Origin of the sequence: Wenzhouxiangella limi, from assembly GCF_010499265.1 — a bacterium.
In the GTDB taxonomy this organism is placed as follows: Bacteria; Pseudomonadota; Gammaproteobacteria; order Xanthomonadales; family Wenzhouxiangellaceae; genus Wenzhouxiangella; species Wenzhouxiangella limi.
Genome location: NZ_JAAGSC010000040.1, coordinates 112453 through 343138, shown reverse-complemented (window position 1 = coordinate 343138; position 230686 = coordinate 112453). Strand labels below are relative to the sequence as shown.

Here is a 230686-nt window from a genome sequence, read left to right as displayed (position 1 = left end):
GACCCGTGCTGGGGAGTGGGCTCGGTATGGCGCTGGGATGGGCCGTGCAGCGCCTGGACCAGATCGATGCCTCGACGGTTCCAGCACCCGGCGTTGGGATATAATTGAAGGTCTTTGCTGCTCTGCGAGGATTGGTACCGTGTCCGAAGCCGACGACCGTATTTTTCTGAAACGATTCAGCCTGGTGCTCGCCGGTCTGGCCGTGTTCGCGATCGTGATCATTTTCCTGGCCATGGCCATTCACGGCACGCTGGATCGGGAAGAATCCACCGCCCGCGAGGCGGCGCGCGAGCAGCGACTGATGCCGGTCGCCGGCGTTTATGCCGGCGAAACCGGTCGGGCCGCCGCCATGGCCGCGCGGGAGGATGCCGCCGGTTCAACCGAAGTTGAAGCCGCCTTCGACGGCTCGCTGGACGGTAGCCTGATCTACGACCGCGCCTGCGCCTCCTGCCATGAAGTCGGTGCGGCCGGCGCGCCCGAGATGGTGGCCAGTGCCTGGGCTGACCGTATCGACAAGGGCAAGGAACAGCTGGTCTCCAATGCCATCAACGGGATTGGCGCCATGCCCCCGCGCGGCGGGCGGCGCGATCTGACCGACGAGCAGATCGAGGCCTCGGTGTCCCATATGCTGGGAATGGTCGAATAGACCTCCGAAATTGCCGGCGCCCGCTTCGGTTATCATGGCGGCCCACGTCAGTAAGGGCATGATCACCGGGGTCGATCAAGCATGCTGGATCCGCAGCAATTTCCCACTGAAAGCAGCGAATTTCATCTGACCGGTCCAGCCGGTCGGCTGGAGTGCCTGGTGGATGTGCCCGAGCCGGGCAGCGAGCGACCGGCGACGGCCGTCCTGTGCCACCCGCATCCACAGCATGGCGGCACCCTGCGCAACAAGGTCGTGACCATCATGGAACGTTCCCTGCGCGAACTGGGGCTGGCCACGGTCCGGTTCAACTTTCGCGGCGTCGGCGAAAGCGAAGGCGAGTACGACAATGGCCAGGGTGAGACCGACGACCTGCTGGCGGTGGTCGAATGGGTCCAGCAGACTCGTCCGGGCACCGATCTGTGGCTGAGCGGATTCTCGTTTGGCGCCTACGTTGCGCTGAAAGCCGCCCGCGATCTGCCCGTGCGTCAGCTGATCACGGTGGCCCCGCCGGTGGAGCGCTACGGCTTCGAGGAACTGCTGCCGCCCAACTGTCCCTGGCTGGTGGTGCAGGGCGACGAGGATGATGTAGTCTCCGCCGAGGCGGTGTCGAAATGGGCAAAAGACCTCGATCAACCGCCCGACCTGGTTGTAATGGAAGGGGCCGGCCATTTTTTCCATCGGCGGCTGATGGATCTGCGCGGCCTGATCAAGAATCACGTCCAGTCCAACCTGCCCGGCTGATTTTTCTGCGGCATGACCGACCCCAGTGTTCCCGGTCCGCTGGCCCGCTGGCAGAGCCTGGTCGACGAGGGCCGGCTGCAGCACGATCCCGATCAGCGACGGCGGCTGCAAGACCTCGAAGATCTGTTCGGACGCCTTAGCGCGTCGCGCCAGGGGCTGATACAGCGACTCAGGCGCCGCCACGACGGCGTCACCGGGCTGTACCTGCATGGGCAGGTCGGTCGCGGCAAGACGCTGCTGATGGACTTGCTGGCCGCCAGCCTGGAAGCCGCCCGAATACCCGTGGAGCGCATTCACTTTCACCGCTTCATGGACCGGGTCCATCGCCGGCTCAAACAGCGCGAAGGCCAGCGTGACCCGCTCAAGGCCATCGCGGCTGATATTGCAGGACGCCTGCAGGTGTTGTGCTTCGACGAGTTTCACGTCAGCGATATCGGCGACGCCATGCTGCTCGGCGAACTGCTGCAAACGCTTTTCGAGCGCGGCGTGACCCTGGTCGCCACCTCCAACACCGTGCCCGACGAGCTCTACGCCGACGGACTGCAGCGCGCGCGGTTCCTGCCGGCGATCGAGGCCATCAAGACCCACTGCGAAGTTATTGCCCTGGAGGCCGGCGAAGACTACCGCCTGCGCGAGCTCTCGCGTCATCCAACGTGGCGGTATCCGCTGGATGAAAGCCGCCTGGCCGAGTTGGCCGCAGAGTTCGAAAACCTCGCGACCGGTGAGGTCATCCGTGAGGGAACAGTTCGCCTCCAGGGCCGCGACGTTCCCGCCAGACGCCGCGCGGGTTCGGTGGTGTGGTTCGATTTTGACACCCTGTGCCGGGGCCACCGCTCCAGCGCCGACTACATCGAGCTGAGCCGCCGCTTCTCGACCCTGCTGGTTCAGGATGTCCCGGCCCTGGACGACAGCGACAACGATGCAGCCCGGCGCTTCGTCCACCTGGTCGATGAATGCTACGACCGCGCGGTCAAGCTGATTGTCGCTGCCGCCGTGCCGATCGAGCAGGTGTACTCGGGCCAGCGCCTGATCCAGCCGTTCGAGCGCACGGTCTCACGACTGATCGAGATGCAAAGCCACGACTACCTCGCCCTGCCCCACCGCTCGTGAAGCAAGCCGGCGGCTTCAGGGCATCGACGTGATCAGGCTTTCAATGACGTGCTCGACGTAGGCGTCGAACGCCGGATCGCCGCGCTCCGGTACGACTTTCTGAGCCTGCAGCTGCAGGTAGCCGACATAGCCTGAATAGACCAGGGTGGCGCGCCGACGGGCAGCTTCAGTGTCCAGCCCCAGTTCCTCGAAGGCCGCTGCCAGGTACTGGATACGACGCGCCGTCACCCGCTTGAGCACCGGACCGATACGGGCATCATCGGGCAGCGCGCACAGCGCCAGGTACACGCGGTGGGTCAGGGTCTGGCGCGTGGTACGCCAGACGAATCGGGCCAGTCGTTCGGCCGGGTTCTCATCGGCGGCCAGCGAGCGCTCGAGATGGTCGGCATCCTGCTGTTCCCAGCGCTTCAGCGCACTGCTCAACAACTCGTCTCGACCCGGGAAATGCCAGTAAAAGCTGCCCTTGGTGATCTGCAGACTTCGGGCCAGCGGCTCAACCGCCAGCGCGGCCACGCCTTTGTCGGCGATCAGGCTCAGGGCCGCCTTTTCCCAATCTTCCGGCGTCAATGAGACCCTGTCAGGGGTCGTTTTTCTTGCAGTTGCGGCTTTGATCATGAAAAGATGGTATCCGATCATCCCCGAGCCGGGCGAAATGACTTGAAAAGCGCCCCGGTCTACGCCATTGATGAACATTGACTCCCATGAAGGCTAACCCCCATACTGAAGCGTATGGAAGCAGTGCGTAATCTTCACAATGACATCCGCCGCCGTCAGATCTGGACCGATGACGGCATTCGTCTCCATCTGCGCTATTACGGCGACGACCGCGCGCCGTGCGTGCTCATGGCCCATGGTTTCGGCCAGACCCAATATGCCTGGGAGGCGACCGGCTGGCAGCTGGCCGCCGCCGGCTGGCAGGCGGTCAGCTACGACGCCCGCGGCCACGGCGAGAGCGATCGTGCACCCAGTGGCGAATACGATTTCGAGCAATTCGTCGAAGACTTTCGGCGGGTGTGCGATTCGCTGCCCAACACGCCGATCGTCATCGGCGCTTCCATGGGTGGCCTGACCGCGCTGCTCGCGCATTCGGAAAAACCCAAGGTCGACCTCCGCGCCATGGTCCTGGTCGACATCGCCCCACGCTGGGACGAGCGCGGTGTGGCAGCCATGCTGGCCTTCATGCGCCAGCACCCCGACGGCTTTGCCTCCCTTGACGAGGCCAAGGAGGCAGTCCGCGCATTTTTGCCGCACCGGCGCCGCAACACCCGCAGCACGGGCCTGAACCGCAACCTGCGCCAGGCCCGCAACGGGCGCTGGTACTGGCACTGGGATCCGGCCATGCTGGCGCTGGCCGAAAAGTCTTCGAACCTGCAGTCGCGCCTGCAGTCGGCCAGCCGGCGTCTGAAAATCCCGACCCTGCTGATCGCCGGCGGCATGAGCGAACTCATTGGCGCGGAGCACATCTCGGAGTTCCGCAAGCTCGCCCCGCATGCCGAAACGGTCGAAGTCAATGACGCCGCCCACATGGTGGCCGGCGATGCCAATGATCATTTTCTGTCTGCCATCACGCCGTTTCTGAGGCGCCAGGCGGAACAAGGAGCAAACTCGTCATGATCACCCTGCTGTTCTTCGCCGTCGTGCTGGCAACCGCGCTGACCTGCGCCTTTTTCAAGACCCGCGTCCCCGTCTGGACCGGCGCAATCGGCGCCGTACTGCTGGTCTTTACGGTGGCCGGACAACCGGGCTGGCTGGTCCTGACGCTGTCCTGGCTGGTGTTTTTGCTGGTGGCAGTACCCATGAACCACCGGCCGTGGCGGCGCGAATTCCTGACCCGGCCGGTGCTCAAGGCTTTCGCCGGCATGGTGCCGCAGATCTCGGAGACCGAGCGCGTGGCGCTGGAGGCCGGCACGGTGGGCTTCGAAGGCGAACTGTTTACCGGTCGGCCGCGCTGGCAGCGCCTGATCAAAAAGCCGCTACATGAACTGACCGTCGAGGAACAGGCCTTTCTGGACGGCCCGGTCGAAGCGCTGTGCGACATGACCGACGAATGGGAGGTCAGCCACTACCGGGCCGACCTGCCCGAAGCGGTCTGGGACCACCTCAAAAAACACGGCTTTTTCGGCATGATCATCCCCAAGGAGTACGGCGGCCTGGGCTTTTCCGCCGTCGCTCACCGGGCGGTGCTGGAAAAAGTGGCCGGGGTCAGCTCGACGCTGGGCTCGGTGATCGCGGTGCCCAACTCGCTGGGTCCGGCCGAACTGCTGTTGCACTACGGCACCAAGGCGCAGAAAGATCACTACCTGCCGCGCCTGGCCGACGGCCGCGAGATCCCCTGCTTCGGCCTGACCAGCACCACCGCCGGCTCCGACGCCACTTCAATCTCCGACTACGGCGTGGTCTGCAAGGGTCAGTGGAAGGGCAAGGAAACGCTCGGCATCCGCCTGAACTTCGAGAAGCGCTACATCACCCTGGCACCCGTGGCCACCGTGGTCGGTCTGGCTTTCCGGCTCTACGACCCCGACGGCCTGCTGGGCGAGACCGATGACATCGGCATCACCCTGGCGCTGCTGCCGCGCGAGACCCCGGGCATGGAGATCGGCCGGCGGCACTTCCCGCTCAACAACCCGTTCCCCAACGGCCCGATCATCGGCAAGGACGTGTTCATTCCGCTCGACTATCTGCTCGGCGGCACCGAGTACGCCGGTCAGGGCTGGCGCATGCTGGTCGAGTCGCTATCGGTCGGTCGGGCCATCTCGCTGCCCTCCTCGGCCACCGGCGGCGCCAAGACCGCCGCCCTGGCCACCGGCGCCTACGCCCGCATCCGCAAGCAGTTCAACATGCCGATCGGTCGCTTCGAGGGCGTAGAGGAAGCGCTGGCCCGGATCGGCGGCTACACGTACGCCATGAGCGCGCTCAGCCGCCAGACCGCCTCGGCGGTCGACGACGGCGAGAAGCCGTCGGTGCCCGGGGCGATTGCCAAGTACTGGGCCACCGAAATGAGCCGCGACGTCATCAAGGACGCCATGGACATCCACGGCGGCAAGGGCATCATCCTGGGCCCGAAGAACTACCTGGGCCGCGGCTGGCAGGGCGCGCCGATCTGGATCACGGTCGAGGGCGCCAACATCCTGACCCGCTCGATGATGATCTTCGGTCAGGGCGCCATCCGCTGCCACCCCTACGTGCTCAAGGAACTCGAAGCGCTGCAGATCGACGACGAGGACGAGCGCCTCAAGACCTTCGATGAGCTGTTGTTCGGCCACGTCGGCCACAGCATGTCGTGCGCGGTGCGCTCCATGGTGCTGGGCGTCAGCGCCGGACGTTTCGCCGCCGTTCCGGGCGATCGCAAGACGCGCAAGTACTACCGCAAGCTCAGCCGCTACTCGGCCTCGTTTGCGTTTCTGGCCGACATCGCCATGCTGACCTACGGCGGCAAGCTCAAGCAGAAAGAAAAGATCTCGGCCCGGCTGGGTGATGCGCTCAGCCAGCTCTACATCTGCTCGGCGATGCTGCGCCGCTTCGAGCAGGAAGGCCGTCCGGCGGCCGACCAGCCGATCATGGCCTGGGCCTTCCACGACGCCATCCACAAGACCCAGAACGCCCTGGCCGGGGTGATCGACAACTATCCATTCGCCTGGGTCCGGCCGTTCCTGCGCCTGCTGGTCTTCCCGGTCGGGCGCGCCGAACGAAGCCCCAACGACCGTCTGGGCCACAAGGTCGCCGCCCTGTTGCTGTCGCCGTCAGAGACCCGCGATCGCCTGACCCGGGGCGTCTACAGATCCGACCGCACCGGCTTCCCGATCGGGGTCATGGAAAAACTGCTGCCGCAGGTGATCGCGGCCGACCCGGTCGAGCGCAAGCTGCTCAAGGCCCAGCGCGCCGGCCAGGTCAGCGGCCACACTTACGAAGAACAGCTCGCGCAAGCGCTGGAGAAGAAAGTGCTGACCGCACAAGAGGCCGAGCTGCTGCTGGACGTCCGCACGCGCAGTCTGGAGGTCGTGTCGGTAGACGATTTCGACCACGCCGAACTGCAGGCCGGTCTGACGCCCGCCGGTGACGCCGCCCGCGGCGGACAGCGCAAGGCCGCCTGAGCTATACTCACCCGAGGTCCCGCAGGGCACTGCCTTACGGGTCCACCGTTGCACAGGTGCCCCGGCTTCAAGGCCGGGGTGAAACGGGAAACCGGTGAATAATCCGGTACTGCCCCCGCAACTGTAATCGGCGTCGATCAAGCGCATCGGCGCGGCTCCGACAGCAACCACTCTGGCAACAGGGGAAGGGTCGGGCCCGGGCTCTCAGCCAAGGCTGAAAAACCCGCCGAAAGTCAGGAGACCGGCCTGTGCTGTCTTGATCCACCGGGTTGCGGCGGGCAACCGGGCGTGCTTCGGTCAGCGGCCGTTCTTCGGCCGGGACCGTGCTGCCTTCGTGCTCGCTCTCCACCCGGTCCAACCGCGCGGGTGAGCGCGAGGAGCACTTGCAAATGTCCGTTTTCCGTATTTCCGGCCTGTCTGCGGCCGGCCTTCTTTGTTTGACCCTTTCTTCTCCGGTCGCCGCCGTGTCGGCCGACGACACCATCGTCGTGACCGCGACCCGATCCGATCAGCCGCTGGACCAGGCCCTGGCCCGGACCAGCGTGATCACCCGCGACGATATCGAGCTGGCCCAGGCCCCGGACGTGCTTGAACTGCTGCGCCAGCAGGCGGGCGTGGACATCAACCGCACCGGCGGCCCCGGCGGCCAGACCAGCCTGTTTCTCAGAGGCTCGAACTCCAACCACGTGCTGGTGCTGATCGACGGGGTGCGCGTGGCCGCCGCGGGCACCGGCGGCTTTGCCTGGGAGCTGATCGACCCGGCCCTGATCGAGCGCATCGAGATCGTGCGCGGGCCGCGCGCGGCGCGCTGGGGCTCGGACGCCATCGGTGGGGTCATCCAGATCTTCACCCGGCGGCCCGACCGGCTGCAGCTCAGAGCGGGTTACGGGCGCTACCGCGACCGCAGCCTGAGCGCCGGCGTTGGCAGCGAGCAGGCCGGGCTGCGCGTCGCCGCCCGCCGGGTTGGCGGCTTCTCGGCCCAGAACGAGCGCGGTTTCGCGTTCGATCCCGACGACGACGGTTTCGAGATCATGAGCGCGGCCGGCGGCGGTGCGCACCGGCTCGGACCCGGCGTGCTCGACTGGAGCGCGCGCGTTGCCGACGGCGAGGTTGAATTCGACCAGGGCGTCTCGGACGTGACCAACTACGCCGCTTCGCTGCGCTACGACCTCGACCGTGCCGGTGACTGGCAGTGGTCGGGCAGCACCGCGCTGTATCGCGACCGGCTGGACACCACCACGGCCTTCGGGCAGACTGAGAACATCACCCGGCGGGTGCAGGCCAGCGTGCTGGGCGAGCGCCCGCTGAGCCCGGACAACCGCTGGCTGCTGGGGGTGGACGCCTGGCAGGAGTCGGGCGTGGCGCGCGGCAGCTGGGACGACTCGCGCCACAACCTCGGCGCCTGGACCGGCCTGGACGGGCAGCGGGGACGGCTGGATTACGAGGCCAGCCTGCGCGCCGACCGCGACCAGACCTTCGGCAGCGCGCTGACCGGCAACCTGGCCGCCGGCTGGCGGCCGAGCGAGGACTGGCGCCTGTTTGCCTCGGCCGGTAGAGCGTTCCGGGCGCCGAACTTCAGCCAGCTGTTCTCCCCCGGCTTCTCCGGCGCTTTTGCCGGTAACCCGAACCTGGACCCGGAGACCTCGGTGTCGCTGGAGGCCGGCGCCGACTGGCAGTTCGCAACCAGCGCCCGGCTCGGCTTGAGCCTGTACCAGACCCGGATCGACGACCTGATCGATTTCGCCGGCGAGGACTTCCAGGCCATCAACATCCGTCGGGCCCGCATCCAGGGCGCGGAGCTGAGCTATCGACTCGACACCGAGCGCTGGCGCGCTCGCGCCCAGCTGACCTGGCAGGACGCCGAAGACCGCGACAGCGGCCTGGCGCTGCTGCGCCGTCCCGACGAGAAGGCGGCCATGAGCGTTGACCGGCACTTTGGCGGCGGCCACTGGCTGGGCGTAGAGCTGGTCTACACCGGGCAGCGGTTTGACGTGGGCCGGGCCGTACTGCCCTCCCACGTCCTCATCAACCTGCGCGGGGGCTGGCAGCTCAGCGAGTCTTTGCGCCTGGAAGGCCGCCTGGAGAACGCCGGCGATCGGGTGTACGAGCCGGCCGTCGGCTTCAACGCCTCGCGGCGCGCGCTGTTCGTGGCGCTGAGCTACAGGGGCTAAAGGCCAAGGCCGGCGATCGGATCGCCCGGCAAGCGCGCCAGGTGTTTGGGTTCAGAACATGCCCGTCTCGAGGCGGGCGGCCTCGGACATCATGGCCTGACTCCAGGGCGGATCGAAGGTCAAAGCGACGTTGACCTCCTTGATGGTGGGCACGATCTGGACGCGGTCGCGCACGTCGGCAACCAGGATTTCGCCCATGCCGCAGCCGGGGGCGGTCAGGGTCATGGCGATGTCGACGCGCCGGTCCTCGTCGGTGATGTGGCTCAGGTCGCACTGGTAGATCAGGCCCAGGTCGACGATATTGATCGGGATTTCCGGGTCGAAGATGGTGCGCAGCTGGGCCCAGACCAGGTCCTCGACGTCCTTGTCGCTGGCGTTGTCGGGCAGCGTGGGCCGCGGCGGCGGTTCCTTGCCGATGGCGTCGGCGTCGTCGCCGGCCAGGCGAAACAGCCGGCCGTCGACGTAGATCGTGAAACTGCCGCCCAGCGACTGGGTGATGTAGCCGGTGGTCCCGCTGGGCAGTTCCACCGGGACCCCCTCGGGCACCATGACAACCTCGCAATCGCGCTCGAAGCGGGCTGGCGTGTAGGCGTTGCTGAACATGCAGTAATCAGATCCGGGTAAAACAGGATTGAATCGGTCCCTATTATAAGGGGCCGAAGCCGGTCAGGATCAAGGGGGCGACCAGAATCAAAGACCCAGGGCGCGCTCCGAGGCCTGGCGGGTCAGCGGGTGGTAGCCCGGTCGGGCGCGCTGGTAGACCTTGATGGCCCAGTCCCGGCCCCAGTTACTTTCGGCCAGGGCGGCGTAGAGCGGACGGGTGAACTTGTTGCGCCCGACCTCGAGCAAAAAGCGCTCCAGGCGCTCGATGCCGGGCTCGTACTCGGCCTCGATCGAGCGCATCAGCCACAGGTAGAGGATCTCGTAGTTGGTCTGCTCGACCAGGCCGAACTGCTCATCCATGCGCGCCATGGTCTCGGCGTCCAGCGTATCGGCCAGCCCGCTCAGAAAGTGGCGCCACTGGTGCACCGACCAGTCATCGGTGGGCAGTTCGGCCAGCGAGCGCTCGCCGGCCTGCCATTCACGGCGCGCAGCGTCGACCCGCTCGAAGGCATCCGAGACCGGTTCGATCGCCTCAGCCGAGGCCGGCATGCCCGGCTCGTACAGCCACTGATCGATCTCGGCCATGCTCAGACGATCGGGATACTCGGCCACCAGGTGCTGCTCGATGTAGGCGCGGAAGTCCTCGGAATCAATCGACTCGAAGGCAAAGTGGTCGAAGTACTCGCGCAGAAACGCATCAAAGGCCTCGCGCCCGACCCGGTCTTCCAGCCAGTCCATGAAAAAGCCGCCCATGTCGTAGGGCACGGGCATGAAGGCCTGCTCGGGGTCGCGATCGGACAGATCGCGGACCAGCTGGCGGTCGCGCTCGTCGACGGTCTCCAGGGTCTCCTTCAGCCCGTCCCACGACAGCTTGGCCAGCTGGTTGCGGATTTCGGGACCGTAGAGGGCCTCCATGATCCGGGCCTCGAAATAAACCGTGAAGCCCTCGTTGAGCCAAAGGTCGCGCCAGGCGGCGTTGGTGACCAGATTGCCCGACCAGGAGTGGGCCAGCTCATGGGCGACCAGGGCCAGCAGGCTGCCGTCGCCGGCGATGATGGTCGGGGTGAGGTAGGACAGGCGCGGGTTTTCCATGCCGCCGAAGGGGAAGCTCGGCGGCAGCACCAGCAAGTCGTAGCGGCCCCAGCGGTAGGGTCCGTAGAGGTCTTCGCCGATTTCGACCATGTCTTCGAGCACGTCGAACTCCTCAGCCGCAGCCTCGATCCAGTCCGGCTCGGCGTACACGCCGGTTCGCGGGCCGGTCTCGGCAAACTCCAGGTCGCCGATGGCAATCGCCATCAGGTACGACGGGATGGCCTGGGGCATGGTGAATTGATATTCGCCGGTGTCGTTGCGGGCGAGTTCGTTGCCGTCGGCCCCCATCACCACCATCAGGTCGCGCGGCCCGCGAATGGTGGCATCAAAGGTGTAGCGCACCGCCGGGGTGTCCTGCAGCGGCACCCAGGTGCGCGCGTAGTGCGGCTGGCTCTGGGAAAACAGAAACGGCTTGCCCGAGGAGGTCTGCTGAGCGTCCAGCCACTGCAGCCCGAAGGCCTCCGGCGAGGTCGTGTAGTCGATCCGCACCTCCTCGATGCCGGCCGGCAGGGCGATCACCAGCGGCCGGCCCAGGTGACCCTGATCGGCGCCGAAGCGCCACGAGACCGGCAGGTATTGACCGTCCGGCTGAATGGCGTTGACGTCGCGGATGTCCAGATCGCGGGTATCGAGCACCAGGCGCTGGAAACCGGGCTCGGGCCGGTCCAGCTCCAGCAGCACGTGGCCGCTGAGCGTGCGCGCGCTGAAATCGGCGTCCAGGTCCAGGCGCAGGTGGCGAACGCGGACCTGCTCGTACTCGGCAAAACTGTGCGGGTCGCTACCGGTCTGTACCTGAAATTCCGGCGCCGGCGTCAGGGCCGCCGGCGGGCCGTCTGGCTGGCAGCCGACCAAGAGCACGGCGAGGCTGAGCAGCGCCGTGGAACGAATCAAAAACGACATGCGCGAATTCCTTAGAAAGAGAAGGGCGATCGAGAAAAGACAGAAAAGCAGAACCGGCGAGGCTACAGCGCCCCGTCGCCCTCTTCCTGGGTGCGGATGCGCACCGCGCGCTCGATCGAGGACACAAAGATCTTGCCGTCGCCGATCCGGCCCGAGGCGGCCGTCTCGACGATGGTCTCCACCACCCGGTCGGCCTGCTCGTCGGGCACGACGATTTCCAGCTTGAGCTTGGGCAGAAAATCGACCACGTACTCCGCACCCCGGTAGAGCTCGGTATGGCCCTTCTGGCGGCCGAAGCCCTTGACCTCGGTCACGGTCATGCCCGAAATGCCGGCCTCGCCCAGGGCGTCGCGCACGTCGTCGAGTTTGAACGGCTTGATGATGGCGGTTATCAGCTTCATGGGTGTCACCAACGTCTCACTGCTTGGAAAGACCCCATAGTAAACTGCCTGCGATTGCAGCAAGCCCCAATTCAACGCAAAGGGGTGCTTCGGCTGGGGCAAGCCGCTGAGGGCCTCGCCACGCGTCGAACTGAAGTGGTTTGCCCCAGCCGAATCACCCCGTCCCCGAACAAAGCCAATCGCCTCGTGGAGATACCCAGATGCGCCCCGACTTCCAGACCATCGACGAAATCACCCGCCGCCTCGCCGAATCCGTGCCCGGCGAGTTCAAGACTGCCCGCGCAGAACTCGAGCGTCAGTTCCGCACCGTGCTCGAAAACGCCTTCAACCGGCTCGACCTGGTCACCCGCGAAGAATTCGAAATCCAGAAAAAAGTGCTGCTGCGCACGCGCGAAAAACTCGAGCGGCTGGAAAAACTGCTGGAAGAAAAAGCCCAGGACAAACCGGCCATCGATCAGACCTGAGCAACTGGGAGCTGCCCAGGCAGCGCAGTTGACAATTGGTGTTGAAGCCGGAACAGGGCTACGTGCTACACTGATCCCGTGTTCAGCAGGCATTTCGGCGGATACTGACGTGGCCAATCTCACCCTGAGTCTCGACGATGAACTGCTGCAGAAGGCACGCGAGGCAGCGGTGCGCGAACACACCTCGGTCAATGCGTTGGTGCGCGACTATCTGAAGCAGTATGTCAATGCCCGGGAGCGGCGTTTGCGCGCGCTCGATGCCCTGGATCAGTTGGCCGAGCGCACCCATTCGGCCAGCGAGGAGCGCTGGACGCGCGAGTCGCTGCACGAGCGCAAGGCCGGCTGACTTCAGTCATGCGGGTCTTCATCGACACCAATCTGTGGGCCTACCGGCTGGATCGCCGTGAGCCCGACAAGTCTGAGTTCGTCGGCAACTGGTTGCGTGAACTGGCGCTTGAAAATGAAATCGTCATCAGCACCCAGGTCTTGATCGAACTGCGCTCGGTGTTGACGCGCAAGCTCAAGCCCGCGCTGTCGTGGCACGATACTCGCGCCGCGCTCGAAGCACTGGCCGAATTCGAGGTCGTGCCCGCCAATACCAGCCTGGTGCTCGACGCGCACGAACTTTCGCGCGCCCGGAAGCTTTCGTGGTTCGACGCACTCATCGTCGAGGCGGCGATTCGCTCCGGTTGCGAACGCCTGTATTCCGAAGACCTCGGTCATGAACAGATGATTGAGGAACTGAAGGTGGAAAACCCTTTTATCTCCGCGGAGTAGTGGACACGTTACTTGGCATAGCCTGGTCCAGGGTTCCCTGGGCGTGGTCGCGCTTACCGCCACCGACAACCTGCTGGCAGCGACTACGCCGCACCAGACCGAGGGGCCGTTCTTCCCCATCCACGAGCAGCCCGACACCGACGCCGACATCACCCTGATCGAGGACACCGCGAGTACGCGCTCGGCGAGGTGGTCGAGATCTCCGGGTGAGTGCTAGGATTGACGCCCAAGGGTCCGACGCGCTGCAAGGACACTCGGGTCGATTACGGCAAACCCGAACCGATCTCGTTTGCCTGCGCGGCGGAGACGAAAAACCCATGAAACCGCGTTCAGAGAAAAACTGACCTAGTGTAGACTCATATCTACATTTGAGTAAGAAGGTCTTGATAGGTCAGCAAGACGTCCTTGACCTCGCGCCGCGGCGCGCGATGGGCCGGGGCCTCGGCAAAGCCAAGGCGCAACATGACCTGCGGGAATTGTCCGGGGCAAACGCGATCTGCCAGTTGTCCGCGCAGCTGCTCGACCTGGCAGGGCTGGTTCAGATAACCCGCGTGGACACCGGCGGAAGCGGCAAGCAGCAGCGCCCGCTCCAAGGCCTGGCCGGCAGCGAGCCAGCTGCTTTGGCTTTCGTCAGCGGTCGAGATCACAACCAGCGCGGGGGCATTCAGAGCAAGATCCTCGTCGGCCTGGCCCACCTTGTTGCCCATATCGAAGTTTCTGACCACCAGCCGCGAAATCGGCGCAACCCACGGACTCATGGCCAGGCCGTCTCTGTCTCGCCCCGGGTGCATCCAGCTGGCAAGCTCCCGGCGCCAGCTCGCGTTTGAAAACTGAATCCGGTCGCCCTCGGCGACCAGCTCGGCCAGAACGCTGCGATCCTCATCGCCGACTTGATGCAGCCTGGCACCTTCGCGGCCAATCGCAGCATCCAACTCTGCCGGCAAAGTGTCGGGCAGCTCGTGATCCAGAAAGGCTTCTCGCGTGGAAAACCGCTCGCTGATCGCCGTCTCAAGCCCCGCCAGCGCAGCCTCGACTTCGCCTTCATCCAGGCAGACGTTAGCCAAGTGGTCGGGATGATCGTGTTCCAACCGGGTGGCCACGGCCATGCCCCGCGCTGCCGACGCGACCCTGAGATTGAGCAGCGCAGCGCCGCAGCTGATGGTGAGTTCACGATCGTAGGGATCATTGACCGGCAACGCCCTGGTCCGGTCAGCCCACAGTTCGATCGCCTTGTCCGCGAGCCGGAACTGCCACGGCTGGGTATTGTGCGAAGAGGGTGCTGCAATTGCAGCGTTGATCAGCTCAATGGTTTTCATGCCTTGTCTCCGACTGATTCAGGATCGTCTGTCCTGCGGATCCAATCTCTCATTTTTCGCGACCCGTGAACGCCTTTTGGGCCAAATTCCAGTCCTAATCGAAGCGCTCCGGCATCGGCAAGGCGTCGACGGCTAGCGCCGCACCCGCCCGGCCAGCCATACGGCCAGCACGATGATCGTCCCGCCGATGATCAGCCGCGGCCAGTCGGCGTCGCGGTTCCAGATCAGCACGTTGACCAGGATGCCGGCCGGGATGAGCAGGTTGTTCATCGCCGCCAGCTGGCCCGTGTTGACCTGGCGCGCGCCGATGTTCCAGCCCAGGTAGCCCAAACCCGAAGCCGCCAGCCCCAGCCACAGCAGCACCCCCCACTGCACCGGCGTTGCCGGCAGCCGGGACAGGTCGCCGAACAGGATCAGCGCCAGGCCCGAGACCAGCACCCCGCCGAGGAAGAAAAACCCGAACACCTGCACCTGCGACATCGCCGGCGGCAGCGCGGTGCGCTTGTACCAGACCTGGCCGAAGGCAAAGCACAGGTTGGCCGCCTGGATCAGCACGAACCCGGTCACCACATCGCTGCCGACCCCGGCAAAGCGGATCACCACGGCACCGGCCACCGCCAGTGCCGCGGCCAGCCACCAGGCGGCCGGCAGCCGGCGCCGCCCTATCAGGCGCTCGTCGATCAGGGTCACATACAGCGGCGTGAGCGTGGTGAACAGCAAAAGCTCCGGCACGCTCAAGTGGGCAAAGGCGTGGAACAGGAACAGGTACATCAACCCAATCTGCACGGCCCCGATCCCGGCCAGCCGCAGCGCCAGATTCAGTCCAGGCCGCGCCCGGGCCAGCAGTGGCACAAACAGCAGCAGGGCCAGCGCGGTGCGGACAAACACCGAGACGTAGTCGTCGACCTGGCCCGAAAGATAGACGCCAATCAGCGAAAAGCTGAACGCCCAGACGATGGTGATAATCCACAGTAAAGCCACAGCGGTCCCGCGTGGGAGAGGAAAGCTCAATCAGCATACGATCAGTCGAGGCATTTTCCTACCCGAAGCAAAGCCGACTTGCCCTCGCTGACATAGCGGAAACCGCTGCACCATGACCGAAGGCACAAACCAATAAACGGCAAGATGGGACTGGCCACCATATTCTCCCGCGCCCAGGTGGGCATCGATGCACCCCAGGTCATGGTCGAGGTCCATCTCGGACCCGGCCTGCCGGGCTTTGGTATCGTCGGCCTGCCCGAAACCGCGGTGCGCGAGAGCAAGGACCGGGTGCGCGCGGCCATGGACAACGCCGGCTTTCGCCGCCCGCAGTGGAAAACCACGGTGTCGCTCGCCCCGGCCGACCTGCCCAAGGAAGGCGCGCGCTTTGATCTGCCGATCGCGCTGGGCGTGCTGGCGGCTTCCGGGCAAGTCCAGGCCGAGAACCTGCAGCGCTGGGAGTTTCTCGGCGAGCTGGCCCTGGACGGCAGCCTGCGCCCGGTGCGCGGCTGCCTGCCGGCGATTCTCAAGGCCCGAGGCGTCAAGCGCTGCCTGGTGCTGCCGGCGGCCAACGCCGAGGAAGCCAGCCTGGTCAGCGACGCCGAGGTCTACCTCGCCGATCATCTGGCCGAGGTCGTGGCCGCGCTCAACGGCGAAGGCGAGCTGCTCCGGCCGCAGCCCGTTGAGCCGGCCGCAGACGGCGATTTGCTGGATCTGTCTGAAGTCCTGGGCCAGCACCGCGCCCGGCGCGCACTGGAGATCTGCGCCGCGGGTTCACATAATCTCCTGCTCATCGGTCCGCCCGGCACCGGCAAGACCCTGCTGGCCTCGCGCCTGCCCGGCATTCTGCCGCCCATGAGCGAGGACGAGGCGCTGGAGGCGGCCGCCGTGGCCTCGATCGCGGGCATGGGGCTGGAGCCGGCGCGCTGGCGCACAAGGCGCTTCCGCAGCCCCCACCACACCGCCTCCGGCATCGCCCTGGTCGGCGGCGGCTCGAAACCCCGCCCCGGCGAGATCTCGCTGGCCCACGGCGGCGTGCTGTTTTTGGACGAACTGCCCGAGTTCAGCCGCCACGTGCTCGAGGTGCTGCGCGAGCCGATGGAGTCCGGCCGCATCACGATCTCGCGCGCCGCCGTGCAGGCCGAATTCCCGAGCCGCTTCCAGCTCGTTGCCGCCATGAACCCCTGCCCCTGCGGCTACGCCGGTGATCCGTCCGGGCGCTGTACCTGCACGCCCGACCAGACCCGGCGCTACCGCGACCGCATCTCCGGACCGCTGCTCGATCGCATCGACCTGCACGTGGAAGTCCCGCGCCAGTCGCTGAACGGGCACGCGCCCGGCGAACCCTCGGCTGCGGTGCGCGAGCGCGTGATCGCGGCACGCGAACGCCAGGCCCGCCGCGGCGCGGTCAATGCCCGCCTGGACGTGGCCGGAATCCGCACGCACTGTTCGCTATCACCAAGAATGGCGGACTTTCTGGAACAGGCCTGCGAGCGGCTGCAGCTGTCGGCCCGCGCCCACCACCGGATACTGCGGATCGCACGCACCCTCGCCGATCTTGATCAAAGCGAAGCCCTTGAAATGACGCACTTGAGTGAGGCCATCGGCTACCGCCAGCTCGATCGCCAGCCACCTTCCGGATATTGATCGCGGTCCTCTTGCAGACAAACAAACGGGCCGCGCGGTAGGATGCAGAAGTAGCCGCTTGTTCGTGACCGCCCTTGTTTCTTCGTTTGTCTATTCTGTTGCTGCTGCTGGCCCTTAGCCTGCCCCTCTCCGCCCGGCCGGTGGTCACCGAGATCCAGGGGGTCGAAGGGGCCTTGCTGAGCAACGTTCGTGCCCATCTGGGGCTGGTCCAGGCGCGCAACCTCGACGAGGTCTCGGTCTGGCGCCTGCGCCAGATGAGCGCCGATGCGCGCGAAGAAATCCGCCAGGCGCTGCGCCCGTTCGGCTACTACCAGCCCAGCATCGAGGTGCGGCTGATCGAGCCGGAAGGCGACAGCGATCCCTGGCGGGCGCAAATCCAGATCCAGCCCGGCGAGCCGGTAACCATCGGCCAGGCCGACCTGCAGATCACCGGCCCCGGCGCCGATCATCCTGAACTGAAACAATGGCGTGAAAGCTGGCCACTGAGCGAGGGTCGGGTGCTGCATCATCCGACCTGGGAGGCGGGCTGGCAGGCGCTGACCGAAATCGCCAACGGACACGGCTTTTTCGATCATCGCTTCGAGCGCCGCGATGTGCTGGTCGACCCCGACCGCAACCAGGCCGCCATCGACCTGCATTTCGAAACCGGCCAGCGTTACCGTTTCTCCGGTTACACCACCGAGCCCACGCCGTTCAGCGAGCGCCTGCTCGACCGCCTGACCATCATCGAGCCTGACGAGGCCTACAGCCGCCAGCGCGTCGACGAACAACGCGAGATATTGGCCCGGGCCGGATTGTTCGAGCGCATCGTCGTCGAGGAGGAGCGCGATGCCGAGACCGGTCGGGTCAACCTGCACTATCGGCTCGACCCGCGCCCGCGCGATTCCTACCGCGCCACCCTCGGATTCGGCACCGACACCGGCGCCCGCGTCCAGCTGGGGTGGGTTCGGCACTACCTGTCCTCGCGCGGCAACCGCCTGGATTCGGGCATCGGCTTTCAGCAGGCCGACGGCGAGTACGTGCTGCGCAGCGAATACTTTCATCCGCGCGGCAACCGCCCCGGCGATTTCCTCACCGCCGGCGGGGTGCTGCGCAGCCAGCAGGATGATTTCCGCTTCAGAGACGAGAATCGACAAGAGGCCGTGTTCGATTCCTTCGACGGCCGTCGTGAACAGGTCGAACTGCGGCTGGGCCGCCTGCAGGAACGCCTGTTCTGGCGCCAGCGTTTCCAGACCATCGAGGAACGGCTGTTCGTCGCCGTGCTCAACGAATCCTTCGACGCTTTCCGCGAAGCGAGCCTGAGCGAGGAAAACGAAGCCCTGCTGGCCGCCAACCCGGAACTCGCCCCTTTTCTGAAGACCGAAACCAACACCGTCGCCCTGGGCGCGACCTGGCGACTGCCCAACATTTCCGGAACCGGCTTTACGACCCACGGCCAGATCCTCGAGGCGCGCCTGCTCGGCGCTCACGAGTCGGCCGGCTCGGACGTCAGCTTCGCCCAGGCCTACCTCCACGGGCGCTGGCATGTGCTGTTCGGCGAACGCCACAAGCTACTGTTTGCCGGCGAGCTCGGCTATACCGAAGCCGACACCAGCACCCTGGACCTGGCGCTCGACGAGCGCACGCTGGACCTGTCGATTACCGAGCTGCCGGAGCGCTACCGCTTCAAGACCGGCGGCGACCGCAGCGTGCGCGGCTACGGCTTCGAAAGCCTGAGCACCAACCGAAACGGCGCCAACCATATCGTCACCGCCTCGATGGAGTACGAGTACCGGGTCGGCGAGAACTGGTCGCTGGCCGCTTTCTACGATATCGGCAATGCCTTCAACGACTGGGATGAGCGCAAACTCAAGCGCGGCGTCGGCGCAGGCTTTCGCTGGTACACCCTCATCGGACCGATCCAGCTCGATATCGCCCAGGCCCTGGACGATGTTGACAAGCCCTGGCGGGTGCACTTCACCATCGGCACGCGACTGCTATGAAAAAGTTTCTGATCATTACTCTTGCCGCCGTGCTGCTGCTGGTGTGCGCGGCGGCCTCAGGCTGGTGGTGGCTGACCAGCACCCAGTCCGGGGCGCGCTGGCTGCTGGAGCGGGCCGCCGGCGTGGCCCCCTCGCTGGCCTGGGAGGACATGGAGGGCGACCTGCGCAGCGGCATCGTGCTGCGCGGCGTGCAAATCGACGAGGCCGGCGTGCAGGCCGACCTCGATCGCCTGCAGCTGGCCGTGCGCATCCACCTGCCGCCCTCGCCCCGGGTCGACGTGCGCTGGCTGCGGGCCTCCGGCGGTCAGGTTCACCTCGCAGCGAGCGACGACGAAAAACCGGATGACGAATCGCCCCTGGTGCTGCCGGACCTGACCAGCCCGATCGATGTCCGGGTGCGCGAACTGACGCTGAGCGATTTCCGCGTTCATCCACCGGCAAGCGATGCGCCGGTCGTGATCGAGCGCGTCCACCTCGTCGCCCGCGCCGGCGAGCGCCTCGAGATCGAGACCCTGGAGGTCGAACTGCCCGAACTGGCAGCAAGCCTGAGCGGCGACTGGGGGCTGTCGGAGCCGTTCGCCGGGCGCCTGGTGCTCGACGCTGACTACTCGATCCCCGACGGGCCGACCCAGGCCCTGAACGCCGTGGTCGAGGGCGATCTTTCCGAGCTGACCATCGACTTGGAAGCCGACGGGCCGGCCGGCCTCGACGGCCAGCTGGTCCTGCGCGAGCCGCTCAACCAGATCGACGCCGAGCTTGCCCTGGCCGGGCGCCTGGGAGACTGGCCGGACGTGGACCTGGCCGTTGAAGATTTTGAACTCGACGCCCAGGGCAGCCCGCAGGACTGGCGCCTGGACGTCGACGGTCGCGCCGTCGGCGAGGGCCTGCCGGACAATCGCTGGCGATTTGAGCTGGCCGGCGATCTGGAGCGCATCGAGCTGCGCGAGGGCCGGCTTGAGGCTTTCGGCGGTCAGGTCGCGCTCACCGGCAACGTCGATCTGTCAGCCGGCCCGCGCGCGCGCCTGCGGATGGACGCCGAAGCCCTGGATCTGAGCCCCTTGAGCCCCGAGTGGCCGGACGCGGCGCGGCTGTCCGGCGGCTTCGACCTCGACGCCAGCCCTGGCCGGATCACGGTCGAAGACCTGCAGTTTGCCGCGCCACCGACCAGCCTGGCCCTGCAAGGCAGCGGCAACTGGTCACCCGAAAGCGATGAGCTGGCAGCAGACCTGCAGTGGACGGAGCTGGACTGGCCGCCGTTGGCCGAGGGCGAGAATCGGCTGTTCCAGAGCCGCTCGGGCACGCTGCGGCTGAGCGGTCGGCTGAGCGACTGGCAAATGGAGCTCGACGCCATCCTCCAGCTGCTCGACCAGCCCGAGCTGCAGGTAGAGGCCAGCGCCAGCGGCGACCAGAGCGCGGCCGAAATCGAGCGCCTGGTTGCCGATGCCGGATCGGCCGGAGCGATCGAAACCAGTGGCCGGGTGCAGCTCAAGCCCAGCCTCGGCGGCAACCTCGATTTAGAGCTGCGTGGACTCGATAGCGGCCGTTTCGCCCGCAACTGGCCGGGTCGGATCGACGCCGACCTCGGGCTGCAGGCACAGTCGCTGGACAGCATCGCCCTGGACCTGCGCCGCCTCGACGGCGAACTGCGCAATCAACCCATTTCCGGCCAGGGCCGGATCAGCCTGCGCGAGGACGCGCCCCGGGCCGGAAACTTGCGCCTGCGCTTCGGCGACAACTCACTTCAGGTGGACAGCGCCGACGGGCGCGACTGGCAGCTGGCCCTGGACGCCACCGCCCTGCGCCAGTTCATGCCTGAGCTGTCGGGTCGCCTGGCGCTGGACGGGCAGTTCGACGTCGCATCCGGCAGCGGCCGGCTGACCGGCACGCTGAGCGAGGCGGGCTGGGGGGACATTGGCCTGGAAAGCGCAGAGCTTGAAACCGACCTGACCTGGCTGGGAGATCGCCCTTCCGCGCAGCTGAACCTGCAGATGGCCGAGCTCGACCTGAATCCCTGGGAGCGGATCGAGGCGCTGGAGCTGAGCCTGGACGGCGACTGCGACGATCACGAGGCCCAGCTCAACCTGACCGGCGAGCGCGGCAGCGTGGATCTGGGCGCCACCGGGCGCCTGGACAGCTGCACGCTGTCCGAGGTCAGCGCCTGGGCCGGCAGCCTGGACGATCTGTATCTGGGCAATACCATCGCCGGCGACTGGACGCTGGCCGAGCCCATGGCGCTCAACGTTGCCGCCGGCAGCGTGCGCGCCGATCGCGGCTGCCTGGTCGAAGCCGCCGAGCGTGAAGGCCGCATCTGTCTGCGCTCGCTCGAGGTCGCCGAAGCCGGTCGGGTGGCCATCGGTATCGAGGAGGTCCCGATGGATCTGCTGCTTGTGCCGCTGGACCCGGTGTTCAACTTGACCACGCCGCTGTCGGGTGAACTGGAGGCCGGCTGGAGCGGCGCCGACGGCCTGGATCGACTGGCCGGCGAGCTGCGCCTGGGCGAGGGTGTTATTCAGCCACTGGGCACCGACACCAGCCTGCTCGGCATCGACAGCGTTCGCCTCAGGCTGGACCCGGAGCCGGGGTTTCTGCGGGTTTCGCTGGAGGCCGCGCTGGAAGGCGAAAGCCGCTTCAGCGGCCAGGCCCAGCTGGTTGATCTGAAGGATCTGTCGTCGGCCACGGTGGATGCCGAGGCACGGCTGAGCCTGCCCGACATCGGCGTGTTCAATCGTCTGGTGCCCGATCTCGATCAGGTGGGCGGGCGCCTGGACGGTCGCATCCAGCTGGCCGGGGCCCTGCTGGGTCCCGGTCTGGATGGCCATCTCGAGCTCAGCGAAGGGCTGGTGGTCAATGCGCCGCTGGGACTGCGAATCGAAGATATCGGGCTGCGCCTGGAGGCGACCGAAACCAGCGCCGACCTCAGTGGCAGCCTGCGCAGCGGCGATGGCCAGGCCACGGTCAGCGGGGATCTGGATCTGGTCGACGACCAGTGGCAGCTGGACTCGACCCTGACCGGCGATGACTTTGTCTTTGCCGATGTCGACTGGCTGCGCCTGCGAGCCAGCCCGGATATCCGCCTGCAGCGCTCCGGAGACGGCCTCACCAGCATCGATGGTGACATCCGTATCGACCGCCTGCGCGCCGGCGTGCCGCCGGGGACGGCCGAGCGCGTCACCACCTCAGATGACGTGCGTGTCCGTGGCGAAACCGAACAGGAACAGGAAGCACCAGAGATTGCGCGCCAGCTGCAGGGCCGCCTGGGCCTGGACCTGGGCGACGACGCACGCCTGGCCGCAGTCGGCATGGAGGCACGCCTGGCCGGCGCGCTGGAGATGACCTGGGAGCGCCAGAGCATCACGCCACGGGCGCGCGGGATGATCCGTATCCCCGAGGGCTCGTACCGGGCTTATGGCCAGAATCTGGAGATCGACGACGGCGAAATCCTGTTCACCGGCCGCGCCATCGACGACCCGGGGCTGGACATCGAGGCGGTGCGCGACATTTTCGGCGACCCCCAGGTCGAAGCGGCCGGGGTGCGCATCCGCGGCAGCGCCCGCGACCCGCGCATCACCCTGTTTACCGATCCGCCCACCAGCGAAGAAAAAGCCCTGGCCTACGTGGTCACGGGGGCCGACTTCGACCACGCCGCCGGCCAGGCCGCGGTCAGCGTCGGCTTCTACCTGCTTCCGCGCCTGTTCGTCAGCTACGGCATCGGCCTGTTCGAGGCAGGCAATGTGCTGTCCGGCCGCTACGAGCTGTCGCGGCGATGGGGTGTGCGCGTGGTCTCCGGAGAGCGTGATACCGGGGTCGACTTGAGCTACGCGATCGACCGCTAAAGCAGGTGCTTCGCGAAAACTATTCGCTCGGACCGTAGGCGTAGTCACCCCCGCGCCGAAGCGCTTCCTGGTAGGCCTCGCGAGCCTGGAAGCGCTCAACGTAGCGGCCAATTGCCGGAAACGCATCGTCAATAATGCCCTGCGAGAGAGCGGCCTCCAGCGGAAAGCTCATCTGGATATCGGCCGCCGAGATATCGTCGCCGGCAAACCACTGGTGTTCGGCCAGGTAACGGTCGACGTAACTGATGTGCGTGGCGATCTGCTGGTTGGTGAAGGCGTTGTCGACCTCGTCGGCAATCTTGCGCAGGATCGGCCGGATAAAAAACGGCCCCGGCCCGTTGCGAATTCGGTTAAAGACCAGCTTGAGCAGCAGCGGCGGCATCAGCGAGGCTTCGGCATAGTGCAGCCAGTAGGCGAACTGCCAGTAGCGCTGGTCGTCCGGCTTCGGTGCCCACTGCTCGTCGCCGTAAGTCCGCGCCAGGTACTCGATGATCACCCCGGACTCGGCGTAGGTCTCGCCCTGGTCGGTGATCACCGGGGCTTTGCCCAGCGGATGGACCTTGCGCAGTGCTTCGGGCGCCAGCGAGGTTTTCGGGTCGCGCTCGTAGCGCTTGACGCGATACTCCGCGCCCAGTTCTTCCAGCAGCCACAGAATGCGCTGCGAGCGTGAATCTTCCAGATGATGGACAACGACCATGCTCAGACTCCCGTCCGATTGAATTTCCAGCTCCCATGCTCGCACAGCGCGCGTGAGGCGGTCAGGGTTTGAATCCCATCCCGTCATCACCCAGACTAGCCTCACACCCGATGGAGTGACTGCCATGGATTCAAAACCGTTCTGTCTCGCGGCCCGGGCGATCGCGCCAATCGGACTGCTGTTGACGCTGCTTGCCTGCGGGGACGCCCCCCCGCCACCCGAGCCCCCGCCGACGGAGAACATGCCGATGACCAAGCCGCCGCCCGACCAGGCCGATACCGGCCCGGCAGAGCGCCTTGCCGTAATCGATCTCGCGCAGCGACTGTCGATCGAGACCGACCGCGTCCAAGTCGTCAGCGCCCAGGCGGTGACCTGGTCCGACGGCGCGCTCGGTTGTCCGCAACCTGACGGCATGTACACCCAGGCGCTGGTGGAAGGCTTCCAGATCGTCCTGGCCGCCCAGGGCGATGAGTATCATTACCACGCCGGCCCCGACGGTGAGCCGTTCCTGTGCCCCGAAGAGCGTCGACAGACACCGGTCGGCGCGGGTCGGACGCGCTACTGACAACATCGCCTTGCCCCCAGAGAGCGTACGCTCGGGCCATGTCCTCGGTTCGCAACCTGATCGCGCTGTCTCTGCTGCTGGTGCTGCTGGCCGGCTGCAGCACGCGTCTGGCCTACAACAACCTCGACTGGCTGACGGTGCGCTGGGTGAACCAGCAGGTTTCGCTGGACGGCAGTCAGCGCACGCTGCTGCGCGATTTGATCGAGGAGCAGCAACTGTGGCACTGCGCAACGCAGCTCGACGACTATCAGGACTGGATCGAACAGGTTCGGCTGGACCTCTTGGCGCAGCGACTGGATCAGCAACGGCTGAGCGATCACGGCGACCGCCTGGCTGCCTTCGCGCGCGCCCTGGCCGATCGCCTCCAGCCGGTGCTGGTGGAACTGGCCGTCTCGCTGGACGATGAGCAGGTGGATCAGGTGCTGCTGGCACTCGATGAGCGCATCGAAAAACTGCGCGAGGAAATCGGGACCCGGTCTGACGAGCAATGGGCGATCGACCGGGTGGAAGGGCTGGAGCGTCGCCTGCGGCGCGTGATGGGGGCAATCAACCCGGCCCAGCGCGCGCGGCTTGAGCTATGGGCCAGCGAGCTCACCGCGACCCACGCCTACCAGCTGGCGCAGCGGCTGTACTGGCGCGACCGGATCGCCGGGGCGCTGGCCCGGCGCGACGATCGCGCCTTCCTCGATCAGGAAATCAGCGCCCTGCTGGCGCCGGATGCAGTCTGGCCGGAAGCCTACCGCCAGGCGATCGAATCCAATCGCCAGCTCACTCTGGAGGCCCTGGAAGAAGTCGTGGCAATGACCGAGCCGGCGCAGCGCGACAAAATCTCGGCCCGGCTGTCGCGCCTGAAAAACGATTTCCAGCGGTTGAGCTGCGAGGGCGAAGCCCCGCCGGCGCTGATCGAGTCGACGATAGCCGCAACTCCGTCAGGCTGAAGGCTGGGAGCCGTCCGGCAGCAACATCTTCATCCCGGCTTCGAGCGCGGCCATGCGTTCCTCCAGCGCCGACATCCGGCTTTCCAGGTTCGCGGCTGCCGCCTCGTTGACGGACTCCCCGGCTGCCTTCGCAGCCGCGGCGGGCCTGTCGATCTTGCCGGTCAAGGTGTGGGCGTATCGATCCTCGCGCTGACCCGGACCGCGCGGCAGCCCGATCACCAGCGGGGCGTCCCTGCCGGCCAGGCGATCGAGGCAGTAGCGCACCTCGTCCAGATCATCAAAACGATGCAGGCGTTCGCTGCGGGCCAGCAGTTCGGCCAGCGTTTGCGGCCCGCGCAACAGCAGCAGGCCCAGCAGCGCGCGCTGGGGCGGGGTCAGCTCCAGGCCGCTGTCGGCCTGGTGGGCGTAGCGGGTGGCGCGGGCGCCGAATTCACTGCGGACCAGTCCCCGCTGCTCCAGCTGGCGCAGCGCCTGACCAACGCGACCCGGGTCGAGCTTCATGATCGGGTGGCGGCTGGTTTTCTGGTTGGCCGCGGTCACGCAGGCGTTCTGGGTGAGCGGGTAGGCCTCGGGGGTGGTGGCCTCTTTTTCGATGAGACAACCGAGGACGCGCGCCTCTTCCGCGCTCAGCGGCGGGTCGAGCGGGCAGGATTCGATGTGCGCATTGTCTTCGGTCATGACGGGTCCAGAGGATAGTGAATGCGATCACGATTTCGTGATTTTGAACGACGAGTGTAGGCACTTCGTCGACGCAAAAACCCGACCCAGATCAAAAAACCCCGCTCGAGGGCGGGGTTTTTCGTCTTCTCCAGTGGAGAAAAAGGACGTTAGGCAGGCTGTACGTTCGCTGCCTGCGGGCCCTTGGGGCCGTCCTGAATGTCGAATTCGACCTTCTGACCTTCGGCCAGCGTCTTGAATCCGGAGCCCTGGATGGCGCTGAAATGTACGAATACGTCCTTGCCACCATCGTCCTGACTGATGAATCCGAAACCCTTCGCCTCGTTAAACCACTTGACGGAACCTGTTGCCATTGTTCTTGCTACCTTGTGAATTACTCAAAAAAGAAAAGCGCGTGCAGCTTATGAGCGGGGGGTGATCGGAGGTAAACCGGAGGGGGAAACGACCTGATTACTCACTGCCATAATCTACAGGCACTGCGAAGTGTATCTCACCGCCGGCAGAAAAGCCAGAAAAATCGCAGCAGCCACAAGGGACTCCGGGGTCACTCAATCCTGGCGATGATTTTTAGCAAATTTCAGGCTTCATCGCCGTGGTACGGCTTATCGAGGCTGGCGCGCAGAACTTTCGCCAAGTCGACGATGGCGCGGGCACGGGCTGGATCGGGCATGGCGGCCGGGTTGACGGCCGACCATTCCGGGTGGCGACGGGCGCGCCTCAGCGCCGCCGGCAAGGTCTTTTCGGCCCAGCGTTCGCGGTCGGCCGCCTTGAGCGGGGCCTGGCTGGCATGGCCACGCCGGCGCAGGCCAGCAAGCAGCTGCAGCTGACGCCAGGCCAGCAGGCGCAGCGTGGGATCGTCCACCATCAGGCGGATACGGCCGGCCAGGCGATCGCCGATACGACCGCCGAAACCGCGCGCCAGTCCGACCCCGGCGCCCACGGCGGCGCCGATCAGGGTGCCCGCGCCAAGGCTCAGGCCCCCGGTGGCCACATCCACCGCCGCGCCGGCACCGGCGCCGACGCCGACATGCCCGCTGGTGCGGATGCCATGGTGGCGCAGCGTGTCCGGATCAAACAGATCTTCGGCCCACTGACCGTCGTCCAACGGCAGGTCGTCATCAGTGTAATCCTCGCGGCCAAAGCGATACAAATCGAGCAGGGTGCCAACGCAGGCCTGCTCGCGATCACGCACCGCCGCGTGCAGGTCGGTCATGGCTCGGGCCCGGTCCGTATCGGATCGCAGCTCCGCCTCGCGCTGGGCGGCGGCCACGTCGATCAGCATCTCGGCGATGGTCTCCACCGCCGCGACCAGCCGGGCCTGCTCCTCGTCGGCCCGAGCGGCCAGCCAGACCTCGAGCGTGGGCGCAAACGCATCAAGCTGGCTGGCCAGCTTCTCAAACAGGCGACGCTCGGTGGCCGGATCCCGGATAACGGCATCGAATGCCAGCACCGTGTGCAGGCCGATGCGGGCCAGGGCATCGCGCCACTCGGACTCGCGGGCGTGCTCGCTGGCCACGAAGTTCAGCACCACCAGCATGGGGCGCGCGCACAGGGCCAGTACGGCCAACTCATCGAGGTACTTCTCGAGCACCGGCTCGCGTACGTCGACCACGTACAGGGCCACGTCCACGTTGAGCATCAGATCAAGCACCCGCACCTCGTGATCGAAGCGCTCGCGCGCCTGCGGGTCGGTCAGCAGGCCGTGGATTCGCTCGGGCCCGTCGTGGCGTGACCCCGGCTGCGCGTCCAGCCATTCGATCAATCCCGGGGCATCTTCCAGTCCGGGCGAGTCGTACAGGGTGATCAGCGTCTCGCCGTCGACCACCAGCGGCGCCGAGGCGACCTGGCGGGTGGTGCCTGCGCGGTTGCGAATCTGACCGAAATCTCGCCGGTGCAGCAGGGTGCGCATCAGCGAGGTCTTGCCGGTGTTGGTGTGGCCAACAACGGCCAGGTTGAGCACAGCAGGCCCGGTCCGGCTCACGGCTGTTCCCCCAGCGCCCGGTATAGCTCGGCCAGGGCGCCGGCCTCCGGCGTGTCGGCATCGACCACCACCAGATCGGCGCCGACGCGCTCGGCCAGCGAGCGCCAGTCGGCTTCGCGTTCGCCGAGGTCACCGCCGCGCTCGCGCCACTGATCGCCCTCGTCGAGCCAGATCACCAGCACGGTACCGGCTGCGTCGGCCAGCGCCGACAGGAAGCGGCCGGTGCCCTCATCCGGGGTGCGCAGGGCCGAGCACTGGGCCAGCACCGCCGGCGGCGCGATCTCGAGCGATTCTGCGGCAGCGAGCAGTCGGTTGCGCTGACTGCGGGTATCAGCCCGACCCAGGGCGTGCCAGGCAACACCCGGCAGCGGCACCGGCCAGTCCTTGCGCTCCAGTTCCACGGCCACCAGCAACGGCGGGCCGGCGACCTCGTCGGGGCGCTTCCGACTGGGTGAGTCACCGACCCCGGGGCGCTTACCGCGGATCCGGACCTCGCCCTCGGCCATCAGGGCGCCGGCCAGGCGCAGATAACCGGGTCGCGCCGTATCCAGCCGCACGCGTTGCAAGCCCAGGGTCGCGAAACCCGCACACGCCAGCATCAACACCAGGCGCGGAAAGATGCCGTAGACGGCCACCAGCACCAACAGAAACCGGGCCCACTCCGCGCGCATCACGCCGCTTTCGGCGCCTTCGCGACCGGCCAGAATCCACTCTGGCGACAGCGGCTCGACCAGGCCCAGCGAGGCCGGCAGCCAGCCCAGCGCCTGGATCAGCTCGACCACGGTGTCGTCGCTCAGCAGGGTGGTGCCCCAGCTCAGATCGTACTGGGCGATGCTGAACAATAGCGCCAGGGTGGCCAGGGCCGCCAGGCCGTACGCGGCCCAGAAGGCATGGGTCAGCGTACCCAGCAGCCAGCGACCCGGCCCGGTCAGCAGCAGGCCGGCGCCGGCCGACACGGTTTCAGCGGCCAGGGGTCCGGACAGCAGACGCGGTCCCAGACGCCGCAGTCCCAGACCGACCAGGCCGCTGCTCAAGCCCGGCGCGGCGTGGCCCGGGCGGGTCAACAGCATCATTGCCAGCCAGACCAGCAGCATCAGACCGGGCAAAAACAGCATGGAAGCCGCAGCCAGCAGCACGTCCACCTCACGCGCCTGCGCGCTCGACAGCGCGGCCAGCGCACCGGCCGCTATTGCCAGCAGCACCACCAGCAGCGACAGGTGCCGGAGCAGCCGCCGCATCCGTACCAGGTCGGCCCGCACCGCGGACGCACAGGGCAACGCGGCCGCTCTCCGGGCCAGCCGAGCGGCCAGGCCGCCGGACGTCTCGCGCGCGAGCACGTTGGCCGTCTCGTCGTCGCGCAGGCGCCCGTGCCGCTCTTCGTGAAGGCGGACGGTTTCGGCCAGCAGCCAGTCTGTGGCGGGGATGCGGGCGTTGCTCATGGCTGCGCGCACTTGGGCCTGTAGCCGTCACGACCTGCTCGCTTGGCAGCAAAAACCAGCCGAAACAGCTGAAACAGCTGAAACAGGCCAGGAAAGCTCACCCCTCGGGTGCCGTTTCCGGGTAAAGGTGCTGCCACCACTCCGGCTCGTCCTTGAGCCACTTGTCGAACCAGGCCAGCATGGTGTCCCACCACACGTAGCGTTTTTCGCGGTCGAGAATCCAGTGATCTTCGCCGGGAAATTCGACCAGCTCAACGTCCCGCCCCAGCAGCCTGAGCGCGGTGTACATGTTGTGGCTCTCGCCGGGCGGGACGTTGGTGTCGGCATCTCCGGTAAGCAGCAACAGCGGCGTGGTGATGCGGTCGGCCGAGTAGACCGGGCTCTGGCCGACGTAAAGCTCCGGGTTGTTCCACGGAAACGAGCCGCGGCTGGCGATTCCCGAGTAGCCGTAGCCCCACCAGCCCTGGCCCCAGTAGGAGGTCAGCGCGCTGATGCCGGCGTGCGAGACCGAAGCAGCGTACAGATCGGTGAGGGTGGCCAGGTGCATGGTCATGAAGCCGCCGTAGCTGGCGCCGATATTGCCGATGCGTTCGCCGTCGATGAACGGGTGGGCGGCGACGAACCGTTGCGTGCCTTCGATGATGTCCTCGGCGGTATAGCGGCCCCAGGCGTTGACGTGCAGGGCCGAGAAGTCCTGGCCGTAGCCGATCGTGCCGCGCGGCTGGAGCACGTAGACCACATAGCCCTTGGCCGCCCAGAGCTGGAACGGATAGCGGCCGGTGAACTGGCGATTGACCGGCGTGGTACCGCCGTAGTAGTAGACGATCAGCGGGTAGGACTGGTCGGGGTCAAAGCCCGGCGGCAGGTAATAGCGCCCCTCGATCGCATCACCGCTTTCGTTGGTAAACGACCAGGGACGAACTTCGCTCAGGCGAACGCCGTCGTACTCGCTCGGGCGCGTATCGAGCAAGACCTCGGGTTCATTTCCATTGGCGGCCAGGTCGATGCGATGGATGCGTTGCGGGGCATCGGCATCGGTGCCGCGTACCACGACCACCGGCGCTTGTTCGTCGCTGGCGACGAACTGCTCCATGACTTCCAGCCCGGTATCAATCCGCCGGAAATCTTCCTCGACGGGATCGACATGGACCAGCGCAACTTCTTCGCCCCAGGTCGCCGAAAGCAGCAGGTCGCCCGTGACCAGACGGTGCATATTGCCGAAGGACGGGTCGAATCCGCGGCTGAGACTCCGCGCGGTCTCACCGTCGGCGCTCAGGGCGTAAAGCTGGGTGTCGTACTCGTTCGGGACCAGTGCCTCCTCGGTGGTTGCACCGTCACCCTGGACCAGACCGGGTCCGGCCAGCAGCCAGTAGCCCTCCTCGGCGAACAGGGCAGCGTTGATCTGACGGTATTGCCCGACGTCGCTCGTCTCCAGCGAAGGCAATTCCATGGTGTAGAGGCGAAACAGGCTGTGCGGCGGCTCGGCGTAGTCGATGATGCGCTCGGTCAGCAGCAGGCGATCGCCGTCGGGATGCACGTCGAGCAGGTTGACCGAGGATGCGCCGGCGGTCAGCGGCCGGACCAGGCCGCTTTCGATATCGACCTGGTAGAGCTGCGTGTTGTCACGAAAGCTTGCCCAGCGATCTTCCAGCGAGCGCAGCCGCCGGCGCTGGTCGTTGTCGGCCTCGAACGCTTCGGTCCAGGCAAAAAGAATCGAGCCGCCGTCGGGATGCCAGCGCCAGCTGCCGATGCGCTCGTGGTTGGCGAGCAGCAGTCGCGCCTGTCCGCTGGCCAGATCATGCAGCCAAAGGTTGTCGCCTTCCTGCACGGCCAGCCTGTCGGCATCCGGACTCCATTGCAGGCTGCGCGGCGGATTGCTGGTCCACTGGCGCACGATGCGGTTGTTGTCCAGCGCCCGGACCTCGACCCTGGCCAGGTCGAGGTCGGCGGCGTCGTTGCGGGCGCTGAACGTGATGGCCAGGTGCTCACCGTCGGGCGAAAGCGCCAGTTCAGTAGCGGTCTCGGCATTGGTCAGCAACCGCGCTGAAACCAGACGCCACGGCTCGACATGAAAATCGACGTGGTCGACTTCGGTGTTGCCCTTCCACTGCAGGCCCGGCGTCTGCTCCTGGTCGGCACCGTGATGAAACAGCCACAGCGTGTGCGTTCCGGCCGACAGGTCCAGTTCCACCCCGTTTTCTTCCGGCGAGTACGGCTCGCCGTTCAGCCACAGTTTGGGCTCGGCCAGGCCGGAAACAAGCAGCCGCCCGCGCACAAAGCGCTGAGCCTGGAGATGCACCATCCAGACCGAGGGCCCCGAATCCTTGGCCGTTGCCTCGGGCGGATGGGCCTGCCAGGTCAACGACTGGCCAAAAGCGCGGATGCTTGCCCCCGGCGCCGGCAGGTCAGAGTCGCTGAGTTGCATGATCAGGGCACGGCGAATCTCGTCGGCCTTCGGGCTGTCGTCCAGCGCTTGCGAGGCAAAGGGAAGCGGACCGAGCGTCAGCACCGTATCGATTTCGCTGGCTGTCTCGGCGCGAAGCAGCGCAGAAGGCAGCGCCAGGAAGGCCGCGATGACGGGCAGCAGGTAAATCCAGGCTTTTTTCATGAGCTCTCTTTCAAGCGGGAAGGTCGGTGAAATGTCAATTTATCAGAACCTTCCGAAGTTTTGATGCGTATCAAATCCGTTTGCCCATAGCGACGGTAAGCTTTCAGATCAAATAATCAGCCATTCTGCCCGGGAAGCGACAGCATGTCCGAACTCATTCGTCCGACTTTCGACGTGGACCTGATCGACCGCTACGGCGGTGAGGGACCCCGCTACACCTCCTATCCGACCGCCGTACAGTTCAACGAACGCTTCGGCCCGGAGGACTTCCTGACCGCCATCGATGAGAGCAATCGCCTGCCGATTCCGGCCGATCTGTCGCTGTATGTGCATGTACCTTTCTGCTCCAGCCCGTGCTTCTACTGCGGCTGCAACCGCGTCATCACGCGCTCGGCGACCGCCGGCGATGAATTCCTGGACACGCTCGAACGCGAAATGGATCTGGTCGCACCGCGCTTTGACGCTGACCGCAAGGTGCGTCAGCTGCACCTGGGCGGCGGCACGCCGACTTTCCTGACCGTCGATCAGCTCTCGCGCCTGATGGACATGCTGCGCGCACGCTTCAAGTTTGCCCAGGACGGCGAGCTGGGCCTGGAGGTCGATCCGCGCACCATCGATCCGACCGGCATCAAGCGCCTGCGGGAAATCGGCTTCAACCGTATCTCCATCGGCGTGCAGGACCTGGATCCGGCCGTGCAGGAAGCCGTCAACCGGATCCATGACACCGCGACCGTCAGCGCCACCATCGGCGCCGCCCGGGCCGTGGGCTTCGAGTCGATCAGCGTCGACCTGATCTACGGACTGCCGCTGCAGACCACCACCGGCTTCGCCCAGACCGTGGAGACGATGGTCAGCCTGAAGCCGGATCGCCTGTCGCTGTTCAACTATGCCCACCTGCCGCATCTGTTCAAGGGCCAGACCCGAATCAAGAGCGAGCAGCTGCCCAACCCGACCACCAAGCTGGCGATCTTCCGCAATACCTTAAGCCGGTTGCTTGATTCCGGTTACGAGTTCGTTGGCATGGACCACTTCGCACTCCCGGGTGACTCCATGGTCAAGGCGCGGGCCAACGGCACGCTGGTGCGCAACTTCCAGGGCTATTCCACCCACGGCGGCCTGGACCTGGTCAGCTTCGGCCCCAGCGCCATCAGCCAGATCGGCGACAGCTTCGCCCAGAATCACCGCAAGCTGCCCGACTGGCGCATAGCCATCGAGCAAGAAGGTCATCCGGCCACCTGCCGCGGGCTGACCCGGACCACGGACGACCGCGTACGCGCCGAAATCATCGAGCGCATCATGTGCACAGGGGCTCTTGTCTACGCCGACCTCGAACGGCTTTTCGAGCTTTCCTTCCGTAGCTACTTCAGCGAGGAACTGCAGCGCCTGGAACCGCTGGCTGAAGACGGACTCATCGAGTGGCAAAAAGGCGGATTCACGGTCACCGCTGCCGGCCTGATGTTTCTGCGCGCCATTGCCAAGGTCTTCGATGCCTACCTGACACCCAATCGGCAGCAGCAGGGGCGCTTCTCACGCATCGTCTGATGCTTCTGCCCTTGTGAATGCTGGCAATTGACTGGGCAGGGCAGCAACTGCTGATATAATCTGGCTCCATTGATTGTCAGGAGTTGGCGCGTGAGCGACAAGCCGAGCATCTCGGAAATCGGTCAGAAGGAGACGTCCTGCGAGGACTGCTCCCTTTTCAACCTCTGTTTCGCACACGACATCTCGCCCGAAGAGCGCGAGGAAATCAACCGCGTCCTCAAGCGACAGCAGCCGGTCGGGCGCAGCGACCACCTGTTTCACGGCGGCCAGTCGGCCAAGACCGTCTCGGTGGTGCGCTCCGGCTCGGTCAAGGCCTATCAACTCTCCCACGAAGGCGACGAAATCGTCTCCGGGTTCTATTTGCCCGGCGAGATTCTGGGTCTGGACGCCCTGTCCAACGAAAAGCACCCGGGGTTTGCCATCGCCCTCGAAGACAGCCGCACCTGCGAAATCCCGTTCAAGGATTTCGTCACCATGCTGCAGTCCAGTCCCAAGCTCAACCAGGTCATGCTGCGCCTGCTGTCTGAGGAAATGGCCGAAACGCGCGAACTGCTGCTGGTCGTCGGGCGGCTGGATGCGCGCACCCGCGTTGCGCTGTTTCTGATGAGCATGTCGCGCCGTCTGGCGCGCCGCAACCAGGATCCGGACCAGTTCCGGCTGACCATGGACCGTCGCGATATTGCCAACTATCTCGGCTTGACGATCGAAACCGTGTCGCGCACGCTCAGCACGCTGCAGCGCGAAGAAGTCATCGAAGTCCGCGGCAAGCTGGTGCGCGTTCTCAACCGCCCCGCTCTGGAAGAAATGGCGATGCGCGTCGATGACGGCAGCCGGCGCCAGGCGACCGGCTGACCGCCTCGGTTTCAACCGTCTAGTCCGCCTCCGAAGGCAGCTGGGTTGTTCCGACGATCGAGCTGAAAAACAGCGCGTTGGCGAACAAGCGCTCGGTGCCCAGCCAGTAACCCCGAAAGAGATAGTCATCGGCCACCCGGATCACCGCCCCGGCGCCGTGACGCGTCACGCTCAGCGCGGGGCTCCCGGCCAGGCGCTCACGATTCTCCTCGGAAAGAAAGCCGGAGACCAGCACGTCGTCGGTATAAAGGGCAACGCTGGAGTAGGGATTGGACGCCGGCTTGAGCATCTGTCGCCCCCGCCGCATCACCGCCAGGTCCTCCTCTGTATAACCGAAAGCCAGCGGGTGGGTGGGATCCAGCCTCACCCCGAGTACGCTGCCGCCAATCAGTTCCCGCGCCCGGTCATCCCGGAAATCGCCGTACGCGCGCCGCTCCGGCACGGCTTGCTGTTCGTCTTCGGAGTCCTCGTCCTCGATCAATTCCCACTCCAGCGGCAGCGTCTCAACCCAGGCAGCGGCGCGCCGGGCCGCCAGCAGAATACCGCCGTCTTGAACAAAGTCCACCAACCGCTCCGCGGCCGGTTCGGGCAGGGCCGAGTAGTTACCGTCGGGCAGGATGATGTGGCTGTATTCCGACAGATCGACCCGGGTCAGACGCATCCAGTCAAGGCGGGTCAGCGGCTGCTGCAGGTAGTGATCGAACCAGTGCCAGACATAGCCGGCGTGGTTGGGCGAAAGGCCTTGACCGACCACCATGGCCGGCTGAACGGGTTCGACCACCGGCACGGATGGTGAGCCGAGGTCAGGCCCGCTGACGGCCAGGCCCCGGCGCGCGGCAACCACCTCCGAGCCGTGTTCGGCCGCCAGTTCGGCCAGCCGCTCGTCCACCGGCGGCGCGCTGTCGGGCTGCAGGCCGCGATGAATGACCAGGCTGCCGCGCACGAACTCTCTTTCATCGTCTTCTCCGACCTGTATTGTGCTCGGCTTGGTGAAAACCTGGATCCTGTAGTCGTCGGCCAGCAGTGCGGCCAGCAGCGGGGGCGCACCGCGCTGATCCCAGGGCACGATCCAGGCCGGCGCATCGCTGGCCGGCGGGGTCGGGCGATAAGCCGCGACCGACTCCAGCGCTTCGCCAAGCGTTGGCAGGCGGCGGACGGGTGCGAGCGGCAGGTCGAAGCTCAGTCCCAGCGGCCAGGTCGAAACATCGTAAAAGGTCTCCATGGTCAGTTCGGTCACGGGCTCGAACACCGAGCGCAGGAAGCGGTACTGGTCCTGGTCCGCGGGTACCGCCCAGGCCGAGCCGGCTGGCTGTTGCCGCCCGGCGATGGTGACCTCCTCGGCAACCGGCATCACGGTGATGTCGTGGCGCAGCAGCAGCTCGACCAGCGCACGACCGCGCGCCGGATCGCCGCCATCGCCAAACATCCAGCCTTCGTTGCGGTCGCGATCAGCCGCCTCACGCGCGCTGCGGAAAAACTCGGCCTGGTAGGCGATCAGCTCATCGGCGTGCGCCACCGCCCCCTCGATGGACGACAGGCTGGTCCGGATCTGGTTGGCCACCGCCTCGCCAAAAGTCCGCTGTCCGTACTCGGTGTCCTGGACGTGGCCGCGCGCCGAGCCTTGCTCGAAAAGAATACCCACCGAACCGGTCAGATCCGGATACGTCGAGCCCTTGCCTGCGTAATAGTCGTCGAACGACTCGCGGGTGTAGTAGGGTTCATCGGCTTCGTCGAGTCGCCGGGCGTGGTACTCCGCGATGGTCGCGGTCAGTGAGAAATTGCGCGCCGGGGTCAGCGGGTTGTTCCGTTCGGGCACCCCGGGCTGAAAGAAGTAGGTGCTGTTGGGCCCCATTTCGTGGTGATCGGTGACCACGTGCGGCCGCCAGGCGTGGAACTGCGCCAGCCGCGCCCTGGATTCCGGATGAACCAGGGGCAGCCAGTCGCGGTTGAGGTCGAACCAGTAATAGTTGGTCCGCCCGTTCGGCCAGTTCTCGTGGTGCTCGCGGTCGGCCGGATCGCTGACCGGATGGACGCCTCGGTGCATGTTGACCCAGTGGGCAAAGCGATCGGCGCCGTCGGGGTTTAAGACCGGCTCCATAAGGATCACCGCCTCTTCGAGCCAGCCAGAGACTTCGTCGTTGCGGGCCGAGGCCAGGTACCAGGCCGTGATCATCGCCGCGGTGACCCCGGAAGCCTCGTTACCGTGAACCGCATACCCCAGCCAGATCACCGGCGGGCCGTCACCCTCGCGGCTGGCACGGACCCGGTCGGCCCGCAGCTGGGCCGTTTGTGCCTGGCGCTCGGGGGAGCTGAAAACCAGCAGTTTCAGCGGCCGCAGACCGTGCGTCTGACCGATCTGCTCGATCGAGACGCGGTCGGAAGCCTCGGCCAGGTAGTCGAGGTAGGCGACGACCTGGTCATGGCGCAGATGCCGTTCGGCCGGGTCGAAACCGAGAAATTCCGCCGGCGCGGCAATGTCCGGATCCGGGTCGAAATCGGCTGGCAGGCCCGAAAAGGCCGTCGCCTGACCAGCCGAGCAAATCAGCACGATCAGTGCAACAAGAGAACGAAACCGGGTGACAAACATGGCGATTCGCAGGGTGTGAAACGGCCTGCTAGGATAACGGCTCCACCGAAACACATGGGATTGACCGTCATGAAACTGTCCTCGATCGACCTGACCGACCAGCAGCCCATCGATCCGCGTTTCGCCTTCGGCAAAATTGCCGACGACGCGCCGATGGCACTGTCGGACAACGTCTCGCCGCACCTGGCCTGGGAGGATGCGCCGGCCAGAACACGATCTTTCGTCTTGTTGTGCATCGACCCGGACGTGCCCTCGAAAGCGGATGACGTCAACCAGGAAGGCCGCGTGTTGCCGGCCGACATGCCGCGGGTCGACTTTTGTCACTGGGCGATGGTCGATATCCCACCCGATGTCACCGAGCTGCAAACCGGCCAGTGCAGCGACGGCGTCACGCCCGGGGGCAAGAAGCATCCGCCCGGGCCTGCAGGCGCGCGCCAGGGCCTCAACGACTACACCGGCTTCCTGGCCGGCAATCCGGACATGGCCGGGCAATATTTCGGTTACGACGGACCCTGCCCGCCCTGGAACGACGCGTTGCTCCACCATTATGTGTTCACCGTCTACGCGCTGGACGTCGAGCGCCTGGAGCTGCCGGCCGAGTTCAGCGCACCAGAGGTACTAAAGGCAATCCAGGGTCACGTCCTGGCTGAGGCGAGCCTGACCGGCACCTACACCCTCAACCCGTCGGTGAAGGCGTAGATCAGCTCAATGATTGAGCGGGTCGATTTAGAGCCCGCTCAATCATTGAGCCCATGCTGTGCGGGAGCGCGCCGCAGGCCGCATATCGCGGTGACTCTGGCATTGGAACGTTTTGTGCATTGCATAGCTGGATACCGAACCCACCACCAAGGAACCCTGCTCAACCATGACACCGACTGAAATCATCAAGCGCATCCGCGACGAGGACATCGAGTTCGTCGACTTCCGTTTTGCCAACACGCTCGGCAAGGAACAACACGTCAGCGTGCCGTCCTCGGCCATCGACGAAGAGTTGCTGACCGACGGCAAGATGTTCGACGGCTCCTCGATCATCGGCTGGAAAGGCATCAACGATTCCGACATGGTGCTGATGCCGGACTGCGAAGCCACTTTCATGGACCCGTTTTCCGAACACAAGACGCTCAACATCAACTGCGACATCCTCGAGCCGGCCACCATGCAGCCCTACAGCCGCTGCCCCCGCTCGCTGGCCAAGCGCGCTGAAGCCTATCTGAAATCCAGCGGCGTGGCGGATTCCGCCTTTTTCGGGCCCGAGCCGGAATTCTTCGTTTTCGATTCGGTGCGCTTCGGCAACGAAATCTCCGGCGCCTTTTTCGAGATCGACGCCGAAGAAGCCGCCTGGAACACGGCCAAGAAGTACGAGGAAGGCAACCACGGTCACCGGCCGCGGGTCAAAGGCGGTTACTTCCCCGTACCCCCCGTCGACGGACTGGCGGACCTGCGCTCGCTGATGTGCACCACGCTCGAAGCCGTGGGCATCCCGGTGGAGGTCCATCACCACGAAGTCGGCACGGCCGGCCAGTGCGAGATCGGCACGCTGTTCAATACGCTGACCCGCAAGGCAGACGAGTTGCTGATCCTCAAGTACGTGGTCCAGAACGTGGCCCACATGCACGGCCGCACCGCCACCTTCATGCCCAAGCCGCTGGTCGGCGACAACGGTTCGGGCATGCACGTCCACCAGTCTCTGTCCAAGGGCGGCACCAACCTCTTTGCCGGCGACGGCTACGGCGGCTTGAGCGAAACCGCCCTGCACTACATCGGCGGGATTTTCAAGCATGCCCGGGCGATCAACGCGTTTGCCAACTCCACGACCAACAGCTACAAGCGCCTGGTGCCCGGATTTGAAGCGCCGGTTCTGCTGGCCTACTCGGCCCGCAACCGCTCGGCTTCGTGCCGGGTACCGTGGGTGTTCAGCGACAAGGGGCGGCGCATCGAGGTGCGCTTCGGCGACCCGGCGGGCAACCCGTACCTGACTTTTGCGGCAATGATGATGGCCGGCCTGGACGGGATCGTCAACAAGATCGATCCGGGTGCACCCATGGACAAGGACCTCTACGACCTGCCGCCGGAAGAAGAACAGAATATTCCGCGGGTCTGCCATGCGCTCGACCAGGCGCTGGAAGCGCTCGACGCCGATCGCGAGTTCCTCAAGGCCGGCGACGTGTTCTCCGACGATCTCATCGACGGCTACATCGCGCTGAAAATGCAGGAAGTCACCCGGTTCCGGATGTCGACCCACCCGGTCGAATTCGACATGTACTACTCCAGCTGAGAACCCACGCACCGGTTCCGGCCGCCGCCCCGTCCGCCGGGCGGCGGCCGTTTTCCACTCTCCGTGGACCCAACGCTCAAATCTTGTGCAGTTGCGGCAGTAGAATGAGGGCCAACCCCTTCATCAACAGGAAGCGACGCGCGATGTCCATCCCCCTGAAAATGCTGCTCGCCGGATTCTGTCTGATCAGTACCGGCCTCCTTGCCCAGCCCATTTACCGGGTCGTCGACGAAAACGGCAACGTGACCTACACCGACCAGAAGCCCGCTGAAGACGCCGAACCGCTGGACCTTCCCGACATCAACGTGATCAGCGAAAACGATCCCGAAGTCGAAGAATTGATCGAGCCCGAGCCCGCAGATGGCGCCGTCGAGCCGTTGCAGCTGACGATCGCCGAGCCTGCCGAAGACGCCGTGATCGCAAACAGCGACGGGCGAATCGACATTCGCCTGGACAGCAACCTCGACATTCCGCCAGCCGCACAAATGGTGGTTTATCTGAATGACCAGCCGCAGCCGCCAATCCGCAGCCTGGAGTTGACCCTGAGCGATCTGTCGCCGGGCGAATACCGCTTGCGCGCCGAACTTCAGACACCCAGCGGGCGCGTGCTGGCCGAAACCGAAAGCGTATCGGTACGGTTGATCGCCGCGGAACCGCGCTGACGATCCGATCATGGAGATGGTCGATCCCGACAGCCTGTACACCGGCATCCTGATCATCGGGACCGACGGCACCATCGACCAGCTCAACCAGGCCGCCGCCGACTTTCTCGGACGATCACCGGCCAGCCTGTACCGCACTCCGCTTGAATACGCCGATCCGGCACTGGCCCGCTGGTCACAGCGGCTGGCCCACGGGCATCGCAGTTTTCAGGCGCCCGAAGCCTCGCTGAGCACAACGGGCCAGTCCGCCGATGCGGTGTTTACCCGTATCGACGGCGGCGTTCTGATCGAGCTGCATCCGGTTGCCGAGCGACTGCGCCAGCGCCAGCTGGCCAATCGCGCCGACCAGCAGCAGGCCATTCACATGCTCTCCAGGCGCCTGGCCCACGAACTGCGCAATCCTTTAGCCGGCGTGCGCGCTGCCGCCCAGCTGATCGGCGGTCAGACCAGCGAGCCGGCGCTGAAGCGCCACGCCGAGATGATCCAGCGCGAGGTCGACCGCATCACCGGACTGATCGAACGCTTCGCCGGCGACCAGAACACCGAGCTCGCGGCGATCAATCTGCACCGGATCCTCGAAGAAACCGGCGAACTGGTGGTTACCGAACGTCACGGCCGCCTCGACCTGGTCAGAGACTTCGATCCCAGCATTCCGCCCCTGATGGCCGACGGCGACCGGCTGCACCAGATGGTGCTCAACCTGGTTCGCAACGCGGTCCAGGCCGAGGCCGGCACCATTCGTCTGGTCACTCGCATCGAACACGATTCGCCGATGGTCGACCGACCCGCCCGGCACGCCGTGCGTATCGAGGTTCTCGACGACGGCCAAGGCGTTCCCGAAACGTTGCGCGACCGGCTTTTTTTACCGATGGTTTCCGGGCGCGACCAGGGCTCCGGCTTCGGCCTTGCCATCGTCCAGCAGATCGCGCGCGCGCACGGTGGCCTGGTCGAGTACCTGCCGCGTTCACCCGGCAGCGCTTTCATCATTCGCCTGCCGCTGATTCCGGCCGAGGAGAGCGACCATGTCTGACAACGTCTGGGTCATCGACGACGACCCCGGAATCCGCTACGTGCTTGAGGAATACCTGACCGGCGAAGGGTGGAAACCCAGCGTGTTCGCCGACGGCGACGAGCTGAACGCGGCGTTCCGTCGCGGCGCCCCGGATCTGGTGCTGGCCGACATCCGGCTGGAAGGCAAAAGCGGCCTGGACGTGATGCAGGAACTCCGCCGCAGGCGTCCGGACCTGCCGGTCATCATCATGACCGCCTACTCCGACCTCGACTATGCCGTGCGCGCATTTCAGGGCGGAGCTTTCGAATTCCTGGCCAAACCGTTCGATCTCGACGAACTCGGGCGCCTGGTGCGCAAGGCGCTTAACGCCCGACCGGGCGACAGCGACAGCGGCGCGCCCCGTGACGGCCTGGTCGGCAGCTCGCCGGCCTTTCAGGAAATGATCCGGGTCATCGGGCGGCTGTCGGGCAGCGACATTCCGGTACTGATCACCGGCGAGACCGGCACCGGCAAGGAACTCGTCGCGCGCGCGCTTCACCAGCACAGCCCCAGGGCCGGTGGGCCTTTCGTGGCCATCAATACCGCGGCCATCCCGGAAGACCTGCTCGAATCCGAGCTGTTCGGGCACGAGCGCGGCGCCTTCACCGGGGCGGCCGACAAACGGCTGGGCCGCTTTGAGCAGGCAGCCGGTGGCACGCTTTTTCTCGACGAGATCGGGGACATGCCGCTGTCGCTGCAGTCGCGCCTGCTGCGCGTGCTGGCCGAGGGAGAGTATTACCGGCTGGGCGGTCATGATCTGGTCCGGGCCGATGCGCGCATTGTCACCGCAACCCATCGCGATCTCCCGGCGCTGGTCGAGAGCGGCCAGTTTCGCGCCGATCTCTACCATCGCCTGAAAGTGATCACCTTGCGGGTGCCGCCGTTGCGCGAGCGTCTGGAAGACGTGCCAGCCCTGGTGCGCCATTTTCTGCGCGAGGCCGGACAGGAATTCCGGTTGCCGCCCAAGCTCGCCGACCGGGCGCTGCTCGAGCACCTGGCCACCCTGGACTGGCCGGGCAACGTGCGCGAGTTGCGCCACCTGTGCCAGTCGCTGGTCGCCCTGGCCCCGGCGCCGGTCATCGGCATCGACGATCTGCCGCCGGAGCTGCACCCCGATCACCGTGGCGGCGCGACCAAGGCGCCCGGGTGGCCCGAATTGATGACCGAAGAGTTGCGCCAGCGCCTGTCGCGCGAAGAGCCAGACGTCTACGATCCGCTCAAGGCCCGCTTCGAGCAGCACGTCGCTCGCATTGCCGTGGACTTTTGCCAAGGCAACCAGTCCGAGGCCGCGCGCCGGCTCGGCATGAGCCGCAACACCCTGGCCCGAATCCTCAAAGAACCCAGCGCCCTGGCAACCTCTGACTAAAGAACCGGTTCAGCCGTCCAGGCGAGTCCACTCGGAGGCCGATTTTCGCAAGCGATTGGCAACCCCCTCCCAGGCCGCATCGTCCAGCCGCTCGGACGGAATGATGAGGTCGATGAACTGTCCCGGTTGGGCATCGGCCCGGCGCAACGCCGCATACAGCTCGCGCGCAGCCTGCGCCGGCTGGTCTGGGAGTTCGACCACCGTCGTCTCAGGATCAGCGTGCAGCCGCTGCCGAAGGCCTTGCAACCCGGCCTGTCCCGCAACCACCGTCACCCGCAGCGGCTTGCCCGGACGGTAATGGATCAGCATGCCACCGGGAGCGGCCGGCTGAGTAGAATCAGCCTCATCGGCCGGCGGAGACAGACGCCAGCCGGGCGGAAGCAGCGCGGCCAGCTGGCCCCGATCAACCTGGCCCGGGCGGAGCCACCACAGGGTCTGGGTCATCTCGTCGACGGCAACAATAGTGGACTCGATGCCCACGCGGCACCGGCCGCCGTCCAGGACCAGCACCTCGGAGGCAGGAAATGCCTCGGTCACATCCGCCGCCGAAGTGGGCGAAAGTCGCGTAAAGAGGTTGGCGCTGGGCGCAACCACCGGCGAATCCAGCGCCTCGATCAGCGCCAGGGCGACGGGGTGATCCGGCATCCGCAGGGCGACCGTATTCTGGCCGGCGGTGATTCGGTCGGAAATCGCCGCAGACCGCGGCAGCACCAGCGTCAGTGGTCCCGGCCAGAAATGCGAAGCCAGGATATCAGCCACTTCCGGCCAGTCGCTGACGCAGACCCTGGCCTGCGCGCGGCTGGCCACGTGGACGATCAGCGGATGGTCCGGCGGACGACCCTTGAGCGCAAAGATTCGCTCGACCAGTTCCGGCCGGTCGATCGGCGCGGCCAACCCGTAGACGGTTTCAGTCGGGATCGCGATCAACCGGCCGTGGTCGAAGACAGACGCCAGTCGTCTCATTTCAGTGCGGTCGGTGATATCAGGCGCCACGATCGACTCGGCGGACACGTTCAGTCGACCTCCAGCCAGAAAGTCACCGGTCCGTCGTTGACCAGGCTGACCTGCATATCGGCGCCGAACCGGCCCCAGGCGCTGTCCGGCCAGGCCGACCGGGCTCGCTCGATCAACCGCTCGAACAGCTCGGCGCCTTCCGACGGCGCGGCGGCAGGCGAAAAGCTGGGCCGATTGCCGGCGTTGGTGTCGGCGGCCAAGGTGAACTGGGGCACCAGCAACAATCCGCCTCCGGCCTGGCGCAGCCCGCGGTTCATGCGGCCCTGTTCATCGGCGAAAATGCGGTAATTGAGCAGACGCTCGAGGAAGCGCTCGAGGCGCTCGGCGCGATCGCCACGGCGGAAGCCGACCAGAACCAGCAGACCGGGGCCGATGCGGGCGATTTCCTCGCCGGACACCTCGACGGCCGCGCCGGTCACCCGCTGCATCAGACCAATCATTACCATCTCCCGCGTTCTCGAATGCGCTGCGGTCGGCGCCACAGCGGCAGGTCAGATTATAGGGCGCGAGGCCTGACGACCGGCGGGCCCGGGCCGAACTGGCCGGTGCGCGGGCTTTGCGGGTATCCTTTGGACCCCTGAACCCTGCCTTTGCCCGTCCTGCATGAAAATCACCCTGGCGCTGCTCCTGATTCGCCTGCTGAGCTGGATGCCGCTGCGGCTGCTGTACTGGCTGGCCCTGTTCCCGGCGGCCATTCTTTACTGCCTGCCATGGCGCAAGCATCGGGTCATCACAACCAACCTGGAGATCGCTTTTCCAGAATGGACCGCGCGCGAGCGCAAGCGGCTGCACTGGCGCAACCTGGTCGCCATGGCTCGCCTGGTGCTGGAATCGGGTGCAGTCTGGTACTGGTCGTCGGCGCGCCTGGATCGGGCGGTACGGGAAGTGCAGGGTCGAGACCATCTGGACCAGGCCCGCCGCGCCGGGCGCGGCGTACTGATAATCGGTGCCCACCATGGCAACTGGGAGATCAACGCGCTGCACCTGGGCCTCAACAGCGCGTTCAGCGGCCTGTACAAGGCGCCGCGAGACCGTCGGATCGATCTTGCCGTGACCGCTTCGCGCACGCGTTTCGGCAACCACCTGATCGCTGCCGGCTCGCCGGCGATGCGTCACATGCTGCGGGCGTTGAAATCCGGCGGCACCGTCGGACTGCTGATCGACCAGCAACCGCGCCAGGGGGAAGGCGTATTCGCGCCATTGTTCGGCCGGCCCGCGCTGACCATGACCCTGGTCAATCGGCTGGCGCGGCGAACCGGCTGCGTCGTCATCTTCTCTGATTGTCGCAGACTGTCGGGTGGCCGCGGCTGGGAACTGGCGTATCGACCGGTGGATTCGTCGGTGGCCGACGCCGACCCGGTCGTTGGCGCAACTGCCATGAATCGCTGTCTGGAAGAACACATCCGTGCACAACCCGAGCAGTATCTGTGGCTGTACAAGCGCTTTTCCCTGCAGCCGGAGGGCAGGACCGACCCCTACCGCAATCGCCGATGAATACCGGTCGACTGAAAGTCGGCCTGCTGACGACGCTTTCCCGAGTGCTGGGCTGGATGCCCCTGCGCTTGCTGCATGCCGGAGCCGTTCCGGCCGCCTGGCTGCTCGGGAAACTACCCTGGCAAAAGCACGCCGTGGTTCGACGCAACCTGTCGGTGTGCTTTCCGGAAAAGTCGGGTGGACAGCAGCGCCGCCTGGCTCAGGCACAGCGCGTGGAACTGCTGCGCCTGGCATCGGAACTTGGTGCCCTGGCCGGTTGGTCGGGAGAACGACTGACACGGCACCTGGCCCAGGTGAACGGTTGGCAAGACGTGCAGACGGCCCTGGATAACGGCCGCGGCGTGCTCATGGTGACCGGACATCTGGGCAACTGGGAAATCCTGAATCTGGAACTGTCGCGGCGCGTCGACATGGTCACCCTGTATCGCGCGCCTGACGATCCGGCGCTGGACGCATTCATCAGCGCCGCACGTACGCGTTTCGGCGGCCGGGTGGCGGCCAGCGGCAGCGCAGCCATGCGTCAGCTGCTGCGCCAGCTCCGCGCCGGGGGCGCGGTCGGTGTCGCCGCCGATATTCAGCCCAAGCGCGGAGACGGTGTGTTCGTCCCCTTTCTTGGCGTTCCTGCACTGACCATGACCCTGGTCCATCGGCTGGCTCGAAAGACCGGTTGCGCGGTCATTTTCTGTCACGCCCTGCGCCTGCCCCGGGGCCGAGGCTGGGCACTGCACTTCCAGTCCGCCCCGCCGGAAATCTTGGATCCGGATCCAGCGCGGGCACTGCAGCCGATGAATGACTGGCTCAGCGCAGGTATCCGGGCCGAGCCGGCCCAGTACCTCTGGATTTACAAGCGCTTCAGCAAGCGACCAATTCCCGGTGGGCCGCGCTTTTATCCGAAGTCCTGATCAGGCTTAACGGGCGGCCGGCTCTTTCCAGGCCAGCAGCATCCTAGCCAGGGCGGGCAGCAGGAGCATGGCACCGACCATGTTGAAGATAAACATGAAAGCCAGCAGCACGCCCATGTCGGCCTGGAACTGCAGGGCCGAGAACAGCCAGGTGCCAACCCCGACCGCCAGCGTGATGGCGGTGAAGAACACCGCCTTGCCGGTCAGGCGCAGGGTGCGCAGGTAGGCCTCGTCGAGGTCGTAGCCGTCCTGCATGAACGCGCGCATGCGGCTGAAGATATAGATGCCGTAATCGACGCCGATCCCGACCCCCAGCGCGACCACCGGCAGGGTATTGACCTTCAGGCCAATGCCCATGTAAGCCATCAGCGCGTAGGCCATGTAGCTGACCAGGACCAGCGGCAGGACAATGCAGGCGGTGCCCAGCACGGTGCGGAAAGTGAGCAGACACAGGATGATGATGGCTGAGTAGACGTACAGCAGCATCGGCAGCTGGGCGGCCTCGACTTCCTCATTGGTGGCCGCCATCACGCCGACGTTGCCGGTGGCCAGGCGGAAGCGCAGGCACTCTTCGCACGGCTCGCCCTCCTGCATGACCAGATCATCCACGACATCGCCGGCCGGCTGGAAATCCAGCTGTTCAACGAAGATCTCCTCGCGCAGTTCGCGCACCGCCCGAACCACCCGGATGATGGTCTCGGCCTTGTGGTCGGTGGTGAACAGCATGATCGGCATGGCGCTGCAGTCTTCGTTGAGCAGACCGGTCGAGGTCTCGATGTTCTGCAGGTTCTGGCGCATGATGAAGGCATTGCGCGGCAGCACTTTCCAGCGCAGGTTGCCCTCGTTCCAGCCGGCGTTGACCGTCTTGGCCACCATCGGCAAAGAGACCACCTGCTGGACGCCTTCGACGTTGGCCATCCGCCACGAGAAACGATCGATGGCGTCCATGACCGCGTAGGACTCGGTACACGCCCCCGGCACGGTTTCTGCAATGATGGAGATCAGGTCGGTGCCCAGCGAAAAGCGGTCCGAGATGAGCTCGGCATCCTGGTTGTAGCGCGCGTCCGGCCGCAACTCCGGGACCCCGGGCTGGGAGTCGCCGATCTGCATGTCCTGGCTCTTGATCCAGGCGAAGGCGAACAGGCCGGCGCCGACCAGCACGGCGATGGTCGCCACACGGGGCCGGGTAAAACTGGCGATCATCAGCCAGATCACGCCGGTCTTGCGGCCATTTTCGTATTGACGCTCGCGGAAAGCCTCGGGATTGCGCAGCCGGACATAAGACAAAAGGATCGGCAGCAGCACCAGGTTGGTGAAAATGATCACCGCCACGCCGATGCTGGCCGTGATTGCCAGTTCCTGGATGATGCGGATATTGATCAGCAGGATGGTGAGAAAACCGATGGTATCGCTGATCAGCGCGATCGACCCTGGCGCCAGCAGCCGCGCGAAGGTGCGCTTGGATGCATCAAGGCTGGAAATGACCTTGATGTCTTCCAGTCGATGACCATCCTGCGCCAGACCGACCGGCGAATTGCCGCCGAAAAGCTTTTCGGCGTTCCAGCCGGAAATCATCTGGACCCCGTGGCTGACCCCGATGGCGAACACCAGGAAGGGGGTGAGAATGTTCATCGGGTCGATGCCAAAACCCAGCAGGCTCAGCAGGCCGAGCTGCCAGATCACCGCCGTGACCGAGCACACCAGCGGTAGCACCGTCAACCAGACCGAACGCGAATAGAAAAACAGCAGCAAGGCCGTGATGACGAAAGCCACGCCGAAATAGACCACCACCCCGCGTGCACCATCGGCGATGTCGCCAACGATCTTGGCAAAGCCGATGATATGGACGGTGTAGCCTTCGCCCTCGAAATCCTCACGAATCTCTTCAAGCTGCCGCGCGACGTCCTGGTAGTCCAGCGATTCACCGCTGCCCGCATCCTGCTCAAGCAGATTGGCCGAAACCAGGGCGCCGGAGAAATCCTCGGCCACCAGGCGGCCGACTTCACCGGACGCGACGATATTGGAGCGCACGCGCTCGAAGGCTTCGGGCGAAGGCGAGAAATCGGCCGGGATGACGTTACCGCCGGCAAAGCCATCCTCGACAATCTCCACGAAGCGCACGTTCGGGGTAAAAATCGAACGCACGCTGGCCCGGTCGACCCCGGGGATGAAAAATACCCGGTTACTGATTTCTTCGATGCGCTCGAAGAATTCATCGGTGAACATCTCACCGTCTTCGGCCATGAGCGCGACCATGATCCGGTTGGCCCCACCGAACTCGCGCTCATATTCCATGAACGTCTGCATGTATTCGTGCTCAAGCGGCAGCTGCTTTAAGAATCCAGCGTCGACGCGCAGCTGCGCCAGGAAGAACATCATGACGACTGTGCCAATCGCGAAGATCAGCAAAACCAGCGGCCGGATACTAAAAATGGCGTCGGCCGCCCGCCGGCTGAACGGGCTCGACTCACTCATGGCTCAGCCCGTCCGCACCGGCCAGCACCAGCGTGCCGTTGGGCGCAATCAAAACCGAGACGTAGTCGCTGCCCAGTCGGTCTTCGTCCAGATCGAAGCCCCCGGATTCGGGATCATAGTGCAGGCGAGCCGCGCCCGTTCCGACCATCAAGGGGCGATTCTGGGGGTCGATTATCCCGCCCATCAGGGTGGACTCCAGGCCGGTGTCCAGCACCGTCCAGCTGTCGCCAAAATCGTCGCTGCGCTGAACGTGACCGCGCAGCCCGTAAGCCAACACGGTGTCGCCGCCCAGATGGAGCAGACCGAACATCGACCCGGAGTAGGGAAAGCGAAAGCTCTCCCAGGTCTGCCCGCCGTCGACCGAGCGAAAGCCGTAGCCGCGTTCGGCGGCGATCATCTGGCGACCCGCGCCCAGATCGAGAAAGGCGTTGAGATGACACTCCATGAACTCGTAGCACCCGCGATCGAAATCCAGGCTGGCATCGTAGTACTCGTCGTCTTCCGGCCCGCCATCGGGCTCCTCACCCTGTTCTTCGACCATTGCGCGGGCGGCCTCCTCCCAATCGATGGCTTCGGCGGTGACCATGTCGGCCATGTCCAGAATCTCCCAGTGACGGCCGGCGTCCTCGGTGCGCATGAACAGCCCGTAGGCGCCAACGGCGATGCCGGTGTCGCCATCGAAGAAATGCACGTCCAGCAGCGGTTGCTCCCAGTCCGGCTCGAAATGCTGCAGGGCCCAGGTCTGGCCGAAGTCGTAGCTGTGAATAATGGTGCTGTCGTGGCCGACGGCCCAGAGCCGCTCATCGGCGTAAGTCACGCGGGTCAAGGTCGCCTGAACGGGCACGAACTCCGCCTGGGTCCAGTCGCGACCATCCTCTGATAACAGGACATGACCATGCTCACCCACCGCGACCAGGTTGCGAGGGGTCTGGATGACGTGCAGGATCAGGCTTTCCGCGGCCAGCGGCGCATGGACCGCCGGCCGGGGCAACTCGTGGGGGGGCGCCGCCAGCACCGAAACGATGAGGCAGGCGGCCAAGCCCGCGGCCAAGCCAGCTCGGAGCCGCCACCTCATGGTCGAAAACAGATCGCGCCGATGGTGAAAACGGGAGCGAAGCCGTCGACCGGCTTACGCCCCGTCCGGAGTCGCGCCTTCGCGTCCAACTCAGCGCCGTCCTCTTACGCGCAGTGCCTGGGGCGTGTAATCGCTGGCGCTCAGGTCCTCGTCAAAGGTCATGACCGGATCCTGGTTGTCGATGCCGTTGGCGATGTAGCGACCCGACTGCAGATCCATGGTCGACTCGATCGTCACCCACAGCGTCGGCACATCGTAATAGTTGATGGAGTGCGCTTCCGAGACCCGCCACATGTTGCCGCGCTGGTCGTAGTGATCGATGATGGCGATCTGGTAGCTGTCGGCATCCAGATACATGGTCCGCCGGGCATTGATGTGCCGCGTGCCTTCGCGCAGGTTGGCCTCGACCACCCAGACGCGGTGCACTTCATAGCGCATGTGTTCTGGATTGAGATGGCCCGGGGTGACCAGATCGTCGGGCTCGAGCTCGTCGCTGTGGGCCTGGTAGGAGTTGTAGGGAATGAACATTTCGCGCTGGCCGACAATTTCCCAGTTGAATCGATCCATCGCACCGTTGAACATATCGGTCATGTCGTTGGTGCGCAGACCGTCGGATGCCGTGCCCGGGTTGTCGTAGGCAACGTTGGGCGCGCGTCGGACCCTGCGCTGGCCGGGATTGTAGATCCAGGCCTGGCGAGGCTGCTCAACCTGGTTGAGCGACTCGTGGACCAGCAGGATGTTGCCGGCCAGACGGGCTGGTGATTCCACTTCCTGGAAAAAGTACAGCAGGATATTGTTGGTGTCGGCAATGGTATTGCCTTCGACGTAGTACAGACCCAGGAACTCTTCGCGCAGACGGATGAGCTGATAGTTGCCGCCTGCGGTCGGGACGACCTGGTTGAAGTAGCGCCGGCCGCCCGTGCCCTTGTACTTCATCTTATGGTTCCAGACCAGCTCGTAGGCATTCTGCGGCAGCGGGAACGGCAGGCCTTCGGCCACGTCCACCACGCCTTCACCCGCAGCAACCAGCTGCCCCGTCGATGCGTTGCTTCGGGTCGCCTCGTAAATGCGCTCGGGGAATGAGGCCGAACGGCGGCTGGGATAAATCTTCATCCGGAACGTATCCGGATAGCGTTCAAACGCGGCCTTGTGCCCGGCCGACAGCTGGTCGGCATAGTCCTGGTAGTTCTCGGCCGTGATGACAAACAGCGGTTCGTCATCGGCATAAGGGTCGGGATGACGATCACCTGGCTCATAGCCGGCCGGCCAGTCATCGCGACCCAGTCCGCCGGTCCACTCCGGAATCGTGCCGTCGGCATTGCCGGCCCGCAGCGAACCCATCGGGGTCAGGTCTTCTCCAAGGCGGGCGATGTTGGCCTCGGTCCGGGGAATGATGTAGTCGCCCTGCTCATCGGGCACGGTCTGCGCGCTCGCCGAGAACGACAGGCCAATAAGGGCGGCAGCCAGTACGCCTTTCCGGGCGGCCTTGCGGCAGAAAACGTTCCGTTGTGGTGTCTGCTTCATGAGATTTTCGACTCCAAGGTGATTTTATCGACGGCCCCGGGTTCTCAATGCCTGGGGGGTATAACTGCTCGGGCTCAGCGGCACGTCGAAGGTGTTGACGGGGTCCTGGTTATCCAGCCCGTTGGCGATGTAGCGGCCGGACTGCAAGTCCATGTGAACCTCGATGGACGACCAGAAGGTCGGCACATCGTAGTAATTGATCGCATGCGATTCAGACGCGCGCCAGAGCTCTCCCCGGCCGTCATAGTGATCGGTCAGGAGAATCTGGTAACTGTCTTCATCGAGATAGAAGGTGCGGCGCGAGTTGATATGGCGAAATTCCGGTCGCAGTTCGGCTTCGATCACCCAGACCCGGTGAAGTTCATAGCGCGTGTAGTCCGGATTGAGATGACCGGGCATCACCAGATCCTGTGGCGTGACGTCGGCGCTGTGGATCTTGTAGGCGTTGTAGGGAACGTACATCTCGCGCTTGCCGGCAATGCGCCAGGTGAAACGGTCCATGGCACCGTTGAACATGTCGGTCATGTCGTTGGTGCGCAAACCGTCAGACGCCGTGCCGGGGTTGTCATAGGCCACGTTCGGCGCCCTGCGAACGCGGCGCTGGCCCGGGTTGTAGATCCAGGCCTGGCGCGGCTGCTCGAGCTGATTCAGGGTTTCATGTACCAGCAGGATATTGCCCGCCAGCCGGGCCGGAGACTCAACCTCCTGGAAAAAATAAAGCAGGATGTTGTTGGTCTCGGCAATGGTGCTGCCTTCGGCGTAGTACAAGCCCAGCAGTTCCTCGCGCAACCGTACCAGCTGAAAACTGCCACTGGCGGTCGGCGCGACCTGGTTGTTGTAGCGGGTACCACCTGTGCCCTTGTGCTTGAGCTTGTGGTTCCACATCAGCTCGTAGGCATTCTGGGGCAGCGGAAAAGGAAAGCCCTCGGCCACATCAGCCACGCCTTCGCCGTCGGCAATCAGGCGACCGGTAGCCGCATTCTCAATGCTCGCCTCGTACACAAACTCCGGAAACGACGCGCTGCGCCGCGTCGGATAGACCGCCATGCGGTAAGTGTCCGGATAGCGCTCGAAGGTCGCCATCTGACCGACCGACAGGCGATCACGGTACTCCTGGTAGTTATCGCCGGTAATGACATACAGCGGCTCATCGCCAGCGAAAGGATCAAGGTGGCGCTCGCCGGGCTCGTAGCCCGCCGGCCAATCGTCTCGCACCAATCCGCCCTCCCAGGGCGGTATCCGGCCGTCGGCGCTGCCGGCGCGGATCGAACCCATGGGGGTCAGGTCCTCGCCAAGCCGGGCAATGTTCTCAGGCGTGCGCGCAAGAACGACGTCCTCGTCCACCGTCGCCGGAGGCGTTTCGGCTTCGGCTTCCTGCTCCGTCTGGACTTCCGCCAGCTGCTCTTCGCGCAGCCGCTCGGCTTCAAGGCGCGCGGCTTCGGCTTCTTCAGCCGCCAGCCGTTCGGCTTCTGCCCGCTCGGCCGCCAGGCGCTCGGCGAGCTCCTGCTCCTCTGCCAGACGTTCGGCTTCCGCGCGTTGCGCTTCGGCCTGTGCTTCCTGCTCGGCGGCTTCCCGCTCTTCGGCCAGGCGCGCGGCTTCGGCTTCTTCGGCGGCCTGTCGTTCGGCTTCTTCAGCGGCCTCTTGGGCCGCCTCCTCGGCCGCCAGACGTTGCGCTTCGGCCTCGGCTACGGCTTGCCGAGCGGCCTCGTCAGCCGCCTGGCGCTCGGCCTCGGCCCTTTCTCGTGCTGCCCGGCGTTCAGCTTCGGCTTCTTGCTGCGCCGCCTGACGCTCGGCCTCAGCCTCCTGTTGGGCCTGTCTTTGCGCCGCAGTGTCGGCAGCAGGCGTCGACTGACCGCCCTCCAGCGAATCGGACTGCGGCGGCATCGCGCAGGCCGTCAGCGCCAGCAGCGCGATCACCAGCAACACCACCCGCACCGGGCTGGAGTCAGCGGTCATGCCTCGCCCGACCAAGATCAGAACGAGTAGCTGATCGAGCCCGAAACGAAGTCCCGGTCACCCAGCAGGTTGTTGATGCCGGCACCGAAGAAATTGGTGTAGGCAAAATCCAGGCGCCACTGAGACAGGTAGTTGAGCTGCAGACCCAGCGTGGCCTGCTTGCGCCCGGCGATGAAGTTGCCGCCGGGACCGGGCGTGACGCCCTGAACGTCATGATTGAACGCCAGACGCGGCGTCATGGACCAGGCCGACCCGAACACGTTGTTGTAGGTCGGCGCCACCACCAGGCGATAACCCCAGCTGAATGAGGTTGCAAAGCCGTCGTTCAGGGTTACCGGATTGCGGCTGTTGCCGCCGGTGAATCGCGACGGCCCGCCGCCGGTATCGGTGCCGGGACCATCGAAACGCATAACAGAACGATCGGGCAGGTCCCAGAAGTGGGTCGCACCCGCTTCGGCCACGACGGCCACCTGGCTGGCGTTGATCCAGTTGTTCGGCCCGATCAGCTTGGTCAAGGTCACCTGCGCCTGGGAGACCTCCCGGCGCTCGTAGCCGGGGATGAATTCGCCCGGCGCATACTGGCCCAGCTGGCTGCGGAAGCGATCGTATTCGCTGGGTATGGCCGCATTAAGCGGCGACAGGCCGGCGAACAGCAGCTCGACGTCGTCGATCTGGATCGGCAGGTTGTCGCGATAGCTGACCTCGCCCCCGACGGACCAGCCGGCGACCGTGGTATTGAAGCTCAGGCCGAACAGGTTGATGTCTTCCGGGTATTCGACGATCACGCGCCCGGTGGTGATGTCCGGGCTGGTCACGGCCTGGCCCGACAACACCGGCAGTCGGCTGTGGTAATTGAGGTAGAACAACCCGAACTCGGTGTCGTTCAGCCAGGGCGCAAAGTAGCGCAGCGCAATCCCGTACTGACCGGAGTCGCTGGGCTCGTTGTCCTGGGCCCGTCGCGGGAAAGCGGCCGAGCAACCCAGCCCCACCAGCTCTGGCGGCAGCCCAGTATCGCTCATGCCGAACTGGCCCTGACGACAGACCGGATCGTAGAGGTCGGTGTTGCGTACCGGCTGCGGCACCAGGCCGAAGTTGAGCATGGCGTAGCGACCGCCCTCGGTGGCAAAGTCGTTGGTCGCGAAGAAAGTCCCCGAGGGCTCGGCCTCGACCGCTTCCCAGTCGAACATGACCAGCGCCTCGGCCGACAGGTTTGGCGTGAGATCCATGCTGCCCCAGAGCATATTCAGCGGCAGGAAAGCATCCCGCAACTCAGCGCCTGCGGTGCGCAAGGCGGTGATGTCTACGGGGTTGACCGCGTTGATGCCGCCGGGGATAAACGTGCTCTCGCCCCAGCTGACGACCTGGCGACCCAGGCGCATCGAAAGCAGCCGACCGCCGGGCATGTCGAAATCACCGTACAGGTAGGCGTCGAGCAGTCGCGCGCGCTCGCCCACCCGATCCTTCGCGTCCTCGGACAGGAACTCCTCGTCGTTGAGGGTGAAGTCGTAGAAATAGTTGCCGCGAACAAATGCGCCGAAATTGCGGTAGCCGACCGACAGCTCGGAGGTCACGCGCGCGACGTTGAAGATCGGATCCCACTGATCGAAATTCAGGTTGCCGTCGTCGGAGTTGGCCGAAAACCGGCCCGTGGCCGCCATCTGCTGCTCCAGCGGGGCCTGGACGATCAGCGGGTTGAAAAAGGCCTTGGCCACCAGGTCGTCGTCACGCTCGGATGCCCGCGCGCCGATCGCGTAGCTGATGGTGGTATCGAGACGAATACTGACGTTGTCGGTACTCAGGTCAATAGCAGCGGCGGGGTTGGCCGCCATGGCCAGGGCGACGGCGCTGGCGAGCAGGCAGGGACGCACGATGCGAGACTGCCGACGGTTCTGTTTTGCTTGGCGATTCATCATTCGTCTCCCTGTCAGTCAGTCTCGATAAGCGAAGGATTGCCGATCACAACGGCAGCGCCGCCAGACGACACCATGCTGCCGGCCTGGCCCTGCATTTCCGCCGTCACTGCCGGGGCAGCGGACGGATCCAGCAACGAGCCATGACCGCCCTGGAGGAGGCGAACAGCGCCGCGGATACCGATGGGATCCTGGGTCGATTCGGTAATCGAATCCAGGCCCATGACCTGAATCAAAGGCTCGGTCCCCGACAGGGGAGCGCCCTGGACCGCGTTGGGCACCACGCTGTCGCCGGCGACCTGCTGCAGCAGCACGCTGTTGGTCTCGACCGTCAGCGCGCCCCAGTTGACCGGGTCGGCGGAATCAACCACGGTTTGGGCGGCCAGCAGGAACTGGGCGAACTCCGGGGTGCCCGGTTCGACGCCGGCAGCGGCCAGACCGGCCCGAATCACGGGCCCGAAGGTTTCCGATCCCGCCAGCAGATTGGCAATGCCCCCGCCAGGCACCGACAGCACGCCGTTGTTGACGGTCGGCTCGACAGCCAGGAACGGGACGCCGGCCATGGCGCCCAGGGACAGACCGACGAAGTTGATGTTGGATCCATCCAGATCACCCAGACCGTCGCCGTCCAGATCGATGGAGGGCACGTTGATGGCCAGAGAGGACAGATCAACCTGGGCCTGGCGCAGGTTATCGCGCGAGGTCAGCAGGCTCTGCAGATTGATAAACCACGCGCCTGATTCATCAATCATGCCGTCAGGGCCTGGCGCACCGCTTTCGTTGTCCTGCAGATCCAGATTGAACGTACGCTCGTTGGCAATCTCGCCAAACGGCGTGTTGCCGACGTAGAGCGGATCAGTGACGTCGGTGATCCCGTGCAGCGGTTTGTCGATGGCAACGACCGCAAAACCGATCGACGCCATGGTGTCGGCCAGCGCCAGCATCTGGCTGCGATTGCCGGTGATGCCGTGCTGGAAGATGACCACCGGCCAGCCGGCCGCCGGCCGCACCTGGCCGGAGTTGGCGTTGGGTACGGTCATGACCATCGGTACCCGCTGGCGCGCGCGCTCGACTGGAATCGGATTGGCCACGGTGACGTTGGTCGATTCCGGATCCAGGCCCAGGCCGTCAAACGGCGGCACGTAGGCGCCCGGCTCGGCCTCCCAGAAACCGGTGATCGGGCCGGTCGGATTGTCCTCGCTCGGCACCGGCAGGAAATACGGCAGTTCGACCACGCCTATATACAAATCAGCGATCCCGGGCGATGCGCCCGGCGGCAGTACGTCGGCGGTGGTCAGGCCGGTCGGCGCCACCTGGGTCGAGGTCGGGCTCAAGGTCGAGCGAATGACGCCCAGCACCGGCGTGATTGCCTGGGTGGTGGCGGTAAACGACAGCACGATATCGTCGCGGTCGATCCCGACGGAGGTCGCGGCCGCTTCCTGCGCGCTGATGAGCTGGCGCAACGGCTCCAGCGCCTGCGCCGTCCCGTTGTCGAGCAGCGGATCGGTGCTGTTGCCTTCGTCATCGACCAGCGGTTCGGTCCGCTTGGCCAGGAAATAGGGCTGGGAAGGCGTCGCCGGGTTGCCGCTGGTATCGAGAATGCCGTCGGTGACCACCGCCATGTAGCCGGTGTTTTCGGCCAGCGGGGTCAGCGGCAGCACCACCACGCCGCTGGGATCGCCCGGATTGGCCAGAGCGACATAGTCAGCCCCGGGCGTCAGTTCCCGATTGATGCTCTCCACCGCAATGGTGCCGAAGGCGAACTGCACCTCGAACATCCGCACGCTGCTGCCGGGCACCACGCTGTCCGGATCAATCGGGTCGGAAAAGGAAAAGCTCCACGGCGCGACCGTACTGAACCCGTCCAGCGCGTTCAGCGCCACGGTGGGGTCGCCGAAATCTTCCGGATCGTCCACGGGGATGTTCAGGGTCAAATCTTCCGATCCGGACCGGAGGAGATTATTGGGAAACGGCAGGATGCCCGCCGAAGGATCGAACTGGGCCGTCAGCGTGGCGGTGACCGGATCACCGTCAGGCTTTTCGGCCGGGTTGACCTGCGTGGCGCGATCCACGTCGGAACTACCGCCGCAGCCAGCAAGCCAAAACAGCGCCAGACCCATGGCCGGTACCAGGCGTCTCTTCATCAGATTTTCTCCCCGAAGCAGAACTTGAGTATGTGAATTTGCAGATCGGGATCAAGCCCGCCTGCTTCTATCGACCGTATGATATGAACAACGTGTTTTGATTTGCAAGCAGCATGACAGAAATGTTGGATAGGCAGCGCACAAAAGCACTGACAGCGGCGCTCGGACCAGGCTTGCTGATGGCCGGTGCCGCCATCGGCGTTTCCCACCTCGTGCAGGCCACGCGGGCTGGCGCGGAGTACGGGCTCAGCCTGCTCGCGCTGGTCATCCTGGCCTGTGTTCTGAAGTACCCCTTCATCGAGTTCGGACCGCGCTACGCGGCCGCGACAGGTGAATCGCTGATTCGCGGCTACCAGCGTTTGGGCAAATGGGCGCTGGGGCTTTTCGCCCTGATCACGGTGGCGACCATGCTGATCATCCAGGCCAGCGTCACCCTGGTGACGGCCGGACTGGCCGGGCTGGTGCTTGGCATTGATGCCACCATCACCCAGCTGTCTTTCGGCGTGCTGATCGCCTGCATCACGGTGCTGGCGCTTGGCCGCTTTGCCGCGCTCGATGGACTGATGAAAATCATCATTGCCGCGCTGGCCATTTCGACCACGGCCGCAGTTTTACTCGCATCGGGCACGCCGGCAGAGCATGTCAGCCTCAACCCGTTCAGCGGCTTTGATCAGGTCTGGACCGCCGCCGGCGTCGCCTTCGTCCTGGCCCTGCTCGGCTGGATGCCCATCCCGCTGGACGTGGCCGCGTGGCACTCGCTATGGACGCTGGAGCGGGCCCGGCAGACCGGGGTTGCCCCCAGCGTTCGACACGCGCTTTTCGACTGCCGGATTGGCTATCTCGGCGCCACCGCAACAGCGGTGATCTTCCTGTTGCTCGGTGCGTTGATCATGCACGGCAGCGGCGAACGCTTTCCGCCACAGGCGGTGGCGTTCTCGGGACAGCTGGTCGATCTGTACGCCGCCAGCCTCGGGGAATGGTCACGTTCGCTCATCGCGATCGCCGCGCTGACGGCCATGTTTTCGACCACGCTTGCGGTCACCGACGCCTATCCGCGCGTCCTCCGGGCGGTCATCGAGATCAGCGGTGCAGCCCGCGTAGATCGGACGGGTCGACAGCTGGACCTGCACCGCGGACGCTACATCACCGCCCTGCTCATCGTCACCATCGGCGCCTTGATGATCATCCTGTTCTTCGGCCAGCGCTTCACTGTGCTGATCGACTTCGCAACCACGGTTTCGTTCCTGGCCGCTCCCTTGCTGGCGTGGCTGAACATTCGCGTGATCACCGCCGACTTCATGCCCGAACAACATCGTCCTGGCCCCGGCATGATGCGCCTGGCCTGGACGGGATTTGGCTTCCTGGTGGTCTTTTGTCTGATCTGGCTGGGCTGGCGCATCTTTTGATTCGTCGCGCCGTGCAGTCGGCGCTTAGCCGTTTTCAGCTTCAACCGGATTCGGCAGACCCGGGTAGCCGGGCGCAAACGGCACCCCCGCCGGCCGGCCGGCCTGGTAGCGCTCCATGTCCGCGCGCAAATCGGGTCGCGCCTCAAGCTGCCCGCTCTTGAGCGCCTCGAACATCGCCTGAGCCTGCAGATCCACCGCATCGTCGAACTGTCCGAGCGCAGCGAACACCATGGCCAGGGTCGCCGAATTGTCCGTCGTCGGCGCGGTCTGGTACACGGCCTCGGCCCACCGCAGCGCCTCCTCCAGTCCCTCGGCCGAGACCGCCCCGCAGGTGGCTCGGACACGGGCCAGCGCCGCCAGCACATCGCCATCGGAGGGAAACCGGTCGCTCAATTCTTCGAGGGCATTCTCGCCCCGGCCGCAGTCTCCGGCAGCCAGCATGGCCAGCGCCGCCCAGAAACCGAAGCGTGCGCTTTCGGCCTGCTCGACGTCGCCGAGCAGCCGACTGAAACGGCGTTCGGCTTGAGCAAATTCGCCGGCCTCCAGCTCAAGAAAGGCCAGGGCTTCGGCCGCCTCGACATGATCGCCAGCCAGCGCCAGCGCGCTTTGATACGCCTGCTCTGCTGCCTTCAACGCACCCTGCAGTTCGCGGACCTGACCGAGCAGAAAATGCGCTCTTGCCGCGTCGACCTCCAGGCCGATCCAGCGCTCGAACGCGGCCGCCGCTTCCTCCAGGTCGCCCTGGCGGGCGACGACCTGGCCGTAGTTTTCGAGCATCACCGGATCGTCCGGCGCGAGCTGCACGGCGACCGCCAGCAGCCGCCGCGCCTCGTCCAGATCACCGGCTTCGGCGCGCTGCAGTCCGACTTCGAGATAGAACTGGGGAGAGCGCGACTGTCTCTGAACACGCTCGAGCAGCGGGTCGGCGATCGGCTCGCTGCCCGAACCAATCCGTTCGATCTGTTCACGTGCGCGCTCCACATCACCCAGCGCTCGATAGGCCATCGCCAGCGGTTGATGCAGGCGGGTCGCTTCAGGGCTGATCTCGAGCACCCGTTCAAACAGTTCCGCGGCCGCAGCGTGGTCGCCCCGGGACAGCAGCACCCGGCCCTGCCCGGCCAGTGCGGCGGGCGCATCAGGCGCCAAGGCCAGAGCGCGCTCGAAATCCGGAGCGGCCGCCTCCGGCCGACCCTGATCCAGCCGGGTCTGGCCGCGGCGGATGAAGGCGACCGGATCGAACGGGTTGCGCTCGATCGCCTGGTCAAGATGCGCTACCGCCTGATTGAGTTCGCCGCGATCGATCGCCAGCATACCGAGCAGGTAATGCCAATCGGCGACCGACGGATTCAGCTCACGCGCGTTGCGATAGGCCTGCTCGGCCTGGGCCGAAAAGCCGTGCGCAAACAGGACGTCACCGAGCCGGCCGTAGGCATCGGAACGCACTTCCGGCGCCGCTTCGGCAGGCGCCGGAATCGCGGCTCGGGCCGCATCGATGGCCTCCAGCACCGTTTCGGGTGTATCGCTTCGATCCACGGGGTCGACGTCGCGCACTTCGGCTTTCAGAGGCTGTAAAAGCACGACTGCGAGCAGCATCAGGAGAATCGCCGGCGATCTCATAGGTCGCCCTCCGGCTGGCCTCGACCGCTGCCGCGGCTTAGTGCGTGATATTGATCGACGGCCAGATCGGAAAACCATTCGCGCTGCCCGTCCGGCCAATGCACCTCCACGGTACGCGAGGCCGGATTACCGGCCAGGCCGAAGATCACCCGGGGATCGTTGGCCGAGGCGTACGAACCGTCGGCCCGCGCGCGGCGACGCCGATCCGGGCCGTTGTCCTCGCGCAGCCAGGCGACGGCCTGGGTCAGGACCCGCCCGCGCTCGTCGTTCAGGGCCAGGCCCAGCCAGTGGTGTTCTTCTGGCGTTCGATTAATCAGCACCCGCGCCGGACCGTTGATATTGACGATCACCAGGTCGGTCCGGCCGTTGTTGTCGATATCGCCCACCGCCAGACCGCGGCCGACGTGCGAGACCTCCAGCGCGGCGCCGGCGCGATCGGTGGCCTCGACGAAGCGCCCGTCGCCGCGGTTCAGGAAGAGCTGGTCGGGCTGATGGTAAGGAAACGGGTCGCCGGCAGCGACCAGGTCTTCCTCGATAACCACCGCCCCGTTGACCGCGAACAGATCCAGCCAGCCGTCATTGTCGATATCCAGCCAGGCGGTGCCGAAACCCGTCGCCGGCAGGCTGGGCGCACCCAGACCGCTGGTGGCGGTGACGTCGGTAAACCAGCCCTGGCCGTCGTTGCGATACAACGTATTTGTTTCGCGGCGCATGTGGGTGATGAACAGGTCTTCGGCGCCGGAACGATCGTAGTCACCTGCGTCCACGCCCATGCCGGCCTCCATGCTGCCGTCGGCGTTGACCGCGGTACCCGCCATGAAACCGTCATCGATGAACGTGCCGTCGCCCTGGTTGACCCAGAGCGAATTGGCCGTGCCGTCGTTGGCCACGAAGATGTCGATGCGACCGCTACCGTTGAAGTCGGCGGCCACCACACCCAGCCCATGGCGGGTCGTGCCGGCGATGCCCGCCGCCTCGGTCCGGTCGGCGAAGCGGCCTTCGCCCTGGTTGATGAACAGCGTATCGCGCACCCCCTCATAAGCCGACGGCGAACAGTAGTCCTGCTGGCTGGTGGTTGCAGAGCGGCAGACGCGGTGGCCCTGGAAGCTGAAGTCCACGTAGTTGGCCACGAACAGATCGAGCAGGCCGTCGCCGTTGAGGTCGGCAAAACTGGCGCTGACGCTCCAGCGGGGATCGCCGACGCCGGCCCGCTCGGTGATGTCGGTAAACGTGCCGTCGCCGTTGTTGCGCCAAAGCTGGTTGGGGCCGAAGTTGAGTACGTAGAGATCCTGCAGACCGTCGCCGTCGATATCGCCAACGGCCACGCCCATGCCGTAGCCGCGGGCCTCGATGCCGGACTGTTCGGTGACGTCGGTAAAGCGGATCTTCCAGTCACCGTTATCGTCCTGGAACGAATCGTTGCGGTAAAGCCGATCGCCTGGCGGCCGTTCGGACGGGTCGATGTCCGGACCCAGCGTACCGCCCTGGACGAGGTACAGGTCGAGCAGTCCGTCACCGTTGTAGTCAAGCAGGGCTGCGCCGCCGCCCATGATCTCGGGAAAATAGTACTGGCCGCTCATGCCATTGTCGTAGCGAAAGTCGACGCCGGCCTCGGCGGTGACGTCGGCAAACCAGTCGCTGTCGGCGCTGACCACCGATGCGGCCGCGGACAGCAGCGCGCCGAGCGCTAGCCAGCCGAGACGCCGGCGCGTAGGGGACTTACGGGTTTCTTCCATGCCGGAACAGGTTTTCATGCTGGAGGCTGCTTCGTCGGAGGACTGACCTGCATCAGGGGCAGGCGACCGGCCATGATGCCACTGGCCCGGCGCCGATGCAATTTGATCATGGGTCCCTCAAGGCTCACGCGCGATCACGTGCAGCCGATCGACCGCCGGATCGTCGATCACCTGCTCTTCGCCGTCCGGCCAGGTCACGACCAGGCGGTCGACGCGATCGCGCGGGCCCAGACCAAAGGTCACCGGCAACTCCACCTGCGAAAGATAACTGCGGCTGGGCATGACCCTGCGGGTCTGGACCAGATCGTCGGCCTCCAGGCGAATCCGGGCACCGATGGCATCGGTATTCGGCGGCTGCCCTTCCAGACGCACGCGCAGCCAGTGATGCTCGGCACCGGTGTTGTTGCGCAACAGTAGCGGCGGGCCTGCGACCTGGGTCAGGATCACGTCCAGCCGGCCGTTGCCGTCGATGTCGGCGTAGGCCGCACCGCGCCCGACCATCGGCCGGGCAAGGTCGCCGATTCGGTCGCGATCCAGCGGCTGCAGCGTCTGCGGACAGACGGCACCGCAGTTCCAGAACAGCTGCCCTGGCTGGCGGTACCGCTGGCTGGACTGGACCCGGTTGATGTCGTTTTCGACGTGGCCGTTGGCCTGCAGGTAATCGAGCCGGCCATCGAGATCGTAGTCGAAGAAAAACACGCCGAAGGTCAGCGCCAGCCGGGTGGCGGCACCGATGCCGGCGCCGATGGACTGATCGGCAAAGCCGCCCCGCCCGACCCGGCCAACGTAGAACGAACTCATCTCGTTGGCAAAATTGCCGATGGCAATGGCCAGGTTGCCTTCGCTCTCGAACCGGACCGCGTCGATGCCCATCGCGCCGGTGGCCAGACCGTTGCGGTCGAAGCCCAGGCCCAGCTCGGCAGCCTGCTCGACAAACAGACCGTCGCCCTGGTTGACGAAAGCAAAATTGCGCACCGTGTCATTGGCCACGACCAGATCGAGCCGGCCATCGTCGTTCAAATCGACCGGAACGACCGCCAGCGCCTTGCCTTCCGGCTCACCAGTAGCCGGATGATTGACGTGAATCCCGGCTTCGGCGCTAACATCGCGAAAGCTGCCGTCACCGTTGTTGAAGTACAGATAGGACTGAACGCCCTGGAAATTGGTCGGCGGCCCGTAGGCCCGGCCGATGCCGGTCAGACGGTAGTCCACCTCGATGTCGATCTGGCGCGACCACTCGACGTAGTTGGCGACGAACAGATCCAGGTCGCCGTCGCCGTCGGCGTCGAAAAACGCCGCGCTGGTGCTCCAGCGGTCGGCCTCGCCGGCCACGCCGGCGCGCTCGGTGGCCTCTTCGAAACGTCCGCCGCGGTTGACGAAAAACCGGTTCGGACCGACCGCGGTCACGAACAGGTCGGGGTAGCCGTTGCCGGTGACATCGGCCACCGCCAGGCCCATCCCGTAGAAGGAATGCCCGGCCAGGCCGGCGGCTTCGGTGACCTCCCGGAACCGACCCTGGCCGTCATTGGCGTACAGGCGCAGGGTGGGGCCAGCGATTGCTGCGTCCGGAGCGAAGGGCCAGGCCCCGGAGTCGACGAACAGAAGATCCTGGTGGCCGTCCCGGTTGTAGTCCAAAAACGCCACGCCACCGCCCATGGTCTCCGGCAACAGGCGCTCGCCGAAGGCGCCGTTGGCGTGGACGAAATCGATGCCGGCTGCCTCGGTGATATCGACAAACCGCCCGCGCGGCGGGTCGGGGACTTCGGGCCGCGCCATCAGGCTGGCAAGATCGACCTGCGCCTGCTCGACCGGCGGCGGCGGAGCCGGCTGCAAAAGATGCCGGACCACCAGCGCCCCGGTCACGAGCACGCCAAGCCCGGCCAGCACCCACAGCGAGCGCCTGAAAGCGCGGGTGATGCGATCGGCGCCAGTAACCGAGGCTTTCGTCATCGGCTGACCAACTCGTGGTCGGCGGCCCGGTACGGGCGCGAGGCGACATAGTCCAGGCTGCCGGGTCGCTGCAGGTCGTAGATTACGACCGGGTCGGCGGCATGATCGGCCGCCGGGTGGGCGCGCCGGGCCGCGGCCACGGCCCGATCGCGCGCGTTGTCGTCGACGCGATAGCGCTCGTGCAGGGCCGCATGGCGGACAGCGTTTTGCGGGTCGCCGAGCCGGCGATACAGCTGGGCCAGGTTGTAGTGGGCGGTGGCGTTTTCGGGATCCTGGAGAAGCGCGGCTTGGAACCAGCGCCGCGCTTCGGCCAGCGCCTGGACATCATCACCGGCCGACTCGAACCAGGCCAGCCCCAGCTGGTTGAGCAGCCGGTAATCGCGCGCGAAGTCGAAACCGCGCCGCCGGGCCTCGGGAAAGGCCGTTTCCGCCAGCGCCTGATAGGCCCGGATCGCGCCCTCGTAGCGGCCTTCCTGGAACAGCAGCTGACCGCTGAACCAGGCCAGCGACCAGGGCGGCGACGGCTGTTCGTGGCCGGCCGCGCGCTCCAGCGCCGCGGCTGCTTCGGCCAGGCGGCCTTCGGCCAGGTAAACGCGGGCCAGGTTCAGCGCGCCGTCGGCGACGCCGAGCGCCTCGACCCGGGCAAAAATCTCCTCAGCCTGGCGCAGCTGGCGATTCTGGGGCTTGCGCAGGGCGCCGATGCCGTAATCGTTCCAGCGCTCCCAGGCCGGCACCGCCGGTGCTTCGACCCGGCGCGGACGAGCCGTATGACCGATCGGGAACACCACCCGATCCTCGGCCATGCGCGTGATCGGCAGAGTGTTGGCGGTGAACGCCTCGCCCTCGACCTGGCGCATGAGCACGGTGTCGAACTTGCGGTAGTTCAGGCGCACCGTCACCGCGAGCTCGCCCTCCACATCGTCGGGCACATCGAGCCGGTAATGGACCAGGTCGGCCGCACCGGGCGGCAGCTGGTGGTCGTAGAGCGGCACGAAGATGTCCTCGGCGTTGCGCCGGTCGATGCGCCGGCCCTCTCGGTCAAGCATCCAGGTATTGACGAAATGCGACCAGGGATCGACCGCGCGTTCATCCGGCGTCAGCCCACCGCTGCGGGCAATGACGCGTTCCTGGTGAGTCACTTCGACCTCCACCCAGACCTCGTTGGAATCGGCCGTGCCCTGGGTGAAATGGTGGCCGGTCTTGAGGTTGCGCAGAACCACCTGCAGCAGATAGCTCGCGCCCGGCTCCAGCGCAGGGACGTCCGGGCGCAGCGGACCGATCAGCTCACCGTCAATCTCGCCATCGCGACGCAGGGCCACCAGGTCGACGCGCACCGCGTCTTCGAGCATGTTCTGGTGCTGGCCGATGACCGACTGCGGCAGATCCAGCAGGTAGGGGATGGCGGTGTTGGCGGCGGGAAACAGGTGGTTGCTCACGGTATAGATCTGGGCGCCCGGGCGCACCCGTGCACCGAAGTCGTCGGAGGGCTGTTGCGGCATGTGGCAGCCGTTGCAGTTGGCCTCGGCGTGGTCGGGATAGTAGAAGCTGGCCACGCCGTGGCCGGAGACCCCGCTGAGCAAAAAGGAGTCGTAGTGATTCTGGCCGCGCAGCCAGCGGTAGTCGGTCAACTCCACCGGCAGGTGCAGCTTGTGGCAGGTCGAGCAGAACTCGGCGCTTTGGTGCAGCGGTTTGAGAAAGGTGCGGTTGTGGAAATCCGGCCGGGCCTTGATCAGCTGGGCGTTGACCCACTGCAAGAAATCGTTGTCGCTGTAGGCAAACGGGTAGTGAATCGGCTCTTCGATGGTGAAGTCGCCGGTGCCGCGCACGCTGTTGACGTGGGTGATGGCGTGGCAGGAGGTACAGGTGATGCCGGCGTGCGCGGTCGGGTCGTTGACGTCGTCGAAGTCGGGATCGTCGAAGCGACCGCTGAGCAGCGGCACCAGGTCGTGACAGGACGCGCAAAAGCGCGCCGCCTCGACGTTGCCGTCGCGCGCCAGGGTCGCCTTGCGGGTGTTGTTGACGGCAAAGCGATAGACCGGATTGTTGAACGAAGCGAAGCGATGGACCGAGTGAGACCACTGCGCGTGCACGTCCGTATGGCAGCTGGCGCAGTAGGAATCCATCATCAGCGCTTCGGGGGCGATGTGATTGCCCGAGGCGGTCCGGGTCAGTGCGGGGCTGAAATCGGCAGCGCCGTCGGCGCCGGGCGTGCCCCACTGGCGCGGATCCTGGATCTGCAGCACCACCAGTCCGGCGGCGAAGGCGAAACCGACGCCGGCCACGGCCAGGCCGCCGCGCCAGCGCAGCCGCGGGCCGCTCAGTCGATGCAGCACGAACAGCCAGATCACCGCCAGCGGCACGGTGACGTGGGCCCAGTAGGCGATCTGGCGAATCAGCGGGTCGCGCACCTGGAAGAAATCGAAGCGCACCAGCAGCAGGCCGCTGAGCAGCAGGACAACAACGGCCCCGAACAGACCGAGTCCGGCATAGACCGCCGGGCGGTTCGAGCGCCGCCAGGTATTGCGCATGTGCAAGGCGATGAACACCAGCGCCGGCACGACCAACAGCAGCCCGCCGGCCAGGTGGAACAGGAACATCCACTGGTAGGTGTAGTCCTGATAGGTCCGGTCGCTCAGCCACTCCAGCGCGGTCACGCCGCCCAGATAGACCGAGTTGACCAGCAGCAGCACGAACAGCACCAGCACGGCCACCAGCAGGCGCCGCAGGCGCGGGCCCACGGCTCGCCGCACGCGCCCTGCGCCGGTGCCCTCGACCATCAGCGCCCGCCCTGGAAGCGATTCAGGAACCGCCGGTGGAGCGCCTCGCGCTGACCCTCATCGTCCACCCCGGCGGTGACCGGCAGCGGCCCGACGGTCTCGCCGGTGTCGGTATACATATCCATGTCCTTGGCGTAGCCGCGAACTTCCAGCACCACCTGCCGATGCCAGCCTGACGGCGGCGGCGGCGCGGTGAACTCCAGGTGCAGCTCCTCGCCGGGGCCGAACACGGCAAACGCGTTGTTGGTCGCGCCCACCAGTTCCTCGACCGGGCCGAAATCGGTGTAGAAGCCGACCGGGTACTTGGTGTCCCAGAACGGCGAACGATCGCTGTAGTCGTAGTACGGCAGGCGCTGGTCGCCGGTGTCCCGGCGAGCAAAGCCGGTTCGCGCCAGGCGCGCCTGGGCCAGCTCCAGCGCGTGAACCTCCACGGCATCCGGCTCCTCGGTGTGGACCACCGCCAGCCGGTCCCAGTAGACCTCCCAGTTGCCGCGAATGCGCAAGGCGGTGGTGCCGGCCGGCAGCGCGTCCAGCGCCAGCGACATCTCGCGCGGCATGCCGGCCGGATAGCCGAAATGCTCGAACACCGGCTGCCAGCGGCCGTCAGCGAACGCCTCCAGGCTGGGCGGACGATAGGCGGCGCCGGCCTGCCAGGCAGCGAAAACGGTCTGCGAGTAAGGATACTCGACCCAGCCGGAAGCCAGCAACCGCGGCCGGGCATCGGGCGGGTTGATCACCCGGTCGAACTCCAGGGTCAACACGTGATCTTCGGCCAGCCGACCGAGGAAGCGCGCGTCCGGCGCGCCCGGCGGTGCGGCCACGAAATCGGCCGCCAGCACCTCGGCGGTGACGACCCGGCCGCGCCCGTCGATGGCACGCACCGGCTCAATCACGCGCTCGTCGCGGTAAAACACCCTGGCGCCGGTCGGCTCCGGCCCGCCGCCGGTGAACATGCGCTCGTCGAGGGTGACCTGCCAGCCCGCCGGCAGATCGACCACGTGCAGCTGGGCTGAGTCGATGTAGGCGATCTCCTCCATGGGCTCGGCGATCTTGATCTCGTAGCGGCCCTCGCGCGGGGCGATGCTGCCCTCGGGAAACAGAAAGTACTCCCACGGCCGCGGCTCGGAATACCGTCCCGGCTCGCGCAGGAAACCGATCCCGGCCACGCCGAGCAGGTCGCTGACGAACTCATGGCGCTCGCCGTTCCAGGCAAACAGCACCGGGCAACTGGCCAGCTGGCGCTGCAGTTCGGAGATCCGGTGGACCTGCCCGGCGGCCAGGTCCATTTCGGTCTGCAGCACGCCGTCGGACCAGAACAGCTTGACGAAATCGGCGCGGTCGTCTCCGCCCAGACCGATGGCCAGCGGCTGCAGGCTCTGACCCGGCGCGCTGTGACGATCGAAGGTATCGAAGATCGACCAGCGCGAGCCCGTGCGCAGCATCACCCCGGTGCCGATGCCCGAGGCGTTGGATCGCATGCCTTCGCCGCGGTCGGTCATGCCGCTGGGAGCGATGGCGACGAAGCCGTGCCGGCCGCTGCCGGCCGGCCACAGCCGCAGCTGGCGTACGCCGTCTTCGGCCACCACGCCGACCAGGGCGGGGCCGCGCTCGGGCTCCAGCAGGATGGGCGCAAGCGCCAGCAGCTCCACGGCCTCGTCATGGCGGCGTTCGACTTCGCCCTGGGCGCTTACATTCAGGACCTCGAACCCGCCGGCGTGCTGGACCAGCAGGTCGGGCCGCCCGGAGCCGTCGAAGTCGACCGCGGCCAGGGCCACGCTATCGGGCTGGGCTAGCGCGATCTCGGTCAGCGTCCGGGCCTGCCACACGCCGGCCTCATCGGGCTGCCAGTGCTGGAGCTGGCCGACGGTATCGATGGTAACCAGGCTGACCTGACCGCTGGCGGCGAAATCCGCCGCGGTGACGGCCAGCAAGGGCGCGGCCTCGAACGCGGCAAAGCCGGGCGCAGACTCGTAGCGCCACAGGCGGTCGTTGCGCAGCACCTGGTGCGGCGGTTGCTCGTGCAGGATCACCAGGTCGGCGTCGCGGTCGGCGTCCAGATCCGCCGCCAGCACCTGCCGGCTGGCGCGCGCGCCGCCGCCGAGGTCGGCCTCGCTTTCCCGGCTGAGGCGACGGAAGCTGCCGTCCAGGTTGTTGTTGAACAGTTCGTTGGCGCCGTCGGCATTGACCACGAACAGGTCCAGATCGCCGTCGTGGTCGGCGTCCAGCACCGCGCCGTCGCGGCACGCCGAGGGATCGGCCAGATCGGCCGCGGCGGGCGCGTCGGTCCAGCCGCTGCCGGCGAGCAGGCGATTGGGGCCGTCGCGGCACAGCAGGACATCGAGGATGCCGTCGTTGTCGATATCGCCCCAGAGGGCGGCGGTCACCGAGTCGATGCCGGCCAACGGGTGGCCGGGCTCAGCGCGCAGCTCGCCGTCGCGCTGCCCAACGACGACGTTACCCTGCCCGGCGCCGCCGGCCACCAGCACATCGAGCTCGCCCGAGCCGCTGATGTCGGCCACGGTGAGGCTGGGCGCGGCCAGTTCGGAGGGTAGCGCCAGGAGGTCGACAGCGGAGGCAAACAGCCCGCCGTCGGGATCGCGGATCCGCTCCTCGGCATCGGGCCGGTCCACGGCCAGCGCTTCGGCCAGCGGGCCCTTTCGGGTATAGACGAACTCGGCCAGCTGGGCGCGCGGGTTGTTCTCGAAGCGCTGGTAGATCCCCAGCATTTCGCGCGCGGCGTCGGCGTTGCCCAGCTGGCGATGGGCCAGCGCGGCGCCGTAGTAGGCACTGCGCAGGTAAGGATCGAGTTCGATAGCGCGCTGGTAGAGCGCCAGCGCGGCCTCGTTATCGCCGAGCTGGCTGTAGGCCTGGGCGGTGAAGTAGGCGACGTGGGCATCGTCGGGCGCGGCCGCAAGCACCCGCTGCAGATGATCCAGCGCCGGCTGGGTATCGCCGATGTAGAACCGCATCAGGCCGGCGATATAGCGGGCGCGAACGTGGTCGGGGTGGTCCTGCAGAATGCGCTCGACGATCTCCAGGGCGACCAGCTCGTCGCCTTCGCGCTGACGATTGAGAATGGCGATAGCCAGGTTGACCTCGACATCGGTCCAGTCGGGCTGCTCGACGAGCAGTTCGGCAAAGACTTCGCGGGCATCCTCGTTGCGGTACTGACCCATCAGGGCCACGCCGCGGTTGTTGCGGTCGATCTGCTCTGCGGTCAAGTCCGCGCCCGATGATCCGCGTTCGCCGCTTTCGCAGCCTGCGATCAGCGCGAGCGCGCACAGCGCCCAAACAATTCGATTCACGGCTTGTTTTTTCCTCGTGTTGATGGACCGCGCTGCTTGGACTGCCGGATGCGGTCTTTCAGGCCATCGATGGTCGGCGCCCGATCGCCGCCCGGGGCGAGCGAGGACCGACTGTAGTAGGCATGGATTTCAGACCGATAATGCGCCCGGGTATCGTGTCCCAGGCGGCGCTCGCGCTCGGCGCGCAGGCGCTCAAGGTCGATCGGGGCCACCACAACTTTCTCGCCGGGGCCGGGGTCGGCCTGGGCCAGGATGCGACCATCGTAGTCGACCACCATGGAGCCGCCCGGCCAGGAAAACGGCGGGTAGTGATGCATCTGCGCGCCCTGGTTGGCGGCCACCACGTAGGCGGTATTTTCAAGCGCCCGCGTGCGGTTGACCAGCGTCCACCAGTTCATCGGTTCGGCCGTGCCCCAGGGATCCATGTAGGCCGACACCCGAATCAGCACCTCGGCGCCGCGAAAAGACAGCTCGCGGATGGTCTCGGGGAACAGCCAGTCGTAGCAGATCGCCACGCCCATCCGGCCCAGCTCCGTCTCGACCACGGGAAAAGGATCGTCGGGATAGTCCGGCAGGTCGTGCGGGCTGGTGTGCACTTCCCAGGGAATCCAGGTATTGACCTTGCGGTACTTTGCCAGGATGCCTTCAGGACCGATCAGCAGCGTAGCGTTGAAAACATGTCCCGGCCAGGCCGGATCCCGCTCGAGGAAGCTGCCGGTCTGGATGTAGCAGCCGTACTGACGGGCGAGGCGCTCATACACTGCCGTATGCTCGTTCGGCAGCTCCACGGCGATATCTTCAAGTAACCGTTCGACGTTGTCATGAATGGGTACGGTGTGGGCAAACTCCGGGAAAACGAGCAGGCGAACGTCGAAAAACGGCTCGTAGCCGATGATGGTCTGCTCGATGATCTCGGCCATGCGGCGCACGCGTTCGGCGATCTCGTCGCGGTGGCGCGGGGCGGGAAAATCGGTCTGGCAGGCGGCAGCGTAGTACACGGGATCGACAACGGTTTTTCAGGGCCGAAGAAGAATAGCACCGCACTCTCGATGGCGCGATGACGCTGGTGGTTCTTTGCCGGCCCCCGGCCCATTTGGGGGGGACCTACTTGCGGCCCAGGTAGAGGTCGGTAATGGTGCCCTCGTACACTTCGGCCGCCATCATCACCGATTCCGACAGGGTCGGGTGCGGATGAATGGTCAGACCGATGTCGGCGGCGTCGCAGCCCATCTCCAGGGCCAGGGTCAGCTCGCCGATCAGGTCACCGGCGTGCACGCCGACCACGCCGGCCCCGACCAGGCGGCCGGATTTTTTGTCGAAGATCAGCTTGGTGAAGCCCTCGGATCGGTCCATGCCCAGCGCGCGACCCGACGCTGCCCAGGGGAACTTGCCGACGCCGTAGTCCAGCCCTTCCTTTTTGGCCTGGGTTTCGGTCAGACCCACCCAGGCGACTTCCGGGTCGGTGTAGGCCACCGACGGAATGGCGCGCGCGTCGGCGGCGCGCTTGTGGCCGGCGGCGACCTCGGCGGCGATCTTGCCCTCGTAGCTGGCCTTGTGCGCGAGCATCGGCTGGCCGACGATGTCGCCGATGGCAAAGATATGCTCGAGATGGGTCCGCATCTGGCCGTCGACGGCGATGAAGCCGCGCTCGTCGACGTCCAGCCCCGCCCGGTCGGCGCCGATGCGGTCGCCGTTGGGCCGGCGTCCGACCGAAACCAGCACGCGGTCGAACTCATCGCGCTCCGGAGCCTGCGGACCCTCGAAGTGGGCATCCAGGCCCTGCTCGCCGGCTTCCACGCCGGTCACCCTGGTGCCCAGCAGGAACCGCACGCCGAGCTTTTTCATGTGCTGATGAAGCGGCCTTACCAGGTCAGCATCGGCCCCGGCCATGAGCTGGTCCAGCAACTCGACCACGGTGACGCGGGCGCCCAGGGCGCGGTAGACGCAGGCCATTTCCAGGCCGATGATGCCGCCGCCGATCACCAGCAGCCGGTCCGGAATGTCGTGCAGCTCCAGCGCCCCGGTCGAATCCATCACGCGCGCATCGTCGTCAGGAATGCCGGGAATCTGGATCACCCGCGATCCGGCGGCGATGATGCAGCGGGCAAACGAAACCGTCCGCGCTTCGCCGTCGTGTTCGACTTCGATGCGGTGTGGGTCGACAAAACAGCCCGTCCCCTGGATGACTTCGACCGAGCGCTTGCTGGCCATGCCCGCCAGACCCTTGGTCAGCTTGCCGACCACGCCATTTTTGTAGTCGCGCAGGATATCCAGATCGATGTCCGGTTCGCCAAAACGTACGCCGTGGTCGGCCATGCGGGCAGCCGAGTCGATCACCTGGCCGACGTGCAGCAAGGCCTTGGACGGGATACAGCCGACGTTCAGACACACACCCCCCAGGCTCGAATAGCGCTCGATCAGGGCCACCTTCAGGCCCAGATCGGCGGCGCGAAAGGCGGCGGTGTAGCCGCCGGGGCCGGAGCCGAGTACAACCAGGTCGAAGTCGAACGAATCGCTGTCCGGTTTCCGGCCGGCGCTCGCCGGCGCGGCGGCAGGGTCGGTCTGCGCTTCCTCGGCTATGCCAGCCGACCCGTCTTCAGAGACCTCGTCGCCTGAGCGCTGGTCCCTGGCCCCTGCTCCCTCATCTTCAGAGCCCGCCTCCAGCACCCCGATCACGTCGCCTTCGGAGACCTTGTCGCCCTCGGCAACGGTCAGTTCGACGAGCTTGCCCGATCCCGGCGCCGGCACATCCATGGTCGCCTTGTCCGACTCCAGCGTGATCAGCGACTGCTCGGCCTCGACCACATCGCCCTCGGCAACCAGGACTTCGATCACCGGCACCTGCTCGAAGTCGCCGATAGCGGGGATGCGGATTTCCTGTCGATTACTCATCAGATTTCCAAGCTGTTTCGCAAAATCAAAGCAGCAACCGCCGCAGGTCCTCGAGCTGCTCGGCCAGGTAGCGGGTGAAGCGGGCGGCGGCGGCGCCGTCGATGACGCGGTGATCGTAGGACAGCGACAGCGGAAGCTTCAGTCTGGGCTCGAAGCGCTCGCCGTTCCAGACCGGTTTCGTTTCGGCCCGCGAGACGCCGAGAATGGCCAGCTCGGGGGCGTTGATGATGGGCGTGAAAGCGGTCCCGCCGATGCCGCCGAGGCTGGAGATGGTAAAGCAGCCGCCTTTCATCTCCTCGCTTTTGAGCTTGCCGTCGCGGGCCCGGCCCGACAGGTCGGTCAACTCCAGCGCAAGCTCGAGCAGCCCCTTTTGATCGCAGTCGCGCAAGACCGGCACGACCAGGCCATTGGGCGTGTCCACGGCGACGCCGACGTGGAAATAGTGCTTGTGGATCAGGCTCTCGCCGCTGGCCGAAAGCGAGGCGTTGACCTGCGGAAAGCGCTTCAGCGCCGCCACCACCGCCTTGATCAGAAACACCAGCGGCGTCATCTTGGTGCCGGCCTGCTCGGCGGTTTTCTGACTGTCCTTGCGGAAGGCTTCCATCTCGGTGATGTCGGCCTCGTCGAACTGGGTCACGTGCGGAATCGAGACCCAGTTGCGGTGCAGGGTGGGACCGGAGATCTTCTGGATGCGCGACAGCGGTTTTTCCTCGACCGCGCCGAACTTCGAAAAATCCACCGATGGCGCGGCGGGCAGATCCGGCAAACCGGCACCGGACGCGGCCGGCGCAGCGTCACCGCGCATCTTCGACTTGACGTGCTGCTTGAGGTCCTCGGCCGTGATCCGCCCCTTGCGCCCGGAGCCTTCGACCCGGCTTAAGTCAACGCCGAGCTCGCGCGCGAGCTTGCGCACCGACGGCGAGGCGTGGGCAAGCGATCCGGGGTCGCGATCCATCTCGTCGAAGGGCACCGGCGGCGGCGGCAGGCCGTCTTCCCAGCCGGGAATGTCCTGCTCTCCTCTAAGGCTTTGCGGCCGCTGCGGCCTGTCAGCGGCTTCGCTCTCGCGGCGGCTGAGGCGGTCAGCGTCGCTGGCGGTGGCCTGCCCGTCGCTTTCGGTTTCGGGCCGGGCCGAATCGCTGCCTGAATCGTCACCCGAATCTTCGCCAGAGTCCGAGGCTGGCGGGCGTTGCGATGAATCCGGCGCGCCCGATGAGCCGGACGAATCCGACGACGCTGATGAATCCCCTGCCTCCTCGGCGTCGCTCTCGAGCACGCCGATGACGTCGCCCTCGGAGACCTGGTCGCCTTCGGCGACGCTCAGCTTGACCAGCTTGCCCGACCCGGGCGAGGGCACGTCCATGGTCGCCTTGTCCGACTCCAGCGTGATCAGCGACTGCTCGGCCTCGACCGTATCGCCTTCGGCCACCAGGATCTCGATCACCGGCACCTGCTCGAAGTCGCCGATATCGGGGATGCGGATATCGTGTCGATTACTCATCAGCTAATTCCCATGTTCGCAGCAGGACGGGCCTTCACACCGAAGGCGGAAACGGCTTGTCCGGATCAATCGCCAGGTCGTTGCGCGCTTCGGCCAGGTCGGCATCGCTGAACTGGCCGCGGCGATTCAGGCCGACCAGGGCGGTCCAGGCGATGTGATTGCGGTCCACCTCAAAGAAGCGGCGCAGGTTCTCGCGCGTGTCCGAGCGCCCGAAACCGTCGGTACCGAGGACGTAGTAGTCGTCCTGCGGAATGTATTCGCGGACCTGGTCGGCGTAGGCGCGGACGTAGTCGGTGGCCGCGACCACCGGCCCCGGCCGTCCCTCCAGCAGCGCGGTGATGTAGGGTTTCGGACCGTCCTGGCCGGGCCTGAGCAGGCTGGCCCGGGTGGCCGCGTGGGCCTGCCGGCGCAGTTCGTTGAAGCTCGGCACCGACCAGATGTCGCTGTCGATGCCGTAGCGGTCGGCCAGCAGGTCGGCCGCGGCGATCGCCTCGCGCAGGATCGCGCCGGAGCCCATGAACTGGACCCGCGCCTTGTCCGGATCGGTCGTGCCCAGGCCGCAGTCGCGCAGCAGGTACATGCCCCTGCGGATGCCTTCCTCGCAGCCTTCGGGCATGGCCGGATGGGCGTAGTTCTCGTTGAGCACGGTGATGTAGTAATAGACGTCTTCGCAGTCGGCGTACATGCGCCTGAGGCCGTCCTGGATGATCACCGCCAGTTCGTAGCCGAAGGTCGGATCGTAGGTCACGCAGTTGGGAATGGTGCCGGCCAGGACATGGCTGTGGCCATCCTCGTGCTGCAGCCCCTCGCCGTTGAGCGTGGTCCGCCCCGAGGTGCCGCCGATCAAAAACCCGCGTGCGCGCATGTCGCCGGCCGCCCAGGCCAGGTCGCCGACGCGCTGGAATCCGAACATCGAGTAGAAGGTATAGAACGGGATCATCGGCACGCCGCTGGTGGCGTAGCTGGTGGCCGCGGCGATCCAGGAGCTCATCGAGCCGGCCTCGGTGATGCCTTCCTGCAGGACCTGGCCCTTGCGGTCTTCCTTGTAGTACATCAGCTGGTCGGAATCAACCGGCTCGTAAAGCTGGCCGGACGGTGCGTAGATGCCGATCTGGCGAAACAGGCCTTCCATGCCGAAGGTGCGGGCCTCGTCGCAGATGATGGGCACCACGTGGCGGGCGATCTGCTTGTCGCGCAGCAGCACCGTCAGGCAGCGCACGAACGCCATGGTGGTCGAGATTTCGCGCTCGCCGGAGCCCTTGGTCACCGGCTCGAAGGCATCGAGCTCGGGGATCGGCAGCCGGGGCGAGTCGACCCGGCGCTGGGGCAGAAAACCGCCCAGCGCCTCGCGCCGCGCCTTCAGGTACTGGATTTCGGGCGAGTTCTCGCCCGGGTGGTAGTACGGCACCTCCTCAAGCTGCTCGTCGCGGATCGGGACCCGGAAGCGGTCGCGGAAATACTTCACCCCTTCGGTATCGAGCTTTTTTTGCTGGTGCGAGATGTTCTGGCCCTCGCCGGACTTGCCCAGGCCGTAACCCTTGATGGTCTTGGCCAGGATCACGGTCGGCTGACCGCTGTGCTGGGTCGCGGCGTGGTAGGCGGCGTAAATCTTGTGCGGATCGTGGCCGCCGCGGTTGAGGCGCCAGATGTCCTCGTCGGACAGGTTGGCAACCATCTCCTTGAGTTCGTCGTAGGCGCCGAAAAAGTGCTCGCGCACGTAGGCGCCGTCGTTGGCCTTGTATTTCTGGTAATCGCCGTCCAGGGCTTCTTCCATGCGCCGGCGCAGCAGGCCCTTGGTGTCGCGGGCCAGCAGCGGATCCCAGTACGATCCCCAGATCACCTTGATCACGTTCCAGCCGGCCCCGCGGAACACGCCTTCGAGCTCCTGGATAATCTTGCCGTTGCCCCTGACCGGGCCATCCAGGCGCTGCAGGTTGCAGTTGACCACGAACACCAGGTTGTCGAGCTTTTCGCGCCCGGCCAGCGAGATCGCGCCCAGCGACTCGGGCTCGTCGCACTCGCCGTCGCCCATGAAGCACCAGACCTTGCGGCGCTCGGTCGCGGCCAGCTCGCGATTGTGCAGGTACTTCAGGAAGCGGGCCTGGTAGATCGCCATGATCGGCCCCAGGCCCATCGACACGGTCGGGATCTGCCAGAACTCCGGCATCAGCCACGGGTGCGGGTAGGACGACAGGCCCTGGCCATCGACTTCGCGGCGGAAACCGTCGAGGCGCGACTCGTCCAGACGCCCTTCGAGGAAGGCGCGGGCGTAGATGCCGGGCGAGGAGTGGCCCTGGATGTAGAGCAGGTCCGACCCGTGTTCGTGATCGGGGCCCTTGAAGAAATGGTTGAAGCCGACGTCGTAGAGCGTCGCCGCCGAGGCAAAGCTGGCGATATGGCCGCCCAGCTCGCCGCCGCGCCGACCGGCGCGGATCACCATCGCCATGGCGTTCCAGCGAATGATGGAGCGGATGCGGTGCTCGATTTCGCCGTCGCCGGGCATGCCCTGCTGGCGATGCGGCGGGATGGTGTTGAGATAGGCGGTGGTCAGATCGAACGGCAGGTGGGCGCCGGAGCGACGCGCCAGTTCCACCATCCGCTCAAGCAGGTAATGCGCCCGCTCCGGGCCGTCGCGATCGACCACCGCCGCCAGCGCTTCCAGCCACTCTCGCGTTTCTTCTCCATCCACGTCACCCGGATGTCGCCACTGATCTGCCATGTTCTCTACCCGCTTGAGAATGTCGCTATCGATGACCGGTACTGTGACCCGATGCATCCGGCCACTGTCCGCTCTTTGTCCATCATTGTAGTCGCAGCGCGCGCTCGGTTCAGATCTCGAGCGGGTCCATGTCCAGATGCCAGCGCACCCGGCGCGCGTCGGGCAGCGCGTGCAGCCCCGCCAGCCAGTCGGGCAGCACCTGCAGCAGGCGAGCCCGCCGCGGCGCCTGCAGCCACAGCTGAAAGCGCCAGTAGCCGCCGCGCCGCGACAGGACCGCCGGGATCGGGCCGTTGACCTCGACTTCCGCTTCGTTCATCCGGGCCGCAGCGGCGGCGAGAAAGTCCCGCGCCGATTCCGGACGGTGGGCTTCGGCCTTGAGCAGGGCCAGCGACGCGGACGGCGGCAGACCGGCAGCGATGCGCTCGTCGAGCAACTGCTCGGCAAAGCTGAGATAGTCGGCCCGACACAGCTGGGCCAGCAGGGGGTGCTCCGGATGCCGGCTTTGCAGGATGAACCGGCCGGCGCGGTCGCCGCGGCCGGCGCGGCCGGCGACCTGGCAAACGGCCTGCCCCAGGCGCTCGGGCGCGCGAAAATCGGCGCTGAACAGGGCCTGGTCCACGTCCAGCACCGCCGCCAGCGTCACGCCCGGCAGGTGATGGCCCTTGGCCAGCATCTGGGTCCCGACCAGGATGCAGGGCTCGCCCTGGCGAACCCGTTCGAGCAGGCGCGCAAACTCGTCGCGACGGCTCATGCTGTCGCGATCGACCCGATAGACCGGCGTGGTCGGAAAGCGTGAACGGAGTTCGGCTTCCAGGCGCTCGGTTCCGGCGCCCAGCGGCAGCAGCTCGGGCTCGCCGCAGGCCGGACAGCGCGGCGGCAGGCGCTGCGCGGCGCCGCAGTGATGACACTGCAGGCGGCGGATGCCTTGATGCAGGGTCAGGTGAGCGTCACAGCGTTGACAGTCTGCCTGCCAGCCGCAGGCCGGGCACATCAAAACCGGGGCATAACCGCGCCGGTTGCGGTAGAGCAGGACCTGGCCGCCGTCGTCGAGGTGGCGCTGCATCGTCACCAGCAGGGCGCTGTCGAGCGCGCCGCGCTGGCCGCGCAGGTCGGCGACCGACCAGCGCGGCGGGCGGGCGGCACCGGCGCGACGGCTGATCTTGAGCATCCGGTAGCGACCGTTGCGCACGTTGTTGAGGCTTTCCAGCGCCGGCGTGGCCGAGCCCAGAACAATGGGAATGCCGAGCAAGTGAGCGCGCATGACCGCGACGTCGCGGCCGTGGTAGCGGGCACCGTCCTGCTGCTTGAACGACGCATCGTGCTCCTCGTCGACCACGATCAGCCCCGGCCGGGCCAGCGGCAGGAACACCGCCGAGCGCGTGCCGACGATGACGCGGGCTTGGCCGGAGGCCGCCGAGCGCCAGCAGGCCAGACGCTCGCCCTCGCTCAGGCTGGAGTGGTAGACCAGCGCGGCCACGCCCAGCCGCGCTTCGATCCGACGGATCAGCTGCGGGGTCAAGCCGATTTCGGGAATCAGCATCAGGACCTGGCGGCCACGCCGCAGCAGCGCGCGGGCGGCCTGCAGGTAAACCTCGGTCTTGCCGCTGCCGGTGACCCCGGCCAGCAGCAGGGTCTCGTGACGGTGGCGCGCGCGCAGCACGGCCGCCAGCGCCAAACGCTGCTCAGTATTCAGTACCGGACCCGGCTCGAGCGCCACCACGCCCTCGGCCCCGGCAGGCGCCACCCAGCCCTTGTCGACCAGGGTCTTGAGCACCGCCGCGCTGGCGCCGAGCTTGAGCAGTTCTTGGCGCTCGCGCGGACCCTGCTCAAGCCACTTCAGCACCGCAGCCTGGCGCGGTGCCCGGGCGGCGTCGGCGCGCTGTCCGGCCGCCGTGATGGCCAGCCGCCCCGGCGGAGCGGGGCGGAACGGCTTGAGCCGGCGCAGCGCCGGCGGCAGCAGCAGGTTGACCATCTCGCCCGGGGCACAGCCGTAGTAGCGCACCGTCCAGTCGGCCAGCTCCAGCAGCCGGGGCTCGACCAGCGCCTGGTCGAGCACCCGCTCGATGGGCTTGAGCTGGGGCGAGTCTGCGGCCTGGCCGTGGCCGACGACCAGGGCGACCAGGCGGCGGCGGCCAAACGGCACCAGTACCCGGCTCCCGATCGATGGCAGTTGGCCGTCGGCGGCCGGCAGATAATCGAACCGCTGCAGCAGCGGCACCGGCACCGCTACCTGCGCGGTCGCGATCACCATCGCACGTGCCGCATGCTTGGCGGGCTTTCAGTCGATCGAGGCCGAGAGCTTGAGGTCGCCGCGATGGGCCAGCAGGTGGGTTTCGCGGTCCAGCTCGATCAGGTCAGAGAGGATACGCGCCGACTCGACCAGATACAGATCCGGCTCCGAGTCCTCGTCGCTGACGCCGTCTTCGGACTCGTCAGCCTCGGCATCCGGGCCTTCGACGGCATCGTGCGGCGAGCGGGACTGCGAAAATCGACGGCTGCGGCGCTCCTCGCTTTCTTCCATTTCCTGGCGTCGGACGGCCTCGTTGAGCGAAACCGTGGTTCGATCGCTGGTCTCTTCCCACTCCGCGATCTCTTCGAGCAGGCCCTGCAGTTCATCGTCTTCGGCCAGGCGCTCGTTGTGGCGTTCCTCGGCCAGACCGATCAGGCCCGACAGATCAGCCATCGGGCGGTAGTCGGCGGGATCGATCTCGCCCCAGGGCAAGGCAAAATCCAGTGCGCTCTCGCCGAACTCTTCCGGATCTCCGGCCGTGGGCAGGGCGATATCGGGAACCACGCCGCGGGCCTGAGTCGAGCCCCCGGCAACCCGGTAGAACTGCGCCATCGTCAGCTTGATCTGGCCCAGGCGGTCGTTTTCGGTCCGCGACAGGTCGTCTAAGTCGATCAGGTTCTGGACCGTGCCCTTGCCGAAGGTGGACTCGCCGAGAATCACGCCGCGACCGTAGTCCTGGATGGCGCCGGCAAAGATTTCCGAGGCCGAGGCGCTGCGGCGATCGACCAGCACCGCCAGCGGACCGTCCCAGGCCATGCCCGGTTCGCGATCCTGCTCCAGCGAGACCCGGCCGCGCGAATCGCGCACCTGCACCACCGGCCCTTCGTCGATGAACAGACCGGTCATGGTCGTCGCCTCGACCAGCGCGCCGCCGCCGTTGCCGCGCAGATCAATCACCAGACCGTCGATGTCTTCTTCGGCAAGTTCGTTGATCAACCGCCGCACGTCGCGGGTCGAGGAGCGATAGTTGGGCTCGTTGCGCGCGCGGCCTTCGAAATCGACGTAGAACACCGGCACCCGGATGATGCCGATGCGGCGCACATCGTCGTCGCCGGCCGGCACCTCGATCAGCTCGCGCTGGGCCGCCTGCTCTTCGAGCTGGACCTCGTTGCGCACGATATCGATTACCGCCGAGGGACCGGACAGCGCGTTGTCGGCCGGCAGCACTTCAAGCCGAACCACGGTCTCGCGCTCGCCGCGAATCAACTGAACGACGTCATCGAGTCGCCAGCCGACCACGTCCACCATTTCCTCATCGCCCTGGGCGACGCCGATGATGCGATCGCCGGACTGCAGGCGACCGTCCAGATCCGCCGGTCCGCCCGGAACGACTTCCATCACCGTGGTGTATTCGGTCTCGCGCTGCAGCATGGCGCCGATGCCGTCCAGCGACAGGCGCATGGAGATCTCGAAGTTATCGACGCTGCGCGGCGACATGTAGGCCGAATGCGGCTCGATCGAGCGGGTATAGGCGTTCATGAAGAACTGGAAGACATCCTCGCTGTTGAACTCCGAGATGCGGCGGCCGAGGTTGCTGTAGCGGTCGCCCAGCGTCTCGGCGATTTCTTCGTCTTCCTGGTCGGCCAGGCGCAGGCGCAGCCAGTCGTTCTTGACCCGCTGGCGCCAGATCTCGTCGAGTGCCTCGCCGTCGGCGGCCCATTCCGCCTCGGTCCGATCGAAGCGATACTCCTCGTCGATGGAAAAGTCGAAACCTTCCTCCAGCAGATCTTCGGCATAGGCCACGCGCTCGGCTACGCGCCGCTGGTAGCGCTCGAACATATCGAAGGCCGGGTCGAGATCCGAGGTCTTCAGCGCATCACCGAGGTAGCCCCGATAGCGCTCCAGGTCGGCGATATCGGCCGCGGTAAAGTACACCCGGTTGGGATCGAGCAAACGCAGGTACTGCTCGAAAATGCGTCCCGACAGTTCTTCTTCGAGGTCACCGCGGTGATAGTGGTAACCGCTGATGAATCTTGTCGCCAGCCGGCTGGCAAACTGGTGCTCGGGCTTTGGCGCCAGCCGTTCGGTCGTCTCAGCCGAATCGGCCACGGTGGCGAATCCCGAATGCAGGAATACCGCGGCCGGGAGCAGCAGGGTGGCGAGCATGGCGCCGCTGAGGAATTTGCGCGTTGTCTTGTTCATGGGCACTTCAGACCGGGAAATCGAGCGTTAGTTTGCATTGCGGAGAAACTCCGACCAGTTGGGATGGTAATCGAGCAGCCGACAAAGCGCTGACACCATCTCCACGCCGGCTTGGTCGAGGTCGATATTGCGCACCCAGGCCGACAGCTGGGTCATCTGCAGGCCAGCATAGCCGCAAGGATTGATCATCGCAAACGGCGACAGGTCCATGGCGATGTTGAAGGCCAGTCCGTGATAGCAACAGCCTCGCCGCACTTTCAGGCCGATCGAAGCGATCTTGTCGTTGTTGACGTAAACCCCGGGCATCCCCTCGCGGCGCCGTCCCTGGACGCCGTGGGCCGCCAGGACATCGATGACGGCCTGCTCCAGAAGATCGACCAGGCAGCGGATTCCCAGCCGGCGGCGCTCCAGGTCCAGCAGCGGATACATCACCAGCTGGCCGGGACCGTGATAGGTCACCTGGCCGCCACGATCGGCCTGAACGATCGGTATACCGGCCGGGGCGAGCAGATGTTCCGGCCGGCCTGCAAGGCCCTGGGTAAAGACCGGATCGTGCTCAACCAGCCAGAGCTCGTCCACCGTCTCCGGTGTTCGGCTGTCCGTAAACTCCCGCATGGCCTGGAATACTTCGGCCCAGGAGCGCCGGCCAAGGCGCTGGACCTCGAGCGGGTAAGCCACGGGTGCCTGAACCTTCACAGCATCATTTTGACGGCGTCCAGGCGCTGCAGGTCGACGTACAAAGCCTCGAGCTGGGCGCGCGTCTCCACCGCCACCGTGACCGTAATGGCTTCGTAACGGCCGTTGCGGCTGGGCCGTGAACGCACCTCCTCGGGCGCAGCCGCGCCGGCATGGCGCCGAACAACGGTCAGCACCTCGCTACGAGCCCCGGATTCAGCCATGACCTTGACCGGATATCGGCAGGGAAAGGTCAAGCCCTCGGACCGAGCATCGCTGCCGCGGGTTTCAGTCATCGCCAAACAACCCATCCAGCCACAGCCGGACCGCGTCGCTGCTCCGGCCAAAAAAACCGGCCTGTTCGACGTCAGTCAGAGCGACCAGCGCACGGCTTTCGACAACCTCTCCATCCAGGCGCACGACCAGCTGGCCGATCGGATCCCCGGCCGTGACCGGCGCCGTCAGCTGCTCCGGCAATTCCAGGCTCGCCTGGAGTTCGTCATAGCGCCCGCGCTCTATGGTCACGAACAGATCCTGCTCAAGGGCCAGCGGCAGTTCGTCGGCCTTCCCTTTCCAGATTCGCTCGCGACTGATCTCGCCGCCGGCATCGTAGAGCTGGTAGGTCTCGAAAAAGCGAAACCCGTAGTTCAGCAGCGCCTGGCTGGCGCTGGCTCGAGCCTCCTCACTTTCGGTTCCCATGACCACGCTGATCAGGCGCATGCCGTCCCGGCTGGCCGAGGTCACCAGGCAATATCCTGCGCTGCTGGTATGCCCGGTCTTGAGACCGTCCACCGATGGATCACGCCACAACAACCGATTACGGTTGTGCTGCCGAATACCGCCATAGGTGAACTCCCGCTCCGAATACCAGGCATAGAAATCAGGAAACTCGCTGATCAGCGCGCGGGCCAGGATGGCGGAGTCAGCCGCTGTCGTGTACTGGTCAGGATGCGGCAGGCCGTTTGAATTGACGTAATGGGTGCCGTCCATGCCAAGGCGGGCGGCGGCCTCGTTCATCATGCTGGCAAAAACCTGTTCATCCCCGGCGATGTGCTCGGCGATCGCGACGCTGGCGTCGTTGCCAGACTGAATGATGATGCCCTTGAGCAGGTCCTCGACGCGCACCCGGGCCCCCACCTCGATGAACATGCGCGAGCCCTGCGTGCGCCAGGCCTTTTCAGATATCACGACTTCATCGTCCAGACTCAGATTCCCGCGTGCGATTTCCTGGAACGCGACATAAGAGGTCATGAGCTTGGTGATGCTGGCCGGCTCAACCTGTTCGTCGCTGTCTTTTTCTGCCAGGGCGGCCTCGCTGTGGAAATCGATCAGCACGTAGCTGGTCGCGCCGATCGACGGCGCAGAGGGCACCGGCACCTGCGCAACCACCCCCGGCATTCCGCTCAGGACCAGGGATGCCAGGATCACAGGCAAAATCATCTTCAACATGGGTCTATGCGCGCTCTTTGGTGTGAGTTTGCTTCAGGGATAGACATACTGCGGCCGCTCATAGCCCAGTTCGCTGACCTGCTCAACCCGCCGCAGCACCTCTTCGAGGTTCTCCAGAGGACCAATGCGAACCCGCCAGACGCGGTCGCCGGCCGAGCGTGCCGGTTCGGTCAGCACCGGTCCCAAACCCTGTCGGCTCAGTGTACGCGCCACATCGTCGGCTCGCTGCCGGTCGGCGAAGGCGCCGACCTGCAGCAACACCGGCAAACGCGCCGGTCGAACGGCCGGAACGGCCGGCTCGTCGAACGTGATCGCGCGAACCTCGACCGGGCCGGTACCGGCCTGGTCGATACCCAGCTTGACGGCCGCCGCCCACGACAAGTCGATGATGCGGTCGGGGTGAAACGGACCGCGGTCATTGACGCGAACGATGATACTGCGGCCATTTTCCAGATGACGCACTTCAGCAAAGGTCGGCAGCGGAAGCGTACGGTGGGCAGCAGTCAGCTGGTGCATGTCGTAAGGCTCCCCGGAAGAGGTCAGCCGGCCGTGGAACTTGGTCCCGTACCAGGAAGCCAGCCCACGTTCGCTGTAGCCCGAGGCGCTGGCCCGGACGCGATAGGTCTGGCCAAGCACGGTGTAGGGGCTGTGATTGCCGTAGGCGCTGCGCGGTTCCGGCCTCGGCACCACCGGCCGGATACGGCTGACGTCCAGCGCACTGTCGGGCGGGCCGTCGACGGGCTCTCCCGGTGGCCGGGCCGGACCGGGCTCGCGAACCGTCGTTGCGCAAGCCGTCAGCACGGCGGCAATCATCGCCAACCCGGCCTGTCGCAGTACCGGTTTCACTCCGCGCCCTCCCGAATCGCCTGGGCCAGCTGGGTGACTGCCATGGCGTACAGCGGCGAGCGGTTGTAGCGGGTGATGACATAGAAATTGTTCAGCCCGATCCAGTACTCGGGCGCCTCGGCGCCCTCGAGCTCGATCAGCGTCGCCGCGGTGTCCCCCGGCAGGCCGGCGGCATCGAATTCGACCCCCAGCGCGGCCAGTTCGTCCAGGCTGTGCCGGGGTTTGACGGGGAAGTCCTCGTCCAGATTATCGGGCACGCGCGTGGCCGGGAGGACGATCGGCGCCCCCGCTTCCCAGCCATGGACGGCGAGGTAATTGGCCACCGAACCCAGGGCATCGGGCAGAGACCGCCACAGATCACGCCGTCCGCTGCCGTCAAAATCGACCGCGTAGGCCCGGTAGCTCGACGGAATGAATTGCCCGATCCCCATCGCGCCGGCGTAGGACCCGCGCACCTCGTACAGCGGCAGTTCCTCTTCGGCCGACAGGGCCAGGAAATGACCCAGCTCGGCGGCGAAAAAGTCGGCCCGGCGCGGAAAATAGAAACCCAGGGTGGCCAGCGCATCAATGACCCGGAAACTGCCGGTATTCATCCCGTAGCTGGTCTCGACCCCGACGATGGCGACCACCACTTCGATCGGCACCCCGAAACGCTCGGACACTTCTTCGAGCAGGCTCGCATTCGCCCGCCAGAATTCGACGCCACCGGCAATCCGCGTTTCGGTCAGGAAGATCGGCCAGTATTGATACCAGGGCCGGGCCTCGGCCGGTCGGCTGATGGCATCGATGATGGACTGCTGGTAGCGGGCATCGGCCAGGACGGCCCGCACGAGGCCCTCGTCGAGGCCATGCTCGGCGAGCACTTGCTGGATGAACGCGTCCGCGCCGGGATGGGGCTCTTCGGCCAGCGCCGTCGAAGTCACCAGCGCCGCGACCAGGCACAGGCCGACAATCAGAATGCGATTCATGGGTCAGAAAGGTTCCTTGGCAGCTTAGGGGTTTTCAATAGAGGCCGGGATCGGGCAAAAGTTTGCCGTACGGACACGGTTGCGCGACCAGGCCAAGGGGCATTCTATCCGGTTCATTCAGAGACGATCCATGAACCGGCGGCGGCTGTACAGGCCCATGATCAGGCCGAAGCCGGCCAGCAGGGTGACGGCCGAGGTGCCGCCGTAGCTGACCAGCGGCAGCGGCACGCCGACCACGGGCAACAGGCCGCTGACCATGGCGATATTAACGGCCGCGTAGAGGAAAAACATCATCGCCAGACTCCCGGCCAGCAAACGTCCGAAACTGTCGCGGCAGCGGCTGGCCATGTATAGCGACCTCAGGATGACCGCCGCGTAGAGGACGAGCACGCCGATCACCCCGATAAAGCCGAACTCTTCGGCCAGTACCGAGAAGATGAAGTCGGTATGGGGTTCGGGGAGAAACTCCAGGTGGGATTGGGAACTCGCCTGCCAGCCCTTGCCGGTCAATCCGCCCGATCCCACGGCGATCTTGGACTGGATGATGTTCCAGCCCTGGCCCAGCGGATCGCGCTCCGGATTCAGGAACGTCAGGACGCGGTTTTGCTGATAGGCATGCAGGTTGACCCACAGCAGCGGCAGCGCCGCCGTCAGCCCCAGCGCCATCAGCCCGATCAGACGCCAGCGCAGCCCGGCCAGAAACAGCAGAATCAAACCGCTGGCAGCCACCAGCACGGCGGTACCCAGGTCCGGCTGGGTCACGATCAGCAGCACCGGCACGGCGATCAGGATCAGCGCCAGCAGGCTGTCTGCCCAGCGCGGCGGCAAGGGTCGACGGGCCAGAAACGTGGCCAGCATGATCGGCAGCGCCAGCTTCATGGCCTCCGAGGGCTGGAAACGGACGATACCCAGATCCAGCCAGCGCTGAGCCCCGCGGCCAACCCCGAACACCAGCGTGGCCGCCAGCAGGATCAGCGCAAGAACGAATAACCACGGCGCCCAGATCTGCAGGAGACGGGGTGGCAGATGCGCCACCACAATCAGCACCATCAGCCCCATGGCCAGGCGCACGGCCTGGCGCCAGACCAGTCCGATCTCCTGCTCTCCGGCACTGTAGAGCACAAACAACCCCAGGCTCATCAGCACAATCAGCAGGATCATCAACAGACCGTCGAGCCGCCAGGCCGGTGTCCAGGGCATGATTCGAGACGTGGTCACAGCCATCAGTAGCCCAACTCCAGCGCGCGAGCCATGACCTGTGCCGCAACCGGTGCGGCCACGCTGGCACCGCCGCCTCCGTGCTCGACCACCACGCTCAGGGCAATTCGGGGTTCGTGTAGCGGCGCAAACCCCATGAAAAGCGCGTGGTTGCGCAACTGCTCCGGCAGCGCGTCCTCGTCGAGCAGGGCGCGCTCCTGATCGTCATTGGGTCGGCCAAAGACCTGGGCGGTGCCGGTCTTGCCGGCGATCTGGGTTGGCAACATGTCGGCAATCGCGCGTGCGGTGCCCGAGTCGCCGTGCACCACGGCCGCCATGCCGTCAAAAACCGCATCCCAGTGCGCCGCGCCATGGGCCACCATCTGCACCGGTTCGGTATTTCCGACCAGCGTCGGGGCAGCCGTACGGCCGCGTCCGGCCAGGGCAGCGGTGGCATGCGCCAGCTGCAGCGGCGTAACCACGACAAAACCCTGCCCGATGCCCGTGATCACGGTTTCCCCCGGAAACCAGGGCTCGTTGAACACTGCGCGCTTCCAGCTGCGGGTGGGCAGGACGCCGTCGGATTCCCCCGGCAGATCAAGACCGGTGGCACGGCCGAACCCGAACAGCGCCAGCTCCCGGGCGATCTGATCGATACCGAGTTCGACCGCCAACTGGTAGTAGTAAACGTTCACGGATTCGGCCAGCGCCGCCTCCAGGTCCACCCAGCCGTGACCGCCTCGACGCCAGTCCCGGTAGCGGCGACTGTGACCCGGCAACTGAAAATGACCGCCGGAAAACACCTGCGTATTCGGGGTAACGGCACCGGTCTCGAGGCCGGCCAGGGACAGGAATGGCTTGATCGTCGATCCCGGCTCGTAGGCCCCGGAGAGAAAGCGGTTGAACAATGGCCGGTGGCGATCGCTCAACAGCGCGTTGTAGGTGTTCGAGCGAATACCATGGACGAACAGATTCGGATCAAACCCCGGCTGGCTGACCAGAGCCAGCACATCGCCGCTGGCCACGTCCAGCAAAACCACCGCACCGGCATGGTCTCCCAGCGCTTCGACCGCCGCCTGCTGCAGGCTCAGGTCGATGGTCAGGGAAAGATTTTCCCCGGGTTCGGGGGCACTGCGCTCGAGCACTCGCAAGACCCGGCCCTGGGCATTGGTCTCGACCCGCTCCAGCCCGGGATGGCCGTGAAGCACCGATTCGTACTGATGTTCGATGCCGGTCTTGCCCACGTGCGTCGTGCCCCGATAGCGCTCGACCGGCAGTCGCTGAAGGTCCCGTTGATCGATCCTGCCGACGTAGCCGATCACGTGCGCCAGTTCCGGCCCGTGCGGGTAGTGGCGCGTGAGATAGGGCTCAATCTCGACGCCGGGCAAACGATGGCGATGAATGGCCAGGCGCGAGACCTGCTCCTCGTCCAGATTGGTCTTCAGGGTCACCGCCTCGAAGCGACGGGAACGCTGGCGCTGACGCTCGAAGCGCTCACGCTCTGAAGAACTGACCTCGACCAGCGCCGACAGCTCGTCCAGGGTCTCGGTCAGCACCTCGGTCCGTTCGGGCACGATCACCAGGCGGTAGGCCGGCAGATTCTCGGCCAGCACCTGGCCGTGCCGGTCGAGGATCAGCCCGCGATTGGGCGGCAGCGCCTGCAGCTTGATGCGATTGTCTTCGGCCCGGCTGGCGTAGAGGTCGTGGTCGATCATCTGCAGCGTGGCAAAACGGATCCCCAGTAAAATCATCACCACCAGCACGACGGCCACCAGCCATCGATAGCGGCTTCCGATGACGCCCAATTCGGCCTGCTCATCGCGCATCGTATTGACGGACCGGGCCAGCATGCTCAGGCTCTTCGCAGCCGCGCGCGACGGCGCAAGCGATCAAGCAGCAAAAACAGCCACGGCCAGAACACGACGCTGACCAGCGGGCTCAGCCACCACGACCAGTGCGGCCATCCTTCTCCGGCCAGGCCCACGACCCACAGGTGCACGATGCGATCGTTGACCAGTAGCGCCAGTACCACGGCGGCCTGCTGCCAGGGCGGAAAAAACCGAATCCGGGCATGAAAGCGTTCCAGCAGATAGCACAGGATGACCAGGCCCAGGGCGTGCTGGCCCAGCAGGGTGCCGGTCGCCACGTCCAGCACCAGGCCCAGCGCAAAAGCGCTGCCCAGGGCTCGCAAACGCCCGCCCTCGAGGTTCCAGTAGATCAGCACCAGGGCAACCCAGTGCGGCCGCATGGGCTGCACCGCTTCCGGCAACGGCATCAGGCTGAGCAGCAGCGCTGCCGCGAGAGAAACCGACAGCAGCAGGCCATCCCCGGCGCGCTGGCTCACGGCTGAACCTCCCGCGAGGCTTCCTCGCTGGGCGTGGCGTCGTCTTCCTGCGCCGGCTCGTCTTCAGCCGCCGTTGCCTCCAGCACCAGCAAATGACGCGAGCGGTCCAGTCGGCCGAGCGGCCGCAGACGCGCGCGGGCAAAAGCCTCACCCACCTTTCTCGAAACGTCAATCACCTCGGCCACCGGCAGCCCGGCCGGAAACGCCCCACCCAGACCCGAAGTCACCAGCCGGTCGCTGGCCTCCAGGTCGACGTTCATGGGCAGATCGTTCAGGCGCAGCTCGGTATTCAGGCCGCTGCCGTAGGCGATGGTGCGAACGCCGGTCCGCTCCACCGCCACGGGCAGGGCATGATCCGGATCGGTCAACAGGACAACCCGAGCGCTGTGGAGAAAGACTTCGTCCACCTGCCCGACCACGCCGTAGGCGTCAATAACCGCCTGGCCGGACTCGACGCCGTCACGTCGACCGCGATTGATGAGCACGCGATGAGAGAAGGGATTGAGGTCGACCTGACGGATTTCGGCTGGATAAAAGGCGACCTGCGGTTGCTTGGAGGCACTCAACAGCTGGCGCAGCTCGAGATTTTCGCGCCGAAGTTCCTCGAGCAACAGCAGGCGCGCCGAAGATTCGGCCAGCAGGCCGCGCAGCTCGCCGATTTCCCTGAGCAGCTGCTGGCGACCGCGCAGGGCAGACCAGATTGAGTTGGCCAGCCGGAACGGCGATTCGATCAGCAACACGGCGGGCTCGACCACCAGCCCGGCCTGGTGACGCATCTGTTCAACCCACCGACCGCGATAGTCCAGCGTCATCAGGATGATCGCCAGCAGCGCGTAGATCATCAGCCTGGACGTGCGTCCGGCCAGCTCTGCGCTGAAATTGAATGGCCCGCCCGGCGCGTTCACCGTGCCGGCGGAGAAAAGTGTCGCGCAGGCTCAGGTGGCAAAAAAGAAATCCACCCGGTTCTCATCCATCATCTCCAGGGCCCGGCCACCGCCGCGCGCCACGCAGGTCAGCGGATCGTCGGCGATGATCACCGGCAGGCCGGTCTCTTCCATCAAAAGCTTGTCGAGGCCGCGCAGCAGGGCGCCCCCGCCGGTCAGCACGATGCCGGTATCGGCCACGTCGGCGCACAGTTCCGGCGGGGTCTGCTCCAGCGCCACCTTGACCGCGCCAACAATGCTGGCCAGTGCCTCCGACAGCGCCTCGAGGACCTCATTGCTGTTGAGCGTGATCATCTTGGGTACGCCTTCGGCCAGGTTGCGCCCGGAAATCTGGATTTCGCTTTGCACGTCGAGGGCGAACGCGCAGCCGATTTCCATCTTGATCCGCTCGGCCGTGGACTCGCCGATCAGCGTGCCGTAGGAACGGCGCACGTAGTTGATGATGGATTCATCGAAATGATCGCCGCCAATGCGCACGGAGTTCGAATAAACGATGCCGTTGAGCGACAGCACCGCCACCTCGGTGGTGCCGCCGCCGATATCGAGGACCATGGACCCGCGCGCCTCGTGGATCGGGATGCCGGCCCCGATGGCCGCCGCCATGGGTTCTTCGATCAAATAGACTTCGCGCGCACCGGCGCCTTCGGCCGATTCCTTGATCGCGCGGCGCTCGACCTGGGTCGACGAGCAGGGTACACAGACCAGCACCCGAGGGCTGGGGCGCAGCACCCGGGTCGAGTGGACCTTCTTGATGAAATGCTGCAGCATCTGCTCGGTCATGTTGAAGTCGGCGATCACGCCGTCCTTCAGCGGCCGGGTGGTGCGGATATTGCCGGGCGTGCGCCCGAGCATCTGCTTGGCCTCCATGCCGACAGCCGCCACCGACTGCGGCCCGCCCGGTCCGCGTTCCATGCGCACCGCCACCACTGAAGGCTCGTTGAGCACGATCCCTTGGCCACGCACGAAGATCAGGGTGTTGGCGGTGCCCAGGTCGATGGACAGATCATTGGAGAAGATGCCGCGTAAGCGCTTGAACATGGCGATGGGGGCCTTGGCCGTCCCGAAAAGGTAGTCGCGTATTGTACAGCCCGCAATCGTTAAATGGCGGGGTAAAAAACGTTGTCAGGCCGTTGCCGGAGCCCGTCGGGCCAGCCATTCCGACAGCGCTTCCGGCCGAATTCCGGGTGAGTACAGAAAGCCCTGGGCCGCATCACAGCCGGCCGCGAGCAGAAAAGCTTCCTGCTCACGCGTCTCGACGCCCTCGGCGACAACCTGCATACCCAGGGTGTGGGCCACCTGGATGACCGCCCGGCAGATCGCCTGATCATCAGGACTGGCGACCAGGTCGGCCACGAAACTGCGGTCGATCTTGAGGAACTGCAGCGGAAAGCGCTTGAGATAGGCCAGCGAAGAATAACCGGTGCCAAAATCGTCCAGCGACAGTTCAATCCCCTGCCCGTTGAGCGCCTGCATGATTTGCGCAGCCTGGGCCGGCAGCTTCATCGCCGTACGTTCGGTCAGCTCCAGCACCAGCGCCTCAGGCGCAACGCCCGAGCGCCGAATGCGCTCGGCCAGACCGTCCAGGAAGCCGTCGCGCCAGAACTGTTCAGCGGCCACGTTGACGCTGACCGGTATGTCACCGGCCAGCTGGCCCGACCAGTCGCGCACCTGTCGAAGAACATGGTCCACCACCCAGTTGCCCAGTTCCGCGATCAGGCCGCTTTGCTCAGCGATCGGTATGAACTGCGACGGCGAGAGCGCTTCCTCGCCGTCGGGGCTCCACCGCAACAGCGCCTCGAGACCGATGACGCTCCCGCTCGCCAGATCGATCTGGGGCTGGTAAACCATATGAAACCCGTCGGTTTCCAGCGCCCGCCGCATCGCCGCCTCGATGCGGGCGATCGACGAGGCAGCCTCTGCCATATCGCTGTGAAAGAACCTGCAGGCATCGCGCCCGTCGGCTTTGGCCTGGTACATGGCCGTATCGGCATTCTTGAGCAGTTCCTCGTAGGTCTCGCCGTCTTCCGGATACATGGCCACGCCGATCGAGGCCGAGATCTGGTGGGTGCGATCCCCGATCTGGAACGGCCGGGTCGCGGCCCGCAGCACCCGCGCCAGGCGCTGGTTGGCGGACGCCCGATCGATATCTTCGAGCAGCAATACGAACTCATCACCGCCCAGTCGGCAGATCGTATCGCACTCGCGCACGTGTTCGCGCAGCCTGCGAGCGAAATGGATCAGCAGTCGATCCCCGGTCTCGTGGCCGAAAGCGTCATTGATTTCCTTGAAGCGATCCAGGTCCAGGAAAGCCATCGCAAAGCGACCGGCACGGCGGCTCGCTGCGCGAACCGCCTGGGCCGTGCGGTCCTTGAGCAGGTAACGATTGGGGGTGCCCGTGAGCATGTCGAAAAAGGCCAGGCGCTCGATTTCCTCCTCGGCCATCTTCTCCTGGCTGATATCGCGCACCACCAGGATATGATGCAGGTCCCCCTCGGGTCCGGCCGGAACCCGGCTGATTCGCAGCCAGCCGGCGTAGGTTTCGCCGTCCTTGCGCTGCGGCCAGATTTCGCCCTCCCAGAAACCATCTCGCTTCAGCTGCCGCCTGATTCCCTGAAGAAACTCGCGATCGTGGCGGCCGGAGACCAGCGCGAGCGGATTCTTGCCCAGGATTTCATGCTCCCGGTAGCCGCTGATCTTTTCGAAGGCCGAGTTGACGAACGTGACGCGGTTGACCGAATCGGTGATGATGATCGCTTCGCTGCCCCGACTGAAGATTTCGGTGGCCAGGTCAAGCCGCGACTGCAGCTGCCGATGCTCAGTCACGTCCGTGGCGATCACGGCCACGGCAAAGGCCTCGCCATCGGTATCTCTGAGCGGAAAGCGGGTGACTGTAAGGACCGACCCAGACGGGCGGGCAGACGGCCAGGTCACCTCACCGACCAGGGGTGTATCGCTGTAGAGCGCGCGTCGATCCAGCTCCGCCTCCTGCCGGGTGCGCTCCTCATCCATGCACTCGGATCGAAGCAAGCCGACGGCTTCGCGCTCATCGATACCGAAAAGGGCCCCGGCCGCCCGATTCATCATCAGGCAGCGATCGGCGCGGTCAAACGCGTAAATCGGTGCCTCGCTGTTGTCCATCAACGACTGATAGAGCGCCCGCTCCCGGTCGCGCTCTTTTTCCAGACTGCGGTCGATGAACAGCAGCAGGGTGTGTCGATCGGCGTGATAGCCGGTTCCCAGGCGCAGCGCCAGACAGTCCATCGGCACCTCTTCGCCGTCGGCGCGAAGCACCGGAACCCGCTCGCGCAGGGCCGGGCCGCCGCCTTCGCCCGTCTGCTCCAGCGCCGCACCAAACCACCCTGCGCCGCGGTCGCTGAACAGGCGAAACACCGAATGCCGCCGCAGCGAACCGGCTGCGCGAAACCCGAAAAAATCGAGCGCAGCGGGGTTGGCTTCCTCGATCACGCCCATTCGGTCAATCACCAAGGCCGGCAGCGGCACCGACTCATAAAGGGCCTGATAGCGCGAGCGTTCGGCTTCGGCCCTGGCCCGCGACTCGAGCAGCTCCCGGTTCTGGATCTCCAATTCGGCCTGGTGAATACGCAGATCTTCGAGCAGGCGCTCGGCATCCGGACAGTCCGGCAGATCCAGATCGGCCAGGCTCAGCTCGCCGCGGGCCAGCGCCTGCCGAGCCCGGCGGCGCAGCGACCGGAGGGGGTCGGCGTCCTGGCTCATTCAGTCCGCTCCCGCCGAACCATCCCGCTCTGAGCGGTACCAGTCGGTGATGTTGATATGGCTGACCACGGCAGCGAACGGACCCTGGTTGACCGGTGCCACGTTCATCACGAACCAGCGCTGCTCGGTCGGTGAATGACAGGGATAGCGCAGGCTGAATTCAGTGCGACTGCCCTCGAGCACGTTTTTCAGGCCGGCGGCGGCGGCAGAGGCTGAGCCTTCTTCATCCTCTCCACCATCGGCTCGACAGGCCCGAAAGTAGTTGCTGCCTGGCCCGGAATGCACCAGATCCGGGTCGCCGTTGGCCCGGGCAAAGCGCCGCCAGGCCTCGTTGACCAGGGCGATGTTGCCGTCGACCTCGAGCACGGCAATATGCTCCGGCAGCGCGTCAAGCACGCTTTGGACTTCTTTGAGATCGTGTACCGCGGTCACGTCGATGAAGCTGGCCACCGCCCCGACCGCGCTCGACGAAGACACCCGGTACGGCAGGATACGCATCAGCAGCTTGCTGCCGTCGCGCCCCGTCACCTCGCGCTCGATCAGCCGCTCCGAGCGCAAGGTCTTGCGCAGGTCTTCGGTCAGGCCGGGATGGCGGATCGAATGGGCGATTTCGTCCAGCGGCCGGCCGATGTCGGACGGTCGCAGCCGGAACAGGTCGACCGCATCGGGGCTGAAGCGGTTGACCTGCAAATCCTGGTCGACGAATACCGTGGCAATGCCCACCGCCTTTTCCATCGAGTCCAGGTCGGCGTTGAGCCGGTTGAGAATCTGGACCTTTTCCTGGTACTCGGCGTTAACGGTGTTGAGCTCTTCGTTGACCGACTGCAGTTCCTCGTTCGAGCTCTGCAGCTCCTCGTTGGAGGCCATGAGCTCTTCGTTGGTCGCCTGCAGCTCCTCGTTAGCCGTTTCCAGCTCCTCGATCGTGGCCTGCAGGCTCTCCCGGGTGGCCGCCAGTTCGTGCTCGAGCATCTCGATGTGAGCCGAGTTCTCCGCACCCACATCCACCGGCTCCGGATCGTTGACGTCGTCCCGGGCCTCGCGCGCTTCGAACGACAGCAGCATGTAGCGTTCGTCAGCCTCTCGCCGGAGCGGGCGGACGCTCAGGTGTACCACCACCCGCTCGCCGTCGGCCAGGTCCAGGGTCACTGGACTCGATACCAGCCGCGTACCGTCCTTGGCCACCTTGTACAGCAGCGCCGAGGCGACCGGCACCAGCGGCTCGACGAGTATTCGGTTCAAATCCAGGCTGGCCAGTCCCTCGCGCATGCGAATGAAGCGTTGCACCTGTCCGAACAGATGAACGGCTTCATGCTTGTCGTTGACCAGAATCGACGGTGGCGCGTAGGCCTCGAGCAGTTCATGCACGCCGTAATCGATCAGCGCCGAGTCGCGCGAACGCCGCTGGCTCCTGGCCTCGTCCGGGGGCGGAATTTTGCGCGCCTGCCCGGTAAACCCGCCGGCGACGTCCATGGCGAACACCGGCGGCAGGCTGACCGCAGTGCGCGAATAGATTTTGTGCTTGCTGTCGACGGTCTCGAAGGCGTCGTCCATACCCGACATCGACTCGCTCGGACCCAGGAACAGGAAACCGCCGGGCTTAAGCGCATACTGCAGCCTGCGGACAGCCTGGCTTTGGGCTTCGCGCTTGAAGTAGATCAGCGCGTTGCGGCAGCTGACCAGGTCCATGCGTGTGAACGGCGGATCGGTGAGCAGGTTGTGGCGGGCAAAAACGATGCACTGGCGCAACTCGTTGCTGACCGTGTAGCTGTGTCCGGAGCGGGTAAAGAACCGCTCGATCCGCTCCGGGGTCAGCTCGGCGGCGGCCGAGTCCGGGTACTGACCGTTGCCGGCCAACTCGATACCCTGCTCATTGACATCGGTCGCGAAGACTTTCAGCGACGGTCGCCGGCCGTAACGTTCAAACGCCTCGAGAAACAGAATGGCGATGGAATAGGCCTCTTCACCGGTCGAGCAACCGGCCACCCAGACCCGGATCTGGTCGCCCGCAGCCGCGTTCGAGACGATCTTGCGAACCGCCTTTTCAGCCAGCCGGTCGAAGCTTTGTGGATCGCGGAAAAAGCTCGTGACCGGAATCAGCAGCTCGCGCCGGAGCGTGACCGCCTCGCCGCGGTCTTTTTCCAGCAGGGAGAGATAGTCGTCCAGCGATTCGGCCTGGCGCACCTGCATGCGCCGCTCGATGCGCCGGATCACGGTTGAGGGCTTGTAGTCGCTAAACGCGATCCCGCCGATCTGGCGCAGCAGCTGCATGATGCCTTCGAATGCGTCCTCTCCCTGGATAGCGGGCAAGGCATCGGGGCTGTCGCCTGTCGCGCTGTCAGAACACTTGAGGAAGTGTGTCTGCAGCCGTTCCGGAAGGTCGTTGGCTGACAGCACGGCATCCACCACCCCGGTGTTGATCACCGAAGACGGCATGCCGTCGAACTTGGCCTCGCGCGGATCCTGCGCCACCAGGAAACCGGCGGCGGCGTTGATTTCCACCGCGCCCCGGGTGCCGTCCGAGCCCGTTCCCGACAGAATCACACCGACCGCGTGTGACCCGTAAGCGCGAGCCAGCGAGGTCAGGAAGATATCGATCGGCAAGGTCAGCCCGTGCGCGCGCTTGGGCTTGAGATACAGCCGGTCCTCCTCGATCGTCAGGATGTGGCCCGGCGGAATCAGGAAAACTTCGTTGGGCTGGAGGCGCAGTCCGTCCTCGATAATCTGGACCGGCATGTCGGTATGCCGGGCCAGAAGATTGCTCATCATGCTTTTGTGGTCGGGCGACAGGTGCTGAACGACCACGAAGGCCGCCCCGGTATCGGAGGGGCAATGACTGAAGAAGTGCTCCAGCGCCTCCAGCCCGCCGGCCGAGGCGCCGATGCCGACAACATATCCGGGAAAAGCTCCGCCCTGCGACGGCCCTTGATCCATCACGTCTGCATTATTCGTCGCCTCGTTCATGCTGGCTGAACAGAGTGTCTCGAAGCCGTTCATGATTATTTCATAATCGGGGCGGCCAAATCAGCCCGCCGCGATGTTGGCGCCTCGACCTACAATAAACGTCAATCCCTCTACTGGCGGAAAGATGTCCATTCTGATCAGCGGCTCGATTGCCTACGACACCATCATGGTCTTCCCGGGGCGGTTTCGCGACCATATCCTGCCCGACAAGACCCACATGCTCAACGTCGCCTTCATGGTCCCCGAGCTGCACCGGTATTTCGGCGGCTGCGCCGGCAACATCGCCTACAGCCTCAAGAAACTCGGCGCCGATCCGCTGCCCATGGCCACGGTGGGCAGCGACTTCGACGACTACGCGCGCCACCTTGATCACCTCGAGATTGGCCGCGACCATATCCTCAAACTCGAGGATTTCTGGACCGCCCAGGCCTACATCACCACCGATATCGACGACAATCAGATCACCGCTTTCCATCCCGGGGCCATGAACGAGGCCCACCGCCAGGCCGTTCCGGCCGGCGGCGATATCGGCTTCGGGATCGTCTCTCCCGACGGCAAGCAGGCCATGCTGGACCATTCCGCCCAACTCGGCACTGCCGGCATCCCGCACGTCTTCGATCCCGGCCAGGGGTTGCCGTTGTTCAGTGCCGCCGAACTGGGCCTGATGATCGAGCGCGCTGACTGGCTGACGGTCAATTCCTACGAGTGGGAAATGCTGCGCAAGAAGACCGGGCTGGACGTCGACACCGCGCTCGATCACTTGGCCGGCGGGCTGGTCATCACCCAGGGCGGGGCAGGCTCGGAGTTGATCACCCGCAGCGCGCGCCAGACCATTCCCGCGGTCGCGCCCGAGGCGGTGCGCGATCCGACCGGCTGCGGCGACGCCTACCGCGCCGGCCTGCTGTTCGGCCTCGAACGCGACTGGGCGCCGGTTGACGCCTGCCGCCTCGGGGCCATCCTGGGTGCCATCAAGATCGCCCACGCCGGACCCCAGCAGCACGATTTCACGCCCGGCTCGGTCGCCCGGCGCTTCCAGGCCGAATTCGGACAGCCCATGCCGGACTGAATGACGCCCTGCACAAAGCATCGGGCTGGTAGACTTCCTACCATCACTTTCACGGCGAAGGCACCGCGGCCATGGACCAACAGATCGACGGCAAACACCTGAAAGATTCTTTCCTGGGCGAAGAGCTGGATGATGCCGACATCAAATCACTCCAAAGCGTGATGACCATCAAGACCGTAGCCAAGGACGAGTTCCTGGCCAGGGAAGGCTCAACCGACCGCCACCTCTATTTGCTGGCCGACGGGGGCCTGGAAGTCCTGACCCTTCAGCACGGCGAACCCACCCATATCTACGCCATGGCGCCGGGAGAGTTCGCCGGCACGCGTGCTTTTGTCGACGGTACTGCGCGCTCGGCCTCGCTCAAGGCGCAGTGCGACTCGGTGGTCTATTGCCTCGAGCCCGGCCCTTTCGAAACCTTGCTGGAAAGCAACCCGGTGCTGGTCTACAAGATCATGCGGGCGATCTTCCGCATCACGCACCTGAACCTGATGCGCATGAACCGCGAGGCCCAGGAATTGGCCAACTACGTCTACAAGATCGGCGGTCGTTATTGAGGGCCGGTTTGTGCAAGCAGCGTGAATACGATATCGTAGCGTGGTGGGAAAGCCCCCACTTGACTGAGACTGCGAGGAGTCAGTAATGAGGAAAGCACTACTGAGTTTAAGCCTGATGGCCGTGCTGGGCCTGTTCATGGCCCCGGCCATGAGCAGCGATCAATGCGTCACCTGCCACCAGGATCAGGAAGAAAACGCGGTTGCCGCTCACACCAACTGCATGGCCTGCCACAGCGATGGATCGGAAGCCCACCTGGAAAACTTCAAGGAGCATCCGGCAGCCGTCACCAATGAAACCTGTACAAACTGCCACCAGCCGGACGAAGACTTCAAGGCTATCTCTGCCCACGGGATGGATATGGAGTGCAGTTCCTGCCACGCGATTCACGAAGAAGAGTAATCGTCGCCGCCGGCGATCCGAACCGACAACCTGATCAGGGGCCGCGGTGGCAGCACCGCGGCCCTTTTCAATCAGCTCGACATTACTGCAGTACTCGAGGCCCTGGAGCGCGCCCAGGCGATCAGGCCTAAGGCGGTGATGTTCATCATCAAGGCGTACATGATCGCCGGCACCAGCATGGCCGGCACCCCGAACAGGCTCACGGCGATAAAAATGGCCAGGGCGGCGTTCTGCAGTCCGCCTTCCATGGACACGGCCACCAGATCGGCAAAATTCAGCCGCATCAGCCGGGCGGTCAGCAGACCCAGCGCCATCGTGCCCAGATTCAGCGCGAGCACGTAGGGCCCCAGGTCCAGGGCATGCTCCAGCATGACCGAGCCCTGGCTGACGAACGCCCCGACCACGATGAAAGCAAACGCCGCCGTCGCCAGGCGCCGGGCCGGGATACGGACCCGGTCGCTTAAGTCTGGCTGGACGTGATTAAGCAGCATTCCCGCCATCAACGGCAGCCCGGTGACCAGAAACACGCTCAACAGGATCTGCTGCGGCGGCACCGTCACCAGCGTCGTCTCGCCCAGCAACCAGGCCTGGGATGCCCACAGAATCAAGGGAACCGTGATCATGCCGGCGACGCTGGCCAGGGCCGTTGCCGACACCGACAGCGCGGCATTGCCGCCGGCCAGCACGGTCAAAAGATTGGACGTGGGCCCACCCGGGCAGGCAGCAAGAATCATGATGCCGAAGGCGAATTCGGGACGGCCCTTGTAAAGCGCCACCAGCGCCGCCGCGATCAGCGGCAGCAGCAGAATCTGATTGCCCAGGGCAGCAAGCAGGCCGCGCGGCGCCCGAAAGACCTCCATGAATTCACGGATTCGAAGCCCCAGCCCGACAGCAAACATGATGAAGGCAAGACCCAGCGGCAGCAAAAGATTGTTCATGTCAGATCGTCCGGTCAACAAACGCGACTAGAATCATACCCGCACTCATGGCAAGGCTCAGCACCATCTGAAAGCGCGTTGTCCGCTTCAGGTTGGCGTTGCAGGCTGCGGCTGTGATCGGAGGCTGCAGGCTGCGCAGGATCCCGGGCACCAAAGCCAGCGCCGGCAGGCCCAGCAGCGCGCCTGCCCAGGGGCGTCCCCACAGCGCCAGCAGGGAAAGCGCCGGCGCGACCGAAACCAGCATAATGCCCACGGCGCGCACCGCGCCTTTTGGCCCCAGATAAATCGCCAGTGTTCGCCTTCCGGCACGAAGGTCCCCGTCCAGATCGCGCAGATTGTTAATCGTCAAAACGGCAGACGCCGGCAAACCGACGGCCAGCCCCGCCGTGATCATGGGTCCCGTCAGGTTTCCGCTGTACAACCAGGCCACACCGGCCACGGCCACCAGCCCGAAGAAGATCAGCACCACCGCTTCCCCGAACGGCCCGCGTGCGATCGGCTTCGGTCCCCCGGAGTATGCCCAGGCGGCCGTGACCGCAAGCAGGCCGATCCAGACCATGGGCCAGCCGCCAATACCCACCAGGTAGATGCCCGCCAGCACGGCCAGCACAAATGAAATCCAGGCTGAAGCCAGCACCGCACGCGGGCTGGCCCAGCCCAGAGCGGTGACGCGCGGCGGACCGGCCCGATGAGCATCATCGGTGCCGTCCAGGGCGTCGGCCGCGTCGTTTTGCAGGTTCGCACCGATCTGCATGCAGGCCGCCGACAAGGCCGCGGCCAGAGAGACGTCCAGCCGCACCACCCCGCTATCGGCCCAGCCGGCCACGGAGCCGACCAGTACGGGGGCGAGCGACAGCGGCAGCGTATGCGGCCGGACGGCATGCCAGGCAACCGTCGTCCAGGGCGGCGTAGGTTTGCTCATGCGCGGATTATCCCCGAGCCCGGCCCGCGCTGCAGCCTTTCGACCTGCCGGCCTCGGGCGCTATACTGATGGCCATGCTCGACGAACGAAAACATCCTCGACACCGGCCGGTGCTTTATCTGAAGGTCTTCAAGCAGGGCGGCGACGACCTGATCGGCCACCTGGTCGACATTTCCGAGCAGGGCCTGATGCTGGTCACCGAGAAACCTTTCGAGAAAGGGCAAACGCTCGCGCTGGCTTTCACGCCGCCGGAAGAAACCGGCGCCCGCGAACCGATTTCTTTCCAGGCCGAGGTGCGCTGGTGCCGTCCGGAGGCCAACCCGGAACTTTACGACGTCGGCCTGATCGTGATTGGCCCCTCGCCCGACTTTCACCACGCCGTGCAGCAGCTAACCGCCGGCTACGTGTTTTCCGGATCAGCCTGACCGCAGAGCGGGAACGCCATGATCCGGTCTCAGGGCTGGAAGGAATCCTCTTCCAGCGACTCTGCAGGCTCTTCGTCCGGCAAATCAGAAAACGGCGCAGCCATCTTGCCCATGTGCTGGAGGATGGTCTGGTAGACATGCCCGTGCAGCAGAATCGCCTCGCGCCGCTCCGGCGAGTCGAACTCGATGCCATACAGCGTGCCCGCCGCATCGTCCGCTGCCGCCAGCACGGTGGTGTTGCGAACGGTCGCTCGCAGCCGGATTTCCTCGCCGAAGCCGGCCACGGCCACGCGCATCGCCACCGCCAGTCGATCACCGACGCCGCCTAGACGGCTGCTGCTGCTGACCAGGGCCCCGGTCGTGCTGATGTCGCGGGTGCGCCCGGCGAAGGCCGAATGTGCCCGATCCGGCTGATCATCGCCCTGGAGGCGCCGGATGGAAACCACCGAATCCAGGCTGACGCGCAAGGCCTTGCGCACGCTGCTGCTTTGCAACTCCCTTGGAAACGCCAGGTGCAGGTAGGGATAGGGCCGCGCGCAGCTGCGCAGCACCGTGGAGTTGAAGCCGACCACGTCGTTGCCGATCATCAGGCGCACGATCACGGCCTGGTCCTGGCGAACCAGCATGATGCGACCGCCGACCTGCGGCGTGCCGACGATGATGCTGCGGCCCGGATAGCAGCCCACCACCTTCACATAGTGCCGATTACCAACGGTATCGTTGACAAACTGCAGCTGCAGCGAATCGCCGACTTCCAGCCCCAGGCTCGCGCTGTCCATTGCCCGCTTTTACTCCGAACTCGTTTTGCTGGCTTCATCTTACCCCCTTGGCCCACGACCCGCCATCGAGCAGAACCCGACGATTTGACCTGAGTCAAGCCGACCCTGGGCAAATCGTCGTACGCTGACCGGCATACAACGTCTCCGAGTATCCCGGCCTACCCCCGGCATCGGCTTTCGATCAGCCGCTGACGGGCACGGCAGGGATACCGCCGAAGCGGCACCTGCGTGTCGCCCAGGCCGGGGCAAACGCCGGAAACGGCCTTGCCTTCCAACTTTCTTGAAAAGGAGCACTCCAGTGCAGACCCTGCAAGACCGGTTCGGCCGGCGCTTTTCCTACCTCAGGCTTTCACTGACCGAAGTCTGCAATTTCCGCTGCCAGTACTGCCTTCCGGATGGCTTCCGCGGCTCGAAGCGGGGTTTCTTGACCGTCCCCGAAATCCGTCGGCTGGTGCGGGCGTTTGCCGAGCTCGGCACCTTCAAGGTGCGCCTGACCGGCGGTGAGCCGACGGTCAGGCGCGATTTCACCGAGATCCTCAGCGCCGTCGCCGGCACGCCCGGCGTCGAGCGGGTTGCGATGACGACCAACGCCTATCGCCTGGCCAAGAATGCGGCTGCGTGGAAGTCGGCGGGCCTGAACGCGGTCAACATCAGCCTTGACGCGCTCGAGGGTGAAAGCTTCCGGCGCATTACCGGCGATCGTCGCTTCGCCCAGGTCATGGACGGGATCGACCAGGCCCTGGCGGTCGGATTCGACTCGGTCAAGATCAACACCGTCCTGCTGCGCGAGCTCAACGACGACCAGCTGCCGGCGTTTTTCGACTTCGTGCGCAACCGGCCGATCAGCCTGCGCTTCATCGAACTGATGCAGACCGGCGACAACCAGCCCTATTTCCAGCGCCACCACGTTCCCGGCAGCCGAATCCGAGAAAAGTTGGAAGCCGGCGGCTGGCAGCCGGTCCGGCGCGGACCCGCAGCCGGTCCGGCGGTGGAGTACGCCCATCCCGATCACGCCGGGCACATCGGCCTGATCGCGCCGTACGCCGCGCACTTTTGCGACGGCTGCAACCGCCTGCGCGTGACCGCCCGTGGCGCTTTGAAACTGTGCCTGTTCGGCAACGGCAGCACCGACCTGCGCGCACTCCTGCAAGACGACGATCAAACCGAGGCCCTCAAAAGCCATATCATGAAGGCCTTGTTCGAAAAACCGCCCACTCACTTTCTGCACCAGGGCCGGGTCGGAGATACCCCGCACCTGGCCAGCACCGGAGGATGAATCCAGCGATGTCCGATCGTCGTCACTACCGCATGGTGGATGTCGGGGCCAAGGCGGTTACCCGCCGACGTGCCATAGCCACCGGCCACATCCGCATGTCGAATGAAACCTTCGTGCAGGTGCGCGACGGCACCCTGCCCAAGGGCGATCCGCTGCGCCTGGCCGAAGTGGCCGGGGTGCTGGCCGCCAAGCGCACCGCGGAAATCATCCCGCTGTGTCACCCGCTGGGTCTGGACCACGTCGCCGTGGCCTTCCGCCCCGATGAAAGCCTGCCGGGGGTTCATGTATTCTGTCAGGCCTCGACCTCGGCCCGCACCGGGGTGGAAATGGAGGCCCTGGCCGGCGTCAGCGGCGCGTTGATGACGATCTGGGACCTGGCCAAGCAGGTCCAGGCCGATCTCGCCATCGACGGCATCCGGCTGCTGCTCAAGGAAGGCGGCAAGTCGGGGCTGTTTCTGCATCCCGACGGCCTGCCGCCGCTGCCGCCGGGCTTCGAGGCGCCAACGGCGGAGGATCATGAATGAATCGCTCATCTAAGGAGACAACCCGGATGAATCGATCGATCAACGTAAGGCTGTTCGGCGCTTTCCGCCAGAGCCATCCGGAAAGCAGCCTGACCGTCGAGATTCCCGAACAGGGCCGCGTGGCTGACCTTCGACAGGCCATGGAGGCGGCGCTGGAAAGCGAAAACGCCCGTTCGCTGCTCAAGGCTTCGGCCTTTGCCACCGACACTGCGGTACTGGATGATCAGGATCCGGTGCCCGAGCAGGAGGTTTCCATCCTGCCGCCGGTCTGCGGCGGCTAGAAACTTTTTCGGAGTAACTTCATGATCCACGTCGATATCACCGAAGCCGTGCTTGATCCGCTGGCCGCACTGAGCCACTGCTCCAGCGACGCCCACGGTGCCGCCGACCTGTTCGTTGGCCGCGTTCGCAACATCAACGACGGCCGCAACGTCACCGCGGTCAGCTACGACCTGCATCCTCAGCTGTGCCGCAGCATTTTCGGCGAAATCTGCGCCGAAGCGATGGAGCAGTGGGGCCAGGACCTGCACGTCTACCTGGTGCACCGCCTGGGTCGTCTGGCGGTCGGTGAGGCCAGCGTGATCACGGCCGTCAGTTCCGGCCATCGCGACGACTCGTTCAAAGCCTGTCGCTACCTGATCGAACAGATGAAGGTCCGCGCCCCGATCTGGAAGCAGGAGCACTACACCGACGGCGACAGCGAATGGATCAAGGGTCATGCCCTGCGCAACAGCGGCTGAGCGCGTCGGCGTCGTCCTCGCCGGCGGTCGCGACAGCATGGCCGATTGGAACTGGCGGCCGGGCGTTTCGCTGCTCGACCAGGCCCGCCGGATTCTGCAGCGGGCCGGGTTTGAGCGGATCATCGTTTCGGGCGCAGCGCAGCACAGCGGCAGCCTCGATGACCTACACCCCGGCCAGGGACCGCTCGGCGGGCTTGCCACCGTGTTGCGGCGACACCCGGACCTGGTCGGTCAGACCCTGGTCATCGTTCCGACCGACATGCCGGCGCTCAATCCCCGTGCCCTGACCCGCCTGGCCGAAATTGCCGAACTCCAAGGAAGCGGCGCCGTCTTCGATTTGGGTCCGCTGCCGCTGGCTGTGGTGAACAAGCCGGCGCTGGCGCAGATCGTGCTGGAAACGCTGAACGAGACCGGTTCGGTGCAGGCGCTGGTCGCCCGGATGGGACTGCCGGTGCTGGCCTCCCTGCCCGACGACGGTCTGGACAACGTCGGCAGTCTCGAGGAACTAAAGGAAGTCCGGCAGCGCCTGGATGGCACTCGGTCGGTGACCACGTGAGCGACCGCTATGCCAAGCAGTTCATCCTGCCCGAAATCGGTCCAGACGGGCAGACCCGGATCGGTGCCGGTCGCGTGCTTTGCGTGGGCGCCGGCGGCCTCGGCTGCGCCGTCCTGCCGTATCTGGCCGGGGCCGGGGTCGGTCAGATCACCGTCATCGACAACGACCGCGTCGACCGCACCAATCTGCAACGCCAGGTGCTGTTCGGCGAATCCAGCCTCGATCGGCCCAAGGCCGTCGCCGCCGCCGATCGGCTGCGCGACCTCAACCCCGACATCAGCGTCGACCCCATCGACGCGCGGCTGAACCTGGACAACGTCGAAGTGCTGCTGAAAAGCCACGACGTCATCGTCGACGGCAGCGACAACTACGCGACCAAGTACCTGGTCGCCGACGCCTGCGTCAAGTTCAACCGGCCGCTGGTCTATGGCACCGTCACCGGCATGGAAGCGATGGTCACAGTGTTTTATGCCGGGCAGGGTCCCTGCCTGCGCTGCCTGTTTCCAAAAGCCCCGACCGGCTGGGTCCCCAACTGCGCCGAGGCCGGCGTGCTCGGCTCGCTGGTCGGGATGACCGGATCGCTGCAGGCCTCCGAGGTGATCAAGCTGCTGGTGGGCAAGTCAACCGGCATGCAGGGCCTGCTCGGGCGCCTGTGGGTCATGGACGCCCGGGATGGTCAGAGTCGCGTGATGGCAGTTCGACGCCGCGCCGACTGCGGTACCTGCGGCCAGCCGCCGGCCGACATCGTGCTGCAGTCAGCCCCCCGACCCGTTCTGCGCGAAATCGACGTGACCGAGGCCAGGGCTTTGGCCGGCTGGCCATTCCTCGACGTGCGCGAGCGCGACGAATTCGCCGCCGGACACATCCCGGGCGCGCACAACCTGCCGCTTTCGGAACTGCAGAGCGGGCGGATCAGCCCGCCGGCCGGATCGCGCTGCGTCGTCTATTGCGAAAGCGGCGTTCGCTGTCACACGGCAGCCGAGATCCTCAAAAGCTTCGATTACCAGGACATCCGCGGGCTGCGCGGTGGCCTGCCTGCCTGGCAGGCTGCCGCCGACTCGCACTCAACCCAAAGCTAAGGAGCCTTGCATGAGCAACGACATTCCCAAGACTTTTCTCCGCTTCACCGATCGTTTTCCGGAACTGGCCGCGGCCCATCGCCAGGCCGGCAGCGCGCTCGACGACGCCGGACCGCTGGACGAAAAGTCCCGCGCCCTGGTCAAGCTGGGCGTGTGCGCCGGTGCCGGCCTGCAGTCGGCGCTGAAGTCGCACGTGCGGCGCGGAATCGAAAACGGGCTGACCCGCGAGGAAATCGAACACGCGGTGGTGCTGGGCATGAACTCGGTCGGTTTCCCGGCCACGGTCGCGGCCTGGCAGTGGACCCAGGATGCGCTAGAAGAGCGCTGATTGCGCCGCTGACCGAAAAAAGCCGCCGGATCGCTTGGCGATCCGGCAATGTTTGCCGATCTGGAAAGTGCGTTTGATCCGGATCAATTGATCCGATCAGCGAAACGGCTATGCTGGCGTGGAATCATCAGGGAGACCACGTCATGGCTGAGCAGGGAAACCGCCCGAACTTCATCGTCCGCTTCTTCCGCTGGGTCTGGAATCTTTTCACCCAGCCCGCCGCAAAAGTCGGTGCGGGGATTCTGGTCATCATCGGCGTGGTCGTCGGCATCGCCGGCTGGCAGACCAAGATGACCGTCATCGATGCGACCTCAAGCACGGCATTTTGCACCAGTTGCCATGAGATGGAGGCCTTTGTTCTGCCGGCGGTTGCCGAGGGGCCGCACTGGAACAACGCCAGCGGGGTTCGGGCCGAGTGCAAGGACTGCCACGTGCCCGATGAGTATTTCCCGAAGATGGGGGTCAAGATCAACGCCGGCCTGGTCGAACTGCCGGCCCACTTCATGGGCAAGATCAGCACCCAGGAAAAATACGACGACTACCGGCCGACCATGGCCCACAGCGTGTGGGAAAAGATGAAGGCCAACGACTCGCGCGAGTGCCGCAATTGTCACGAGTGGGAAGCCATGGCCGAAGATGGCCAGAGCCGCCCGGCCTGGATGCTGCATCAGCGCGCCCAGGAAGAGGGCCAGACCTGCATCGACTGCCATGACGGCGTTGCCCACGGCATGTCGCGGCGCGACTACGAGAAGCAGGCCGAAACCGCAGCCGGCGGGCTTTAGCCCGAGCACGGCTGGCCCGGCTCAAGTCCGCCAGCCAAGAACCTGGCGAATTTCGATCGCCGAGCGGGCGACGTGATCCCCGCAGCGCTCAGAAATAGACGCCGACCGTTCCCGGCATCCGATTCTGCTCGGCGATCACGCGCTCGATCCGCTCGACCAGGTCCTCGGCGCTCGGCATTTCCGCGCTGTCGGTCAAAAACTGAATCAGGTTGACCTCGCGCTGAACCACGATGCGGTTGTAATCGTGGACATCGCGCAAGACCGTGACCGCGTTTTCCGCCGAACCATCCATGGCATGACTCAAAGCGATATAGAGCAGTGCCGTGGCGTCTTCGGGCTGCTGCTCCAGCAGTTTTTCCAGCACCTGTCGGGCTTCGGCCGTTTTGGCCAGCTTCAGGTAGCACCAGCCCTGCTTGCGGTATGCTTCGAGGAAATCGGGCTCGCGCAGCGTGAGTCGGGCATAGAGCTCTGAAGCTTTCTGGTAATCACCGGCTCGCAGCAGCTCATCGGCGCGCAGGGTCGACGGGTGCTGATCCGGCGACCTCTCGGCCGACGCCTCGCTGCGGGAGCGTCCCGTCAGGCGCCCGAAAAGCTCGCGCCGGGAAAGTGTCGATTTCTTGCTGTCCATCCGGTTATTGTACGTTGCAGAGTTCCACTTCAACCCCAGCGGAGAACGAGCAGAAATGAACCCGACGGAAAAGCCGGGCAGCGCCGCACCGACTTCCCAGGACTGGGTCGAGCATTTTTTCCGGGCCATCGATCGCATGGATGCCGAAGGCTTCGCCGGTCATTTCGCTGTCGGTGGTGCATTCCGGTTCGCCAACCAGCCGCCCCTGGTCGGCCCGACTGCGGTTGCCAAAGGGGCGCAATCGATTTTTACCATGCTCGACGCCATCCGTCACGAGGTCCTCAAGCACTGGCTGGCCGACGGCGACGTGCTGGTTGAAGGCGTCGTTCACTATCAGCGCGCGGCCGACCATCGACATTTCGCCTTCCCTTTCCTGTCGGTTTTCGAGTTCGAGGAGATGTCGCCAGGTCCGCTTCGTTCCTACCGGGTCTTCGTCGACAGCCACGAACTGTTCCTGCCTCCCGGCGCCTGAAAGCCTGTGTCCAGTCCATTGCTTCAGACCGAACTCGGAGCGGTCTTCGATCGGCGTTTCCTGTTTGTGACCGGGAAGGGAGGGGTCGGCAAAAGCCTGATCAGCGCCGCACTGGCTGTTCGTGCCGCCCGGCGCGGTGAGCGCACGCTGTGGGTCGAAATGTCGGAGTCGCCGCGCGGCGGTCACTTCTTCCCTGGCTTCGAGCCGCGCTATGAACTGGCACCGGTCCAGGACCAGTTATGGGGGATGAACCTGCGCGTGCAGCCGGCCATCGAGGAATACCTGGCCGTGGCCTTCAAAATCCCGTTCCTGACCCGGCTGATTGCGCGCAATACCTTGTTTCAGGTCCTGACCGGGGCCCTGCCCGGCCTGGACTCGCTGATTCCGCTTGGCAAGATCTGGTATGAACTGGGCCGCCGTCGCGGCCGGAGCCCGTACTGGGACCGGATCGTTCTCGATGCACCGGCCACCGGTCATGCGCTGGCCATGCTGCGTTTCCCGCAGGCCGCGCTGGACATCGTCAAAAGCGGCAACGTGGCCGATCGCGCCCGTGAGATCGACGCCATCCTCGGCGACCGCGCCCTGACCGGGCTGATTGCCGTCACCACGCTGGATGAGCTGCCGGTCGACGAAACCCGCGATCTGCTCAGCCACGTTCACGATGAAACCGACTATCGCTTCGAGGCAATCGTTTGCAATGAAGTCCTGCCGAACATTGGACAGGATGAGTCCAGCCGCTACCGCGACTGGCTGGGCGGAGAACCCGATACCGAACTGGACTCGCTTGTGGCCGGCGATGACGCATCACGAAGGCGTCTGAGCTGGCTGGAAGACCGGCGGTGCAGCCAGCAAGCGCGTGCAAACCATCTATCGGCAAGCCAGGTGCCGATGTTTCGCGCGCCGTGGATTCCGCTCACCGACGAAGCCGAACTGCTGGACGCCATGATCGACGAGTTTGCCAGGACATGATCGAGACCAGCATCGCCAGGCATCGCATTCTGATCGTCGGCGGAAGCGGCGGCGTCGGCAAGACCAGCGTCAGCGCAGCGCTTGGCCTGGCCGCGGCCCGCGCCGGGCATAGAACGCTGGTGCTGACCGTGGACCCGGCGCGGCGGCTGGCCGCCGCGCTGGGCCTGGACGGCATCGGCCCCGAAGCCGAGGACGTGACCCCGCGGCTCAACAGCGGCGGCAGCGCGGTGAGTGGCGAACTGCACGCCATGATGCTGGACGTGCGCAGCACGCTCAACCGCGCCGTGGAGCGCCACGCACCGAACGCCGAACGCCGGGAACAGATCCTGAACAACCGGCTCTACCAGAACATCGCCGGGCGGCTGTCCGGCAGCCAGGAATATGCGGCCATGCAGCAGCTCGAGGAAATCGCGAGCCGCCAAGACTACGACCGCATCATTCTCGATACACCGCCCACCACCCAGGCGATTGATTTTCTCACCGCGCCGGAACGTCTACAGGCGTTTTTCGACTCCAACCTGATCCGCATCTTCCTGACCTTCAGCGGGCGCGCCGGGCGCGGGTTTTTCCGGGTCACCGACGTGTTGTTTCGCACCCTGGAGCGCCTGACCGGTGCCCAGGTGATTCGCGACATCACGGAGTTCTTCGAGGTGGCCGAATCCATTCTTGAACCGTTCAGCGCACAGTCGGCCCGGGCCCGCCAACTCTTGCGCGACCGCCAGACGGCTTTCCTGATCGTCACCGGCGCCAACCCGCATCAGCTGGAAGAGGCCTGCGGATTCTCGGCGGCGCTCGACGAGATGGGCATCAAGGTCGGCAATGTCGTGGTCAATCGCTGGCTCCCGCCCCTGCAGGACAAGGCACCGGTCGTGCCCGATGCTCTCGCCAGCGAACAACTGGCCGCTAGGGTGGAGTACTGGCAGGCAGCGCTGGAGCGGCTGGCCCGTGTCCAGACCAGGGCGATTGATGCGCTGGAGGCGCAGGGCGTGCCCGGGCTGGTCCGCCTGCCCGAAATGCCCGGCGCGATTCATTCGCTGGAGGGTCTGGCAGCACTCTGTGATCGGCTCTGCGCCGGCCATGATGACGAGTCTGCAAAGTAAAGCTCTGGTAGCGTCGAAGGACCGATCAGCCCAGCAGAAAACCAACGCCCATGAGAACAATGGTCGCCATCAGGGTGGCGACGTTCAGGCCCAGCCACGGGGTCAGGGCTTTGGGATCATCGGCGTGCAGCAGCGCCTTGCGACCGACCATGAAAGCGGCCGGCGCGGCGAGCAGGATCAGCAGCATCGGCATCGGCAAAACGCCGGCAAGCACGCCGGTAACCGGTACCAGGTAGGCCAGCATCAGTACCACCACGAACAGCCGCGCCGAGGCCTCCTGGCCGAGCAGGATGGGCAGATGACGACGGCCGTGGAGTCGATCGGGCTCGACGTCGGGAAACTGGTTGATCAGCAACAACCCGCTGACCAGCAGCATTGGCGTCAGCGAGGCCCAGAGGATGGCGGCGCTATAGTGGCCGGTCACGGCGTAATAGCTGCCCGCGACCATGATGGGGCCGAAGCCCAGGCCGGGCGCCAGCAGGCACAGCAACGGCCTGCGGGTAATCCAGGCGGTGTAGGCCACCACCAGAGCGATACCGACCACGCCCGGCAGCAAGAGACCGGGCCCGGACTGCGCCATCAGATAGACGCCAATCAGCGCGCTGGCGGTCAGGCCGGTCAGGCCGGCGGCGAGTACCGCCGAGGATGCCGCCGGCACCGCCGGCAGAGCTCCACTGCCGCCGCTGAAGGGCGTGCGCTGGGTGGTCATGTCCAGCCCGGAGCGGAAATCGTCCCATTCGTTGATCAGGTTGACGGCGGCATGCGCAAGCACGCCGGCAACCACGATGAGCGCTGCAGTGAGGGGGGCCAGCGAGTAACCGTCAGCGTGCGCGGCCGCCAGCGCCGGAAAGATACAGACCGGCGTCAGAATCAGGAAGTTCGGTCGCGCCGAGCGGGCGACGGTCGCTGCAACACTCATCCGCGGATAATAGTCGAGTCCGGATCAAAATCTATTGAAAGCGGTACCGCAGCATCATCCGAAAGACGTGAACGGTTCGGTCGGGCGAGACCTTGCCCAGGCTGATGTAGTTCGGCAACGTGGTCGGCCCGACGCCATCCCGGTAAAAATCGTCCTCGCGCGCCCGCGCCAGCATGTAGCCCAGGTTCAGGCTCAGGCGCTCGCCCAGCTCGCGTTCAATATCGGCTTCGAGCAGATAGCGGCGGGTTTGCAGTTCGGGGAACGGCGGCGCGTCACCGCGCTTTTCGATCTGGATCTCGCCGTCGGCGCTGGCGTAGGTCAGGCGCAGGCCGGCGTTCATCCAGCGACCGGGAAGTTCGGCAAAGTCCAGCGCAAGCCCGGCGGTGAGGAATTCATCGTCCGTGGTCGCGCGCCACGGCGCGCCGATGATGTTGTCCGCGCCCAGGATTTCGGCGTCCAGCAACTCGCGGGCAACAAAGCCGCTGGCGGTGATGGCGCGGCCGAAACGGGCCGACAGGTCCAGACCGAACTGCTGACTGTCGGCTTCGCTCAGTCCAATCATGGTGTCGTCGTAGCGCTCTTCGGCCAGTTCCACGAACGCACCGGCGGTCCAGCGCTCGTTGATCGCCAGGTCGGCGGCCAGCCGGAACAGATCGCGATCCTTTTCGGCGAAGTGATAGCGGCGCAGCGCGGGGTTCTCGAACGGATTGAGCAGGGCCGGATCCAGATCGTTGCTGCGCGACTCGCGCGCGATCTTGGCGCGCACGGTCAGGCGCTCGTCGGGGTTGGCGCGCGCGCCCAGGCTGAAGCCGTTGGTGGTGGTCTCGCCGACTTCCTGGAAATCGCGGTCGGTGGCCTCGCGGCTGGCGCTGGCGGTCAGGATCAGCTCGCGCCGGACGCGATAGTCCAGGGCCGCTTCGGCGCTGCGGCGCTCATAGCTATAGGGCTGATTGGCAAACGGGCCGGCCACGAAGGTGTCGGTCACGGCGGCGGTATACAGGTTCTGGTCGGTGGCGTTGTCGCGGTCGTCGTAGCGCACCACCAGCCGACCGCGCAGGCGATCGGAAAAATGGCCGTTGACGCGGAAATTGGCGATCCGGGTATCGACTTGTCCATCCAGGCTGGTCACCGGCAAGGCCGGCACGGCAAGGCTGTCGTTGAGCGTCGGGGCCAGGAAGGCCTCGTCCTGGGTCGCGCGCCCGAACGCCACCTGGCCGGCGACGTTCCAGGCGCGCGATGGCCGCCACGAGCCGCTGACGACGAACTGGTGGAACTCGTTGTCCGGCGCCAGGCTCAGCTCGCCGCGGTCGCCGCCGTTAAAGGAGGGAAAGGGGTTGTCCCAGCGCACGGAATTGTCGTTGGACTCGAATAGCGAGACCTGGTAGGCGCCCTCGAGCTGCCAGGATTCGCGGACATAGCCCACGGCGGCCTCGACCAGGGTTGTTTCCTCGTCCAGCGGCGCCACCAGCTCGGTGCCCGTAAAGAGGAAGCTCGCGCCCTTGACGAAGTTGCCCTCGCGGCGGGTGTGCTGAAAATCGACCCGCGAGCGCCACGGCGAGGGACGGGTCAGTTCCGCACCCAGCTTGACCGTCTCGCGCTGGTGACCGATGCGGATGTCGCGCAGGTTGGGTTCCAGCAAGGCCATGTCGCTGGTGTTGCCGGTGACCCAGCCGGCCGGTAGGGTCTGATTGGACGTCCCGGCGCCGTTGTAGAAGGTGCGCGCGTCATCCGACCAGATCCAGGGGATTTCCTTCCAGTCCAGGGCCAGGCGGTAACCGCCCTGGCGGCCGCCTTCCAGCGCCAGATGCCGGCTGTCCAGACCCAGGCGATCGCCGTAGGCCAAGAAGTAACGCCCATCATCACCGCGGTACCAGAGATCGCCCTCCAGCGCGACGAAAGCGCCCTCTTCTTCCAGCCCACCGAAATTGCCAAAATCCGGGTTGTCGTCGGACACGTAGCCGGGGCCGGCTGCGACATCGCCGTTCAGGCCATCGCTGAACGGGCACAGTTCGCACACCCACTCGCTGGTGTCGGGTTTGGCTGCCGTCTCGGCCAGCGCGATCTGGCCGACCGAGAGCAGCAGCAGCGTTGTTAGCGTCAATGTCTTTTGCATGCTCATTCTCCCGGCCTAGCGCGCCAGCGCCCGACCCGAGGGATGGTTCGAACCATGCACCTGGGTATGGCAGTTCATGCAGCTGTCCATCAGCAGCAGGTTCGACGGATTGTTGTCCGGCAGGCCGTCGGCCGTGATGCCGATGCCGACGTGGCTCTCTCGGCCGTGGCAGGACTGGCACAGCAGCGGCGCGCGCCGGGTCAGCATACCGGGGTGGTTCGAGCCGTGCGGCTGATGGCAGTTGGTGCAGTCTTCGGCCACCGGCGCGTGCTCCCACAGGTGCGGCCCGCGCTTGTCGGCGTGGCAGGTATAGCAGTTCTGGTTGACGTTGAGATCGGTCAGCATGGCCTCGTTGGGCGAGCCGTGCGGGGCATGACAATCGGCACAGGCCATTTCGCCGTGGCGCACGGGGTGGGCGTAGGCGTGCTGCGCCTGGGAGCGCTGCGAGATGTGGCAGTCCATGCACACCGCGTTCTGGCTGGTTGCCAGGCTCATCGGGTCGCGCTGTTCGTGCGAGTTGTGGCAGTCGGCGCAGCCGACCTCGAAGCGCTGGTGCTCGCTGCCGTCCCAGAAACTGTGCCCCTGGTCCAGGTGACACGTCGTACACATGTCATTTTGCTGGTCCACCGTCCAGAACGCGTTGGGTCCATAGGCCGGCATGGGCGGGCGCTCGCGTCCAGCCACGATCGGGCCAACGTGGTCTCCGCCCGGACCGTGGCAGGCCTCGCACTGCAGCTGGCCTTCGCCGAACGGCGAGCGCTCGTCGGCGCGAACGGCGTGCGGGCCTTCGAACAAATCCATCAAGTGGGCCTGCTCGGCGCCGGAGTGACACCACAGGCACTGCTGAGCGCCGTAGCTGGAGTACTCGAGGTTTTCCTCGTCGGCCGACTGCACCCAGGAAGATGCGCCAATCAGCACGAGCGCGAATGTGAATCCCAGAATCCTGCTGCTAGCAATCAATCCCCGTCTCCCGTCTGTCCGGCTGGTGCCGTAAAGTTTCCGGCCCGCCGCGCCTTGAGCGCCGGCGGGCCGGTCTTCCTCTTCAATGCGGGCGCGACATTTCGCCGCGCCCGCCTGGGCTCTCCGCGGTTATTTCAGACCGTGGGCTTCGTCAACATCGGCGAACGCGCCCTGGCCGTGGCAGAACACGCAGTTCTCCGGCCCGGCGTTGTTTATCCGCTCCTGCGTATCCGGATCGTCGAACGGGTCCGGGTTGTCCAGGAAGGAGTTGCCGAAGGAGATGCCGCCCTCACCGCGCACCGACATGTGCTCGACCGCGATCTCGGAATCGTGGCAGGCGACGCAGGCCGCGGCTTGCGGGCTGAACTTGTTGTCGTCGTTCCAGTTGGTGGCCACCTCCTCGCTCGGGGCGTACTCAGCCGCGCCCAGGAAGAACTGTGGTGTTTCCTCTAGAACCGTTGCACCCGAGTTCACGGTGGTGCCCAAAGCACCTTCCGGCGCACCGTAGTAGGTGCCTTCCACGTGGCAGGCCAGGCAATCGCCGTCGCGCTTCGGATAGGTCACCTCACCGTAGGAGTGCGGCGTGCCACCAAATCCGTAGGCGGTGTACTCGGTTTCCCGGACCTCGGGCGCGTGGATGGCGTGAATCATGTACGCGTAGTTCACCGTCGCTTCTTCCAGACCGTCCACCGTGGCCTCGCTAACACCGTTGGCGACGCCGTCGGGATCGGCCGGACGCCGGTAGAGATCGGTGGAGTTCGGGTTATGGCAGGACGCGCAGGCTTCGTTGTTGTCCGCGCGGTTGCCGCCGTGGAACGCCAGACCGTCGTTGACGTTGTGGCAGTCCTGGCACTTCTCGAGGCTGACGACGACCCGGCGAGCGGCCGGCTCTTCATCGTTGATGGCGAATGGCACCAGCGCGCTGGTCACCGGCACGCTGTCTTCGAACACCCCGACCTGACCGCTGAAGTCGCCGGCGGGATGACCTTCCATCAGGATGGAGCCCGAGCCCAGCGCCGGCGTCGTGCTCGGAATCACGATCGGCGGGTTGAGCATGGACGAATCCAGCGTATAGGTACCGTCGCCGTTGTCGAACACGCCCGTGGGCAGCTCGAAGCCGCTGCCGGGAGCAACCGCGATCCGGCGCGCCTGGGCTACCGGGCGGCCGGTGACGTCGGTGCCATCGTCGTTGGCGACGTTGGTGAAGTCCGCGTTCGGCCAGACGAAGGAGATGTTGACGCTGGCCTCGCCCGAGCCCGAGAACGCCGGGTGGGTGGTCATGTCGTAGGGCGCATCGTCGTTGGTCGGATCGGTGACCGAGAAGGTCACGACCGGCGAGTCGCCTTCGGAGGTGTTGGTCACCTCGAGCACGTTGTACTGGAAGCGCTTCGCGGCAGCCTGGCTCGGAATGACGTGGGCTTCGAGGTTGGATTCCATCAGGCCGGCCTTGGAGTGGCAGGCGGCGCAAGTGGAATTGGGCTGCGCGCCGGCAGCGTGCTGGCGGTTGCCGTTGGTCAGACCGGTGTCGTCAAAGGCCAGGTTGGTGTGGCAGGAAGCGCACTGCTCTGCAGTACCCCGGTCGTCCACCCACTCGGCCTGTGGCGTGGCTTCATTGTCCGGGCTGTGGCAGGTCGTGCAGTTGCGAACATCCTGGGGATAGGTCACGCCCTCGTAGCTATGGAGGCGGTCACCGAAACCGACGACGGCATACGGTTCATCCTGCAGCTCGGGGGAGTGAATCGCGTGCACCATCGTGGTGAAGCTGATGGAGTTGCCAGTTCCGCCGTCGATATCGCCATCGGTGTGGCAGGTGACGCAGTATTCCACCGTCTTGCGGGGACCGCCATGGAAGGAAAATTCTTCGCTGGCGTGGCAGCCGACGCAGTTTTCCTGCGTGGCGATACGCCGCGTGGGAATGCCCTCGGTTTCGCCGGTCGCCGGCTGGATTTCGAACCAGGAATCACCGGACTGGCTGTTGGACAGCTGCTGACCCAGAATTTCCACGTTGCGCAACTCGATACCCATGCGGTGGGTCAACTGCGGCTCGAACGGAATATCAGAGACCTCATCAAGCCCGACATCCAGCGTGAAACTGTAGTTGCCTCCACCCAGATTCTCCAGGGTTCCGCCACCGTAGGTCGAAACCTGGGCATCGGTCACACCGTTGTCGTCACGGTAAAAATAGCCCTGCCAGTGGTCGGTCTTGCCGTCGCTGCCCGGCGCCAGTTTCACGGCTGTGACCCCGATGCGCACGGACTCGATATCAGCTACACCGGCACCGTTTTCATCGGCTACTTCAAAGAAGAGCGTCGGCACCGCGCCGTCAAAGGTGACGTCGACAATGAAGGGACGGACTTCCTCGGGAAGGCGGGTCCGGTCACCAATACGCTCCAGGCGCGCGTCAACCGGCTCTTCAACCGGGAGCTTGCCTTCGGGATCGTAGACTTCGCGGAAGCTGTCGGGCATGCCCTTGTAAAAACGCTGCTCCTCCTCGCTGACAGCCACACCCTGAGCTCCCTGCACTCGCTCGGTGGCCGCCGGTCGCGCCTGTTCGCGCAACTCGCCGCGATCGGAGCTTTCGGCGAACGCCGAAGCGGAAAACAGCAAAACGGCCAGCGCGGCACCGCAAACGGTACCCAGGCGAGCCCAATTTCTAGCGTATTGCGTGATCATCCCCATCTCCTTGGTGACTAAACCTCAATCCCATCTGCGTTCGATACTACAGAACCCAGCAACCTCTTGGCAAGCAAAAACCCGTAATTGATGCCTTTTTTTCACATAATTTAGACACTGCTTATGGTGCGCCATAAAAAAAGCCGGCACGCATATAGCGGTGCCGGCTTTCTCTTCAGTACGCCATGAGCGGACTATTCTAGCTTACCTTGACCTGCACCAGTTCGTTCCCGTCCGTGTCGGCCACGTGCACGGCACAGGCCAGGCAGGGATCGAAGCTGTGAATGGTGCGCAGGATTTCGATCGGCTGATCCGGATCATGCAGATCGTGGCCGACCAGAGAAGCCTCGTAGGCGCCAGGCTTTCCTTCCGGATCGCGCGGACCGGCATTCCAGGTGGTCGGAACAACGGCCTGCCAGTTCTTGATCTTCTCGTTATTGATGACCACCCAGTGACCCAGGGCACCGCGTGGAGCTTCCATGTAGCCGGCGCCCCGCGCCTCCTTGGGCCAGGTGCCCGGATCCCACTTCTCGGAATTCTGGGTTCGGGTATCCCCGGCGTTGATGTTGACGTTCAGATCAGTGAACCAGCCGTCCATCATGTCAGCGAGGATCTTGGTCTCCAGCGTCCGCGCGGCCACTCGGCCCATGGTCGAGAACATGGCCTCGACCGGCAGGTCAAGCTGACCCAGCGCGTAGTTGGCCAGATCCACCGTCGGCTCATGACCGGAGGCATAGAGAATCAACACGCGCGCCAGCGGCCCGACTTCCATGGAATGTCCTTTCCATCGCGGCGCCTTCAGCCACGTGTAGGTCGAATCCATGTCCAGGTTGTCGTAGTGGGCATCGGGCCCGTCGTAGTTGAGGGTGGTCTCGCCGATGTACGGATGCAGCCCGGTGTCCTTGCCGCCCTCGTAGTCGTACCACGAGTGCGAGATGAACTCCTGAATCTCGTTTTCGGCGTGCAGGTCGACCTCGTGAATGCGCGACAGATCGCGGTTGAGGATCGCACCACGCGGAATGATGAGGCTGCTCGGGTCGAAGTAGCCGTTGGTCGGGAAATCGCCATAGCTCAGGAAATTACCCAGACCTTCACCGTGGCCGGTCTTGAACCAGTCCTTGTAGAACGAGGCAATGGCCAGCGTATCGGGGACATAGACCTGATCAACAAACGTCTTGATCTGCTCCAGGATGTTGGCCACTTTCTGCAGACCGGTGGTATTGACCGACGTCTGACCGGCACCCGGCTCGTCGGCGTGCACGCTGATGGCACAAGGTGCACCGCCGACCAGGAAGTTCGGGTGCGGGTTCTTGCCGCCGAAGATCGCGTGCAGCTTGGCCACTTCGCGCTGCCATTCCAGGGCATCCAGGTAGTGCGCCACCGCCATGAGATTGGCTTCAGGCGGCAGCTTGTAGGCCGGATGACCCCAGTAGCCCTTGGCGAAGATGCCCAGCTGACCGGATTCGACAAAGTTGCGAACCTTGGTCTGGACGTCGCGGAAATAACCGGGCGAAGAGCGCGGGTAATCCGAGATCGACTGAGCCAGCTGCGAAGTCGCGGCCGGATCGGCATTGAGGGCCGACACCACGTCCACCCAGTCCAGGGCATGCAGATGATAGAAGTGCATGACATGGTCGTGGACATACTGCGCGCCGATCATCAGGTTGCGGATCAGCTGCGCATTCGGCGGAATCTCGATCTTGAGCGCATCCTCAACGGCGCGCACGGCAGCGATGGCGTGCACCAGGGTGCAGACCCCGCAGATACGCTGGGTAAAAACCCACGCGTCGCGCGGATCGCGATCCTTGAGAATGATCTCCAGCCCACGCACCATGGTCCCGGAGCTCAAGGCTTTTGTGATCTTGCCGTTTTCTGTGACTGCCTCCATCCGGAGGTGACCCTCAATGCGGGTTACCGGATCGACGACAACGGTTCCATTCGACATGGCCATGGGTTACTACTCCTTGATATTGTCGGCGACAAGCTCGACCAGACTTTCGGTCTTCTTGTCCCAATTGAAATGTTCGCCGGCGTCGTCGAACGCCACGCGGCAGTCCGAGCAGGAGGTCAGGAACCGTTTGGCGCCGGTATCGTCGACCTCGTGCAGCTTGACCTCCTGGGCTTTCAGGCGCAGGGGTCGAGTGCGCTCGATATCGTTCATCCCGCCACCACCGGCGCAGCAGAAACTGAAGCCTTCGTGATTAAACATTTCCTTCAGGTTCACGCCGAGTTCGCTCATCAGCGTCCGCGGCGCTTCGGTCACGCCACCCTTGCGCACGATCTGACAGGGATCGTGGAAGGCGGTCGGAAGGCCATCGACCTTGTTGAGCTTGAGCTTGCCGGCTTCGACCTGTTCGGCCAGATACTCGGTGACGTGGCGGACCTTGAACGGCAGGGTTTCACCCATCAGTTCGGCCGCCTGCCAGCGCAATGAATAATAGGCGTGGCCGCACTCGGGGACCAGCACCAGCGAGGCGCCGATCTTCTTGGCCTGATCAACGACCCGCTTGGCGATTTTCTTCTGCAGACCGTTGCTGCCGGCATAGTAACCGTAGTTCTCGGCCACGATGGCGTCGGAACGGAAGGTGTAGTCGGCACCCAGCTTGTTGAGCACCTTGACCATGGCTGCGACCGATGAAGGGTTGCGGTTCAGATCGTTACGCGGCGCACAGACCATGATGTCGGCCTTGGCCTTGTCGAGGACAACGTCGACCCCGTGCTTTTCACCGATCTCCTTGAGCAGTTCGGCGTACGGCTTTTCGACCTCTTCGGGCACACCGGTTTCGGCCTGCAGGGCGGCGCGGTCGGCCAGCTCCTTGGGTGCCAGGCCCGCTTCGTACATGCCGCGACGACCGATCTCGATCAGCTCGGCGACTTCCAGACCCATGGGGCAGATCAGGCTGCAGCGGCCGCACATGTTGCAGCTGTCGAACAGCAGTTCCTGCCACTCTTCCAGGTCTTTCAGGGTCACTTTCTTCTTCAGACCCAGGACCTTGAAGAACGGGGCAAAAGCTCCGGACTCACGGCGGAAAGCTCGCTTGAACATCTCGGCTTTCCAGATCGGCGTGTACTTGGCATCGCCGGTGGCGATGTAGAAATGGCAGGCGTCGGCGCACATCCCGCAGTGAATGCAGGACTCCATGTTCCAGGCAACGGTGGCGCCGAAGCTCCTGGCGAATGCGCCCATGGCACCTTCAACGCGCTCTTCCGCAGTGCGGTTGTCGTTGGCGGCGCCTGCGCCGGCAAATGCTTGAGTGGCTGTAGTGCTCATGTGGCAGCTCCCTTCTTGGCATGCAGGTAACCGTTAACGAATCGCGCCGGGAAGATATAGAACGCGTGCATCAGCTTTCCGAACGGGAACCAGATCAACAGTAGATTGAACGAAATGATGTGGGCGGCGAGGATGTACTCGTATCGGCCCGGTCCGCCCAGAACCGCCCAGAGGCCGGAAATCATGATGGCGTACAGGATGGCCAGGGTGAAGTAATCATCAAAGTTGGAGATCTGGCGCAGCGGCCTGTGCATGTAGCGGCGAATCGTCGCGATCAGCATCAGGATGACCGTCAGCACCGACACCACCGTGATGAGGCCACCGGGCAAGGTCGGCCACCAGGGGGCCGAGAACCCGAACAGGTTCTGCCAGAAGATCACGTGCGGGCCGCCGAGCAGAACAATGGTGAAAAGCCCGATGTGATAGCCATAGCCGACCGCTTCACCGAACGCGGTTCGACCGATGAACTCCTTGTGGGGCCAGGAACGCAGACCACAGGTCGCGCCGCCGACCATCAAGGCCTTGTCGTTGGAGTTCCGCTCTTCGCTGTAGCGCTTGCGGAAACCCAGCATGAGTACGGCCACCAGCCTCCAGAGAACGCCGAACACGAAGACCAGCAGTGCAAAGTGGAGCATCGGTCCACGGGAAAATTCAAGTATCGACATGATTGATCTCCTTATTCGGTCTCGCTAGCCAGTTTCTTCTTGCGCGCCTTCGAGGCAAGGCCCGCCGCTGCACCCACTGCAACACCGGCTGCAGCAGCCGCTATCGACTCGCCACGCTCGGTGAACAGCTTCGCCGTAACCGGCTCGTAGAAGCCGCCCTGGTCCCAGAAACCAGGCTCGGAGCAGCCGATGCAGCCGTGACCGGATTCCACCGGCCAGCCGGCACCGCCGTTCCACTTGATCGTGGCGCAGGCGTTGTAGGTGGTCGGGCCGCGGCAGCCCAGTTCGTACAGACACCAGCCGTTGCGCGCGCCTTCGTCGTCGAAGGACTTGGCGAACAGGCCACGGTCATAGAAGCGCCGGCGATAGCAGCGGTCGTGGATGGTGTTGCCGAAGAAGGCACGCGGACGCAGATGCGCATCGAGATCCGGCACCCCGTTGGCCAGGAAGCTGACCAGCGTGCCGGTCATGACTTCCGGAATTGGCGGACAGCCGGGCACGTTGATGACCGGCTTGTTCTTGATCAGGTCGGCCACGCCCACCGCACCGGTCGGGTTCGGGTAAGCCGCACCGACGCCACCGTAAGCGGCACAAACGCCGACCGCGACAATCGCGGCTGCGCCTTCGGCGGTCTGTTCGAGCTGCTCCATGAAGGTATGGCTCTCACTGACACCGTACATGCCGTTGAGCTTGGTCGGAATGGAGCCATCGACGATCAGGATGTACTCGCCCCAGTTCTCTTCCATCGCTTCGAGCCGGGCTTCCTCGGCCGCATGACCGGCGGCGGCCTGCAGCGTATGGTTGTAGTCCAGCGAGATGGTGTCGAAAATCAGGCTTTCCAGGCTCGGCGCGAATGATCGGGTCAGCGATTCCAGGCAGCCGGTGCATTCCTGGAACGGCATGTAGATCACCGACGGCCGGCGGGCGGCACGCAGCTGCTTGGCAAAAGCCGTGGTTGCCATCGGCGGCATCGCCATCAGCGCCGTCATGCCGGCACAATATTTCATGAATTGACGACGACCGACGCCGGCCTCATCCATCACTTGACCGATCGTCGGCCGGTCTTTCCGTTGCTTCAGCTTACTCATCTATAAAGCTCCTCTCAGTCGGTCGCTCAACTCTCTGACCGCATCCTCGATCTGGTCGGTCTGCGCGCAGAGAAATTCGGGAATTCGATTGATTTCGATGTACTCGCTCTGGATTCGGTCATCCGGGCCCTTGTGCTGGATCCACCAGACGCCGGAAAACGCGGTCTCGCGGATCCGGGTGGTCCCGGCCATTTCAAGGGAGAGGTCGAGCTCGCCCTGACCCAGCATCTCCAGCAGTTCGGTGTACTCGTTGGGCGCCATGGGCAGGCCGCGCATGTCGATCGCCGCGCTTTCGCCGCTTTCCAGAAAGCGCTCGAGATAGGACAGAATCTCGAAGCCGATGGCCTTGACGCCGCCACCGATCGTCACGCCCTTGGGGCTGGATTTGACCTTGAGCGGGATCGCGCCGCTCATGCCGCGCACTCCTCGGTCACCATGTCGACGATGATCTCGGTGGCCTGGTCGATGCCGCGGGCGACCGCCTCGGTCGGCTCGGCGCCCCAGTCCACCTCGGCTGGCTGGATGCCCACCATGGCATAGTTTTTCGGCATGGTCCCGCGAAATTTCGCCGCACTCATGACGTCCATCAGATTGACCTCGTGGACACTGGAGCGGCGGCAGTTGGACAGATAGGCATCCATGCGGTCGTTTTCGAAAACCTGCACGGTGCCGGGCTCGGCGCCCAGCTGGGCCGCGTCCACCACGATCAGCCGGCGGGCGCATTCAACGCTTTCGAGCAGGGTGAAGCCCAGAGTGCCACCGTCGACCAGCTCGACGTGCCGGGGCAGGCCGGCAGCCTGCAGGCGCTCGATCACGTGCACGCCGGCACCGTCGTCGGTCATCAGGTTGTTGCCAATCCCGATCACCAGCGTATCGATCGACTTCTCAGCCTGGATGGCGGCGGCGCCAGAATCAGCCGCAGCCCCGATGGGCGTGGTCAATGTCATGCAATACCTCCTCGATTCACGAGGCTAAATTACCGGGTACTGAAGCAGCACCGCTTGACGTGGATCAAAAGGTGGCCGAAAAACCCGAAAACCCGGGATCATCGAGCGAGAAATGCGGTCCTAGCCCGTCGCCGCCTTTATAATGAGTATCTGCTGCACCGGTTCTGGATTGCGAAACCCATGCACGAACTTTCCGTCTGCGAGGCCCTGCTGACCCAGGTCCGCTCTACGGCAGAGGCCAACGGCGCCTCCGGCGTGGGCCGCATCACGGTCCGGCTCGGGCCGCTGTCGGGGGTCGAGCCGGATCTGCTGGCCCAGGCGTTCACCATCGCACGCAACGGCCCGATGACGGCCCAGGCCAGCCTGGTGATCGAACCGCAGCCGGTCCGTATCCGCTGCCGCGACTGCGGCAACGAAAACGAGGTCCCGACCAATCGGCTGCTGTGCACGGCCTGCGAAAGCTTCCGCGTCGACCTGGTCAGCGGTGACGAATTGTTGCTGGCCCGGGTTGAACTTCAGGGGATCTCCGACCCTCCAAATCCAACGACTGATTCAAAAGCGAGTTCTGATCATGTGTGAAACCTGCGGCTGTTCGATTCCCGACCACCACCACCCAACCCCGGCCGACGAGCATACGGTCGAGGTCCTGACCGGCCTGATGGACGCCAACGACCACGCCGCCGGTCACAACCGTGAACACTTCAACCGCACCGGGACCCTGGTCATCAACCTGATGTCCTCACCCGGCTCCGGCAAGACCCAGCTTCTCGAGCGCACCGCCCAGGCCCTGAAGAACCGGCTGTCCATCGCCGTGATCGAGGGTGACCTGGAGACCGAGAACGACGCGAAGCGCCTGCGCGAGCAGGGCATCCGCGCCCACCAGATCGCCACCGGCAGCGCCTGCCACCTCGACGCCCACCTGATCCACAAGGCGCTGCACGACTTCCCGCTGGAAATCGACGGCCAGACCACCGACATCCTGTTCATCGAAAACGTCGGCAACCTGGTCTGCCCGGCGGCGTTCGACCTGGGCCAGCACACCAACGTGGTGCTGCTGTCGACCACCGAGGGCGACGACAAGCCGGCCAAGTACCCGGTGATGTTCCGGGCTGCCGATCTGGTCGTCATCAGCAAGGCCGATCTGCTGCCGTACATGGACGGCTTCGACGTCGAGCGCGCCGAGCAGTCGCTGCGCGGTCTGGGCGTGGAAACGCCGGTCCTGACCGCCGCGGCCGGCCGCGAAACCGATATCTCGGCCTGGATCGAGTGGCTGGAAAGCCAGCTGGCCGAACACCGCCGGCAAGGAGAAAAAACCGCCTCCGTCGCCTGAGGGCACGGAGCCCGGCACGCTGGATCGCTCTCCGGACTGGGGGAGAGTGCCAGAGGGCCTCGCCACGCGTCGAACCGATGGTGTACCAAGCCCCGGGCACGCTGGCGCGTCCTTCGGGCTCGGGGAGAGTGCCAGAAGGCCTCGCCACGCGTCGAACTGATGGTGCTCTCCCCGAGCCTGAAGGACGCGCCAGCCCCTCCTACTGCCGCATAAAATCAACTACATGCGCCAGCGTCGCCAGAATATGCGCGACCAGCGCCCCGATCAGCACCCGCGCCGAGACGATATGCCAGCCGCGCCAGGCCACCGCGTCCTGGCTGCCGGCCGTCCACAGCCACATCAGTCCGGTCAGCCCGGTCGCCAGCAGCGCCAGCAGCAGCACGCCCTTGATGATGCTGAACAGCCCCGCGCCCTCGTTGCCCGGCACCTTCAGCTTTAACAGCCCGCGCAGATCCGCCCACAGCGGGCCGAGGCGGCCCAAAGCCCAGGGAAAATACTGCGCCAGTCGACCCTGTAGCGCGCTGGTCAGCACAAAGCCCAGGCCGAGCACCAGCGCGGCAAGGCCCAGTACCACGTGCGCCCAGACCCAGAACGACGGGCTGGGCGGGAGACGGTTATAAAGGTGGACCCAGGGGCTGGTGAAGATCAGCCAGGCCAGCAGCAGGATCAGCAACCCGTGCTGCATGTGACTCCAGTAGTGCAGGCGCCCGCCGCTCACGCCCTGTTCTGACGCGCGAACTCGGCGAACTCCTCGGCGAAGGCGCGCACCGCGTCCCAATCGGTGAAATCAGCGTTGGTGTCCAGATCCGTCGGCCCCTTGTTCATCCACATGATGAAGCGGATCACCCAGCGATCGAAGCGGCGGTATCGGCGATAGTTCAGCTGACCGCCGAACACCCCCACGCGATCGGGCTGCCAGGGCGAGGTTTCCAGAAATTTGCGCACGTAAGGATTGGTCTGGGGCGTGTTCTTGTGTGGCTTGCGGGCGACCAGGTTGACCGAAAAGAAGGCGCTGGGCCGGGCCTGCAGAGCAGACTGATAGCGCTCGATGAACTGCAGCACCGCCGGGTTGTGCTTGCCGTTGCGGATGCTGGCGCCGATCAGCACGGCGTCGAACTCGGCCGGATCGGGCGGCGCGTCGGGCAGCGCGTGCTCGACCACCTCGAAACCGGCCGCTTCCAGGGCCGGGCGCATGTGCCGGCAGACTGTAGAAGTGTGCCCGTAGACGCTGGAGCAGAGCATCAGCAGTTTCATGGCAGCCACCTTACCAGCCGTCGCCGATGCGAATGCCCAGCCTGGGCAATACCTGGCGGTGCAGCAGCACGATCAGGCCGGTTACCGCAAAGGCCCCGAGGAATACCCCCATCGAGGAGCCGATGCCGCTCATCAGCTCGGGCGCGGCCAGCAAAACGACGGCCAGCGCGATCATGATGACCCCGCCGATGAGCTTGAGAATGCGGCCGTGGCCTTCCTGGAAGCGATCGATGCGCAGCTTGACCACGGCGACGCCGAAAATCACCAGCTCGATCAAAAGATAAATTAACAAGTACACCGCCAGCAAGCCGATAAAGGCCATTCCGGACACGTCGTTGGCGTTGACCAGCCCGCTCCAGATCACCGGGAACCCGGCCGTGCAGGGCAGCTCGATCAAAGCGATGCCGCTGGCCATGACGATGGTCGCGCCCATCAGCGCCAGCGGTGAGCGCCCGTTGACCATCAGCTCTCGAAAACCCTTGAAGATGCCGGGTTTGTGCTTGTCGTCGATGGTGAAAGAAAACCCGCGCTTGAACCAGAAATAGTCCTTGATGTTGACCAGCCCGAAGACCAGCGCAAACAGCGCCACGATCCAGTACACCCACGGCAGGTAGGCGGCGTAGGCCAGGACGCTGAAAACGCCGGCGATGAAGGCGCCATAGATCGCGGCCGTGGTGAACAGAAACGTCAGCCCCACCAGCAGCACCCGCCCGCGCGAGCCGGAGTGCAGGACCAGCGCCAGCAGGATGGTGAGGATCCAGATCGAGCAGGGGTTGAAGCCGTCGACGAAGGCGATCATCAGCGTGCTGACCATCAGCGGCTGGACGGCCAAATCGATGGCGCCGATCAGCGGCAGGCGGATCAGCGCTTCGGCCGGTGCTTGTTCGCCCTCCTGCGCGACCTCCATCGCCATCTGACGCGGGTCGGGGCAGTCGGAAGCCAGGCACTGCTCGACGGTGGCCTCGATTTCATCGCGAATCTGTCCGCTGTCGCCGACCCAGACCTCGCCGCCCAGGAAAATCATCGGCACCGAGCCCGGCCGAACCTCATGGGCGGTCGCCATGGCCCGCAACAGGTCATGATGCTCGTCGGAAGTCATGACTTCCATGTGCACCACTTCAAGCCGCTCATGCTCTTCATCCAGGCGCTCGAGAAACGGCTTCTGGGCCTGACAGTGGGGGCAGGTCTCGCTCATGAATACGTACATCGTGAGCGCGTCGGCGGCGGTTTCCGGCGACTGGGCATGAACGCCCGACGGCAGCGCGGCTCCGGCCATCAGGCCCAGCGCCAGCAGCCCGGCGGCCAATCGATACAAGCGGTTGAGCATGACCATGGAAAACTCGCGGCAAAGTTTGGGAGACTCGGGGTATTCTCGGGGTTGAACAGCAGAAAGCGCTTGACCGGGATCAAACGAAGACGCGCGCGGTTTCCAAGAAAAACCCACCACGGAGGGAAGTCAGCATGACCGAACGTTTTACCGTCTCTCTGGACAAGGATCTGGCCGAGTCCTTCGAGGCCTACCGGCAGCGCCTGGGCTACGCCAGCCGCTCCGAGGCCATTCGCGACCTGCTGCGCGGCTTCATGGCGCGCGAGCGCGCCGAAGGCGACCCCGACGGCGGCTGTGTCGGTATTCTCAGCTACGTCTACGACCACCACCGCGGCGGGCTGGGCGATCAACTGACCGAAGCCCAGCACGCCCACCACGACCTGACCGTGGCCACCCTGCACGTGCATCTGGATCATGATCACTGCCTGGAAACCAGCATCCTGCGCGGACCGCTGAAGCGGGTACGCGAGTTCTCCCAGCAGTTCATCGCCCGCCGCGGCGTACGCCACGGCGATCTGCACCTGGTGCCGGTGCGGGTCGAGGCCGATCAGCACTCGCACGGCGATCACGTCCACGCCCACGAGCACATCACGCCGCACGACTGAGGCCTGAAGCCCGGCCCGATGGATTAAGAAAAACCTAGCGGGAATTAATACGGATTTGATCCGGATCAAGAAAAGTATGAAGATTTTTATTATTCTTCATACCCAGTCCCGGATCGGAATCTTGTTGCATGGGTTTTCTGTCTTCTCTAGCGTGCGCCTGGCGTCGGACCGTGGCCGCGATGGTGCTGTTGTCGATGCCGGCAATGGCGGCCGCGACGAACGTCGAGCGCCCGGCCGACACCATCCTGGTCACCATCGGCCGGGTCGTTCAGCCCGAGCAGCAGGTCATCGCACCGGTCAGCGTGCTCGACCGCGAAGAGATCGAGCTGCGCCAGGCCGGCGATCTGGCCGACCTGCTGTCCGACCTCCCGGGGGTGCAGTCCGCGCAGGGGCCGCGACCGGAAGCGCTGGTGCCCAACATCCGCGGGCTGGGCGAAGGCCGGGTGGTGATGCGCATCGACGGAGCGCGCCAGAATATGGCCATCCGCCACCGCGCCCAGAGCCTGCTCGACCCGGCCCTGCTCGAGCGCGTCGAGATCCTGCGCGGCCCGGCCTCCTCGCTCTACGGCAGCGGCGCCACCGGCGGGGTGATCCTGTTCGAGACCCTGGACGCCGAAGGCTTTCTCGAACCCGGCGCCAGCTTCGGCGGCCAGGCCCGGCTGGGCTACCAGAGCAACAACAACGCCCGGATCGGCAGCGCGACCCTGGCCGCGCAAGCCGGCGATGCCGGCCTGATCACCAGCGTCAGCCGCCGCGCTTCAGATGACTACGTCGACGGCGACGGCAACACCCTTGAATTGACCGAAAGCGATGTCTTCAGCGGCCTGGTCAAGGGCAGCTGGCGGCCCGACCAGGCCCAGCACCTGAGCCTGACCTACCTGGGCTACGTCGACGACAGCCCCAGCCTCGGCACCGCCGACCGCGCCAGCGGCACCGTGGTCGACCGCTCCAGCCGCCAGCAGTCGATGAGCCTGCGCTACCAGCTCTACCCCGACAGCGACTTGCTGGCGCTGGACGCGGTAGTCTACTGGAGCGACCTGATGCTCGACGAGCGCCCGGTTGTAGCCGGCCAGGCCCGGGTGGAGAACAGCCTGAGCACCGTGGGCGTGGACCTCGCCAACAGCAGCCGGCTGCAGACCGGCACTATTGCCCATACTCTGACCTACGGCGCCGAGCTCTACCGCGACACCCAGCGCGGGCTGCGCAACGGCCGGCCGGCGCCGCAGTTTCGCGGCTCACAGCGCGAAACCGTTGGCCTGTTCGCCCAGAACCGGGCCGAGCTGACCGCGCGCCTGGACCTGGTGCTGGGCCTGCGCCACGACGCCATCGACTCCCGGCCCGACGAGGCCGAGCTGGTCGCGACCTCGTTCTCCCAGACCTCCTACCAGGCCGGCCTGCTGTTCGACCTGGCCAGCGACTGGACGCTGAGCGCCTCGTTCAACGAGGCCTTTCGCGCCCCGGCGCTGCGCGAGCTGTTCATCGGCGGCCAGCATTTCCCGGGCAATTTCTACGTTCCCAACCCCGAGCTGCAGCCGGAGTCGGCGCGCAATTACGAGCTGGGCCTGCGCTTCGACCGCCGCGGCGTGTTGTTGAATGATGACCGGCTCAAGGCGCGCCTGGCGGTGTTTCGCAACGACATCGACGACTTCATCGAGCAGCGCGTGCGCGGCCATGATGCGCCCGCGCCATTGACCAACACCACCCGCTTCGACAACGTCGGCCAGGCCCGGGTCGAAGGGCTGGAAGTCGAGCTGGACTGGCGGATCGGCGACTACAGCGCCGGCCTGTTCGGCGCCCGCCAGCGCGGCGACGACCGCGAACTCGGCATCCCGCTGGAGAGCATCCCGGGCGACGAGATCGGCCTGCGCCTGGAGCACCGCCTGCCGGCCCTGCTGCTGGGCGGCCAGATCGTCCACACCTTCGAGCAGGACCGCGTCCTGGGCGGCATGCACCGGGCCCAGCCCACGCCGTCGCACACCCTGATCGACCTGTACGCGACCTGGCAGGCCACGCCCGATCTGCGCATCAGCGCGCGCATCGACAACCTGAGTGATGCGACCTACCGTCGCCACCTGACCCTGATCAACCAGCCCGGCCGCAGCGTCAAGCTGCAGGCCAGCTACCTGTTCTGACCCCCGATTAAGGATCGACCATGACGCGCATTCTTGCCATCGCCCTGATCGCAACCGGCTTTGTCGCCGGCTCAGTCCACGCCCACCACCCCTGGGTCCTGGCCGAACCCGCCCAGGTCGAACCCGGGCAGGCGGTGCAGGTTCTGCCCTACTTCGGCCACGCCTTTCCCGGCGACGAGGAAATGGCGGCCGATCGCCTGGCCCAAGCCACCGTGACCCTGGCGGACGGGCAGCAGATCGCGCTCGACCTGGCTGGCGACGGCGCCGTGACAAGCCCGCCCCTGTCCGAGCCCGGCGTGTCTGTGATCGGCGTGCGTCAGGCGCGCGGCTACTGGACCCAGACCACCGAGGGCGGCCAACGGCTGCCGCGCTCGGAAGTGGCCAACGCGGTGCGCTGCAGCTATTCCGACAACGGGTCCAAGACCCTGGTCAAGGTGGGCGACAGCGGACCGTCGGCTGTGGCAACATCACTTGGCCACCGTTTGGAAATCATCCCCCAGGGCGAGCCCAACACGCTACAGGCCGGCGACACCCTGCCCGTTCAGGTCCTGTTCGAAGGCCAGCCGCACGCCGGGCCGCTGCTGGCTTTTCACAGCGCATCGGGCGAGGACCCTTACGCGGTGCTGGAAACAAACGCCGACGGCCGGACCGAAGTGATGCTGGAGGGTGAAGGCCCGTGGCTGCTGCTCGCCCACGGCGAGATCGATTATCCTGACCCGTCGGTCTGCGACGTCGAGAGTTTCTACGCCTCGCTGACCTTCGGGAAGCCAACCCAAAACCCATAAGAACAGCACTCAACCACGCCATGTCCTGTCGATCGCTCAAGATGCCCTGCCGCCTCCTCGTCGCCGTCATGCTGATCGGGATCAGCTCGCTGGCCCTGGGTCATCGCATGGACCACGAGATCGCCACCGCCGAGGCCCAGGTCCTGAGCCTGTCGCACCCGTTCGGGCAGCAGCCGGTGTTCGTGCCCTACCAGATCTTCGCGCCGGACTCCGAGGTCGCTTTTCAGAACGGACGCACTGACGCCCTGGGCCGGATCAGCTTTCTGCCCGACCGGCCCGGGCGCTGGCGGGTGGTGGTGACCACCGAGGACGGTCACGGGCTGGAGGTGCGCGTGCGGGTCGACGAGGCGCTAGCCGTGACCGAGGTCGAGGGCCCTCCCCGCAACCGCCTGGTCAACATCCTGGCTGGCGTCGGCTACCTGCTCGGCCTGGCCGGCCTGCTGATCCTGTGGCGGAAGCGCAAGAAAGCCCATGCACATCCCTGACGGCCTGATCGCGCCGCAGGTCTACCTGGGCGCCTACGCCGTGGCCGCACCGGCCTGGGCGTATGCGGTGCGCAAGGTCGCGCGCGAGTTCGACGACGCCCTGATCCCGCGCCTGGCCGTGCTGACCGCGCTGGCCTTCGTGCTGACCACGGTGATGGTGCCCTTGCCCGGCGGCACCTCCGGCCACCTGGTCGGGGTCGGCCTGCTGGCGCTGGCGTTCGGGGTCTGGCCGGCGTTTCTGGCCTACAGCCTGGTGCTGGTGCTGCAGTCGCTGCTGCTGGGCGCCGGCGGCATCACCGTGCTGGCGATCAACGCCCTGGCCATGGGTCTGACCGGGGCGGCCGTGACCGTCGGCGTGTTCCGGCTGCTTGCAAAAGTCCACCGACCGGCCGCCGCCGTGATCGGGGTCTGGCTGGGGGTGGTGGTGGCGGCCACGCTGGTCGCCCTGGTGCTGGGCATCCAGCCGCTGATGGGCAGCGATACGGAAGGCCAGCCGCTGTTCTTTCCGTTCGGGCCGGCCGTGACCCTGCCGGTGGTGGTCGGCCCGCACCTGATCATCGCTCTGGGCGAAGGCATCCTGACCTGGATGGTCCTGAGCGTGGTCGAACGCCGCCGGGTGCCGGCATGAAGGATCGCCTGCTGCTTTCAGTGTGGCTGGTGGCCGTGGTCGGCATCACCTTCATCCACGACCCGCTGTGGCTGGGCGGGCTGTTGACCGCTGCCCTGCTGCTCGCCGGACGCGCCACCCCGACCCTGCTCAAGCGCGCCCTGATCGCCATCGCCCTGGTCAACATCGCCGTAAGCCTAGGCTTTGTCCTGAGCGCCAGCCTGGCCGGCGAACCCTGGGGCCTGTTCGTGCTGCGCCTGAACCTGCGCGTGCTGCTGCTGACCTTCCTCACCCTGTGGCTGGCCCGCCACCTGGACCTGGTGCGCGCGGTCGACTTCTCGCGCTCGCTGCAGTTCGTGGTGGTGCTGGCGCTGGGCCAGATCAAGACCTTCCAGCGCCTGCTCACCGACTACCGCATGGCCTTTCGCAGCCGCAGCCTCGGCCGGCCTGATCTTGCCACCCGCGCCCGCAGCGCCGGACGCCAGGCCGGGGCCCTGCTGGAAAAGGCCGAACTGCAGGCCACGGAAGTGAACTTGGGCATGCGCTCGCGAGGATTTTTCGATGATCGAACTTGAGCAGGTCAGCTTTCGGTATCCGGAAGGCGAAGCCATTCTTAAGGAAGTGAGCTTTCGCCTGAATCCAGAAGAGCGCGTCGTGCTGCTCGGCGCCAACGGCTGCGGCAAGTCCTCGCTGCTCAAACTGATCGACGGCCTGCTCGACCCCACCGGCGGCGAGATCCGCTACCAGGGCGAGGCCCTGTCGGCCAGCCGCCTGCGCCAGCGCGAGTTTGCGCGGCACTTCCGCCGCGACGTTGGCATGGTTTTCCAGTCCCCCGAGGCCATGCTGTTCAACGCCACCGTCGCTGAAGAAATCGCCTACGGCCCCGAGCGCCTCGGCATGCCCGAGCCGACTGCCGTCGCCAGGCGCTGGGCCGAACGCCTGCAGCTGGAAAAATACCTGGCCACCCCGCCCTATCGTTTGTCGGGTGGGGAAAAACAGCGCCTGGCCCTGGCCTGCGTACTGGCCTGCCAGCCCAGGCTACTGCTGCTCGACGAGCCCACCGCCAACTTAGACCCCCGAGCTACCGGCTGGCTGGTCGACTTCCTCCTCGACCAGCAAGGCCTGACCACCCTGGTCACCACCCAGAACCTGTCGCTGGCGACCGAACTCGGCCAGCGCGCCCTGATCCTGGGCGAAGACGGCCGGCTGCTCTACGACGGTCCGCTCGACGATGCTCTCACCGACACCGACCTCCTCTGGCGCGCCAACCTCGCCCACGCCCACCGCCACGTCCATGCCGACGGCACTGAACATCGGCATGTCCATGCGCATGGGGATTGGGGGTGAATGGGAGCCCTCTAATACTTTTGATAGCCCTGGACGATTTCGTCGCATAAACTGACAATCAATCCGTTCGCTCACGAATCCAGTCCATGGCCGCCTCCATGACGGGGTCCCGACCGGCTTGGATGTCGCTCACGTTGGGTGCGATCTCGATGTCGGGCGCCACGCCAACGCCGACCAGGGGGCTGCCGTCAGGCCAGGTATCACGCTTGGCACAGATGCGCGCCATGCCGCCGCCGGGAAGATGGAACATCAGTGGCTGGCCGGTGCTGCCGGCCGTGGTCTGGCCGATGATCACCCCGCGCTGGCTGACAGCAAAGGCCATCGCCATGTCCTCGGCTGCTGAAAAGGTCCGGGGTCCAGTCAGGAGAACTATCGGCCCAGCGTAGTTGTCTTCGGCGATCGGCTCGATTGGGCGAACGGACAGCGGATGAAACTGCACGCTGGCCGACGCCGCCTGCCTGACCGAGTCATTCCGTCGCGTCCACGAAGCGGCCGGCACGGCCGGCTCATCAATCAGATAGGCCAGTATTCGGTAGCCGGGCCAGGAACTGCCGCCGCCATTATTCCGAAGATCGAGGATCAGGCCGCTGGCTTGCTGGATCTCCGGCCAGGCGGCATCGAAGGCCTCCAGCGCCCTGCCATCGGCGAAGCTGTCCAGCGACAAATACTCGATGCCGCCATCCAGCTGGCGCCGTTGAAAAGACTCGGGCCACTCGACATCGGTATAGCCGGAGCGCTCGACCTCGATGGTTTGCAAGCTTCCGTCGGGCTGACGCAAGGACAGGGTCAGACTGCGAGTGGACGGCCCCGCAAGCAGCGCATAGCCATACTTGCGTACTTTCAGATCCTGTTCGGTCGAAGCACTCTGAAAAGGCGCGACGTGCTGTCGTACATACGCTGCTACCGCCTCATCGTCGATGCTTTCAATTTCGCTGCCGACACTGAGCCCGAGCGCGCGCAAGCGATCACTGAACACCCCGGTCACGATGACGCGACCTTCGATCCACTGCGTCCTGATCGGGGGCCTGGCATAGAAGTGTTCGCTGAGTTCCTCCGGCGGATACACGTTGCTGTGACTATCGCCGAGCCGTGCCACGAAACGCATCAGCTCGCGGTAATAGTCCGCGGTCGAATCCGTGGCCAGCACCGTCTCTATAGCCTCAAGGTAGGCCTGATCCCAATCGAGTTCGGGTCTAGCGTCGAAGTGCACGAAATACTCGCGCGCCATCGCCCAGATGCGGCTGACTCCAGCGATCTTTTCATTGGCCGGCAGGTCTTCGGCATAGGGGGTGGCCAGCGATTCGGCGGCCGCTACACGAGCCAGAGCCCGCCACGCAGCCAGTTCGCGTTGGACGTCGGGATGATCAAGCACGGACTTGGGCAATTCTTCAAGCAGCCTGGCATGATCACCCGCTGCAACCACGAAGTGACGCAGATAGCGCAGCTGCTCGACAACCCTTTCCGGACGGCCCATCTTCGCCTCAATCTGCAGCATGTCACGCCGGATGTTGTAAACCCGATAATGAAGGTAGCTGTTACCCAGGGCCAGTTCTTCAACCTCGGGCCGCGCTAGGTGGTCGAGGGCCCCGGCAAGCTGCGCCAGCGCAGACTCCAGGTCCTCGGGAGTGGCATCTTCATCCTGCCAAACGGGCCACTGATCCTCCCGGATTTCAGTGACTAGCTGGTAATGCCGCATGGCCAGCCCCTCGTCCTTAGGATGGGCCGAGAAGCTAATCACCACAAGCGGGATCATGACCAGGTACGAGGCCAGACGAGACAATATTTTGTTCATTTCAAATTGCCGGCAAGAGCCCCTCAAGACTCTACAACAAGCCGCGCGTGGGCGTAACATCCAGGCTGCCCTGGCCAGAGGGAAACGAACCTGAATTGCGCGTGGGATACCGAGACGCGCAGGAAACAGATTCAGACCTTGGTCAAGGATTATGGCTTTGAGGCCTTTTCGGAGCCAACCGACCAAAAGCGTTCACCGCTACTCATCCGGGTTTGGCGGGGATCGGTCGCTGAGGGCCTCGCCACGCGTCGAACTGAAGCGGCCGATCGCCGCCGAACCCGGCATCGAGGCCATCCCCGATTTATTGTCCGGTTCGCGGGCTGGGGATGCCGGATCAGGTCCGGCATGACAAATTATCGATTGCCGGCATGCGCCAGGCGCCGGAGCGACGCGTTGATGCCGGATCAGGTCCGGCATGACGGATGCTCGATTGCCAAGGATCTGTGCCGGCCGGGGCGCTTGGCGGCTCAGCAGATTCGCGGCAGTGGGTCGTCTTCGAGCTCGTCGATCAGGCGCTGGCCGCCCAGGCTGGTGGTCAGGGTGACCGCGCCTTTTTTCTCGCCGATGGTGCCGATGACGGCGGCGTCGGGGGCGACGCCGGACAGGCGCAGCTCCTGCACGGCGTCGTCGGCCTCGTCGGCGGCGATGACGGCGACCACTCGGCCCTCACAGGCCAGATAAAGCGGGTCGTAGCCCAGCAGTTCGCACACCGCCTGGACCGGTTCGCTCAAGGGGATGGCGTTTTCTTCCATGTTGATCGACAGTTCCGATTCGCGCGCCAGGTCCAGGGCCACGGTGGCCAGGCCGCCGCGGGTGGGGTCGCGCATGAAACGCAGGCCCGGGCGCTTCATCAACATCTCGGTGATCGGCAGCACGCTGGCCGAGTCGGATTTCAGGTCGCCTCGCAAGCCGTACTCCTCGCGCGCCAGCAGCACGGCGGTGCCGTGGTCGCCGACGCCGCCGGTGACGATGAGCTTGTCGCCGGGCTGGACGTATTGCTGGCCCAGCTTGTGGCTGGCCGGCACCACGCCCAGGCCGGTGGTGGCCAGGTACACTCCACCGCATTCGCCGCGGGCCAGGACCTTGGTATCCCCGGCCACGACTTTTACGCCAGCTTCCGTCGCAGCCGCTGCAAGCGCATCGACAATCCGTTCGAGCAGCGCGGTCTCGGTGCCTTCCTCGATAAAGGCGTTCAGGGTCAGGTAGAGCGGAAACGCCCCGCCCACGGCCAGGTCGTTGACCGTGCCGTGGATGGCCAGCGAGCCGATGTTGCCGCCGGGAAACTCCAGCGGATCGACGGTGAAGCCGTCGGTGGTCATCATCATGCGCACCCCTTGCGGCACGTCGACCATGGCCGCGTCCACCGTGGTGTCCAGGCCCTGCTCGCCCAGGCGGGCGGCAAACAGGCCGTCGATGAGTTCGCGCATGTAGCGCCCGCCGTTACCGTGGGCCAAGCGGATGTGGGGTTCGAGTTTCATGACGTTCGGGCGTTTTCGAGCGGATGGCCAGTATAAGGATAAAAGCGTCCTTGTTCGGGCCGAAAGCGGATGAAGCGCCGCGCGCGTTAGCCTTGTGGGACCGACCTGCAAGGAGCGACGTCGGCCGATAAGGGCGGCAGGCCGAGCTTACGCCCCCGAAGGCCCAGACTCGCCAGGCTCAGACGCCAGACACGCCGTCTCGATCACCTGCCCATAGCTGATGCCGGCGTCGTTGACGGGCAGTCGCTCGGGGATCAGGGCGATACGGCCGGCAGATTCGATCGCACTGGCGGCCTGGCTGGCGAGCAGATTGTTCTGGAACACGCCACCGGTCAGACCCACTTCCTTGAACTCGAAACGCCGGGCCAGCTCTCCGATCTGGGCAGCGATCAGGCGGGCCAGGGCTGCGTGAAAGCCGGCGGCGCGGTCGGCGACGGGCACGCCCGGATCGGCCATCCACGCCATCAGTTCAGACCAGTCGGCGCGCAGCAGGCCCTGCTCGTCCTCGACCAGCGCCAGATCGGGTGCACCCGGATCGCGTCCCTTTGCCGCCATGGCCTCCAGCCAGGTCGGGCCCTGGCCTTCGTAGCTGGCCTCCAGGGCCACACCGGCCAGCGCCGCCGCGCCGTCGAACAGGCGCCCCACCGCGCTGCTGACCGGGCTGGCCATGCCCTTGTCCCAGGCGGTTCTTAGCAAGGGGTCGACCTCCGGTGCGCCGGCCCAGTCGAAGCCGGCGTGCCAGGACAGCGACAGCGCGGTGCGCCAGGGCTGGCGGGTAACGCGATCGCCGCCGGGCAGGCGAAAAGGTCTGAACGAGGCAACCCGCTGCCAGGCGCCGGGTCGGCCGAAGTAGGTCTCGCCACCCCACAGCGTCTTATCGCGACCATAGCCCACGCCATCCCAGGCAAACACGAGCATGTCGCGGTCCAGCACGCCAAACTCCCCCGCCAGGGCCGAGGCGTGGGCCTCGTGGTGGAACACCCGGGTCAGCGGCAGCCCGGCATCGCGCGCCCAGCGGCTGTTGGGGAAGTCGGGATGGGCGTCGCAGGCCAGGCTTTTGGCGCGCACACCGTACAGATCCTGCAGATCGGCCGAGACCTGGCGAAAGACCTCGACGGTACGCAGGCTGTCGAGCTCGCCGATGTGGGGCGAGACGATGGCGCGCGATTTCCAGGCCAGGGTAACGGTGTTTTTCAGGAAGGCGCCGACGGCCAGCAGGGGTTCGCCGAGCGTCACCGGCAGCTCGATTTCCAGCGGCGCGTTGCCTCTTCCCAAGCGAATCGGGCGCATGCGACCGGCGATCTTGCGCCAGACCGGATCGTCGGCCGGCCGCTGGATCGGACGGTTGTGGTGCAGGAAGGCATCGGCGACGGTACTCAAGCGCGCCTCGACCTCGGCCGGGTCGGTCAGCACGGGCTCCCCGCTCAGGTTCCCCGAGGTGGCCACGATCGGCCGACCCAGATCGCCGAGCAGCAGGTGATGGATGGGGCTGTAGGGCAGCATCAGCCCGACCTCGTTCAGCCCCGGCGCGATGCTGGGCGCAAGCTTCGCGTCGGGACGCATGCGGACCAGCACGATGGGCCGCTCGGGGTCGGCCAGGCGCGCGGCCGTGGCCTGATCCAGCTCGGCCAGTTCACGCGCGCCGTCCAGGCGGTCGGCTCCGGCCATGGCCACCATCACCGCCAGTGGCTTGTCGGGACGATGCTTGCGCGCGCGCAAGGCCGAGACCGCGCTTTCATTGCCCGCATCGCAGATCAGGTGGTAGCCGCCAACGCCGCGCGCGGCAACGATACCGCCGCCCTTGATGACCTCGATGGCCGCGGCCAGGCTGTCCTCGTTGCCCTCGATGCGGGTCTGGCCGGAGACGAATCGAAGGCTGGGCCCGCACACTGCGCAGGCCAGCGGCTGGGCGTGGAACCGGCGGTCCAGCGGATTACGGTATTCGGCGTCGCAGTCGGCACACAGCGGAAAATCTCTCAGCGTCGTGTTGGGCCGATCGTAAGGCAAGGCCCGGATGATGGTGTAGCGCGGCCCGCACTGGGTGCAGTTGATGAACGGATAGCGGTAGCGGCGCTCGGCCGGATCGCTGACCTCGACCAGGCAGTCGTCGCACATGAACTGATCGGGCGGGACGTGGATTTCCGGCTCGGCTTGCGCCTGGCTGGCGCGGATCTCAAAGGCCTGAAAATCTTCCCCCTCGCCCGGCTCGTTGCGCAACAGCTCGGGCCGGGCCAGCGGGGGCGCGCGCTCGATGACGTCGCGGGCGAAGGCATCGAGCTGATCCGCCGGGCCCTGGATCGCGACCTCGACCACGCCGGAGGCGTTGAAGACCCAGCCGGTCAGCTTCAATTCATGGGCCAGGCGGTAGACGAAGGGCCGGAAGCCCACGCCTTGGACCCGGCCGGCGACCGTGACCCGGCGCACCGGGTGATGATTGTCCACGCCCTGTCTGCTCATCCCTGCGTTGGTCCCGCCGGGTTTCTCGTCCCGACCCGCGCACGATGATGGGCCAGGTACAGCGGTGTCCAGGCATGAGGACTGCGCCGGACCAGGCGGAAGCGGGCGACGTGGTAGGACGGGTCGAAGCCGTAGAAATTCATGCGCATGCGCTCGAGCTCCGCGTCGCGATATTCATGCAGCGCGCGCTCGGCCTCGTCGTGCTCGCGGCGCTCGGCCTTGGCGGCCAGGCGGTTCTCGAAGCCGTCCGCTGCAAGGCGTGCGGCCTGCTCCAGCGCAAAGGCATCGAAGTCCGAGCGCTTGGTCGGGCCGGTGCGGTCGACCAGGCCCAGGTCTTGCGCCTCGGCCGCCAGCATGGGCAGGCGATGGCCCATGACGGCCTTGATGCCGCCCTCGCCCACGCGCTTCGGTAAAAGGTAGGTCCAGTACTCCGAGCCGTACAGGTTGCCCATGTTCTTGTAGTGCGGGTTGAGCACCACGCCGGCGCGCGCCCAGACCTCGTCGGCGGCCAGGGCCAGGAACACCCCGCCGGCCGCGGCGTTGCCGCCGATGGCCGAGACGGTGAGGTGGGAGGTGGTGCGGATGATGGCCTCGGCCACCTCGTCGATGGCGCGGATGTTGTCCCAGGACTCGTCCGGCGGGCTGGCCGCGGCTTCGATGGTGTTCAAATCCATGCCGTTGGACCAGAAGTCGGCGCCGCCGGCCAGCACGATTACCCGGGTCGGGCGCTGGGTGGCCTGCTGGTAGGCCGCAAGAAGCGCTCGGCAATCCTTGGTACTCATGGCGCCGTTGTAGAAATCGAAGTCCAGGAGGCTGACATCACCGACTTCGCGGTAGCGGATCGGCCCGCGTCCGGATTCCGGGTCGGTCTCGAGATCCAGCTCGGGCAAGTCCGCTACCGCCTCGCCCAGCACCCTCGTCGCGCGGCGCTTGAAGGGCTGGTCACCGGACTCTTTCAGGTGCCCGATCCAGACCGCGCCGTCAACCGTGGCCCGGCAGATTGCGCCGTGGCAGCGCGCCAATAGCGCGCCCGGCTCGCCGTTCAGTTCCGGCTCGGTCCAGGCATTGAACAGGCGCACCTCGCGCCCGGCGATCTCGTCGATCACGCCGGGAAAGCCGTCGGCGCTGCGGATCTTGGTAAGCACGGTGGCGGTGTCGTCAGTCGTCCAGTCGATGCGCCGGGCGGTTGGCGGGACCGGATCTCGCCAGCGCCCGGGCGGCGGCGGATCGCCGGGCTCGCCCCGCTCGACCTTGGCCAGCGCGTCGAACAGCGCGGCCACCGCGCCTTCGGTAACCTCGATCCGGTACAGGCTGGACTTGCGCGCCGGACGCGTGGCAAACATCCGGCTGGCCAGAACGGGCCCGCCGTCGAGCTCCTCGGTGGCCTGGATGATCGATACCCCCCACTCGGGCTCATTTTCCAGCACCGCCCAGTCCAGCGCGGCCGGGCCGCGGTCGCCCGGCGGGCCGGGGTGGACGATCAGGCAGGGCACGGCGGCGAATACCGACTCCGGAATCTTGCGCTTGAGAAAGGGCGCGACCAGCACGTCGGGCTTGAACAGCTCAACCGCCTCGGCGGTGACCTCATCGCTGATGTCGAGCTCGACGCTGACCGCGTGTCCGGCCGCGCGCAGCTCGGCGTGGACGCGCTGACTCAGACTGTTGAAGGCGTGGCAGGTGAGCAGAATACGCATGGTTTATTGAGCAAAAGCAAGAAGCTTACCGCAGATGGATGCAGATTAACGCGGATTAAAGAGTCGAAGTGTCTGATGGAACGCGTACGAAATCCGATAGTGTTGCAATTCTGGAATCACGGCGCGTATCCTCCTTGTACGCATACGCGCCCGAAAGCCAGCTCGCTCTGCGGCAGTCGAATGACAAGTGGTGAAAGATTCAGAACGGTTCGCCTGATAGCGTGATACACGGGCACAGGCGCCACCGGGTCTCGCCAGCCACCCCGAATGCGGCAGCTGTTGACCCTCCATCCCGGCGCCTTTGGATCTGTCAAGGCTTGTCTTTCAGAAATGTAATCGCCCTCGGATGAGCACTTTTTCTGCCTTTGACGTTGGAACGCTGCTGCTGACCGTGGCGATCACGGCTCTTGTGGCCACGGGCCTGCTGGCGGTGTCCGCCCTCCGGCATCACCGCGAGGTGAAGGGGCTCCCCTACTGGACGGCAAGCGGTGTGTTCTTGTCGATTGCCGGGCCTCTGTTCATGATGCAGCATGAGGGATTGACGTTCTTGTCGGTCTTTCTGCCCAACACATTCAGCCTGGTCGGGCTTTTTCTCATAGGCGTAGGCCTGAGCCGCCTTCACCGCCAATCTTTGGGACGCGCTGACTGGATCGTGATTATCGCGGTTGTCGGCATATCCGGAATCTTTCTGCTTTTTGCCGCAACTGGCTGGCCCGGCGTCGAGGGACGGATCACGGCCGCGGCAGCAGGAATTACCGTTACAACGATCTACATAATGTGGTGTCTCCCGCGGGCGTTCGCAGGAACGCTGGTGGGAGGAAGCATCACCGGAGCAGCGGTCGTCCTGATCGGAAGCAGCATCATGCAGGTCGTGAATGTCCTGTTCATCTCGGATACGGACGCTACAGGTCTCGTGCAACTCGATTCCCTGCATGTGCTCTTCGTCGTAACGCAGATGGCTGCGACCATCACCCTGCTGTTCGCCCTCGTACTGGTCGTCCCTCACCAGTTGGCGACGCAGAAAGAAGACCTGACCGAACGCATCAAGAAAGCCAGCGAGGCAAAGTCCCGCTTTCTCACGGGTGTCGCCCATGACCTAAGAAGTCCCCTGAGCTTGATTTCAGCGTTCGGTGAAATCCTCGCCGAGCGTTTGAAGGGAGAGGAACAGAAATTTGTCCATGACATCTGCCTGGCCGCCAACGAGCTTAACGGAATGGCTGAATCGCTCACCGAACTCGCGCGGCTGGAAGAAGGAGCCATCAAATTGGAGCGGCGCCCGACCCCTGTCGGAGCACTGATCCGCGATGTTGCCGATGCGGCGCGCTTCGCGGCGGCGCAGGCGGGCATCGACCTCCGGACTGATACGCCGGAACCGGCAACGGACGCCGACTCGCCAGGTGACACAGACTTGATGGCCATGACAAACACACAGTCGTTGCGCCGCGTAGTAAAAAACCTCGTCAGAAACGCGCTCTCGTACAGCAAGCAGGGAGACATCGTCATGCTGGGCGTTTATGCCTCACGCGCTCCCGGAGCAAGGCGAGCATACGGCGCCGGCATCGATCAAACGGTAAGCCGCAAACGAGGCCCCGACATAAGGGTTGGTCAAGATACAGAAGCAGAACCAGCCAAGGCAAATGCCGTCGTGATCACCATTACCGATACTGGGCCAGGCATCGAGCCGGAGTTCATGGATGATCTTTTCGAGCCGTTCGCGCGCAACGCGCCGGAAACTGAAGGAACCGGACTCGGGCTCGCAATTACCAAAGAGCTTGTCGAGGCGATGAGTGGAACGATCAGTGTCCAAAGCAAACTGGGAGAAGGAACGCGATTCGAAATCCGGTTACCGTTTGCCAATCACGCCTAACGCGGTCTGCGGAGATGTAACTGCCACCGCCCGCGCGGGCCGATGGACCAGGTCTTCAACGAGACCTGAAAGCTCGCTCTTGGCGATGTCGAGCCGCTGACCGCCGTCAGCTGCCGAGCATCAGCATCCGATCTTCATCGCGCAGCAGGAACAGCGCCCCGCAGGCTGCCAGCATCGGAATAGCGGCGAGCAGCAACAGGCCTGCGCTCATGCCCGAGATAGAATAGAAACTCTCAAATACGGCCGCGGCGTGGTCGGGCGCCAGGATCTTGTCCAGCGACCACATCGCCATGACCAGAAACACGCTCACCCGCAGCAAGAACAGCGACAGTGGCAGTCTGTCATTCACGTACCCGGCACTCACCCGCTGACTCCGACCTCGTACCAGGGCGTCGGATTGATCAGGCAGCGGCTGTCCTGGTCCAGATGAACCCTCGTCAGCCCGTTTTTGGTTTCAGGCGTATCGGCCAGGGCGGGGCTGACAAATGCCAGCGCTATCAACGCGATTGCGTACAGTGAAAAGAGATTGCGTAGCATCAGGTTTCTCCTCAAGGATTCAGTGCCAACCATTGTGGCGACGGTAAAGGAGACGATCCATCCGCGATAACACGTACGGGAAATTACGTATGCCGACCCGCCCGGTCGCTCTGGGCGGGGAACGGGCCGGCCTCAGCCGGCTTCGGCGTAGCGGCGGTAGCGGTAGTAGGCCGCACAGGCGCCTTCGTCGGAGACCATGCAAGAGCCAATCGGATTGCGCGGCGTGCACACGGTGCCGAAGATTTCGCAGTCGGTCGGCTTTTTGACCCCGCGGATCACGGACGGGCACTGGCAGGCCTTGTTTTCGCGCACTTCCTTTTCGGCAAGGTCGAAGCGCTTTTCGGCATCAAACTTGGCGTACTTGTCCTTGATGCGCAGGCCGCTGTAGGGCACGGTTCCTAAGCCCCGCCAGGCGAACTCGGGTCGAAGCTCAAGGGTGTCGGCGACCATGGCCTTGGCCTTGGTGTTGCCCTCGCGCTTGACGCCGCGCTTGAACTGGTTTTCGACCTCGGCCCGGCCTTCGTTCAGTTGCCGGATCAGCATCACGATCGAGGCCATCACGTCGAGCGGCTCGAAGCCGGCGATGACCACCGGGCGCTGGTATTCCTCGGCGAAGAACTCGTAGGGCTCGGAGCCGATGATGGTTGAGACGTGCGAGGGCCCCAGAAAACCATCGACGCGGACCTGGCCCAGGTCGCGCACTTCCGGAGAATCCAGGATCGACTGGATCGCTGACGGGGTGAGCACGTGGTTGCAGAACACGCTGAAGTTCTCCAGGCCCATTTTCTCGGCCTGCTGGATGGCCAGCGCGGTCTGCGGCGTGGTGGTCTCGAAGCCGATGGCAAACATCACCACCTGCTTGTCCGGGTTGTCGCGCGCCAGTTCCAGGGCCTCGGCCGTGGACTGCACCACGCGCACGTCACGGCCCTGGCCGCGGGCCTTGAGCAGGCTGTTGCGGCGCGAGGCCGGCACGCGCAGCATGTCGCCGTAGCTGGCCAGGATCACGTCTTCTCGACCAGCCAGCTCGATCGCCATATCCAGGCGCGCAACCGGCAGCACGCAGACCGGGCAGCCGGGGCCGTGGACCATTTCAACGTTGTCGGGCAGGAGGTCGGGGATGCCGTAGCGGAACACCGCGTGGGTGTGGCCGCCGCAGAATTCCATCAGGTGATAGCGTCGCTCGGGACGGGCTTCGCGGCGGATCAGCTGGGCCAGCGCCGCGGCCGCCTTGCCCTCACGAAACCCGTGGATGTAACGCATCGGTCGATGCCCCTATGGTTTCGGCCAGCTCGCGGAACAGGGCCAGCGACTCTTCGGCCTCCTTGACGTTGAGCTTGGTGATGGCGTGGCCGACGTGGACGATGACGTAGTCACCGACCTCGACGCCGTCGATCATGGCCAACGAGACCTTGCTGCGCACACCGCCGACTTCGACCGTAGCCTGGTCGAACTCGTGCAGGGCCTCGACTTTGGCGGGAATGGCTAGGCACATGGTGAAAATTCGCTCCGTTGCGTGGCAAACAGGTACATCAGATATAGGTTTACCTTAACGCAGTCTATCCCGGCCGGAATTGCGCTGGGTCAAATCACCCGCGCGTGTCCCAAGATCAGGTGACCAATGCGGCGTGCGCCGTGACGGAGACGGAGCAAATCAGAAGTCGTGGACCGACGGGTCGGTCTCGTCAACCGGATTGATGAGCCGGGTGAAGCCGAAGCCGGCGAAGTCGGACACGTTGCGGGTCGCCCATTCGGTGACGCCGTGGTGGCGCAGGGTCAGCGCGATACGGGCGTCGAACAAGGCCCTCCGCGGCAAGCCGGGGCGACGGGCAATTTCCCAGACCTGGCCCATTACAGGCGCGTTTTCGACCAGCGCCCAGCGCGGGTTATTACGCCAGCGCGCGCAAATCTCCGCCGCATCGGGTGCGCTGAGCGGTTTGGTCAGAACCACCGGGTTGCGCAGCAGCTGATACAGCTCGATCAGAACAAGCTCGCTGATCGCCACATCGTCGCGCGCGGCGCACTGTTCCATGAAGGCTCGGGCGCGATGATGCTCGGGGCAATCTCGATTCTGCGCGTAAAGCAGGATATTGGTGTCGATCGACAGCACTTTTCACGCGTTGGCCAGTTCGCGCCAGCGCTCCTGTGGGGACTGAAACTCGCCCAGCGCTGCTGCAGACGGCAGCTGCCATGGCTGATCGCTGCGTCCCGGGGGATAGACGCGCTGCATGTGTTCCAGCCCGCGGCGCAGCACTTCAGCCAGACTGATCTCCTGCTCAGCGGCAATCCGCTTGGCGTCGCGGTACAGCTCGTCGGGCAATTGAATTTGTGTACGAACCATGCCGGTAAACTTACATTGATGTAGAGATGATGTCAATCGACCAAAACCGCCGCCATCAGCTCAGCCGGGTGGCGAGCCTGGCGCGACAGGCCGTCGTGGATCTGGTGGCGGCAGGAAAAGCCGTGGGCGCAGACCAGGGTTTCGGGCTGTTTGCGCAGGCTGGGGAACAGCTTTTGCTCAGCGATCGCCATGGACATCTTGTATTTCTTCTGGTCGTAGCCGAAGCTGCCGGCCATGCCGCAGCAACCGGTGGCCAGGCGCTCGGGCGCGTAGCCGGCGATTTCCAGCGACTTGAGCAGGGCGTGCTCGCCGACCAGAGCCTTGGCGTGGCAGTTGCCGTGGACCAGCACGGCTTGTGACTTGCCGGCAAAAACATCGACCAGCGATTCGGGCGCGTGGCCGGCCACCAGTTCCTCGAACATCTGCACGCAGCCGGCCAGGCGTTCGGCCCGGGCGTGCTGCTTTCCGTCGAAGAAGTCCAGGTATTCATCGCGCAGCGCCAGGGTTTCGGAGGGTTCCAGTCCGACGATGCGGTGGCCGGCGGCCACGTGCGGGGCAAGCAGGTCGAGGTTGCGCTCGGCCAGGGCGCGGGCCTGGTCGAGCAGGCCCCGCGAGATCAGGGTGCGGCCGGCGGCGAACGGCGCTTCAATCTGAACCGCAAAGCCCAGCGCTTCGAGCACGCGCACCGCGTCCTCGGCGATCTGCGGCTCGTGGTAGTTGATGAAGTAGTCGACCAGCAGCACGACGACGGGGCGATCGGATCGTCCCACCGAAGCAGCCGACCGGCGATGGAACGGACGTGGAACAAACGGCGGCAGCCGCCGGTCCGGATGAATGCCGATCAGGCGCTTGAGCATCCACTTGCCCGGCCGCGAGCGCATCCAGGCATTGCTCAAAGTGGTGAAACGGGCGGCCAGCGGGTACAGCCGCATCGGCTGACCGTAAAAGCGATCGGCCAGCGAAGCGCCGTGCTCGCGGATCCAGCCGTTGAGGAACTCGGCCTTGAGCGCGGCCATGTCGACGCTGGCCGGGCACTCGGACTTGCAGGCCTTGCAGCCCAGGCAGTACTCCAGCGCCTCGCGCACCTCGATGGAGCGGAAGCCGGCCGGGTTTTTCCCGGTAAACATCTGCCTGAGCAGGTTGGCCCGGCCGCGGGTGCTGTCTTTTTCGTCCAGGCTGGCGCGGTAGCTGGGGCACATGGCCCCACCGCTGAAATCGAGCTTACGGCAGGCGCCGGCGCCGTTGCAGCGCTCGATGGCCTCGGCGAACCCGTTGGATTCGCGAAACCGGAACACGGCCTCAACCTCGGCCGGACGCCACTCGGGGCTGTAGCGCAAATTCTCGTCCATGGGCGGGGCGAACACGATCTTGCCGGGATTGAACAGCCCGTCCGGATCCCAGATCTGTTTGACCTGCTCGAGCAGCCCAACCATTTCGGGCCCCAGCACGGTGGGCAGAAACTGCGCCCGAGCCAGGCCATCGCCATGCTCGCCCGATAGCGAACCGCGGTAGTCGCGAATCAGCTCGGCGACGTCCTGGGCCATGGTCTTCATCTTTGCCAGGCCCTCGGGGTTGCGCAGATCCAGCACCGGGCGCAGGTGCAGCTCGCCGGAAGCGGCGTGGCCGTAAAACACGCACTCAGTGCCGTGGCGGGCCATCAGGGCCTGGAAGTCGCGCACGTAGTCCGGCAGGTCGGCCACGCGCACGGCCGTGTCCTCGACGAAGGTCGGCGACTTCTCGTCCGCGACCCGGCCCATCAGCAGTCCCAGGCCGGCCTTGCGTACCTCCCAGACCCGGCGCATCTGGTCCGGGTCGGTCAGCACCGGCGCGGCCGTGGCGGTCACCAGCGCGGCCGCAGCGGCCTCGGCGCGCGCACGGGCCTGCTCGGCGTCGTCGTCGAGAAACTCGATGATCAACAGGCAGTCGGGCTCTCCTTGAAGAAAGAAGCGATTGCGGCGCTGGGTGCGATTGGCCCGGGTGGCTTCAAGAATGTGGCGATCGACCAGCTCGACCGCGGCCGGCGCCAGATCCAGCACCGCGACCGTGGCGCGCATGGCCGCATCCAGCGAATCGAAGTGCGGCACGACCAGCGCGCGATGGGCCTTGAGCGGCTCGAGATTGAGCTCGGCCTCGACCGTGATCGCCAGGGTGCCCTCACTGCCGGTCAGCAGCGCGGCCAGGTTGAACGGCGGGCCGTTAGGCGTGAGCGGCGCCATCCGGCACAGCAGGTCCAGCGCGTAGCCGGTGTTGCGCCGGGTCACTTCGGGATGCGGGAAAGCGGCTTCGATGGCCGTTTTGTGCTCCTTGAGCAGGGCCAGCATACGGCGGTAGATCTCGCCCTCACGCGAGGCCAGGCGACACTTCGCATCAAGCGCTTGCGGAGCCAGGGGGCCGAAGGTCGCCCGACTGCCGTCGTCGAGCAGGCAGTCCAGCGAAACGACGTGCTCGCGGGTGGTGGCGTAGGCCGGCGAGTAAGAGCCCGAGGCGTTGTTGCCGATCATGCCGCCGAGCATGCAGCGGTTGGTGGTCGAGGTATCCGGGCCGAACAGCAGGCCGTATTCGGCGGCCGCAAGATTGAGCTGGTCGCGGATCACCCCGGGCTGGACCCGCGCCCGGCGCCGTTCGGAATCAATGGCGACAATCGCAGTCATGTGGCGCGAGATGTCGGCAACGACGCCGCCGCCGGTGGTCTGGCCGGCCAGGCTGGTGCCGGCCGCGCGCAGGGTAATGCCCAGGTTGTCAGCGCGGGCCTGGGTGATCAGTTTGGTCAGTTCGTCGGCATCTGCCGGGAAACACACCGCCGCCGGCACCTCCTGGTACATGGAGGCGTCGACGGCATACAGATGGCGGGTCAGAGCGTCACGATGCAGGGTCGGCATGGGTTCACGGGCCTTGTCTCAAAAAAAAACAAGCCCGGCCGACCCGATGGCGTTGAAGCCTTAGTCGGCGAGGCTGCGCAAGGCCTTGAGCATGTCGAGGGTACTGACGATGCCCACCACCCCGCCGTCACGGGTGACGACCAGGCGGTGGATCCGACCCTGGATCATGGTGTCGGCCATGGTCGCAATATCCGTGCTCTCGTCGACGGTGTATATGACCGAGGTCAAAATATCGGCCACGGTCATGCCGTCATCGTCATCGACGACGTGAAAAGGCCGCAACTCGGTCTCGTCGAGTTCATCTTCCCAACCTTGCAGGAAAAAATCCCCGACATGCTCGCCGCCGCGAATGGCGCTTCGATGGCCGTCGTTGGCCACGATGTCCGACAGCGATACAACCCCCACCAGCAGCCCGTCGCGGTCCAGCACCGGCGCCCCGGAGATGCCGTGTTCGGTCAGCTTCGCGGCCAGTTCGTGCACGGTCATGTCGTCGTGCACCAGCACGACATCGGGGTTCATGACGTCTTTCGCGGTCAGTTTTTCAAGCGCTTTCATGCAGCTTCCTGTCGCCCGCAGGCGGTGATGGATCGTAATGAAGTAGGTGGACTAGCGAAGGCGGTATTTTACGCCGAACCGGTCGTCGGGTTCCGAAGATTCGGATCACAGGGCCGCAATCTCGGCCAGGCGAAGCTGGATAGGGATCAGCGGCGGTGGCGCAGCCAGTTGAAGAAATGCAGCCGGAAACCGGGCACGCGCAGCAGCCAGCCAAGCCAGCGACCGCGCTGGGCCGGATCCAGGTCGATGATGGGCACGCCCCGAGAGGAAAGGGTCATGGCCTGATCAGACAGGGCCAGCCCGAAGGCGATTTTGCGAAGATTGTGCAAGCCCCGGTAATCCGAGGGCAGCTGGCGAAAGACCGCCAGCGAGGTGGTATCGACCTGAACGCCGCGCCCGCGGGCGCGAACGCTGATCGAATCCGATCCGGCCCGGATGGCCAGATCGGCTTCGATGTCGAGCGGGCCGCGCACTTACTTGGCGGGCGTCTTCATGTCGCGAGCGCGAATGACAAGCGAGCCATTCATGCCCCAGCGGGCGTACTGCGCCTTGTCGCCGGGACCGGACGGCACGTCGAGATTAAAATCCTTGAACTCGTAGGTGATTTCAGCATTGCGGCCGGTGAGCTTGTCGTACAGGCTGATCGCCAGTTCGGACCAGTCTTTTGGATGTTCTGCCATTCTTGCGCTCCTTGGGTTTTGGATGAAGGAAGGGACGTTTGCATTGCAGCACCGAGGCTGCGCTCCAACGCCCTACTCGCCCCTGATCGAAACACGCTGGCGGTGAAGCACCCGTGAAACCAGATTCAGTCGACGGCCGAGGTTTCCTCCGCCATCGCCTGGAGCTTGTCGGCAAATGCGTCGACCTGGTCGTAGTCGGTGTAGTCGATCACCGTGCTGCGGTCGGTCGGTCCGTCGGTGAACTTCATCGTCAGCTGGATCATGATCCGGTCTATAAAACCGTAGCTGGGATAGTCGAGCTTGCCGGCGATGATCTCGACGTGGTCGGGCGTGATCGGCAACGCGTCGAGAAATTTGCGCACGTAAACATTGCCCTCGATGGTGCGCTTCTCCGGCTTGCGCGCGATCAGGTTGACCGAGAAAAACACCGTTTGGCACGAGTCCAGGCGCTCGGCGTTGTCGGCCACAAAAGAAGCCAGGCGCGGGTCGTGCTTGCCGTAAACCACGCTGCCGCCTACGGCCACGACGCGGAAGGCCGAAGGATCCAGGTCGCTGGCCGAATCCACGTCGACCAGACGCACCTCGACGCCGCGGCCGTCCAGACGCCGCTGCATGCGCTGGACGATGGCACGGGTATGGCCATCGCGGCTGGCGTAGACAATCAGGACGTCAGGCATGTTGTTGATTCTCCGCTTCCAGGCGCTCGGCGCGTTCGCCGATCGAGCGCGTGAGTCCATTGAACAGCACCAGGTGGGGTAAATACATGGCGTGCCAGTACAGCAGCCCCCAGGTGCCGGCCGGATGCCAGGTCGCCGTGGCGTGGATCCGCGTGCCCTCGCCGTCAGGTATGGCAGCAAACTCCAGCACGCCGTCGCCGGGCGCCTTCATGCCAAAGCGCAGGGTAAAGCGCTCGCCCGGCTCCATGGCGATGACCTCCCAGGAATCGATCTCATCGCCGAGCTCGATCACCTCCGGGTCGCGCCGAAAGCGCCGCCGGCCGCGCCCGCCGACCAGCCAGTCGATCCACTCGCGGATGGTCCACAGGATGTTGAGATAGAAATAGCGGTTTTCCCCGCCGATGCGGGTCATGATTTTCCACACCGCCTCGGGGCTGGCCTTGGTCCAGTAGTTGCCGGTGGCCTGCTTGCCGTAGTAGGCGCTGTGGTGGTTCATGCCGCGAAACACGAACCCGCCGTCCACCCAGCGGGTGTAAACCGGCTGGTTACGCTCTTCCTCATACACCGCCTCGGTCGCCTCGCGGTAGCTCAGCAGGCGCTGCGGCACCAGTTCGCGGATGCGCGTATCGTCGGCGGTGAAGTTCTGGCGCATGCCCTCGATCAGCGCCCCGGCGATCGACGACGGCACGGCGCTGACCAGCGGCAGGAAAACCGCGGCCATGCGCTCGGTCAGAAACGGGATGCGCAGGATTTTTCTCGGCTTGACGCCGCCGACCTCGGCGATGATCCGCATCTGGTCGGCGTACGACATCACGTCGGGGCCGGCGGCATCGAAAATTTCGCCGGCCGCTTCGGGCATGACCGCCAGCTCCATGGCGTACTTGCACATGTTCTCCAGCGCGATCGGCGGCGAGACTCGATCCACGTAAGGCGGCGAAACCAGGAACGGCAGATGAAAAATGGCATCGCGCATGACCTCGAAGGCGGCCGAACCGGGCCCGACGATGATGCCGGCACGGATTTCGGTCACCGGCACGCTGCCCTCGCGCAGGGTATCGCCGATCCGCTTGCGCGCCACGATGTGCTGGGTGTCGGCACCGTCGGGCACCAGGCCGCCGATGTAGAACACCCGCTCGACGCCGCCGGCGGCCGCGGCCTGGGCAAAATTGCGCGCGCCGTCGATTTCAAGCTGCATGTAGTTCTTGCCGGCGCACATGGCGTGAATCAGGTAGAAGGCCACGCGCACGCCGTCGAACTTGCCGACCAGACTGTCCGGGTCGAGCACGTCTCCCCGGACAACCTCGCAGTGCGGCCAGCGTTCCGGCCAGCGTACCCCCTCGAGCTTTTCCGGCGTGCGCGCCATGGCCCGAACCGGGATGCCCTGATCGAGCAGGTAGGTCGCCAGATGACCGCCCATGTAGCCGGTCACGCCGCTGACCACCCAGGGTCTTGAATCGTCCGCTGGCACCCGGGCGATGCTGTCGCTGTCGTCGTTCATGTCAACAACCCTTTCTGGCGGCCGAATGATCCGGCGCAGTGCAATGTATCGAATCGTCAGGCCACAACCGCTTGATATGTATCAATCGCTGCCGGCGGCGGCAATGCTAGCTTTCGCCCCTTATCGACCTGGCTCTGCCGCGAGGACCGACGTGAAAAACTCTCTCTTGCCCGCCAGACTCGACCTGGCGCAAAGTATCACAGGCCTGGTGCTGGCGGTCTTCATGGCCTTCCACCTGATCTTCGACTCGTCGATTCTGCTCGGTGCCGGGGCCTTCGATTTCGTCTCCGGCGCGCTGGAAGGCAAGCTGATTTTCGGCGAAAAGATTCCCCTGATCACCACCGCGGTGGTGCTGGTGGTGTTCGCCATCTTCATTGCCCACGCGGGCCTGGCCATGCGCAAGTTCCCGCAAAACGCCCGCCAGTACCGCACGTTCCGCACCCATATGAAAGAGATGCGCCACGGCGATACCAGCCTGTGGTGGCTGCAGATCTGGACCGGGTTCGCGATGTTCTTCCTGGCCTCGGTCCATCTGTACATCATCATGACCCAGCCGCAAACGATCGGCCCGGCAGGATCCGCCTACCGCATCGTGTTTGAGTGGAAGTGGCCACTGTACCTGTTGCTGACCGTCGCGGTCGTGCTGCACGCGGCCGTTGGCCTGTACCGGTTGGCGGTCAAGTGGGGCTGGTTCGAGGGCAAGGATCCGAACCGGCGGCGCAAGACCTTGAAAAAAGCGGTCTGGATCGTGACCGCAGTTTATCTGACCATGAGCCTGGCCGCGCTGGGCGCTTTCGTCCATATCGGCCTGACCGGCCAGGACCATTTCGGCACCGTCGTTGAGGGGCTTGGATCATGAAGATCGTCTACACCGATGTGCTCGTGATCGGCGGCGGGCTGGCCGGCCTGCGCACCGCCGTGGGCGTCAAGCAGCGCGGATTCGACACCATTGTCCTGAGCCTGGTCCCGGCCAAGCGCTCGCACTCGGCCGCCGCGCAAGGCGGCATGCAGGCCAGCCTGGGGCATTCATCCATGGGCAGCGGTGACAACGAGGACGTTCATTTCGAAGACACCGTCAAGGGCAGCGACTGGGGGGCCGATCAGCGCGTAGCGCGCATGTTCACGCACGTGGCGCCCAAGGCCATCCGCGAGCTGGCCGGCTGGGGCGTGCCCTGGAACCGGGTCAAGCAAGGCGAGCGCGAGGCCGTGATCAACGCCGAGCGGGTGGTCATCACCGAGTCGGAATCAGCCCACGGCCTGATCACCGCGCGCGATTTCGGCGGCACCAAGAAATGGCGCACCTGCTACACCTCCGACGGCACCGGTCACGCCATGCTGTTTGCCCTGGGCGATCAGACCATCGCCAACGGCATCCCGGTCATGGAGCGCATGGAAGCCCTGGCCCTGATCCACGAAAGCGGACGCTGCTACGGGGCGGTTGTTCGAAGCCTGGTCACCGGCGAGCTGACTGCCTTCCTGGCCCGGGCCACCACCATCGCCACCGGCGGGTATGGGCGCATCTACAAGGTCTCGACCAACGCCGTCATCTGTGAAGGCACCGGCACGGCCATTGCCCTGGAGACCGGCGTGGCCGAGCTGGGCAACATGGAAGCCGTGCAGTTTCATCCCACCGCCATCGTCCCGGCCGGGATCCTGACCACCGAGGGCTGCCGCGGCGACGGCGGCATCCTGCGCGACGTCAACGGCCACCGCTTCATGCCCGACTACGAGCCCGAAAAGCGCGAGTTGGCCTCCCGCGACGTGGTCTCGCGGCGCATGACTGAGCACATGCGCAAGGGGCTCGGGGTGAAATCGCCCTACGGCGATCATCTGTGGCTGGACATCAGCGTCCTCGGCAAGGATCACGTCCACAAGAACCTGCGCGAAGTCACCGACATCTGCCGCTACTTCCTGGGGATCGATCCGGCCAACGACTGGATCCCGGTGCGCCCGACCCAGCACTACTCCATGGGCGGCATCCGCACCGATCACCGCGGCGAGAGCACCACGCTCAAAGGCCTGTTTGCCTGCGGCGAGGCGGCCTGTTGGGACATGCACGGCTTCAACCGCCTGGGCGGCAACTCGGTGGCCGAGACCGTGGTGGCCGGCATGATCGTATCCGAATTCATCGCCGACTACTGCGCCGATTCAGCCAGCGATATCAATGTCTCCACCGGGCTGGTGCGCGAGTTCGTCGAGCGCGAACAGGCCGGGCTCGACCGGCTGGTCTCGGGCGGCGGTCGCGAGCAGGCCGGCCCGATCCGGCAGCGCATGGAAGAGATCATGATCGACCAGGTCGGCATCTTCCGCACCGGCGAAGAACTCGACCGCGCCGTCGACGAGCTTGAGGACCTGCTCGCGCGCAGCCGCAATCTGGGTGTGCGCAGCAGCGCTCCCGGGCCCAACCCCGAACTGGTTGCCGCCTACCGTTTGCCGAAGATGCTCAAGCTGGCCCTGTGCGCGGCGCTGGGCGCGCGCGAGCGCACCGAAAGCCGCGGCGCGCACTTTCGCGAAGACTTTCCGCAGCGCAACGACCGCGACTGGCTCAACCGCTCCATCACCACCTGGCCCGAGGCCGGGGCCAGCCTGCCAAATCTAGGCTACGAGACCATCGCCGTGGCCGACATGGAGCTGCCGCCGGGCTTTCGCGGCTACGGCACGCGCAACTACATCGATCATCCCGACAGCGCCGAGCGAGATGCCCGGATCGAGAAGATCCTGGAAACCGTCGATCCCGACGACCGCCACGCACGCCAGGCCGCGCTGATGCCCTTCGATCACCTGCTGCCGGAAAAATACCGGCCGCGCAACCAGCGCCTGGAGGCCACCGCATGAAGACCGAGACCCGCGCGCCCGGCCGCGCCCTGACCATCAAGGTGCTGCGCCACAATCCGGCCGACCCGGACAGCCAGCCGCAGTGGGCAAGCTTCGAGCTCGAGGAATACGAGGGCATGACCCTGTTCATCGCCTTGAACGAGATCCGCGATCGTTTTGCCCCCGACCTGCAGTACGACTTCGTCTGCCGCGCCGGGATCTGCGGCAGCTGCGGCATGGTCGTCAACGGCCGGCCCGGCCTGGCCTGCCGGACCCTGACCTCGACCCTGCCGGCCGAGATCACCCTGGCGCCGCTGCCGCTGTTTAAGCTGATCGGCGATCTGTCGGTCGATACCGGCGAGTGGATGCGCGGCATGAGCGAGCGCCTGGAGACCTGGGTGCACGAACAGACCACGCCCGACATCCACGCCCTGGAAGAGCGCATGGAGCCGGAACTGGCCGAAGAAATCTACGAACTCGACCGCTGCATCGAATGCGGCTGCTGCATCGCCGCCTGCGGCACGGCGCGGATGCGCGAAGACTTTGTCGGCGCCGTGGGCTTGAACAAGATCGCGCGCTTTCGGCTGGATCCGCGCGATCAGCGCACGGACGCTGACTTCTACCAGGTCATCGGCGACGACAACGGGGTGTTCGGCTGCATGAGCCTGCTCGGCTGCCACGATGTCTGCCCCAAGGACCTGCCGCTGCAGACCCAGATCGCCTTCATTCGGCGAAAGATGGTTACGGTATCCTAGAAAAAATGAATGACTCCATTTCCGTCGGTATCGACGCGCTGGCCTTTGCCGGCCCGGCTGCGTTCGTCGAGCTGGCCGACCTGGCCCGCGCCCGCGGCGTCGATCCGGCCAAATTCACCCACGGCCTGGGCCAGAACCGCATGGCCATCGCCAGCCCGTGCGAGGACACCGTCACCATGGCGGTCGAAGCCGGCGCCCTGGCGCTCAAGGCCTTCGACGTCGACCCGGCCGAGATCGGTACCCTGATCGTCGGCACCGAGACCGGCGTCGATCACAGCAAGCCGGTGGCGGTCTACGCCCACGATCTGCTGGGCCTGGACGAGCGCTGCCGCACCTTCGAGACCAAGCACGCCTGCTACGGCGCCATGGCCGGACTGACCTCATCGATGGACTGGATCGCCTCGGGCCGGGCGCGCGGGCGCAAGGCGCTGGTGATCGCGTCCGACATCGCCAGCTACGGCCTGGGAACGCCCGGTGAGCCCACCCAGGGCGCGGGGGCGGTGGCCATGGTGGTCTCCGATCAACCGCGCCTGCTGCAGATCCAGCCGCGCACCATTGGCGACTACACCCGCCAGGTGATGGATTTCTGGCGCCCGCTGTACTCCAAGCACGCCCTGGCCGACGGCCACTACTCCATCCAGTGCTACCTCGATGCCCTGAAAGGCGCGCGTCTGGACGCGGTCGGCGAACGGCACGATCTGCTCGACAGCCTCAGCGCCTGCCTGTACCACGTGCCGTTCGTCAAGATGGCCTTCAAGGCCCACCAGCGCGAGATGGAAATGGAGCTGGGACACACCATCAGCAAAGCCGAGGCGGCCTCCTGGCAGCAGCTGACCGAGAGCTACGAACGCCTGTGCGCGCCCTGGCTGACGCTCAATGCCGAGGTCGGCAATATTTACACCGGCTCGCTGTTCCTGGCGCTGATTGATCTTCTGCGCCAGGCCGGCGGCGAGCTGGCCGGCAAGGACATCAGCCTGTTTTCCTACGGCAGCGGCTGCGGAGCCACCCACTGCCTGGGCAAGATCAGCGACACGGCGGGACGCTGGCAGTCAGCGCTTGACCCAACGCCGGCGCTGGCCAGGCGCCGGCGCCTGACCATCGCGGAGTACGAGAGCCTGGTCCGCGCCAGCGAAGCAGCCGACCGCGCCGAAACGCTCAACCCGGCCGACTTCGGCTTGTCCGGCGGGCTGTACTACACCGGCACGCGCAACGACCGCCGCCACTACGAGCGCGGCTAGACCGCCGCGACAATGAATCAGCCCTTGGCGGCGGGTTCGCTCTGGACCTCTTCGACCGCCTCTTCCACCGCTGTTTCAGTTTCGTTCATGCCCTTGCGGAAGTCGCGCATGGCGCCGCCCAGGTCGCCGCCCAGGCTGCGAATTTTCTTGGTCCCGAAGACCAGCATGACGACAACCAGAAGAATGATCAGCTGGGGGACGCCGATATTACCGATACCCATGGTGCACCTGCCTGAAATATTTAAACGAGACCGCAATCTAGCAGACGGCGGCAAGACCGCGCTTGACCCACGTCAACTGGAACCAGAAGGCCGCCCGGGGCAGCTACGCAAATCCCCGGGCCGGTATTCTTGATCGGCCTGGCGTGGCGGCTGCGCTGCTACACTGCCAGGCATGAAACGGGAACTCGGCAGGCGGTCAAGCTGGCGCTTCATGGGCCTGGCCGGCGGCCTTTTGCTGACCCTTTTCGTCGACGGCGCCAGCGCCCAGGAGCGCGGCGCGCATTTCGAGTTCGATCGTCTGTCCGATCACCTGGGTGGACGGCAGTCCACCGTTTATGAAATCTTCGAAGACCCCTTCGGTTTCCTGTGGTTTGCCGGTGACACCGACGGCATCCTGCGTTTCGACAGTGAGGACTGGGTGTCGTGGTCGGACGGGCTGATCGAAAACAATGCCCGGAGCAACATCTCGACCCTGCGGGTCAGCGACGATGGCCGGCTCTGGGTCGGCAGCTGGGGCAATGGATTGCAGTACTGGGATGCCGACAAGCAGACCTTTGTCCAGTTTCTGCCTGACGCGGCCGACCCCCATGCCCTGGCCGCCAACCGGGTCCAGCGACTGATGATCGACAGCCGCGGCAGGCTGTGGATTGGAACCACGGCCGGGATCAATGTGATCGATTCCGGCGAGCCTGACGCCATCCGGCGCTTTGCCCACGATCAGCCCGATCATCCGCTGTACTCCGAGCGCATCTGGGGCATGGTCGAGCACGACAGCGGACTCTGGTTCGCAACCTCTGGCGGCCTCTACCGCCTGTCCCATGATCTGTCCGAGTGGACGCACCTGCTGATGGACGAGTCCGCCGCTGAACGCTTCGAACGTGGTGCTGAAGTCCGCACCGTGGCGGTGGCGCATGATCAGATCTGGGCCGGCTCACAACTTGGGGTGTTCCGCTGGAACGCCGAGGATGACTCCTTGAGCCGGATCGAGTTCGAAGCGGACCCGAGACGATCGATGCCACGCGTCAATGCCATCCTGGAAAGCCGTCGCGGCGGCATCTGGGTCGGGGCCCACGACGGCCTGTACCGCATTGACGAACACGCTCCCCGTTTCGAGCTGCTTGAAAACGGCTATCACCTGATTCCCGACGTGGACATCCGAGCGCTCTACGAAGACACCGAAGGGAACCTGTGGATCGGTAGCCGGGATCGAGGAATCATCCACGGGCAGCGTCACGACCGTGTCTTCAACAGACTGGCCGAAGCGGCGCCCGCCGAGCTGGCCGACGAGGCATCCCGCCTGACCTCGGCCATCCTCACGGACCATTCCGGGAGGCTATGGCTGGGCGTTCCGGGCGGATTGTTGCGCCGGGATGATGAGGACCGATGGTCCGCCTGGGAGTTTCCCGCCAGCACAGGCGTGCGACGGGTGGAAGGAATGGCACAAAGCGCCGCCGGAACGGTCTGGGTTGCCACCGACAGCGGCCTGTTTCGAATCACCAAAGATGATCGCCTGCAGGCCGATGACCGCCTGTTCAAGGCGCTCAACATCGCCGCCGCGCCCGTCAACGCCATCCTTGCCGATGACGATCAAGGCCTTTGGCTGGGACTGTGGAACTTCGGCGTCGTGCGCTGGAATCCCGAGACCGGCGAGGTCAGTATCGGCGCCGAGGAGCTGCGCGATACCCGCGCGGACCTGGTCTATCAACTCAACCGTGACGAGACCGGTGGCATCTGGGCTGCCACTCGCTACTCGGGCATTTTCCACTTCAATGGTGACGGCTGGCAAAGCGTGCCAATCCAGCTCGGCAGCCGGCAGCACGCGCCGTCTTTTTACTGCATTCATCATCGCCCACCCGAAACCCTCTGGTTGTGCACAGAAGATGGTCTGGTCCGCTATCGGCTCGCTGACGGCGATGCTGAAATCTACAGCAGCGCCGATGGTCTGCCGACCAACCAGATTACCGGCCTGGTCGAAGGCGAAAGCGAAGACCTCTGGGTACTGACCTCGCGCGGTGTCGCGCGCCGCATGCCGGACAAGGAGCGTTTCGTCAACTACGGGCTGGCCGATGGACTACCCGGCCTGGCCGTGCAACGCAACGCCCTGGACAGGACGCCGGAAGGTCAGATCGTGATCGGCACCAGCAACGGTGCGGTCACCCTGGATCCGGAATCGCTTGCGCGCGGCCTCAATGCGCCCCGCGCAGTACTCAGTCGAGTCTGGCTGGACGGCGAGGAGCTGACGCGATCCATCAACCCGGCCCGGCTTCAACTGGCGCTGCCATCCGACCATCGCGATCTCCTGCTGCAGTTCGCCGTGCTGGATTTCCACGAACCCGAACGCAACCTGGCGCGCGTTCGACTGCGCGGCTACGAGCCATCCTTCAGCGAACTGAACGGCAATCGTGAGCTTCGCTATATGAACCTGCCGCCGGGCGACTACGTGCTTGAAATCGAAGGCTGGAGCAGCCGCGGGGTGCCCGGCGAGGCGCCGCTGAAAATCCCCATTCAGGTCGCCGCGCCCTGGTGGCATTCCCCCCTGGCCTGGATCGCGGCCGTGCTGCTGCTTGCCGCTCTTGGCTGGCTGATGATCCAGCTGCGACTGCGAGCCCTGCGTGCTTCCAACAAGCGTCTGCAGGAACTGGTGGAAGAACGTACCCAGGCCCTGGAGGCAGCCAATCAACGCCTGCGCGAGCGTTCAGCCCGTGATTTTCTTACCGGCCTGTTCAATCGACGCGGCTTTAGCGAGCGCTTTGGCGTGTTGCAGCAGCTTGCTGTCCGGGGGAAAAGTGATCTGGCGGTCGTCCTGTTCGACCTGGACCACTTCAAGCGCATTAACGACAAGCACGGCCATGAAATCGGCGACCAGTTCCTCAAGGTCGTCGGCAAAGTCCTGTCCGACAGCCTGCGCGGCCAGGATCTGGCGGCCCGGTGGGGCGGTGAGGAGTTTTTGCTTGCCCTGCCCGGCACGAACGCTGAAGGCGCAGTGCAACTGTGTGAAAAGATTCGTTCACGCCTTGCTGCGGCACAGATCCGCGCTCAGAATCAGGTTCTTCGGATCACGGCAACGTTCGGCATCGTTTCCAGAAATGGCGACGATCGGCCCCTGGAATCCTGGGTCAAGGTCGCAGACGAAGCGATGTACCGGGGCAAGCAACAGGGTCGGGATCAGGTTCAGGTCTTCAGCAACGACAATGACCTATAATCCGCCCTCGCTTTGATCGCGGAGTTCGATATGTCGCGTCCGTTCCGGACGATGATTGCCCTGATACTCACAGTGCCGTTCCTGGGCGGGCTGATGGCACCGCGTGCAGCAGCGGACCTGGACGGCTTTGAGCAGCATTTCCGCGCCACTTTGATCGAACACGGCGTGCCCGGCGGCGCCTACGCCATCGTGCGCGACGGCCGTATCGACCAGGTCGGAACCCACGGCGTGCGGCGGGTGGGCAACCCGGCCCCGGTCACTGCCGATACGGTGTTTCGCACCGCCTCGGTCTCCAAGACCTTTGCCGCGCAACTGACCAGTCTTCTGGTCACCGAGAACCGGCTGCGCTGGGAGGACGCGGTGACCGACTACCTCCCCGACTTCCGACTCAAGGATCCGGCCGCGACCAGCCAACTTCAGCTGCAGCACCTGGTAGGCCAGTCGACCGGCGTGGTCTCGAACGCGTACGACAACCTGCTCAACGCCAATCAGCCGCTGGAGCGCATCCTGCCGCAGTTCGCCAGTCTGACACCTTTATGCCAGCCCGGTACCTGCTATACCTACCAGAACGTGCTGTTTTCGCTGGTCGGACCGGCCATCGAGCAGAGCACGGGCCAGGAATACGAAGAGCTGCTGAGCCAGCGGCTGTTCGAACCGCTGGGCATGCGCCGCACCACGACCGGCCGCGAGGCCTTTCTGGCCGAAGCCAACCGCGCCACACCACACGTGCGCCTGGCGCGCGGCCGCGTCTGGCAACCGGTGCCGGTCACCGACTCGTATTACCTCGTTCCGCCGGCGGCCGGCGTCAACGCCAGCGTGCTCGACCTGGGGCGCTGGCTGATTGCACAACAGGGGTATCGCCCGGACGTGCTGGCGCCGAAGGTGATCCGGCCGCTGACCGAAAAACGGGTTCGCACGCTGCGCGATCTGCGCCGCGGCGCCTGGCGCGACTTGCTCACCGACGCTCACTACGGCCTGGGCTGGCGGATCTATACCGTGGGCGATGAAGACCTTTTCCTGCACTCTGGCTGGGTCCGGGGCTTCGTGGCCGATATCAGCCACTCGCTGGATCGCAAGACCGGGCTGGTGGTCCTGCTCAACGGCGAATCCAGAGCCTTGAGCGAGATCACCACCCAATTCTGGGCCGAAGAACTGGCCCAACCCCGGCCGCCGCTGATGGCCGGCCAGGGCGAGGAGGCAGAAGAACTGAGCCGCTAGCAGCGCACTGGGTGGGTCAAGCCACCTTGCGATCCGGCGACTTGCGGGACGCCACCGCGCGCACCGCCTCTTCAACGATGGTCAGCCCGGCATCGAGGTCGGCCTCCGGAATCATCAGCGGCGGCAGGAGCTTGAGGACCTGGTCGTCGATACCGGCGGTCTCGATGATCAAACCGCGCTTGAAGGCTTCGGCGGAGCACTCGGCAGCCATTTCCGGATCGGCGAACTCGATGCCCTGGATTAGGCCCCGGCCGCGCAACTCGGCCTGCACCGGAATCTGGCGCACCAGCGCCTCGAGTCGTTGGGTCACCTTGGCGGCCTTGCGCTCGGTTTCCTGGCGCAGGCTGTCGTCGGCCCAGAAATCCAGCGCCGCGGTCGCGGTAACGAAAGCCGGATTGTGGCCGCGGAAGGTGCCGTTGTGCTCGCCCGGAGACCAGACGTCGAGATCGGATCGCATCAGGGTCACCGCCAGCGGCAGACCGAACCCGCTTAAGGATTTGGACAGGCAGACGATATCGGGCTTGATGCCGGCCGGCTCGAAGCTGAAGAACGGACCGGTCCGGCCGCAGCCGACCTGGATATCGTCGACGATCAGCAGAACGTCGTGGCGCTTGAGAATCGCGGCCAGCTCCTTGAGCCACTCCATGCGCGCGACGTTGACGCCGCCCTCGGCCTGGACGGTCTCGATGATGGCCGCGGCCGGCTTGTCCATACCTGAGCCTTCATCCGAAAGCAGGGCGTCGAGCAGGGCCAGGCTCTGGTCCTTGCCGTCTTCCAGGTAGCTGTCGAACGGCACCATGCTCACGTGCGACAGGGGCACGCCGGCGCCGGCGCGCTTGAACGAGTTGCCGGTCACGGCCAGCGCCCCCAGGGTCATGCCGTGGAAGGCGTTGGTGAACGACAGCACCCGCTCGCGTCCGGTGACCTTGCGCGCCAGCTTCAGCGCGGCCTCGACCGCGTTGGTGCCGGTCGGTCCGGGAAACTGGACGCGGTAGTCCAGCCCGCGCGGCTTGAGGATGACCTCCTCGAAGCGCTCGAGAAACTTGACCTTGGCCTCGGTCGCCATGTCCAGGCTGTGGACGATGCGGTCTTCGGACAGGTAGTCCAGCAGCGCGCGCTTGAGGTCGGGATGGTTGTGGCCGTAGTTCATGACCCCGGCGCCAGCGAAAAAGTCGATGTACTCGCGGCCGTCTTCGTCGGTCAGACGCGCGCCGCTGGCGTGGGTAAACACGCAGGGGAAGTTGCGCACGTAGCCGCGCACTTCGGACTCGAGTCGGTTGATGGTTTCAATACTCATGTCGATTTTGCCTCTCTCTTGAGTTCAAGATTGATTTTTGGATTCGGTGTCCAACGGGCCGATACGAAACAGGTTCTCGGCCTCGTGCGAATTCGGAAACAGTTCAGCGCCCAGGTACTCGCTTTCCTGGCAGTCCACGCCGCGATCGCGCGCGCTGGAGCGAAACAGCTGCATGGAGGCGGCGTTGTCGGGACTGACCGTGGCTTCCAGCCAGCGCACCTCGGCCGGCTGCGCCGCCAGCAGCGCGTCGAGCATGCGCCGGGCCAGACCCTGCCGGCGCATCCACGGCGCCACGCCCACCTGCCACACGAACACCGCGTCCGGGCGCTCAGGCGGTCGGTGTCCGGCGATGAATCCCGCCAGCCTGCCGTCTTCGCTTTCGGCCACGACGCCGGTATCGGCAAAGTCCTTGGCAAAAAGCACGTAAAAATAGGCGCTGTTGAGCTCCAGCCCGCCCATCTCCTTGACCAGACGCCACATCGCGGCGCCGTCCTCGGCGCGCGGGCGGCGAAACTGCACCGCCGGCTTTTCAGTCGCTGCTTGGGCCGCCTCAGGCGACATCGGCAACCTCGGACTCGGTGATGCCGAAGCCGGCATGGAACGCCTGCGCGGCCTGCTTGACCTTGTCGGCAGCGACCAGGCAGGTCACGGCGTGCGGAAAAGTAAAGGACTGTCGAACCTTGATGCCGGCATCGGTCAGGTTTTCCGCAGCCAGGCTCAGAATGTCGGCATCCTGTCCGGCCCGGAAGCCGACGGCCGACACGCTGGCCAACGGGTAGCGCACCTCAACAGCAGCCCCGAACTCGCTTTGCAGCGAATCGGCCAGGCCTTCGACGTCGGCCAGCTGGTCGATGGGCAGCAGGTAGCAGCCCGAAGCACCGTCGGCAAGCTCCGGCGCAAACCCATCGTAGTCGTCCAGAATGTCGGCCAGGCGCTTGCGGTCAGCGCCCTCATCGAACTGAACGCTGACCAGGTTCTTGTGCGCCGCAATACCGATGATTCGCGATTGCCCGGCGCCGGATCCCTTGCGCACGATGGTCTGCCCGCCTTCGCCATGGGACTTGCTGGCATGGATGGTCACGCCGTGCTCCAGCGCATAGTCGATCGCGCGCTCGTTCAGCACGCCGGCACCGTGGTGGGCCAGGGTCTTCATCTCGGCCAGGCTGAGGGTTCGCAAGCGAATCGCATCGGGTACCACCCGCGGGTCGGCGGTGTAGACGCCGTCAACGTCGGAATAGATCTCGCAGCGCGCGGCCTGGACCGCGGCCGCAATGGCGACCGCCGTGGTATCGGAGCCGCCGCGTCCCAGCGTGGTGATGTCGCCGCCCGGGCTGGCACCCTGGAAACCGGCGACCACGACAACCTTGCCCTCATCAAGTGCCTTGAGGATGCGTCCGGGCTCAACCGCCTTGATGCGGGCGTTGAGGTGCGCGCTGCAGGTGCGAACGCCGGCCTGCGGACCGGTCATCGAGCAGGCGGGTATATCGAGATCCTGCAGCGCCAGCGACAGCAGCGATGCCGAGGTCTGCTCGCCGGCGGCCAGCAGCATGTCGAGTTCGCGGTGGTCTGGCTGGGTGTTGAAGCGGCCGGCGCTGGCCAGCAGCTTGCTGGTTGTATCGCCCCGGGCCGAGACCACGACCACCACGCGGTGCCCCTGGCGTCGCGTCCGGGCGACGCGCTCGGCAACCGCGCACAGCTGCGAGTCTTCGGCGAGCGATGAGCCGCCGTACTTCTGAACAATGGTTTTCATAGTATTTGGTGTTGTTGCCGTTTGAGTTTGAATAAAACTTTTTTCAGTCGGCCCGATCAACGTGGGGAGGGATCGGCGCCATCGCGAATTCGTCGCCGCGAATGGCAAAGGCTTCGACCAGCGCGTTCAGGCTGATCGCAAGCTCGTCGAGCTTGAGGTCGTTCAACCGCGCCAGGGCGTTGAGCAGCGCGCCCTCGGCCGGGCCCGGCGCGCTGTCGAGCAGCTGCTCGCCCTTTTCGGTGGGAAACAGCTGGACCACGCGCTGATCCGGACCGCAGCGATCGCGCCGGATCAACCCCTTGCCCTCGATCTTGTCGAGCAGGTTGCTGGCCGTGGCCGGCTTGATCGACAGGCGTTCGGAAATATCCTTGACCCGCAGTCCGGGTTCGGCGTGGATTTCCCACAGCGCCCACAGCTGGGCGGCGCTGACGCCGCACTGGCGCTCTACCCAGACCGAGTGGGCCTGGATGGCCTTCACCACCGTACGGAAATGCCGGATGACGGCCACTTCGCGCTCGCGGCGGGCCTGAGAGCGCCGGCCGCGCCGCGCCGGAATGCGACTGTTCTGAGTTTCGTTTGTCATTTGCTGAGCCATATTGGTGACTAATTATATGCCACAAATTAGTATTGTGCAAAACTAACTGCTTTCAATGACCCGGCAGGCTCCAAACCGGCGGCCGCAAACAACTCAGTCCTGGTGCTTTTCGACCAGCGCCAGAAAGGTATCGAGCACTTCGCGACCGCGCTCGCCGGCCTGCTCGACGTAGGTTTCGCGCACGCCCAGGCTGGCCTGGCGGAAGACATCGCGTTCATCCTCGTCGAGCTCCACCCACTGCGTTCCACCGGCCTCGAGGATGGTGTCCAGACGCTCGGCGTTGAACCGCTGCTGCTCGCGATCAATCCACTCGACCAGCTCATCGCGCACCTCCTCGATCATGGCGCGCGTGGACTCATCCAGCGATTCGAACCAGGATTGGCTGCCCGCCAGCGTGGTCACGAACTGGGCGTGGCGACCAGAGGTGAGATAGTCCTGCTCCTCGTAGAAACTCATCTCTTCGATGGCGAAAATCGGATTGACCTGGCCATCGATCTGGCCCAGCTGCAGGCCGCTGTAGACCTCGCTGTACGGCATGGGCGTGGGGTTGGCACCGTAGGCGCGATAGGACTCGACCAGGATCGGCGAGGTCATCGTGCGGATCTTGAAGCCATCGAAATCGGCCGGGCTGCGCAGCGCGCGGTCACCGCTCCAGACCATCCAGCCTTCCTGCACCACGCCCAGCAATTCCAGATCCTGATCGCGATACGGCGGCTGCAGCAGCGCGTGCAGTTCCGGGTCGGAGAGCACCTGTCGGTTGACCGCGTCATCGTCGGACAGGACAAAATGCAGCGTGAAGACGCCCACCTCGGGGATGGCGTCGGCGAGGTGGCCGGGCGAGGCGAACGCCAGCTCCAGCGCGCCGCTTTGAAGCATCTCGGTGATCTGGGACGAACTGCCCAGGCTACCGTAAGGGTAGACCTCGACGGTAATGGCGCCGTCGCTGCGCGACTCGATCCGGCGCTTGAACTCCTGCGCGTAGGTGTCCTGAACGCTGCCTTCGATCTCCTCCAGCGCGAAGCGCCAGGTCACCGACTCGGGCTGAGACTCAGCCTCGGAAGACGCCGTCTGGGATTGATCTTCAGCCGGCGGCGAACAGGCCGCCAGCAGCATCAGAAACGGGAACAGCAGCGCCGCCTGGCGAAGAGACTGGGTCATCGATGGATCTCCATGGTTTGGCAAGACATAGCTCCTTAAGACCCTATCACGCATCCCCATCAAGCCTGGTCGCGGGCCGCCAAATCCGGTGCTAAAGTAGAAAAACTTTGTCGGCGGCAAGCATTTGCGATGGCTACTCCAATCGACCCTAAAGGCTGGCGCGGGCGCCTCGGTGCGGCTCTGGGCTGGGTCGATGACGGCCTGGATGGGTTTGAACGCAGCGCCCTGATCGCCGGGATTCTGACCATGGCCGGGGTCTCGGTCGTCAACGTCGCCCTGCGCAATCTGTCCGGCTCGAGCCTGATCTGGGCCAACGAAGTCACCCAGCTGCTGCTGGTGGTGGTCACTTTCATGGGCGTCGGGCTGGGCGCGCGCCAGACGCGCCACATCCGGGTCTCGGCGATTCACGACCTACTGCCTGTTTCGGCCCGCAAGGTTTTGCTGATCGTCACCAGCACCGGAACGGCGCTGTTGCTGCTGATGATGGCCGGTTGGGCGCACGGCTACGCCGAATCGACCCAGCGCAGCTGCCGTATCCTGCCCGAATCGATCCAGCTTGGCGGCCTGGCCGTCCCCCTCGGCACCATGCCCGTGGCCGTGGCCGTCGCTTTGGTGCTGCTGGCGATGGCGCTGTCCGGACATCTGATGGCGCGCCTGCCGGACCTGGCGGCGGCGCTGCAGTCGCGCCTGCCCGGCTGGCGTCGCTGGATCGCCGGCCTGGTCGGGCTGGCCCTGCTGATCGCGGCCGGGGCCTGGCTTGCAGGCTCGCTCGCCGAGCTGGTCGCCAACCGCAGCGGCCGCTGTCGGGTCATGTCTTCGATCGGACTGCCGGTCTATGTGCTGCACCTGATCGTGCCGCTGGGCCTGCTGCTGGGCGCGATGCAGTTCGCGCTGGCCGCGGTTCGCAACCTGATCAGCCCCGACAACTACCTGTCCTGGCGCCGGCGCGATGAGTACCTGGATGCTGATGGCGAGGCAGCCGATGGCTGAGTGGCTGGCCTGGATCGGACTGGCCGACCTGCCGGTCGCGCAGCTGGCCATGATCGCGGCGCTGGTGATGATCGTGCTGCTGCTGATGGGCTTCCCGATGATGGTGCCGCTGATGGTCGGCGCCCTGATCATCCTGCTGGCCGGTTTCTCCAACCTGGAGCCGACGGTGCTGGTCCAGCAGATGATCGGCGGGGTGGAGCAAAGCGTGCTGGTGGCCGTACCGATGTTTATCCTGGCCGCCGACATCATGATCAAGGGGCACACGGCCGACCGCCTGCTCGACCTGGTCAGCAAGTTCTTCGGCCATCTGCGCGGCGGCGTCGCGGTGACCACGGCAGTCTCGTGCACGCTGTTCGGTGCGGTGTCGGGCTCGACCCAGGCCACGGTGGTCGCCATGGGCCGACCGCTCAAGCCGCGCCTGCAGGAGGCCGGCTACTCCGAGCGCTTTTCGATTGCCCTGATCATCAACGCCAGCGACATCGCCCTGCTGATCCCGCCGTCGATCGGCATGATCATCTACGGCGTGGTGTCGGGCACCTCGGTGGGCGATCTGTTTATCGCCGGCATCGGCCCGGGGGTGATGATCCTGCTGCTGTTTTCGCTCTACTGCATCGCGCTTTCGGTCTGGAAGAAGATTCCGGTCGAGGCACGCGCCAGCTGGCCGGAGCGGCTGGCCGCCGTGCGCGGCGCGCTGCCGGCGCTGGGGTTTCCGATCATCATCATCGGCGGCATTTATTCCGGCATCTTCAGCCCGACCGAGGCGGCCTCGATCTCGGTGGCCTACGCGCTGGTGCTGGAAATGCTGATCTACCGCGAGGTCAAGCTGCGCGATCTGCCCGAAATCGCGCTTTCGACCGGGCTGATTACCGCCGTGGTGTTCATCCTGGTCGCCGCCGGGATGGCGTTTTCGTGGATCATCTCCTACGCCCAGATCCCGGATGCGCTGCTCGGTGACGTGATCGCCATGGCCGCCGACCACCCCTACCGCGTGCTCGCCCTGATCGCCGTGGCTTATTTCATCGGCTGCATGTTCGTCGACCCGATCGTGGTCATCCTGGTGCTGACCCCCATTTTCGCCCCGGCCGTGACCGCCGCCGGGCTCGACCCGGTCCACGTCGGCACCATCATCGTGCTGCAGGCGGCGATCGGCTCGGCCACACCGCCGTTCGGCTGCGATATCTTTACCGCCGTGGCCATTTTCCGAAGGCCCTACCTGGAGGTGATTCGCGGCACCCCACCCTTCGTGCTCATCCTGCTGTTTTCCACGGCCCTGCTGATTGCGTTTCCGCAAATTGCGCTGTTTTTGCCCAATCTGATGCGCTAATGGCCCGAAACGGGCGCGTTTCACGGCTCGCTTCGACGGATTTGCTAGCTTGGAGGACTTTCGTCCAACGGAGACTCCATGAGCCAACCGGTCATCGCCAACAACAAGCCCATCAAGGTCACGCTGGAAAAAGGCGAGGAGTACGCGTTTTGCCGCTGCGGCCGATCCAGCGACCAGCCCTTTTGCGACGGCTCCCACGAAGGCACCGGCATCACGCCCAAGGTCTTTACCGCCGAAAAGGATGAGGAAGCCTACCTGTGCCGGTGCAAACACACCGGTGATGCGCCCTACTGCGACGGCACCCACCAGAAATTCAGCGACGACCAGGTCGGCAAGGAAGCACCAGCGGAGGAAGACGACGAAGACGGGGAAGAAGACGACAACGGCGACAAGGCCTCATCGGACGACGACGACAACAAGCCGCCCGAGCCTGAGGCCACGCCCGAAGAGCCCACCGTCGAGTTGATCCACGAACTCGCCCGCAACGGCACCGACAAGATCGGCAAGTACGGCCCGACCGTGGCCATGGGTGTGCCCCGAAGCGAACTGCCAAACTGGGACCAGCTGCAGCTCATGGCCGCGCAGCTGGCGACCCGCCCGCTGATGGAAGACGAAGAGGTGGCAACCGAGCTGATCGTCGGGCCCGAGGCGAAAAAACCGCTCAAGCTCAAGATACCGCTGTTTGTCACCGACATGAGCTTCGGCGCGCTGTCGCCGGAAGCCAAGATCGCCCTGGCCAAGGGTGCCGAGATGGTCGGCACCGGCATCTGCTCCGGCGAAGGCGGCATGCTGCCCGAGGAACAGGCCGAAAACAGCCGCTACTTCTTCGAGCTGGCCAGCGCCGGCTTCGGCTATTCCGAGGACTTGCTGGGCAAGGTCCAGGCCTTCCACTTCAAGGGCGGACAGGCCGCCAAGACCGGCACCGGCGGCCAGCTGCCCGGCAGCAAGGTCACGGCCAAGATCGCCGAAGTGCGCGGCGTCAGCGAAGGCGAGGATTCGTTCTCGCCGGCCGCGTTCGAGGACTTGAAGACGGTGGCCGATTTCAAGCGCTTTGCCGAGCGCGTGCGCGAAGTCTCGGGCGGCATTCCGGTCGGCTTCAAACTCAGCGCCAACCACATTGAGCGCGACATCCAGTTTGCCCTGGATGCGGGCGCGGACTACATCATTCTTGACGGGCGCGGCGGCGGCACCGGCGCCTCGCCGGAAATGTTTCGCGACCACATCAGCGTTCCGACGATCCCGGCGTTGGCGCGCGCGCGCCGCTACCTGGACGATCAGCACGCCAGCGGCCGCGTCACCCTGATCGCCACCGGCGGCCTGCGCACCCCGATCGACTTCGTCAAGGCGATGGCCTTAGGCGCCGACGGCATCGCCCTGGGCAACAGCGCCATCCAGGCCGTCGGCTGCGTCGGCGCACGTATTTGCCATACCAACAATTGCCCGACCGGCGTGGCCACCCAGCGCGAAGATCTGCGCGAGCGCCTGAACGTGGACCGATCGGCCGAGCGCCTGAAGAACTTCTTCGAGGCCTCGGTTTCACTGATGCAGGTCATGGCCCGCGCCTGCGGCCATCCCGCGCTGGCCGACTTCAACCGCGACGACCTGGCCACCTGGGATCGCGACATGGCGCTGCTGGCCGGCGTGCGCTACGCCGGCGTGCAGGGCCCGTGAACCGCCGGCGCACTGGACCGGAATGCGGACTCGAGGCGACAGCAGCAGGCGCTGACGCCCTGAAGAAGATTTCTTAGTAGAGGAAGTGGTGGCTACGGGTGGACTTGAACCACCGACCCCAGCATTATGAGTGCTGTGCTCTAACCAGCTGAGCTACGTAGCCACGAAGGTAGCCGGCAATTATCTGATAGACGCTGGCAGGCGTCAAGGCCCTGTCTTGGTTCAGTACGTATGAGAACATCAGGCGGCCGGCTTCCGGGATCATACGGCTCTCTGAGGCTGGATCGCCCTTGATCCGGACCCGCCCATCACGGATTCATGGGCACGGGTCATCAACCACCTCGTCGCCGCCCTCCTGGCCAAGCTCGGTAGCCAGGAGTGGCGACGGCCGACATTTGTCAGGCAGTACGGGCTGAAGCCTCTGAGTCCTCAGGCGGCGGCGTTTTTTCACTCTCGTCGTAAAACGCCTCGTCCTTGGCTTCTTCGTACCAGGCGGAGCGGTGCACCTTGACCCACTCGCTGCTGACATGGCCCTTGGTGGTGATATCGATCCCGCCGGGAGCACCCAGCGTTGCCATGTAGATATGCGCAAAGCTGACGCCGATCCACAATATGGCGACCACCCCGTGCACGATCAGGTTGATCTGGAACAGGTTGCGATCCTCGAAGATGCCCGGCAGAAGCAGGAGCACGCCGGTGACACACACAATTGCACCCGCCAGCACATTGACCAGGAACCAGATCTTCTGACCACCGTTGTAACGACCGGCCGGCAGATGCTTGCCAAAAGCGCCGCCCAACAGCAGCCATCGAACATCCATCATGGTCGGCTTGTTGTGGTGCAGCCAGGCAATGCTCATCACCACGATACCCACGACGAAGAAGGGACCGCCCCAGTCGTGGATGAACTTTGATGCTCTTGCCCAGGCAGAAAAGCCTTCTGGACCGATAAGGGGAATCAACAGGGCACGACCAAACAGCAGGCTCAGGCCGGTAATTGCCAGGATCAGAAACAGAACGGCGACGTACCAATGCAGGATGCGGTCAAACATCGACCATGCCGGGAAGCGCTTGCCGGACGGGTTGCCGAGCTTCTCGCCCCCACCGGTAAAGATATGCAGCAAGAACATCGCACCGACCATAAAGGCCAGCCACCAGGGCAGATACGTCGACACCGGCCCCATCCTGACCTGGCGAAACGTTTCGCCATCGCTGCTCATCAAAACATTGGCGCCGGGGGCGTCAACGGCGGTATAACCCTCGTGGGACTCTCGGGCCTGCCGCCAGAGGTCGGATTGAGGATTGGTCTCGCCCCGGCTTTCGGCTGCCTGGCTTGACTGCACTTCCTCGTTGTCCTGGGCCATGGCGACATTGACGTGGCCGCTGAGCGGCAAGACCAGCCCCGCGACAAGCACCAGCATCGTCATCCAGCCGATATGACGGGCGGCATTTCGACTCTTGGTGTGCTTTAGTTGTTTCTCCATCCTGCTTCTCCGGTCTGGCGCCGCATCGGACTGGTGTTCAATCGTTCGCGTCGCAGCTGTATTTTGGTTCCTTGGCTTGCGCTCACTTCAATCGCCGGGGCTCTTAGCGATCTCTCTGGTGATTGAATCGTCGGTCCAACTGGGCCCGAAACTCCGGATCTTCCATCTTGGCGATCAAGGGATCATTGCCACCCTTGTATTCACCGGCTTCATAGAAGGTCGCATCGGGTGATTCGTAGCACCCAGCCAGGCCGACCGCCAGCACAAGCATGCCGGCGTAACAAAGTAGACGACGTGCCATCATGACAAACCCGTCCGGTAGGCCTGACTCCAGCCCCAGGTCTTGGCCGCTCCGTCACGGCTCGTTGCCCGATGGCGATAGATGTCGGCCACCAGATCGCCGTCACCGGCCAGCAGAGCCTTGGTCGCGCACATTTCGGCGCAGGCCGGCAGCATGCCTTCGGCAATCAGGTTGGCACCATACTTTTCAAACTCGGCTTCGCTGCCCGGTTCTTCCGGTCCACCGGCGCAGAAAGTGCACTTGTCCATCCTGCCGCGGGAACCGAAAGCCGTTGCGTTCGGGAACTGCGGTGCCCCGAACGGGCAGGCAAAGAAGCAGTAACCGCAGCCAATGCACAAGTCCTTGTCGTGGAGGACAATGCCGTCAGGCGTGGTGTAGAAGCAGTCGACCGGGCAGACCGCGGCACAGGGTGCGTCATCGCAATGCATGCAGGCAACAGACACGGATTTTTCACCCGGCTGACCGTCATTGAGAGTGACAACACGTCGACGGTTCACGCCCCAGGGCACTTCGTTGGCGTTTTTACAGGCGGTCACGCATCCGTTGCATTCAATACAGCGATCTGCATCACATAGGAACTTCATTCGAGCCATTTTCTATCTCCTTCAGCCTCAAGCGGCCTTCACGATTTGGCACAGAGTCGCTTTGGTCTCTTGCATCTGCGTTATCGGGTCGTATCCGTAGGTCGTGGCTGAATTGGCAGCTTCTCCTCGAGAATACGGTGCGGTTCCTTCCGGATAGCGATCCTCACGGTCTTCACCGTTGAACCAGCCACCGAAATGGAACGGCATCCAGACAACGCCGCGCCCGACACGGTTGGTGATCATGATCTTCATCCTGAGCCGGGCGCCTTCCGGACTTTCCAGCCAGACCCAGTCATCGAGACGCAGCCCACGGTCGTTGGCATCGGCAGGGTTGATCTCCACGAACATCTCCGGCTGCAGCTCCGCCAGCCATGCGGTCGAGCGGGTTTCTCCGCCGCCGCCTTCGTGCTCGACCAATCGACCCGTCGTCAGCACGAGCGGATACTCACCTGAGTAGTCATCTTTCTGAATCGACTCGTAGCGGATCGGTATCCGGAACACGTCTTTCATGTCTCCATAAGTCGGATACTCGGAGACCAGGTCATGGCGAGAGGTGTAGATCGGCTCGCGGTGAACCGGGATCGGATCGGGGAAGGTCCACACCTTGCAGCGCGCCTTGGCGTTGCCGAAAGGCGCAACCTCATGCTTGAGACAGATGCGCTGTATTCCGCCGGAGATGTCCGTATGCCAGGCGACCGAATCAAGCCCATCGGACTCCATGGTGCGGAAGCGTGCGATATCGTCCTCGGTGACCGATTCAGAAGGTTTGTCGGCCTCGCCGCCGACCCAGGCGATCGTCGCCATTTCAAACGGCGTCAAATCCTCGTGCCACCCCAAACTGCGCAGCAAACCATAGGTCACCGGCGGATGTCCGTCCTGGATTTCCGATTCGGCTGGCCATGAATTTTCCGCCAGGAGGTTCACGCCTTCGTGTTCCGTTCCGAAGCGGGCACGAAACGGCAATCCACCTTGGGAAACCGGCAGGCTGGGGTTCCACAGGATGTGGGTGCCCGGGTGCTTCTGCTCGGCGGTTCCCCAGCACGGCCAGGGCAATCCATAGGTTTCTCCGTCGCACGGACCGCCGATTGCCTTCAGCGTCGTGGTATCGAAGGTGTGCTTGTTTTTCAGCTGCAGCTTGAGGCGCTCCGGACTTTGCCCGCTGTAACCAATGGTCCAGGCACCTTTATTGATTTCGCGAAGGATGTCCTCCCAGACCGGCTTATCTCCGTCTTCGATCTCGATGTGCTTGAACATGTCCTCAGCAAATCCGAACTTCCGAGCCAGGAGATAAAGAATCTCGGTGTCAGTCTTGGATTCGTAGAGCGGATCCAGAATCTTTTCCCTGACCTGAAGAGAACGATTTGAAGCAGTGACTGTGCCGGCTTGTTCAAACTGTGTCGCCGTGGGCAACAGGTACACTCCGTCGGTTCTTTCTGACAGCGCCACCATGTGCGTCGGGAAGGGATCGGATACGACGATCAGATCCAGCTTGCTCAGGGCATTTTGGAGTTCCGGCCCGCGAGCAACGGCGTTGGCAGACAGCCCCTGGAAGAAGATCCCACGAATTCTGTCGCGCTGTCCGAGGTTTTCAGGGTCTTCAAGAATGCCGTCGACAACACGGGAGACCGGAATACCCGCGACGTTCATCCTGTGCACGCCGTCGACGGTATAGGTGTCAAATCGGCTGCGCATGTCTTCGAACTCAACGTCCCAGACGCGGCACCAGTGCTTCCAGGCGTTGTCAGAGAAGCCCATATAGGCCGGTAGCGTGTTGCACAGCGGCCCGATATCGGTCGCCCCCTGGACGTTGTCATGGCCGCGGAAAATATTGGCACCGCCGCCCGACTTGCCCATGTTGCCAAGGGCTAGCTGGAGGATCGAGTAAGCCCGGGTGTTGGCGTTGCCAACGTGATGCTGGGTACCGCCCATGCACCAGACGATGGTGCCGGGTCGGTTTTCTGCCAGCGTTTTGGCCGCCTCATAGAGTTCAGACTCGGTTGCACCGGTAACGTCTTCGACCTTGTCCGGCGTCCAGTTGGCGACTTCCTGGCGCACCTCATCCATGGCGAAAACGCGCTGCTGGATGAACTCTTTATCTTCCCAGCCGTTCTCGAAGATGTGCCACAAAAGGCCCCAGATCAGGGGAATATCAGTGCCAGGGCGCAGACGGATATACTGATTGGCATGGGCTGCTGTTCGAGTAAATCTCGGGTCCACGACAATGATTTTGGCGCCGTTTTCTTTCCCGCGCAGAACGTGCTGCATCGCCACAGGATGGGCCTCTGCCGCATTCGAACCGATAAAGAACATCGACTTGCAGTTATGCATGTCGTTGTAGGAATTCGTCATTGCACCGTAGCCCCAGGTATTGGCTACGCCTGCGACGGTGGTGGAATGGCAGATTCGCGCCGAATGGTCCCGGTTGTTGCTGCCCCAGAACGCGCAGAGCTTGACCTGCAGGTATGACGCTTCGTTATTGGCTTTGCAGGACCCCGAAAACCACACCGAATCGGGTCCGGACTCTTCGCGAATCTCGAGCATCCTGTCGCCGATTTCGTCGATCGCCTGTTCCCAGCTGAGTCGGCGCCATTGGCCGCCTTCGAGCTTCATGGGGTATTTGATCCGCTTCTCGCTTGTAGCGTGGGAGCGCAGGGCCGCGCCCTTGGCGCAGTAGCCGCCCAGATTGATCGGCGAGTCAAAATCAGGCTCCTGGCGAACCCAGACGCCGTTTTGAACGCTGGCAATCGTGCTGCAGCCGACTGAACAGTGCGAACAAACCGTGGTTCGCTTTTCAACCGGCGCGGCATTCGACTCCGAAGAATCCTGTGCTTCGACGCGGCGCATCATGCTCAAGGGCATGCTCGCGGCCAGGGCGGTTCCCCCTGCGGTCAAACCCGAGCGCTTGATAAAGGCGCGACGATCGAATGGCTTTCCCAGCGAACCCGACGAAGGATTGGATGCGGCGTGCTTGCGAATTAATTTCATGAATATTCCTCTTGTGCGGTCTACGTCGCCAATCTGTGCGCTAGATTTCTCGCGCGCTGCGGTAGTAACGGCGGATATGATCGGTTTCGTGATAGCCGGCGGACCTGGTTTCTGGTTGTTGTTCGGGCGCGGGGGCAGCCTGGGCGGTGATATTGGCCAGACCAAGTCCAGCAGCGGCACCGACACTAACGGCTCCAGTCATCAGACGCCGTCGCCCGACGTCTACGCGAGCAGACTTCGTCTTTTCAGCCAATTTCCTCATCTCTCTTCTCCAAGCTTCTGAATTTCCTGCCGGGAAGAGCGGCAGGCTCGTGGTAAGCAACGCGGGACTGACAGTAGCAGGACCGATCAGGCCGGTACTTGAGCCAAGTCAAATATGAGCTTTTTCTGGAGTTCTGGGGCTGACGCGCAGTGGCTGAGGGCAGAAATCATCAGCCAAAAGTTGATGAGGGTACGACCCGGGTCAGAAACGCACCTCGAGCCCGAACTCCACGGTCCGGCCGAACTCGTCGTACTGGTTGGCGAAGCGCTTGTCGCCGAGGAAGGCGTAGAAGGGCTCGTCGGTGATGTTGGATACGTTCAGTATCCCCGTGACAGTTTCGGTGAACTGGTACTTCGAGGTGAAGTCGAGGCGGGTTTCGGCGCTGACGTAGCGATCCTGGCTGGGGTCGTCCTCTTCTTCGATTTCGTCGAAGTATTCGCCGCGGTGGTTGAGGGCCAGGCGCAGGGAGACCGGGCCGCCGTCGTAACCCAGCGCGATGTTGGCAATATTGTCGGACTGCTGCGGGAACGGCAGTTTGCTGTCGCGGAACGGCACTTCGGCCTCGGAATCGATCCAGGTGTAGTTGGCGAGCAGCAGCAGCCCGTCAAACGGGGCGGGCAAAAAGGCGAATTCCTGGATGTAGTTGAGCTCGACGCCGAAGATCTCGCCCTGGTCGCCGTTGACCACGGCCGAGACCTCGTCGAAATCTTCGAACGGCGGCTGACCGGCGATATTGGTGCTGACGAAAAAGTCTTCGATATCCTTGTAGAAGATGCCGACCGAGGCCGCGCCCAGGGCGCCGTCATCGAAGTAGCTGAGCTCGAGGTCGAAGTTATTCGAGTAGAACGGTTTCAGGTCCGGGTTGCCGATCTCGGCGACGGTCTCGCCACCCTCGATTTCGACCACCTGGCGGGCGCCGGCGTCCTCGAAGCCGGGCCGGCCCATGCTGCGGGTGTAGGCCGCTCTGAGCTGCCAGTTGTTGTTGATCGTATACAGCGCCTGCAGGTTGGGGAAGAAATCGGTGTAGTCGTTGTCGGCCGAGAACGGCTCGATGGTGGGAATGCCGTCGCCGGCATCCTCGTTGACGATCGCGCGGAAGCCGGACTGGGAAATGTCGGTGGACTCGACCCGCAGGCCGGCCAGCAGGTCGAGCTGACCAAAGGTGACATCGGTCATGACGTAGGCGCTGTAGATGTCTTCTTCCAGGCTGTAGTCCTCGCCTTCGCTGTCGAGCAGGAAATCGACCGGATCGATTTCGAAATCGGCGCCGTTGGCGCGGTAGAAGTCGCGCAGGACACTGGTGCTGACGTAAGGGCCGAATCGGCCCAGCGGGTAATCGCGCTCGCCCGGACCGGCCAGGTCGGCCAGGGTGAAGTCACCGCCGAAATCGACAAAGTTGGAGTTGTTGGCGTCGTTGAATTTCTCGCGCGATCGCACCTTGGCGCCAAACTTGAGGCGGCCCGGGTTGTTGCCCCAGGACAGTTCACGGGTAAAGTTGAGCGCAAGAGAAAGTTCTTCTTCTTGCGTCTCATCGCTTTCCAGTTCGACCAGATCAAGCTCGTAGGCGGTGAGATCCTCAAGCGAGCCGAGATCGGTTCCGAACAGGTTGGGCGCTTCGCGGCCGCCGCTGCCGGTGAAGTCGTAGCCGATGTCCAGGCCTTCGGCGATCAGCGCGGTGCCGAGCGAAAACGGTTCGGAGGTGCTGGCCTCGGCGTAGCCGGCCTGGTAGTCGACCAGCCAGCGGTCGAAGTTGTTCTCACCGCCCACGCTCAGCGAAAAAATTTCGCGCGTGGCGGTGGTTTCCTTGCCGCGACGCTCGACCTCGCCGTCGCTGAACAGCCCGCCGTCGGCGCTGATCTCGACCGGTGTTGCATCTTCGAAGATGTATTCGTGCTCGAGCTCGATTTCGTTGTCGGAGAACTCGCTGTAGAGCGTACGCAGGTAGTACTGCGCTTGATCGTCGGGACGGAACTCGACGTTAAAGACCCCGCCCACGCGTTCGCGGCTGAGCTCGTAGTCGCGCTGCTCGGCGGCTTCGGGCACTCGAACAACGCTGCCGTCGGCGAGTTCGAATTCCGGCCAGATACCGGCTTCGACGTTGTCGACGGCGAACGTGCGGTCGAAGTAGTTCACCGAGCCGGAAATGGCGAGGTTATCGACGCCGTTGCCGACGCTGAGCAGTCGCGTACCGGTCAGCGAGGCACGGGGGCTGGTTTTTTCCAGTTTCTCGTTGTAGCTGCCTTCGACCGAGGCGCGCAGTGAGTTGCCCAGATCGAAGCCGCTTAAGGTGCTGATTTCGATGTTGCCGCCGACGGCGTCGGCATCCTGGTCCGGCATCAGCGATTTGGAGATCTCGACGCTGTCGACCAGATCCGAGGAGACCACGTCCAGGTTGACGGCCCGGCTGTCGTCTTCCGGACCAGGAATGCGCAGGCCGTTGACGGTGGTGGTGTTGAAGTTGGCGTTGGCGCCGCGAATGATGGCGAAGCGGCCTTCCCCCTGGTCGCGTTCCAGCGACAGCCCGGAGACGCGCTGCAGCGCCTCGGCCACGTTGTTGTCGGGGAACTGGCCGATGGCGTCGGCGGACAGCACGTTGATGTTGTTGATCGCAGCCCGCTCGCGCGACAGCGCAGCGCCCTGCCTGGCCTTCTGACCGACCACCATGATCCGGTCCAGGTCCTGATCCAGCGCTACGGCCAGCTCGGTGGCTTCACCGGCCGCAACGCTGACCGAGACGGTTTTTGCCGGCACGCCGACGTACTCGACTCTCAGCTCGTAGTCGCCCGCGGCCAGACCGCTGAAGCGAAAACGCCCATCGCGATCGGTGGCGGTGCGGCGATCGGTCCCGACGATGCGAACCGTCGCGCCCTGAAACTTGAAGCTCTCGGTCGCGCTTTCGACGGTGCCGGTGATACGGCCAGTGGGCTGCTGGGCCAACGCATTCATGCTGATGGTCAGGAGCAGCGCGGTCAGGATCAGGCGGAAGAAATGCATAACGAAGAAGCCGTGTGAATTCAGCTTCACAGGCTATGGCGCGAGTATTTCAGTCCAATGTCAGCCGTTTGAAGATTTATGACACCGGCATATCAAGGCGCCTTGATAACGATTTGGCCATAGCGATTCTTGCCCGAGCCGCCGTCTGCACCGCCATCGTAGACATAGCCGTAGGCCAACCCACCGTCGGACAAAGCGACCCGGCTGCCGCGAACCCACTGAACTTCCTCATCGCCAACAACAACACCGACCTCTTCCCACCCGTCCGCGCGTCGGGTGACATGGAACAACTCGCCCGAGCCCTCTTCGATCAGCAGCACATGCAGCGTATCGCCGATAACTATGGCGTCGGCACCAACCTGGTCGGAGTCAACCGAGTTCTGGACCACAGCGCGATCGGACACCCGCACCGGATCGCGCCACTGCCCGTCGGCACCCACGCGCCGCTCGAAGAGCAGACCGTCGCGCGTTCGGTAGATCAGGCTGATCGAATCACTGTCGGGCAGGTGCAGCAGCGGCAGGATCGAACCGACGTCTTCGCTTGCCGTGCCGAGTTCATCCGAGACCCTGACCCGATCGGTCAAAGCATTGTCGCGCAGGATTTTTCGATACCAGGCATTACCGTCGCTGTCGGTATAGGCCAGGTGGACCTCGTCGTTGCCGCCCAGCACGACGGTCGGACCGGACAGGACCGCGCTGGTTTCCGGATCGATCACCCGCTCTTCGCCCCACTCGCCTTGCGCCGAGCGGATGCGGAAACGGAGCTTGTCCGGCCCGCCGTATACCGCCACCACGCTGCCCTCGGAGCGCACCGCGATGTCGGCCACCTGGGTGGGCGGTTCCGGCGGCGAGGCAACGCGTTCATCGCTTATAGCCCAGGTATCGGGCGCTAGTCGATGATCGGCGGTATTGAAGACGTGGTACCAGACGTCATCGGAGGTCTGGTGCAGCATGTGGATGCGGTCCTCGACCAGCACCGATCCGAAGCCCTCGAGATCGCCGGTCTGCGGTCGATGACCGCCGTCCATCTCCCGCCATGTCCGGCCGTCGTCGGATGACTTGACCGCCATCAGCGCGTTCCAGGTCTCGGCCGGTTCCATCAGGAAATACAGCGCCCCGGTTTCGGCCTGCCACGGGCCGATGCGCATCGGCGTTTCGACGAACGTACCGCCAAGGTGGCCGTCGGGGACTTCCAGCGTCACCGAAGCCATGGACTCATTGGGTAGGACAGCTCCGCTGGCATCAACCAGCCGATAGTCGAAGCGATCGCCCGTTTCGTTGATGACCGCGTCGTCGGAAAAGTAGCGAATCACGAGCGGAAACTCCCATTCGCCGTGACCGCCGGCGCCGCTCCAGGCAGGGGTCTGCTCGGCGAAGCTGACCCCTGCCCCGCCTGAAAACGCTCGCTTGGAAACTGACAACAAATCCTGTGTCGGCGCCTCGTGGGCAAAGACCTTGCTGGCGATAATGCTTGTGCGCGGCGTGCGCGGTTCGCCTTCGATGCCGACCGATCGAACCGCGGCCAGCGTGTTTTCGGGCACAAACAACCCAAGCATGGGCGCCGGTTCCGAAGCCAGCGTTTCGCTAAAGACCAGGCGATCGTCGTCGAACTCCACCTCCAGTTCCGCGCCGTCGAAAAGCGTCTTCATCTCCAGCCATCGACCGGACTCGACTTCGGTCCGGTGCTCTGCAATCACGGTGTCTGTCCCGTCGGCGCGCTGAATCACCCGAACCGTGCTCGGCCGCACCACTTCGACGCGTGAATGGTTTTCGCTGTCCAGATAATCAAACACCAGTCCGATCCGGGCCTGGTCGTCCTCGCTCAGCCGCAGCTCGAGGGCAAACTCGCGCTGCTGCCACGGTGTCCGATAGCGGGCGAGCGCCAGCAGCGGCTCGTCTTCGGTCTCAACGCGCAGATACCCGTCCTCCTCGTCGCGCCAGCGCATCGCCGAAGGCGTGCCTTGCACAAACCGCCATAGCCGTTCGATCGGACCCTGGGCCGAGGGGTCCAGCCCCAGTTCCAGCAGTTTTGCCGGCTGCGGAAAATTCTCCGCCGGCAGCGGCCTCCACTCACCATTATTGCGCCGAAATTCAAGACGGTACTGCCGGGGCGCGGTATCGTGCTCGCCCGCCTCCACCTCGAAGCGCAGCCGAAACGGACGGTCGGCGAGAACCGTGGCCGCCTGATTGACTGGAGCGGCCCAGCCCTCATCGACGTTGAGCCCGGCGTCGGCGTCGCCGCGAATTCGAAAAGCGGTCTGACGGTCGATCGGTCGCGATGGCGCCGGAGCGACAGCGGTTGTTTGTGCGGCGGAATGCTGGGCGGCATCGTTGTCCACCCTGTCACAGGCGGCCAACGACAGCACGGCAAGCACGAGCAGCCCGTGATGGCGCGGCCCGCGGCGATGACAATCGTGGGTCATAAGCATATTGACTCCGACCTGATAATCGAGGGAAGGGGATCGTGCCCGGCAAAACCTGGCAGCAAGCGTGCCTTACGGCGGTTACGTTGCAGTGACAAGCTCAGATCCGCACTTGGAACGACCACCGGTTGATGCATAATCAATCGATACCAGATCTTGTTATGCGGAATTTCCAATGACCGATCGCGAGCCTGCACGCCTCCCGGAAGATCGACTGATGACCACATTCCGTGCGGCAGCCGATCATGCTGGGTCCGAACCATTGGCGCTGGAAGACGGAACCACGCTTTTGATCGGCCCCGGCGATTCCGGCAAAGCCGCGCGATTGCTGGCAACGGGAAGTGGCTTCGGTAAGCGGTTTTTCTTCCATCATGCCGGGCTTGGCGGGGAGGCCGGGAACCCCGACGCGTTTTTGTGGCGGTTGATGGACTGGATTCGCCAGACCAGCGGTTTTCCCGACCCTGTTCCCAGCGACGCCGAAATCCAGCGCGAGGCCCTGCCGAACTGGCTGGCGCGCGCCGCGGCCGGTGGTGACCTTTGCATCGGGATTGCCGACGGGCAGGAGCTGAGCCGCAACGGCCTGGAACCGGATCTGGATTGGCTGCCCGCCTGGCTGCCGACCGGGGTCAAGGTCGTCATCGCGGTCAAACCCGGCCCCAGCGCGGAGCTCTGCCGCGAGCGCGCAGACTTCGCCGTCGAGCATGCAGGCAGCGGTGATTCGCGGGCGTTGCGCGAACAAGGGCGCGAGATTCTGGCCCAACCGGAAGCACGCGAAGTCGCGGAATGGCTTTGGGCAGCGCGCAGCGGGCTGGATCTGGCCGATCTGGAAGAGTTGTGCTCGTTTCCGGTCGAGCCGGTGCTCGAAGCGCTCGCCCCGCTGCTGGCGCGGTCTTCGGAGCGCTGCATTCTGGCCGGCACAAGTGCCCGGGCCCTGGCGGCGGCCGGCAGCCTCGCCGACCACGGTGCACGGCAGCGGCTGCACCTGCGGCTGGGCGCGCATTACGCCGATAGCGGGACAATACCCGCGCGACTGCTCGAGCGCTGGCATTACGCCCAAGCCGGTCACGCCGAACGGCTGCTGCAGGGGCTGATCGACCCGCAATGGCTCACAGACTGCCGCCAGGCCAATAATCGATTCGAGGCGCTGGGCTTCTGGCGGCGGCTGGGCGACCAGCAGCTGATGGTCGATCAGCTGGCCCAGGCCTTCAATCAGAACCCGTTCGAACCGGACGTACTGCTGGGGGTGATCTCGCTGGTGGAAGCCGGCAGTGGCCAGGCGGTGCCCAGGGACTGGCTGCAGGCCAGCCTGACGGCAGCACTGGCCAGCGGCGATAGCGACGGCCAGGCCGCGTTGCTGGAAAGACTTGGAAGCCATCCGGAAACGGTCGACAACGAGCGCTTGAAACTGCTGCTTCAGGCCCTGGCCTTGCGCGAGGAGTCGATTGGACCCGGCCGGCCAGAGACCGAGAGCGTGCGCCACCGGGTAGCTTGTGAGCACGAAGAGCTGGGCGATCTTTCGGCCGCAGTGCAAAACTATCGCGCCGGCATCCAGGCACTGGAGCAAAGCCTGGGCCAGGCCGACAGCCGGCTGATACCGTGGTTAAACAATCTGGCGGCGGTGCACAAGGCGGCCGGCGAGCTCAAGGAGGCCGCTGATCTCTGCTCCCGAGCGCTGAAACTGGCCCGCGCGTGCCTCGGTGCGCGTCACCCCAACACCGCCAGCGCCTGCGATCAGCTGGCGAATGTGCACTATATGGGCGCAAACTACGCCGAAGCCGAGCCGCTCTATCGCGAGGCACTGAAGATCACCGAAAACGCTTTTGGTCCGGATCACGCTGCCACGGCAGCCTGCCTGAACAATCTGGCCACGCTGCTCGACGCGCGCCAGCAGTTCAAGGAGGCCGAACAGCTTTACCGGCGTGCCTTGACCATTCGCCTTGCACTTCACGGCGAACATCACTCCGATACCGCGAGCAGCCTGCATAACCTCGCCACCGTGCTGGAATCGGCGGGCAAGACCGACGAGGCCGAGCAGCTGCTCCGCAGGGCGCTGGATGCCTGGGACAAGGTCAGCGGTAACGAGAGCCCGGCGTTTGCGACCACGCTGTTAAGCCTGGCTGACCTGCTACGTGATCGCGGGCAGTGGGGTGACGCCGAGGCCTTGTACCGGTCCGACATAGAAATATGGCGCGGCCTGGTGGGTGCGGAGCATCCACATACGCTGACGGCCATCGGCGGCCTGGCGCAACTGTATGCCGATGGCGGCAAACCGGAGCTGGCCGAACCGCTGCTGGTACATGTCATGGAAAGTACCGAACGAATCGCCGGGCGGACCGATGCGCTGTACATGGAAGCGGCAGGAACACTGGCCGCGCTCCTGCGCGACGGCGGTCGACCGGAGCAGGCGCGCGAGGTGCTGCATCACGCGCTGGCAGCACACGATCACACGCTGGGGATGATTTCCGCTCCGGTCCAGAAGCTTCGTCGTCTGCTTGAATCGCTGGATTCCAACTCGCAGAAGCTACACTGAAATGAAACACGAAATACAGGAACCGTTAGAGCTGCCAGCGGCTTACGAACTGGTCGCGCTGGATGATTCTTCCAATGCGCTTGAAGCCACGGTGCAGCTGGCCCGTCAGGGGGGTACCGAGGGAACCTTGGTGTGGACCACCCAACAGCTGCCCGGAGATTTCCGTCCGGGCAAAACCTGGTACTCGCCGGATCAGGGGCTGTACCTGGCTCTGATCCTGGAGCCTGAATTTGCACCCGAGGCCGCGGGTCAGATCGCGCTCATCGGCCTTCTATCGATGGGGATGGCCATCGCCGAGGCGGTCGTCCCGATGACTGACTTGCGATATCGCTGGCCGAATGACCTGCTGCTGAGCGGCTCGAAAGTCGGGGGGGTCTCGCTGCGGCGTAATTTGGAAGAAGGCTGGCTGGTACTTGGGGTCTCGGTCAACGTGGGCAAGGAACCGGCCGAAGTGATCGACGCTGGCTGCGTTCAGGTCGAAGGTGGCAACCCGGAACTCACACCCGCAGCGCTGCTGCAGAGCTTCGCGCGCGAATTCCTGCACTGGATCAACCGCTGGGACGAGGAAGGGCTGCCGGCCATTCTGGGCGCAATGCGCGGACGGTGGGGCGTGCCCGGTGAGTCGGTTCTCGTCGAACTGGACGAAGATGAGACGTTGGCGGGCGCGTTGCAGGATGTCGACGAAGAAGGCCAACTCGTGGTTGAAACGGCGACCGGACCACGTCGGATCGCACTGAATGAATTTTTTGGGCTCTGACAAAAAATAGCCGGCAATCGCCGGCTATTTTTCATTCCACCTGAAGGAGTCTGATCAGGCGGAACTGGTCGACGCACCTGCCCCAGGCGAAGTGCCACGGCCTTCTTCAGCGTCGAACTCCTGATCCTTGACTTCGTCGTACCAGAGATCGTGATGCACTTTGGCCCACTCGGAACTGACGTGACCCTTGGTCATGGCGTCCATGGAACCGGGTGCGCCGAGCGTCGCCATATACATGTGGCCGAAGCTCGCGCCCAGCCATAGAATCGCCACCACCGCATGGATGATCAGGTTCCACTGGAACAGCTCCCGGGTCTCGAAAATCTGCGGATTGATCATCATGATGCCGGTCGCGCAGACGATGATGCCGGCACCCACATTGACCCAGAACCAGGCCTTTTCCCCGCCGTTCATTCGCCCGGCCGGCAAATGCTTGCCAAAGGCCCCGCCCTTGAGCAGCCACTTGACGTCCGTGCCGTCGGGAATGTTGTAGCGCATCCAGGCCACGATCATCACCACAATGCCAACGGTGAAAAACGCACCGCCGTAATTGTGAATGTTTTTCGAGGCCAGTGCCCAGGCCGCGAATCCTTCGGGCCCCAACAGCGGAATCAGCACCGCGCGTCCAAACAGCAGGCTGAGCCCGGTGATCGCAAGCACCAGGAAAAGGATGGCCACGAACCAGTGGAGGGCAATATCGAACCCTGACCATCGCGGAACGCGCTTGCCCGAAGTAGATTCGAGTTTTTCACCGCCCCCGGAGATGATGTAGAACAGCGCCACCGCGCCGATCATCACCGCCAGGTACCAGGGCAGGTAGGTCGCAACCGGTCCCATGCGGATCTGGCGGAAGTTTTCGCCGCCGCTTTGCATGAGCACGTTCGCGCCGGTGCCCTTGATCACGCTGGTGCCCTCTGTCGCCTGGCGCCCTTCGCGCCAGACTTCCGAGCGCGGGTTGACTTCTTCTGCCCATGGATCGCTGGGTGGAGCGGTCTGTGCAACGGCACTGTCCTGAGCGAAGGCAACGTAGACGTATCCACTCAGCGGCACCACCATCGCGGCCACCAGGATCAGTGCCGTCATCGCGGCAATCCTGCGGCCAGTCTTGCGGATTTTGCTGGATTTTGCAGATTTCTCTGATTTCATGAGTCTTTACTCCAAGCTATCGCTGCGCCTGGCCCGAACGCATTCGGTAGCGCAGGTCCTCGGCCGTTTCCTGATCCCGCTCGTGCATGCCGGACAGGCGCTGCTGCTGTCCTTCATTGATCCAGGGGTCAGCGGTCTTCTGCGTGCATCCGGTCAGCAGAACAACCGCACACAGAATCAACGCCATTGACAACCCGACCCGGTATAACAAGGCAGGTCTCATCAGCGATCCCTCTGACCATCGAAGCGCTCGTCCAGCTCGGCCCGGAACTCGGGGTCCTCGAGCTTTGCCAGCAGGGGGTCTTCCTTGCCCTTGTACACGCCCGGGTCATAAACCGTCACATCGGGATCTTCGTAGCACCCGGTCAGGGATACTGCCAGCGCGAGCGCGCTGGCTGCTGTCAGAACGCGCCGCCCAATCATGCCCCGGCACCGTACGCCTTGGACCAGCCCCAGGTCTGGGGGCGGGAATCGCGGGTCATGGTGCGCTGACGATAGATGTCGGCCACCAGATCACCGTCCCCGGCCAGCAAAGCCTTGGTCGCGCACATCTCGGCGCAGGCCGGCAGCTTGCCTTGGGCAATGCGGTTGGCGCCGTACTTCTCGAACTCCGAAGCAGTATTCGGCTCATCCGGACCGCCGGCACAAAAGGTGCACTTGTCCATCTTGCCGCGCACACCGAAAGCCTCGGTGGTCGGGAACTGCGGTGCGCCGAAGGGACAGGCGTAGAAGCAGTAGCCGCAGCCGATGCACAGATCCTTGTCGTGCAGCACGATGCCGTCGGTGGTGGTGTAGAAGCAGTCGGTCGGACAGACCGCAGCACATGGCGCGTCGGTGCAGTGCATGCACGCCACCGAGATCGACTTCTCGCCGGGCAGGCCATCGTTGAGCGTGACCACGCGACGGCGGTTGACGCCCCACGGGACCTCGTTGGCGTTTTTGCAGGCCGTCACACAGCCGTTGCACTCGATGCAGCGATCCGCATCACATAGAAACTTCATTCGAGCCATTGTCTTGTCTCCTCCTTCCTAAAGCCTCAGGCGGCCTTCTGGATCTGGCACAGGGTCGACTTGGTCTCCTGCATCAGAGTGATGGGATCGTATCCGTAGGTCTTGGCGGTATTACAAGCCTCTCCACGTACGTACGGCGCGGTGCCTTCCGGGTAGCGGCCGACCAGATCTTCGCCCTGGAACCAGCCACCGAAGTGGAACGGTGTCCAGACGACGCCTCGACCCACGCGTTCGGTGATCATGGCGCGAATCTTGATCCGCCCGCCTTCCGGCCCTTCCAGCCAGACCCAGTCATTGTCGCGCAGACCGCGGTCGTTGGCGTCGGTCGGATTGATCTCGACGAACATTTCCTGCTGCAGTTCGGCCAGCCAGCTCATGGAGCGGGTTTCCTCACCGCCGCCTTCGTATTCGACCAGACGGCCGCTGGTGAAGACCAGCGGGAAATCGCCGGAGAAATCATCGGCCTGGACCGATGCATAGCGCGTCGGAAGACGCCAGCGGGTCTGCATATCGTCGTGGGTCGGATACTGGTCGACCAGGTCGTAGCGCGGCGTGTACAGCGGCTCGCGGTGGATGGGCACGGGATCCGGGAAGGTCCAGACGATCGCGCGCGCCTTGGCGTTGCCGAACGGCGCAACCTCGTGCTTCAGGCAGATGCGCTGGATACCGCCGGAGAGGTCGGTATGCCAGGCCACCCCGTCGAGGGCATCGGACTCCATCGTCCGGTACTCGGCGATGTCGGCCTCGCTGACGCTGCCGTTGGGCTTGTCGGCCAATCCGGCAACCCAGGCAATCGTAGCCATTTCATCCGGGGTCAGTTCGCTATGCCAACCCATGGTGCGAAGCATGCCGTAGGTCACCGCGGGATGCCCTTCCTGGATCTCTGAATCCTTGCTCCAGGAATCCTCGGCCAGAATGTTGGTGCCATTGTGCTCGGTACCGAAGCGGGCGCGGAACGGCAGGCCGCCTTGGGACACCGGCAGATCCGGGTTGTAGAGGACGTGTGAGCCCGGGTGCTTGACCTCCGGCGTCCCCCAGCACGGCCACGGCATGCCGTAGGTATCGCCGTCGCAGGGCCCACCCTGGGCTTTCAGCGTCGTGGTGTTGAAGGTGTGCTTGTTTTCCAGGTGCAGCTTCAGACGTTCCGGGCTCTGGCCGGTGTAGCCGATGGTCCAGGTGCCGCGGTTGATCTCGCGCAGCGTGTCCTCAGGGCTGGGCGTTCCGTCTTCACTGACAGAGATGTTTTTGAACATTTCGTCGGCGAAGCCGAACTTCTTGGCCATCAGGTACAGGATCTGGGCATCGGTCTTGGACTCATAGAGCGGATCGATGACCTTTTCGCGCCACTGCAGCGAACGGTTCGAGGCGGTGCAGGAACCGGACTGCTCGAACTGGGTGGCCGTCGGCAGCAGATAAACGCCGTCGGTACGCTCGGACATGATCGCCAGGTGGGTCGGATAGGGATCGGAGATGACGACCAGGTCGAGTTTCTCGACGGCCTTTTTCATTTCCACCCCCCGGACCTGGCTGTTGACAGCGTGGCCCTGGAAGAAGACCGCGCGGATGTTGTCACGCTGGGAGAAATTCTCCGGGTCTTCCAGAATGCCGTCGATCCAGCGCGAAACGGGCACGCCAGGCAGGTTCATGGGATGGGCCGGGTTGCCCGAGTTGTCGGCGTAGCGCCCGTCGTCGAAGCGATTCTTGAGCCACTCGAAATCGACGTCCCAGACCCGCGCCCAGTGGCGCCAGCCAGCCTCGGACAAACCGTAGTAGCCTGGCAAGGTGTGACAGTTGGGTCCGACGTCGGTCGCGCCCTGGACGTTGTCGTGGCCGCGGAAGATGTTGGCGCCACCGCCGGATTTGCCGATATTGCCCAGCGCCAGCTGCAGCACGCAGTAGGCCCGGGTGTTGGCGTTACCGACATGGTGCTGGGTACCGCCCATGCACCAGACGATGGTGCCCGGCCGGTTTTCGGCCAGCGTCTTGGCGCACTGGTACATCTGGTCTTCCGGCACACCGGCGATATCTTCGACCTTGTCGGGCGTCCAGTTGGCGACTTCGCGGCGGATTTCATCCATGGCGTAGACGCGCTGGCGGATGTATTCGCTGTCTTCCCAGCCGTTTTCGAAAATGTGCCAGAGCAGGCCCCAGACGAACGGAATGTCGGTACCGGGCCGGATGCGGATGTGCTGGTCGGCGTGGGCGGCGGTGCGGGTCAGACGCGGGTCGACCACGACCAGCTTCGAGCCGTTCTCCTTGCCGCGCAGGATGTGCTGCATGGCCACCGGGTGGGCCTCGGCGGCATTTGACCCGATGAAGATCATCGACTTGCAGTTGTGCATGTCGTTGTAGGAGTTGGTCATCGCACCATAGCCCCAGGTATTGGCAACGCCGGCGACCGTGGTCGAGTGGCAGATGCGGGCCTGGTGGTCCATGTTGTTGGTACCCCAGAAAGCGGCGTACTTGCGCTGCAGATAGGCGCCCTCGTTATTGGCCTTGGAGGAGCCGCAGTGCCAGACCGAATCCGGTCCGGACTCTTCACGAATCTGCATGAACTTGTCGCCGATCTCGTCGATCGCCTGATCCCAGCTCAGCCGCTTCCACTGGCCGCCCTCAAGCTTCATCGGGTATTTCACCCGCTTGTCGCTGTGCCCGTGCGAGCGCAGGGCCGCACCCTTGGCGCAGTGACCACCCATGTTGAACGGCGAGTCGAAATCGGGCTCCTGGCCGATCCAGACGCCGTTTTGAACGGTCGCCTTGGCGCCGCATCCAACCGAGCAGTGGCTGCAGACGGTGCGCTTGATCTCAATAGGCCCCGAGTTGCCCTCGGCCGGCTGCTGCGCGTCGACGCGACGCATCATGCTCAGCGGCACCGAGGCTGCCAGTGCGGTGCCACCGGCGGTCAAGCCGGAACGCTTGAGAAACGTCCGGCGATCAAAGGCCTTGCCCCGGGAGGCGCGGACGGCCTCGTTGGCGGCTTGCTTGCGAATAAGTTTCATAGTTCTCCTCCAGACTGGATTCGGCGCCAGGGGCGGCCTTTAGAAGCGGGCGCTGTCGTAGTAGCGCCGAATGTGGTCGGTTTCGCGGTAGCAGGTGCTTTCCGCCTTGGGCTTGGACTGCTCCGGGGCAGCTGCCTGCCCGTTGATGGACACCAGGCCCAGGCCGGCTGCGGCACCGGCACCGATCGCGCCGGTCATGAGTCGACGGCGCGACAAGTCGATGGCTGGCTTGGGTGCAGATTCACTTGCTCGTTTCATGTCTCTCTCCAATAGGATTATTCTGGCAAACTGAGCCAAACTCTTTCAAACTCCATGAATGCTTCTCCCAGCCGGCCGACCGACCGGTAGAAATCGGCATTCTTCGCGCCCTGAACATCACTGAAAAACCGGGGCAACCAGGCGCCCACATACTCGCTGAAAAAAGCCTGCTGGCCGGGCAACGGAATGCCGTGCTCAGGATCGGCCAGCAGCACCATCGTCTCGCAGATGGCGGCCGCGTGATCTTCCGGTTCGGACACGCCGTCGGCACGCTGGATTCCAAGGCGAGAGAGCTCGTCGCGCAATGCCGCCAGCGGCTTGTCCATCAAAAAACCGGTGAGGTAATAACTGCCGTAGGGCAGCAATTCGCCGCGCCCCAGGCCAATGAACAGCTTGTGGAATTCGTCGTCAACCGCCGCAGGATCAGCGCTTCGGGCGGCTTCCGACAACCTCGTCCAGGCAGCCTGAAGGTCGGTCGGCCGCTGCGCCTGCCCCGGACCGTCAGCACGATCGGCCAAAAGCTGCAGGAGCTCGGCGCTCGGCGGGTTGCGCAATAGACCGGCCAGAAGCCCATAGGCCTCGGTCCGGGCCTTCGCGCCTTCGGCTGAGCTTGTTGTTTCCAAAGGGCGGTGATCGCTCACCGCGCTCTCTCCGATTTGTTGCATCTCATTTGTACCTTTCCCCGAAGCAACAATGTAGTCTTGCGAATGCCGACAAGTCAAGTTGTATCGACCAAAGTCGTAAGCGATTTCGCAAGATCAATTGCGACGCTCAGGCGGATGCGCGACCACACCGCCCTCGTCTTCGTACATCCTCTGGATGCGACAGTCTTCGCACAATCGAATGCGGGCCAGGGCTTCCTCGCCCTGAAACATCCAGTGCCCCTGCAGACGCCGCAGCATGCTTTCCATCATCTTGCGCGTGGCGAAAGGCTTGCCGCAGGCATCGCAGTGATGCATCTCCTCTTCGTTGAGCAGGCGGCGGGCCGGCTCCAGGTGGGCGGGAAAATGCATCCGCGCCTGCAGGCTGATGGCGTCTTCCGGACATGAGGATTCGCACATCCCGCACTGCACGCAGTGGTCTTCGCGAAAGTACAGCTGCGGCAGGTCGCCCCCGCCCTGGATGGCCGAAACCGGGCACACCGACACGCAGGCCATGCACAGCGTGCAGGCATCGGCGTCGACCTCGATTTTGCCAAAAGGCGCCGAGGAGGGCAGCGCCACGGTCTCGACCCGTTCACTCCCGGCTTCGGCATGCAGATGCCCCAGCGCCTGGCGCAGGATTTCGCGCTTGGTACCCAGCGCGGCGAAGGTGGCCGGGGTGCTGGTCATGGGCGCTAAAGGAACCGCCACCGAGGCCGCCTCGACGGATCCGGCCCAGAATTGGACGCGCTCATCGCTGTGCGGGTCGCCCAGGCCGGTCAGGATGGGGCGATAGATATCGATCTGGCGGCGCGTGGCATCGCCCAGCGTAGGCGCCGGCTCCTCTCCGCTCAGCAAAATGATCCGACCAGCGCCGTAGGCCAGGATGGCCAGCCAGCTGTCGGCACCGACCGAGCCGGCGTTCTCGACGGCCACGGGCAACACGTGTTCGGGCAGCTCGGATGCCCGGGCGGCGAGCGTATCCGCGGCGCTCTCTGCGCTGTAGATCAGGACATCCGGGGCCACCGCTTCGGCGCCGGCGTGGGCGCGATAGTTGGCCAGCAGGCGGCGCACCGAATCGAGCAGATCTTCCGATGACGGTGCGGCGTAGCTCATCGCCCCGGAAGGACAAACGGTCACGCAGCTGCCGCAGCCCTGGCACAGGTATGGATCGACCTCGACTTTTTCGCCGACGCTGAAGACCGCGCCGGTCGCGCAGGCGTCCACGCACTTGCGGCAGCCGCTCAGACCGCGCGAGCCATGAGCGCAGATGTCGGCATCGTAGGCAAAGAACCGGGGTTTCTGAAACTCGCCGACCATGTCCGGCAGTTCCGCGAGCGCCCGCTCCAGATCGGCTTCGCTGCGAACCCGGAAATAACCCGGCGGCGGCTCGTCCACGCCCGAGTCGGCGGAACCGTCCAGATCCAGCACCAGGTCGAAAGTGCCCGGATCAATACCAAAAGCCGGACCGGCCTCAATCACACGACCGCGGTCAACCTCGACTTTCAGGGTGAATTCACCCAGGTATCCGGATAGCTCCAGCGGGCGGCCATCCAGGTAGCGGCCCGGTGGCGCGCGATCTGGCGGCTCGCTGGGCGGCGCGGTGGCGAGCATGGTGCACTTCAGGTCCGACTTGAGCTGCTCGGCGATCGGCCAGGCTTCGTCGGCCGGCCCGATGATCAGCAGCCGCCCCTCGGAACGGTATTCCACCCACTCCATCGGTTCCGGCGGCGGATCGAAATCGGCCAGGGCCGCGGCCCGGGCCTTGCCGGTCGGGCCAGCGGCGCTCAGTTGTTCAATATCGAGAAGATCTTCTTGCACGGGATTCCTTCGGTGTTGATCAGCCGGGCCGCCGATCGGGATTGTCGTTCAGATCGTCATCGCGATCGTCATCGCGACTTTCATGTCTATCGTCAGTGAGACCGTCGGTGGTCTCAGGCCTGTCGCCAGCGCTGGCCATCGTTTCTTCCCCTGTCCGGGGGATTGGCTCTGCGGGGGCCTCGGTATTCACATCGGTCGCTGCAACCGACTCGCCCTCTTCGTCCTTGTCAGCCAGCGATTCCTTGAGTTTGCGCTCCATCCGCTTGGCCGCCTGCTCGGCGCGGTAGCGCATGTCCGCGGTCACGACACTGCCCAGCGCGACCGGCTTGCTGTAGTCCTCTGCGTAGTCGTCGAGCATGTCAACCACGTTGTACTTGGGCTGGCGGAACAGGCGACGCAGCGCGGCCCGTCGCAGGCCCTCGCTGACGCGGGGAGAGAGAAAAGCCGCCACGCTGCCGCTTTCATCAATCGATTCCAGCGGGGGCATGTCTTCGTCACCCGGGGGTTCAGGCTCAAGCTCCGCCTCAGAAGCCGACCCTGCCTCAAGCTCAGCCGACGAGGCTTCCTCGGCTGAAGGCTCAATGAGACCAGCCTCTTCATCGGCCCCGGGGGTTTGCGATTCGTCCTCGGAGACCTCGTCATCGCGCAGCGCGGACTGCTTGCGCCGCGACCAGCGCTGCAGGAAGCCTTCGTCTTCGGTCATGGCTTTTTCACGTCGAACGGTGTCCGGTATTTATCGCCCTGCTTGCCCTTGATCTTCTGCTTGCGCGGCCCGGGTCGGTAATGGGTGGCAACATACTCCTTGATCCACAGAACGATGGACGCGGGCATGGCGGCCTGGTAGAACAACTCCTCGACTTCCTCGGCCGCGACCGAGTCGTCCTGATCGGCGGTGATCCGCAGCGGCTGCGGCTCGCCGTCGGCGTCAACCTGGCAAATCACGTACAGACGAGGCTGAGCACTGGTCAGATTGAACCAGTAATCGTCGCAGGCATCGGGCGTCAGCGTCAACTCCAGCCCCTCCCAGCGATAAATGCAGGAATCACCACCGTCGCGCACCAGCTCACGGCGCCGCTGCCCGGCCGCTGCAGCCGGAGACGGCAGTATGCCGATCACCTGCCAGCGCGTGCCGGTGCGCTCCATCATCACCGTCATGGGCCGACGGGCGTAACGTTCGATATTCATGGTTTGATGACGATCTTGGGCATCTTGTGGGTGAAGTCGGTGGCCTGCATCGACAGCTTGGCCGCCATGCGCACGGCGATCTGCCGGTACTGCCCGGCGATGTCGCCGTCGGGCTCGGCCACCACCGTCGGCCGGCCGTTGTCGGCGTGCTCGCGGATGGCCAGGTCCAGCGGCAGCGAACCCAGCAGCGGGACACCATAGTCGTTGGCGATGCGCTCGCCACCGCCGCTGCCGAAGATGTGCTCGGAATGGCCGCAGTTGGAGCAGGTGTGCAGGCTCATGTTTTCGACAATGCCAAGAACCGGCACGTTCACCTTGCGGAACATCTGCAGACCCTTGCGCGCATCCAGAGTGGCGATGTCCTGGGGCGTGGTCACGATGACCGCACCGGCCACCGGCACCTGCTGCGACAGGGTCAGCTGGATGTCGCCGGTCCCCGGCGGCATGTCGATGATCAAGTAGTCCAGATCCTTCCAGCGGGTGTTGCCCAGCAGCTGCTGCATGGCCTTGGTCACCATCGGCCCGCGCCAGATCATCGGCTCTTCCTCATCGATCAGATAACCGACCGAAATCGACTGGATCGAATAGCTCATCATCGGCTCGAAGGTGGTGCCGTCGACCGAATCAGGTCGGCCGCTGATGCCCAGCATGCGCGGCTGGCTGGGACCATAGATGTCGGCGTCGAGCATGCCCACCTTGGCCCCCTCGGCAGCCAGCGCCAGGGCCAGGTTGGCCGACACCGTCGACTTGCCGACCCCGCCCTTGGCCGAGGACACGGCGATGATGTTCTTGACCACCTGCAGTCGCTGCACGTTGGGCTGGACCTGGTGCGGGCTGATCTTGCTGGTGACCTTCACCGAGGCCGAGTCGATCTCGGGCAGACCCTGGATGGCGCTCTTGAGCTCGGCGGCCAGGCGGCGCCCGAAACGCCGCGCCGGGTAGGCCACTTCCAGCGCCACGGCGGCCTTTCGATCCACGATTTCAAGCTGCGGTCGGGCGCACGCGCCCTGGAACTCCGGGCCCAGGGCCCGCTGCTGGCCGTCGAGCACGATCTGCTCGATGCGCTGCTGCAGTGCTTCGCTCATTTCAGGCATTCGATATACTGGTTTGAATCTTAAACATCGTAGACCATTTTGCATGTCGAAACTGTCCGCTGTGGCCGTGCTCATCGGCACCCGCAAGGGCCTGTTCATCGCCCGCAGCGACCTTGAGCGCGAGCGCTTCAGGATCGAGGGGCCGCATCTGGCCGGCTACGAGATCCAGCGCGCCTTTCTCGACCCGCGCAGCGACGGCCAGCGCGGATTCGCTGCAGCGCATCACCCGATCTGGGGGATTCACATCTATCGCACCGATAACGCCGGGCGCGACTGGCACCCCCTGAGCGCCGTGCCCAGTCACGGCGAAGACGATGATGCCGCGCACCTCAAGACCATCTGGAGTCTAGCGCCGGGACCGGCAGACCAGCCCGAGTCCCTTTATGCGGGAATCGAGCCACCCGGCCTGTTCGTCTCGCACGACGCTGGTGGGAGCTGGTCTTGCCTCGAAGGCTTTCATACTCACCCGACGGCCGACCGCTGGCACCCGGCCAAGGGCGGCTGCGCGGTTCACTCGCTGGCGGCCAGCGGACGTCGACTGTATGCGGCGCTGGCCGCCGGCGGTACCTACCGCTCCGACGATGCGGGAACAAGCTGGCGCGCCTGCAACACCGGCATCCGCGCACCCTATCTGCCCGAAAAGAATGCCCCGGCCGGCCACAATGACCATACTCTGCGCATGCACCCGACCCAACCCGATCGCCTCTACCGCCAGAGTCACACGGGCACCTGGCGCTCCGATGACGGCGGTATCAGCTGGCATGAGATCACCGCCGGCCTGCCCAGCGACTTCGGCTATGCGCTGGGTCTGGACCCGGCCGACCCGGATACGCTGTTTACCATTCCGGAGGATTCCAGCCAGTTTCGGGCCACGGTCGACGGCAAGCTTCGCGTCTATCGCACCGACAACGCGGGCGCCGACTGGCGGGCGCTGACTGAGGGCCTGCCGCAGCAAAACTGCTTCGTCACGGTCTTGCGCGACGGCCTCGATACCGACGGGCTCGCGCCGCTGGGCGTCTACTTCGGCACCTCCAGCGGCCAGGTCTACGCCAGCACCGACCGCGGCGAGACCTGGCAGGCGCTGCCGGCCGTACTGCCGCCCGTACTCAGCGTCCAGGCCGGAGGCGTGGCATGAGCGCGCTTGCGCAGGCGCTGGGTTTGCGCGGCGGCATCGTGGCGGCGATCGGGGCCGGCGGCAAGAAAAGTGTGCTCAATGAACTGGCGGCCGGCGCTTCGGGTCGGGTCGCCTGGACCGGGACCGTGTTCACCGCCCGTCCACCGCGCTGGACCGGGGTGGAGGTGCATATCGGTTCCGAAGAGGAGCTGCTGGAACTGGCCGCAAATCTGCCGGACGGCGGCCGACATGCATTCCTCCTGCCCAGCGAAAAACCCGGCCGCTACGGCGGCATGAGCGTGACTGGCGTGGACCGGCTGCACCAGGCCGGCGGATTCGATCTCACCCTGGTCAAGGCCGACGGCGCGCGCATGCGCGGCCTGAAATGCCCGAAGCCGGGCGAACCGGTACTGCCCACCCAAACCCGCACCGTTTTGATGGTGCTTTCGGCCCAGGTCATCGGCCAGCCGCTGACCGATGAATTTGTCCATCGACCCGAACGGGTGGCCGAAGTCCTGGGCGTGGATATCGGCGCCACACTGACCCCGGCCCACCTGGCCGCCGTGTTCACCCGCCCTGGCGGTCTTTTGGAGGGCACCGACGGTCTTGCCGTCGTGCCGGTGATCAACCAGGTGGACGACGATCTCGCGCAGGAAAAAGCCACCGAAGCCGCGCGCGGAGCGCTGGCCCAAAGTTCGCGCTTCGACCGCGTGGTCCTGACCCGTTTGAAGCGTTCCGGCGCGCGCCGGGCGCCCGTGATCGAAATCGTTGAGCGTAGCGAGGGTCGGTCATGATTCGAATAGAACTGCCCGCCGCCCTGCAGACGCTGGCTGGCGGTCACGCCAACCTGGAAGTCGCGGGTACCACGGTTGGCGAAGCCCTCGAAAACCTGGGGCGATCCCATCCGCTGCTGCTCAGCCGAATCCTGACCCGCGGCGGACGGCTGCGACCGCACGTCAACCTGTTCGTCAACGAACGCGATGTGCGCACGCTCGAGGGTCTGGACACGCCGTTGACCGCGGGCGACACGCTGCTGGTCGTGCCTTCCGTGGCCGGCGGCTGAGGATTCAACGATGTCGCTGGAAGATCGCCTAGAACAGCTGCGTGGGGAAATCGCGCGGATCAGTCCGAGTGAAGCCCTGGCGCGTAGCCGCGCCGGCGCAGTTTTACTGGACGTGCGCGAGACCGAAGAGATCGCGCTAGGCCTGCCGGAAACCGCGCAGGCCGTGACCCGCGGGTATCTGGAGATGCGCATCGCTGAAGTGGCGCCCGATCCGGACCAGGAAATCCTGCTGCTGTGTGCCGCCACGACCCGCTCGCTGCTGGCCGCAGACGACCTGCGCCAGATGGGCTATCGCCGGGTCGCCGCGGTCCAGGGGGGATTCAACCGCTGGAAAGACGAGGGTCTGCCCTACGTGCTGCCCGAGACCCCGGACCGCGACGCGCTGCAGCGCTACAAGCGCCAGCTGGTGCTGCCCGAGCTGGGATCAGCCGGCCAGGCCCGTCTGGGCCAGGCCCGCGTTCTGCTGATCGGCGCCGGCGGGCTGGGCTCACCGTCGGCGCTGTACCTGGCCGCGGCCGGCATCGGCACCCTCGGCTTGGTCGATCATGACCGCGTCGATCGCTCCAATCTGCACCGCCAGGTGCTGCATCGCGACGACCGGGTCGGCCTGCCCAAGACCGAATCCGCGCGGCTGACCCTGGAAGCGCTCAACCCCTCGATCAATGTCCGGACGCACCCCGTGCGGCTGGATTCGGGCAACGTCGAATCGATCTTTGCCGACTACGACATCGTCGTCGACGGTTCCGACAACTTTCCGACCCGGTACCTGGTCAACGACGCCTGCATCCGGCTCGGGCTGGCCAACGTCTACGGCGCGGTACAGGGTTTCGAAGGCCAGGTCTCGGTGTTCCCGGCCGGCGGTCGACCCTGCTACCGCTGTCTTTTCGCCGAACCGCCGCCGCCCGAGCACGCACCGTCATGCAACGAGGCCGGCGTCCTCGGCGTGGTGCCGGGGATCATCGGCCTGCTGCAGGCGCTGGAGGTGATCAAACTGGCCACCGGCATCGGTGAAACCCTGGCCGGACGACTGCTGCTGTTTGATGGCCGAAACACCCGTCTGCGCGAGGTGCGCCTGGGGGCCGACCCGGAATGCCGCTATTGTGCCCCGGGACGGAAATTCCCCGGCTACATCGACTACACCCATTTCTGTGCCGACAGCGCCCGGGAGAACCACGAACATGAATCCAGTCCCCGCAACTGACAACATCACCCTGGCCATCCTGGCCGGCGGTATGGGCCGCCGCATGGGCGGCGTCGACAAGGGCCTGGTCGAGGTGCTTGGCAGACCCATGATCGCCTGGACGCTGGATGCCGTGCGGCCGCAGGCGGGTCACCTCCTGATCAACGCCAATCGATCCCAGGCCGACTACGCCTCGTTCGGCCTGCCGGTCATCGGCGACCGTCACGAAGGCTTCCAGGGGCCGCTGGCCGGCCTGCACGCGGTCCTCGAAGCCGCCGCAACGCCGTATGTCGCCATCGTGCCGTGCGACACGCCGAGACTGCCTCGCGATTTGGTCGCGCGCCTGGCCCGCGCCCTGATCGAAGAAGACGCCGAGCTGGCCGTCGCCGAAGCCGCCGGCCGGGTCCATACGCTGCACGGACTGTTTCGCAGCGACCTTCTACCCGACCTCACTCGCGCCCTGGAGGCCGGCGAACGCAAGCCGGACGCGTGGTACGCTACGCGCCGCTGGTCGCGGGTCGACTTCAGCGATGCCCCCCAGGCTTTCGACAACATCAATACGCCGGAGCAGCGCGATGCTCTGGCCGAACAACTTTAAGCAACAGGATCCGGATTCATGAGCATCAAGGCACGCAAGGCGGCCGGCGGCCACGATACGCCGGCGCTCCCGCTGGAAGAGGCGCGCGCGCGCATCCTGGCGGCGGTTGACCCGCTGACCGACATCGAAACGGTCAACCTTCATCAGGCCCTGCATCGGGTGCTGGCCGAACCGGTGGCCGCGGCGATCGACGTCCCGGCCCATACCAATTCGGCCATGGACGGCTATGCCCTGCGCGGTACCGACGTGGCCGAACCCGGCACCGCACTCAAACTGGTTGGCGAAAGCTTCGCCGGGCGCCCTTACCAGGGACTGGTCGGACCCGGTGAATGCGTTCGCATCATGACCGGCGCGGTCGTGCCCGAGGGCAGCGACACGGTCATCATGCAGGAGCAGACCGCGCGCGACGGCGACCAGGTGCGCTTTGAAAAGCCGGCCAAACCCGGCGCCAACGTCCGCCCGGCCGGGGAAGACCTGGCCCGCGGCGACACCGCGCTGCATCCCGGTCGCTGGCTGACCCCGGCCGACCTCGGCGTGCTGGCCTCGGTGGGCGTACCGGAAGTGCGCGTGAAACGCAATCCGAAAGTGGCGTTTTTCTCCACCGGCGACGAACTCAAGCCGGTCGGCGAGACCCTGGCGCCGGGTCAGATCCATGACTCCAATCGCTACACCCTGTTTGGCATGCTCAGCGAGCTGGGCGTGGAGATCGAAGACTTGGGGATTGTGCCCGACCAGCGCGAAGCGCTTGATGAGGCGCTGCAAAAGGCGTCGCGCTGCGATGCCGTGCTCAGTACCGGCGGCGCCTCGGTCGGCGACGCCGATTACGTCGTCGAAGCGCTGGAAAAACTCGGCAACGTCGGCTTCTGGCAGGTCGCCATGAAGCCGGGCCGGCCGCTGGCGTTCGGCAAGATCAACCAGGCCTGGTTCTTCGGCCTGCCCGGCAACCCGGTCTCGGCGATGGTGACGTTCCTGCAGCTGGTCCGGCCGGCGCTGGTTACCCTGGCCGGGGCACGGCCGATGCTGCCACTGCAGATGTTGCTGCCGGTCACCGATGCCATCCGCAAGCGCCCCGGCCGGCGCGAGTTTCAGCGCGGTCGACTGGTCGCAGCCGATCAGGGACAGGCGGTCTCACCGTTCGGGCATCAGGGCTCCGGCGTGCTGCGCTCGATGAGCGAGGCCGACTGCCTGATCAATCTCGGGCCCGATGTCGGCGACGTCGCGGCCGGCGAGACGGTGGTGGTCGAGCCCTTCGCCCAGCCGGTCTGGAACGGCGCCTGATTCAGGCGCCGAAGCGGGATCAGACTTCGAGCTGACCTTTGACTTCGTGCTCGAGACCGAGATCCGGGCACTGCAGCACGACTTTCACCTCCAGGCCGCCGTCCGGCAGGGTGCCGTCTTCGGAGGCCGAGCGCACGGCGAGTTCGATTTCACGCTGGGAGGTCACGCCAACCTGCTTGAGAAACTTGCGAACGGACTGGTTGAGCTTTTCTTCGTTCATGCGGGGTCTCCTTTAGGGTAGGGCAAACGGTTCATACCTTCTATACTACGTCAGGTGGATGACTTTTCCGAATCTCTGCGCCTGACCTTTCACCTGCTGATTTCCCTGGAGCCGGAACTGGTCGAAATCGTCACCCTGTCGCTATGGGTCAGCCTGAGCGCGACGGCACTGGCGGCTATCGTCGGGCTGCCGATGGGTGCAGCGGTCGCCGTGCTTCGGTTCCCCGGGCGTGGCGCCCTGACCGCCTTGTTGAACGCCTCGATGGGTCTGCCTCCCGTGGTCGTGGGGCTTGCGGTCTATCTGCTGCTTTCGCGCGCCGGCCCGCTGGGCGAACTGGGTTTGCTGTTCACTCCGCAGGCCATGGTCATCGCCCAGTTTCTGCTGATCACGCCGATCATCGCAGCACTCGCGCGCCAGACCCTGGCCGACCTCGATGCCCAAAGCCGTGAGCAGCTGCAGGTGCTCAACACCCGGCCGGCGCGCATGGTGACCGCACTGCTGTGGGACGGTCGTTTTTCGCTGGTCACGACCGTGCTGGCCGGTTTCGGTCGCGCCATCGCCGAAGTCGGCGCGGTTCTTATCGTCGGCGGCAACATCAGCGGCGTCACCCGCGTAATGACCAGCACCATTGCACTGGAAACCAGCAAGGGCAATCTGGCGCTGGCGCTGGCGCTGGGCATCATCCTGGTCACCATCGCCCTTTCAGTCAATCTGCTGGTCATGAGCGTCCAGAATGCCGCCGCCCGACGCTACGCCTGAAGTCGCAGCGTCGCTTGGATCGGCCCGGACTTCGGCCAATCCTCTGCTGCCGCTGACCGTGCGCGGTGTGTGCCTGCAGCGCAGTGGCCGTACCCTGCTCGACGACGTCAACTTTGTGCTGGAAAGTCGAGATATCCAGGTGATTCTCGGCCCCAACGGCGCCGGCAAAAGCCTGCTACTTCGGGTACTGCATGGACTGATTACCCCGGACCAGGGCACCATCGACTGGGGCGGGCGTTCACCACAGCTGGCCCAGGCCGACCTCGGCATGGTGCTGCAACGACCGGTGATGCTGCGCCGCTCCGTGCTGGCCAACCTGACGTTCGCCCTGGCTCACAGCCGGGTCCCCCGGCAGCAGCGTCGTCAGCGCGCGCTTGATGCCTTGCAACGCGCTGAGCTGCAGGATCTGGCGCAACAGCCGGCGCCACGACTGTCGGGTGGCGAGGCCCAGCGCCTGGCGATTCTCCGAGCGTGGGTTCAGCGGCCCAGGGTGCTGTTTTTCGATGAACCCTGCGCCAACCTGGACCCGCGCAGCACGCAGAAAATTGAACACCTGATCCGTGAAGTCCATGCCAGCGGCACACAGGTAATTCTGACCACGCATGATCTGACCCAAGCCCGGCGGCTGGCCGGGGAAGTCCTGTTCATCGCCAACGGCCGCATCCAGGAACAAAGCGCGGCCTCGACCTTCTTCCAGTCACCGGCCAGCCCCGAGGCCGCGGCTTATCTGGAAGGTCAGCTATTGGTCTAGAACGCTGGCTCGCCGATTTGTAATCACCAGCCGTTTGGTCCAGACTTCAGGTATCCCGACGCACAGCCAGCCAGCATGAAAACAACAATCATCAACAGTGAGTTGGATTTGCTTTGTCAGCAGGGTCGTTTGTCGTCCGAGCCCATTGCCGTACTGGATGAACAAGGTGAGGTCGCATTCATCAACAGCGCCATGCAAGACGTCCTGCCGGACGGCACCCTGTCGGCCACAACACGGGCCGCGCTGACCGGGTCCAAGGCGCGTCGTCTGATCACCCTCGCGCGCAGCGATGGACAAGACCGTACCAGTCGACAACTGTTCGCGATTCCGCTGGAACACTGCCGGCTCGTGACGCTGATTGAGCATGAAGACGATCCGCGAATCAAGCGCTTGCAGGCCCAGCTCGAAGAGGCCCGAAAACGCAGCATGACCGATGCTCTGACCGGGGTATGGAACCGCAACCAGTTCGACGAATTCCTTCACATCGAGATTCCCAGGGCCGAACGCTACGGTCAGCCGATCTGCCTGCTGGTGCTCGATATCGATCACTTCAAGCGCGTCAACGATGAGCACGGCCATAGCGTCGGAGACGAGGTGCTGCGGCAGGTCAGCGATCTGATACGCCAGCAGATCCGCCTGGTCGACAGCCTGTTTCGCTGGGGCGGAGAGGAGTTCACCGTCCTGCTGCCCAACACTTCACTGTCGGCGGCTCGATTCATCGCCGAGCGCCTGCGGCAGGCGATCGGCCAGTTCTGCTTCGAGACCGCGGGTGTGGTCACCGTCAGCATCGGCGCTGCCGAACTGGAGCGCGGTGAGACGGCCGAAGCCTGGTTCAGTCGTGCCGATGATGCGTTGTATGAGGCCAAGAATCTGGGACGCGACCAGGTAGTCTGCGCCGAGGCGAACGCGGATCGCCTGATCGGCGGCGAGTACGGCGACAGCCCGGTCCTGATGCCGTGGAAATCCATCTACGAAAGCGGTCATCCCCTGATCGATCAACAGCACAGGGAACTGTTTCGAATGGGCAACCGACTGATTGCCGCCAGCCTGGACGAAACCGTCGGCAAGGAGGACTTTCTGAGACTTGCCGACGAACTGATCGAACACTGCGCCCAGCATTTTTCCGACGAGGAAAACATCCTCGCCGAGATCGGCTACGAGGACCTGGACCAACACCACAAGGCCCACAACGGACTGCTCACGCGCGCGCGCAAGCTGCGCAATCAGGCTCGCACCGGCAGCGTGAACACGCGCGATGTCATCGACTTTCTGGTCGACAAGCTGGTCAAGCAGCACATGCTCACCGCCGACATGGCCTTCTTTCCGCAGCTCACGAAGCCGGCGGCCGAGCAGAACTGAGCGATCGCCAAGATGCTGTCCGTTCGCCGGCGCCCGCGCCAGCTTCGTACCTCGACCGCGGCTGTTCGCACGGTATTGATCTATGTCGTCGTCGCCTTTGCCTGGATCACCCTGTCGGACTTCGCCGTTGACGCCCTGTTCATCGATGCCGACCAGCGGGCCACGGCCAGCCTCGTCAAGGGCTGGTTATTCGTCCTGGTCACCGGGTTATTGCTTTATGGCCTGATCACCCGACTGGTCTTCCAGATCAACCAGCTCGTTGAACGGGAAAAGGCGCTGACCGACCGCCAGCAGGCGGAACTGGAAACCGAGGTCGCACGACGCACCGCCGAGCTACGATCGGCCAACCAGGAACTCGACAGCTTTGCCTACGCCGTCTCGCACGACCTGCGCGCACCGCTTCGCGCCATGAACGGCTTCTCCGAGGCCCTGATCGAAGACCATCACGATGAACTCAGCGAGCCGGCCCGCCAGCATCTCGACCAGATCCGTATTGCCAGCGCGCGCATGAACGCCCTGATCGACGGGCTGCTGGTGCTTTCGCGCGTTACCCGCGGTGAACTGGATCGGACGCCCGTGGATCTGTCTGCGCTGGTGCGCGAGCGCATTGACCAGCTGAGCAAACAAGAGCCTGAGCGCTCGGTCGAGACCGAGATCGAACCGGGGCTGATCGCGACCGGCGACCGGCGCATGCTGGAAGCGGCTGTCGGCAACCTGGTCGACAACGCCTGGAAGTACAGCGCCCAGGCCCAGCCGGCCAGAATCACCTTCGCCGCCACCCGCCTGGGCGAAGACCCGGCGTTTTCCATCCGCGACAACGGCGCCGGCTTCGATATGCGCCATGCCGACAAGCTGTTCCAGCCGTTCCAGCGTCTGCACCGCCAGGACGAGTTTCCCGGAATCGGCATCGGTCTGGCCACGGTGCAGCGGATCATCCATCGCCACGGCGGCCGGATCCAGGCCAGCGGCAGCATCGGGGAAGGCGCGGAATTTACGTTTACAATCAGCCCTTCAGAACAATGATAGATTCCCGGATTTGGCAACTGAATGTGACGGATTTGACGCGTGATTGACCGCAAGCTACTTCTGGTCGAAGACGACCCACAGGACGAGGCGCTGACGCTGCGCGCGCTCAAAAAAGCCGGCGTTTGTAACTGGATCGATGTCGTTCGTGACGGCCAGCAGGCGCTGGATTACCTGTTCGGGGAAGGCGAGTTCACCGAGCAGGCCAACGAGCCGCTGCCGGCAGTCGTCCTGCTCGATATCGGGCTGCCGAAGATTTCCGGTCTGGAGGTGTTGGCCCGCCTGCGTGAAAACAAGCGCACCCGACTGCTGCCGGTGGTGATGCTGACCTCCTCCGATGAGCCTGAAGATCGCCTGCGCTCTTATCGCAGCGGCGCCAACAGTTACGTGCGCAAGCCGGTCGGTTTCGCTGAGTTCGCGGCCACGGTGGCGCAGCTGGGCGTGTACTGGATGGCCACGAATCAGCCCGGCCACGAGGACGGCCATGCCAACTGATGCCGAGTTCGAGCTGCTGCTGATCGAAGACACCGAAGCCGACGCGCTGCTGATCCGCCGCCGGCTCGAGCAGGCCGGACTCTCGGCTCGCACCCGGCGGGTGGATCGCATGAAGGCCTTGACGGCCGCGCTTGACGAGCAGTCCTGGAGCGCGCTGCTGTACGACTACACCGTCCCCGGCCTCCATTTCGACGACACCATCGAGTTGCTGCGCGCACGTTGCCCGGAGATTCCCATCATCCTGGTCTCCGGCACGGTCAGCGAAGAAATGGCGGTCAAACTGCTGCAATACGGGCTCAATGACTTCGTACTCAAAGACAACTTGCTGCGCCTGCCCAGCGTCATCCGGCGCGCGGTCGACAACGCCGGCGAGCGGGCCCGACGCAAAACCGCCGAGAGCGAGCTTCGCAAGCTCGCCATGGTTGTCGAGCAAAGCCCTACCAGCATCGTCATCACCAACACCGTTCCGGCCATCGAGTACGTCAACCAGGCCTTTATCGACAACACCGGATACAGCCGCGCGGAAGTGCTGGGCAGCAATCCATCGATTCTCAACCAGGGCCTGACACCGGCCGGCACCTACACCGATCTCTGGGAGACGTTGAGTCGAGGCGAAGTCTGGAAGGGCGAGTTTCGCAATACCCGCAAGGACGGCTCGACCTATATGGAGATGGCCACCATTGCACCGATCCGGGACCCCGGGGGTGAAATCACGCATTACGTCGCCGTCAAATCCGACGTCACCGACCTGCGGCGCTCGGAGTCGAGAGTTCATCAACTGGCCAACTTCGACGACCTGACCGGCCTCCCGAACCGCTCGCTTCTGCTGGATCGGCTGGAGCAGGCCGCCCGATCCAGCCAGCGCACCGCCCGGCACGGCATGATTCTGGCGTTGGACATCGACGGTTTCAAATTCATCAACGATATCCACGGCTACCAGGTCGGCAACCAGGTCCTGATTTCGATCGCCGAGCGCCTGCGGGAGACGTTGACCGACGACTCCACCATCGCCCGTATCGGGGGCAATCGATTCGCCATCGTGGTCGAAAACCTGTCGCGACGACGAGATCAGGCTGCCGCCCAGGCCCATGATCTGGCCGAACTCATCCACGAAGAGCTGCAGATCCCGCACGTGGTTGAGCAGGCCGAGGCCAGCATCCGTCACGCAACCACCATGGGTTTGTACCTGATCACCTCGGAGCGCGAGGAAGCGGACCGGCTGCTCAACAAGGCCGAGATCGCGCTCCAGCGCGCCCGCGACGACGCGCGAAACACCTGGCGGTTTTTCAACAGCGAGATGCAGACGCTCGTCGAGTCACGCGCCCGAATCGAGGCCGGCCTGCACGAGGCGCTGGAGCAGGATCATCTGAATTTGTTTTTCCAGTCCCAGTTCGATGCGCGGGGGCGCCTGACCGGGGCCGAAGGACTGATCCGCTGGAACCGTCCCGGCGAAGGCCGGATTCCGCCAGACCAGTTCATCCCCCTGGCCGAAGAAACCGGCCTGATCCTGCCGATCGGGAGCTGGGTGCTCGACACCGCCTGCCAGTGTCTGAAGACCTGGTCGACGAATCCGCGCACCCAGGGACTGCACCTGTCGATCAACGTCAGTGCCCGCCAGTTCCACCAGCCCCGCTTCATCGATCTGTTGCTCGAAGCGCTGGATCAGTACCAGATCTCGCCGGGACGACTCAGTCTGGAGTTGACCGAATCGGTCGTACTCAATGACCTGAGTCAGACCGAGCAGCGCATGCTCGCCGTGCGCGACCTGGGTATCGGTCTGGCCCTGGACGACTTCGGCACCGGGTTTTCGTCGCTGTCCTACCTCAAGCATCTGCCCTTCGACACGCTCAAGATCGACCGCTCCTTCGTCTCCGACATGATCGCCACGGCCAGCAGCGCGGCCATTATCCGGGCCACCATCGCCATGGGCCACGCCCTGGGACTGACGGTGATTGCCGAGGGCGTGGAGACCCAGGAGGAATGGGCGCTGCTCAAGGATTTCGGCTGCGACGCGTTCCAGGGCTTCCTCTTTGCTCGGCCGGTGTCCAACGAGGAGTGGAAGCCCACCGATTTCAGCGTCAAGCAGGCCTGAATCTCCACGTTGGCATACGGTGGCGTATGGTAGTCTGGATCTTTAACTGATCCGGAGCGTTTCATGCCCAGCTACAAGGCCCCGCTGGAAGATTTTGACTTCCTCTACAACGAGTTTCTCGACCTGACCGCGTGCGCTGACCTGCCGACCATGGCCGAGGCCAGCCCGGACGTGATCGAGGCGGTCTTGAGCGAGGCGGCAAAAGTGGCCGAAAACGTGCTCCAGCCGCTCAACGCGGTCGGCGATGAAATTGGCTGCCGGCTCGACGAATCCAGCCACGAGGTGCGCATGCCCGAAGGCTTCGGCGAGGCCTACCGCGACTGGTGCGCCAACGGCTGGACCGGACTGATCGCCGACCCCGACTTCGGCGGCCAGGGCCTGCCCAACTTCGTCGGCCTGGCGGTCTCGGAGATGATCAACGCCGCCAACGCCTCGTTTGCCGCCTATCCGGGACTGACCCTGGGCGCCTACGAAGTCATCCACCACCACGGCAGCGACGCGCAGAAAGCGACCTATCTGCCGAAGATGGTCAGCGGCGAATGGGGCGGGACCATGAACCTGACCGAGCCGCATTGCGGCACCGATCTGGGGCTGTTGCGCACCCGCGCCGAGCCGGCCGAGGACGGCAGCTACCGGATTACCGGCAAAAAGATCTGGATCTCGGCCGGTGAGCACGACATGGTCGACAACATCATCCACCTGGTGCTCGCCCGCACGCCGGACGCGCCGGCGGGTACCCGCGGCATCAGCCTGTTTCTCGTTCCGAAGTTCCTGGTCAACGCCGACGGAACGCTGGGCGAGCGCAACGGGGTCCACTGCGTCGGGCTGGAAAAGAAGATGGGCATCAAAGCCTCGGCCACCTGCGAGATGGAATACAGCAACGCCATCGGCTACATGGTCGGCGAAAAAAACCGCGGGCTGGCGGCCATGTTTACCATGATGAACGCGGCCCGACTCGTGACCGGCATCCAGGGCCTGGGCATGGCCTCAGCCGCCTACCAGGCCGCGGTCACTTTTGCCCGCGAACGTCTCCAGGGCCGCAGCCTGGACGGTCCGAAATATCCCGAAAAGGCAGCCGACCCGATCCTGGTCCACCCGGACGTGCGCCGGATGCTGCTGATCTCCAGAGCCTCGATTGAAGGCGCGCGCGCGCTTGGTCTGTACACCGGCGTCGAGCTGGAAATCGAACAACATCACCCCGACGAGGCGATCCGGCGCCAGGCCGGCTACTGGGTCTCATTGATGACGCCGATCATCAAGGCCCACTTCACCGATCTGGGTTTCGAGGTCGCCAATCTCGGCATGCAGGTCCACGGCGGCGCCGGCTACGTGCGCGATACCGGGGTTGAGCAGTTCGCCCGCGACGTGCGCATCACTCAGATCTACGAAGGCACCAACGGCGTCCAGGCGCTGGACCTGGTCGGGCGCAAGCTCATTGCCAACTCCGGCGAAAACCTCAAGGCCTTCTTCACCCCGGTCACCGACTTCATCGCCGAGCACGACGGTCAGGACGAGGTCGCTGAATTCATCGATCCGCTCAAGCACGCCGCCCGGCTGCTGCAGGACACCACCGGCTGGGTCTACCAGCAGATGAGCAAGAACCCGCTGGAGGCCGGCGCGGCCGGCGCGGACTACCTGCGCCTGTTCGCCCTGACCGCGATGGCGTTCATGTGGGCAAAGATGGCGGTGATCGCGCACGCCCGCCTTGAGGCCGGCAGCGAGCGCAAGGCCTTCTACCAGGCCAAGCTGGATACGGCGCGATTTTTCATGACCCGGATGCTGCCCGAAACCACCTCGCTGGACGCCCGCATCCGCGCCGGCGCCGGGCCGATGATGGACTTCGACGACCAGGCGTTCTAGGAGCCCGCGGCAGCATCCTCATCCAACACCGCTGGCGTCAGGCACGGATCGAACTTCAAGCGTCGACATCCTCCCCGGCCTCAGGCCGGGGAGGATGTCAAGAACCTATGTTTTAGACTTTAATGGAAACGAACAGCGCTTGCCTTGAGGCTCTTGCCGATTTTCTGGCAAGGGCCTTTCCCTCGTTATTGTGTCGAAGGCATCAGCCAGTTCTCAGTAATGACGCCGGGATATTTGCCAAAGTCCTTCGTATTGTTGGTCACAACCGTAACGCCGAGCGCCACCGCATGAGCGGCAATCAGCTTGTCGAGATGGTCCTTCTTGCTCTCGCGAGCCGCCATTCGGATCGGACCGTACGCCACCCCGGCAGCGCCATCGAAGGGCGCTACGGGAATGTCCTCGATGAGGTTGGCCAGATTGAGGTGCTCCCGCTCCGGATTGGCGGCAACGGCCACGCCGTATTCCAGCTCGGCATACGTGATTGCCGACATTACAACGTCGCCGACATAGCATTGATCGAACCGCCGGGCGACCTCCTCGGGCTGGTTTTTCATCAAGTAGATGCACATGTTGGTGTCGAGCATGTAGTGCGGCATTACAGCGCATCCCTTGGGGCCTGCTCCTGACTCCCACGGCCCTCGGCCATGAAATCCTGGGAGAACCTGGCGAACTTGAGCAGTACACCGGACAGCGAGCGGCGGACCGGGCGAATGCGCAACTCGTCTCCGACACGCTCGATTTCCAACTCAATATCCGTACGCTCATAGGCCAGGTCGGCCGGAATCCGCACGGCCTGCGAGTTGCCGTTTTTGAAAGCGCGGGTAGTGGTGGACATCGCAAACTCCATCAATGTATGTACACTGGATGTACTTTACTCTCTAGCAATAAGAAAGTAAATACATGGATGTACAGAACACCGGGAGCAAAAGCGGCCTGTCTCCTGATTTCCAGCGGTACCCGGATTCGCGGCAGACCGGCGTTTGAGCTCGATATCGGCGCAAGTGCTCTAGAGCCCAAACCTCAATGCGGCGTGCCGAACAGGCGGTCACCGGCATCACCCAGGCCGGGCACGATGTATTTTCGCTCGTCGAGTCTTTCGTCAATCGCCGCGGTGTAGACGGCGACATCGGGATGGGCTTCGTTGACCCGGGCCAATCCTTCAGGACAGGTCACGATGCAGATGACAACGATGTTGTCGGCACCGTTGGTTTTAAGCAGATCCAGTGCGGCCACCGTGGAGCCGCCGGTGGCCACCATCGGGTCGACCACGAAGCAGGTCCCGCCTTTGATTTGCGGCGGGAAGCGTTCGTAGTAGGTCATCGGCTGCTTGGTTGCCTCGTCACGAAACAGTCCGACGAATCCGACCCTGGCGGTCGGCACCAGCTCGAGAATGCCATCGAGCATGCCCACGCCGGCTCTGAGGATCGGCACGACCACGAGATCGGTCGCGATCTTTCTGGCCTTGGCTTCGCCAACCGGCGTTGTGACCGTGATGTCTTTCGTCGGAATGTTCTGCAGCGCCTCGTAGCACAGAAACTTGGTGATCTCGGTGGCCAGTTCCCGGAAGCGCTTGTGCCCGGTCTCGACATCGCGAATGATGGCCAGCTTGTGCTGCACGCAGGGATGGTCGATCAGCTTGTGAATGTCTTGGGTCCTTGTCGCGTTTGCCGAAGAGGCGTCTAGCGCCAGCCGCTCGTGTAACCGCGGCGTTGCGGGAAAGTATAGTTCATACCCCTGTTTTGCCGGGTCCGGGCATCCGCTTAAACTGGCGAACTGACGCTCACAGCCACCAGCGCCGCACCGGCGAGGCAGCGTCCAGATGCCAGGCGGCCTGGGCCAGAAACAGTTCGGCGGTGGCAAGCGCGTCGGTCATGGCGTGATGGGCGGTGTAGGCGGGCAGATGATAGCGCTCGCGACACGCGGCCAGGCGCACCGAGGCCCGTCGCTTAAACCCCAGCCAGCCGCCCACGCGCTGCAGCCAGCTTCGATTGTGGTGCAGGCTCCAGGCCTCGACGGTCATGGTATCGATCAGCGGAAAGACCAGCCCGTCCCCCATCCAGCGGCGGCAGACCTGGTCAAGAAACGGCCGCTCGATGTTGCGGTAGTGAACGACCACAACGCGTCCGGCCAGGGCCTCTAAAAGCGCCGGCAGGACGGCTGAAAAGCGCGGTGCCTGCAGCAGCTCCTCGTGAGTGATGCGGTGGATCAGCACGGATTCCGGCGCCAGCGCGCGGCGCGGGCGCACCACCCAGTATTTCGCCTCGGCCACCCGGATTCGGCGCAAAGTGAAAGGCACCAGGCCGATGCTGACGATGGCCGACTGCTGCGGGTCCAGACCGGTAGTTTCCAGATCCAGGGCCACGAACGGCGTTTGCGAAAGCGGCGTATCGCCGCTGACCACGCCGGCGCCGTAGTACGCCGCCAGCATCGGGATGGACGTGGCTTTCGCCAGAGCCTGAAAGCGCGCCGGCCAGTCGATCCGCCGGAACGCCTTGGCGCGGGATCGGCTCACGGTATTCAGACCTGCACCACCCGGTAGCGCAGGCGCAAGAAGCTCTGGGCGTTGCTAAGTACGCGAAAAGCCTCCTTCAGGTTGCGCCGATCAAAGGTATTGAGCGTGACCGGTTTGAGCTTGTTGTCTGGCCGGGTGCCTTGCTCCAGATGGGAGACGTGATGGCGATACTGGGTGACGGCGAGAAACTCCAGCGCATCGCGCAGATCGGCGGTCATGCTGGCGGTCAGAAATCCGGCCGCCACGATGTCATCGAGCCGGCGAAACGAGTTCTGGGCCAGCGAGGCGCTGGCCATGGCGTGGACCCGGATAACATCGACCATGGGCGCGGTGCCGCGCCGCTTGAGGTCCAGCGAATCCTGATGGCGGCCACTCTTTTCAAGCACGAAATCGCGAAAGAAACCCAGCGGCGGCGTGCGCGTTTGCGCGTTGTGGGCCAGGCAACCCAGGAAGGCCGGCGAGACGCTGGCGCGCTCGGCGATGAAGGTCTTGAGGGTATCGGCAAAGCGGGTCTCGCCGTGGACTCCGTCGAGATCGAAAAAGATCGAGCTGTTGAGCAGCGCCGGGCGGTCCGGGCGCTCGATCCAGCCCGCGAAGCGTTCCTGCCAGGTCGCCAGCGGCTGGCGCAGATCCGGATTGGTGGCCATCACGTTGCCCTTGCAGTAGGTATAGCCGAGCTCGGCCAGGCCATCGCAGACAAACTCCGCCAGCTGGCGAAAGTAGTCATCATGAAGATCGCGATCGAATTCGTCGTCGAGGATTAAGGCATTGTCCTGGTCGGTGACCAGCGACTGCTCGTCGCGGGCCATGGAGCCCAGCGCGAGAAAACAGTACGGCACCGGCGGCGGCCCGAGGCGCTCCTCGGCCAGCTCCAGCAGGCGCTGCTTGAAGCTGCGCCCGATCATGGCCACGGAGCTGCCGATCATGCGCGCCGTGGCGCCTTCGTTGACCATGCGCACGAAACTGCCGCGAACGTCCGGCATCAATGCCTTGAGGCCGTCGATGTCGGGCTGATCGTGAATGCTTCGGACCACGAACAGGCTGTTGCGCGTTTCATGACCGGCCAGATCCGACAGATCGATGACCCCGACCGGGCGCATCCGGTGCATCACCGGCAGGTGGTGGACGTTGTGGCGCAGCATGGCCATCAGGGCGGCGAACAGAAAATCATCGGCCTCGACGCACACCAGCGCCTCAGACATCACCTCGCCAACCGGCGTGTCGTAGGGCAGGCCCGCAGCAATCAGGCGGCGCCGCAGATCGCTGTCGGTAACGATGCCGAGCAGCCGTGGATATTCGGGATCGCCGTCGTCGGCATAGATCAGGATCGAGGACACGCCTTCGTCGGTCATCTTGCGGGCGGCGTCGCACACCGTGCCGGACGCGGTCATCATCACCGGCTCGCGCTGCACCAGCCGCTCGACCCGGGTGGTCATCATCTCGGTGCCTTCGCGGCTGCGCGCGCCGGCCTGGCGCAGCCGGGTGCGGTCTTCGACCTCGACGAAATCGGCAAAGTCCTCGACCGATTCGAACAGGTCGCGAAATTCGCTGCCCGGGATGAAATAGATCAGCGTGTCTTCCAGCGCGCGGACCGGAAAGCGGGCCGAGCGGCCGCTGATCAGGCTGATCTGGCCGAAAATATCGCCCTCGCCGAGCCGGTTGTAGAACTCGCCGCTGCGCCGAAACATCTCGACCGAGCCCTGGCGGATGTAGTGCAGATCGTTGATCTCCTGGCCCAGCGTCACGATATCGCTGCCGGCGCGGAAATAGGCAATCTCCACCGTCCCCGCCAGCTGGTCCAGGCGCGCCTCATCGAGAAAGCTGAACGGCGGATGCCGCCGCAGATGCTCGCGGATTTCCAGTTGTTCGACTTCCATCGGGCGCCTTTTCGTTCTGCCGCCGGCTCAGTCTAGCGCGGTCTTGACCCAACCCGGGCGATCGGGCCTAATGCAGCCATGTCCGATGATGCCTGGAAACTCCATGCGGTCCTGCTCGGCGGCCGCGCAGCCGGCTGCCGGGTGGAGCTGCACGATGTCGCTTTTGCCGTCGGGGCTTCGCTGCAAGACACCCACGCCCAGCTGCTCGACCAGTGGTTCGGTGAGCCGGACGGGCTGCATATCGACGCCTTTGCCGTCGTCGACCAGGTCGAGGGCTTCCGCGTGACCTTGAGCGACCGACCTGCAGACAACCGGCAGCCGCGCCTGTACTTCATCAACATCGGCGGCTACCGGCCCGGCGAGTTCGCCGAACAGCACGCCTATGCCCTGCTGGCGGCGCGCACCAAGACCGAGGCCAAGGCGCTGGCCAAAAACACGCTGCTGAAAGGGCACGCCAGCATCCACAAAGACGATCTCTACGATGTCGATGACGTGCTCGAAATCCGCACCGCCGGCGCCTGGCATATCCACCTGCACGCCGACCCCGCCGCCACCGCGCCCGAGGTGATCAACGGCTATTTCCCGCTGCCGCGCAAGACCATCGAAGCCTGGCTGAAGGAACAATAAATCCGGCTTGCCGCCCTCAGGCCGGCTCGGTCAGGCGACCGGCGCGGTAGTCGGCCATCGCCTGCTCGATTTCTTCGCGGCTGTTCATCACGAACGGACCATATTGAACGACCGGCTCTCCGATCGGGCGTCCGGCGATCAGCAGCGCCCGACCGCCGTCGCCGCCGGCGATGAGCACAACCGAGTCACCGTCGCCCAGCACACCGGCCGAGCGGTAAGGAACAGGCCGGCCATCGACCGAAAGCTCCCCGTCGTAGACGTAGAGCAAGGCGTTGTAGCCGGCCGCGATCGGAATGTCCACGCGGCTGTTCGGCGCCAGGTGCAGGTCGACCAGCAGCGGGTCGGTGGCCATACCGCCCGGAACGGCGTTGACCGCGCCGGCCTGCTCGGCGCCGTCCACGGCCAGGGTCCCCGCGATCACCCGCGCGCGACCGCCGGCAAAGTCCATTTCGGGGACGTCGGCGGCGGCGATATCGCGGTAGGCGGCCGGCTTCATCTTCGCGGCCGCCGGCAGGTTCAGCCACAGCTGGAAGCCGCGCATGCGGCCCTCGGACTGCTGCGGCATCTCCGAGTGGATCACGCCGCGCCCGGCGGTCATCCACTGCACCGACCCCGGCCCCAGGTCGCCGCTGTTGCCGAGGTGGTCGGTGTGCTGCATGCGCCCTTCGAGCATGTAGGTCACGGTCTCGAAGCCGCGATGCGGATGGGCCGGAAAGCCGGCCAGGTAGTCGTCCGGGTCGTCGGAGAAAAACTCATCGAGCATCAGGAACGGGTCGAGCCGGGCGAAGCCGCTGGAGCCCAGGCTGCGCCGGAGCTTGACGCCGGCCCCGTCCGAGGTGGCCTGGGACTCGATCACGCGCACCAGGGCGCGGTAACGCTGGGTCATTGGCTGCCCTCCCGAACGCTCAAGGGCAGCAAAGCAATGCGCTCGCGGGCCTCACCCACGGCCTCGGCGGCGGCCTGCTCGCCCAGCGCCAGGCCTTCGGCGTAGGTGAAGTGGATCTCGGCAAAACCCAGCATGCCGAAAAACATCTCGATCAGGCGCGTCTGGGTGTCGTTTTCGGTCCCCTGGTAGCGCCCGCCGCGGGCGCAAAAGACGTACAGCGGCCCGGTTTCGAGCAGGCCTTTTGGCCCGGCCTCGGTATAGCGGAAGGTCACGCCGGCCCGGGCGACGTGGTCCATCCAGGACTTGAAGGTTGACGGCACGGTGAAGTTGTACATCGGCAGCGCCACGGCCACGGCATCGGCCTGTTTGAGCTCGGCAATCAGAGTATCGGACATCGCCAGCGAAGCCTGCTGGGTCGGGCTGCGCTCGGTCGCCTCGGCCTGGAAGCCGGCCACCGCCTCGGCGGTCAGATGCGGCAGGGGATCGGCCGCCAGGTCGCGGCACAGTACCTGGCCGTTCGGGTATTGCTCGCGCCAGCGGCTGGTAAAGGCATTGGCCAGCTGGCTGGACTGGCCGTCATCGCCGAACAGGCTGGCCTTGATCACGAGTAGGGTTGGCATGCAAGCACTCCTGAGGGTGGCTGAGAATAAAGGACAGGGTCAGATTATCTTTGTATATTTCGAACGTAAAGCGCAAAATGTTGGACTTATCTATCGAAAATTTAGAAATATGACGCCAAGAATCACGCTCGAGCAGTGGCGGGCCCTGATCGCGGTCCACGACCACGGCGGCTACGCCCAGGCCGCGGCCGCGCTCAACAAGTCGCAGTCCACCGTGAGCTACGCGGTCCACCGCATCGAGGATCTGCTCGATGTCCGGGCCTTCGAACGCCAGGGCCGCAAGGCCCACCTGACGGCGGCCGGGCAAATGCTGGTCCGACGCGCGCGCGCCCTGATCGAGGAGGCCGAGCGCCTGGAGCGGGCCGCCGCGCTGGCCGCCGGCGGCTGGGAGACCGAGCTGCGCGTAGCCGCGGAAGTCATCTTCCCGACCTGGCGGATGCTGGACTGCCTGGACCGGCTGTGCCGGGCCCAGCCCGGACTGCGCGTCCAGCTGCACGAATCGGTGCTGGGCGGGACCGCGGAGTTGCTGACCTCCGGCCGGGTCGACCTGGCCATCGCCTCGAGTATCCCGGCCGGGTTCATCGGCGACCCGCTCACCCGGGTGCGCTTCATCGCCGCCGCCGCACCGGACCATGCCCTGCACCGGCTCAACCGGCCCCTGACGGCCGAGGACCTGCGTCGCCATCGCCACCTGGTGGTGCGCGACAGCGCCACCCAGCCGGCCGGATCGCAGGCACCGCGGGCCAGCGATCAGCGCTGGACCGTGACCGCCAAGGCCACCTCGATTGCTGCGGCCTGCCGCGGCTACGGCTTTGCCTGGTACGCCGAGGACATCATCCGCAGCGAACTCGACAGCGGCGCGCTCAAGCCCCTGCCCCTGGCCCACGGCGCCGAGCGCTGGGCCACCCTGTACCTGGTTTATGCCGACCCCGACAGCGCCGGCCCGGCGGCTCGCGCCCTGGCCGATCTGCTGCGTTCGGCCGCCGCCTGATGGCCGCCACCTGCCATAATCGGCCGCAGCCCCCTTCGATCCGGCCCTTGGACCAGAAGCCGTCGATCAACTGCAATATCAAGTGGAAACACTCAAAGCCACCGCCCGACCCGGCCTGCCGATCGACGATCTGCTGCCGAGCCTGGCGGCCACCCTGGACGACCACGACACGGTCCTGCTCACCGCCCCGCCGGGCGCCGGCAAGACCACCCGGGTGCCGCCGGCGCTGCTGAGCGCCGACTGGCTTGGCGGGCGCAAGATCCTGCTGCTTGAGCCGCGTCGCCTGGCCGCGCGCGCGGCCGCCCGCTTCATGGCGCGCGAACTCGGCGACGAGGTCGGCCAGACGGTCGGCTACCGGACGCGGCTGGAAACCCGGGTCTGCAATACCACCCGCATCGAGGTGGTCACCGAAGGCATCCTGACCCGCATGCTCCAGCGCGATCCGGCGCTGGACGGCATCGGCTGCGTGATCTTCGATGAATTCCACGAGCGCTCGCTGCAGGCCGACCTGGGCCTGGCCCTGGCGCGCGAGGCCCAGCAGGCGCTGAGGCCTGACCTGAAGCTGGTGGTGATGTCGGCCACGCTGGCGGTAGAGCCGCTCAAGGCCGTGCTCGATGACCCACCCTTGCTCGAGGCGCGCGGACGCAGTTTTCCGGTCGAAGTGCACTATCAGCCGGTGCCGCGCGAGCGCCGCCTGCTCGACCACGTCGCCGCCACCGTGCGCCGGGCGCTGACCGAGCATGCAGGCTCGGTGCTGGTGTTCCTGCCCGGCAGCGGCGAGATTCGACGGGTGGCCGCGCTGCTGGCGGACCACCTGCCCGAGCGCGTGCGCCTCTGTCCGCTTTACGGCAGACTGGCGCCGGCGGTCCAGGATCTGGCCATCGCGGCGCCGGCGCCGGGCGAGCGCAAGGTGGTGCTGGCCAGCGCCATCGCCGAGTCCAGCCTGACCATCGACGGCGTGCGCATCGTCATCGACGCGGGCCTGGCCCGCGGCAGCCGCTTCGATCCCAACAGCGGCATGAGCCGGCTGGTCACCGGCCCGGTCTCCCGGGCGGGCGCCGAACAGCGCGCCGGACGGGCCGGACGCCAGCAGCCCGGCCTGTGCTACCGGCTGTGGAGCGAGGCCCAACATCCGCGCCTGCGCGCCCACACTGCGCCGGAAATCGAGCAGGCCGACCTCGCCGGCCTGGTCCTGGAGCTCGCCCACTGGGGCGCACAGGATCCGGCCGAACTGGTCTGGCTGGACTTGCCGCCGGCAGCCCACTGGCAGCAGGCGGTTGACCTGCTGAGGCGGCTGAATGCGCTGGACGACAGCGGCCGTATCACCGCCCACGGCCGGGCCCTGCTCGAGCCTGGACTGCACCCCCGCCTGGCCCACCTGCTGCTGGCCGGGCGCGCGCGCGGCTGGCCGCGGACGGCAGCCGAGCTGGCCGCGCTGCTGAGCGATCGCGATCCGCTGCCGCCGGGGGCCGGCGCCGACCTCGGGCTGCGCCTGCAGGCCTTGCGCGACGCGTCGAAGACAAAAAGCCGCGGCAGCCTGAGCACCGCGCGCCGGCTCGCCGACCGGCTGGCGGCGGGCGCACCTCGGCACGATCAGGACAGCGCTGAAGCGCTCGGCATCTTGCTTGCGCTGGCTTTTCCCGACCGTATCGCCCAGGCCCGCGGTGGGCGCGGTCGATACCTGCTGAGCAACGGGCGCGGCGCCTTCCTGCCCGAAGCCGATCCGCTGGCCGGCGAACCCTGGCTGGTCGCGGCCGAACTGGACGGCCAGGCCCGCGAAGCGCGCATCTACCTGGTCGCGCGCTTGAGCCCGGCGGCGCTGGAGTCCGCGCTGGGCGAGCAGATCGAGCAGACCACGGTGGCCGAGTGGGACGATCGCCGCGGCAGCGTGATTGCGCGCCGGCGACGCTGCCTTGGCGCGCTGGTGCTGGAAGAACAGGAACTGGCGCAGCCGGATCCGGCCACCATCGAGGCCGGGCTGCTGGCCGCGGTGCGCAGGCGCGGTCTGGACAGCCTGCCGTGGAATACCGGCAACCGCCAGTGGCAGGCCCGGGTCGAGCTGCTTAAGTCGCTTGACCCGGATCGCTGGCCGGCCGTCGACGATGCCACGCTGGTTCAGGATCTGGAGGCCTGGCTCGCACCCTTTCTGGCCGGGGCGCGGCGCTGGCGCGACGTCGAGCGGCTTGACCTGCAGCGGGCCCTGAACCACTTACTCGACCCCGGTCAGCAGCAAGCGCTGCAGCAACTGGCCCCGGCGACGATCGATATTCCGACCGGACGACGCGTGGCGCTGGACTACCGGGCCGAAGGCGGGCCGGTGCTGGCGACCAAGCTGCAGAGCGTGTTTGGATGGACCCGGACGCCGACCATCGCCGGCGGGCGCGTGCCGGTGACGCTGCACCTGCTCTCACCGGCCGGACGCGCACTGGCGATCACGACCGACCTTTCCAGCTTCTGGCGCCAGGGCTATCCGGACGTGCGCAAGGACCAGCGCGGACGCTACCCCAAGCATCCCTGGCCGCAAGACCCGCTCAGCGCAGTGCCCAGCGACCGGACCAAAGCCCGCGGCGGCTAGAGGGCCACGCGGCTACTCGGCGATGGCCTCGAATTCGAGCATCATCCGCACCTCGTCGCCAACCAGGCCGTCTTCGAGCGCGTAGCTCATGCCCCACTGGCTGCGCCGGATCGTGGTCCGCGCCGACATGCCCACGGTATAGCGTTCGTGTCCGAAGGGGTAGACCGCGCGCTGGTTGATGGTCACCTCCAGCGCCACCGGGTGGGTCTGTCCGAGCAGGGTCAGCTCGCCGTGCAGGGTCCCGCGATTGTCCGCTTCCGGCTCCCAGCGGGTCGCTTCGAAACGGACCTGGTCGTAGCGGCCGGCGTGCAGGAAATCATCGCTGCGCAGGTGCTGATCGCGCTCGCGGTGGTTGGTGAAGACGCTGGCGGCCTCGACCACCACCTCACCGCTGTGCAGTTCGTTGGCCTCCTCGTCCCAGACGAAGCGCCCGCTGGCTTCCAGGAACTGGCCCAGCTGATCGGCGTAGCCGACGTGTTTGATCAGGAAACCGATGGAAAAATGTTCATCATCGATGACGAACTCGCGCGGCTCGGCCTGCGCCGCACTCAAACCGACCAGCGTGACCAGTGCGGCAATCAGGAAAGCTTTCATGATGATTCCTCAGGTGGCTAAAGGGGAGGCCTGGTGCCGCTTAAGCCAGGCGACATCGAGGCCAAAGGACAGCACCAGTCCGACCAGCGCCGAGAGCAGCAAAATACTGGCCGTGGGCGAACCGACCAGCGGCGTTATGACCAGCACCAGCGCGCTGACCTGCCACACGCACACCAGCTTGCGCCGGAAACTCCCCGGCAGCGGGGCGCTCAACCACGGCCAGACGCTGGCCGCCAGCAAGAATCCGTAGCGCATCAGGCCGATCAGCAGGACCCAGGGACCGGCCAGGTCGGCGGCCATCGCGCCCAGGCACAGCACCATGATCAAGCCGGCATCGACCTCCATGTCGAAGCGCGCACCGAACTCGCTGCACTCGTCGAAGCGCCGCGCCAGCCAGCCGTCGACGCCGTCCAGCGCCAGGACCAGCAGGGCCAGACCGGCGATGGTCCAGCCCTGCTCACGGTACAGCGCAGGTTCGAACAGCGCCGCGGCCAGCACGGCGACCAGTCCGGCGCGGGCCAGCGTCACCTGGCTGGCGCGGCCCAGACGCGCGCCGCTGCGGCTGGCCAGATGACGAATCGCAGCCGCAAGCAACGCAGCCAGTGCGACGGCGCTCAGCAGGGTGTGCGGATCCGCGCCGACCAGCGCCAGTGCGGCCAGCCCCAGGGCGGGCACCGTGATCGGCAGCAGCCAGACGCCGCCGCCCGCGCGCGCTGGCCGATTCTCAGAATCGCAGCTTGTATGCGTCATCGTGGACATTATCTTCACAATGCCATCCGGCGCGTAAATTTCCGTCAACGTCGGCCTCACCGCGTATCCTCGACCATGACGCCAACAACTCTGGGAAGCCTAAGTTCATGACGCTCACCGCGAGGGCCTTCTGGGTCCGCGAGCCCGGCCAGGGCGAAATCTTCGAGCAGGAACTGATCGAGCCTGACGCCAGCGAGGTGCGCGTGCGCGCCTTGTGCAGCGGCATCAGCCGCGGCACCGAGGCCCTGGTCTTCCAGGGCCAGGTGCCGCCGAGTCAGTATGCGGCCATGCGCGCCCCGTTCCAGGAAGGCGACTTCCCCGGCCCGGTCAAGTACGGCTACGCCAGCGTCGGCCGAGTCGAACACGGGCCCGCACAGCTGCAGGGCCAGCCGGTGTTTTGCCTGTTTCCGCACCAGGACCGCTACGTGGTCCCGGCCAGCGCCGTCCTGCCGCTGCCCGATGAGGTCCCGCCGGAGCGCGCCGTCCTGGCCGCCAACGCCGAAACGGCGCTCAATGTGGTCTGGGATGCCGGCGTTGGACCGGGCGACCGGGTCGGCGTCATCGGCGGCGGCGTGGTCGGCTGCCTGGTCGCCTGGCTGGCCGCCCGGATTCCCGGCACCCGCGTCACGCTGGTCGATCTCCAGCCCGAACGCGCGGCGCTGGCCGACCTGCTGGGCGCGCACTTTGCCCAACCCGCGCAGGCGCCTGAAGATCAGGACGTGGTCATCCACACCAGCGCCAGTGAAGCCGGACTGGCAACCGCGCTGGGCTGCGCCGGCACCGAGGCCTGCGTGGTCGAAGCGAGCTGGTACGGCACCGCACAACCCAGCGCCCCGTTCGGCGAGGCCTTCCACGCCCGCCGCCTGACCCTGCGCTCCAGCCAGGTCGGCCAGCTGCCGCCGGCGCGCCGCCCACGCTGGGACCACCGCCGCCGCCTGGCCCTGGCCCTGGCCCTGCTCGACGATCCGCGCCTGGATACCCTGATCAGCGGCCAGAGCCGCTTCGACGAGTTGCCGCAGCTGATGCCGCGCCTGGCCGAAGGCAGCGGCGAGGTGCTGTGCCATCGCATCGTCTATTCCTGAACATCCCGCAATCGGAGAAACACCCATGTACGAATTGACCGTTCGCGACCATTTCATGATCGCCCACAGCTTCCGCGGCGAGATCTTTGGGCCGGCGCAGAAGATGCACGGGGCGACCTACGTGGTCGCCGCCAGCTTTCGCCGCTCCGAGCTCGATGAGGATGACCTGATCGTCGACATCGGCCTGGCCGGAAAAGTGCTGGGCGAAATCCTGGCCGACTTCAACTACCGCAACCTCGACGAGATCGAGGCTTTTCGCGGCCGCAACACCACCACCGAGTTCATGGCCCGGGTGGTCTTCGACCGTCTGGCCGAGGCCGTGCGCGCAGGTCGGCTGGGGCCGGCCGCCGAGGGACTGAGCGGACTGAAAGTCAGCCTCAAGGAATCGCACCTGGCCTGGGCCAGCTACGAGGGAGCGCTTTGAGCGAGGCCCTGCACTTGATTGTGCCGGGCGATCCCGGCCAGCGCACCGGCGGCTACCTGTTCGACGCCCGCATCGTTGAACAACTGCGCGCCCTCGGCTGGACGGTGACGGTGACCGGGCTGAGCGGCCGTTTTCCGCTGGCCGATACCGCCGCCCGGGCCAGCATGGCCGAGTCCCTTGCCGCGCTGCCCGAGCAGTCGCGGGTGATGATCGACGGCCTCGCCCTGGGCGCGGTGCCCGAGGCCGTTGCCACCCAGGCCGACAGACTGAAGCTGGTCGGCCTGGTCCACCATCCGCTGGCCGACGAGACCGGGCTGAACGATGCCCAGCGCGAGCGCCTGCTGAGCTCGGAGCGCCAGGCCCTGGCCTTGTGCGATGCGATCGTCGTCACCAGCGCGTTCACCGCCCGACGCCTGCAGGCCCTGGGCCTGACGCAAAAGCAAGCGATCGTGATCGAACCCGGGGTCGAGCGCGCCCAGCTGGCGCCGGCTGCCCTGGCGCGCAGGCAAACGGGCCGCGAGCCGGAAACCGAAACCCTGCTGTGCGTCGCCAGCCTGACCCCGCGCAAGGGCCAGGACCTTCTGGTCGCTGCGCTGGACAGCTTGCGCCACCTGCCCTGGCGCTGCCGCCTGAGCGGCTCGGATGCGCGCGCGCCAGACTTTGCCGCTGCCGTGCGCGAGCAGATCGCGCGGCTGGGCCTGGACGGGCGGGTGGAAGTGAGCGGCGAGCGCGACGCCGCCGAGCTGGAGGGCGACTACCGCTGGGCTTCGGTCTGCGTGCTGCCGTCGCACTACGAGGGCTACGGCATGGTCGTCACCGAGGCCCTCGCCCGCGGCCTGCCCGTCATCGCCACCAGCGGCGGCGCGCTGGCCGACACCGTGCCCGAGGACACCGGACTGCGGGTGCCGCCCGGCGACGCCGATGCGCTGGCCCGGGCGCTAGCGCGCTGGCTGAGCGACGAGAGCCTGCGCCGGCGATGCACCGAAGCGGCCATCGAGCGCCGCGACCAGCTTCCAGGCTGGACCGGCAGCGCTCGCCGACTGGCCGAGGCGCTGACATCGGCATGAGCGCGCAGGAGACCTTCGCCGCCGACTGGCTGAGCCTGCGCGAGCCAGCCGACCACGCCGCGCGCAGCGCGGCGCTGGCCGAGAAACTTGAGCATGCGCTCAGCGACCGCCCCACCCTGCGCATCGTCGACCTGGGCTGCGGCCACGGCAACAACCTGCGCTGGCTCGCACCCCGGCTGTCGGGCCGGCAGCGCTGGCTGATGGTCGATCGCGATCCGGCCCTGCTCGACTGGCTCCAGGACCGCAGCGCAGCGCGCCCGCCCGCGCCTGGACTGGACATCGAGACCCGCCACACCGACCTGGCCGACAGCGATCTGGCATTTCTCGCCGAGCACGACCTGGTCACCGCTTCGGCCTTGTTCGACCTGGTGTCCGAGGACTGGCTGACGCGCCTGGCGCAAGCTTGCCGCAAGCACCGGTGTGGCGCGCTGCTGGCCCTGAGCGTGACCGGCGACTGGTGTTTTCTGGACATCCGGCAGCGCAGCATCAGCGATCCAGACGATCGATTCGTCAGGCAGCAGTTCAACCGGCATCAGTGCAGCGACAAGGGGTTGGGCGCCGCGCTGGGTCCGGCGGCGGCCCGGGTCCTGCCCCGGGTCTTTGCTGACCATCGCTTCGACGTCGATACCCGGCCCAGCGACTGGCTACTCGCCGCAGGTGATGCGCTCACCTTGCGCCTGGGCCCGCCGCTGCTGCAGGGCTGGCGCGATGCGGCCGTTGAGCAGGCAGCGCAGGAAGCCAAGCGAATCGAGCAATGGCACGAGCGCAGGTCCGGCGCGCTGGTCGCCGGCGAGCTCGGTCTGCGCGTCGGCCACGTCGACCTGCTGGCCCTGCCGACCTCGTGAAGCTGGGCCCGGGCGCGCGCTGGCTGATCAGCCTGGTCCTGCTGGCCGGGCTGGCGCTGTGGCTGGATCCGGCCCGGATCGCCGCCGAGGTCGGGGCCCTGGATCCCGGCTGGCTCATCTTTGCCCTGCTGGTCAGCCTGGCCCAGACGGCGCTGTCGGCCTGGCGCTGGCGCTTCACCGCGCATCGGCTGGGGCTGGATCTGGCGCCGGGCCGGGCGCTGGCCGACTACTACCTGGCCGGGTTCATCAACCAGGTTCTGCCCGGCGGCGTGGTTGGCGATGCCTGGCGCGCGCAGCGCCACGCCCGCCGCTCAGGCCAGACCGGCGTGGCCTGGCGCGCTGTCATCCTGGAACGCGCCTCCGGCCAGCTGGTGGTCGTGGCACTGGCCGCGCTGGTGGTCACGCTTTACCCGCCCTGGCGCGAAGGCTTCGCGCCGGCGCTGCTGACGGCCGGTCTGGGCCTGGCGTTGATCGGCGTATTCGGCGCCCTGGTGGCGCGGCGACTGCGGGATCGGGCCGGCTGGATCGCGCAGATCGGCCCCGACCTGCGCCGGGCCCTGCTGGCCCGCCGGGCCTGGCCGGTGCAGCTGGCCAGTTCGATCGCTATTGTCGTCAGCTACCTGCTGGTTTTTGCTGCCGGCGCCCGCGGCATTGGCGTTGAACTGCCGCTGGTGCAGCTGATGATGATGGCGCTGCCGGCGCTGCTGGCGATGCTGGTCCCGGTGTCCGTGGCCGGCTGGGGCTTGCGCGAGGGCGCGGCCGGTGCGGTCTGGCTGATCAGCGGCCTGCCGCCCGAGCAGGGCGTGGCTGTCTCGATTACCTACGGTGTGCTGGTTCTGCTGGCCAGCCTGCCCGGCGTGCTGGTGCTGCTGGCCCCGTCGTCAGGCCAGGCGCACGTCGACCAGTAGCTCATCGCCCAGCGGAAAACTGCGCATGGGCGGGCGGCGCGCCGCGCTCAGGCGCTCGATGGGCGGCAGCACCAGCCCGGGTCGTCCCGAGCCGATGATCAGTGGCGCAATCAGCAAATGCAGGTGGTGCAACGCGTCGGCGTGGACAAAGCGCGAGACCGTGACCCCGCCGCCCTCGATCAGCACCCGGCGCAGTCCGCGCTCGGCCAGCGCCCGGATGACCGCCTGGGGCGCTACCTGGCCGTCCTTGCCGCAGGCCACGACCTGGCGCTCGACGCCGAAGGGCGCGGCCGGCAGATCGGTATCCGGCCCGACCAGATGCACCACCGGGGGCTGGCCTGCAGCGCGATCAAACAGCGGCCCGACGGGATCAACCCGCCCGCGCGGGTCGAGAATCACCGCCACCGGATCGGGGCCATCGACGTGACGCACGGTTAAATTCGGCCGGTCCTCGGCCGCCGTGCCCGCACCGACCAGCACTGCATCGACCAGGGCGCGCAGACGATGCAGGTGAGTCCGCGCGATCTCGCCGTTGATGTACCAGGAATCCCCGCTTTCGGTGGCGATGCGGCCGTCCAGGCTCTGCCCGAGCTGGCCGATGACAAGGTCGCCGGGACGGGTCACCAGCGGCAGCAACACGTCGAGCAGGGCGGCCTCATGGCCAGGCAAAGGGCGGTCGACGCGCCACTCGCCCCCGGCAGCGATTTCAATATCGGAACCCAGGATCTCGCTGCGGTGGACTTTCAGCGCCGACCAGTCCAGCCCGCGCAGCCCCAGCAGCAGGCCCCATGCCGATGAATATGCCATCATGAATTCACAATTCGACCGCGGCTGTCACACTACCGTAAATATGTCTCCAAAGAACGATCCGATCCACATGCATCAGACCGAACGGGCCATCTTCGATCTTCGTCGCGGCGTCGCCGTGGTCATCGACGACGATACCGGATCTGAAACGGCGCGCGCCCCCAGCGTGCTGGTGCAGCCAGTCGAAGGGCTGCCGGATGAGGAACTCGCCGGCTTTTCCGGCCACCGTTCGGCACGTCTGGTGATCACCCGCCACCGCCTTCGCAGCCTGGGCGTAAACACCCGCGCCGAAGCCGCCAGCCTGCCGTTGCGCCCGACCGCGTCGGCGGTCAGCGCCGGCATCGTGCTGCAGGCCGCCTGCGCGGATGCGCCGCTGGACCGCGAGCTGTTCGCCGAGCCGCAGCCGGCCACGGTGACCGAGCGCGCCGCGCTCGCCCTGATGCGCCGCGCCCTGCTGATCCCGGCGGCGCTGACGGTGCGCCTCAACGACCGGCAGCGCCGGGCGATTCAGACCCAGATCGATCGGGGCGAGCTGCTGACGGTGCCGGCGCGCGCTGCCGAACACTGCTTCGAACTGGCCGCAGGTCTGCTCAAGCGCGTCAGCGAGGCGCGTGTGCCGCTGAACGACGTGGCCGAATCGCGCTTCGTGCTTTTTCGGGAACCGGACGGCCTGCGCGAACACGTCGCCGTGGTCATCGGGCACCCCGAACAGTGGCCCGACGCGGTACCCGTGCGAATGCACTCGGCTTGCCTGACCGGCGACCTGTTCGGCAGTCTGCGCTGCGACTGCGGCGAGCAGCTGCGCTCGGGCGTGCGCACAATCGAGGAAATGGGTGGCGGCGTGCTGCTCTACCTGGCCCAGGAGGGCCGCGGCATCGGACTGGCCAACAAGCTGCGCGCCTACACGCTGCAGGATCAGGGCCACGATACGGTCGACGCCGACCAGATCCTGGGATTTGGCGAGGACGAGCGTCATTACTGCGTCGCCGTCGACATGCTCGCAGCCCTGAACATCCGGAAAGTTCGACTGCTGACCAACAATCCCTCCAAGCTGCGGGCACTGGCCCAGGGCGGTATCGAGGTCGCCGGCCGCGAAAAGCTCTATGGCCAGGTCACCGACGAGAATCGCCGCTACCTGACCGCCAAGGCCAGCCGCTCCGGACACCTGCTGGAAGAGGTCCTGGACGCGGCCAAGTAGACGCGCCGTCTCAGCCAAAGCTCGCCGAACGCGAGCAATCGAGCGTCAACCGCGCCAGCTGCCAAGGCCGGTGGCGACAGCCTCGCGCATCACCTGAGCCAGCCTGGCGGCGTAAAAGTCGACCAGCCGGCGCCCCAGCTCCGGGGTGGCGGCCGCTGCATCGCCGACAACGCCGGCCGGGTTGAGATCCTCGGCCAGCCAGGCCCAGGCGGCGTCGGCTTCCGGGCCCAGCGCGGCATCAGACGGGCGATCCGAGGCACAGGAAGCGAAAGACTCAAGTTTCTCGGTCCGCACCCGCTCGCGGTGCAGGTGCATCATCATGGCGGTCTCGGCCTGTCCGCCGTGCAACCCCAGGCGCAGTTCCGCAGCACCGAGCAGATGCTCGGGAGCGCGGAAGGCCATGTAGCTGGCCTTGACCACCAGCAGCTCGTATCGCCGCCGCAGCTCCAGCGCCGCCGGCCCCAGCCAGCCGATGTTGCCGCCGTGCCCGTTGACCAGCACCAGGCGGCGAACGCCGGCGGCGGCCACGGCCGCGCCGATGCGCTCGAGCTGGCGGCTCATCTGGCCGGCCGACAGCGACAGCGTGCCGACAAAACCGGCATGCTCATCGCTGGCCCCGAGCGCCAGGGAGGGCAGCACAAAGGCATCGATGTTGTCATCGAGCTGCGCCAGCGCCCGCTCCAGCAGGCCGGTGGCGATGTCCAGGTCGGTCGACAGCGGCAGGTGCGGGCCATGCTGCTCGATTGCCCCCAGGACCATCACCGCCAGCGCATCGGCTCCGGCGAGCTCGGCCAGCTCCGGGGAAGTCAGATGTTGCCAGCGATGGATCATCAGGGGCCCGCCTTCAAGCAATGTTCTTCTACACTAAACGATGGGCGTGGTTCTTGGCACCGCCATCGCCCCCGTTAACCGACCTTCGTGCGTATAGGTCGCCGGAGGCCAGGCCCCCGGCGCCGGCTTCGAGCCAGGCTCGTATGGCTTCGGCATCCATCCACTCGGCCAGGAAAAACTCCCGGCGCTCGCCCTCAACGACCTGGTAGCGATAAGCGCCGAGCTGCTCGAGCCGTTCCACGCAGGCCAGGGCCTGGTCCAACGCGCCCGCCACGAACTCCACCGACAGCGCGGCCAAGGGGCGCGACAGGCCGGCCAGCACCTCCGGCTCGAAGCCCTCGACGTCGATCTTGCAAAAGACCGGTTCGCCGTAATGCGCGATCAGGTGATCCAGGGTGGTGACCTCGACGCGTAGCCGGCTATCCCAGTTCACGCCGGCAAAGCCCGGCTGCGCCTGGACCACGCGCGCGCGCCACTGCGGCGACAGGCTGGCCACGGTTGGGTTGGTCCGGCTGGTGGCCAGCTCCAGGGTGCCGGGCTCAGAGCCGACGGCGAGCGGCAAACAGGTCACCGCCTCGTGCCGCCCGACCAGGCGCTGCAGCCAGGCAAACAGGCGAGGCTGGGGCTCCAGCGCCAGCACGCGCGCGCCCAGGGCGGCGAAAGCCGTCGTTCGGTCGCCCAGGTGCGCGCCCACATCGAACACCCGGTCACCGGGCTGGACAAAGACCCGGTAAAACCTCCTCAAGGCGCGCTGCCGACCCGGACGCCGGTAGATCAACAGCGAGCGCAGCAGACCCAGGCCATTCTTCAGGCGCTCAGACACCGATCCTCCCGTAGCGGGTCTTGTGGCGGTCCGGGACAGCGTGACCCAGGCACTGTATCGGCATGCGACCCGGGCACTCCGGTGGCGGCGCGGCGGGTGTCCGTCCCAGGCGGGTGCGCTGGGCCTCGACCGGGCCGCGCGCAAGCGCCGGGGCCGGGCCCAGCTCGGCCGGCGTCAGCAGCAAGCCGGCGGCCTGCAGCCCCTCGCCGAGGCGGCGGCTGCTCGAGGCCCAGGTCAGCAGCGGGGCCAGCAGCAAACCCAGCCAGACCGGGCTCATCCACCACAGATACTGCGGCGTCTGGATCGCGGCAAGAACCATCCAGGCTAGGCCGAACACGCTGGCGAGGCCGGTTCGGGTCAGGGCTTCGAAAAAGGTCAGGCCACGATCCCCCCGCGGCGGCGATAACCATCCGACGCTGGAACCCGACACGATTTCCAGCGCGAAACGCACGTGAAACAGCATCATTACCGGCGCCAGCAGGACCCCGGCGACGGCCTCGAGCACACCGCTGGCCAGCAGGCGGACGCGACCGCCGAAGGCCTGCGGCCGCTGCAGCGAGGCCAGCAGCAGGCCCAGCAGGCGCGGCCCGAACAACAGGCCAAGCGTCGCCGTCAGCAGGGTCAGGCTCCAGGTCTGCGCCCCGGCCGCGAGCTCGACCGCCGCGGCCGGGTGCTGCAGCATGGTAACAAGGCCCAGAACGATCAGACCCAGCCAGGCGATCGACGACAAGAAAGCACAGGCCCCGAACAGAAAGTGCACGCGACTGGCCGGATGCAGCCCGGGCAGCCGCAGCAGGCGCAGATGCTGCAGGTTGCCCTGCATCCAGCGACGATCGCGAACCAGGTAGTCGACCAGGTTGCCCGGCACTTCCTCGTGACTGGCCAGTGGCGCGGTATCCAGCACCACCGACCAGCCGCCACGAACCAGCAGGGCGGACTCGACGAAATCGTGGCTGAGGATTTCACCGCCCAGCGGTGGCTTGCCCGGCAGATCGGGCAGGCCGCAGCTGGCCATGAACGCCGGAATCCGGATCAGGGCGTTGTGGCCCCAGTAGTTGGCCGTTCGACCCTGCCAGAACGCCTGGCCGGTGGCCAGCATGGGTGAATAGACCGCCGCGGCAAACTGCATCAGGCGCGCGAACAGGCTGTGCTGGCCGGCCGGAACGGGCACGGTCTGGATCAGACCGATGCGGGGATCGCTCTGCATGGTGGCGACCAGCCGCAGCATGCTGGCCGCATCCATGCGGCTGTCGGCATCGAGGACGAGCATGAACTGGTAGCAGCGCCCCCAGCGGCGGCAAAAATCGGCCAGGTTGCCCGCTTTTCGGCCCACGTTGTTGCTGCGATGGCGATAGCGCAGCGGCAGACGCTCGCCGAGCTTGCCCTGAAGATCGGCCACCGCGGTCTGCTCGGCGGCCAGAATGTTGGCGTCCCAGGTGTCGCTCAACACGAAAAACTCGAAGCCCTGGGACCGGCCGGAGGCCAGCAGCGAGGCCGCCATCGCCGCAATACCGGAGCAGACCGCGGCCGGATCTTCGTTGTAGATGGGCACGACCAGCGCCGTACGGTGGGCACCCGGCGCAGGAGCCGAGGCAGACGGTCCGGGCTCGGGGCGCAGGCTGAACGGGTTTCGTCGAAGCACGCCCAGGACAAAGCCGATCACCGCGTGCCAGAACGAAACCGCGATCCAGGTGAAGGTCAGGGCGAACAGCAGCGCCAGCGGAATGCGCGCGAAAAGGTCCACCCCCGCCGCAGCCAGGGCCTGGAACAGGCCCACCAGACCCAGCAGGCCGGTGCACAGCACCAGCGCCAGAAACAGCCGTCGGCGCAGATCAAAGTTGTCGATCAATCTCATCCGGATACCACACATAACTCCACACTTCCGACACCGGACGCTCGTCGACGTGCAGGAAAACGCGCAAATCGGAGGGTCCGCCCTCCTCGTCGGGGTCCAGGGCAACGACGGCTCGTATAGCGCGGGTTTCGGGCAGATGCTCCAATCGCGTCTCGAGCAAGCGGCCGCCGCGGGTCCGGGCGCTCAGTTCCACGCCTTCGGCATCAGCAAGCGCGGGCCCGTCAAACTCGATCACGAAGCGGCGTCGAGAACGATCGCGCCAGTTCTCCTGCCCCGGTATTCCGGCTCGGCCCGTATGCGTGGCCCTCACCTGGGCCAGGCCCTCGTTTGACTTGAACCCATCTACCGTCGTCAGCCGATAGCGATAACGACGAGACTCACCGGCCAGAATCGGCGCATCGGGTACCCAGAAGGCAACGATATTGTCGAAGGTCTCGTCTTCGGTCGGAATCTCGACCAGTTCCACTCGCCCCGCGCCCCAGTCACCGGCCAGCGGCTCAACCCATAGGCCGGGTCGTAAATCATAGCGTGCTTCCAGGTCCTGGAAATCCTCGAACTGGCGCCGCCGCTGCAGCAGCCCGAAACCCTCCGGCGCGGCATCGTCTTCAAACCCGCTCAGTCGAACCCGGGCCCGGTTCGACAACGGCCGCCATTGGGCTTCTCCACGACTGCTGCGCACCAGCAATCCGTCGGAGTCGTGCACGCGAGGTCGAAAGTCGTCGACTAAAACCGGCCCGGTATCGCCGTGCTTGAACATACTGGTCAGTGCAGCGATACCGGGCCGAACCAGATCGCGACGGGCAAAAAACTGTGCGTCGACAACCATGGACGTCGGGTCTCCGGGCTCCACTTCGAAAGCGAACGCGCCGGTCACCGAGGGGCTGTCCAGCAGGGCCAGCAGGCGCAAACGTTCTTGACCCGGCTCCGGTCGCTGCAGCCAGAACTCGCGAAACACCGGAAACTCTTCCGCCCCGCTGCCACCGCTGTTCAAAGCCAGACCGCGGGCGGACAGACCGTAGACCTGTCCTGACCCGATGAGGCGGAAATACGAAGCCCCGAGAAACACGAGGAATTCGTCATGCCGCTCGGGCCGGTTCAGCGGATAGTGGACCCTAAAACCGGCATAGCCCGCCGCACTGGCCACCGGCGGACCCTCCAGCGGCCGATCAAAGCGAAAACGCTTGGGGTCGAACGGCACGTCATCAACAGCGCCTTCGTCGATCTCATGAATACGCACGGTTTCGTTGAACAGGAAACCGGGATGGAAGAACTGGACGCGGAATCCTTCGTTCTGCGGCCACAGCGCGCGGTCCGGATCGAAACGAATCGCACGGTACTGGTCGTAATCCAGAGCCGCCAGAGCCGGGGCCGGCGGATCCGGCGGCTGCCAGTCGCGCGCGGCCAGGGCTTGAGCCTTGTCAGCGACGTCGGACCGTTCCAGCGCCTGGGTGGAGACGGCATACGTCATCAGACCCGCCACCAGTGCCCAACCAAACAAGCGCGCGCCCCGATTCACGCGGCGCGCGGACGAGGATGTGTCACGATAAGCAGCTTCCATTTGTTCCATGGTCGTTCACCGCCGTGAAATCCTCAATCACCGCTGCCAGGCGGCGTCCGTTGCTGCTCCTGCTGGGCGCGGGATTGCTGCTCAACGTGCTGCTGATTGCGCCGCTGTGGCTGCGCTTCGGTTTCGGCGATGGACGCTGGCTGGCGTGGGAAGCCTGGCTGCTGGCCGCCGGCTTTGCGCTGCTGCCCGACCGGCGAGCGACGCGCCTGCTGCGCTGGCTGGCCGTTGTCGTGGTCATGACGGCCGTGATTCTGGGCCTCAGCGACGGCGCCATTCACCAGGTGCTCAGTCGTCCGCTCAATCTGTATTTCGACATCAACCTGCTCAGCGCCAGCTTCCACCTGCTCGACGGCAATCTGGGCAGGGTCGCCGCGGTATTAATTTTTGCGGCCGTTCTTTTGCTTCTCTTTGTGCTGGCCTGGGTGGTTGCCCGTGTGCTGGCCATCAGCGCCGCCCACCGGCGCCCGGACAGGATCTTCGCCGGGGCGGTGGCCTTTTCGGCCCTGCTGTTGGGCGCCATGGAAACCCAGGGCCTGCGCCTGATGCCGGTGGCGCGCACACCGGTATGGGATACGCTCAGCTTCCAGCTCGAACAGGTGCGCTCTACCCATCGGGCACGGATCGCCTTCGTCGATGCAGCGCCGGACATGCCGCGACCGGCGGAAGCGCTCAGCGGCCTGGCCGACACCGACGTGCTGATGATCTTCATCGAGTCGTATGGTGCCACGATCTTCGAGCTCGACCGCTACCGCCAGCTCGTCACGCCCACCCTGGAACGCATGCAGGGAGAACTCGAACAGGCCGGGGTTTCGGTGGTCAGCGGGCTGCTGGAATCTCCGATCCGCGGCGGTCAGTCCTGGCTGTCGCACGCCACAGCACTCAGCGGCCGCTGGATCGACAACCAGCTCTGGT

Annotated in this window: 201 protein-coding genes, 1 tRNA gene and 2 riboswitches (2 of these 204 running past the window's edge); of the genes, 86 read left to right on the top strand and 116 right to left on the bottom strand. The window is 65.3% G+C overall.

Going from position 1 to position 230686, the window contains the following annotated elements; translation table 11 throughout:
• From G3I74_RS08685 to zapE, 4 genes are all read left to right on the top strand, one after another.
• Positions 1-104, top strand: partial view of a hypothetical protein gene (locus G3I74_RS08685; RefSeq protein WP_164211183.1) — the end only. It extends 349 nt beyond the left edge of the window; only the last 104 of its 453 coding nucleotides appear in the window; its start codon lies beyond the left edge, outside the window; its stop codon occupies positions 102-104.
• A gap of 35 nt (positions 105-139) precedes the next feature.
• Positions 140-646 (top strand): c-type cytochrome, encoded by a 507-nt coding sequence (locus tag G3I74_RS16200; protein WP_164211182.1) that lies wholly within the window; start codon positions 140-142, stop codon positions 644-646.
• Positions 647-727: 81 nt separating this feature from the next.
• Positions 728-1387, top strand: coding sequence for an alpha/beta hydrolase (locus tag G3I74_RS08675; protein WP_164211181.1), 660 nt, complete (start codon positions 728-730; stop codon positions 1385-1387).
• A gap of 12 nt (positions 1388-1399) precedes the next feature.
• The gene (gene zapE / locus G3I74_RS08670; RefSeq protein ID WP_164211180.1) at positions 1400-2497 is read left to right on the top strand and encodes a cell division protein ZapE; all 1098 of its coding nucleotides are present in this window, start codon (positions 1400-1402) and stop codon (positions 2495-2497) included.
• 15 nt (positions 2498-2512) lie between these two features.
• Here the strand turns inward: zapE and G3I74_RS08665 are convergent, their stop codons facing one another.
• Entirely contained in the window at positions 2513-3064 is a 552-nt protein-coding gene (locus tag G3I74_RS08665; RefSeq protein WP_164211179.1) for a TetR/AcrR family transcriptional regulator, read from the bottom strand.
• Positions 3065-3226: 162 nt separating this feature from the next.
• Between G3I74_RS08665 and G3I74_RS08660 the strand changes: the two genes are divergently transcribed.
• The 3 genes from G3I74_RS08660 to G3I74_RS08650 all read left to right on the top strand — a co-directional run bounded on the left by G3I74_RS08660 (position 3227) and on the right by G3I74_RS08650 (position 8759).
• Positions 3227-4111 carry an alpha/beta fold hydrolase gene (locus G3I74_RS08660; RefSeq protein ID WP_164211178.1) on the top strand — a complete coding sequence of 295 codons (885 nt, stop codon included), beginning with the start codon at positions 3227-3229 and terminating at the stop codon, positions 4109-4111.
• Positions 4108-6588, top strand: a complete 2481-nt coding sequence (locus tag G3I74_RS08655) for an acyl-CoA dehydrogenase (RefSeq protein WP_164211177.1) — start codon at positions 4108-4110, stop codon at positions 6586-6588. The genes G3I74_RS08660 and G3I74_RS08655 overlap by 4 nt, the downstream gene beginning before the upstream one ends.
• A gap of 37 nt (positions 6589-6625) precedes the next feature.
• Positions 6626-6852: riboswitch (cobalamin riboswitch) on the top strand.
• Between the two features lie 125 nt (positions 6853-6977).
• Positions 6978-8759 (top strand): TonB-dependent receptor domain-containing protein, encoded by a 1782-nt coding sequence (locus G3I74_RS08650; RefSeq protein ID WP_164211176.1) that lies wholly within the window; start codon positions 6978-6980, stop codon positions 8757-8759.
• A gap of 51 nt (positions 8760-8810) precedes the next feature.
• Here G3I74_RS08650 and sufT read toward each other — a convergent pair whose 3' ends face one another.
• The 3 genes from sufT to G3I74_RS08635 all read right to left on the bottom strand — a co-directional run bounded on the left by sufT (position 8811) and on the right by G3I74_RS08635 (position 11755).
• On the bottom strand, positions 8811-9362 hold the full coding sequence (sufT, locus tag G3I74_RS08645; RefSeq protein WP_164211175.1) for a putative Fe-S cluster assembly protein SufT: 552 nt from the start codon (positions 9360-9362) through the stop codon (positions 8811-8813).
• An 87-nt stretch (positions 9363-9449) separates the two neighbouring features.
• Complete coding sequence (locus G3I74_RS08640; protein WP_164211174.1) at positions 9450-11354, bottom strand: M1 family metallopeptidase; 1905 nt, start codon at positions 11352-11354, stop codon at positions 9450-9452.
• A gap of 62 nt (positions 11355-11416) precedes the next feature.
• Positions 11417-11755, bottom strand: a complete 339-nt coding sequence (locus tag G3I74_RS08635) for a P-II family nitrogen regulator (protein ID WP_164211173.1) — start codon at positions 11753-11755, stop codon at positions 11417-11419.
• A 200-nt stretch (positions 11756-11955) separates the two neighbouring features.
• Here G3I74_RS08635 and G3I74_RS08630 point away from each other — a divergent pair, with 200 nt between their 5' ends.
• The 4 genes from G3I74_RS08630 to G3I74_RS08615 all read left to right on the top strand — a co-directional run bounded on the left by G3I74_RS08630 (position 11956) and on the right by G3I74_RS08615 (position 13213).
• Positions 11956-12219, top strand: coding sequence for an accessory factor UbiK family protein (locus tag G3I74_RS08630; RefSeq protein WP_164211172.1), 264 nt, complete (start codon positions 11956-11958; stop codon positions 12217-12219).
• Positions 12220-12328: 109 nt separating this feature from the next.
• Positions 12329-12565, top strand: a complete 237-nt coding sequence (locus tag G3I74_RS08625) for a DUF6364 family protein (RefSeq protein ID WP_164211171.1) — start codon at positions 12329-12331, stop codon at positions 12563-12565.
• An 8-nt stretch (positions 12566-12573) separates the two neighbouring features.
• On the top strand, positions 12574-12996 hold the full coding sequence (locus G3I74_RS08620; protein WP_164211170.1) for a PIN domain-containing protein: 423 nt from the start codon (positions 12574-12576) through the stop codon (positions 12994-12996).
• A gap of 43 nt (positions 12997-13039) precedes the next feature.
• A complete protein-coding gene (locus G3I74_RS08615; protein WP_164211169.1) occupies positions 13040-13213 on the top strand; it encodes a hypothetical protein in 174 nt (57 codons plus the stop codon).
• Positions 13214-13358: 145 nt separating this feature from the next.
• Here G3I74_RS08615 and G3I74_RS08610 read toward each other — a convergent pair whose 3' ends face one another.
• Complete coding sequence (locus tag G3I74_RS08610; RefSeq protein ID WP_164211168.1) at positions 13359-14312, bottom strand: Acg family FMN-binding oxidoreductase; 954 nt, start codon at positions 14310-14312, stop codon at positions 13359-13361.
• A 132-nt stretch (positions 14313-14444) separates the two neighbouring features.
• Positions 14445-15293, bottom strand: coding sequence for an EamA family transporter (locus G3I74_RS08605; protein WP_164211167.1), 849 nt, complete (start codon positions 15291-15293; stop codon positions 14445-14447).
• A 144-nt stretch (positions 15294-15437) separates the two neighbouring features.
• Here G3I74_RS08605 and G3I74_RS08600 point away from each other — a divergent pair, with 144 nt between their 5' ends.
• The 3 genes from G3I74_RS08600 to G3I74_RS08590 all read left to right on the top strand — a co-directional run bounded on the left by G3I74_RS08600 (position 15438) and on the right by G3I74_RS08590 (position 22752).
• Complete coding sequence (locus tag G3I74_RS08600) at positions 15438-16937, top strand: YifB family Mg chelatase-like AAA ATPase (RefSeq protein ID WP_164211166.1); 1500 nt, start codon at positions 15438-15440, stop codon at positions 16935-16937.
• Positions 16938-17023: 86 nt separating this feature from the next.
• Positions 17024-18919: an autotransporter assembly complex protein TamA gene (locus G3I74_RS08595; protein WP_164211165.1), complete on the top strand. Its 1896-nt coding sequence runs from the start codon at positions 17024-17026 to the stop codon at positions 18917-18919.
• Complete coding sequence (locus G3I74_RS08590) at positions 18916-22752, top strand: translocation/assembly module TamB domain-containing protein (RefSeq protein ID WP_164211164.1); 3837 nt, start codon at positions 18916-18918, stop codon at positions 22750-22752. The genes G3I74_RS08595 and G3I74_RS08590 overlap by 4 nt, the downstream gene beginning before the upstream one ends.
• A gap of 19 nt (positions 22753-22771) precedes the next feature.
• On the opposite strand, the gene G3I74_RS08585 is transcribed toward G3I74_RS08590, so the two are convergent.
• Entirely contained in the window at positions 22772-23449 is a 678-nt protein-coding gene (locus G3I74_RS08585; protein ID WP_164211163.1) for a glutathione S-transferase, read from the bottom strand.
• 124 nt (positions 23450-23573) lie between these two features.
• On the opposite strand from G3I74_RS08585, the gene G3I74_RS08580 reads away from it, so the two are divergent.
• Both G3I74_RS08580 and G3I74_RS08575 read left to right on the top strand, forming a co-directional pair.
• Positions 23574-24014, top strand: coding sequence for a hypothetical protein (locus G3I74_RS08580; protein ID WP_164211162.1), 441 nt, complete (start codon positions 23574-23576; stop codon positions 24012-24014).
• A gap of 38 nt (positions 24015-24052) precedes the next feature.
• On the top strand, positions 24053-24952 hold the full coding sequence (locus tag G3I74_RS08575; protein ID WP_164211161.1) for a DUF6279 family lipoprotein: 900 nt from the start codon (positions 24053-24055) through the stop codon (positions 24950-24952).
• Here G3I74_RS08575 and G3I74_RS08570 read toward each other — a convergent pair.
• From G3I74_RS08570 to G3I74_RS08550, 5 genes are all read right to left on the bottom strand, one after another.
• Complete coding sequence (locus G3I74_RS08570; protein ID WP_164211160.1) at positions 24944-25630, bottom strand: YceH family protein; 687 nt, start codon at positions 25628-25630, stop codon at positions 24944-24946. The two genes, G3I74_RS08575 and G3I74_RS08570, sit on opposite strands and share 9 nt — an antisense overlap.
• Positions 25631-25779: 149 nt before the next feature.
• Positions 25780-25983 carry a transcription antiterminator/RNA stability regulator CspE gene (gene cspE / locus G3I74_RS08565; RefSeq protein WP_164211159.1) on the bottom strand — a complete coding sequence of 68 codons (204 nt, stop codon included), beginning with the start codon at positions 25981-25983 and terminating at the stop codon, positions 25780-25782.
• A gap of 224 nt (positions 25984-26207) precedes the next feature.
• Complete coding sequence (locus G3I74_RS08560; RefSeq protein ID WP_164211158.1) at positions 26208-27611, bottom strand: DUF3482 domain-containing protein; 1404 nt, start codon at positions 27609-27611, stop codon at positions 26208-26210.
• Entirely contained in the window at positions 27608-29050 is a 1443-nt protein-coding gene (locus G3I74_RS08555) for a DUF2868 domain-containing protein (RefSeq protein ID WP_164211157.1), read from the bottom strand. Before G3I74_RS08555 ends, G3I74_RS08560 begins: the two co-directional genes overlap by 4 nt.
• A 97-nt stretch (positions 29051-29147) precedes the next feature.
• Positions 29148-31658, bottom strand: a complete 2511-nt coding sequence (locus tag G3I74_RS08550) for a S9 family peptidase (RefSeq protein WP_164211156.1) — start codon at positions 31656-31658, stop codon at positions 29148-29150.
• A 144-nt stretch (positions 31659-31802) separates the two neighbouring features.
• On the opposite strand from G3I74_RS08550, the gene hemN reads away from it, so the two are divergent.
• A complete protein-coding gene (gene hemN / locus G3I74_RS08545; protein WP_164211155.1) occupies positions 31803-33200 on the top strand; it encodes an oxygen-independent coproporphyrinogen III oxidase in 1398 nt (465 codons plus the stop codon).
• 90 nt (positions 33201-33290) lie between these two features.
• On the top strand, positions 33291-34052 hold the full coding sequence (locus tag G3I74_RS08540) for a helix-turn-helix domain-containing protein (protein WP_164211154.1): 762 nt from the start codon (positions 33291-33293) through the stop codon (positions 34050-34052).
• A gap of 19 nt (positions 34053-34071) precedes the next feature.
• Here the strand turns inward: G3I74_RS08540 and G3I74_RS08535 are convergent, their stop codons facing one another.
• Positions 34072-36639: a M14 family zinc carboxypeptidase gene (locus G3I74_RS08535; protein WP_164211153.1), complete on the bottom strand. Its 2568-nt coding sequence runs from the start codon at positions 36637-36639 to the stop codon at positions 34072-34074.
• Between the two features lie 69 nt (positions 36640-36708).
• On the opposite strand from G3I74_RS08535, the gene G3I74_RS08530 reads away from it, so the two are divergent.
• The 5 genes from G3I74_RS08530 to ntrC all read left to right on the top strand — a co-directional run bounded on the left by G3I74_RS08530 (position 36709) and on the right by ntrC (position 41993).
• On the top strand, positions 36709-37338 hold the full coding sequence (locus G3I74_RS08530; protein WP_164211152.1) for a YbhB/YbcL family Raf kinase inhibitor-like protein: 630 nt from the start codon (positions 36709-36711) through the stop codon (positions 37336-37338).
• A 166-nt stretch (positions 37339-37504) separates the two neighbouring features.
• Entirely contained in the window at positions 37505-38914 is a 1410-nt protein-coding gene (gene glnA, locus G3I74_RS08525) for a type I glutamate--ammonia ligase (protein ID WP_164211151.1), read from the top strand.
• A 143-nt stretch (positions 38915-39057) separates the two neighbouring features.
• The gene (locus G3I74_RS08520; protein WP_164211150.1) at positions 39058-39576 is read left to right on the top strand and encodes a DUF4124 domain-containing protein; all 519 of its coding nucleotides are present in this window, start codon (positions 39058-39060) and stop codon (positions 39574-39576) included.
• Positions 39577-39586: 10 nt separating this feature from the next.
• Entirely contained in the window at positions 39587-40606 is a 1020-nt protein-coding gene (locus tag G3I74_RS08515) for a two-component system sensor histidine kinase NtrB (RefSeq protein ID WP_164211149.1), read from the top strand.
• Positions 40599-41993, top strand: coding sequence for a nitrogen regulation protein NR(I) (ntrC, locus tag G3I74_RS08510; RefSeq protein WP_164211148.1), 1395 nt, complete (start codon positions 40599-40601; stop codon positions 41991-41993). Before G3I74_RS08515 ends, ntrC begins: the two co-directional genes overlap by 8 nt.
• A 9-nt stretch (positions 41994-42002) precedes the next feature.
• On the opposite strand, the gene G3I74_RS08505 is transcribed toward ntrC, so the two are convergent.
• Positions 42003-43004 (bottom strand): L-threonylcarbamoyladenylate synthase, encoded by a 1002-nt coding sequence (locus tag G3I74_RS08505; protein ID WP_164211147.1) that lies wholly within the window; start codon positions 43002-43004, stop codon positions 42003-42005.
• A gap of 2 nt (positions 43005-43006) precedes the next feature.
• Complete coding sequence (gene dtd / locus G3I74_RS08500; protein WP_164211146.1) at positions 43007-43447, bottom strand: D-aminoacyl-tRNA deacylase; 441 nt, start codon at positions 43445-43447, stop codon at positions 43007-43009.
• Positions 43448-43610: 163 nt separating this feature from the next.
• On the opposite strand from dtd, the gene G3I74_RS08495 reads away from it, so the two are divergent.
• Together G3I74_RS08495 and G3I74_RS08490 are read left to right on the top strand one after the other, a co-directional pair.
• Positions 43611-44501, top strand: coding sequence for a lysophospholipid acyltransferase family protein (locus G3I74_RS08495; RefSeq protein ID WP_164211145.1), 891 nt, complete (start codon positions 43611-43613; stop codon positions 44499-44501).
• Entirely contained in the window at positions 44498-45403 is a 906-nt protein-coding gene (locus tag G3I74_RS08490) for a lysophospholipid acyltransferase family protein (RefSeq protein ID WP_164211144.1), read from the top strand. Before G3I74_RS08495 ends, G3I74_RS08490 begins: the two co-directional genes overlap by 4 nt.
• A 6-nt stretch (positions 45404-45409) precedes the next feature.
• Here G3I74_RS08490 and G3I74_RS08485 read toward each other — a convergent pair whose 3' ends face one another.
• The 6 genes from G3I74_RS08485 to G3I74_RS08460 form a co-directional block, all read right to left on the bottom strand.
• Positions 45410-47878 carry an efflux RND transporter permease subunit gene (locus G3I74_RS08485; protein WP_164211143.1) on the bottom strand — a complete coding sequence of 823 codons (2469 nt, stop codon included), beginning with the start codon at positions 47876-47878 and terminating at the stop codon, positions 45410-45412.
• Positions 47871-48893, bottom strand: a complete 1023-nt coding sequence (locus tag G3I74_RS08480; RefSeq protein ID WP_203594627.1) for a WD40/YVTN/BNR-like repeat-containing protein — start codon at positions 48891-48893, stop codon at positions 47871-47873. Before G3I74_RS08480 ends, G3I74_RS08485 begins: the two co-directional genes overlap by 8 nt.
• 150 nt (positions 48894-49043) lie before the next feature.
• Positions 49044-50477 (bottom strand): DUF1329 domain-containing protein, encoded by a 1434-nt coding sequence (locus G3I74_RS08475; RefSeq protein WP_164211141.1) that lies wholly within the window; start codon positions 50475-50477, stop codon positions 49044-49046.
• 24 nt (positions 50478-50501) lie between these two features.
• Positions 50502-52433, bottom strand: a complete 1932-nt coding sequence (locus G3I74_RS15930) for a DUF1329 domain-containing protein (RefSeq protein ID WP_239056745.1) — start codon at positions 52431-52433, stop codon at positions 50502-50504.
• 17 nt (positions 52434-52450) lie between these two features.
• The gene (locus tag G3I74_RS08465) at positions 52451-54343 is read right to left on the bottom strand and encodes a DUF1302 domain-containing protein (RefSeq protein ID WP_164211140.1); all 1893 of its coding nucleotides are present in this window, start codon (positions 54341-54343) and stop codon (positions 52451-52453) included.
• A gap of 14 nt (positions 54344-54357) precedes the next feature.
• On the bottom strand, positions 54358-56487 hold the full coding sequence (locus G3I74_RS08460; protein WP_164211139.1) for an alpha/beta hydrolase: 2130 nt from the start codon (positions 56485-56487) through the stop codon (positions 54358-54360).
• A 125-nt stretch (positions 56488-56612) separates the two neighbouring features.
• On the opposite strand from G3I74_RS08460, the gene G3I74_RS08455 reads away from it, so the two are divergent.
• Entirely contained in the window at positions 56613-57893 is a 1281-nt protein-coding gene (locus G3I74_RS08455) for an NRAMP family divalent metal transporter (protein ID WP_420823073.1), read from the top strand.
• Between the two features lie 24 nt (positions 57894-57917).
• Here the strand turns inward: G3I74_RS08455 and G3I74_RS08450 are convergent, their stop codons facing one another.
• The 23 genes from G3I74_RS08450 to G3I74_RS08340 form a co-directional block, all read right to left on the bottom strand.
• Positions 57918-59510 (bottom strand): tetratricopeptide repeat protein, encoded by a 1593-nt coding sequence (locus G3I74_RS08450; RefSeq protein WP_164211138.1) that lies wholly within the window; start codon positions 59508-59510, stop codon positions 57918-57920.
• Positions 59507-61264, bottom strand: a complete 1758-nt coding sequence (locus G3I74_RS08445; RefSeq protein ID WP_164211137.1) for a CRTAC1 family protein — start codon at positions 61262-61264, stop codon at positions 59507-59509. Before G3I74_RS08445 ends, G3I74_RS08450 begins: the two co-directional genes overlap by 4 nt.
• A 99-nt stretch (positions 61265-61363) precedes the next feature.
• Positions 61364-63196 (bottom strand): CRTAC1 family protein, encoded by a 1833-nt coding sequence (locus G3I74_RS08440; RefSeq protein ID WP_164211136.1) that lies wholly within the window; start codon positions 63194-63196, stop codon positions 61364-61366.
• A complete protein-coding gene (locus G3I74_RS08435; protein WP_164211135.1) occupies positions 63193-65973 on the bottom strand; it encodes a tetratricopeptide repeat protein in 2781 nt (926 codons plus the stop codon). The genes G3I74_RS08440 and G3I74_RS08435 overlap by 4 nt, the downstream gene beginning before the upstream one ends.
• On the bottom strand, positions 65973-69278 hold the full coding sequence (locus tag G3I74_RS08430; protein WP_164211134.1) for an FG-GAP-like repeat-containing protein: 3306 nt from the start codon (positions 69276-69278) through the stop codon (positions 65973-65975). Before G3I74_RS08430 ends, G3I74_RS08435 begins: the two co-directional genes overlap by 1 nt.
• Positions 69275-70276 (bottom strand): nitrilase-related carbon-nitrogen hydrolase, encoded by a 1002-nt coding sequence (locus tag G3I74_RS08425; RefSeq protein ID WP_203594626.1) that lies wholly within the window; start codon positions 70274-70276, stop codon positions 69275-69277. Before G3I74_RS08425 ends, G3I74_RS08430 begins: the two co-directional genes overlap by 4 nt.
• Positions 70277-70382: 106 nt before the next feature.
• The gene (lpdA, locus tag G3I74_RS08420) at positions 70383-72170 is read right to left on the bottom strand and encodes a dihydrolipoyl dehydrogenase (protein ID WP_164211133.1); all 1788 of its coding nucleotides are present in this window, start codon (positions 72168-72170) and stop codon (positions 70383-70385) included.
• Positions 72171-72195: 25 nt separating this feature from the next.
• Positions 72196-73668: a dihydrolipoyllysine-residue acetyltransferase gene (locus G3I74_RS08415; protein ID WP_164211132.1), complete on the bottom strand. Its 1473-nt coding sequence runs from the start codon at positions 73666-73668 to the stop codon at positions 72196-72198.
• 34 nt (positions 73669-73702) lie between these two features.
• Complete coding sequence (aceE, locus tag G3I74_RS08410) at positions 73703-76387, bottom strand: pyruvate dehydrogenase (acetyl-transferring), homodimeric type (RefSeq protein ID WP_164211215.1); 2685 nt, start codon at positions 76385-76387, stop codon at positions 73703-73705.
• Between the two features lie 109 nt (positions 76388-76496).
• On the bottom strand, positions 76497-78638 hold the full coding sequence (locus G3I74_RS08405) for a primosomal protein N' (RefSeq protein WP_164211131.1): 2142 nt from the start codon (positions 78636-78638) through the stop codon (positions 76497-76499).
• 27 nt (positions 78639-78665) lie between these two features.
• Positions 78666-80819, bottom strand: a complete 2154-nt coding sequence (locus G3I74_RS08400; RefSeq protein WP_164211130.1) for a carboxy terminal-processing peptidase — start codon at positions 80817-80819, stop codon at positions 78666-78668.
• 27 nt (positions 80820-80846) lie between these two features.
• Positions 80847-81497: a lipoyl(octanoyl) transferase LipB gene (gene lipB, locus G3I74_RS08395; RefSeq protein WP_164211129.1), complete on the bottom strand. Its 651-nt coding sequence runs from the start codon at positions 81495-81497 to the stop codon at positions 80847-80849.
• A gap of 14 nt (positions 81498-81511) precedes the next feature.
• Positions 81512-81790, bottom strand: a complete 279-nt coding sequence (locus G3I74_RS08390; protein WP_164211128.1) for a YbeD family protein — start codon at positions 81788-81790, stop codon at positions 81512-81514.
• A complete protein-coding gene (locus G3I74_RS08385) occupies positions 81783-82943 on the bottom strand; it encodes a D-alanyl-D-alanine carboxypeptidase family protein (protein ID WP_164211127.1) in 1161 nt (386 codons plus the stop codon). Before G3I74_RS08385 ends, G3I74_RS08390 begins: the two co-directional genes overlap by 8 nt.
• Positions 82944-82976: 33 nt before the next feature.
• Positions 82977-83789, bottom strand: coding sequence for a septal ring lytic transglycosylase RlpA family protein (locus G3I74_RS08380; RefSeq protein WP_203594625.1), 813 nt, complete (start codon positions 83787-83789; stop codon positions 82977-82979).
• A complete protein-coding gene (gene mltB / locus G3I74_RS08375) occupies positions 83786-84757 on the bottom strand; it encodes a lytic murein transglycosylase B (RefSeq protein ID WP_164211126.1) in 972 nt (323 codons plus the stop codon). Before mltB ends, G3I74_RS08380 begins: the two co-directional genes overlap by 4 nt.
• 117 nt (positions 84758-84874) lie before the next feature.
• Entirely contained in the window at positions 84875-85981 is a 1107-nt protein-coding gene (gene rodA, locus G3I74_RS08370) for a rod shape-determining protein RodA (protein ID WP_164211125.1), read from the bottom strand.
• On the bottom strand, positions 85981-87804 hold the full coding sequence (gene mrdA, locus G3I74_RS08365; RefSeq protein ID WP_239056742.1) for a penicillin-binding protein 2: 1824 nt from the start codon (positions 87802-87804) through the stop codon (positions 85981-85983). Before mrdA ends, rodA begins: the two co-directional genes overlap by 1 nt.
• A gap of 2 nt (positions 87805-87806) precedes the next feature.
• Positions 87807-88298: a rod shape-determining protein MreD gene (gene mreD / locus G3I74_RS08360; protein ID WP_203594624.1), complete on the bottom strand. Its 492-nt coding sequence runs from the start codon at positions 88296-88298 to the stop codon at positions 87807-87809.
• Positions 88295-89203, bottom strand: coding sequence for a rod shape-determining protein MreC (gene mreC / locus G3I74_RS08355; protein ID WP_164211124.1), 909 nt, complete (start codon positions 89201-89203; stop codon positions 88295-88297). The genes mreD and mreC overlap by 4 nt, the downstream gene beginning before the upstream one ends.
• 30 nt (positions 89204-89233) lie before the next feature.
• Entirely contained in the window at positions 89234-90280 is a 1047-nt protein-coding gene (locus tag G3I74_RS08350; RefSeq protein ID WP_164211123.1) for a rod shape-determining protein, read from the bottom strand.
• Positions 90281-90364: 84 nt separating this feature from the next.
• A complete protein-coding gene (locus tag G3I74_RS08345) occupies positions 90365-92977 on the bottom strand; it encodes a sensor domain-containing protein (protein ID WP_164211122.1) in 2613 nt (870 codons plus the stop codon).
• On the bottom strand, positions 92978-95971 hold the full coding sequence (locus G3I74_RS08340) for a chemotaxis protein CheB (protein WP_239056740.1): 2994 nt from the start codon (positions 95969-95971) through the stop codon (positions 92978-92980). It abuts the gene before it with no gap.
• A 91-nt stretch (positions 95972-96062) separates the two neighbouring features.
• Between G3I74_RS08340 and G3I74_RS08335 the strand changes: the two genes are divergently transcribed.
• From G3I74_RS08335 to G3I74_RS08325, 3 genes are all read left to right on the top strand, one after another.
• Positions 96063-97004: a carbohydrate kinase family protein gene (locus tag G3I74_RS08335; RefSeq protein WP_164211121.1), complete on the top strand. Its 942-nt coding sequence runs from the start codon at positions 96063-96065 to the stop codon at positions 97002-97004.
• 71 nt (positions 97005-97075) lie between these two features.
• Positions 97076-97558 carry a Crp/Fnr family transcriptional regulator gene (locus G3I74_RS08330; protein WP_164211120.1) on the top strand — a complete coding sequence of 161 codons (483 nt, stop codon included), beginning with the start codon at positions 97076-97078 and terminating at the stop codon, positions 97556-97558.
• 85 nt (positions 97559-97643) lie between these two features.
• The gene (locus G3I74_RS08325) at positions 97644-97958 is read left to right on the top strand and encodes a cytochrome c3 family protein (RefSeq protein ID WP_164211119.1); all 315 of its coding nucleotides are present in this window, start codon (positions 97644-97646) and stop codon (positions 97956-97958) included.
• 71 nt (positions 97959-98029) lie between these two features.
• Here G3I74_RS08325 and G3I74_RS08320 read toward each other — a convergent pair whose 3' ends face one another.
• Both G3I74_RS08320 and menA read right to left on the bottom strand, forming a co-directional pair.
• Positions 98030-98896, bottom strand: a complete 867-nt coding sequence (locus tag G3I74_RS08320; RefSeq protein ID WP_164211118.1) for a bile acid:sodium symporter family protein — start codon at positions 98894-98896, stop codon at positions 98030-98032.
• Position 98897: 1 nt separating this feature from the next.
• Positions 98898-99818: a 1,4-dihydroxy-2-naphthoate octaprenyltransferase gene (gene menA, locus G3I74_RS08315; protein ID WP_164211117.1), complete on the bottom strand. Its 921-nt coding sequence runs from the start codon at positions 99816-99818 to the stop codon at positions 98898-98900.
• 74 nt (positions 99819-99892) lie between these two features.
• Between menA and G3I74_RS08310 the strand changes: the two genes are divergently transcribed.
• On the top strand, positions 99893-100243 hold the full coding sequence (locus G3I74_RS08310) for a PilZ domain-containing protein (protein ID WP_164211116.1): 351 nt from the start codon (positions 99893-99895) through the stop codon (positions 100241-100243).
• Between the two features lie 29 nt (positions 100244-100272).
• Here the strand turns inward: G3I74_RS08310 and G3I74_RS08305 are convergent, their stop codons facing one another.
• Complete coding sequence (locus tag G3I74_RS08305) at positions 100273-101022, bottom strand: flagellar brake protein (protein WP_164211115.1); 750 nt, start codon at positions 101020-101022, stop codon at positions 100273-100275.
• A 130-nt stretch (positions 101023-101152) separates the two neighbouring features.
• Positions 101153-101329: riboswitch (molybdenum cofactor riboswitch) on the top strand.
• Here G3I74_RS08305 and moaA point away from each other — a divergent pair.
• From moaA to G3I74_RS08265, 8 genes are all read left to right on the top strand, one after another.
• Complete coding sequence (moaA, locus tag G3I74_RS08300) at positions 101321-102298, top strand: GTP 3',8-cyclase MoaA (protein ID WP_164211114.1); 978 nt, start codon at positions 101321-101323, stop codon at positions 102296-102298. (Overlaps the previous riboswitch by 9 nt.)
• Before the next feature lie 8 nt (positions 102299-102306).
• The gene (gene moaC, locus G3I74_RS08295) at positions 102307-102822 is read left to right on the top strand and encodes a cyclic pyranopterin monophosphate synthase MoaC (protein ID WP_239056738.1); all 516 of its coding nucleotides are present in this window, start codon (positions 102307-102309) and stop codon (positions 102820-102822) included.
• Between the two features lie 26 nt (positions 102823-102848).
• A complete protein-coding gene (locus G3I74_RS08290; protein ID WP_164211112.1) occupies positions 102849-103103 on the top strand; it encodes a MoaD/ThiS family protein in 255 nt (84 codons plus the stop codon).
• Between the two features lie 21 nt (positions 103104-103124).
• Positions 103125-103562: a molybdenum cofactor biosynthesis protein MoaE gene (locus G3I74_RS08285; RefSeq protein ID WP_164211111.1), complete on the top strand. Its 438-nt coding sequence runs from the start codon at positions 103125-103127 to the stop codon at positions 103560-103562.
• Positions 103540-104118, top strand: a complete 579-nt coding sequence (gene mobA, locus G3I74_RS08280; protein WP_164211110.1) for a molybdenum cofactor guanylyltransferase — start codon at positions 103540-103542, stop codon at positions 104116-104118. The genes G3I74_RS08285 and mobA (G3I74_RS08280) overlap by 23 nt, the downstream gene beginning before the upstream one ends.
• Positions 104115-105197 (top strand): ThiF family adenylyltransferase, encoded by a 1083-nt coding sequence (locus G3I74_RS16195; protein ID WP_164211109.1) that lies wholly within the window; start codon positions 104115-104117, stop codon positions 105195-105197. Before mobA (G3I74_RS08280) ends, G3I74_RS16195 begins: the two co-directional genes overlap by 4 nt.
• Before the next feature lie 10 nt (positions 105198-105207).
• A complete protein-coding gene (locus tag G3I74_RS08270) occupies positions 105208-105525 on the top strand; it encodes a carboxymuconolactone decarboxylase family protein (protein ID WP_164211108.1) in 318 nt (105 codons plus the stop codon).
• A gap of 143 nt (positions 105526-105668) precedes the next feature.
• Positions 105669-106307: a NapC/NirT family cytochrome c gene (locus G3I74_RS08265; protein ID WP_164211107.1), complete on the top strand. Its 639-nt coding sequence runs from the start codon at positions 105669-105671 to the stop codon at positions 106305-106307.
• Positions 106308-106395: 88 nt separating this feature from the next.
• On the opposite strand, the gene G3I74_RS08260 is transcribed toward G3I74_RS08265, so the two are convergent.
• Complete coding sequence (locus tag G3I74_RS08260) at positions 106396-106935, bottom strand: tetratricopeptide repeat protein (RefSeq protein ID WP_164211106.1); 540 nt, start codon at positions 106933-106935, stop codon at positions 106396-106398.
• 55 nt (positions 106936-106990) lie between these two features.
• Between G3I74_RS08260 and G3I74_RS08255 the strand changes: the two genes are divergently transcribed.
• Genes G3I74_RS08255 through G3I74_RS08245 form a run of 3 tightly spaced genes read left to right on the top strand, consistent with a single transcriptional unit; the run spans position 106991 to position 109476 of the window.
• Positions 106991-107407 carry a nuclear transport factor 2 family protein gene (locus tag G3I74_RS08255; protein ID WP_164211105.1) on the top strand — a complete coding sequence of 139 codons (417 nt, stop codon included), beginning with the start codon at positions 106991-106993 and terminating at the stop codon, positions 107405-107407.
• Positions 107408-107413: 6 nt separating this feature from the next.
• Positions 107414-108376, top strand: a complete 963-nt coding sequence (locus G3I74_RS08250) for an ArsA-related P-loop ATPase (protein WP_164211104.1) — start codon at positions 107414-107416, stop codon at positions 108374-108376.
• Positions 108373-109476, top strand: a complete 1104-nt coding sequence (locus G3I74_RS08245; RefSeq protein WP_164211103.1) for an ArsA family ATPase — start codon at positions 108373-108375, stop codon at positions 109474-109476. The genes G3I74_RS08250 and G3I74_RS08245 overlap by 4 nt, the downstream gene beginning before the upstream one ends.
• Positions 109477-109501: 25 nt before the next feature.
• Here the strand turns inward: G3I74_RS08245 and G3I74_RS08240 are convergent, their stop codons facing one another.
• From G3I74_RS08240 to G3I74_RS08195, 10 genes are all read right to left on the bottom strand, one after another.
• On the bottom strand, positions 109502-110395 hold the full coding sequence (locus tag G3I74_RS08240; protein WP_164211102.1) for a prenyltransferase: 894 nt from the start codon (positions 110393-110395) through the stop codon (positions 109502-109504).
• A 31-nt stretch (positions 110396-110426) separates the two neighbouring features.
• Positions 110427-112508 (bottom strand): MtrB/PioB family decaheme-associated outer membrane protein, encoded by a 2082-nt coding sequence (locus G3I74_RS08235; RefSeq protein ID WP_164211101.1) that lies wholly within the window; start codon positions 112506-112508, stop codon positions 110427-110429.
• A gap of 15 nt (positions 112509-112523) precedes the next feature.
• On the bottom strand, positions 112524-113426 hold the full coding sequence (locus G3I74_RS08230; RefSeq protein ID WP_164211100.1) for a DmsE family decaheme c-type cytochrome: 903 nt from the start codon (positions 113424-113426) through the stop codon (positions 112524-112526).
• 171 nt (positions 113427-113597) lie between these two features.
• Positions 113598-116141: an OmcA/MtrC family decaheme c-type cytochrome gene (locus G3I74_RS08225; protein WP_164211099.1), complete on the bottom strand. Its 2544-nt coding sequence runs from the start codon at positions 116139-116141 to the stop codon at positions 113598-113600.
• A gap of 199 nt (positions 116142-116340) precedes the next feature.
• Positions 116341-118086, bottom strand: a complete 1746-nt coding sequence (locus tag G3I74_RS08220; protein WP_164211210.1) for a nickel-dependent hydrogenase large subunit — start codon at positions 118084-118086, stop codon at positions 116341-116343.
• 12 nt (positions 118087-118098) lie between these two features.
• Positions 118099-119412: a (Fe-S)-binding protein gene (locus G3I74_RS08215; protein ID WP_164211098.1), complete on the bottom strand. Its 1314-nt coding sequence runs from the start codon at positions 119410-119412 to the stop codon at positions 118099-118101.
• Entirely contained in the window at positions 119409-120077 is a 669-nt protein-coding gene (locus G3I74_RS08210; protein WP_164211097.1) for a respiratory nitrate reductase subunit gamma, read from the bottom strand. Before G3I74_RS08210 ends, G3I74_RS08215 begins: the two co-directional genes overlap by 4 nt.
• 11 nt (positions 120078-120088) lie before the next feature.
• Positions 120089-121165, bottom strand: coding sequence for a hydrogenase small subunit (locus G3I74_RS08205; RefSeq protein ID WP_203594623.1), 1077 nt, complete (start codon positions 121163-121165; stop codon positions 120089-120091).
• Positions 121166-121579: a hydrogenase expression/formation protein gene (locus G3I74_RS08200; RefSeq protein WP_164211096.1), complete on the bottom strand. Its 414-nt coding sequence runs from the start codon at positions 121577-121579 to the stop codon at positions 121166-121168. It lies immediately after the preceding gene.
• On the bottom strand, positions 121576-122112 hold the full coding sequence (locus G3I74_RS08195; protein WP_164211095.1) for a HyaD/HybD family hydrogenase maturation endopeptidase: 537 nt from the start codon (positions 122110-122112) through the stop codon (positions 121576-121578). The genes G3I74_RS08200 and G3I74_RS08195 overlap by 4 nt, the downstream gene beginning before the upstream one ends.
• A gap of 180 nt (positions 122113-122292) precedes the next feature.
• On the opposite strand from G3I74_RS08195, the gene G3I74_RS08190 reads away from it, so the two are divergent.
• Positions 122293-122691, top strand: a complete 399-nt coding sequence (locus tag G3I74_RS08190; RefSeq protein ID WP_164211094.1) for a hydrogenase maturation nickel metallochaperone HypA/HybF — start codon at positions 122293-122295, stop codon at positions 122689-122691.
• Positions 122684-123442: a hydrogenase nickel incorporation protein HypB gene (gene hypB, locus G3I74_RS08185; RefSeq protein ID WP_164211093.1), complete on the top strand. Its 759-nt coding sequence runs from the start codon at positions 122684-122686 to the stop codon at positions 123440-123442. The genes G3I74_RS08190 and hypB overlap by 8 nt, the downstream gene beginning before the upstream one ends.
• A gap of 199 nt (positions 123443-123641) precedes the next feature.
• On the opposite strand, the gene G3I74_RS08180 is transcribed toward hypB, so the two are convergent.
• Genes G3I74_RS08180 through G3I74_RS08170 form a run of 3 tightly spaced genes read right to left on the bottom strand, consistent with a single transcriptional unit; the run spans position 123642 to position 126023 of the window.
• Complete coding sequence (locus G3I74_RS08180) at positions 123642-124160, bottom strand: cytochrome b/b6 domain-containing protein (protein ID WP_164211092.1); 519 nt, start codon at positions 124158-124160, stop codon at positions 123642-123644.
• Entirely contained in the window at positions 124157-124696 is a 540-nt protein-coding gene (gene hemG / locus G3I74_RS08175) for a menaquinone-dependent protoporphyrinogen IX dehydrogenase (protein ID WP_164211091.1), read from the bottom strand. Before hemG (G3I74_RS08175) ends, G3I74_RS08180 begins: the two co-directional genes overlap by 4 nt.
• A gap of 10 nt (positions 124697-124706) precedes the next feature.
• A complete protein-coding gene (locus tag G3I74_RS08170) occupies positions 124707-126023 on the bottom strand; it encodes a glutaredoxin domain-containing protein (RefSeq protein WP_239056736.1) in 1317 nt (438 codons plus the stop codon).
• Positions 126024-126157: 134 nt separating this feature from the next.
• On the opposite strand from G3I74_RS08170, the gene nikR reads away from it, so the two are divergent.
• From nikR to G3I74_RS08135, 7 genes are all read left to right on the top strand, one after another.
• Positions 126158-126628 carry a nickel-responsive transcriptional regulator NikR gene (gene nikR / locus G3I74_RS08165; RefSeq protein WP_164211090.1) on the top strand — a complete coding sequence of 157 codons (471 nt, stop codon included), beginning with the start codon at positions 126158-126160 and terminating at the stop codon, positions 126626-126628.
• A 128-nt stretch (positions 126629-126756) separates the two neighbouring features.
• Positions 126757-128760, top strand: a complete 2004-nt coding sequence (locus tag G3I74_RS08160; RefSeq protein WP_164211089.1) for a TonB-dependent hemoglobin/transferrin/lactoferrin family receptor — start codon at positions 126757-126759, stop codon at positions 128758-128760.
• 20 nt (positions 128761-128780) lie between these two features.
• The gene (locus G3I74_RS08155; RefSeq protein ID WP_164211088.1) at positions 128781-129545 is read left to right on the top strand and encodes a DUF4198 domain-containing protein; all 765 of its coding nucleotides are present in this window, start codon (positions 128781-128783) and stop codon (positions 129543-129545) included.
• A gap of 20 nt (positions 129546-129565) precedes the next feature.
• The gene (locus G3I74_RS08150; protein WP_164211087.1) at positions 129566-130030 is read left to right on the top strand and encodes a hypothetical protein; all 465 of its coding nucleotides are present in this window, start codon (positions 129566-129568) and stop codon (positions 130028-130030) included.
• The gene (locus G3I74_RS08145) at positions 130017-130658 is read left to right on the top strand and encodes an energy-coupling factor ABC transporter permease (protein ID WP_164211086.1); all 642 of its coding nucleotides are present in this window, start codon (positions 130017-130019) and stop codon (positions 130656-130658) included. The genes G3I74_RS08150 and G3I74_RS08145 overlap by 14 nt, the downstream gene beginning before the upstream one ends.
• A complete protein-coding gene (locus G3I74_RS08140; protein WP_164211085.1) occupies positions 130655-131212 on the top strand; it encodes an ABC transporter permease in 558 nt (185 codons plus the stop codon). The genes G3I74_RS08145 and G3I74_RS08140 overlap by 4 nt, the downstream gene beginning before the upstream one ends.
• The gene (locus G3I74_RS08135) at positions 131199-131984 is read left to right on the top strand and encodes an energy-coupling factor ABC transporter ATP-binding protein (protein WP_164211084.1); all 786 of its coding nucleotides are present in this window, start codon (positions 131199-131201) and stop codon (positions 131982-131984) included. The genes G3I74_RS08140 and G3I74_RS08135 overlap by 14 nt, the downstream gene beginning before the upstream one ends.
• Before the next feature lie 58 nt (positions 131985-132042).
• Here the strand turns inward: G3I74_RS08135 and G3I74_RS08130 are convergent, their stop codons facing one another.
• The 4 genes from G3I74_RS08130 to G3I74_RS08115 all read right to left on the bottom strand — a co-directional run bounded on the left by G3I74_RS08130 (position 132043) and on the right by G3I74_RS08115 (position 139405).
• Positions 132043-133962, bottom strand: coding sequence for a S41 family peptidase (locus tag G3I74_RS08130; RefSeq protein WP_164211083.1), 1920 nt, complete (start codon positions 133960-133962; stop codon positions 132043-132045).
• Between the two features lie 281 nt (positions 133963-134243).
• Positions 134244-135254 carry a hydrogenase expression/formation protein HypE gene (gene hypE, locus G3I74_RS08125; protein ID WP_164211082.1) on the bottom strand — a complete coding sequence of 337 codons (1011 nt, stop codon included), beginning with the start codon at positions 135252-135254 and terminating at the stop codon, positions 134244-134246.
• A 147-nt stretch (positions 135255-135401) separates the two neighbouring features.
• A complete protein-coding gene (gene hypF / locus G3I74_RS08120; RefSeq protein WP_164211081.1) occupies positions 135402-137711 on the bottom strand; it encodes a carbamoyltransferase HypF in 2310 nt (769 codons plus the stop codon).
• A complete protein-coding gene (locus G3I74_RS08115; RefSeq protein ID WP_164211080.1) occupies positions 137708-139405 on the bottom strand; it encodes a hydrogenase maturation protein in 1698 nt (565 codons plus the stop codon). Before G3I74_RS08115 ends, hypF begins: the two co-directional genes overlap by 4 nt.
• A 346-nt stretch (positions 139406-139751) precedes the next feature.
• Here G3I74_RS08115 and G3I74_RS08110 point away from each other — a divergent pair, with 346 nt between their 5' ends.
• Positions 139752-141272: a sensor histidine kinase gene (locus G3I74_RS08110; RefSeq protein ID WP_164211079.1), complete on the top strand. Its 1521-nt coding sequence runs from the start codon at positions 139752-139754 to the stop codon at positions 141270-141272.
• Between the two features lie 106 nt (positions 141273-141378).
• Here G3I74_RS08110 and G3I74_RS08105 read toward each other — a convergent pair whose 3' ends face one another.
• The 12 genes from G3I74_RS08105 to G3I74_RS08055 form a co-directional block, all read right to left on the bottom strand.
• A complete protein-coding gene (locus G3I74_RS08105; protein WP_164211078.1) occupies positions 141379-141621 on the bottom strand; it encodes a hypothetical protein in 243 nt (80 codons plus the stop codon).
• 11 nt (positions 141622-141632) lie between these two features.
• A complete protein-coding gene (locus tag G3I74_RS15710) occupies positions 141633-141809 on the bottom strand; it encodes a hypothetical protein (RefSeq protein WP_203594622.1) in 177 nt (58 codons plus the stop codon).
• Positions 141810-141941: 132 nt separating this feature from the next.
• On the bottom strand, positions 141942-143069 hold the full coding sequence (gene hypD / locus G3I74_RS08100; protein ID WP_164211077.1) for a hydrogenase formation protein HypD: 1128 nt from the start codon (positions 143067-143069) through the stop codon (positions 141942-141944).
• Entirely contained in the window at positions 143044-143301 is a 258-nt protein-coding gene (locus G3I74_RS08095) for a HypC/HybG/HupF family hydrogenase formation chaperone (RefSeq protein ID WP_164211076.1), read from the bottom strand. Before G3I74_RS08095 ends, hypD begins: the two co-directional genes overlap by 26 nt.
• Before the next feature lie 159 nt (positions 143302-143460).
• A complete protein-coding gene (locus G3I74_RS08090) occupies positions 143461-143916 on the bottom strand; it encodes a TA system VapC family ribonuclease toxin (RefSeq protein ID WP_164211075.1) in 456 nt (151 codons plus the stop codon).
• Between the two features lie 3 nt (positions 143917-143919).
• Positions 143920-144147, bottom strand: coding sequence for an antitoxin (locus tag G3I74_RS08085; protein ID WP_164211074.1), 228 nt, complete (start codon positions 144145-144147; stop codon positions 143920-143922).
• A 32-nt stretch (positions 144148-144179) separates the two neighbouring features.
• Positions 144180-147026 (bottom strand): FAD-binding and (Fe-S)-binding domain-containing protein, encoded by a 2847-nt coding sequence (locus tag G3I74_RS08080; protein WP_203594621.1) that lies wholly within the window; start codon positions 147024-147026, stop codon positions 144180-144182.
• Between the two features lie 60 nt (positions 147027-147086).
• Entirely contained in the window at positions 147087-147581 is a 495-nt protein-coding gene (locus G3I74_RS08075) for a CBS domain-containing protein (RefSeq protein WP_164211073.1), read from the bottom strand.
• Between the two features lie 146 nt (positions 147582-147727).
• Complete coding sequence (locus G3I74_RS08070) at positions 147728-148054, bottom strand: hypothetical protein (RefSeq protein ID WP_164211072.1); 327 nt, start codon at positions 148052-148054, stop codon at positions 147728-147730.
• A complete protein-coding gene (locus G3I74_RS08065) occupies positions 148055-148261 on the bottom strand; it encodes a hypothetical protein (RefSeq protein WP_164211071.1) in 207 nt (68 codons plus the stop codon).
• A gap of 125 nt (positions 148262-148386) precedes the next feature.
• A complete protein-coding gene (gene hemG, locus G3I74_RS08060) occupies positions 148387-148938 on the bottom strand; it encodes a menaquinone-dependent protoporphyrinogen IX dehydrogenase (RefSeq protein ID WP_164211070.1) in 552 nt (183 codons plus the stop codon).
• Positions 148931-150436 carry a DUF2867 domain-containing protein gene (locus G3I74_RS08055; protein ID WP_164211069.1) on the bottom strand — a complete coding sequence of 502 codons (1506 nt, stop codon included), beginning with the start codon at positions 150434-150436 and terminating at the stop codon, positions 148931-148933. The genes hemG (G3I74_RS08060) and G3I74_RS08055 overlap by 8 nt, the downstream gene beginning before the upstream one ends.
• Between G3I74_RS08055 and G3I74_RS08050 the strand changes: the two genes are divergently transcribed.
• The 4 genes from G3I74_RS08050 to G3I74_RS08035 are packed head-to-tail and all read left to right on the top strand — an operon-like array spanning position 150414 to position 155243.
• A complete protein-coding gene (locus G3I74_RS08050) occupies positions 150414-151295 on the top strand; it encodes a fumarate reductase cytochrome b subunit (RefSeq protein ID WP_164211068.1) in 882 nt (293 codons plus the stop codon). The two genes, G3I74_RS08055 and G3I74_RS08050, sit on opposite strands and share 23 nt — an antisense overlap.
• A complete protein-coding gene (locus tag G3I74_RS08045) occupies positions 151292-153271 on the top strand; it encodes a fumarate reductase flavoprotein subunit (RefSeq protein ID WP_164211067.1) in 1980 nt (659 codons plus the stop codon). Before G3I74_RS08050 ends, G3I74_RS08045 begins: the two co-directional genes overlap by 4 nt.
• The gene (locus G3I74_RS08040) at positions 153268-154005 is read left to right on the top strand and encodes a fumarate reductase iron-sulfur subunit (protein ID WP_164211066.1); all 738 of its coding nucleotides are present in this window, start codon (positions 153268-153270) and stop codon (positions 154003-154005) included. The genes G3I74_RS08045 and G3I74_RS08040 overlap by 4 nt, the downstream gene beginning before the upstream one ends.
• A gap of 5 nt (positions 154006-154010) precedes the next feature.
• Entirely contained in the window at positions 154011-155243 is a 1233-nt protein-coding gene (locus G3I74_RS08035; RefSeq protein ID WP_164211065.1) for a hydroxymethylglutaryl-CoA synthase family protein, read from the top strand.
• Between the two features lie 17 nt (positions 155244-155260).
• Here G3I74_RS08035 and tatA read toward each other — a convergent pair whose 3' ends face one another.
• Complete coding sequence (gene tatA / locus G3I74_RS08030; protein ID WP_164211064.1) at positions 155261-155464, bottom strand: twin-arginine translocase TatA/TatE family subunit; 204 nt, start codon at positions 155462-155464, stop codon at positions 155261-155263.
• A gap of 172 nt (positions 155465-155636) precedes the next feature.
• Here tatA and G3I74_RS08025 point away from each other — a divergent pair, with 172 nt between their 5' ends.
• The gene (locus tag G3I74_RS08025; RefSeq protein WP_164211063.1) at positions 155637-158666 is read left to right on the top strand and encodes a ligand-binding sensor domain-containing diguanylate cyclase; all 3030 of its coding nucleotides are present in this window, start codon (positions 155637-155639) and stop codon (positions 158664-158666) included.
• A 30-nt stretch (positions 158667-158696) separates the two neighbouring features.
• Complete coding sequence (locus tag G3I74_RS08020; RefSeq protein WP_164211062.1) at positions 158697-159884, top strand: serine hydrolase domain-containing protein; 1188 nt, start codon at positions 158697-158699, stop codon at positions 159882-159884.
• A gap of 16 nt (positions 159885-159900) precedes the next feature.
• Here G3I74_RS08020 and ectB read toward each other — a convergent pair whose 3' ends face one another.
• The 5 genes from ectB to G3I74_RS07995 all read right to left on the bottom strand — a co-directional run bounded on the left by ectB (position 159901) and on the right by G3I74_RS07995 (position 164684).
• On the bottom strand, positions 159901-161181 hold the full coding sequence (gene ectB / locus G3I74_RS08015) for a diaminobutyrate--2-oxoglutarate transaminase (protein ID WP_164211061.1): 1281 nt from the start codon (positions 161179-161181) through the stop codon (positions 159901-159903).
• Positions 161182-161205: 24 nt separating this feature from the next.
• On the bottom strand, positions 161206-161700 hold the full coding sequence (gene ectA / locus G3I74_RS08010) for a diaminobutyrate acetyltransferase (RefSeq protein ID WP_338063084.1): 495 nt from the start codon (positions 161698-161700) through the stop codon (positions 161206-161208).
• A 31-nt stretch (positions 161701-161731) separates the two neighbouring features.
• Positions 161732-162931: an aspartate kinase gene (locus G3I74_RS08005; protein WP_164211059.1), complete on the bottom strand. Its 1200-nt coding sequence runs from the start codon at positions 162929-162931 to the stop codon at positions 161732-161734.
• Positions 162932-162974: 43 nt separating this feature from the next.
• The gene (locus G3I74_RS08000) at positions 162975-163514 is read right to left on the bottom strand and encodes a MarR family winged helix-turn-helix transcriptional regulator (RefSeq protein ID WP_164211058.1); all 540 of its coding nucleotides are present in this window, start codon (positions 163512-163514) and stop codon (positions 162975-162977) included.
• Between the two features lie 105 nt (positions 163515-163619).
• Positions 163620-164684 (bottom strand): TRAP transporter substrate-binding protein, encoded by a 1065-nt coding sequence (locus tag G3I74_RS07995; RefSeq protein ID WP_164211057.1) that lies wholly within the window; start codon positions 164682-164684, stop codon positions 163620-163622.
• Between the two features lie 129 nt (positions 164685-164813).
• On the opposite strand from G3I74_RS07995, the gene G3I74_RS07990 reads away from it, so the two are divergent.
• From G3I74_RS07990 to G3I74_RS07980, 3 genes are all read left to right on the top strand, one after another.
• Positions 164814-165674: a TRAP transporter small permease gene (locus G3I74_RS07990; protein WP_164211056.1), complete on the top strand. Its 861-nt coding sequence runs from the start codon at positions 164814-164816 to the stop codon at positions 165672-165674.
• Complete coding sequence (locus tag G3I74_RS07985; RefSeq protein WP_239056732.1) at positions 165634-166998, top strand: TRAP transporter large permease; 1365 nt, start codon at positions 165634-165636, stop codon at positions 166996-166998. Before G3I74_RS07990 ends, G3I74_RS07985 begins: the two co-directional genes overlap by 41 nt.
• Before the next feature lie 78 nt (positions 166999-167076).
• Positions 167077-168669 (top strand): glutamate synthase-related protein, encoded by a 1593-nt coding sequence (locus G3I74_RS07980; RefSeq protein WP_164211055.1) that lies wholly within the window; start codon positions 167077-167079, stop codon positions 168667-168669.
• 86 nt (positions 168670-168755) lie between these two features.
• On the opposite strand, the gene G3I74_RS07975 is transcribed toward G3I74_RS07980, so the two are convergent.
• The 8 genes from G3I74_RS07975 to G3I74_RS07940 form a co-directional block, all read right to left on the bottom strand.
• Positions 168756-168832 (bottom strand) — tRNA-Met (locus G3I74_RS07975).
• A 235-nt stretch (positions 168833-169067) separates the two neighbouring features.
• The gene (locus G3I74_RS07970) at positions 169068-170096 is read right to left on the bottom strand and encodes a formate dehydrogenase subunit gamma (RefSeq protein ID WP_164211054.1); all 1029 of its coding nucleotides are present in this window, start codon (positions 170094-170096) and stop codon (positions 169068-169070) included.
• A 160-nt stretch (positions 170097-170256) separates the two neighbouring features.
• A complete protein-coding gene (locus G3I74_RS07965) occupies positions 170257-170457 on the bottom strand; it encodes a hypothetical protein (RefSeq protein ID WP_164210901.1) in 201 nt (66 codons plus the stop codon).
• A complete protein-coding gene (fdh3B, locus tag G3I74_RS07960) occupies positions 170454-171038 on the bottom strand; it encodes a formate dehydrogenase FDH3 subunit beta (protein WP_239056776.1) in 585 nt (194 codons plus the stop codon). The genes G3I74_RS07965 and fdh3B (G3I74_RS07960) overlap by 4 nt, the downstream gene beginning before the upstream one ends.
• 27 nt (positions 171039-171065) lie before the next feature.
• Positions 171066-174023, bottom strand: coding sequence for a formate dehydrogenase subunit alpha (locus G3I74_RS07955; protein ID WP_164211052.1), 2958 nt, complete (start codon positions 174021-174023; stop codon positions 171066-171068).
• Between the two features lie 40 nt (positions 174024-174063).
• On the bottom strand, positions 174064-174225 hold the full coding sequence (locus G3I74_RS16320; protein ID WP_420823071.1) for a hypothetical protein: 162 nt from the start codon (positions 174223-174225) through the stop codon (positions 174064-174066).
• 261 nt (positions 174226-174486) lie between these two features.
• Entirely contained in the window at positions 174487-177279 is a 2793-nt protein-coding gene (locus G3I74_RS07945) for a TonB-dependent receptor (protein ID WP_164211050.1), read from the bottom strand.
• A gap of 92 nt (positions 177280-177371) precedes the next feature.
• On the bottom strand, positions 177372-179708 hold the full coding sequence (locus G3I74_RS07940; protein WP_164211049.1) for a hypothetical protein: 2337 nt from the start codon (positions 179706-179708) through the stop codon (positions 177372-177374).
• 211 nt (positions 179709-179919) lie between these two features.
• Here G3I74_RS07940 and G3I74_RS07935 point away from each other — a divergent pair, with 211 nt between their 5' ends.
• Entirely contained in the window at positions 179920-182232 is a 2313-nt protein-coding gene (locus tag G3I74_RS07935; protein WP_164211048.1) for a tetratricopeptide repeat protein, read from the top strand.
• Positions 182195-182989, top strand: a complete 795-nt coding sequence (locus G3I74_RS07930; RefSeq protein WP_164211047.1) for a biotin--[acetyl-CoA-carboxylase] ligase — start codon at positions 182195-182197, stop codon at positions 182987-182989. The genes G3I74_RS07935 and G3I74_RS07930 overlap by 38 nt, the downstream gene beginning before the upstream one ends.
• 54 nt (positions 182990-183043) lie before the next feature.
• Here G3I74_RS07930 and G3I74_RS07925 read toward each other — a convergent pair whose 3' ends face one another.
• A complete protein-coding gene (locus tag G3I74_RS07925; RefSeq protein WP_164211046.1) occupies positions 183044-184072 on the bottom strand; it encodes a formate dehydrogenase subunit gamma in 1029 nt (342 codons plus the stop codon).
• A gap of 22 nt (positions 184073-184094) precedes the next feature.
• On the opposite strand from G3I74_RS07925, the gene G3I74_RS07920 reads away from it, so the two are divergent.
• Positions 184095-184325 carry a hypothetical protein gene (locus tag G3I74_RS07920; RefSeq protein WP_164211045.1) on the top strand — a complete coding sequence of 77 codons (231 nt, stop codon included), beginning with the start codon at positions 184095-184097 and terminating at the stop codon, positions 184323-184325.
• Positions 184326-184357: 32 nt separating this feature from the next.
• On the opposite strand, the gene G3I74_RS07915 is transcribed toward G3I74_RS07920, so the two are convergent.
• The 9 genes from G3I74_RS07915 to apbC are packed head-to-tail and all read right to left on the bottom strand — an operon-like array spanning position 184358 to position 193134.
• Complete coding sequence (locus tag G3I74_RS07915; RefSeq protein ID WP_164211044.1) at positions 184358-184558, bottom strand: hypothetical protein; 201 nt, start codon at positions 184556-184558, stop codon at positions 184358-184360.
• A complete protein-coding gene (gene fdh3B, locus G3I74_RS07910; RefSeq protein WP_164211043.1) occupies positions 184555-185145 on the bottom strand; it encodes a formate dehydrogenase FDH3 subunit beta in 591 nt (196 codons plus the stop codon). Before fdh3B (G3I74_RS07910) ends, G3I74_RS07915 begins: the two co-directional genes overlap by 4 nt.
• 26 nt (positions 185146-185171) lie before the next feature.
• Positions 185172-188144, bottom strand: a complete 2973-nt coding sequence (locus G3I74_RS07905; RefSeq protein ID WP_164211042.1) for a formate dehydrogenase subunit alpha — start codon at positions 188142-188144, stop codon at positions 185172-185174.
• A gap of 39 nt (positions 188145-188183) precedes the next feature.
• Positions 188184-188402, bottom strand: a complete 219-nt coding sequence (locus tag G3I74_RS07900; protein ID WP_164211041.1) for a formate dehydrogenase — start codon at positions 188400-188402, stop codon at positions 188184-188186.
• 17 nt (positions 188403-188419) lie between these two features.
• Positions 188420-189124: a TorD/DmsD family molecular chaperone gene (locus G3I74_RS07895; protein ID WP_164211040.1), complete on the bottom strand. Its 705-nt coding sequence runs from the start codon at positions 189122-189124 to the stop codon at positions 188420-188422.
• A 36-nt stretch (positions 189125-189160) separates the two neighbouring features.
• The gene (locus G3I74_RS07890; RefSeq protein WP_164211039.1) at positions 189161-190864 is read right to left on the bottom strand and encodes a 4Fe-4S binding protein; all 1704 of its coding nucleotides are present in this window, start codon (positions 190862-190864) and stop codon (positions 189161-189163) included.
• Between the two features lie 19 nt (positions 190865-190883).
• Positions 190884-191567 (bottom strand): DUF3306 domain-containing protein, encoded by a 684-nt coding sequence (locus tag G3I74_RS07885; protein WP_164211038.1) that lies wholly within the window; start codon positions 191565-191567, stop codon positions 190884-190886.
• Positions 191564-192049 (bottom strand): DUF3305 domain-containing protein, encoded by a 486-nt coding sequence (locus G3I74_RS07880; protein ID WP_164211037.1) that lies wholly within the window; start codon positions 192047-192049, stop codon positions 191564-191566. Before G3I74_RS07880 ends, G3I74_RS07885 begins: the two co-directional genes overlap by 4 nt.
• Positions 192046-193134, bottom strand: coding sequence for an iron-sulfur cluster carrier protein ApbC (gene apbC / locus G3I74_RS07875; RefSeq protein WP_164211036.1), 1089 nt, complete (start codon positions 193132-193134; stop codon positions 192046-192048). Before apbC ends, G3I74_RS07880 begins: the two co-directional genes overlap by 4 nt.
• Before the next feature lie 52 nt (positions 193135-193186).
• Here apbC and G3I74_RS07870 point away from each other — a divergent pair, with 52 nt between their 5' ends.
• From G3I74_RS07870 to moeA, 6 genes are read left to right on the top strand one after another with little or no spacing between them, the layout of a single operon-like run.
• On the top strand, positions 193187-194278 hold the full coding sequence (locus tag G3I74_RS07870) for a WD40/YVTN/BNR-like repeat-containing protein (protein WP_164211035.1): 1092 nt from the start codon (positions 193187-193189) through the stop codon (positions 194276-194278).
• Entirely contained in the window at positions 194275-195051 is a 777-nt protein-coding gene (gene yqeC, locus G3I74_RS07865) for a selenium cofactor biosynthesis protein YqeC (protein ID WP_164211034.1), read from the top strand. The genes G3I74_RS07870 and yqeC overlap by 4 nt, the downstream gene beginning before the upstream one ends.
• Entirely contained in the window at positions 195048-195320 is a 273-nt protein-coding gene (locus tag G3I74_RS15705) for a ubiquitin-like small modifier protein 1 (RefSeq protein WP_203594620.1), read from the top strand. Before yqeC ends, G3I74_RS15705 begins: the two co-directional genes overlap by 4 nt.
• 10 nt (positions 195321-195330) lie before the next feature.
• Positions 195331-196521 (top strand): molybdopterin-synthase adenylyltransferase MoeB, encoded by a 1191-nt coding sequence (gene moeB / locus G3I74_RS07860; RefSeq protein ID WP_203594619.1) that lies wholly within the window; start codon positions 195331-195333, stop codon positions 196519-196521.
• On the top strand, positions 196499-197098 hold the full coding sequence (mobA, locus tag G3I74_RS07855; RefSeq protein ID WP_164211033.1) for a molybdenum cofactor guanylyltransferase MobA: 600 nt from the start codon (positions 196499-196501) through the stop codon (positions 197096-197098). The genes moeB and mobA (G3I74_RS07855) overlap by 23 nt, the downstream gene beginning before the upstream one ends.
• A gap of 18 nt (positions 197099-197116) precedes the next feature.
• Entirely contained in the window at positions 197117-198376 is a 1260-nt protein-coding gene (moeA, locus tag G3I74_RS07850; protein WP_164211032.1) for a molybdopterin molybdotransferase MoeA, read from the top strand.
• A gap of 19 nt (positions 198377-198395) precedes the next feature.
• Here moeA and G3I74_RS07845 read toward each other — a convergent pair whose 3' ends face one another.
• Positions 198396-198596: a DUF6494 family protein gene (locus G3I74_RS07845; RefSeq protein ID WP_164211031.1), complete on the bottom strand. Its 201-nt coding sequence runs from the start codon at positions 198594-198596 to the stop codon at positions 198396-198398.
• A gap of 54 nt (positions 198597-198650) precedes the next feature.
• On the opposite strand from G3I74_RS07845, the gene G3I74_RS07840 reads away from it, so the two are divergent.
• The 7 genes from G3I74_RS07840 to G3I74_RS07810 all read left to right on the top strand — a co-directional run bounded on the left by G3I74_RS07840 (position 198651) and on the right by G3I74_RS07810 (position 206935).
• Positions 198651-199355 carry an ABC transporter permease gene (locus tag G3I74_RS07840; protein ID WP_164211030.1) on the top strand — a complete coding sequence of 235 codons (705 nt, stop codon included), beginning with the start codon at positions 198651-198653 and terminating at the stop codon, positions 199353-199355.
• Positions 199330-200106, top strand: a complete 777-nt coding sequence (locus G3I74_RS07835) for an ATP-binding cassette domain-containing protein (RefSeq protein WP_164211029.1) — start codon at positions 199330-199332, stop codon at positions 200104-200106. Before G3I74_RS07840 ends, G3I74_RS07835 begins: the two co-directional genes overlap by 26 nt.
• A gap of 75 nt (positions 200107-200181) precedes the next feature.
• Entirely contained in the window at positions 200182-201465 is a 1284-nt protein-coding gene (locus G3I74_RS07830; RefSeq protein WP_164211028.1) for a diguanylate cyclase, read from the top strand.
• Between the two features lie 12 nt (positions 201466-201477).
• On the top strand, positions 201478-202488 hold the full coding sequence (locus G3I74_RS07825) for a sensor histidine kinase (RefSeq protein WP_164211027.1): 1011 nt from the start codon (positions 201478-201480) through the stop codon (positions 202486-202488).
• A 42-nt stretch (positions 202489-202530) separates the two neighbouring features.
• A complete protein-coding gene (locus G3I74_RS07820; protein WP_164211026.1) occupies positions 202531-202983 on the top strand; it encodes a response regulator in 453 nt (150 codons plus the stop codon).
• Positions 202973-205075, top strand: coding sequence for a putative bifunctional diguanylate cyclase/phosphodiesterase (locus G3I74_RS07815; protein ID WP_164211025.1), 2103 nt, complete (start codon positions 202973-202975; stop codon positions 205073-205075). The genes G3I74_RS07820 and G3I74_RS07815 overlap by 11 nt, the downstream gene beginning before the upstream one ends.
• 63 nt (positions 205076-205138) lie before the next feature.
• Positions 205139-206935, top strand: a complete 1797-nt coding sequence (locus G3I74_RS07810) for an acyl-CoA dehydrogenase C-terminal domain-containing protein (protein ID WP_164211024.1) — start codon at positions 205139-205141, stop codon at positions 206933-206935.
• A gap of 185 nt (positions 206936-207120) precedes the next feature.
• On the opposite strand, the gene G3I74_RS07805 is transcribed toward G3I74_RS07810, so the two are convergent.
• From G3I74_RS07805 to G3I74_RS07785, 5 genes are all read right to left on the bottom strand, one after another.
• Positions 207121-207531, bottom strand: a complete 411-nt coding sequence (locus G3I74_RS07805) for a type II toxin-antitoxin system VapC family toxin (protein ID WP_164211023.1) — start codon at positions 207529-207531, stop codon at positions 207121-207123.
• Positions 207531-207770, bottom strand: coding sequence for an antitoxin (locus tag G3I74_RS07800; RefSeq protein WP_164211022.1), 240 nt, complete (start codon positions 207768-207770; stop codon positions 207531-207533). Before G3I74_RS07800 ends, G3I74_RS07805 begins: the two co-directional genes overlap by 1 nt.
• Positions 207771-207955: 185 nt before the next feature.
• Positions 207956-208567, bottom strand: coding sequence for a uracil phosphoribosyltransferase (upp, locus tag G3I74_RS07795; protein WP_338063085.1), 612 nt, complete (start codon positions 208565-208567; stop codon positions 207956-207958).
• A 148-nt stretch (positions 208568-208715) separates the two neighbouring features.
• Positions 208716-209447: a 3'-5' exonuclease gene (locus G3I74_RS07790; RefSeq protein ID WP_338063083.1), complete on the bottom strand. Its 732-nt coding sequence runs from the start codon at positions 209445-209447 to the stop codon at positions 208716-208718.
• A 5-nt stretch (positions 209448-209452) separates the two neighbouring features.
• Complete coding sequence (locus G3I74_RS07785; RefSeq protein ID WP_164211021.1) at positions 209453-211324, bottom strand: DUF294 nucleotidyltransferase-like domain-containing protein; 1872 nt, start codon at positions 211322-211324, stop codon at positions 209453-209455.
• 78 nt (positions 211325-211402) lie between these two features.
• Here G3I74_RS07785 and G3I74_RS07780 point away from each other — a divergent pair, with 78 nt between their 5' ends.
• Positions 211403-211951: a DUF1543 domain-containing protein gene (locus G3I74_RS07780; RefSeq protein ID WP_164211020.1), complete on the top strand. Its 549-nt coding sequence runs from the start codon at positions 211403-211405 to the stop codon at positions 211949-211951.
• Positions 211952-211967: 16 nt separating this feature from the next.
• Here G3I74_RS07780 and G3I74_RS07775 read toward each other — a convergent pair whose 3' ends face one another.
• Positions 211968-212837, bottom strand: coding sequence for a pirin family protein (locus G3I74_RS07775; RefSeq protein WP_164211019.1), 870 nt, complete (start codon positions 212835-212837; stop codon positions 211968-211970).
• On the bottom strand, positions 212834-213457 hold the full coding sequence (locus G3I74_RS07770) for an FMN-dependent NADH-azoreductase (RefSeq protein WP_164211018.1): 624 nt from the start codon (positions 213455-213457) through the stop codon (positions 212834-212836). The genes G3I74_RS07775 and G3I74_RS07770 overlap by 4 nt, the downstream gene beginning before the upstream one ends.
• A gap of 109 nt (positions 213458-213566) precedes the next feature.
• Here G3I74_RS07770 and G3I74_RS07765 point away from each other — a divergent pair, with 109 nt between their 5' ends.
• Both G3I74_RS07765 and hrpB read left to right on the top strand, forming a co-directional pair.
• Complete coding sequence (locus G3I74_RS07765; RefSeq protein ID WP_164211017.1) at positions 213567-214448, top strand: LysR family transcriptional regulator; 882 nt, start codon at positions 213567-213569, stop codon at positions 214446-214448.
• An 82-nt stretch (positions 214449-214530) separates the two neighbouring features.
• The gene (hrpB, locus tag G3I74_RS07760; RefSeq protein WP_338063082.1) at positions 214531-217023 is read left to right on the top strand and encodes an ATP-dependent helicase HrpB; all 2493 of its coding nucleotides are present in this window, start codon (positions 214531-214533) and stop codon (positions 217021-217023) included.
• Positions 217024-217035: 12 nt separating this feature from the next.
• Here hrpB and G3I74_RS07755 read toward each other — a convergent pair whose 3' ends face one another.
• Complete coding sequence (locus G3I74_RS07755) at positions 217036-217617, bottom strand: YceI family protein (RefSeq protein WP_164211016.1); 582 nt, start codon at positions 217615-217617, stop codon at positions 217036-217038.
• Positions 217618-217626: 9 nt separating this feature from the next.
• On the bottom strand, positions 217627-218367 hold the full coding sequence (locus tag G3I74_RS07750; RefSeq protein WP_164211015.1) for a CDP-alcohol phosphatidyltransferase family protein: 741 nt from the start codon (positions 218365-218367) through the stop codon (positions 217627-217629).
• Between the two features lie 107 nt (positions 218368-218474).
• Between G3I74_RS07750 and G3I74_RS07745 the strand changes: the two genes are divergently transcribed.
• From G3I74_RS07745 to G3I74_RS07725, 5 genes are read left to right on the top strand one after another with little or no spacing between them, the layout of a single operon-like run.
• A complete protein-coding gene (locus tag G3I74_RS07745; RefSeq protein ID WP_164211014.1) occupies positions 218475-219449 on the top strand; it encodes a zinc-dependent alcohol dehydrogenase in 975 nt (324 codons plus the stop codon).
• A 25-nt stretch (positions 219450-219474) separates the two neighbouring features.
• Positions 219475-219873 (top strand): 6-pyruvoyl trahydropterin synthase family protein, encoded by a 399-nt coding sequence (locus G3I74_RS07740; protein WP_164211013.1) that lies wholly within the window; start codon positions 219475-219477, stop codon positions 219871-219873.
• Positions 219870-220940, top strand: coding sequence for a glycosyltransferase family 4 protein (locus G3I74_RS07735; RefSeq protein WP_164211012.1), 1071 nt, complete (start codon positions 219870-219872; stop codon positions 220938-220940). The genes G3I74_RS07740 and G3I74_RS07735 overlap by 4 nt, the downstream gene beginning before the upstream one ends.
• A complete protein-coding gene (locus G3I74_RS07730; RefSeq protein ID WP_164211011.1) occupies positions 220937-221785 on the top strand; it encodes a class I SAM-dependent methyltransferase in 849 nt (282 codons plus the stop codon). The genes G3I74_RS07735 and G3I74_RS07730 overlap by 4 nt, the downstream gene beginning before the upstream one ends.
• A complete protein-coding gene (locus G3I74_RS07725; protein WP_203594618.1) occupies positions 221782-222693 on the top strand; it encodes a lysylphosphatidylglycerol synthase domain-containing protein in 912 nt (303 codons plus the stop codon). Before G3I74_RS07730 ends, G3I74_RS07725 begins: the two co-directional genes overlap by 4 nt.
• On the opposite strand, the gene G3I74_RS07720 is transcribed toward G3I74_RS07725, so the two are convergent.
• On the bottom strand, positions 222667-223503 hold the full coding sequence (locus tag G3I74_RS07720) for a RibD family protein (RefSeq protein ID WP_164211009.1): 837 nt from the start codon (positions 223501-223503) through the stop codon (positions 222667-222669). The genes G3I74_RS07725 and G3I74_RS07720 overlap by 27 nt on opposite strands.
• Positions 223504-223570: 67 nt before the next feature.
• On the opposite strand from G3I74_RS07720, the gene G3I74_RS07715 reads away from it, so the two are divergent.
• The gene (locus G3I74_RS07715; protein WP_164211202.1) at positions 223571-224698 is read left to right on the top strand and encodes a GTP cyclohydrolase II; all 1128 of its coding nucleotides are present in this window, start codon (positions 223571-223573) and stop codon (positions 224696-224698) included.
• A gap of 45 nt (positions 224699-224743) precedes the next feature.
• Here the strand turns inward: G3I74_RS07715 and G3I74_RS07710 are convergent, their stop codons facing one another.
• The 4 genes from G3I74_RS07710 to G3I74_RS07695 are packed head-to-tail and all read right to left on the bottom strand — an operon-like array spanning position 224744 to position 229675.
• Positions 224744-225529, bottom strand: coding sequence for a creatininase family protein (locus G3I74_RS07710; protein WP_164211008.1), 786 nt, complete (start codon positions 225527-225529; stop codon positions 224744-224746).
• 28 nt (positions 225530-225557) lie between these two features.
• Positions 225558-226352, bottom strand: coding sequence for an FkbM family methyltransferase (locus G3I74_RS07705; protein WP_164211007.1), 795 nt, complete (start codon positions 226350-226352; stop codon positions 225558-225560).
• Complete coding sequence (mdoH, locus tag G3I74_RS07700) at positions 226345-228207, bottom strand: glucans biosynthesis glucosyltransferase MdoH (protein WP_164211006.1); 1863 nt, start codon at positions 228205-228207, stop codon at positions 226345-226347. The genes G3I74_RS07705 and mdoH overlap by 8 nt, the downstream gene beginning before the upstream one ends.
• Positions 228185-229675 carry an OpgD/OpgG family glucan biosynthesis protein gene (locus G3I74_RS07695; RefSeq protein ID WP_164211005.1) on the bottom strand — a complete coding sequence of 497 codons (1491 nt, stop codon included), beginning with the start codon at positions 229673-229675 and terminating at the stop codon, positions 228185-228187. Before G3I74_RS07695 ends, mdoH begins: the two co-directional genes overlap by 23 nt.
• Positions 229676-229788: 113 nt before the next feature.
• On the opposite strand from G3I74_RS07695, the gene G3I74_RS16190 reads away from it, so the two are divergent.
• On the top strand, positions 229789-230686 hold the 5' portion of the coding sequence (locus tag G3I74_RS16190; protein ID WP_203594617.1) for a sulfatase-like hydrolase/transferase. Its footprint extends 719 nt past the window's final position; 898 of the gene's 1617 nt are visible here — the first part of the coding sequence; the start codon lies at positions 229789-229791; its stop codon lies beyond the right edge, outside the window.

Bases quoted from the DNA above. Each gene is read 5' to 3' on its own strand.
- G3I74_RS08675 (WP_164211181.1), top strand. From the start codon at position 728: ATGCTGGATCCGCAGCAATTTCCCACTGAAAGCAGCGAATTTCATCTG.
- zapE (WP_164211180.1), top strand. From the start codon at position 1,400: ATGACCGACCCCAGTGTTCCCGGTCCGCTGGCCCGCTGGCAGAGCCTG.
- G3I74_RS08660 (WP_164211178.1), top strand. From the start codon at position 3,227: ATGGAAGCAGTGCGTAATCTTCACAATGACATCCGCCGCCGTCAGATC.
- G3I74_RS08655 (WP_164211177.1), top strand. From the start codon at position 4,108: ATGATCACCCTGCTGTTCTTCGCCGTCGTGCTGGCAACCGCGCTGACC.
- G3I74_RS08650 (WP_164211176.1), top strand. From the start codon at position 6,978: ATGTCCGTTTTCCGTATTTCCGGCCTGTCTGCGGCCGGCCTTCTTTGT.
- sufT (WP_164211175.1), bottom strand. From the start codon at position 9,362: ATGTTCAGCAACGCCTACACGCCAGCCCGCTTCGAGCGCGATTGCGAG.
- G3I74_RS08640 (WP_164211174.1), bottom strand. From the start codon at position 11,354: ATGTCGTTTTTGATTCGTTCCACGGCGCTGCTCAGCCTCGCCGTGCTC.
- G3I74_RS08635 (WP_164211173.1), bottom strand. From the start codon at position 11,755: ATGAAGCTGATAACCGCCATCATCAAGCCGTTCAAACTCGACGACGTG.
- G3I74_RS08630 (WP_164211172.1), top strand. From the start codon at position 11,956: ATGCGCCCCGACTTCCAGACCATCGACGAAATCACCCGCCGCCTCGCC.
- G3I74_RS08620 (WP_164211170.1), top strand. From the start codon at position 12,574: ATGCGGGTCTTCATCGACACCAATCTGTGGGCCTACCGGCTGGATCGC.
- G3I74_RS08610 (WP_164211168.1), bottom strand. From the start codon at position 14,312: ATGAAAACCATTGAGCTGATCAACGCTGCAATTGCAGCACCCTCTTCG.
- G3I74_RS08600 (WP_164211166.1), top strand. From the start codon at position 15,438: ATGGGACTGGCCACCATATTCTCCCGCGCCCAGGTGGGCATCGATGCA.
- G3I74_RS08590 (WP_164211164.1), top strand. From the start codon at position 18,916: ATGAAAAAGTTTCTGATCATTACTCTTGCCGCCGTGCTGCTGCTGGTG.
- G3I74_RS08585 (WP_164211163.1), bottom strand. From the start codon at position 23,449: ATGGTCGTTGTCCATCATCTGGAAGATTCACGCTCGCAGCGCATTCTG.
- G3I74_RS08580 (WP_164211162.1), top strand. From the start codon at position 23,574: ATGGATTCAAAACCGTTCTGTCTCGCGGCCCGGGCGATCGCGCCAATC.
- G3I74_RS08575 (WP_164211161.1), top strand. From the start codon at position 24,053: ATGTCCTCGGTTCGCAACCTGATCGCGCTGTCTCTGCTGCTGGTGCTG.
- G3I74_RS08570 (WP_164211160.1), bottom strand. From the start codon at position 25,630: ATGACCGAAGACAATGCGCACATCGAATCCTGCCCGCTCGACCCGCCG.
- cspE (WP_164211159.1), bottom strand. From the start codon at position 25,983: ATGGCAACAGGTTCCGTCAAGTGGTTTAACGAGGCGAAGGGTTTCGGA.
- G3I74_RS08555 (WP_164211157.1), bottom strand. From the start codon at position 29,050: ATGAGCAACGCCCGCATCCCCGCCACAGACTGGCTGCTGGCCGAAACC.
- G3I74_RS08550 (WP_164211156.1), bottom strand. From the start codon at position 31,658: ATGAAAAAAGCCTGGATTTACCTGCTGCCCGTCATCGCGGCCTTCCTG.
- hemN (WP_164211155.1), top strand. From the start codon at position 31,803: ATGTCCGAACTCATTCGTCCGACTTTCGACGTGGACCTGATCGACCGC.
- G3I74_RS08535 (WP_164211153.1), bottom strand. From the start codon at position 36,639: ATGTTTGTCACCCGGTTTCGTTCTCTTGTTGCACTGATCGTGCTGATT.
- G3I74_RS08530 (WP_164211152.1), top strand. From the start codon at position 36,709: ATGAAACTGTCCTCGATCGACCTGACCGACCAGCAGCCCATCGATCCG.
- glnA (WP_164211151.1), top strand. From the start codon at position 37,505: ATGACACCGACTGAAATCATCAAGCGCATCCGCGACGAGGACATCGAG.
- G3I74_RS08520 (WP_164211150.1), top strand. From the start codon at position 39,058: ATGTCCATCCCCCTGAAAATGCTGCTCGCCGGATTCTGTCTGATCAGT.
- G3I74_RS08515 (WP_164211149.1), top strand. From the start codon at position 39,587: ATGGAGATGGTCGATCCCGACAGCCTGTACACCGGCATCCTGATCATC.
- ntrC (WP_164211148.1), top strand. From the start codon at position 40,599: ATGTCTGACAACGTCTGGGTCATCGACGACGACCCCGGAATCCGCTAC.
- dtd (WP_164211146.1), bottom strand. From the start codon at position 43,447: ATGATTGGTCTGATGCAGCGGGTGACCGGCGCGGCCGTCGAGGTGTCC.
- G3I74_RS08495 (WP_164211145.1), top strand. From the start codon at position 43,611: ATGAAAATCACCCTGGCGCTGCTCCTGATTCGCCTGCTGAGCTGGATG.
- G3I74_RS08490 (WP_164211144.1), top strand. From the start codon at position 44,498: ATGAATACCGGTCGACTGAAAGTCGGCCTGCTGACGACGCTTTCCCGA.
- G3I74_RS08485 (WP_164211143.1), bottom strand. From the start codon at position 47,878: ATGAGTGAGTCGAGCCCGTTCAGCCGGCGGGCGGCCGACGCCATTTTT.
- G3I74_RS08475 (WP_164211141.1), bottom strand. From the start codon at position 50,477: ATGAAGCAGACACCACAACGGAACGTTTTCTGCCGCAAGGCCGCCCGG.
- G3I74_RS15930 (WP_239056745.1), bottom strand. From the start codon at position 52,433: ATGACCGCTGACTCCAGCCCGGTGCGGGTGGTGTTGCTGGTGATCGCG.
- G3I74_RS08465 (WP_164211140.1), bottom strand. From the start codon at position 54,343: ATGAATCGCCAAGCAAAACAGAACCGTCGGCAGTCTCGCATCGTGCGT.
- G3I74_RS08460 (WP_164211139.1), bottom strand. From the start codon at position 56,487: ATGAAGAGACGCCTGGTACCGGCCATGGGTCTGGCGCTGTTTTGGCTT.
- G3I74_RS08450 (WP_164211138.1), bottom strand. From the start codon at position 59,510: ATGAGATCGCCGGCGATTCTCCTGATGCTGCTCGCAGTCGTGCTTTTA.
- G3I74_RS08445 (WP_164211137.1), bottom strand. From the start codon at position 61,264: ATGAAAACCTGTTCCGGCATGGAAGAAACCCGTAAGTCCCCTACGCGC.
- G3I74_RS08440 (WP_164211136.1), bottom strand. From the start codon at position 63,196: ATGACGAAAGCCTCGGTTACTGGCGCCGATCGCATCACCCGCGCTTTC.
- G3I74_RS08435 (WP_164211135.1), bottom strand. From the start codon at position 65,973: ATGGTCGAGGGCACCGGCGCAGGGCGCGTGCGGCGAGCCGTGGGCCCG.
- lpdA (WP_164211133.1), bottom strand. From the start codon at position 72,170: ATGAGTAATCGACAGGAAATCCGCATCCCCGCTATCGGCGACTTCGAG.
- G3I74_RS08415 (WP_164211132.1), bottom strand. From the start codon at position 73,668: ATGAGTAATCGACACGATATCCGCATCCCCGATATCGGCGACTTCGAG.
- aceE (WP_164211215.1), bottom strand. From the start codon at position 76,387: ATGGCAGATCAGTGGCGACATCCGGGTGACGTGGATGGAGAAGAAACG.
- G3I74_RS08405 (WP_164211131.1), bottom strand. From the start codon at position 78,638: ATGGTGATCGCGACCGCGCAGGTAGCGGTGCCGGTGCCGCTGCTGCAG.
- G3I74_RS08400 (WP_164211130.1), bottom strand. From the start codon at position 80,819: ATGAACAAGACAACGCGCAAATTCCTCAGCGGCGCCATGCTCGCCACC.
- G3I74_RS08390 (WP_164211128.1), bottom strand. From the start codon at position 81,790: ATGACTGAAACCCGCGGCAGCGATGCTCGGTCCGAGGGCTTGACCTTT.
- G3I74_RS08385 (WP_164211127.1), bottom strand. From the start codon at position 82,943: ATGTTGAAGATGATTTTGCCTGTGATCCTGGCATCCCTGGTCCTGAGC.
- mltB (WP_164211126.1), bottom strand. From the start codon at position 84,757: ATGAATCGCATTCTGATTGTCGGCCTGTGCCTGGTCGCGGCGCTGGTG.
- rodA (WP_164211125.1), bottom strand. From the start codon at position 85,981: ATGGCTGTGACCACGTCTCGAATCATGCCCTGGACACCGGCCTGGCGG.
- mrdA (WP_239056742.1), bottom strand. From the start codon at position 87,804: ATGCTGGCCCGGTCCGTCAATACGATGCGCGATGAGCAGGCCGAATTG.
- G3I74_RS08350 (WP_164211123.1), bottom strand. From the start codon at position 90,280: ATGTTCAAGCGCTTACGCGGCATCTTCTCCAATGATCTGTCCATCGAC.
- G3I74_RS08345 (WP_164211122.1), bottom strand. From the start codon at position 92,977: ATGAGCCAGGACGCCGACCCCCTCCGGTCGCTGCGCCGCCGGGCTCGG.
- G3I74_RS08340 (WP_239056740.1), bottom strand. From the start codon at position 95,971: ATGAACGGCTTCGAGACACTCTGTTCAGCCAGCATGAACGAGGCGACG.
- G3I74_RS08335 (WP_164211121.1), top strand. From the start codon at position 96,063: ATGTCCATTCTGATCAGCGGCTCGATTGCCTACGACACCATCATGGTC.
- G3I74_RS08330 (WP_164211120.1), top strand. From the start codon at position 97,076: ATGGACCAACAGATCGACGGCAAACACCTGAAAGATTCTTTCCTGGGC.
- G3I74_RS08325 (WP_164211119.1), top strand. From the start codon at position 97,644: ATGAGGAAAGCACTACTGAGTTTAAGCCTGATGGCCGTGCTGGGCCTG.
- G3I74_RS08320 (WP_164211118.1), bottom strand. From the start codon at position 98,896: ATGAACAATCTTTTGCTGCCGCTGGGTCTTGCCTTCATCATGTTTGCT.
- menA (WP_164211117.1), bottom strand. From the start codon at position 99,818: ATGAGCAAACCTACGCCGCCCTGGACGACGGTTGCCTGGCATGCCGTC.
- G3I74_RS08310 (WP_164211116.1), top strand. From the start codon at position 99,893: ATGCTCGACGAACGAAAACATCCTCGACACCGGCCGGTGCTTTATCTG.
- G3I74_RS08305 (WP_164211115.1), bottom strand. From the start codon at position 101,022: ATGGACAGCGCGAGCCTGGGGCTGGAAGTCGGCGATTCGCTGCAGCTG.
- moaC (WP_239056738.1), top strand. From the start codon at position 102,307: ATGTCCGATCGTCGTCACTACCGCATGGTGGATGTCGGGGCCAAGGCG.
- G3I74_RS08290 (WP_164211112.1), top strand. From the start codon at position 102,849: ATGAATCGATCGATCAACGTAAGGCTGTTCGGCGCTTTCCGCCAGAGC.
- G3I74_RS08285 (WP_164211111.1), top strand. From the start codon at position 103,125: ATGATCCACGTCGATATCACCGAAGCCGTGCTTGATCCGCTGGCCGCA.
- mobA (WP_164211110.1), top strand. From the start codon at position 103,540: ATGCCCTGCGCAACAGCGGCTGAGCGCGTCGGCGTCGTCCTCGCCGGC.
- G3I74_RS08270 (WP_164211108.1), top strand. From the start codon at position 105,208: ATGAGCAACGACATTCCCAAGACTTTTCTCCGCTTCACCGATCGTTTT.
- G3I74_RS08265 (WP_164211107.1), top strand. From the start codon at position 105,669: ATGGCTGAGCAGGGAAACCGCCCGAACTTCATCGTCCGCTTCTTCCGC.
- G3I74_RS08260 (WP_164211106.1), bottom strand. From the start codon at position 106,935: ATGGACAGCAAGAAATCGACACTTTCCCGGCGCGAGCTTTTCGGGCGC.
- G3I74_RS08255 (WP_164211105.1), top strand. From the start codon at position 106,991: ATGAACCCGACGGAAAAGCCGGGCAGCGCCGCACCGACTTCCCAGGAC.
- G3I74_RS08245 (WP_164211103.1), top strand. From the start codon at position 108,373: ATGATCGAGACCAGCATCGCCAGGCATCGCATTCTGATCGTCGGCGGA.
- G3I74_RS08240 (WP_164211102.1), bottom strand. From the start codon at position 110,395: ATGAGTGTTGCAGCGACCGTCGCCCGCTCGGCGCGACCGAACTTCCTG.
- G3I74_RS08235 (WP_164211101.1), bottom strand. From the start codon at position 112,508: ATGCAAAAGACATTGACGCTAACAACGCTGCTGCTGCTCTCGGTCGGC.
- G3I74_RS08225 (WP_164211099.1), bottom strand. From the start codon at position 116,141: ATGATCACGCAATACGCTAGAAATTGGGCTCGCCTGGGTACCGTTTGC.
- G3I74_RS08220 (WP_164211210.1), bottom strand. From the start codon at position 118,086: ATGTCGAATGGAACCGTTGTCGTCGATCCGGTAACCCGCATTGAGGGT.
- G3I74_RS08215 (WP_164211098.1), bottom strand. From the start codon at position 119,412: ATGAGCACTACAGCCACTCAAGCATTTGCCGGCGCAGGCGCCGCCAAC.
- G3I74_RS08210 (WP_164211097.1), bottom strand. From the start codon at position 120,077: ATGTCGATACTTGAATTTTCCCGTGGACCGATGCTCCACTTTGCACTG.
- G3I74_RS08205 (WP_203594623.1), bottom strand. From the start codon at position 121,165: ATGAGTAAGCTGAAGCAACGGAAAGACCGGCCGACGATCGGTCAAGTG.
- G3I74_RS08200 (WP_164211096.1), bottom strand. From the start codon at position 121,579: ATGAGCGGCGCGATCCCGCTCAAGGTCAAATCCAGCCCCAAGGGCGTG.
- G3I74_RS08195 (WP_164211095.1), bottom strand. From the start codon at position 122,112: ATGACATTGACCACGCCCATCGGGGCTGCGGCTGATTCTGGCGCCGCC.
- G3I74_RS08190 (WP_164211094.1), top strand. From the start codon at position 122,293: ATGCACGAACTTTCCGTCTGCGAGGCCCTGCTGACCCAGGTCCGCTCT.
- hypB (WP_164211093.1), top strand. From the start codon at position 122,684: ATGTGTGAAACCTGCGGCTGTTCGATTCCCGACCACCACCACCCAACC.
- hemG (WP_164211091.1), bottom strand. From the start codon at position 124,696: ATGAAACTGCTGATGCTCTGCTCCAGCGTCTACGGGCACACTTCTACA.
- G3I74_RS08170 (WP_239056736.1), bottom strand. From the start codon at position 126,023: ATGCTCAACCGCTTGTATCGATTGGCCGCCGGGCTGCTGGCGCTGGGC.
- nikR (WP_164211090.1), top strand. From the start codon at position 126,158: ATGACCGAACGTTTTACCGTCTCTCTGGACAAGGATCTGGCCGAGTCC.
- G3I74_RS08160 (WP_164211089.1), top strand. From the start codon at position 126,757: ATGGGTTTTCTGTCTTCTCTAGCGTGCGCCTGGCGTCGGACCGTGGCC.
- G3I74_RS08155 (WP_164211088.1), top strand. From the start codon at position 128,781: ATGACGCGCATTCTTGCCATCGCCCTGATCGCAACCGGCTTTGTCGCC.
- G3I74_RS08150 (WP_164211087.1), top strand. From the start codon at position 129,566: ATGTCCTGTCGATCGCTCAAGATGCCCTGCCGCCTCCTCGTCGCCGTC.
- G3I74_RS08145 (WP_164211086.1), top strand. From the start codon at position 130,017: ATGCACATCCCTGACGGCCTGATCGCGCCGCAGGTCTACCTGGGCGCC.
- G3I74_RS08140 (WP_164211085.1), top strand. From the start codon at position 130,655: ATGAAGGATCGCCTGCTGCTTTCAGTGTGGCTGGTGGCCGTGGTCGGC.
- G3I74_RS08135 (WP_164211084.1), top strand. From the start codon at position 131,199: ATGATCGAACTTGAGCAGGTCAGCTTTCGGTATCCGGAAGGCGAAGCC.
- hypE (WP_164211082.1), bottom strand. From the start codon at position 135,254: ATGAAACTCGAACCCCACATCCGCTTGGCCCACGGTAACGGCGGGCGC.
- hypF (WP_164211081.1), bottom strand. From the start codon at position 137,711: ATGAGCAGACAGGGCGTGGACAATCATCACCCGGTGCGCCGGGTCACG.
- G3I74_RS08115 (WP_164211080.1), bottom strand. From the start codon at position 139,405: ATGCGTATTCTGCTCACCTGCCACGCCTTCAACAGTCTGAGTCAGCGC.
- G3I74_RS08110 (WP_164211079.1), top strand. From the start codon at position 139,752: ATGAGCACTTTTTCTGCCTTTGACGTTGGAACGCTGCTGCTGACCGTG.
- G3I74_RS15710 (WP_203594622.1), bottom strand. From the start codon at position 141,809: ATGCTACGCAATCTCTTTTCACTGTACGCAATCGCGTTGATAGCGCTG.
- hypD (WP_164211077.1), bottom strand. From the start codon at position 143,069: ATGCGTTACATCCACGGGTTTCGTGAGGGCAAGGCGGCCGCGGCGCTG.
- G3I74_RS08095 (WP_164211076.1), bottom strand. From the start codon at position 143,301: ATGTGCCTAGCCATTCCCGCCAAAGTCGAGGCCCTGCACGAGTTCGAC.
- G3I74_RS08085 (WP_164211074.1), bottom strand. From the start codon at position 144,147: ATGGTTCGTACACAAATTCAATTGCCCGACGAGCTGTACCGCGACGCC.
- G3I74_RS08080 (WP_203594621.1), bottom strand. From the start codon at position 147,026: ATGCCGACCCTGCATCGTGACGCTCTGACCCGCCATCTGTATGCCGTC.
- G3I74_RS08075 (WP_164211073.1), bottom strand. From the start codon at position 147,581: ATGAAAGCGCTTGAAAAACTGACCGCGAAAGACGTCATGAACCCCGAT.
- G3I74_RS08065 (WP_164211071.1), bottom strand. From the start codon at position 148,261: ATGGCAGAACATCCAAAAGACTGGTCCGAACTGGCGATCAGCCTGTAC.
- hemG (WP_164211070.1), bottom strand. From the start codon at position 148,938: ATGCCTGACGTCCTGATTGTCTACGCCAGCCGCGATGGCCATACCCGT.
- G3I74_RS08050 (WP_164211068.1), top strand. From the start codon at position 150,414: ATGCTGTCGCTGTCGTCGTTCATGTCAACAACCCTTTCTGGCGGCCGA.
- G3I74_RS08055 (WP_164211069.1), bottom strand. From the start codon at position 150,436: ATGAACGACGACAGCGACAGCATCGCCCGGGTGCCAGCGGACGATTCA.
- G3I74_RS08045 (WP_164211067.1), top strand. From the start codon at position 151,292: ATGAAGATCGTCTACACCGATGTGCTCGTGATCGGCGGCGGGCTGGCC.
- G3I74_RS08040 (WP_164211066.1), top strand. From the start codon at position 153,268: ATGAAGACCGAGACCCGCGCGCCCGGCCGCGCCCTGACCATCAAGGTG.
- G3I74_RS08035 (WP_164211065.1), top strand. From the start codon at position 154,011: ATGAATGACTCCATTTCCGTCGGTATCGACGCGCTGGCCTTTGCCGGC.
- tatA (WP_164211064.1), bottom strand. From the start codon at position 155,464: ATGGGTATCGGTAATATCGGCGTCCCCCAGCTGATCATTCTTCTGGTT.
- G3I74_RS08025 (WP_164211063.1), top strand. From the start codon at position 155,637: ATGAAACGGGAACTCGGCAGGCGGTCAAGCTGGCGCTTCATGGGCCTG.
- G3I74_RS08020 (WP_164211062.1), top strand. From the start codon at position 158,697: ATGTCGCGTCCGTTCCGGACGATGATTGCCCTGATACTCACAGTGCCG.
- ectB (WP_164211061.1), bottom strand. From the start codon at position 161,181: ATGAGTATTGAAACCATCAACCGACTCGAGTCCGAAGTGCGCGGCTAC.
- G3I74_RS08005 (WP_164211059.1), bottom strand. From the start codon at position 162,931: ATGAAAACCATTGTTCAGAAGTACGGCGGCTCATCGCTCGCCGAAGAC.
- G3I74_RS08000 (WP_164211058.1), bottom strand. From the start codon at position 163,514: ATGACAAACGAAACTCAGAACAGTCGCATTCCGGCGCGGCGCGGCCGG.
- G3I74_RS07995 (WP_164211057.1), bottom strand. From the start codon at position 164,684: ATGACCCAGTCTCTTCGCCAGGCGGCGCTGCTGTTCCCGTTTCTGATG.
- G3I74_RS07990 (WP_164211056.1), top strand. From the start codon at position 164,814: ATGGCTACTCCAATCGACCCTAAAGGCTGGCGCGGGCGCCTCGGTGCG.
- G3I74_RS07985 (WP_239056732.1), top strand. From the start codon at position 165,634: ATGAGTACCTGGATGCTGATGGCGAGGCAGCCGATGGCTGAGTGGCTG.
- G3I74_RS07980 (WP_164211055.1), top strand. From the start codon at position 167,077: ATGAGCCAACCGGTCATCGCCAACAACAAGCCCATCAAGGTCACGCTG.
- G3I74_RS07970 (WP_164211054.1), bottom strand. From the start codon at position 170,096: ATGACGATGCTGGTGCTTGTCGCGGGGCTGGTCTTGCCGCTCAGCGGC.
- G3I74_RS07965 (WP_164210901.1), bottom strand. From the start codon at position 170,457: ATGATGGCACGTCGTCTACTTTGTTACGCCGGCATGCTTGTGCTGGCG.
- fdh3B (WP_239056776.1), bottom strand. From the start codon at position 171,038: ATGAAGTTCCTATGTGATGCAGATCGCTGTATTGAATGCAACGGATGC.
- G3I74_RS07955 (WP_164211052.1), bottom strand. From the start codon at position 174,023: ATGAAATTAATTCGCAAGCACGCCGCATCCAATCCTTCGTCGGGTTCG.
- G3I74_RS16320 (WP_420823071.1), bottom strand. From the start codon at position 174,225: ATGACTGGAGCCGTTAGTGTCGGTGCCGCTGCTGGACTTGGTCTGGCC.
- G3I74_RS07945 (WP_164211050.1), bottom strand. From the start codon at position 177,279: ATGCATTTCTTCCGCCTGATCCTGACCGCGCTGCTCCTGACCATCAGC.
- G3I74_RS07940 (WP_164211049.1), bottom strand. From the start codon at position 179,708: ATGCTTATGACCCACGATTGTCATCGCCGCGGGCCGCGCCATCACGGG.
- G3I74_RS07935 (WP_164211048.1), top strand. From the start codon at position 179,920: ATGACCACATTCCGTGCGGCAGCCGATCATGCTGGGTCCGAACCATTG.
- G3I74_RS07925 (WP_164211046.1), bottom strand. From the start codon at position 184,072: ATGACGGCACTGATCCTGGTGGCCGCGATGGTGGTGCCGCTGAGTGGA.
- G3I74_RS07915 (WP_164211044.1), bottom strand. From the start codon at position 184,558: ATGATTGGGCGGCGCGTTCTGACAGCAGCCAGCGCGCTCGCGCTGGCA.
- fdh3B (WP_164211043.1), bottom strand. From the start codon at position 185,145: ATGGCTCGAATGAAGTTTCTATGTGATGCGGATCGCTGCATCGAGTGC.
- G3I74_RS07905 (WP_164211042.1), bottom strand. From the start codon at position 188,144: ATGAAACTTATTCGCAAGCAAGCCGCCAACGAGGCCGTCCGCGCCTCC.
- G3I74_RS07900 (WP_164211041.1), bottom strand. From the start codon at position 188,402: ATGAAACGAGCAAGTGAATCTGCACCCAAGCCAGCCATCGACTTGTCG.
- G3I74_RS07885 (WP_164211038.1), bottom strand. From the start codon at position 191,567: ATGACCGAAGACGAAGGCTTCCTGCAGCGCTGGTCGCGGCGCAAGCAG.
- G3I74_RS07880 (WP_164211037.1), bottom strand. From the start codon at position 192,049: ATGAATATCGAACGTTACGCCCGTCGGCCCATGACGGTGATGATGGAG.
- apbC (WP_164211036.1), bottom strand. From the start codon at position 193,134: ATGAGCGAAGCACTGCAGCAGCGCATCGAGCAGATCGTGCTCGACGGC.
- G3I74_RS07870 (WP_164211035.1), top strand. From the start codon at position 193,187: ATGTCGAAACTGTCCGCTGTGGCCGTGCTCATCGGCACCCGCAAGGGC.
- yqeC (WP_164211034.1), top strand. From the start codon at position 194,275: ATGAGCGCGCTTGCGCAGGCGCTGGGTTTGCGCGGCGGCATCGTGGCG.
- G3I74_RS15705 (WP_203594620.1), top strand. From the start codon at position 195,048: ATGATTCGAATAGAACTGCCCGCCGCCCTGCAGACGCTGGCTGGCGGT.
- moeB (WP_203594619.1), top strand. From the start codon at position 195,331: ATGTCGCTGGAAGATCGCCTAGAACAGCTGCGTGGGGAAATCGCGCGG.
- mobA (WP_164211033.1), top strand. From the start codon at position 196,499: ATGAATCCAGTCCCCGCAACTGACAACATCACCCTGGCCATCCTGGCC.
- moeA (WP_164211032.1), top strand. From the start codon at position 197,117: ATGAGCATCAAGGCACGCAAGGCGGCCGGCGGCCACGATACGCCGGCG.
- G3I74_RS07845 (WP_164211031.1), bottom strand. From the start codon at position 198,596: ATGAACGAAGAAAAGCTCAACCAGTCCGTTCGCAAGTTTCTCAAGCAG.
- G3I74_RS07835 (WP_164211029.1), top strand. From the start codon at position 199,330: ATGCCGCCGCCCGACGCTACGCCTGAAGTCGCAGCGTCGCTTGGATCG.
- G3I74_RS07830 (WP_164211028.1), top strand. From the start codon at position 200,182: ATGAAAACAACAATCATCAACAGTGAGTTGGATTTGCTTTGTCAGCAG.
- G3I74_RS07825 (WP_164211027.1), top strand. From the start codon at position 201,478: ATGCTGTCCGTTCGCCGGCGCCCGCGCCAGCTTCGTACCTCGACCGCG.
- G3I74_RS07815 (WP_164211025.1), top strand. From the start codon at position 202,973: ATGCCAACTGATGCCGAGTTCGAGCTGCTGCTGATCGAAGACACCGAA.
- G3I74_RS07810 (WP_164211024.1), top strand. From the start codon at position 205,139: ATGCCCAGCTACAAGGCCCCGCTGGAAGATTTTGACTTCCTCTACAAC.
- G3I74_RS07805 (WP_164211023.1), bottom strand. From the start codon at position 207,531: ATGCCGCACTACATGCTCGACACCAACATGTGCATCTACTTGATGAAA.
- G3I74_RS07800 (WP_164211022.1), bottom strand. From the start codon at position 207,770: ATGTCCACCACTACCCGCGCTTTCAAAAACGGCAACTCGCAGGCCGTG.
- G3I74_RS07785 (WP_164211021.1), bottom strand. From the start codon at position 211,324: ATGGAAGTCGAACAACTGGAAATCCGCGAGCATCTGCGGCGGCATCCG.
- G3I74_RS07780 (WP_164211020.1), top strand. From the start codon at position 211,403: ATGTCCGATGATGCCTGGAAACTCCATGCGGTCCTGCTCGGCGGCCGC.
- G3I74_RS07775 (WP_164211019.1), bottom strand. From the start codon at position 212,837: ATGACCCAGCGTTACCGCGCCCTGGTGCGCGTGATCGAGTCCCAGGCC.
- G3I74_RS07770 (WP_164211018.1), bottom strand. From the start codon at position 213,457: ATGCCAACCCTACTCGTGATCAAGGCCAGCCTGTTCGGCGATGACGGC.
- G3I74_RS07765 (WP_164211017.1), top strand. From the start codon at position 213,567: ATGACGCCAAGAATCACGCTCGAGCAGTGGCGGGCCCTGATCGCGGTC.
- G3I74_RS07755 (WP_164211016.1), bottom strand. From the start codon at position 217,617: ATGAAAGCTTTCCTGATTGCCGCACTGGTCACGCTGGTCGGTTTGAGT.
- G3I74_RS07750 (WP_164211015.1), bottom strand. From the start codon at position 218,367: ATGACGCATACAAGCTGCGATTCTGAGAATCGGCCAGCGCGCGCGGGC.
- G3I74_RS07745 (WP_164211014.1), top strand. From the start codon at position 218,475: ATGACGCTCACCGCGAGGGCCTTCTGGGTCCGCGAGCCCGGCCAGGGC.
- G3I74_RS07740 (WP_164211013.1), top strand. From the start codon at position 219,475: ATGTACGAATTGACCGTTCGCGACCATTTCATGATCGCCCACAGCTTC.
- G3I74_RS07730 (WP_164211011.1), top strand. From the start codon at position 220,937: ATGAGCGCGCAGGAGACCTTCGCCGCCGACTGGCTGAGCCTGCGCGAG.
- G3I74_RS07720 (WP_164211009.1), bottom strand. From the start codon at position 223,503: ATGATGGCATATTCATCGGCATGGGGCCTGCTGCTGGGGCTGCGCGGG.
- G3I74_RS07715 (WP_164211202.1), top strand. From the start codon at position 223,571: ATGCATCAGACCGAACGGGCCATCTTCGATCTTCGTCGCGGCGTCGCC.
- G3I74_RS07710 (WP_164211008.1), bottom strand. From the start codon at position 225,529: ATGATCCATCGCTGGCAACATCTGACTTCCCCGGAGCTGGCCGAGCTC.
- mdoH (WP_164211006.1), bottom strand. From the start codon at position 228,207: ATGAGATTGATCGACAACTTTGATCTGCGCCGACGGCTGTTTCTGGCG.
- G3I74_RS07695 (WP_164211005.1), bottom strand. From the start codon at position 229,675: ATGACGTATGCCGTCTCCACCCAGGCGCTGGAACGGTCCGACGTCGCT.